This window comes from Vibrio sp. GJ43-1, from assembly GCF_055808835.1.
In genome coordinates, this window is the sequence record NZ_CM147884.1 from 2,883,574 (window position 1) to 3,114,259 (window position 230,686).

Sequence of the window (230,686 nt, forward strand, 5' to 3'; positions counted from 1 at the left end):
TCGCCGAGGGGCAAACCGCACCTAACTCACTACCGTTTCAGGCATAAAAAAAGCCCACATTTTCATGTGGGCTCTCAATCTACGAACAAGCGTATTATTTTTGCTTGCGATTCACAGGCTCTACATAAGATAGAACCATATCCCAAGGCTGTTCAATCCATGTATCTTGCGGAATATCAACAATGTACTCGTCAACCAGCTCGATGCCAGCAGGCTTAGCACAAACAGTGATCAACTTTGCTTTTGGATACATTTCACGAATTTTACGAGCAGTATCGCCACTGTCGACTAAATCATCGATGATCAAGAAGCCTTCGCCGTCATGCTCAGGTGCTTTTAGTACTGTCATATCACGTTGATGGTCGTGATCGTAGCTAGAAATACATACCGTATCAACAAAACGAATGCCCAATTCACGAGCTAGAATCGCAGCAGGAACCAAACCACCACGGCTTACACCGATGATGCCTTTCCACTGCTCTGCCAAGCATTTGTAGCTCAGCAAGTTGACGGCAATATGCGTGCATATTGTCCCATGTAATGACGAATTTGTTAGCCATAGTAAAAACCTAAATTATTTAAAATCGAATGAGCCAATTATGCAGCTTCAAGGACATACTTGATGATGAAAATCGCAGCCATCACCCAAACACTGACTGAAACATCGCGGCCTTTGCCACTAAACAGTTTGATTGCAGCGTAAGAAATAAAGCCCAGAGAAATACCTTCAGCAATAGAGAACGTAAAAGGCATCATCAAGCAAGTCACCACAACAGGTGCGGCTTCTGTAAGGTCACGCCAATCAATGCTCACTAACCCTGACATCATCAGAATTGCGACATATAACAGCGCGCCAGCCGTTGCGTAAGCAGGAATCATACCCGCTAAAGGCGAGAAGAATAATGCAAGTACAAACAAAATGCCAACAACTACGGCAGTTAATCCTGTTCGACCACCGACAGCAACACCTGCCGTACTTTCCACAAACGATGTGGTGTTTGATGTACCAAGCAGAGCACCAACCGATGTTGCCGTTGAGTCAGCAAGTAGCGCTTTATTTAAACGAGGGATTTTACCGTCTTTACCAATAAGGTCTGCTTTTTGAGCAACGCCTACTAGCGTGCCTGCCGTATCAAATAGATCAACAAACAAGAAAGCAAAGACAACTGAAATCATGCCAATTTCAAACATATGTGAGAAATCAAGCTGTAAAAACGTAGGTGCAATGCTTGGGGGCGCAGACATAATGCCGTGCCATTGAACATCACCAAAAATAATACCCAACGCTGTTACCGAAAGAATCGCGATCATCACTGCGCCTTTTAGGCCGCGATGTACAAGAGCAATCGTAAGGAAGAAACCAAAGGCTGCTAAAACAGCAGGCAGTGATGTGATCGCTCCCATTGAAACCAGTGTTGCCGGGTTATCAACGACAATGCCCGAATTTTTTAGGGCGATAAGTGCTAGGAATAAGCCAATACCCGCTGAAATACCGGTACGCAAAGACATTGGAATGGAGTTAATGATCCATTCACGAATCTTGAAGACACTCAATAGGATGAACAACACGCCCGAACAGAACACTGCTGCAAGCGCCACTTGCCATGTGTGGCCCATGCCAAGAACAACCGCATACGTAAAAAATGCATTCAAGCCCATACCCGGCGCTTGTGCAATAGGATAGTTTGCTACAAAACCCATAATGAAACAGCCAATTGCCGCTGCCAAACAGGTTGCTACAAAAACAGCATCACGATCCATTCCTGCATCCGCTAGGATAGCTGGGTTTACAAAAATAATGTAAGCCATTGTCAGGAAGGTAGTAAGTCCAGCAATGATCTCAGTGCGCACATTCGTGCCATTTTCACTGAGTTTAAATAGCCTTTCGAGCATATTCGAATCCCTAAAGAGTAAAAAGTAAACGGTTGCGTAAACGATTGGCGCGAATTATAAGGGGTTCAATTCGCAAATTCCACCTAGAATTTTCACTCTATTGCAGATAAATGTTCTTCGATATGAAATCAATTAACTATGCAATAGTAACAAATTGAGACAGTTAGCAATAAAACCAACGTGAACAAAAAGAATTATTCACACACCAATTGCATACTATTTATACAGCAATTGACATTATAGAAGACAAGAAAGAGAGAGGGGACGAGATCGCAGGCAAAAAAAACGCCACTCATTGAGTGGCGGTAGAAAAATTTTGGTCATCAATTGGGGTAACCAGCAATAATTTCTAAAATATAGGGGTATAAACTTTATTATCTACCGAAGTAGACGCTGTAGGCGAAGTCTTGTGTGTATACATTTTTACTTGTCCAAAACATCGCGCTTGCTAAACCTTTCATAAATATCACCTTAAACAATACAACTTAATTTAAATGTTGAATCTCGGTTCCTTGGAGGCGATAACTCGGGTTCAATCCTTGAACGGGTGTGTTGAACTTAATCAACTGACCAAAAGAATACCATACTGATGATTAATTACAATACATATCGTGATTTAAATCACATTTAATTGATAGATCTGTATACAAACGAACTATTCTGAAAGTTTATTACATAAATTAGATCGATAGATATCAAAAGGAAGCAAAATGGGTTGTTCGCCCTCGAGACTGCACACTTTCTTTACATCAACATCAAACTACTTATCTATGACTACTCCCTGTTTACAACTAATGGTATCCTTTGCCCATCTTTAATTCGCTAGAAAACCAGAGAATCACAATGACATTTGTGCTTTCTTAGGAATAACTATCTAGCAAAGTCGCTACAAAGGAGAGATCTGTGTCTGAATTCCACTCTGAGATCAGCAAGTTGTCACCAAGCCCGGTTTGGCAGTTTTTCGATAAAATTTGTTCGATTCCTCACCCATCAAAGCATGAAGAAGCGCTCGCGCAAACCATCATCCAGTGGGCTCAAGAGCAAAACCTTGACGTTAGGCGCGATAACACTCGGTAACGTATTCATTAAAAAGCCCGCGACAGTCGGTATGGAACACAAAAAAGGTGTCGTGCTTCAAGCGCACATCGATATGGTTCCTCAAAAAAATGAAGATACGGATCACGACTTTACTCAAGATCCAATTCAGCCATACATCGATGGCGAATGGGTGACAGCCAAAGGCACGACACTTGGTGCAGATAATGGTATGGGCATGGCGGCGTGCCTTGCAGTGCTGGCGTCAAACGACATTAAACACGGTCCACTCGAAGTATTACTAACTATCGATGAAGAAGCTGGTATGACCGTAGCGCATTTGGTCTTGAAGCCGGTTGGTTAGAAGGTGAGATCCTGCTCAATACCGACTCTGAGCAAGAAGGCGAAGTCTACATGGGCTGTGCGGGTGGTATCGACGGTTCAATCCAATTTGATATCGCGCGTGAAGCGGCGCCCACCGGTTATGTGGCTCGCCAGCTGATCTTAAAAGGTCTAAAAGGTGGTCACTCCGGTTGTGACATTCATACTGGACGTGGTAATGCCAATAAGCTGCTTGCGCGTTTTCTTGCTGGTCACGCCAAAGAGTTAGATGCTCGCTTGATCGAGTTCCGTGGTGGTAGCCTGCGCAATGCTATCCCACGTGAAGGTTTTGTCTCCCTTGCGGTACCAGAAGAAAAGGTTGCTAAGCTTGAATCGCTATTTGCTCAGTACACCACTCTACTACAGCAAGAGCTTGCGGCTATTGAAACGGGTTTAGTGACGTTTAATGAAGCGACTGAATTAACTGAAGTATTTGAAGTACAGTCACAAGCTCGCTTTATTGCTGCGCTTAATGCTTGCCCTAACGGTGTGATTCGCATGAGTGATGACATTGAAGGCGTGGTAGAAACATCACTAAATGTTGGTGTTATCACCACAGAACAAAACACTGTGACGGTATTATGCCTGATTCGTTCATTGATTGATTCTGGTCGCTCTCAAGTAGAAGGCATGTTGACGTCTGTTGCTGAACTGGCTAGTGCCAATATCGAATTCTCTGGCGCTTACCCTGGCTGGAAGCCAGATCCGGATTCAGCCATTATGGCGATATTCCGTGATATGTACGAAGGTATCTACGGGCATAAACCAAACATCATGGTCATTCATGCAGGGCTTGAGTGTGGTCTATTCAAAGAACCGTATCCGAATATGGACATGGTCTCGTTTGGTCCAACGATTAAATTCCCTCACTCTCCTGATGAGAAAGTGAAAATTGACACGGTTGCGCTATTCTGGGAACAGATGGTTGCACTGCTTGAAGCCATTCCGGCAAAGGCTTAATTCCCCAAACATATTGAATTAAGTGACTAGCTTTTAAGCCGACGTTTTCAAAACGTCGGCTTTTTTGTTTTAGGTCAATCCGGAATTTTGTTTTTTCCCAATAGCCTGTGTATATTGAGATGAATTATCATTTATAAGAGAATGAAACATGCAAGTATATGGTTGCTGTGAGAGAGTCAGAGAGCTTTACGCACAAATAGGCAGTGGCGATCAAGCCTATATCCCTAAGGCCATCTCGTGTGCAGTACGAGCGTTAAACGATATTGCCGCCGATGATTCGTTACCGCAAGACGTGAGAGAAAAAGCCGCCTTTGCTGCTGCTAACTTATTAATCTCTGACTTCGATGATTAGAAGGTAGCACATGAACCTAGCCAGCTTTGCTACCATGGATACTGTCATGTTGATGAGTATTATCAATATGACGCTGCGTGACGACTTTAACGGAAGTCTTGACGAGCTCTGCGCAACGCATGATTTAGATAAGCAAGCGTTAATAGATAAATTATCGCAAGCAGGTTTTGATTATCTCGCAGAGATCGGACAGTTTAGATAACCATTTTGACGGTTTAGATAACCATGCGGCTATCTTAGATTAAAACGTAAATAAGAATAATGCCGACGATAATCGTCGGCATTACTTAATCAATCCGCTTCGCGCACTAACATTTTTTTAGCCGAATGAGGCCCATATTACCGTCGCAACCAATACCGGACAGACAAACTTCACGTAAAGTGGCCATACTTTACCAAACCAGCCAAGCTGAAAATCAGGGCACCCTTGCTCTAGCTCTTTCACTTTACTCGCCCGGCTCCACACCCAGCCACCGAAAATACAGAACATTAGCGCGGCAATTGGCTGCAGGTACTGGGTAGCTATCATCGCCACCAATCCAAATAATTCGCCAAAATTGAACACGATAAAAATACTGAATGCGGCGATCAACGCTCCCAGCACCCAGCTGGTTTTCTTCCTACCCGTGTTTAATCGCTCATCTACCAAGGCAACCGGACATTCAAGCATAGAGATGGACGATGTTAACGCTGCGATAGTCAGCAGTAAAAAGAAAACGACAGAGAATACTAAGCCCAATAACCCTAAGGACTCAAACATTAACGGTAATACTGTAAACACCAAGGTATCTGAGCTGATAAGTGAGCCATCTTCCGCGTAGATTTGCACGCCTTTTTGCATCGCAACAAACATCGCAGGCATCACCACTAGTCCAGCAATAAAAGCCACTGATGTATCCACTAAGGTCACATTCATTGCCATTTTCGGCAGATCTTCTTTCTTAGAAAGGTAAGAGCCGTAAATCAGCATGGAACAACCACCAATAGTCAAAGAAAAGAAGCCCTGCCCCATTGCAGCCAAAATCAACTTTCTATCCCAAACTTTTTCAAAATTCGGAACTAAATAGTGTTTAAGCCCTTCCATCGCACCTTGTTGCATCATGATGTAGACAAACAATAGAGCAAATAAAATAAACAAGGATGGCATAAGTCGAGTTGACCACTTTTCAATGCCCTGTTTCACACCGCCTTGTACAATTAAGATAGTCAGCAGATAAAATGCAATCGTACCAAACACATTACGTCCGACACTGAACCCTTTAAACCAATCAGCAAGCGACGCGTAACCAACAATTTCTAAGACCGCGCCAATCAAAAAGCAGATTAACCAGCCGCCAACAATGGAGTAAAACGCCAATACAGCGCAAGGTACAGCAAGACCTATCCAACCGACACAAGCACCCAGCTTTTTGGCAATAGGGTTGGCAGAAAGCGAACGCATGCTATCGACTGGGTTCGCTTGTCCATGACGCCCTATCGCCATTTCCACGACGAGCATTGGAAACGCCACGACAAGAATCATCACAAGATAAACAAGAAGGAACGCACCTCCGCCATTACTGGCAACTTGCGTTGGAAAACCCCAAATGTTGCCTAGACCAACAGCAGCCCCTGCTGCCGCAAGAATGAAACCGAGTTTTGAACCAAAATGCTCACGGGGTGTTGCGGCAGTCGCCGACGAAGAAGTTGTATTATTCACTATTGATTAGTCATTGCGTACTAGTTGGCTGATACAGTAATTCAATTGCTCTAGTAAAGCAATATTAAGCAGTGTAATAAACTAATAGATTGGTAAACTAATTTGTACATCTTCTATTCTAGGTAAGTAAACCCAAATAACGTAGCTAACGCGATGTGAACGTAGTGGCGAGAACCTACCAATGAAAATGCCATCCAAGCCGAGCACTGCCAGCTTGGATGTCGAAAACGAATCCGCTTTATAGACCGTTAAATAGTGAAGACTTGATAGTCTTTCAACTGAGGAATTTTTTTCTGTAGCTCTTGCTCTTCCGTCGCCACATCGTTAAGAGAGTCGCAGTAATCTTCAGCTTGCTCCTTGATCACTTCGGATTGGTTGTTCATTGTCTCAGCAAGTCGTGTTTTAAGCTCATCCATTTGCTCTGAAAGTGCCGTCAGGTTTAACCCACCTTCTTGCTGCATTTTCTCTTGCAACGCGGTGAACGCGCTACTAAAAAACTCTTTGTTGAACACTTCTTTCGCTTTCTCATAATCCTGCTGCCAGTTGTTAGTAAACGAACTGAACGCCTCAGACTTCAAAACAAAGCTGCCGTCTTGGTGGTAGCGAGATTCGATATCTTTAAAAAACTCGGACAACGCGGTCTTGACGCTATCAAAAGCTGCCGAATTATCGAAGCTTGCAGAAACATCATCAATAAGGTCATTCGTTAGCGCTAAGCCGTTCTCAGCCAGTGCTTTAGCTTGAGGAACATACTTGTTCATATTTTCCCGATAGCTTGCTAGCGCTTCTTGTTGAAGCCTATCGAGCGCCACTTTCTCACCATTGATAAACAATTCATTATTGTCGTCAATTAGCACCTTCGAGCCTTCAGCCTTGACGATTTCGACTTGTTTGCCGTCAAGGTGCACTTCATTCTTGATATCAAGCTTACACTGCTCATAAGCCAAAGACGCTGTCGATAGTAACGACAACCCTACCCCAAACAACAAGTGCTTCAATTTACTCATCATGGCCAATTCCTTCACATTCCTAATGACTTTACACGCTCAAACAATATTCACAATAACATGATGGGTCACACGCTCTCCAACTTGTAAGGCTATCTCATCATCTAACAGTCTTCCAACTAACGCGCGTCCTAATGGCGACTCTGGAGTCACAACTCTTATCCCTTCGGCAACGATTGACACGCCACCACCGCAAGGTAACAGTAGATAACGACTTAGGACTTCTTGGTCGTCTTCCAACTCAACCATAGCGGATAAACCAACTGGAGTGTCGTGATCGAATGTACGAATAACCAAATGTCTTAGCGTTGCTATGTCTTTCTTTATTGCTTCTAATCGCATTGCCTGCCCATGAGCAAGATACGCTGCTTCGAGTGCAAGCGTGTCATATTTATTGTCTGGTATGGTTTCCTCATTGGTCGCAGCATCCACGGTCTGCTCCATTGCAGACAATAGCGTAGTGATTTTTTGTTCCAACTCAACAATGACCTGTTGGACAACGGCGGCTTTATTCATTTCATTCCTCAAACATGGACAATTGACGCGCGCTTTCTAGCGGCTCTAAGATAACGTTCAATCCCAATAATCTAATTTCTCGTCCTTGCTGTCGTTCCAAAATTTCCCGCAATAGCGCCTTGAAATAAGGTAAATCGAGCTGATTGTGGACATGTTCAATCGTTGTTTGCTTAAAGTCGGCAAACTTCACTTTAACACCTTGCTTAATCACATTTCTCGCGGGCTTTGCTCGATGCAACCTTGCCTCAAGTTCGGGGTAAAGCTTTTCTTCAATGACCTGCCAGCATTGCTCAAAACTCACGATATTTTGGCTGAAGGTGCGCTCTACTCCAATAGACTTGCGCTCCCTTTCTACCACGACTTCCCGCTCATCAATACCATGACTTTTCTTCCATAGCGATGCCCCCAAACGGCCAAAGCGCACGATCAGATCTCGGTAGTCACTGTTTCTCACATCTAAACAAGTATACAGGCCCGCCCGATTTAATTTATCTAGACTCACTTTTCCTACACCAGGAATTTTGCCTAAGTCTAAACCATCAATAATTCCCTGGACCTCGTCGGGTGATATGACAAATTGCCCATTAGGCTTATTGAGATCGGACGCAATTTTGGCTAAAAACTTAAGCGGTGCCACGCCAGCCGATGCGGTTAAATTCAGTTCTTGTTCAATATCATGTCGAATACTTTGTGCTATCAACGTGGCAGAGTTTTGGTGCAACTGACAATCCGTGACATCTAAGTATGCTTCATCCAGAGATAACGGCTCTATCAGAGAAGTGTAACGCGAAAAAATGGTACGAATATGCTGCGAAGCTTGCTTGTAGACCTCCATTCTCCCCGGAACAAGAAGTAAATGAGGACATAACTTAACGGCTTGCGCAGAGGGCATCGCTGAACGGATACCAAATTTTCTCGCCTCATAGTTACAGGTGCTGATCACCCCTCTTTGCCGCTCGTTCCCGCCGACAGCTAGTGGTTTACCTTGATAGTAAGGGTTGTCCCTCATCTCTACCGCGGCGAAAAAACAGTCCATATCAACATGAATAAACTTACGGATCGGATCAGACACAAACGCACCATACTGGTTATACATACAGCTTAAGTATACGCAATTTTTACACCGCTAACACGCAAAAAAGCCAGAGCGAGGCCCTGGCTTTTTAATGTGATTGAATTCATCTTTTTAGGCGATGCGATCTTTTTCCCAAGCGGCCAGCTTTTCAGCTCGAACTTTCGCTTTTGCTTCGCGTTTTTTACGTGCATCACAAGGCTCTGGGCAATTACAAACTTTATCAATGCCTACAGCACCTAAACCACCACAACTACCTTTCACGACTTTCTTTTGAAAAATGTAGCCAACAGACATTGCAGCAATAACCGCAAGAAACACACCAAATGTAACTAAAAACGTACTCATTTTGTCCACCTCTTACTGATTAAGGTAAGGCTTAAAGGCCTCTGATGCAATTTCTTTATATCCATCGTCGGTCTTCACCACAATGAAAGCAGGGATCTGGTTTTCGTCCGCAATTTTTAGTGCTTTGTCTTCACCTAGCACCATTAATCCTGTCGCAAGGCCATCCGCTGTCATTGATGACTTATCTAAAATAGTCACTGACACCACTTTATTATGAATAGGCTTACCCGTTGCAGGATCGATAATGTGAGAATAACGCACACCGTCTTTCTCAAAATAATTGCGATAATCACCAGACGTCGCAATAGCCATGTCACCTGGCTCAATGATTTCTTGGATATTACGTTCGTCAGTTGACGGCTTTTCAATCGCGATACGCCATTTCACGCTTTCACGATTCACGCCTTTCAAACGCATTTCACCACCAACTTCAACCATATAGTCATCAATGCCAACGCTCTCGAGGTACTCAGCGACCACATCAACACCCCAACCTTTGGCTATTGTTGAAAGATCAACATACAGACTTCTTAGGTCTTTGCGCAGCGTTTCATCCGTGGCCGATAGATGAGCGATACCCGTTTGTGCTTTACGCTGAGCAAGCTCTTCATCTGTCGGTACAATTTCCGGCCTTGCCTCTGGGCCAAAGCCCCATAAGTTCACTAACGGCCCTACCGTGACGTCTAAAGCACCTAATGTTAGCTCATTGAGTCGAATGGCTTCATTCACCACAATCGCTGTCTGCTTAGAGACGGGAAAAGGTTCTGTCCCGTAATAACGGTTAAACCAGCTCAGCTCTGAATCTTGTCGGTAAGTCGACATTTGATCGTTGACTTCCTCTAGCAGGTCATTGATCTCTGCCTGGATATTTTCCGGCTTCGGCGTGTTCTCTTTCACTATGTACTTCACATTATAGAGCGTTCCCATTGTAGGGCCACTCAAATGAATTTGTTCACGACTGCCGCCACAAGCGGACAAAACTATTAAAGCCATAAGGCTTACGATAATCATTCTCAAGCGTTTAGCTAGATGAAACATACTTTTACTCACCTACCGAATTTAAAAACATTCTGCTTATCAGTCTTTTATAAGAACAGATAACCACGAATATTCTTACATTCTAAAAATAAAATGGCTGACTCACATGAGCCAGCCATGATCATACATTACCTAAACTTAACCACCGAAGTCATCAAGTAGGATGTTTTCATCTTCAACACCAAGATCTTTCAGCATGCCGATAACAGCAGCGTTCATCATTGGTGGACCACACATATAGTACTCACAATCTTCAGGCGCTTCATGGTCCTTCAGGTAGTTTTCATACAATACGTTATGGATAAAGCCGGTGTAACCATCCCAGTTATCTTCTGGCATTGGATCAGACAGAGCACAATGCCATACGAAGTTTTCATTCTCTGCCGCTAGGCCGTCAAAATCATCTACGTAGAACATTTCACGCTTAGAACGTGCACCATACCAGTAAGACATCTTACGCTTCGACTGAAGACGTAACAGTTGGTCAAAGATATGTGAACGCATTGGCGCCATACCTGCACCACCACCGATGAAGACCATTTCATTGTCCGTTTCTTTAGCGAAGAACTCACCAAATGGACCTGAAATTGTACATTTATCACCGACTTTAAGTGACCAAATATAAGACGACATCACACCAGGTGCTACGTCTGGGTTATTTGGCGGTGGAGTCGCGATACGTACGTTAAGCTTGATGATGCCTTTCTCTTCTGGGTATGAAGCCATTGAGTAAGCACGAATCGAATGCTCTTTTACGATAGACTCGTAACGGAATAAGTTAAACTTGTCCCAATCTTCACGATATTCCTCAGGAATATCATAATCCGCATATTTAATGTGGTGAGGTTCAGCTTCAATCTGAATATAACCACCAGCACGGAATGGTACTTCTTCCCCTTCAGGGATTGCCAGCGCCAATTCTTTGATGAAGGTTGCTTCGTTATCGTTTGAGATAACGGTACATTCCCACTTTTTAACACCAAAGATTTCTTCTGGAAGCTCAATGTCCATATCCGTTTTCACGGCAACTTGACATGCTAAACGCTCACCTTCGCGGGCTTCGCCTTTAGAAATGTGGTCAAGCTCAGTTGGTAGAATATCGCCACCGCCTGATTTTACTTTTACGCGACACTGACCACATGAGCCACCGCCACCACAAGCAGAGGAAACAAAGATGCCTTTACCCGCCATCGCACCGAGTAATTTGTCACCTGGAGAAGTTGTGAAGCTCTTCTCTGGATCACCGTTAACGGAGATAGTTACGTCACCTGTTGGTACCAACTTTGATTTAGCAAATAAGATTACTAATACCAAAGCCAATACGATCAAGGTAAACATCACTACACCAAGGATAATAACTTGCATTGACTATTCCTTAAAATTTGTGTCGTTTACCCGACCTACAGTTGAACACCAGAGAACGACATGAAGCCAAGAGCCATCAGACCAACCGTGATAAACGTGATACCAAGACCACGCAAACCTGGAGGTACATCTGAATACTTCATTTTCTCACGAATACCCGCTAACGCTACGATAGCTAGCATCCAACCAATACCTGAACCAAAGCCATAAACCACAGACTCGGCAAAGTTATAATCACGTTGAACCATGAACGATACACCACCAAAAATCGCACAGTTAACTGTGATCAATGGTAGGAAAATACCCAGAGCGTTGTACAACGGTGGGAAGAATCGATCGAGGATCATTTCTAGGATTTGAACCAGCGCTGCGATTACACCGATAAACGTAATGAAGTTCAAAAAGCTAAGGTCAACACCTGCAACTAAAGCGTTCTCTTTCAACACGTAGGTATAAACAAGGTTGTTCACTGGCACAGCAATGGTCAATACCACGACAACCGCAACACCAAGACCAAACGACGTTTTCACTTTCTTAGACACGGCTAAGAAAGTACACATTCCCAAGAAGAATGATAACGCCATGTTTTCGATGAAGATCGATTTAACAAGTAGACTAATATAATGTTCCATTTCGACCTTACTCCTTCGCTTCTACTTGTTCTGGTTTAAGGATACGGATAGCCCAAATCATAAAACCAATTAAGAAGAATGCTGATGGTGCTAGAAGCATCAGACCATTTGGTTGATACCAGCCACCGTTAGATACCAGTGGAAGTACTTCAACACCAAACAGTTTGCCAGAACCTAATAGTTCACGGAAAAATGCAACTGTCATCAGTACAAAACCATAGCCAAGACCATTACCAATACCATCGATGAATGACGGCAGTGGCGCTGATTTCATTGCAAACGCTTCCGCACGACCCATTACGATACAGTTCGTAATGATCAAGCTTACAAATACTGAAAGCTGCTTAGAAATATCGTAAAGATACGCTTTCAAGATTTGGTCAACAACGATTACCAAAGAGGCGATGATCGCCATTTGTACGATGATACGCACACTGTTTGGCATATGGTTACGAATAAGCGAAACGAACAAGTTAGACAAGGCAGTAACGAAAATCACCGCCAATGTCATTACAAATGCTGTTTCTAATTTCGTCGTTACGGCGAGTGCAGAACACACACCTAGAACTTGAAGTGCAATCGGGTTGTTATCCAACATACGGTGCAAACAGGCTCTTTTTCATTTCTTTAGCATCAGACATTAGTTCAGACCTCCGTCACGAACCTTCGCTAGGAAAGGACCAAAGCCCATATCACCTAACCAAAAGTCAAATGTGTTTTGAACGCCGTTACTTGTCAACGTGGCACCAGATAGGCCATCTACGCCATGCTCTGAACCAGCAGGAGCACCACCTTTCACCACTTTGATAGCTGGCTTATGGTTTTCATCAAATAGCTTCTTACCAACAAACTGATCACGCCAAGTTGGGTTTTCAACTTCGCCACCCAGTCCTGGAGTTTCACCTTGCTCGTAGTAAGTAATACCGTTCACTGTGTTACCGTCAGTTTGTACCGCGACAAACGCGTACATCATTGACCATAGACCATTACCATGAATAGGTAGAATAAAGCTCGTTACCTTACCGTCTTGCTTAACAAGATAAATAGTACCCACGTTAGCACGACGAATGATCTTCGCTTTATCTTGTTCCGCCGTTAAACGGATAGATTCTGATGGTACTTTTGACGCTTTACGTTGGTCGTAAGTTGCCGCATCACCGTCAACAAACTCACCAGTATCAAAATCAACCAAGCGAGGTTCGATGTACTCAGCAAACAGCTCAGGGACCGTGCCCTCAGCTTGAATACCAGCAACGTCAACAATTTTACTTTGTTTATCTAGAACCGCATTAGCTTGCTGCTTATCACGTAGACCAACAGCCGCTGTTGATACAACGATTGAGCACACTAAGCTCAATGCGATAACAACAAACAGCGTTTTTTTAATGCTATCGTTATTACTTGCCATAGCGCGCTAGTCTCCGTTTGATGTTTTTCTCAATAACCACGTGGTCAAACAGAGGGGCAAACAAGTTGGCGAATAGGATCGCTAACATCATACCTTCTGGATACGCTGGGTTAACCACACGAATCATGACACACATCGCGCCAATCAAAATACCGTATCCCCACTTACCTTTGTCGGTAAATGATGCAGATACAGGATCCGTGGCCATGAAGAACATACCGAATGCGAAGCCACCCAAGACTAGGTGCCAGTGCCAAGGCATTGCAAACATAGCGTTAGTGTCAGAGCCGACAACATTGAACAAGGTTGCAACGGCAATCATACCGATCATCACACCAGCGATAATACGCCATGATGCAATGCCCATGTAAACAATCATTGCCGCACCGATCATCAGCGCAAGTGTCGACACTTCACCGATGGAACCTGGAATGTTACCGATGAACGCGTCCATCCAAGTGATCGTTTGACCAGTAATGTTGTTCAGTAGTGCGCCTTCGCCGCCTTGTGCCCATTGGCTCAGTGCCGTAGCACCAGAGAAACCATCAGCCGCTACCCAAACTACGTCACCCGAGATTTGCGCTGGGTAAGCAAAGAATAGGAATGCACGACCTGCCAAAGCTGGGTTTAGGAAGTTACGACCTGTACCACCAAAGATTTCTTTTGCAACCACAACACCAAAGGTAATACCTAATGCAGCTTGCCAAAGAGGAAGTGTTGGCGGAACAATCAAAGCAAACAAGATAGATGTTACGAAGAAGCCTTCGTTAACTTCATGTTTGCGCACCATACAGAACAACACTTCCCAGAAACCACCAACAATAAATACCGTTGCGTAGATTGGTAGGAAGTAGGTGGCGCCAAGTAGCATCTTGCTGCCCCAACCTGCGTCGGCCCCTAAGGTGCCGCCAATAGCTTGAGTTAGCCAGTAATGCCAGTTGCCATCAATCATTGCTGCAAGCTCTGCGCCAGCATACATATGATTTAGAGCCATGACCGCTTGGTTACCCGCGTTGTACATCCCCCAGAACACTGCAGGGAATACCGCAAACCAAACCATGATCATGATACGCTTCAAGTCGACGCTATCGCGAACGTGCGAGCTGCGCTGTGTCACCAAGCCTGGTGTGTAGAACAACGTCGCCGCTGCTTCATACAAAGCAAACCACTTCTCGTGTTTGCCACCTGGCTCAAAGTGATGCTCGATATCCTCAAGGAATTTCTTAAGCATGAATTACCCTTCCTTCTCAATTTTGTCTAGGCACTCACGTAGGAGTTGACCATATTCGTACTTACCTGGACAAACAAAGGTACATAGCGCCAAATCTTCTTCATCTAGCTCTAGAGCACCAAGGCGCTGTGCGCTGTCGATATCGCCAGCACATAAATCGCGAAGAAGTAACGTTGGTTCCATATCTAAAGGCAATACTTTTTCGTAGTTGCCGATAGGTACCATTGCACGGTCACTACCATTCGTTGTCGTTGTCATGTTGAACAACTGACCTTTAAACACATGGCTTAAGAATGAACGAGTAATAGAGAACTTGTTTTTACCCGGTACAGCCCAACCAAACAGTTCTTTTTCACGACCTTCGCGCAAAACAGACACTTGTTGGTGATAGCGACCTAGATAAGCATGAGCGCCTTTAGCATGTGTACCAGAGAGTACTGAACCAGAAATCACTCGAACTTCTCCTGGCATCAACTCGTTATCCGTGACGTCTTCTAGGCTAGCCCCTAGCTGTGTACGGATTAAACGAGGATTGTTCACCACAGGACCAGCAAGAGAGATAACACGATCAGTGAAAACTTCATAGAGTAGTAAAAAGCTTACCAAACGCGATGACGTCTTGATAATTAATGCTCCATGCTACCGTTTCCGCATTAACTGGGTAAAGGTGATGCATGTGAGTGCCCACGAGACCTGCAGGGTGCAGACCGTCGAAAACGTGCTCTTCTACATTAGACTGAGTTGAACGAGGAAGGCTCGTGCCTTTCTTGCACACATATACCTTGCCATCTGTCAATTTAGAGAGAAGGTCAAGGCCAGCAACGAATGCTTCTTTGTGTTCGTTGATGATCAATTCAGGTTCAGCCGCTAACGGATTGGTATCCATGGCGGTGACGAAAATCGCCTGAGTTGTTGAATCAATCGCGGGTACCTTGCTAAACGGTCGAGTACGTAAAGCTGTCCACATTCCAGAGGCAACAAGCTGGTTTGTGATCGTCGCGCGATCAAGCCCTGCTAGTTGGTCTGCTGTGTAACTGTCGAACGTCACTTGGTCGTTGCCACTTACTTCAATCACTACAGATTGAAGTACGCGCTTTTCACCACGGTTAACTTCGATAACTTTACCGCTTGCTGGTGAAGTAAACATAACGCCTGGGTTCTTTTTGTCTTCAAAAATAACCTGACCTTTCTTTACTTCATCGCCTACACGAGCATGCATTGTTGGACGCATACCCACGTACTCTTCGCCAAGCAAGGCGACTTTAGTGATGGACTTACCATCATTAATCACCTGGGATGGAGTTCCTGCGATAGGAAGGTCCAAACCCTTTTTTATTGTAATCATACGCACTTGCACTACTTTTATCGGGAAAAAGATTCTTTTTATTGCGTAACATTTAGACACGACATTGAGGTGTCTCGCCTCGGCGTTTCAAACACCAAGACAGCAACATCACATTAACAATCTCACTGTTAAATCACTGCGAGATTTGTCTGGTGCGATAGTTTAACATCTTTTGCAAAGTGGATGCCATGATGAATCCCTGCAATAGCCTTATTATTTCGAAAGTTTTGCTATTGCAGCGCTTATCAATATTGATAACTTTGACGCATCGCACAAAGCGCTATTAAGTCTATTAAAATTAAGCAGTTAATTTATTCACAAAATGAAACAATTGCACTTAAAACGTCTTTACTCAAAAACATGTTGACACACTGTTAAGAAAATACCCATTAAGGGCTAGATTCATGAGAGACGAGCTGGCTTTCATTAACAAAGCCAATACCAGCAGTAAAAAATGTTATTCATTGCAGAATCGACAGGTTTGGCTGTCAAAAAATGTCACTATTTGCCACTATTTGCCACCACCAGCGCAGTCTGGGCTATTTGGAGACTGCTGATTTTTGTCATTCCACTCTTGAGGGGTATAAGTGTGAATGGCAAGAGCATGAATCATGCTTAGGCTAACTCTTCTGCTAGAACTGTATTTATTTTACGATGGCGAGCGATCAATCGATCGCCTAAGAATGCATCACTAACGACAACAACCTTAAAGTGGCTCTCAGAACCCGGTGGGACGTTATGCATATAACTTTCATTGAGTACATCTAGAAAAGTGGGTTCAAACGCTAGATGAAGTTTCTGCTCGATGGTTTGTTGAATCATCTTACTTCCTTAAGCAGGGTTATTATTATGACATTGTCGGTAAAGTATATCCTTTACTTAATCAATAATCTTCCTTTAAACCGCATTCTCTTTGGCTATTGGCGCGAGTTTTTGTCAAAATACAGCGATAATCACTAAATATCATCATTATGAAAACTGAACTTTCCTTGCTCAACCGCACACTTGAACTGTATCGCTATCCAAAGCTTAGTCACGATAAGCTCCAAGCATGGGACGCAGGAGATGAATATTTAATCACTCATGTTGAAGAACAGAACTTCAACCGTGGCCAACATATTTTAGTGCTTAATGACAATTTCGGCGCATTGAGTTGTTGGTTATCATCTCAACATGTGGTGACGACCGTTAGTGACTCCTTTATTTCCCAGCAAGGTATACACGCCAACCTTGCTCACAATCATTGCGCCTCGGTGAATGTGATTTCCTCCGTTGAGAACTGGCCAAACCATGTCGATTTGGTCATTATGCAAATACCGCGCAATAACCGCTATCTTACTTGGCAACTCAGTCAAATTCGTGCTTTGTACGGTGATAGCTGTCAGGTGATTGCGGTGAATAAGGCCAAGGAAATTCATAGTTCAACACTGAAATTGTTTGAAAAGCACCTCGGCCACACAACCACCTCCCTAGCATGGAAGAAACATCGCTTAGTCTTTAGTCAGGGGGACCAGCCAAACCCACCTCATGTAGAGCCGTATACCACTTGGCGGGTTGAAGAAGAGGCGATGACACTGTCAAACTTGCCCAACGTGTATTCAGGGGAAAGTCTCGACCTTGGCGCTCGCTTTTTTTACCGCACCTACCAGGCCATGCAAAGTACCACGATATTATTGATTTAGGCTGTGGTAATGGCGTCTTGTCGGTCAAGCTCAGACAACTCAATCCAGATGCGACAATTACCTCGGTTGATGAGAGCTATATGGCGGTTGAATCAGCAAAAAATAATATTTTGTTGAATCATTTATCCAATGAGAAAGCACGATTCGTTGCCAACAATTGCCTCGACGGTTTCAGCGCACAAACGCAAGATCTTGTGGTCTGTAACCCTCCATTTCATCAACAGCAAGCCATCACGGATCATATCGCATGGCAAATGTTCTGTGACGCAAAGCATGTTCTTCGGACTGGTGGCGAGTTATTAGTTATCGGAAACCGCCACCTAGGCTACGATAAAAAACTAGAGAAATTGTTTGGTAAGCGGCAGGTCAAACTTGTCGCGACTAATGCTAAATTTGTTATTTTACAGGCGACTAAGTAAAGTTATCGTCATAGTTAGTGAATACGCTAACGACACTATATGTTATCAGATAGAATTACGTTATCAGATAGAGTTTCGTCAGTGCGCACAACCTTATATGGCGCTGACAAGTGCTGACTCATCGCATTGATGAGTGTGAAAAGGAATTAGGAATGAAAAAGCTCGTTTTAGCCGCAACCATCGTCTTACTCGCTGGTTGTGCAAGCCCAAAACAAGAACAAATCAATTTTGCCCCACAAGCCGCCACTAGCGCTGCAAAAATTGTTGAAGGCAAAACCATGTCACTTTCCAGCCAAGATGTGCGTACTGCGCAATATGTGGCGTTAATGGATAATGGCCGCGCCAATATCACGCCTATTCACACACGACAAAATGTTCGTATTGGCATTGAGAACGCATTGGTGCAGCAATTTTCATCTCAAGGCTATAAAGTCACTGTGAATAGCCCAAATACCGTAAAAGTAGAAATTCAAGAAGCCCTCGTCTCCGTCAAACACACTGTTATGGAAAATGACATGGCTGCCAACGTCGTTGTAGAGCTAACGGTTGAAAACAGCAAAGGTAAATTGGTCAAAACCTATACGGGTAAAGCGACACGTTCAGGGCTAATGAGCGCATCAAACGATGATATTGAAACCGTCCTCAACGATACTGTAAACCTGGTACTAAAAGAAATATCGAACGACGCTGAACTGGTTGATTACATGAAGGAACGTTTCTAATGATGAGAACTCTAATTTCAACACTGGCTTTAATGTCTGCCACGGTTTTTGCAGCACCAACCGTACAGGTTGACACCAATATCGGCTCTTTCACCGTTGAGCTAAATGAAGAAAAAGCGCCAGTGAGCGTCGCCAACTTCCTACGCTACGTTGACGATGGCAGTTACGTAAATAGTCAATTTCATCGCGTTATTCCTGGTTTTATGGCTCAAGGTGGCGGCTTTGATGAGAAATTTAATCGACTACCTGTCAATAAAGCGATTCAAAATGAAGCCGCAAATGGCCTTGATAATGACATAGCGACCATTGCCATGGCTCGTACCCAAGACCCAGATTCTGCAACGCGTCAGTTTTTTATCAACTATGCCGACAATGATTTTCTCAATTACAGCGTATCCAACCCCGGCTATGCCGTATTTGGCAAAGTAACCGAAGGGTTTGATGTGGTGAAAAAAATGTCTCAAAAACCAACCCGCACGGTGCGCGGCATGCGTGATGTACCAATGGATCCCATTATCATTACCAAGATTGAACGCCTTCCATAAACCAACCAACAGAGAGAGTTCGCTCTCTCTTTTCTTTTTAGGTGAGGAGCACCTCTGTGGAACAGAAAATGACATGGCAAGATACAATCAGAAGTTACTGGGATAAGCGCCTACTTTGGGTATTTATGCTTGGCTGTTCAAGTGGTTTCCCATGGGTACTCATTGGCTCTAACATGTCGGGGTGGCTAAAGGATGCAGGGCTGACTCGAACCGCAATTGGTTACTTTGGCTCGGTCTTTGCTGTGTACGCCATTAATTTTTTATGGGCGCCCCTTGTCGACCGTGTACGACTGCCTCTGCTATATCGTACTCTTGGACAACGACGCAGCTGGATCTTTTTATGCCAGTCTTTAATGCTAGTGTGTACATTACTGATTGCGGGTGTTAATCCCGCAGAAAACTTAATGCTCACCTCGCTATTGGCGTTAGGTATTGCGATAGCCTCTTCTACTCAAGACATTGCCGTCGACGCCTTTAGAATAGATACGTTCCCTAAATCTCAATCCAATAAGCTGCCTCAAGCCTCTGCGATGGCGGTCATTGGTTGGTGGACAGGATACTCTCTTCCTGGTTATCTGGCATTCGTCAATGCCGATAGTATGGGTTGGAATGGCGTGTATTATGGCATGGCTATTATTGTCGGTGTCCTCATGATGTTTACCTTGCTGGTCGGTGAACCCAAAACCGATCGAGACGCACTGCAAGCGCAAGCGGAGCAGCGCCATCAGAAGGTGGTCGACAATAAAGTCCTCGCTTGGCTCAGTGTGACCGTCATCGAGCCCTTTCTTGATTTCTTCCGCAGCAACGGCGTAAGAGTGGCGGCAACCCTGCTACTATTTGTCTTCCTATTCAAGATTGGTGAAGCCTTTTTGGGCAGAATGTCCATTCCGTTCTACAAGGAAATTGGCTTTAGTAACGAACAGATCGGCTATTACTCCAAGCTAATTGGTTGGGGAGCCACCATTGCCTTCACTCTGCTCGGCAGTATGTTCAATGTCCGATTTGGCATCGTCAAAGGCCTAATGATTGGCGGAATTGCCATGAGCGCCAGTAACCTTATGTTTGCTTGGATTGCTCAAGTAGGACCAAACGAGCATCTTTTCTTAGCGACGATCATCGTCGATAACTTTACGACCGCCTTCTCCACCGTCGCGTTTGTCTCGTTCTTGACTATTTTGACCGGGCAAGCTTTCTCTGCAACTCAATACGCCCTGTTAGCATCGCTAGGGAACTTTGGACGAACGACATTGGCGTCCTTTAGTGGTGAACTGGTCGATATGCTCAATGATTGGAGTCTATTCTTTATTATCACCTCACTGATGGTTATACCAAGTCTGATCATGCTCTACTCGCTAAGGCATTATTTTAATGACTTGCTGACCAAAGCTAAAGAAAGGGACCGCGCACCAAAGTAGTTTGCGAAAGAACGACTAACGGATATAAACAAAAATCCCCCTCTGCCTACCGCATAGGGGGATTTTTATTCATCACCTTTCAATGACTAGTGAGTGATTGGATACTTACCCGCACCAAGCTTCCCCCTTTAAGGGTACATTCCCTTGCCAAAGCGATTGAATATCCTTGCAACACCCTGAGTAAATACCAATGGTTGCGTCAGGATCGACAAACATAAACAATCTTGTCCTTGCATCGTTTTGGGCGCATGTTTCGTGTCTTCGTTTTCTTCAAGATAATCGCCCTGACTATAACAACCCGACTCGTCACTAAAAGCACCGTGGAGTACCAAAGTCGACTCCAGCCCTTTGTGAGTATGCTGAGGGACTTGAACACCTTCAGTGATGTACAGCAAACTCACTCTATAATCTTCACCTAAATCTATATTTGAAGTGAACACCTTACCGCCATAGCTACGCCACTCCCCCATTCTTTCAACGATAGGTTTTAGTGGTGCGGGCACTGAGAATTCTTTCCCGTTGACCGTGACTTTCGCTGCCTGTCTAGAACGAGGCATGGAAAAGTCCATATCCAACGACATAATATCTTCTAGCATATTATCAAATACACGCTGCATTTCTTGCTCGGAAGTATCGCCAGCCTCAATCTTGTCCACCTTCATCTGCTGCAACAAATTTGCTTCAAGTTGTTCAAGCTCATTTACTCTGTTGCTACAACGGCTGCAAGATTCTAGGTGAGACGCGATAGCAACGCCTCTGGCCGTATCGATTTCACCATTGGCATAGAGCGCAAGTAAAGTATCATCTGGATGGTAAGCCATATCAATGCTCCTCCATAGAGAGTCGTAATTTTTCCACGGCAAGTCGCAAACGAGACTTCACGGTGCCAAGAGGAATGTCGTACATGTCTGCCACTTCTTGATGAGGCAAATCTTGCAGATATACCGCCCTAACCACATCCCTTTGGGGTTTGGGCAAGTTATCAAGAAAATGAATAATCTGCTCTTTCAGCCTGTCTGTTTCTGGCGAATAATGGTCGACAAAATCGGGTGGACAATAATCCGTCGGCCAAATGTCATCAGCGCGCACGTGTAATTCTTTGCCTTTCTGCTTGCGCAACATATCAAAGCACAGATTTCGAGTAATCGTGTATATCCATGTTGATACTGCACTTTTGTGAGCGTCGAATAAGTGTGCCTTTTGCCAAACGGCAGCCATCGCTTCTTGCACAATTTCAATGGCGACCTGCTCGTTACTGATATAACGGAAAGCAAATTGCTTTAATCTTGGGGAGTAATAATGAAAAAGCATGGCGTAGGCGTGTTTGTCTCGCGACTTAATCTTAGCCATACACTCATTCCACTCTTGCTTACTAAGTGTTTCTGATTCGTCTGCAATCATACACAAAATCCTAGGTTAGCTTCATTACGTCACTAGTACAGTGTACGCACGGTTTAGAACATGGATCACAATAATATTAATTTATTACTTTCATCACTCAATCAGCATTTTGAGTTGTCACTTATTAGGTTTGGTCTAGTAAACCTTGCTTGATAATAGCGCGTTCTATGAAGCTCAGCATTGCGTCACAGTTGGGCTGCGCCACTAACTGCTCAAACTCTTGGCAAGACACAGGCAAGACTTCTAACCATCTTTGGCTAACCCACGTTGCATCGTCATAAAAGCAATGCAAATAGAGTGACTCCAGCATAGGGAAGGCTTTAAAAACTTCTTGTAATCGTTCACCAATAAACTCTTGTTCTCGACTTAACGTTTGAGGTTGCCATGATGGTAACCAATCTACGTTAGCCACGCGTAAACCATCGTACTCGCTCTCTACACTATCAACTAAGAAACGTTTAATGCCCGAGACAGTTATACCCAATATGTCGCCTTCCAATACCTCAAAGTCGACAATACTCACGAATGTCCCAATCTGCGTAATATTGCTGGGTGGGCGCCCTGAACCTTCGTCAATCAAACACATCCCAAAGCCAGAACTCTGTTTCAAACACTCCGCCACCATTCGCTTGTAGCGCGGTTCGAAGATTCGTAGTTTCATTTTCCCCTCGGGTAGCACAATGGAACCCAGTGGAAATAACATTATTTGAGACATTCAAGCTCCTTATCGATAAGCACAGCGTTTTTACGCTGCTATCAGGAGATTCGATCATTGCACAAAATATTGTTACCAACTTTAACAATATTGTTAACGGAAGGATGCCCAATATTGGTTGATTTGTATGCAATTCATAAAAGTTCCCTTAAACCTTCAATAAATGTGATAGCACTCTCAATATTTAGCAACCGTTTGCGACGTTGCACATTTACTTTGGGACACAAATCGCTATCATGCGTCCCCATCGGATGAGTTCGCACGGAAAGCGACCAATTTTCAGTTCAACTTTAAAAAGAGTAGATCTCATTATGCGTAAATCACTTTTAGCTCTTGGCGTTGTTGCAGCAGTGGCATCAGTTCCAGCTTCAGCAGAATATCTATACGGTTTTGGTGGTGTTTATCTTGACCACCAAAGCTGGGATCACGGTCCTAACTCAATTGAAGATGGCAACGATGGTCGTGGTCGTAACCAATTCGTTCTAGGTATCGAAGGTGGTGCAGGCTTCACTTGGGGTGAGCTATACGGTTTCTACGATCGTGAAAGTGTTGAAAAGAGCTCATCTGAGCAAAAGAACTCTATTAAAGGTTCTGCGCACGTTTACCTTGGTGACTCAGGTGTATCTCTTTACGGTCAGGTTTATCACCACGATAACCCTCATCAAAGCGAAACTAACCGCGTATTAGGTCTTGGTTATACAGCGCTACAAGGTGATAACTGGTTCTTCAAACCATGGGTTGGTGTTCATGACATCACATCTTGGGACAGCTTTTCACCTAACCAAAATGTTAACGGCAACAACGGCTACATGGCTGGTTGGACAGCACGCTACGGCTTTAACGCATTCGGTCAAAACTTCTCGTTTGTAAACTGGAACGAAATCGAGTTCGATCGCAACGATGAATACGCTCAAAACCAAGGCGGTAAAAACGGCTTGAACGGTGCACTACTATTCAACTGGCACGCGACTGAAAATATCACCGCTGCGATCCAGTACCGTTACTTCCGCAACAAACTAGGTGTTTACGGTTCTTCTGGTGCTAACCAACAGCATTACGGTGATGCAATTATCTACCGTATGCAATACAACTTCTAATGTCTATTCAGTAGAAGAAGTTAGAAAAAATGGCGCATTCGCGCCATTTTTTATGCCTGTTACTTTCGAGTATTAGTAATAATTTTGCTATTCTTCGCCTATTACTCGTAACTTATTACTTGCTGTGAACATAACTATTCTTGGCCCCGGTGCCATCGGCTCTTTGTATGCGTACAAATTAAAGCAAGCCGGACACGATGTCTCTGTTTGGGGTAGACGCTCAAATAACACCGTCGACATCCAATTAGATCACTTGCCAACGTTGCAGTTTGTGAATCAAAACCGCGATACGCTCAAACGCACCGACCTTTTAATCGTCACCCTAAAAGCCTGGCAGGTTGAGGCGGCGCTATCACCGTTACTCCCGCGGTTACACGCCGATACCATCATCTTGTTTTTACATAATGGTATGGGTTGCGTCGACAAGCTGGCCAAGCAACTCGCGAACTTCCCAGTACTCCTCGGTACCAGTACACACGGTGCACTTAGACGTACCGCTTTGCATGTTAGCCACACCTGGTCTTGGGGAAACCCACATTGGCGCTTGGAATGACAAAGGACAGCAATGCCAATTTTTATCTGACGTACTGAGTCATGCTCTCTCGCCAGTAAAATGGCACACTTCCATCCAGCATGCCCTTTGGACTAAATTAATCATAAACTGTGCCATAAACCCGCTAACCGCACTCGAGAATTGCAACAATGGGCAACTGGCCGAGCAGCGCTACCGCCATCAAATTGAACAAATTATTGATGAGGCGCACTTGTGTGCCGAGAAAGTGGACGTGACCTTAGATAACGCAGCTCTCAAAGAAACAGTATTCAACGTCATCACCAAGACCGCGGAGAATTACTCGTCCATGCAGCAAGACATCAGCCAGCAACGCGCCAGTGAAATCGCGTTCATCACTGGCTATGTGGTTAGCATTGCGGAAAAATATCAACTTAATATCCCGGTAAATAGTGCTCTTTTTAAACAAATAAAATCCATTGAAGCCAGTTGGAGCAAACATGACTAAACGAATACTAGTGCCTATTGCGCCTGGCACTGAAGAGATGGAAGCCATAACCATCATAGACACCATGATCAGAGCTGGCTTTCAAGTGACAACAGCAAGCGCCGCTTTTGATGGTAGTCTAACCATGAAAGGCTCACGAGGCATCACGTTAACCGCCGACTGTAAGTTAGTGGATGTGGCGGATGAGGAATTTGATGTCATTGCTCTACCGGGCGGTATTGGCGGTGCTGAGGTATTCAGGGACAGTGTGGTATTAGTTGAAATGGTGCGCCAGCATAAATACGAAGGCAAATTGCTCGGGGCGATCTGCGCCGCGCCTAGGCATTGGTGCTTATTCACCACGATCTATACCCGGATGCGCTCATGACATGCCACCCTAGCTTTCAATCACATATTGCAGATGCGTGCTGGCGACCTAAACGCGTCACGTTAGATGTCAATCACAACCTGATGACCAGTCAAGGACCCGGCACTGCACTTGAATTTTCTATCGAACTCATTATTGCGCTATGTGGCAAAGAAAAAGCCTGGCAAGTGGCAGAGCCTATGGTCACCAATCCAACCTTGCATTATCACGAAATGGGGAAAAGAACATGACCGTTCTCCAAACTGTCCGTGAGCAGTTCCCGGCATTAACGCAAGACATCGTCTACCTAGACAGTGCAGCGACTACTCAAAAACCACAAGTGGTCATCGATTGCTTAACAGACTACTACAAAAACCAGAATGCTAACGTGCATCGCGGCAGCCACTCACTCACCGCTCAAGCGACAAGCCGCTTTGAAAGCGCACGCGACACGGTCGCACGCTTTATCAATGCCTCTTCAAGCAAAGAAATCATATGGACGAGAGGCGCAACGGAAGCACTCAACCTCATCGCGCAGACCTATGCACGCAGCACTCTTCAACCTGGTGATGAGATCCTAATCTCTGAAATGGAACATCATGCCAACATCGTTCCTTGGCAAATTGTGGTTGAGCAAACGGGCGCATCGATCATTAAAATCCCGATGACACCGGACTGCCAAATTGATGCTAAGCAAGTCGCAGAGTTAATTAACGAACGCACTAAAATTGTTGCCATCGCTCAAGTCACTAACGTCACCGGCAGTCGCCTACCTATTGAAGCGATTATTGCCGCGACGCGTGAAAAAAGTCGTGCCATTGTTGTCGTGGATGGTGCGCAAGGCATTGTGCATGAACACACCGATGTCCAAGCACTTGATGCCGATTTCTACGTCTTTTCGGGTCATAAACTGTATGCGCCAGCTGGGATTGGCGTGCTGTATGGCAAACAAGCGCTACTTGAATCTATGCCCCCTTGGCATGGCGGCGGAAAGATGGTCGAGCACGTCAGTTTCACACAAACCACCTTCTCGGCGCTACCGGGAAAGTTTGAAGCAGGAACGCCGAATGTCGCAGGCGCATTAGCCCTTGCCTGCGCTATTCAATGGCGAGAGCAGTATGACTTATCTGTGCTAGAGCAACATGTTGCAACTCTTCAACAAAGAGCCTTCGATGCGCTTAATACTATGGATGATATTACGGTAATCGGTTATCAACCGGGTTCCAGCGTGATTACCTTCACCATGCAAGGCGTCCATCACCAAGACATTGCCACCTTGTTAGATCAGCAACACATTGCCGTACGCTCTGGGCACCATTGCGCGCATCCTCTCATGGATGCACTCGGTGTCAAAGGGACGGTTAGAGCCTCTTTTGCAATTTACAACACGCGACAAGAAGTCGATCGTTTCATCGAAGCACTGGAGAAAAGTGTCGATATCCTTTGATCGTATTGCCTATTTAAATACGCCAAACAAAAAACGCCATTCAACGGAAGTTGGAATGGCGTTTTTTAAATATGAGTTCTCATTTAAGCGAAACCAATATACCTCACTTGTACGGTTTACTGGTTTACTGGTTTACTGTCACTTTAATCGTCTCTACGATAGCTTTCAAACCATTACCTCGAGAAGGGCTGAGATGATTGACTAAATTCAACTGTTCGAAATACGCATCAATATCAAACGCCAAAATTTGCTGAGAGGTTTTATTGTGATAAGCCGCTAAGACTATTGCGATTAATCCACGAACAATTCGCGCGTCAGAATCAGCTTCAATATGCCAAATCCCCGCCTCTTCATTCATGAGTAACCAAACCGAGCTTTCACAGCCGGACACCAGCATCGGATCCTTCTTAGCTTCTGTATCCAGTGTAGGCAACAATTTGCCCCACTTTACTACCTGACGATAGCGCGCCTCCCACCCGTGAAGTTCAGTCATCGTAGTAGCAATATCGTGTGCGGTGATTTCAATACCAAAAGGTTGCTTGTCCGTCATGCTCTCTCTCCCTCTACGCTCGATACTTCTGAATTAATCGGTCAACAATTCTAGATACTGCGACAAAACCAAAGCTTGCAGTCACAACCGTTGCTGCGCCAAATCCACTTGCGCAATCCATTCGTTTTGGACCTTCCGCTGTTGATTTAACGCCACAAACCGAACCATCTGCTTGAGGGTATTTCAATTGTTCAGTAGAGAACACGCAATCAATACCAAACTTCCTAGCTGGGTTTTTAGGAAAATTATGATGACGACGTAGCGTGTCTTTTAACTTCTTCGCCAACGGATCTTGAATCGTTTTGGTTAAATCAGCGATCTGAATTTGGGTCGGATCGATCTGACCGCCCGCTCCACCCGTCGTAATGACCTTAATCTTATTACTTCGACAATACGCCAATAATGCCGCTTTAGGTTTCATGCTATCAATCGCATCGAGAACATAATCAAAATCTTTATTGATGTATTCCGCAACATTTTCCGGTTCGATGAAATCATCGATAAGGTTGATCTTACACTCAGGATTAATCAGCTTTACACGCTCAGCCATTACTTCAATTTTACTCTGACCCACTGTCCCCGTCATGGCATGAATTTGACGGTTGATGTTCGTCACACAGACGTCATCCATATCGATAAGCGTTAATTCACCCACACCTGTGCGCGCCAGCGCTTCTACTGCCCACGAGCCAACGCCACCAATACCCACCACGCACACATGTGCAGCGCGAAGTATTTCGACCTCACTTTGCCCATAAAGACGTCGTGTGCCACCAAATCGTTGATTATAATTGTCGGAGGCTGGTTGGTTTAGTTCTCGCATAACACTACCTAGCTAATGATGAGTAAAAAAGAAAGAGTGCGATTTATACGCACTCTTTCTATAAAGGTCAACTGCTGCCCTTTTTCAAACAATTATTTCTTTTTTTCGACTCTTTTTTCTGGGGAGAGCGCCCAAGGGTCTTGCGAAGGTGAGTTCTCTAACCCCAGCTTCCAAACTCGACCGAAGTGCTTATAGTGCCCCGCTTGAGTACCCGCGAAGTCCCCTAGCCCATGATACAAATCAAAGTGATTCCCTTTTACCGCGCCACCGAGTATCTAATACGATGAGCAGTCGCAGTTCATGTGCACCGCTCCACGTACCATCAGCGTTAAGCAGTGGCACTTCCGCTAGAATTGGTGTCCCCATAGGGAAGGTACTTCGATCACCAGCCACTGCAGCCATCGCCTGAAGTGGGATGCCGCACGGTACCCGTCACTGGCGCCGCCTTTTGTGGGGCAAAAAAGACATAAGAGGTATTTTCTTCTAGCAAGGCTTGAACGGTTTTTTCGTCCTGCTTCATTACCCAGTCTTTAATCGCTTTGAGTGACATTTTTTCTTTTGGCACTTCGTCACGCTCTATCAGAACGCGACCAATACTGACATAAGCACGGTTGTTTTTCCCAGCATAGGCGAAGTACTCTAAGGTGTCGTCATCACCAAAATGGACAAAGCCACTGCCTTGTACTTCCATAATAAAGGGGTCAATCAGATTATCCGCATAACCAAGCTCTAGACCCTGACCATTCAAAGCGCCCCCATAGATTTCCGCTCGCGTTGGACAATCTTGTTGGCAATCAGGAAGACCATAGACAGGATATTTAAACTTCTCATCCGGGCGATGGCGAAGCTCCATCACTGCACGAGAAATAACCTAGTAAATAAAACGTTGCCCTTTTTATCACCACCACCTAGTTGAGCAGCCTGAACGCCATATTCACTTAGCTGTTTAGGGTCACCGCTCTTGATCGCCCACTCTTGCAGCTGTTCATACAGCGGTTGATAGGTTTTCGCCATTGACGGCGAGTTTTTGGTGACCTCAGCCGCCTGCTTTTCAAAACTATTGAAATTTCTTGGTTGATTGGACTCAATCACTTCTGTCTTGTTTAAAAATGATGGGAACTCTTGGTCATGATACTGCTGTGCGCGATCCGTTTGTTGAGCACAACCAAAAACCAGTAAAACTGAAGCCAATGGTAAAATACGTTTTATCAAGATTGTTATCCCTTATTGATGTTGCATTCAGGATGGCAAACTCTTTAAAAAATCGCAATAAAACGTAGGGTCATCGAAGGCTTTTTTTGTGTTTTCCTGACAATTCAAACACGGGATGGTAATGCGCTGGTGATAATTGCTGCAACTGGGTTTTATTTTCATTGAGGACTTGGTACTGATAACGAACGTCACCTGAATAAAAGGTTATCAAATCCCCTTTTAAATCAAAACTTGTCGCCACGACTCTATGGTTGATCGTCACGCCATTTTGGCTAAGTTCAAACCAATCTTTCACGTAAGATGCCGCTTCTTTCTCTACCCACATCCCATAAACCGACGATTTAGGGTTACTATGGCTCTGATAGCGCTGCGCCAAATCCTGATAGAGACTCATCACCGCAACCGTGCCAATGATCGCTAAAAGAATCAGAACTCGTTCAAACCACTTACTGCTTTTTTTAGGTGACGCTGCGCTCACCGCTTGAGACGTTTTCATTGAAATAAATCTAAACCTCTATGATCAATCCAACTGCCTTGCATTATCTACCTCTGTTCCAATCACTGCTACGACAACTCAATACAAACGAGCATTTCACTTAACTGATTTCGCTACCGTTAAAATTCCCCTTGCACAACGATGAATAAAAAGTCATTATTTCCACATAAATAACAGTTAAGTTTAAACTGTCAGCAGAAGGTTATCATCGTGAAAATCCGTAGCACCGCCTTAGTAAAAGGATTTAGGCAGTCCACTCCATACGTTAACGCGCACCGCAATAAAACCATGGTGATTACGCTCGGTGGTGAGGCTTTTTCCGACAAAAACTTCAACAATATTATTAGTGACATCGCTTTGCTTCATAGCTTGGGCGTCAAACTCATCCTCGTGCACGGCGCTCGCCCACAAATCAATGAGCTACTTGAACGAAACGACTGTCATTCCCCCTATCACAAAGGTACACGCGTTACCGATGAACGCGGTTTGGGCTACGTCATGCAAGCAACAGGCCGCCTGCAGCTTGATATTACAGCACGCCTTTCCATGAGCCTAAACAATACGCCCATGGCTGGAACGCAGCTCAATGTTGTCAGTGGTAATTTTGTGATCGCTCAACCGCTAGGTGTCGATGACGGCATCGATTTTTGTCACAGTGGTAAAGTTCGCCGTATTGATGTCGATGGTATTAATCGCGTCCTCAATCAAGGTTCTATTGTGTTACTCGGCCCTGTCGCGGGTTCGGTAACTGGTGAAACATTCAACTTACTCTCAGAAGAAGTGGCGACCAAAGTCGCGATAAAATTAAATGCCGATAAATTAATCGGCTTTTGCTCTGAGCAAGGGGTGCTAGATAGTAATGGTAATGCATTGGCGGAATTATTCCCGTCTGAAGTTAACCGCATTATTACCGAACTCGAGGTAAACGAAGCTCGCAACCCGGAAAGTAGCAGTGGTACCCTACGCTTTTTACGCGCATCGAAAGCCGCATGTCACGCAGGCGTTCCGCGTTGCCACCTCATCAGTTATAAGATCGACGGCGCACTGATTCAGGAATTGTTTTCGCTCGATGGTATTGGTACCCAAATCGTTAAAGCCAGCGCAGAACAAGTTCGACAAGCAGAAATTGATGATATCGGCGGCATCTTTGACCTTATTCGACCGTTAGAAGAAGAAGGGGTGCTGGTTCGACGTTCGAGAGAGCAACTTGAGCAAGAAATCCATCAATTTACCATTATCGAAAAAGATGGCCTCATTATCGGCTGCGCCGCTCTCTACCCCTATAGTGAAGATAAAATGGCGGAAATGGCGTGCGTCGCCATTCACCCTGATTACCGTGACGGCAATCGTGGGTTGTTATTATTGAACCATATGCGGCAACAATCTAAGTCAAAAGGCATTGAGCAGATTTTTGTCCTCACCACACACAGTTTGCATTGGTTTCGTGAACAAGGTTTCCATGAAATTGGCGTGGAGTCACTGCCTATGTCCAAACAAGATTTTTATAATTTCCAACGTAAATCAAAGATTTTGTCTATGCCAATCTAAATAGTAGCGCTATTAAAACGCCAATAGCGATATGAGTAATATCTGATATAAAACAACAAATGATATATAAAATCGATTGCCATTAATTAATTGCATAAAATATTTTACATCGCTCTCGTTAGTGGCTAAAATTCGATCAAATTACAGGATTTATCGTGATGTAGATCCCATTTATTGGGAGTGCAGGGATAGCTACGTGTGCCACTACTGCCATTGAGAGCAATATCTATGCGTACTGTTATTTGTAATTCTATTCAAAGCTTCTGGGATATGGCTGAAAACCATTTACTTGAAGGTCTAAGCGTTCACTGTGTATTCCCAGCGACTGATAAGATTCAATCGCTTATCGGGCTTTATCAGGAGCAATATAAGATCAATAAAATTACCTTTTCGGAAGTGTTTAATTGACCTTAGTTGCTTTATTTAGAACGCACTACCATGGATGGTAGTTCAGCTTATTCATTATGACTCTTTCCCACTCATGATTACTGCTATCCACGATCACTTTGCTCGCGACTGATCTTTTACACGACCATTATTGGCCGTTCCGATTGTAATCGACTCGCCAGCCCGCTATGCCTGATTGTTTGGCAACGAATGGCTTTCAATATCACTTTCGGCTCCGCTATCAGAGTCAACGTTTTCTTTGCTCGCGTAATACCTGTGTAAATCAACTCTTTAGTTAGTAGAGGCGAAAAGTCGGCTGGCAGAATCATAAAGGTATGCGTAAACTCACTGCCTTGTGACTTATGAATCGTCATGGCATAAGCCGTCTCATGTTCGGGAACACGGCTCGGCAATACCGACTTGATCGAGCCATCAGGAAGCTCAAAAAACACCTTGAGTTTGGCAACCTCTCCGGTGTAATCCATCATACACAAACCAATGTCGCCATTATAAAGCCCTAGGTTATGGTCGTTTCTCGTCACCATAACAGGACGCCCCGCATACCATTGAGCTTCGCCATTGTTGATAATAGCGCGCTGCTTTAGTCGTTGCTCAATTCGCTGATTAAGCCCCACAACACCAAAGTCTCCTTCACGAACAGCACACAGCAATCTATGATTAGAAAAGCTCGCCAGTGCTGATTTTGCCGTCATTCGTTGCCAAATGGCTAACGTCTCTGCGCTCCGGCGCTCCTCTCCATCGGGTTGCGCGGTAATAACCTTTAAATAGGGCTGGTAAGCTTTCACCATACTTTGTAGCAGGTTCTGATAAGCATCGGCGGTTAAATGATGCCATTCGATATCAGCAAACCCTTTATCCCACACTTGCCCAAAGCCACGCGTGTCACTGGCATTGATCGTTTTAGCCAGTTGCCCTATTCCTGATCTCGCATCAAAACGATAGCTTTTTTGCAGCACGCACAAGCCATCCGCTACAATGCTTCTTTGTAGATTTTCTTTGCCTGGAGAATGGCGAATCGCACTACGATGACGGCAATCAAATTGCGTTAACTGCTTGATGGTGTCATTTTGCCCTTGGCTATAACCCTGACTGGCAAACTCACAAATATCCGACAACACTGCCCCCGCCTCAACCGATGCCAATTGATCTTTATCACCGAGTAGAATAAGCCGAGCGTGCGCAGGTAACGCATCAAGCAAACGGTGCATCATAGGCAAATCCACCATAGAAGCTTCATCCAGCACCAGTACGTCTAAGTGAAGTGGATTTTCACGATGGTGGCGGAACTCAACGCGATTAGGGATTGCCCCCAACAAACGGTGAATCGTACTCGACTCCGTTGGAATTTTAGCGAGTATTTCTGGCTCTATCGCCAAACTATCTAAGGCTTTACCTATCGATTCCGTTAACCTTGCCGCTGCTTTTCCTGTCGGCGCCACCAGCTTAATGATGGGGCTTTGTTGGGAGAGCCCAGCCTGATGAACAAGCGCCGCGAGTAATTTTGTTACCGTGGTCGTTTTACCAGTACCCGGACCACCTGAGATGACGGAAAATCGGCGAGTCAACGCGACTGCTGCGGCCACCTTTTGCCAATTAAGGCAATAAGATAACGGGATTAAGTTATCCAATGCATTAAGATCCGTCGATTGCTTTGCCTGCATTAATTGCTGGTCAACATCCCCCCAGTTGATAAGCTCAGGGGTCACGACATCTAGAAAGTCACACACCAACTGCTGCCGAAGCACTTGGGTATTTTTTTCACTCGGCAATTGCTGTAACGAAGAAAATAAGTAGTGATATTCACGAGCAAACAGCTGGTCAAGCAAATTGGCTAGGCGCGCTGGACTTTCGATAGTAATGGCACTTGCCATCGCATTCATCCGATCGGCGATGGTGTGTTCATATCGATAGTAGCGATGCAAATACAAGCGACCATGTTGCCAAACAAGAGGGGTGGGTGGCATGTCGCTTTGAAGCGTATCGAGCGACGTCGTAATACTCTTTGCATCCTCACGACTCGTCGCCAATCAACTTGATTTATTAAGCCATCAATTTGCTGTGCGACCTCGCCATAGATGCCAAGTAAACTGGCACTTGGCAATGACTCTGATACCAAAGAGAGCGTTGAACTTTCTGGTGGCATATTCATATCGGATGCGATAGGGGAAAAATTCACGCAAATATGCCCTTGCCCTAAGTTTGCACTTGTCAAAGCAGCAAGCCACATCACTTCTGCTCGATATTCTGATTCTAAAGACGAAACAAACTTAGCAAACTGCAAGTCCAGTGGTCGTAATACCTTTTTCTCTGCGAGAAATGCCACGACTTCAGGTAAGGATTGAAACAGCTGTGACATTATTGTGTCTTCCCTTGTTGCTCAATAAAACGATCGTGATGAATAGTCTCACCGGATATCAGCGCATCGAGTTCTTCTACCAAAGCCTGCGTCGGTTTGCTGTTAAAAATGCCCGACGTCGATCCAGGTTCAATACCACGTAGAAATAGATAGTAGACGCCACCGAAATGCGCCTCATAGTCGTAGTCTTTAATCCGAGTCTTGAGAAAGCGATGCAGCGCCAGCGTATACAGTTGGTATTGCAGATCATAACGGTGATCGATCATCGCATGTTTAAGCTGCGCCTGTTGGTAATGCTCGGGACTGTCACCAAGATAATTGGACTTCCAGTCAAGCACATAGTACTTGCCATCATGTTCAAACACGAGGTCAATGAAACCTTTTAGCATGCCTCTTGCGGTATAAAACCCAAGATCTTGTGCCTGTGCCGACAAATCATCATGACGCTGAATCACTCGGTTGAGTGACATGGCATCCAGCACTTCTATCGGCAATAAAAACTCCATTTCAACCAACTTCTGTGACGCCCCTTTTTCTCGCAATCGTAACGACGCTCCATCAAGCGGAGTGTCGAGCACACGATCGACAAGATCGTGAATAATAGGCAGCCACTGAGGATCGTATTGTTCCTTCTCCAATAACAGGGCAATAACATCACGATTCACTTCGGATCCCGCAGGCTCGGTAAACGTCACTTCTTCAAATACAGTATGAAGAAAAGTACCCGGGCGCGCCCCTTTCGGAAAGTGGTAAATACTTTTTTCTGGTTCTAACAGCGATAGTGTCTCCGCCTCTTGCGAGGAATCAATATCAATACCCGCGGCTTCGATAAATACTTCTCGGTCTGAATGTTGATGTCCTTGCTTAACCAAATTAGAGTAACTGGTCATTCGCCAATGACGGTCGATTTCTGTCTCTAAGGTTTTCACACTAAGATCCGGTAACCTCACTTCGCTTGGTCGATATAGCTCATCGTCAACATCCGGCGGAGACACGACTCTAATCGCTGTTTGTTGCGCGGATAACTGTGCCAATGCCGAACCGAGTTCATTCACTCCAAGCTCTTTGGCTTGCTGAACTAAGTAGCCAATGGCACTGTGATGCACGCCTGTCGGCTCTTTCGTTGAACGGCCATTTCGAAGTGGAGCAATACCGATAAAACAACCATAAACCGCGCGCGTCAATGCCACGTAGATAAGACGCAGATCCTCAGCTAGGCGCTCTTTATCCGCTTGCGCGAGTGCCGACTTTGACTGAGCAAGATCAATCACCTAGAGTGATTGCAAAGCTTCATCGTAATACTTTGCTTCTGACGCTTCTCTATAGCTGGTGACAAAAGGCAGATAGACTAAATCGTACTCCAAGCCTTTTGATTTATGGATGGTGATAATTTGCACCAAATTTCTTTCTGACTCTAAACGTTGAATATGCTCATCGCTACCACCTAACCCTTGCGCAGCGTCTTCAATAGACTGCCCTAACCAGCGCAGCAACGCACTGTCACTTTCTAAATCTTGCCTTTCATTTTGCAATAACTCGCCAAGGTGAAGATAGTCAGTCAATAAACGTTCGCCCCCCGCTTGGGTCAGCAGTCGGCTGGCAATCTCACGTTTAAATAGTACGGCCCGCAACATAGGGAGTACGCCACGGGTTTGCCACAAATGACGATACTCTTGAAACTCGGCCGTCACTTTTTCCCACACGGTTTCTTCGTTGTTCAAGTCATCTAAATAGGTCGCCGATAAAGCAAAAAGCTCACTGGCTAACGCCGCTTTTAGTGCTCGCTCCTCCCCTAAAGACCACACGGCTTGCAGCAATCGCAACATATCCAGGGCAACACCACTGGCAAACACACTGTCACGGTTAGACAGGTAAACACTGGCAATGCCACGCTCCGCTAACGCTTGCTTGATCAACTGACCTTCGCTACCCGTTCTGACTAACACGGCAATATTGCCTGCTTTTATCGGCGTCTGCTTGTCGCCGTTGATTAAAATGGACTCATGGCTTTGCGCCCCTGTGAGCACCGTTTTGATATGCTGCGCAGTCGACGCGGCCATCGCCGTAACATACTCACCTTTAGGTAACGGTTTTTCTGCTTCTTGTAACCAAAACTCGAGCGCGGTTTGTTTTTCACCATAAAGGCACCAGTGACGCAAATGCGCCTTCGGGTTAGCTTGGACAGCAAAGAACGGTATATCATCATCATAAACAAATGGAGAAACCGCCTGCTCAAATAGGCTATTCACACCCTGAACCATGCTTTCACTTGAACGCCAGTTGGTGCCTAACGTGTAATGATCGGTCACTTGGTTTCTTGCTTTGATATACGTAAAAATATCCGCGCCACGGAATCCGTAAATCGCCTGTTTGGGATCGCCAATCATGAACCAACCACATTGAGGATGCTGCAAATAGACCCGACTAAAAATATGATACTGAAGCGGATCGGTATCTTGGAATTCATCAATCATCGCCACAGGAAACTGCTGGCGTATTTTTTCCGCCAGTCCATCGCCGGACTCAAATTCCAATGCGGCGGACAAGTGCGTCAACAAATCATCAAATGATAACCATTGTTTACGCTCTTTCGCGTCAATGAGGCGCTGTCGGCAACTCTTGATAGCCAGAGCAAGCAAGGGGGTCTTTAACTCTGGTGGTGAGGTAAGGAGTGTTTCTATTGCTTGGAAAATCTCATGAACCGGAGGCTCGCCCTTTGGGGTTTTTTCATTCAACACCGTTTGCGAGAACTTCTCTAGAGAGTCAGGCAAGTAATAATCTTTGGTCTCTGATTTAGACCACTCTGTTATTGCCGCCACCCATGTTGGCAATGATTTTTTGGTATAACTACGCTTGTTGACATCCGATGCACTAATACACGGCACAATATCATCCGCGACGGCCAGCCATTGCGATTTAAGCGTTTGGATTGCGCCTAGGTTTTGTTGATGCAATGCATTGAGATCGGCGGCGCTCGCGTGGCGAGTAAATGACACATTCGGCCCAGTCATATAGCGTGAAATATCACTAAGCAGTGCGCTAGGTGTCGACCATAATTTACGAACTTCATTGGCTAGGTCTAATCCCAATGGATAAAACTGACTGCGCCAGAAATCCGCCACCACTTGTGCTTTGAGGCGACTCTCATCAGTAATGAATTCGTTATTAAAGCGCGAGCCCGACTCAAAGGCATTTTGCGTTAGCATTCGCTGACAAAAGCCATGGATGGTATACACCGCTGCTTCATCCATCTGCCTTTCGGCTTGCAGTAGGGTCGCGACCGCAAAACGATGATCGTCAATATCCGTCAATAACGGCGCAATCACAGGGTCATCACTACTGCCACGCGCAAAGGCGATTCTAGCTTGGTGAATTCTGGCGCGTATCCGGTCGCGTAATTCTGCTGTAGCGGCTTCAGTAAAGGTCACCACCAATATTTGATCAACCGTCAGCGGCTGCTGATGACGAGAGCTTTCATCCCCATGCCCAAGTAACAAGCGCAAATAAAGACCAGCAATAGTGAAGGTCTTTCCTGTACCCGCGGAGGCTTCGATAAGCCTTGCCCCGTGTAAGGGAAAGCTCATGGTATTGAGCGCAATTGGCGTCTGAATGTTCTTGTCTGACATGGCGTATAAACTCAACTTTGTGACCTAGTACTTAAATTTTAATAAAAACAACAAGCTATCGAATGTGACTATCAATACCTGAGACCCTATTCACGGAACCATTGCGAGATAATCATTACTATTTACTTAACGAATTACGGTCCCTCTGACCCTGTGGCCGACCAGCAACCCTACATATAATCTAATAATGCTGGCGGTCACCACTCCTTTCATTAACATCACTTCTTTCAGGAACTCTTAGGTTGAGCCTGTGAGTAATAATCTTCGACCGTTTGGCTTAAGGTTCTTGGTGCTTGTAGTACTTGCGCGGCAATCCGCTTACTCTCTTGCGCCATCGACTCTTCCCATTGCGGCCAAACCCGAGAAATATAGGCATTGCCCCCCTCTCCCGTGACCATGTAGCCGCCAACAAACTTAGCTTCCATTTTACTGAGCATTTTTTCATCATCTGGCTTCCAAGCACCACGACTATAATTGGCTTCAATGCCTACCATCGCCGTTTCAGGGAAATACGCCAATGGTTGGTCAAGACCTTGTACATAAAGCGACAGCAGCTCTTTTAGATAGCTCATCGCCGCATCAGAATCTAATGCTGGCAACACGCGATGCACGACCCCTTCTTTTTTGTCATAAGCGAGCATATGAGTCACCTTCCCTTTGCCAATAGCGGCTAGGAGTAGATGGTCAATCCAAGCACTCAAATAATCACTCGCGCGGAGCCTGCCGCTTCGGTAACGAACCAATCCCGCGGAAAACTGTCCGGTTATCCAGCCTTGCAAGCGGATTCGATGCTTATCAAGTTCAATCAGCTGATTGACTTCTGTGTCTTCTACCGCTGAACTCGTGAGTGCTACCACGGCTTGCGCCAGCTCTTGAGTTTGCCCCATGTTTCCGGCTAATTCCAAATCACCAAAATGACCAACTGGCAAGAAGCCTTGTGCTTTTTGCTGTTGCTGAAAAGCCTGTGTCTCCGCATCAGACAGCTGACCGCCATTTTTCACCAGCGCATGTAAGAGCTCATTACGCAGGCCAAAACTCTCGAGTCCGTTAAGTGAGAAAGGTTCATCTTCTTCCACCATAAAATGCTGCTGATCAAACGACACTTGTAAGCGACGATTGAAAAGATATTGCACAGGCAAACGCCAGAAACGATGGAACTCGGCAAGATCCAGTTCAATCACCTCATCGCTCGTTCGAAGTATCGGCGGTAAAACAAAATGACTCGCAACCGCCCCCACCGCTTGCTCTTGGGCGCTCTGTTGCGCCGTGGGTAACCATTCTGCGGCATAACTTTGTTTGGCACGACTAGCATCAAAATGTGAGGGACTAAATGGCACCATTGGGTATTCTTGAGTTAACTGCTCGATGAGGCGGAGACCTGAGTCATCAACACTCAAGGCTTCATCATCAGGCAGTCGATAGTTTTGCTGACAATACTCCATCAGTTCAGACACTAATACCGAAGGCACACGCTCGGTATTGTCTTGAATCGACCGTCCTACGTAACTGATGTACAGCGATTGCTGCGCAGACAGTAACGCTTCCAAAAAATAGATATCGGTCGTCATCTCTTCGCGATCGGTCACCAGCGCGCGTTCGTCCCGTCATTAAATCGAAGCTCTCTGGCGGGACACTTCGTGGATATACACCATCATTCATACCAAGCAAGCACACCACGTTAAACGGAATAGAACGCATAGGCATTAAGGTACAAAAATTGACTTGTCCGGCTAAAAAGCGCTGACTAACGCGTGAGCCAGATAATTTATTCGTAAAGTACTGACGCACAATCTTTGGTGAGAGTTTTTCGTCAAAACAGGCGTCTTGTAACTGCTCCTGAAGACCAGAAATTGTGTCTCGTATCGACTTTATGACCACTTCGCCTTCGAGTTCGACTTTAAAGAAGTCGTCAACCAGCTGATTAATAACACTGCGCCATTGCTCAATGCTCACCGCCGTGCTGAGGCGCTGACGGTAATTCGCAACAGTATCAATAAACAGTGCTAGCTTGCCTGCTGTTTCGGCGCGCATGCCTTGCGTTTGCTCATACGGGGCAATCACCGTATCATCAATGGTCAATAGCCCAGATTCTTCACCAACCGCGTAACCTACCAGCATTCTTGAAATGCCAAACATCCAAGAATTTTGTCTAAACTCAGGCAGTTCAAATTCCCTGGCAGTATGCTCGTCCACTCCCCAGCGCACTTGGGCTTCATCCACCCAGAGTTTGATCATCGCATACTCTTGCTCGTCCAAATCAAAGCGAGCCAATATGGCAGGGACATCAAGAAGCTCGAGTAACTCACTGGAGGTACAACGTAATTCGGGAAGGGCAAGCAGCTGATTAAAGGCATTCAGTAGCGGGCTTTCTTTATCCGCCGTGCGGTCAGATATGGAGAAAGGGATATAACGATCACCCGCAGCGTTACCAAACACGGCTTGAATCGCAGGGCTATAAGCATTGATGTCTGCCACCATGACAATAATGTCTCTTGGCTTTAATTGCGGATCGTTATCAAACATCGACAGAAGATTATCGTACAGCGCTTCGACCTCACGCATGGCGCTATGGCAGACGTGCAAGGTGAGTGAACGATCGTTGGCGCTCACTTCGGGCTTATGGTCTGAATGCAGAATAACCGCATCATCTTGGTGCTCTTCAAGACTCAAGATATCGGCTTGAATGTGATGCAGTAACGAGTTTCGGTCGACGTCGACAAACGCATCTATCTCATTAGATTCAAGTTGCGAGAGCAGATACAAATTATCTCGCCCCAGCTTTCCCATCGACGCTAATAAACTGTTGCCAATATCAGTGACGTGAAGCTCATCATCAAGATTGTCGTCAATACTCCCTTTCAACAGCAAGGTTTGCTCACAATCCGATACATCTGCGACGTCATCTACCGTTTGCAAATGTTTGCGCTTATTTGCAGCCAAACGTGCAAGATATTTACGGTCTCGCACATCGCCCCAGTAAAAACGACAAGGGTTGGTAAACATCATATGGACATCAATATGCTGCCCCAGCGCCTTAAGTGCGTCTAAGTAACGAGGGGGTAGCGATGAAATACCAAACACAAACAAACGCTTTGGTAAACCCGCTAACCGGGCATCTACTTTCGTATCACCATGACTCTGAGCGAGTGCATCAATAAAATGCTCATACAAATTCGCTCGATGATAAGGCGACTGACCTAGTGCGACCGTATGATCATATAAAGACTGCCAAAGCTTCGCCTGCCAAGGCTGCTCACCTTCCAACTCAGCGACGGTGAGCCCGGCTTCCCAAGCCGCTATCCACTCTGGTCGATACACTAAATAGCCATCATAAATATCGGCAATTTTCTCTGCTAACTGATAGCGCTTAGACGCGTCATCGTCACCTTCTAGATATTGTGCAAGAGGCGCAAAATCTTCATCGTGAAGATGGCTTGGCAACAGATGCATGATTTTCCACGTCATCGCCTCCTTGTTGAAGGCACTTCTTGACGGGACATCATCAAGCACTTGGGTAAAGCGCTCCCATATAAAGGTCGCTGGAAGAGGAAAATCGGTGTTCGCCGCTATGCCAAATTCTTGTGCCATGGCGATTTTCAGCCACTGCGACATGCCTGGACTCTGTACAAGAATTTGTTCTTTTTCAAAGGGGTTATCGAGTGGATCGATTTTAATGAGCTGTACTAATAGGGATTTAAGTACATCGATTTGATTTGAGTGATAAACGGTGAACACGTTACCGCGCCTTTAGCAAGTAATCCTCTCTCAAGATTATCACATTACCGCGCGATAACGCAGAATTACCCAGCGATAAGGCACGTAAGCTTATCGAGATACTGCATTATTTGATGACGTCAGCATTTTTACTGGGCGATAAGCAAACAGGTAGCGAATCGCCACATAGCTCACCACTGCTGTGGCAATAATTAACTCGATATTGGCAAGCATGATCACTTGATCCACCGCGTTTTGTGGCACATGAACATTCGTCATCCACGCCGCCAATTTAAACAACGCCGTTGCCCCAATCACCAACGGGAACGTAAACGCGGCATAACCAGGGCTAAATGGAAGACGAAGCAGTTTAATAAACGCTAAGTAAATCACCATTGTCATCAGTACCGCAATACCAAACAACATTGCCACCAATACTGGAGAAGGATCCGCGACCACGGTTAAATATCCTGCTAGAGAAAGACTTGCTGGCGCCGCCAATATCGCTAGGGTTGGTTTTGCCGCATCCGGCACTTCCGCTGCGAAAATTAAGCGGTACACCATGCAAGGTAACATCACCGCATAAACGGCAATCCCAAAGTACAGAGCGGCATTCGCGATGGGTGCTAGCGCTGCGGTACCAGAAAACGCGACATCCGCTACCACAATACCTATTGGTGGAACAAACCAACTTGGCACCATATGATGCAGCTCAAAATCGCGACAGCGATGATAAGTAAAGCTAGCTAGGAACACGACATGCAGTACCACCGCGGCTAACCAAATACTGTCACCGAGCACAGGAAAAAACTGCCCAATTGAGTTCGATACCACCATGGTTGCCATCGCAAATGTCGGCACAACACTTCCCACGACCGGGTGAGCAAGATCCTGCCCCAATAAGTGACTATGGAACAAGAACTTATAGGCCAATATCACTAACAGCACACTCGCCACCGCTGCGCTTGACCACTGCGCAACGTGATGAAACTCTCCTGCGTTTTCCCAACACCATCCAAGGCTCGCAATCCCTAACGCCAAACCAGCCATCGGGGTTGGTGCGCTTTTCATTTTATGATGAACTCGTTTTGCTGTCGCAATCATAACAATGCCTTGTCTGCTGTATTAAGTTGCGCTAATGATAATTCTAGTTTACGTTTAGGTACATCTAATTATTTTCAACCAGCGTTCAAAAAAACAGAACATGAATACTCATATTTCACTCAAGCAGCTCAAAGTCTTTGTTGCTGTGACGCAGCACCAAACGCTAACCTCAGCTTCCGATACGCTGTTTCTTTCCAAGGCTGCCGTGAGTATGTCATTGAGCGAGTTAGAAAAACAAATTGGTCACGCTCTTTTTGATCGCGTCAACAACCGTTTAGTAATCAACCAAGAAGGACAAAAACTTCTGCCACTTGCCGACGAATTACTAAGCCGAGCCAAAGACATTGAGTCCTTATTTTCAGATGAACAAAGTTTTCGAGGTCAGCTGCGTATCGGCGCAAGTGACACTATCGGTAATCAAGTCGCGCCGTATTTACTCAGCGAATACCGTCAAAGTCACCAGCACAAGGCGCAACAACTGTTTATCTCCAACAGTGCACTTATCTGTGAAAAACTGATTGATTATGAACTTGATATTGGCTTGATCGAAGGTAAAACGCTTCATCCTGAGTTAGAAAGTACCCCTTTTAGCGAAGATGAGATGTGCATTGTCGCCAGTGTTGACCACCCATTAGCGGGCGATGAGGTGATCGATCTTTCATTACTAGAAAATAGTGAATGGATCCTCAGAGAGCCAGGATCTGGCACCCGTGAGTTTTTCTTACGGGCCGTCGCCCCTCGTATTGAAGTATGGCACGAAGCATTTGAGCTCAACACAACGGAAGCCATTTTAAACTGTGTATCTTCTGGCTTAGGACTGGCGTGCATCTCTAGACTTGCCGCTCATACCGCTATCCGTGATGGTCGCATCCGTGAAATACCTGCTTTCACTCGATATGAAACGACGCTTTTGGCTACTCTTCCACAAAGAGAAATACCAAAGCCCGTTGTTGCGCTCTTTTATCTCTTTTTGCCAACAATGGCAGCGCAGCTAAATCTGCTGCCAAAACCGATAACGACATAGGATCAGTAAGTCGTGCCAATACCAGAGCGCAGCGAGTAGGAAATAGGCAATCAGCTCTCAGTTTTGCTGCGCTGACTGGACAAGCATTTTAAACCTATGTATAAATAGCCAGTATTGTCGATAAAAATTTAACTTGTTAGAGGATTAACCATGGCTGTAATCGTCAAGTACGTGGTGGAACGCAACGGAGAAGAAAAAGATGACTTTTACCTCTAAAGCTGAAGCTGACGCTTATGACAAAATGTTAGATACTGCTGATGAACTATTTACACTGCTTAGTGAAAGCAAGCTCATTGAAAACGAAGAGAAGCAGGAAGAACTTTCCTTATTCTTAGCGCAACATAAAGAAGAAGTCCTTTATGCACTGGGTGCTAAGCGTAAACCAACGCCAAAGAAACCAAAAGCGGTTGAGCCTGTCGAAGCTCAAGACGACGCGGCATAATAACGCCTACCAACCAGTTTAACGTATCGTACTTTAAGCTGGTTATTTTCCCCGCTACGTATATGCTTGTTCTATCAACTCTTAATCTTGAGAGCGAGCAGACGTGAAAGATCTCATCATTCATATCATTACAGTCTTTATGGGCTTTTTTGCCATAATGAACCCGATTGCTAATACACCGATTTTTCTAGGCTTAACTGGAGATGAAGATCGAGCAACCACCAAGCTGATTGCATTTCGAGCGGTCACTATCGCCTTTGTTCTTATTTCCATTTTTGCTATATCAGGCAAACTCATTTTTGAATTATTCGGTATTACGTTATATGCCTTAAGAATTACCGATGGCATACTTGTGTTCTTCATTGGCTTCAATATGCTTCAAGGTTCGAACACTCATAAATCAGAGAAATCAGTGCTTAATTCAGCAGCACAACAAAATGCTTCTCTCGGAATCGCCGTGTCCCCCCTTGCGATGCCGATCCTTGCGGGACCGGGAACTATCGCAACCGCTATGAACTTCGCTGCAGCCGGAGGGCTAATGCAAGTTATTGTGACTATTATTAGCTTTGCTATTTTATGTACTATCACCTATTTCTTGTTCATTTCTGGCGAACGCATGGTCAAAGCCCTAGGTCCTAGTATTCTTTCAGTGATTACCAAAATGATGGGATTGATTCTCGCTGTTATTGGGATGCAGATGCTAATCGAAGGAATTCATCAAGCAATAACGATTCTAAGCCATTAAACGTAGTACTATCGTCCCCTCAGGATCTATTGACAGCGGAAGCCTACTACTGTTTCTTTTTGGCGAAAAGTGTCTCCATAAAGACAACCAATATCTTTTTACAGACTTTAGCCCTATTTGCTCTTTCATCTACCGTTGCCACTCTTTAAGATAAAACCAACAACTTAAGATAAAACCATCAACAGAATCTAAACCTTTGCTGCACTAGCATCGGTTTATGGACAATTCAAAATGGAGAACGATAGTCATGGCAGCATTTTCACTCGCCTTCGGTACCGCCACTAAAAACCGCGATGGAAAAATCATCGAAGCCTTTTTTCCACATCCGCGACTCAATCCAAGTGATGCGACAATCGCCGCGATTGCAGAAGTGTCTGGTTACACTCAAGGCAACCAAGCTATCGAGATCAGCCCAGAGCAAAGCGCACAACTTGCGACGGCGTTTGCTAATAATGACGACGCTCAAAATGCCGCGTTCGCTGAAAAAGCATCACAGTCACAACAACCACTTGTACTTGTAGTGCTTGCAAGCGACGAAAAGCCGCAGTCTGTTGCAGAAGGCTTTTTGAAACTACAACTGATTTCAAACCGCCTAGTACAACCACACGGTACCGTACTTGATGGCATCTTTGGCCTACTGCATAACATAGCTTGGACAAACCAAGGTCCAGTCGATCTTCCAGAGCTAGCAGACCGTCAAATTGAAGCACGCCTTGCGGGACAAGCCCTGACCGTCGACTGCGTTGACAAATTCCCTAAAATGGTCGATTACGTGGTACCAACCGGTATTCGTATTGCTGATACTTCACGTGTTCGCTTGGGCGCACATGTGGGTGAAGGTACCACAGTTATGCATGAAGGCTTCATCAACTTCAATGCTTGCGATTGACCGCAGTGTGAGCATGGTTGAAGGCCGTATCTCTGCAGGCGTTGTGGTTGGAAACGGTTCTGATATTGGTGGTGGCGCTTCTATTATGGGCACACTATCTGGCGGCGGTACGGTGGTGGTCTCTATCGGCGAAAACTCACTGCTTGGCGCAAATGCTGGTCTTGGTTTCCCACTAGGCGATCGCTGTACGGTTGAGTCTGGTCTGTATGTCACAGCAGGTTCTAAGGTTCGTATGCTTGACTCTACAGGTCAAGAGGTTGAGATTGCCAAAGCTCGTGACCTAGCAGGTAAGTCTGACTTACTGTTCCGTCGCAACTCAGTGACTGGTCAAATTGAGTGCCTCACTAATAAAAGTGCAGTAGAGCTTAACAGTGAACTGCACAGCAATAACTAGCACTCTGAGTGGTACTCCCCAATTGCCTCCAACTCTGAACGAGTGAATACCTAGCACATTGCGGGATGCGCATAAAAAAACCGAGTGATTATTCACTCGGTTTTTTCTATCTAAAGCGGCTTAAAAGCATTCGTTTAGTTCATTCGCTTTTCTAAATGTCGACCTAACACGTCCATTCTCCACCCCTGCATCACGTCAGGCAGCTGCGCTGGATCGCGGTCTTTGTTCCAAATCCACGATAAGAACTGATTCAACTGCTTTTTCGATGCTAAAAACTCAGTTGCCAACCCAGTCTGCTGAGAGGCCACTTTTACTTCATCTTTTAACAGTTTAAAGATCTGCTTATAGCCAGGATAATCCATCAAACGCTCAATTTTATCAGGGTACTCGTCCGCAGATAACTGCTTGGCTGATTTCACGATAGAGGCAATTTTGTCGGCATGTCGACGGATAGAGCGAGGATCTAATCCTTCTTCTTCCATTGCTTTCGGTTGAGTCAATCCAAAGCGCGCGATGGTCCAAAGATCTTGCTCTTTGACCACAAAATTAAGTGCTAAGTCACGGCGAATCGCTTCTTTAAGTCGCCATGTTGCGAGTGGCTTAAGCGCGGCTAACTGCTTAGGGCTAAGCTGCCATGCGCCTTTAATATCCAAATAGGCTCGCTCAGCATTAGGGGTTTTACCACGCTTTTGTGTCATCAACTCAGACTCTTGCAGCGCGGCGTCCCACCAGCCTTTCTGTTCCACTTTTTCGCTTAGCTGTTGATACAAAGGCCATAAATAGAAAACATCAGCCGCAGCGTAATCAAGTTGCTTTTCAGTCAGTGGTCGAGCAACCCAATCGGCTCTAGATTCACTCTTATCCAGCTGGACATCAATATACTCATCCACTAACGCGGCAAAGCCTGTTGATAACCCATAGCCGAGGAAGGCCGCCATAATTTGCGTATCTACCATTGGAAATGGCATACAACCAAAGCTATTGGCAAATACTTCTAAATCTTCACCACACGCATGCAACACCTTAAGAACAGAGGCATCTTGCAATAAAGCAATAAAAGGGGAGAAGTCGCTTATCGTCAGAGGATCAATCAGGGAAAGCTGATGACCATCATAAAGCTGAATTAAACCCAGTTTTGGGTAGTAAGTTCGGATACGAACAAACTCCGTATCCAACATCACCACATCGGATTCACGAGCTTTTGTGCATACCGATTCTAACTCGGCAAATTCTGTAATTATCTGATATTCCACGACGACTCTCTTAAAAAAAACAATGCCAGCATTGAGAGCTGGCATTTTAACATCGATAGTAACAAAAGGTTAACGCTAAACCGTTTTTTCTGCTGTTTGTGTCAGTTTCGCGTCGTTCTCTTCGCGGAGTACTCGGCGTAAAATCTTACCGACATTGGTCTTGGGTAAGTCATCTCTAAATTCGACACGTTTTGGCACTTTATAGCCAGTTAAGTGGGTACGGCAGTGCGCAATGACGTCTTCTTTGGTTAAACTGTTATCGCTTTTCACAATATACACTTTCACCAGCTCACCCGAGGCTTCATTCGCCTCACCGATAGCCGCCACTTCGAGTACCTTATCGTGCAAAGCAATGACATCTTCAATTTCATTAGGATACACGTTGAAGCCCGATACCAAAATCATGTCTTTTTTACGATCGACAATATGCAAGAAGCCATCCTCGTCAAATTTGACGATATCACCCGTTGATAACCACCCTTCTTGATTGATCACCTCTTTAGTCGCTTCCACTCGCTGCCAATAGCCTTGCATTACTTGCGGACCACGAACTTGCAGTTCTCCCGTCGAGTCATCGGATACTGGTTGACCCTCTTCATCAACAATGCGCACTTCTGTGCCCGGAACGGGTAAGCCAATCGAGCCGTTATACTCTTCTAAATCGTAAGGGTAAGCGGCAACTAACGGCGAACACTCCGTCAGACCATACCCTTCGAGCAGCAAACAGCCTGTAGTCTTTTTCCATTGTTCGGCAACGGCGCGTTGCACCGCCATGCCGCCACCCACAGACAGACGTAGCCCTCTAAAGTCTAGCTCATGAAAGTCTTCATTATGAATAAGCGCGTTAAAGAGAGTATTGACGCCAGTGATCGCCGTAAATGGGTACTTTTGCAGCTCTTTGATGAACCCAGGAATATCACGAGGATTGGTAATGAGTAGGTTTTGTCCACCCATTTCAACAAACAGCAAGCAGTTTACCGTCAAAGCAAAAACGTGATACAGCGGCAGCGCTGTTACTACCAACTCACGCCCCTCTTGCAACACAGGGCCATACATGCCTTTCGCCTGCAGTACGTTTGCTATCATATTGCGATGCGTGAGAATTGCGCCTTTCGCCACACCCGTCGTACCCCCAGTGTATTGCAAAAATGCGATGTCATCACCCGACATAAACGGTTTCACGTATTGCTGGCGACGTCCTTTATGCAAGGCTTGTCGAAATGAAATCGCCCCCGGAAGATTGTATTTTGGCACCATGCCTTTTACGTACTTCACGACGAAATCAACCACTGTGCCTTTCGCTCGTGGCAGCATTTGTCCAAGGCTAGTTAAGACAACATGTTTGATTGGCGTTTTATCAACAACCTGCTCTAACGTATTGGCAAAGTTAGACACGATCACTATCGCTTTGGCGTTTGCATCGTTGAGCTGGTGTTCTAACTCTCGCGGCGTATAAAGTGGATTCACATTAACCGCGATGAGGCCAGCTCTCAAAATACCAAACAACGCTACAGGGTATTGCAGCAAGTTAGGCATCATAATGGCAACGCGGTCACCTTTTTTTAGCTTTAGCTCGTTTTGCAAATAGGCAGAAAACGCACGGCTGCGCTCTTCCAACTTACGAAATGTCATGACCGAACCCATATTGACAAAAGCGGGCTGATCGGCAAATTTATGCACCGACTGTTCGAACATCTCAACTAAAGAAGGATACTGATCCGGATTGATATTCTCTGGCACGTCATTTGGGTATCGAGAAAGCCAAGGTTTATCCACAATTACACTCCTAGCGTATTAAGTCTTGCGTTTAATCTTCAAAATGTGAGCCTTTAAAAAACTTAGCTATTTAACAACTTGTTAAATCCACTCACAACCTGAGAATCCGTTACTCATTGGTATTGCTTACTATTACAGCACAGGCAACCCTTTCACGCACGAAACACTCAAACACTTGTTTAATTTTTGTTAACTAGTTCAGAAATTAGTTCAAATACTCTATCTGGCGATTCTAAATGGCAATGATGATCACCGTCTACCCACGCCACTTGCGCGTTGTGAAGTTTCTCTAAGACGAGTTTGTCTTGAAGAAAGCCGTATCCAGAGCGACCTAATATAACCATATGAGGAATGGAAATAGCGGACATCACCACTTCAGCGTGAGGTCGCGACATACGATATACCGACTCACATTTTAGCTTGCTATCATGGCGCCAATACCACTGCCCATCAACGCTTTGAAGGTCTCTCTCCACAATAGGGCGAACCGACCTAGCATCTAATTTTGTGGCTCGCATGCGCATGGTGATTGCGTCATCAAAAGACGGCAATGCTCGCCGTTTTTTGTTTCTCCAACGCTCGCGACTTTCGATGCCTTTTCTCAACCGACTGACCGCTTGAATAGGGTCTTCTACCATTGGGAAATGCGCTTCAATTTGAACTAATCCTGCGACATTTTCAGGAAAGGCGGCACTATAGCAACTTGCAATCAATGCACCAAGCGAATGTCCAACCAAGAATGCATTGACCGCTTGAAGATTAACCAAAACCTGGTGTAAATCGTCAATATAGTCATGAAAGCTATAAAAATGGTCACTATTTTTATGAGTTGAATGCCCATGACCCGGTAGATCCAAAACCAAAACACGCCAACTCAATCGCTGCTGTTCAATGATAGTCAGCAATTTATGAAAGCTCGCGGCATTGTCCATCCAGCCATGAACAAAAACGACCGTCTTAACGGTCGTTTCCTCTGTTTGGAACCCAGCGCCTTGATACTCCAAGTAAGCGATGTTTCTATCGTTAACTTGCAGTAAACACTCTTTAAAAGCTCGCAAAATTACTTCACCTCTTTAATCACGCGACCTTGCGTTGGCCCGTAATAAAAGTCGTCGCAGTAATAGCCCCAGCAAGAATGAAAAGCGCTCGCCTGACGGTTGATAATTAGACGCTCTTCCACTCGCCATAAATACTGTCCGTATGCCTTTATCACTGGAAAGTCGGCTTCAAATTCGCCAACTTTTCCCCGTTCATCGCCCGCTTTACTTCCGCCGACAGTGATCAGTCGACCTCTTGTGTACGTCACCGGGTCAATAAACCCGTCCACGTACGCGATAAAGCGGCCATTAGGCTCTTGGTCGATATCCGGCTTACCATATTTATCGATAGGAAGGTTAACAATTTCAATTCGGGTCTGAGTCGCAAGGTTCGTAACGGTGTCTATGACCCCACCAAGACGAACTTCACTGCCATCTTGCGCATCTACAACAGGTTGATATTGCGCAATAACATTTTCGTTCGTTGTGGCCAGTGAGTCCGGTAAGCTACCACAAGCGGTGAGCATGAAAGACAGGCACAATGCCCCTAGCAATTTCAACAATTTATTCATTCTCGTTCCACACATTAATCATTCTCATTATCACACGTACATATCGACACCAAACAGCTGTTCAAGTTCCTCGCGTTTAGCACGGTTCATCACATTCATATACGCTTCCAGCGCTTGTTTAGACCGTCCTTCAGGCAAGTCATAGTGAACGTGAGTACGTTGCACGTCTGCATCAGAAATAGTGTTTACTGAATGAGCCACTGCCTGAGCAACTTTCGTGACTTGTGTAGACTGACCAATCTGAGGGGTGGGTTGAGACGTGGTGGTATTCGATACCGATTGCTTACGCTTTGCTTTATTCGTCCGCTGCTGAGAGTGGACGGTAGGTAAACCTTGAATCGAAACCATATGCCTCACCTAATGCGTGGTTGTATTAAATGCCTTACTGCAATGACCGCGACGTTAACGTGTACGTGGTGTTATACGATCTTATATAGACACAGCTTTGTGTTGATAAAGGGGCGATGATCCTACCCCTTCAACTTATCCTACGAGCTCAGCATCTTAAAATACCGAGCTAAAAGTAGCTGGGTAATTTATTCTCTTCCCGGCAACTTTTTCCAAGTCACATTATCTCGCAGATAAACAGGACTCGCCTCTTCCGCAGCAACGACATTGCCTTTTGCTAACTCATATTGCGCTAAGAAAGCAATATCTTCCGCTTCTGGATAGAGTACACCGGATGATTGAGTATCAATCGCAAGCGACGACAATGATTCAGCATACGCATCCCAACCTATTCCTGCCGTTGCCCATGTTATGTTATCTTGAGGTGTATTCGCCACTACCGTGTCCGGTGCAACTACTTGTTCTGGTTCAACTTCCGTCCAATCGCCGTTTTCAAGACGCTCGAAACGTCCCCAATAGACTTCGCTCATACGGGCATCAATCGCGGTCGCAACGTGGGTGGTTTCATTTTTACGGTAAGCGCCTTGCGCCATGGCTTTTAACGTCGAAATACCAATCATCGGTAAATCAGCACCGAAGCCAAGCCCCTGAGCCACACCAATACAGATGCGCACGCCAGTAAAGCTGCCTGGACCTCGTGCAAACGCTAATGCATCAAGATCTTGTAAAGTCAGTCCCGCTTCATTTAGCAGCTCATCGACCATAGGTAAAACTTTCTTAGTATGGTCACGCGGTGCAAGTTCACTGCGAACGTAAGTTTTATCTCCCACTAAAAGTGCGACAGAGCAGTTTTCAGTGGCAGTATCAATTGCTAGAATTTTGTTAGTCATCTATTTCTCAATGCGTTCTTTTTTTGGTGCACTTTGCTGGGATTGTAGCAAAAATGTCTCTATTTTTCCGAGGTCTCGAGTCCGCGGTATAGGCGGCAAGCTGGCGAGAAAAGTCGCGCCATAGTCACGCGTCACCAAACGGTTATCGCAAATGATCAAAGCACCACAGTCCTTTTGATCGCGAATCAATCGACCAACACCTTGCTTCAACGTAATAACCGCATCCGGTAATTGCACATGATTAAAAGGGTCACCCCCTTGCAACTTACAGTCTTCAATTCGCGCTTTAAGCAGCGGATCATCAGGTGCGGTAAACGGTAATTTATCGATAATAACACAGCTAAGCGCGTCACCTCTAACATCTATTCCTTCCCAAAACGCCCCTGTCGCCACAAGCAAAGCATTGCCTAGCTCCATAAACTCAGCCAAGGTTTTTTGCTTGCTGGTTTCGCCTTGCAGCAAGACTGGCAAGGTGAGCGTTTCGCGAAAGCGCTCACCTAACTCTCTCATCATGCTGTGCGAAGTGCATAGAAAAAAACAGCGACCTTGGTTTTTTTCGATAACGGGCGCCAGCATGGCGACCAACTTTTCAGCGAGCCCTTTACTGTTGGGTTCAGGCAAATAACGGGGCACACACAATCTTGCCTGCGTTGAATAATCAAAAGGACTAGGCAGTGAAAATTGCTGTGTCGGGGTCAGACCTAAGCGTGAAGTAAAGTGCTGAAAATCTTCAGAGACCGCAAGCGTTGCTGAAGTGAAAATCCACGCCCCGCCTTTTGCTTCAATCTGCTCATGGAATTTATCCGCGACACTAAGTGGGGTAATGTGCAAACTAAACTGCCTTGGCGTCGTGTCGTACCAATAGGAGTAACCCGTAATGGACACATCGCATACGCGTTCGATACGCCCTTTAATTAAATTGGCGCGCTCAAAAGCGGTATCCAACAACTGGCTGCGCCCTAATGCCAATTTCAGCACATCAATGCACAGCACGACAGAGTCACGCAGCCTTTCGACCTCTCGCAAAATAGACGGTGATTGAATCGCATCACGCCAGTTTCCTCGAAACCCCGTATCCCCAAGCACAATACGTAAATCCATCGCCGCTTGCGACAGTCTATCGCCCGCCTTTTGCAACTGTTTCATATCACGCGCTTCAGTGCGGTAACCAATCTCTATGTCTTTAGCAAGATCTTGAATTTGGCGGCTTGATAAAGACTGACCAAAATACTGGCTAGCAATGTCTGGAATTTGGTGCGCTTCATCAAAGACAAACACTTCGGCCTCTGGAATCAACTCCCCAAAGCCCGTTTCTTTAATGGCAAGATCAGCAAGGAAAAGGTGATGATTTACCACGACAACGTCGGAGTCTAAGGCGCGTTTTCTTGCTTTTAGAACAAAACAATCTTGATAGCTAGGGCAGTCCTTACCTAAACAATTATCATTGGTAGAAGTGATAGTGGGAATCACGAGACTGTCTTCGGCAATGGCATCGCATTCACCCAAGTCACCTGATTTGGTTTCTGATGCCCAACCACGCACTTTGACTAACTGCGATAGCAATTCGGTATGAGTTTCTGTGGTATGGCTCTCTACCATCTGACGACTCAAGCGATCTAAGCACAAATAGTTAGAGCGCCCTTTTAGCAGTGACACTTTGCCATGAAAGCCAAGTGCATCCACCATCAAGGGGAGATCGCGGTGAAACAATTGCTCTTGCAGGTTTTTAGACCCAGTACTGATAATGGTTTTTTTACCACTCAGTAATGCCGGAACAAGATAGGCGAAGGTTTTACCGGCACCCGTGCCCGCTTCTACAACCAACTGCGCTTCTTGCTGAATCGCGTTTTCTACCGCGTTAGCCATATCCAGTTGCGGCTGACGAGGTTGAAAACCGGGGATAACTTGTCCTAAAGCTCCGCCTGACGCGAAAGCCTTATTGATTGCTTTAGATACCATGACACCGAGTCAATTAGCTAAGAATGGCGTTAGTATACCTGAACAAGGTGTCATGCTTGTAGTACGTAAGGAGATGTGGAGCGTAAACTGCCTCCCCAAATGGCATAACCTCCCAATGTGTAACAGGGTTTGAAGCTAATGACGATTAAGGTAGCGAGACAACCACGTTGGGGGGCTGTGCTCTTCTTCCGATGATTTCAAGTGTTCTACGGCGTGCTGTGGGGAAACCTTTTCTTCCCATAATAAGTCCAGGCGCTGACTATCAACGTGTTTATCACCTATCAGTTTTGATACTCGTTGATCGTAAAGTTTTCGTGCTAATAGTTCTCTATCCATAGCATTTCCTTCTAAACAAAACAAAGGCCGTAATAAAATCGAAAAAGTTCACAGCCTTTCGACACGATTTGGAAGATACCTTTCGATTTTGTTGAAACCTTAGCCAGAATAGATTAAAACTGGTGGATAGATTGCGTGTTACGTCAATAAACGCACCAAACTAAAACCCTCTTGATCGTAAATTACGATTCACTTCAATAGATTGTATTTTCAACGTTATTGAGATCGATGCTACTTCAATTGGTACCAAATTTTTACTATTTCACGGAAGCCGTAAATCATGGAAAAGAAAACCCTGCTGACGCATTGTAATGATGCGCCGGGACTCATCTCAAAATCACCAATATCTGTTACAAACACCAACTGAACATCATTCATAACAATGAGTTTGTAGACAATACCAGTGGTCATTTTTTTATGCGTACCGAACTGGAAGGCTATTTTAATAATCAGACCTTACTGGCCGACTTAGACCAAGCACTGCCAGCGGGCACTAAGCGTTCATTGGTAGATTCATCTCGTAAGAAAGTGGTCATTTTGGTCACCAAAGAAGCGCACTGCCTTGGTGATATTTTGATGAAAAATTTTGATGGTAGCTTGAATGTTGATATCGCCGCTGTCGTGGGAAATTACGATACACTTCAAGGCCTCACTGAGAAATTTGATATCCCTTACCACTGCGTATCCCATGAAGGATTAAGCCGTGAAGATCACGAAGCCAAAATGTTAACTGTCATTGACCAATATGATGCTGACTACCTAGTACTCGCCAAATACATGCGCGTACTCACGCCTGCATTTGTGGAAAAATACCATCACAAAATCATCAATATTCACCACAGTTTCCTTCCCGCTTTCATTGGCGCAAAACCGTATCAGCAAGCCTATGACCGCGGTGTAAAGATCATCGGCGCGACCGCGCACTTTGTTACCAATGACCTGGATGAAGGTCCAATCATTAAGCAAGACGTCATCCCTGTGGATCACAATTTCAGCGCGGCCGACATGGCTCAGGCAGGTCGCGACGTTGAAAAAAACGTGCTATCCAAAGCACTCAATAAAGTCATCAATGACCATGTGTTTGTTTATGGCAATAAAACCGTGATTCTCTAACTCGCTAAGGAGCCTGACTGACCATTTAAGGCGAAGTCGGGCTCCTTTTCTCTATGACCTTGCTCGGTAAGCGTTACCTTGCCAAACTACGTATTGCCAAGTTTGAAACATCTATCCGCTTATTTAGAATAGCGATCACCTTGCTCGTAATTCACCTGATACCCTAAGTCATCCAACAGCCCCATCGTTACGGGCCCGATTTTATCGCCATTGGCCATAAGTTCTTGTGTCATCGCAGGTACTGGGCGACCATTCTTATCATAGCGCTTCTCATCATCCCCCCACTGCGGATCATACAAGTGTCCGCCATCGTCACTCATGGGCAATACTCGATAATCCACATCAAACGTTTGGTTGTACATCTTGACCGCTTGACTGTCCTTTACCTTAAAGACGTTCCCTAACTGACCGTCAGTTCGAGTGTAATCTTCGCTGTAAGCCCCGATCCCAAGTACATGCCCTATTTCATGCAGTAAGTTAGCGCGAAATTCAACGGCGTCAAATTGAGGGACGTAAGTATGACTGCCAATAAAAATGGACCCTTTCGTGGGGATAAGTCGCCAATTCACATCAATTTCTTCTTCTGGCCCAGCCATCCCATTGGCATCCTCTAGCGGTACCACATAGACATCAATATCGATTCGGTGCTGGTCAATCCCCTCCACCGCAGTCAGTACCTCTAACCAACGCAACCCTGCACGTTGATATGCCTCCATATAACGATCCGACCATTCTGCGCGGTTACGGTTTGGGAGTTCTATCTTGTTACAGAACTGAAAAGCAAGCGTGAGGTGGTCATTGGAGACCGTTTTCTGGGCGGTTGGATTACAGTTAGGGTTATCTATATCGAAGGGCGCTGCTAACGCAAGAAAAGCAACACAACCCAATACCATCGCAGTAATCAACTTCATCATGCACCTTTATTTTCTTTGATAAGTGGTGTTTTGATAAGTTTAGCTGCTTTCACCTCTGCGATGCGTATTGGTTTGTCTAATTGATGCGCCGTTTTGCCTGTGACTCTGAGGTATCACCTCGTTACGGCACGCTCACATTGGCATCCACCAAATTCATTTTCCTCCATGCGGCCACGCTACAAAACTTCAGCTGCAATGGAAATAACGCTAAACGTAAGTAGTTAGAGTGTATAAAATTAAAAGCACAACTTGTCACCGTTTCGCTAGCACTCCAAGCGACAAGAAAATGTAAGCTTAAGCTTAAAATACCTTACATTATCTTACGTTTCAAACAGACTGCTTAAATACTCACTGTTGATAAAAATAAACAATTCCAGCTACTTGCATAAATATCAATTAAGGCATTAATTAGTAAGTCACTCCTTCAGTTGATAAATTGTTCAACAAAAAAACAGCTATCAACAAACCCTTACACTCAATTACACATCGCCATACAAAACTAATATAATCTAGTCATACCAGTTAACTGACTATCGTTGTGTTTTATTATAAACGCCCATTAGCACCAAAAAACAAAAATATCAACTGGTCTACATAATTATTTTTCGCTCCGCTGAAAAGCAATAAAAACAAGTTATATTTCGTTAAACGAGACCATATAAAAACGAATGAAATAAAATGGACAATGAAACAGGACACTAGATGCATACAGAACACTTCGGTGCCTGATTTTCTATAACCAGGAGCAGCAATGAACACTATTCAGTCACTTGAACGGTTAAAAACATCCGCCGTAAACAGAACAGAAACACTTACACATTTAAAAGAGGAGTTTGCATACTTAGTCAATTCTGATATAAAACTCGCTGTATTAGAAGTTAATCATAACTGGTGCAAGATTATAGGAAACAGTGTTTTTATACTAAAAAATGCTTGTAGCTTTGAAATTTTCGTCTTACACATTAGCAAGATTATAGACATTTCAAAAATTAATGACGAGGCTAATTAATATACTCTATCAAGCTCATTGAACATAAAACTAAAAATAAATGGTTTTTTGAGTTTATCTTAATCTACTCATATTTTTAAATACACTACCTATACATTAAGTAAAGAGGCTCTATCACGAAGTGCTAAGGCCTCATATCTGAAATAGAGTAATAATGTGCTATTAGCTAATTTAGATAACCACTAATAGCCTGACATGCGACAGGTATAGATTGACTCGGTTCTAATATATCCAAATAGCAATTATCTACACTTTTCCTAAATACCATTGGGACTGAATAGTCATTCTTTTCCTGTAATTCTAAATCTGTGTCTATAGACCCCGCAACCCCTTCAACCGCTCTTTTTACTCGTCCGCCTGCATCTATATATTCGAAAGGAGAACGAAAACTATTACTTGTAATTTCCGCAGCGCCATCTAAAGGGATGCCTCTGATTATAATCGATGGGTAGTGCCCCCACTTAGTCCCACCAAATGCAAACCAGTTGTTTATAACCCTTATAGATTGCCCTCCAATACCTGGGCTGGAGCTAGATTCATGCATATCAAATGAATGACCATTACCTTCTTCTAAAATCACGTTATACGACGCGGTGTAAGACTCCCCTCCTGACCAGAACCTGCGATACTATGCTTGGCTTACTATCGAAGACATTACAGAATATTGAGGCTGAAGAGTTTCCATTTTGAACAACAACACCATAGCCACGGCTTTTCTTTCTATTATGATGTATATAATTGTTTCTTACTAATACATTTTGCCCTTTTTTGACAGAAACAGCACCTCCTCCCCACCCATATATCTCATTATTCTCTATCACTAACCCAACCGTACCTATCTTATTTTGAACCCCTATTGTCAGTACATTCGTATCGATATTTAACACTCGATCCTTGAATCCTCATACCTGTTAACTTTACGTTGTTACCCGTAGATATGATAGGAAAGTAATGCTGTTCCTCATCCATATAATCAACTTTCAGCAATGCTCCTTCGCTACCATTTACACCTCTATCGCTATAAATGACCACATCGTCAGGAATGTCTAGCCCATCTTTTACATAAGGCAGCTCAATTACTACATCACCTGGAATATAGATGTTTTTTTCCCCCAGTTCTAAAGCCTTCTGTAAAGCATTGATATTATGAACTGAGACCGAGTTTTGCGAGTTAGCATCATGAATAATAGGGTATTCAAATCCGCCAACCGTACCACACACATTTCGCACTTCTGCGTATAATGGATGAGCATTAATAATAAGTGACATGTAGAGTAAGATCGATTTCGATTTCATTCGTTATACCTTCTTGCTAACTTTTAAAATATTATATTTTCACTATGCGCACAAAATCTTCAATCTACAGATTTCTAATACTACGATTCACCGTCATAGCTATAAAATCACGATAGAATTAAATATTAAATTTCAAGCACAGATAAACCGCCCTATCAATTTAGAAATAAGATCATTAGCTACATTAGTTTTAATGTATTATGACTTGTACTCAATTTACTATTTATAAATTAGTATACCTGTCACATTGCGAACTTTTATTGATGAGTTTCACATTATTTCGATCTAGTAAAAATGAAAGGAATCAAAAGAAAAAAGGTAATGAGAGAGTAAAGTATAAGCTCCCCATTGCTGCAGGTTTACTTAGGGCCGACATTGCCTTCATATTTAAGGTTTAACATCGAATGGATGTCCCACTATTAGCGGAATGTTCATCAAGCGACCTGGTATTCACTTACCTATTGCGAATTGGTGTATGGCTTTACCACCGTTTGTTCAGTATCAATGCGTTATATCGTTTAATTTCACGATCTTTCACCATACACCAACTCCATCACCCTATATTGACTGCTCCGAGGCGACGATATTTTTCAAACTATGAGGATGCAACTTAATACACACGCCATTAAGCTTAAACGCCACTGTTGGGTTGGCGAGTCGCTCACCTTCTCCGTGGGGACTAGAGAGTTTCATATCAATACCACTCTCATCTAAGTAGGCTAACTTAGTCGATAAATCTGGGAATCGCGTACAAAGATCGGCAAGAAAGTCATCCGCCGTGATTGCTTGTGATGGCACGACAAATTCGATGTGCTCCCAGTGCTCAATAGGGTGAGACTTGTTCGGCGCAGGATATGGTAACTCTAAACACTCTATTTCACCGACTTTTGTCACGATTGGTTGCTTAAACTGCATGACAATGATCGGTCTACCATTAATGATTGCCTCTGAGATAACCTGACCGTATTCAAGCCATTCTTGATGGGCAGCTTTGGCCACATCAGCACTGTTAATTCTCAAGGCAATATGATCCGCTTGATAACGAGAAAGATCCAAAGATAATTGCTTGCATAAATTGAGGATTTTATCCATAAATCCATCGATTTCATTCAGCATCTGAGACGGCATTAAGCCTTTTTGCATCAGGGTTTGTCGCACTATATGATCACTCTTTTTGTACTTTCGAGGCTAAATACTACCAGTAATCCCGAAGATTAAGAAAAAATCCAATACTTGCCCCTAGGTGAAGGGCGCTAAAGTTGCTATTATGTGCGCCAAATTACTAGATGAAAACCAATTCCAAGAATTGAAGGAAATGCGTGTGAATATCCAAGCACTGATCAACGACAAAGTATCTCAGGCTCTTGAAGCCGCTGGCGCACCAGCAGGCAGCCCTGCAGCCGTTCGCCAATCTGCGAAAGCACAGTTTGGTGACTACCAAGCCAATGGTGTCATGGGCGTTGCTAAGAAGTTGGGCAGTAATCCACGAGAATTCGCTCAAAAAAGTCCTAGACGTTTTAGACCTAGAAGGTATTGCAAGCAAAACTGAAATTGCAGGCCCTGGTTTTATCAATATTTTCCTTAGCGAAGCGTTCTTAGCTAAACAAGCAGAAGCAGCACTTGCTGACGCACGATTGGGCGTAGCTTCTCAAGAACAGCAAACCATCGTTGCTGACTACTCTGCGCCAAACGTAGCAAAAGAAATGCACGTCGGCCACTTGCGCTCAACCATCATTGGTGACGCCGTTGTACGTACTCTTGAGTTCCTAGGTCACAAAGTAATCCGTGCAAACCACATTGGCGACTGGGGCACACAATTTGGCATGCTTATCGCTAACCTTGAACGTGTGCAAAAAGAATCAGGCGAAGTTTCTATGGAACTGTCTGATCTTGAAGCCTTCTATCGCGAATCTAAAAAACTCTACGATGAAGACGAAGCGTTTGCTGCTCGTGCTCGTGGCTACGTTGTTAAACTTCAAGGCGGCGATGAGTACTGCGCTCAAATGTGGAAAAAACTTGTCGATGTGACGATGGTTCAAAACCAGCACAACTACGATCGCCTTAACGTATCACTCACTCGTGATGATGTTATGGGTGAGAGTATGTACAACGACATGCTGCCTGCAATTGTAAAAGACCTGCAAGCTCAAGGCCTTGCCGTTGAAGATGATGGTGCTCAAGTTGTATTCCTAGATGAGTACAAAAACAAAGACGGTGAAGCGATGGGTGTCATCATCCAAAAACGTGATGGTGGCTTCCTATACACCACAACCGATATTGCTTGTGCCAAATACCGTTACGAGCAATTGAATGCCGATCGTGTACTTTATTTCATCGACTCTCGTCAGCATCAACATCTACAACAAGCATGGACTATCGTTCGTAAAGCGGGCTATGTTCCAGAAAGCACCACCCTTGAACACCATGCATTTGGCATGATGCTAGGTAAAGACGGTCGCCCTTTCAAAACTCGTGCTGGCGGTACGGTTCGTTTGGCTGACTTGCTTGATGAAGCCATTGAACGTGCTGGCGCATTGATTGAGTCTAAAAACCCAGATCTTGAATCAACTGAAAAAGCGAACATTGCGAATACAGTGGCAATGGCAGCCGTTAAGTACGCTGACCTTTCTAAGCACCGTACTACCGACTACGTATTTGATTGGGACAACATGTTGGCATTTGAAGGCAACACGGCTCCTTACATGCAGTACGCTTATACACGTGTAGCATCCGTATTTGCTAAAGCAGGTGTTTCAATGGATGACCTGCAAGGCCAAGTCATCATTACTGATGAGAAAGAGAAAGCGCTGGTTGCTAAACTTATGCAGTTTGAAGAAGCGGTTCAATTGGTCGCTAAAGAAGGTCAGCCTCACATCATGTGTAGCTACCTGTTTGAATTGGCTGGTCAATTCTCTAGCTTCTATGAAGCTTGCCCTATCTTAGGCGCATCTGATGAAGCGACTAAACAGAGTCGTTTGAAACTAGCAGCGCTAACAGCAAGAACTATCAAACAGGGCTTAGACCTGCTTGGTATTGAAACATTAGAAAGAATGTAATGTTCACGTCTAAGTGAAATGAGAAGGCGACTTGCGAAAGCAATTCGCCTTTTTTGAACTCAATTTTGGGAGACCTTCTATGTCGTTTTCACTGCACCCCCAATTAGCGCTCGACACCACTTACCTCGGCGACTTTCCTCTTTGTGTGGCATTACTTCACAAAGATGATTCAGTGCCATGGGTTATCCTTGTTCCCAAGCAAGCTAACCTTCGCGAGCTTCATCACTTACCCATGGAGCAGCAGCATCAATTTCTCGCTGAATCTCAATGCGTGAACCTCGCATTAGAGTCACTGTTTACACCTGATAAGCTCAACTTAGGTGCGCTCGGCAACATGGTGCCACAACTTCATATCCATCATATAGCGCGTTTTAGCAATGACATTGCCTGGCCAGGACCGCTGTGGGGGAACACCAAAGGCGAATACCGTAACGATACAAAACAAAGTGAACTTGCGAATACTCTACGTATGGAGCTGGCGAAGTCGGCTGAATTCCATTACTAATAGACCGTCGTTACTGGCAAGTCGGTCGCTCGACAAGTAAGTGGATCCTATAACCACAAAAAAAGGCCCCGCGGGGCCTTTTTTACATCGTCACTTGAATGGATAAACTATTCGGTTGATTCACGTGATACCTCACTCGAATCAACTGTCCTGCCTTATCACAATCTTCCGTCCTTGAAAGCTTTCCTTTGCGTATCCAAACTGCAAGCATGGCCTCAATACCATCTTCGCTTAGTGCAAACTCCGCGGCAAGCGCTTGACGAGTCACACCAGGATGACACTCTATATGCGCTTTCAAGTCAGCTAAAATCATGCCACTTGCACCTCTAATGCTTGGTGCTTTTTACCTTCAGACTTCAATAATTTGAAGACTAAAAGACCAAATAGCAATATACCCACTATCCATGCCGAACTTGTCGCTGGATGCGCGCTAAAGTGAGTCACTTGGTAATAAAGCGTTGCACCGCCGTAAGCAAGCCCCATCGTCCATACTGCAATGAATCGAGCATATTTCTGACCAAATTCACGAACATAAGCCCCCATCGCCGCGACACATGGCGTATAAAGTAAGATGAAGATAAGGTAAGCAAATGCTGCATTTGCGGTAACAAAGTACCCTTTCAAATTGCCAAAAATAGACGTGTCTACTTCCTGCTCTTCCGCTACGGCCGTCGCATCGGATAAATCACCAACATCAACACCCAATGGATCAGAGTAACTTAAGCCAGATAGGTTATCAGGAATAGACGCAACTGCCTCTTGCAAGCTCACCATCAAGTTGAACTCTTCACCCTCATCATCACCAGACGTATATAAGCTATTAAGCGTGCCTACTACGGCTTCTTTAGCAAAAATACTGGTAATAATACCGACCGTTGCAGGCCAGTTATCTTGCTGAACGCCCATCGGAGCAAAAACTGGAGTCACAACTTGTGCCGCTTTTGATAATACCGAGTTCTCACTGTCTTCGTTACCAAATGAGCCGTCCATACCAACCGAGTTAAAGAAGCTAAGAATCGTCACGACAACGACAATCGTCTTACCAGCACCCAACACAAAACGTTTCAGCTTCTGCCACGTTTTAATCATTACGTTTTGAATTGTAGGCAATTCATAGTCTGGCATTTCCATCACTAGACTATCACTAGAACCTGGATAGATAGTGTGCTTCAGTACCAACCCGGTAAAGACAGCGGCAACAATACCTAACAGGTAAAGGGCAAAAACAATATTTTGGCCACTTTCTGGGAAGAAAGCCGCGGCAAAAAGGGCATAAACGGGCAGTCTTGCACCACAAGACATGAAAGGTGCCATTGATGCGGCAAGCTTACGCTCTCTTTCTTGGTCCAACGTTCGCGTCGCCATGATAGAAGGTACGTTACAACCAAACCCAAGGACAAGAGGAACAAATGCCTTACCTGGAAGCCCTATTTTTTGCATAACTTTATCGAGTACAAACGCTGCGCGAGCCATGTAACCAGAACTTTCTAATACTGCAAGAAATAAATACAGCGCGGCAATAACGGGAACAAACGTTGCGACCGTTTGAATACCACCACCGACACCGTCAGCAATCAACGTGACTAACCAAACCGACAAATGATCATCAAGCAAGTAGTGACCACCATCAACAAGCAATGCGCCGACACTAATATCAAAGAAATCAATGAAAGCACTGCCAATATTAATTGAGAACATAAACATTAAGTACATCACAACAAAGAAGAAAGGAATGCCTACCCACTTGTTCAAAATGACTTCATCCACTTTTTCAGTAAAGCTACGACTCAATTTACCGTCGCTACGACGAAGTTTTTTACACTGATCATGCAAAAAGGTGTACTTCACATCCGCCACTTGTAAATCAATGTCGATACCGGTTTGGGCTCGAGCAAGCTCAACCGTCGACTTTTGCTCACTCGTTAGTGCATTCAGCACCATAACGTCATTTTCAAGCGAACGAATGGCCAGCGCCCTTGGATCTACGGATTCGTCTGCAAACATGGGCGTTAGCTTTGCAATGGCATGTTCCATTTCGTTGCCATAATTAAGCATTAACTTATCAAGCGTTAAACCTTGCACCACAATTTTGTGCAGTTGCTCTTTCAGGGTTCGTACTTGGTCTTTATCGGTCGCCGACAGGGTGACAACAGGACAACCGAGCGTTTTTTCTAAGGCTTTTATGTCTAATTTAACTCTTTCACGCTTCAATGCGTCCATTTTGTTAAGTACAACAATCATCGGACGTCCAAGTTCACGCAGTTGCAGCGTCATATACAAACTGCGCTCAAGACTGGTCGCATCAACTACGTTAATAATGAGATCCGCCGGGTGTGTTAAAACGGCGCGTGAAGCAATAGACTCATCAATACTGTTACCATCATTACCGCTATCTAGTGCGTAGATACCCGGAAGGTCCGTTAATTGAAAGTCGTCGCCAGCGTGACGATATTGACCTAGTTTTCTTTTCGACTGTGACACCAGCCCAGTTGCCAACTTGCTGCTTAGCTCCGGTTAACCCGTTAAATAGGGTTGTTTTCCCGCTGTTAGGGTTACCAACAGTTAAGATGGTGTAGTTCATTTCGCAGACTCCACTTCAATCGATTGCGCAATGGCATTGCGAATCGCAAGTGAGACGCCTCTAACTTCAACCTGAAGTGGATCGCCCATTGGCGCACGACGAATCACTTTAATCTCTGTATTAGGTAAAATTCCCATTACCATTAATTTTTTACGGACGTCAGTTGAGAGCCCAGATAAAGCAGTAATAACACCACTACTTCCTACTTGTAATTCAGCCAGCTTCATTTAATTCACCCAAATTATGATTGGTAATGAGAAATATTAACATTAGCACTAATTTTAATGGTGCAACCTTAGGTTTCGCTTTGCGTTAGATCAACTTTGCGCTATTTGTAAGCGAACGTAACGTCAAAAAAACACGTCAATTTCGTCAAATCACTTCAAAAAAAGCGACAGTGATCGAATATACAACAAGATGAAAACATCAAAATAAACAAAAAACACACTTAAAATCAATAGCATAACCAATCAAAAACAAAGATGTCGCTATAGTAATGGTAGGTTGCCGTTTTTTTTATAAGTAAATTAAGTAGGAATCGCTATAGTAATTTTCAACAGAGCAAAGCGCTCCTGTAAATTAAATTCCAGAGGTGATGTGGTAACCCACATCACTCCGGCAGCAAGCGAAGGTGTCATTGGCACCCGCGGTATGGTCCCCCGGCTATGCCGCGATTTTTTTTGCGCCGCGTTTAGCCTCTCGACCTTATTCTGATAGATACAAGCCAGCCCCCCTTCTCATTGACATACCGATAGCGTGACTCAGCCCTTACAATCTCAACCTCTCACTGTGTATATTTGTCAATCAAACTGAAATTAATCATAATGGAACGCAAGTATTTCAGGGAATTAGATACGATGATAGGACTAAATGGTGATGTAGGAGAAAGCTATGGTAGCTGGTCTTTAGGTAAAGATGAGCAGCTCATACCTCTATTAGATAAAGCAAATATCGCCTGCGGCTTCCACGCCTCCGATCCTGAAACCATGTCCCACACCGTACAATTATGTCAACACCATCATGTATCGATTGGTGCCCATCCTGGCTACGACGATAAAGTCGGCTTTGGGCGACGAAGCATCACCATGTCCAGCGATGCCATCACCACATCAATTTTATACCAAGTCGGGGCGTTAGAAGGGATTTGCCAACTTCATGGCGGCCGTGTTGACTATATCAAGCCTCATGGTGCAATGTACCACGACATGATGCACTCAGCGTCGACCATGCAGGCTATCTTTACCGCTGCCAAAGCGCTCAACCTGCCGGTCATGCTATTCGCCAACAGCCACGCAGAGAAAACCCGACAGCTTGCCAAGCACATAGGCGTCTCGGTACTATTTGAAGCCTTTGCTGACCGCTTATATTTAGATAATGGTGAATTAGCACCTCGAAGCCAAGCTAACGCGGTATTCCACTCTAGCGAACAAATTTTGCAACAAGCCAGCCATCTATTACAAACGCAAACACTCATTACGGCATCTGGAAATAAACGACGCGTAATCGCCGATACACTTTGCGTTCATGGTGACAATGAAGCCTCCATCGAAGTCGCGACCGCTATTCGAGCAATAATCCACCGTGCAGGGCAAAACAATGGAGAATAAGCTAGAGATCTATTCAGTATCGGAATCTAGTCTTATTGTGTATTTTGGCAAAGCCATCGACGTTAACCTCCCCCGCGATATCTCAAGTTATGCCCAGCAAGTCACCCATGCTTTTCCGACGGCAATACTCAACTGCACGCCATCTTATACTTCTTTACTCATTGAGTTTCATCCGCTAAAACTGGATTGGTTAACGTTACAACGCTTTATATCAACCATAAAGCCGAGCCTTCCCCGCAATGATATAGCAGGGAATACGATAACCTTGCCGATCTTCTACGATGTAAGTACTGGACCAGACTTGACCACTATGGCCGAGCAACTAAACCTACCCAAAGAACAAATTATTGAGTTTCACCACTCCACACTTTACACCGTGTGTGCTATTGGGTTCGCACCTGGCTTTGCTTTTCTGGCTGACGTGCCCGAAAACATACGCATGCCTAGATTAACGGAACCAAGAAAAAGAGTTCCGCAGGGCAGTGTCGGTATTGCCGACCGACAGACGGCAGTATATCCACAGACGACGCCTGGGGGTGGAACATTATTGGCAACTGTCCATTGCAACTTTATGATGCAACCTCTCCACAGACATCGCGATTAAAAGTGGGCGATAAAGTGCAGTTTACCCCAATCAGTCAGCGTGATTTTTTTGAATTGGGGGGAACGACATGTCTAGACTGGTGATCGTCAATCCTGGCCACTTGAGCTTAGTTCAAGATTTAGGTCGTTGGGGTGTTGCCCAATATGGACTTAGCCAAGGTGGTGTTGCTGATTTACAGGCACATTGTTGGGCACAAAAAATGCTACAAAACCCGGCTTCAAATGCAAGTATTGAGATTTTATTTGGTCATGCACAATTCCGAGCTCTTGAACCCATCACCATGATGCTCAGTGGTGCGGATTGCTATGCAACCATAACGTCATCATCGGCGTCCGTAACTCAATCAGAACAGGCGGTTTCAAATTGGCAGCCTTTTACGCTACAGCCTGGTGAAACCTTACAACTAAATACACCCAAAACCGGAGCTCGAAGCTACTTATCAGTCAAAGGGGAGTTCCGACTCGACCTTAGCTTTGGCAGTGTATCGACCGTCGTGAGAAACCGTATAGGTGGGATTAAAAACGGCGAGCCACTACGCCAAGGTGATATCCTCACGATTAATGAACCTAACTCTCAGCACTGCGCCGAACACGAGTTAGTCGCCTCGTTAGGTGCAGCACCAAGATTTCTCAGGTCATATTACCCTCAAAAGCAGCGTATTCGGCTCATTCCTAGCTATCAATTTGCTAGCTTTGATACCACATTTATTAATGAATTATTTAACCGCTGGTTTACGGTCTCTGCACAAAGTGATCGAATGGGTATTCGCCTGTCTTCTTCTGAAACACCAATAACCACACCAATCATTAAGCAAGCAACGCTTAATCAAACCGATATCATCTCAGAAGGTATCGCATGTGGTTCGGTTCAAATTACCCACGGCGGCTCGCCCATCATTTTACTCCAAGATCGACAAACCCTTGGCGGCTATAGAAAAGCTGGTGTGATAGCCTTTCGAGATTTAGCAAAACTAGGTCAACTACGCCCAGGCGCTCAAATCCAATTTGAATTGACAAACATAGAAGTGGAAAGAGTAAAACAACGCGCTTTCTATCACTATTTTTCGTTATAACTATTTTTCGTTATAGCTAAAAATAGTGATAACCACGACTCACTAAAGACCGTGCTTGCCAAAGAGTCCGTTTGTTTTTGTGCATGCTTACGCGTTTTCGCTCTCATCAATATCCAAAGAGGCGAATTTAGAAGGTGAGATGCCAAAGTAAAGTTTAAATCGTTGCGAGAAGTATGAAGGGTCATTAAATCCACAGGAGAAAGCAACATCTACCACCTTCTCTCCTTGTAATAACATTTCACACGCTTTTTCCATGCGAATTTCGCTTAAGTAGTCAGAAAAAGTAACGCCAAATAATGACTTAAAACGCCTCTGTAAGCTGCGCTCGGAGATAAACAAGACCTTTGCCGCACTTGAAGTACTAAATTCTGGGTTACTGAACTGCTCTGAAACCAGTTGGGTGACATTCGCCTTCCAGTCACCGTGCTTCGGTTTGTCTGGACCGTTGCCTACCTCTGATTTCAATGTCTGTGCTTCAAAAGTAGTCGGTTCCAATGGCTCTGAGCCATCTTTACTGGTATCAATTAAATTAGCACTATAGAGATTCCAGCGAATCACCATACGATTGACCGCTCCTCGCTCTATTGGTCGCAGTTCTCCCCTGAGTTATGAATATGCAACGGTAAGCTACTTGGGCTAAAATCGAGCACTTTCTCAGTTTCTACACTATCAAGATCTTGTGGTGAACAGTTCACACTAGGCAAAGGTAGACCCGAATCTTCAAATGTCACACTTAACTTCGTTCTATCGACATCCACAGTGATACTAAGAACTTGTCCTCTCACTAAACGCTTTAAGGCATTAGATAAGACAGAGTTAAAAATGATATCTAGATTACAATCATCCAAGAAAACATAGCTCGTCTCAGGAAGAACTACGAGATTGATACGAACACCATGATAATCAAACTCTTGCTGCCATGCTTTGACCGTAAAGTTAATAATATTACTGACGGAACACACCGCGGGACGCTGACCTTCTTCATCAAAAATGGCATCTAGGTTTCGTAATCGCTCATTGAGTCCCATATTTTGTTTCACGTTATCTAAATAGGTATGCTTTGATGCATCGACGGCACTTTGGACTAAGTCACGCATTACCTGCTGCCGAACATGGAACACTTTTCTAAGCTGTTGGTTATTCCTAACGAGTACACGACTTTGATGCTGTAATTGCTCTGTTTTGAGAGAAACTTGTGTCTTCAGCATTTTGTTAATCGCCCTCACACGTCGCGATCGCCATAGCACAACCCAAACAATCATGGACAGCACACCAAAGAACGTAAACGCGTAAAAGCTTGCCGACTTATACCATGGCGTTAAAACCACCAACCCAAATGACTTTTGACTAAAACCGCTCTCATCACCGACAATGCGAATATAGAGTTGATGTTGCCCCTCTGTAGGCTTATCAAAATTAAGCTCTAGCCCTTGAATTACCGACCAATGATCATCACCATCAAAGCGATATTCAATCGCTTTACCCGACGGAAATGGCCATACACCAAACCGCACACCGATCGACTGACCATAAGGAATACGAAGATTCTTCATTGGTTCAGAACCAATAGACACGGATTGATTACCGACAGTAAGCTCAGTAATGAGTACGGTTTGAGTGGGAAGGGCTGTTTGCAGTAGCTCGCCTGATGTAAACTCAACAATTCCGTAGCGAGAACCAACCGCAATAGCGCCAGCCTCCTGATTGTATGCGCAACTTCCATCGACAAATTCATTATTAATCAAGCCATAAGGCTCAGATAGATGCCGTTTAATCTCACCTATAGGTAAGTACGCACTCACTCCCATCGACGTAATGACCCATAATGCCTTGTTGCCCTGAGTTACGCAGAGTGGGCGAATGTTGGCACGCTGCAATTCGACTTGGTTTAAATGTCGTCTTTCTGCCTCATAAGTAAAAACACCATAACTGCTCACAACCCAAAGGGTATCTTGCGTTGCTGCCATCTCAATCACACGACCAAAAGCTTCACTCTCACTGACATAGTGACTTTTCCCACTATCAATGAGGTATAGGCCATGATCCGTGCCGACAGCTATACGTTGCTTGTCCAACGCTTTCAATGTCGTTATTTTAGCGGGCAAGTGCTTGTTTAGCACCCAGTCAGTACCGTAATCCTTCAATTCATTATTGGCAATATTAAGAGCAAATAGGCGTAAACCACTACTCATCCACAATGTGCCACTATCCCCACTTTCAACCTCAAACGCGAGATGCTCAATATCAATGGGTAACGACGGGTATTCTTCCCGTATAGGCGTGACGCGATAACGCCCTAAATCAAGTGATAGCAACCCTCGCTCTGTCGCCAACCAAAGTGTTTTGTCTCGCTGCGCTACGGAAGAAACTTGCCCCCAAAACACCAACGTTGAAACACCTTGATTATTAACGGAATACAAACCATTGTTTGTGACGACCCAGTATCCACCTAGCGGGTTACTAAACATATCGAGCTTAGTGTCAATGCGCCTGAGGTCATCTTGGTAATTAACGGAAGAACGCCGAAATAACCCACTGTACTCGGAAAAGTAGCGAACACCACCATTCGTCGCAATCCACATTCCACTCATTCCATCACTGACTAATGAGTATATTTTTTCACCAAGCAGGCCGTATTCATCATTTAGATTGACCTCGACCTTATCGGCTTCTCCCAGCGCTTTATCAATCAGGTATAACCCATGCTCCGTTCCCACCCAGTAGTACCCTTCGGATTCTTCCAAGGTTAAAACATGAGAGTGTGCCAACGGATAGTACTGTGAGGTGGAGGTGGATGTGGATGTGGATGTATCGACATTATAGATTTCGACGCCCGTCGTAAATCCAACAACAAGCTGTTTGTTTTCTAACGAGTAATGGAGCGTTGATGCAGGGAAATTTGTTGAAAGTTTAAGCCGAGTTAACGACGCGTTGTCCCAACGAAATACGCCAATCGAAGTTGCTAGATACCAACCATTATCGATGAAAATCGCATCAGAAACATCAATAGACAACCCACTATGATAGCTTTCAAATAACGAAAGAGGCAACGTTGTTACTTGCTGGCTAGTCATTGAATACATGTAAAAATGCGATTCATCAACAAACCATAGATTGCTGTTAGATTCTCCCAAGTGGCGAATGGTATTTGTCAATTGCACATCGTAAATCAACTTCTCCTCACCCTCTGGAACTTGAGTCAGTACTTGGTTATCCCGGTGATACCAAAACCTACCTTGAGCAAACACCGCATTTGAAGCGGTAAAGGGGGATTTTCAAGAGTGACAAAACGGCGACCATCAAAAAAGCGAACTTTATCATGGACATCGAAAGACCAAAGCCCGCCATCCACACCGATATATAGCTGTTTTGCTGGTAAGTACTGTCCTTGCGATTGCAATTGAAGTGGGTAAAAAATTGGAGGGAACTCAACCGCTAGCACCTTAGAGCACAGCATTAAAAGGAGCCAGCACACACTCCTCGCCCACCATCTCATTTTGGCCCTAGATAGCTGCATTTTCTTCGCATAGCCAAATTCAGCCTCACAACAACGGGAAGCTGAATTTGACCAAAACGGATAATGAGAGGTGTGGTTCACAATCGCCCGGTTAATTTGCATCGATAATTATCGCTAATTTAATCGATTTATGACATTTATTAAAGCGCTCTCCGTTGATTACCGCGCGAATTGCTTAGACGATCACATCCCCACTCATCAGTGATTCACATCATTTCCTTTACCCTACGATGCTTATTGGAGTCCATGATACTTACTGAGATAAACAATCGGTGAAGCTATCTGACAACGCATGTAAGAACGTAAAGTAGCTCCCATCCTCGACAACAATATCCGTCCCGAGTGGATCAAGTCGGCCGATGTTTGTACCCGTGCCACGAGTGACCGATTCAATGACAGCTGGGGTGTATTGTGGCTCCGCAAACACGCACTTTATCTGTTTTTCCTTTAGCGTTGTTTTGATGCTAATCAGTGTCTTCGCACCTGGCTTACGCTCAGGACTAACCGTAAAGTGACCTAAGTTGTTTAGAGAAAAGTACGATTCAAAATACCCATAAGCATCATGAAAAACATAGTAACCTTCCGTTTGAATTGGCGCGAGATCTTGCTTTATTTCGCTTTCAGTTTGGCTGAGATTAGCTTCAAACTTAGCCAATTTTTGCTGATATTCAGTTCTATTTTCTGGGTCCAACGTTATCAACTTGGCACTAATCGCTTGGGCAACTTTTAGTGCTTGTTTAGGCCCTAACCACACGTGAGGATCATAGCTTCCATGATGGTGCCCTTCATGACCATGATCGTCATCGCCAAACTCACGCAGTGACATCCCTTCGATATCCACGACTTTAACTACGTTTGATTTACCTTCGAGCGATTTATCTAAAAAGCTCTCCAAATCGGGACCAAACCAAACAACGACATCACTACTGTTCAATCGCTTAACGTCTGAAGGTCGCATCGCATAATCATGAGGAGAAGCATTGGCGTTTAATAACGAAGACGTAGTTTGCCCTTCTAAAATGAGCTCATGGGAGATCATTTCAAACGGCTTGATGCTATTGAGCACCTCAATCGCCTGGGACTTCATTGGAACAAGTATTGCTAAAGCAGCAAAGGAAAGATAACGCAACATAGTGGCCTCAAGTGGTAGACTGGCTTAAGAGAGTTTTAAATGTTACATTATAACACTTAGCATTTGCAAATGAGTTCTATTCATGTCCGAATTAATTCGACTCGATGGGGTATCTGTCGAGTTCGGTAAACGTCGCGTGCTCGATAACATCACGTTGACGATAAATAAAGGCCAAATCCTCACCCTAATTGGCCCTAATGGTGCTTAAGTAAGTCCACCTTAGTGAAGGTATTACTTGGACTACAGAAGCGCTACCTTGGCCGTATTGAACGCGCTAAGAAGCTAAGAATCGGCTATGTGCCTCAAAAATTAACACTGAATGAAACGTTGCCACTTGATGTCGGACGATTCTTAGCACTTGCAGGAAAATACAGCGCCCAAGAACGACTTGATGCGCTCAAATTAGTCGGCGCTGAGCACCTCATCAAAAATAATATGCATCAGTTATCGGGTGGCGAAAACCAACGAGTGCTATTGGCACGAGCACTACTTCAACGTCCTGATCTGTTAGTATTAGATGAGCCAGCGCAAGGCGTTGATGTGCAGGGACAAATCGATTTATATGATTTAATTGATAACATACGTCATCGATTTGGTTGTGCGGTTTTTATGGTCTCTCATGATCTCCACCTTGTAATGGCTAAAACCGATGATGTCATTTGTCTCCACCACCATATTTGCTGCCAAGGGAGCCCCCAAACCATCACCCAACACCCTTCTTATATCGCCCTATTTGGCACAGCGACGAAGGAAACACTGGCTTTTTATCAACACCAACATACCCACCACCATCACGATTTATCCGGTGAAGCGGTGACGGGCGACGCATCGCAATGCGGGCATCATACACATGGGCACACTCACCATGATTGAGTTTTTACTTCCTTCTATTCTTGCCGGGCTTGGTATCGCTTTAATCGCGGGTCCACTTGGGTCTTTTGTGGTTTGGCGAAAGATGGCCTACTTCGGCGATACACTCGCTCACGCTTCTCTAATGGGGCTAGCGCTTGGTTTCTTGTTTGATATTAACCTGTATTTAGCACTGATCATTTGTTGTATGGCGCTAGCCGTCATATTGGTTACGCTGCAAAAGCAGCAGCTTGTCGCTACCGATACTTTATTAGGTATTTTAGCGCACAGTGCGTTGTCTCTCGGGCTCGTTGCCGTGAGTTTTCTAGACAATATTCGCGTCGATCTTATGAGTTACCTGTTTGGTGATTTACTCGCCGTTTCTCCGACTGATCTTGCCTATATTTATGCAGGCGTATTGGTCATTGGCGCGTTGTTATTTATTTTCTGGCGCTCTTTGCTCTCGACAACAGTCAGTGAGGATCTTGCAGCAGTTGAAGGCATCAATGTGGATTTGATGCGTCTATTGATTATGATAATGGTTGGACTTGTTATTGCTATCGGTATGAAATTTGTTGGAGCACTGATTATGACGTCACTACTGATTATACCCGCTGCTACTGCTCGTAAATTCACTCGAACTCCCGAAACAATGGCGTTTACCGCGTCAGCCATCGGTATGGTCGCAGTACTTTGTGGCTTGAGCCTTTCTTGGTTCTACGACACACCAGCTGGCCCCTCCGTGGTGATCAGCGCCGCCGCTTTTTTCTTATTAGCTCAACTAATGCCTTCACGTGATTAATAACCATCTATCAACGCGATAACGCATCATGGTCACATGGCTAAACTAAACCAGCTGTAATAAAAAGGGCTCCTACCGGAGCCCTTTTTCAAACGTACATTTAAAGGCTTGTCGCCTTAAACCAACTTGATTATTACCAACCGATCACTTCGCGAAGTGCTGAGCCAATGTCAGCTAAGCTTTTCACGGTTTTTACGCCCGCTTCTTCAAGCGCTGCAAATTTATCTTCTGCTGTACCTTTACCACCAGAAATAATCGCACCAGCATGACCCATACGCTTACCTGGAGGCGCAGTCACACCTGCAATGTAAGAAACGACTGGTTTCGTCACATTTGCCTTGATAAAGGCTGCCGCTTCTTCTTCCGCTGTGCCACCGATTTCACCGATCATAACGATTGCTTCGGTTTCTGGATCTTCTTGGAACAACTTCAAGATATCGATGAAGTTTGAACCAGGAATAGGGTCACCACCGATACCAACACACGTAGACTGACCAAAGCCTTCATCCGTTGTTTGCTTAACCGCTTCATAAGTTAGCGTTCCCGAGCGAGATACGATGCCCACTTTGCCTTTCTTATGAATATGGCCAGGCATGATACCAATCTTACACTCATCCGGCGTAATCACACCTGGACAGTTAGGACCAATCATTACCACACCCGCTTCATCTAGACGGACTTTAACGTCTAAAAGATCAAGCGTTGGAATACCTTCAGTGATAGTTACGATAAGCTTGATGCCCGCATCAATCGCTTCTAGAATTGCGTCTTTACAAAATGGTGCTGGTACATAGATAACTGATGCTGTTGCACCTGTCGTTTCTACTGCTTCACGAACCGTGTTAAATACCGGTAGACCAAGGTGAGTTTGACCTCCTTTACCTGGCGATACACCGCCAACCATTTTTGTTCCGTAATCAATCGCTTGCTCTGAGTGGAACGTACCTTGACCACCAGTAAAGCCCTGACAAATAACTTTAGTATCTTTATTAATTAGTACAGACATTATTTGCCCTCCGCTGCAGCAACAACTTTTTCCGCAGCTTCAGTTAGAGAAGTCGCAGCTATGATATTTAGACCACTTTCCGCTAATTTTTGCGAACCTAGAGGTGCATTGTTACCTTCAAGACGAACGACAACAGGGACTTTAACGCCCACTTCTTCCACTGCGCCAATGATGCCGTCAGCAATCAGGTCACAGCGAACAATACCACCGAAGATATTAACAAGAACCGCTTTTACATTCGTGTCTGACAGGATGATCTTGAACGCTTCTGTTACACGCTCTTTTGTCGCACCGCCCCCTACATCGAGGAAGTTTGCAGGTTGACCGCCGTGTAGGTTTACGATATCCATCGTACCCATTGCTAGACCTAACACCGTTTACCATGCAACCAATGCTACCATCAAGCGCGACATAGTTCAGTTCCCACTGAGCTGCATGTGCTTCACGCTCATCTTCTTGAGATGGATCGTGCATCTCGCGAAGCTTAGGCTGACGGTACATCGCGTTTGAATCAATGTTGATCTTGCCATCAAGACAAAGAAGGTTACCTTCCGCCGTGACCACAAGTGGGTTGATTTCAAGTAGAGCTAAGTCGTACTGAGCAAACATGTTGCCAAGACCTAAGAAAATCTTAACGAACTGTTTAATTTGGTCGCCAACAAGACCCAGTTTAAATGCAAGCTCACGGCCTTGGTAGGCTTGAGGACCGACAAGCGGATCAATCGCGGCTTGGTGGATTAATTCTGGCGTTTCTTCAGCAATCTTTTCAATGTCCACACCACCTTCTGTTGATGCCATGAACACGATACGACGCGTTGCACGGTCAACCACTGCACCTAAATACAATTCATTGGCGATGTTTGATGCTTCTTCAACCAAAATCTTAGTGACAGGCTGACCATTTGCATCAGTTTGGAAAGTCACCAGGTTTTTTCCTAGCCATTTCTGCGCAAACTCTTTAACGCCTTCTTTCGTATCATGAAGTTCAACGCCACCCGCTTTACCGCGGCCACCTGCGTGAACCTGACATTTAACGACTTTTTTCTCTGTGCTAATGCGGCCAGCCGCTTCGAACGCTTCTTGGGCTGTATCACATGCAAAGCCTTCTGGTACAGGCAAACCGAATTCTGCAAACAGCTGTTTGGCTTGGTATTCATGCAAATTCATTTCGTTATTCCATTTGTTTATCCCTAAAGGGATTTATTATTTCCATAAAGCCGATAAGTGGGCCATACGTCTGTAGGAGGTACTTCTACGAATCACCCAGTAAAGGGCTAAATAAGAGCTAGACGCTGAGCCTGCCTAGCTCCTGTTACTTGGGATGACTACACACCCCAATAAACAAACAACACGTTGTTATATATTGTTCAACACATTACCTATCGAGCAATTTCCACATTGACCAATACGTTATACATCGAGCAATAAACGTGCTGGATCTTCTAATAGTTCTTTAATTGTCACCAAGAAACCCACCGACTCACGACCATCGATTAGACGGTGATCATAAGATAGCGCTAGGTACATCATTGGTAGAATTTCGACTTTGCCATCAACCGCCATTGGTCGGTCTTGGATTTTATGCATCCCCAAGATAGCCGCTTGCGGTGGGTTGATGATTGGCGTTGACATCAATGAACCGAAAACGCCGCCGTTCGTGATAGTAAAATTACCACCCGTCAGCTCTTCGACCGTTAACTTACCGTCGCGGCCTTTGATTGCGAGCTCTTTGATGCCTTTTTCAATATCAGCAAAACCCAAGGTGTCGCAATCTTTAAGGACTGGTGTCACCAAACCACGTGGCGTCGATACCGCCATGCTAATGTCGAAGTAATTGTGATAAACAATTTCTTCACCATCAATGGATGCATTCACTTCAGGGAAACGCTTCAACGCTTCGGTCACGGCTTTCACATAAAAAGACATAAAGCCGAGGCGCGTGCCATGACGCTCCTCAAACTGGTCTTTATATTGCTTACGCAAGTCCATAATTGGCTTCATGTTAACTTCATTGAATGTTGTTAACATTGCCGTGCTATTTTTCGCTTCAAGCAGACGCTCGGCAACACGCTTACGAAGACGAGTCATTGGAACTCGTTTTTGGCTGCGCGCCGAAATAGGAGCAACGGCTGCCGTCTCTTCCGCTTTTGGTGCGTTCTTCGCAGCAGCTAGGTGTGCTTCAATGTCTTCGCGAGTGATTCTGCCGCCAACGCCAGAACCCTTCACATCTTCTGCTTTTAAGCTGTGTTCACCCAGTAAACGGCGAACGGCTGGGCTTAACGCGTCGTTTGACTCTTCTGTCAGTGCCGCTTTGTGGCGCTTGTCAGGAGAAGCTTGGGTTGAATCCGTCGTATCTGTTGTCGGCTCGCCCGCCACCGCACCCGGCTTCAGACGTGCAATCAGCTCTTTAGATAGAACCGTCGCCCCTTCTTCTTGAATAATTTCTTCCAGTACACCTGCTTCTGGCGCAGGGACTTCAAGGACTACTTTATCCGTTTCAATGTCTACAATGACTTCATCTCGAGCCACTGCTTCACCTGGTTTCTTATGCCAAGTCGCGACGGTTGCGTCAGCGACAGATTCAGGTAAGTCTGGAACCAGAATTTCAATTGTCATATCTGTTTCTTCCTTTTACTTCTAGTTCTTAATCAAGGTCAACGCGTCTTCGATCAACGCTTTCTGTTGTTTCAAGTGTACTGACATATAACCAACGGCAGGTGAAGCAGAGGCTGGACGCCCTGCATATTTCAAATCAACACCTACAGGAATCGCTGCACGGAAATTGTGTTGGCTTGAATACCAAGCGCCTTGGTTTTGTGGCTCTTCTTGACACCACACCACGTCTTGTACATTGGTATACTTCGAAATTTTCGCTCTAACATCATCCAGTGGGAATGGGTAAAGCTGTTCAATACGTACTATCGCAACATCTTCTTGCTCATTGTTACGACGCTGCTCTAGAAGATCAAAGTACACTTTGCCAGAACAGAAAATGACACGTTTTACGTTCTCTGGATTAAGGTCATCCACTTCACCAATCGCAGGTTCAAATGTCCCCGATGCCAAGTCATCAAGACTTGATGTACATAAAGGATGGCGAAGTAGCGATTTTGGTGACATCACAATCAACGGTCGACGCATTGGTCGTACGACCTGACGACGTATCATGTGATAAACCTGGAGCTTGGTGTTGACGGGATAATGACTTGCATGTTTTGCTCAGCACAAAGCTGCAAGTAACGCTCTAGTCTTGCCGATGAATGTTCAGGTCCTTGGCCTTCATAGCCATGCGGAAGCAACATGGTCAAGCCACATAAACGTCCCCACTTTTGCTCTCCAGACGAGATGAATTGGTCAATAACCACTTGAGCACCATTAGCAAAATCGCCAAACTGGGCTTCCCAAATGGTTAAACCACTCGGCTCTGCGGTTGCGTAACCGTACTCAAACGCCAGTACCGCTTCTTCTGATAACACGGAGTCAAATACTTGGAATGGCCCCTGTTTATCATGAATATTTGCTAACGGAATGTAAGTGCTCGCGTCATCTTGGTTATGAAGAACAGAGTGTCTGTGGAAGAAAGTACCTCGTCCTGCATCCTGGCCTGAGATACGAATGCGCTTACCATCATCAAGAATCGTCGCGTAAGCCAGTGTTTCAGCCATACCCCAATCAACCATCTTTTCGCCACTCATCATGGCGGCGCGATCGTTGTAGAGTTTATTAACTCGACTTTGTAATTTATGACTTTCTGGGAACTGTCCTAGGCGCTCGCCTAGTTCAATAACGCGTTCTTTTCCAACGGCGCTGTCCCATTCCATATCCCACTCATGCCCGAGGTAAGGAGACCAGTCAACAGAGTGAAGTGCCATTGGGCGCCACTCTTTTACCACCACTTCACCGCGATCTAATGCATCACGGTATTCGTTCACCATTTGAGTTGCGGTTTCGATATCGCTCTCATTACGCTCGATCAATACATCTGCGTACAGCTTACGTGGTGTTGGGTGTTTTTTGATCTTCTGATACATCAACGGTTGAGTTGCATTCGGCTCGTCGGCTTCGTTGTGACCATGGCGACGGTAACAAACGAGGTCAATAATCACGTCTTTGTGGAACGTGTTTCTAAAATCAAGTGCAATTCGAGTGACGAAAGCGACCGCTTCTGGATCATCGGAGTTAACATGGAAGATTGGAGCCTGAACCATCTTGGCGATGTCAGTACAGTACATGGTAGAACGCATGTCATGTGGGTTTGATGTAGTGAAGCCCACTTGGTTGTTCACCACGATTCGAACCGTGCCACCAACTCGGAATCCACGAGCTTGCGACATATTGAACGTTTCTGCCACCACACCTTGCCCTGCAATCGCAGAATCACCGTGAATGGTAATAGGAAGTACCATGCTACCGTCTTTATCACCAAGGCGATCTTGACGCGCTCGTACAGAGCCAATAACCACTGGATTAACGATCTCTAGGTGAGAAGGGTTGAATGCTAATGCTAAATGCACATCCCCACCTGGTGTCGCAAAATCGGCTGAGAAACCTTGGTGATATTTAACATCACCAGTACCCCAAGTATCGTCGTGCTTCTTACCCGCAAATTCATCAAACAAGTCTTGTGGTTTTTTACCTAAGACGTTGACCAGCATATTGAGTCGACCACGGTGAGCCATCCCAATAACCACTTCGCGTAAACCAGATGCACCCGCATGACGAATGAGCTCTTTCGTCATTGGCACTAGCGCATCACCACCTTCTAAAGAAAAACGTTTTGCACCTGGGAATTTAGCACCTAAATAGCGCTCAAGACCTTCCGCTGCAGTCAGTTCTTCTAAAAAGGTATTTTTTTGGTCTTCGTCAAAGGAAGGTTGACCAACTACAGACTCAAGTCGTTGCTGAATCCAACGCTTTTGTTCGGTGTTCGTCATGTGCATGTATTCAGCGCCAACAGAACCACAATAGGTTTTTTGTAGGGCTTTATGCAGGTCTCTCAACGTCATGCTCTCTTGGCCAATGGCAAAAGAACCCACGTTAAAGGTTTCGTCTAAATCATCATCCGTTAAAGAGTGGAATGCAGGTTCAAGTTCTGCAACGGGGGACGCTTCCACAACCCTAATGGGTCAAGATCTGCTGCTTGATGACCGCGAAAGCGGTATGCGTTGATAAGCTGTAGTACTTTTACTTGCTTAGCATCGACTTCTGGATCACTTACTTGGGCACTTGAATGCTTTGTTTCTTTCGCGAGTCGTCGGAAGTAATCACGGACACGTGAATGCGGTTGTTCAACCACATCGTCAGGCTGCATAGGCAACCCATCAAAAACACGTCTCCACTCCTCACTTACCTGTTCGGGATCACTTAGATACAGTTCGTAGAGGTCCTCTACGTAGGTTGCATTGGCGCCAGCCAAGTGTGAAGACTCGAGCCATGCCTTCATCACGCCGTTGTGCATATTTTCCCTTACCAGTAGTTTTCATAGTTGCTGCGGTCTAAGCCGAGCTATCGAAAGTCGATTCTCATAGAGAGAGCCCTCTACTCGAATCGACAATATTTATAGACTAAAACAACGCCGGATTTGTTTAAATCGAACGGTTCACTAACATCGATTTAATGTGTCCAATCGCTTTTGTTGGATTTAATCCCTTAGGGCATACACTGACACAGTTCATGATACCGTGACAACGAAATACGCTAAATGCGTCATCCAATTCAGATAATCGTTCCTCTGTCGCCGTATCACGGCTATCAATTAGCCAACGATAAGCCGCCAATAGACCCGCAGGTCCAATAAACTTGTCTGGGTTCCACCAGAAAGAAGGACACGACGTTGTACAACATGCACACATGATACACTCATAAAGCCCATCAAGATGTGCTCGTTCTTCAGGAGATTGTAAGTTCTCTCTTGAAGGAGGCAAATTGCCATCAGAAACAAGAAACGGCTTAACTTTCGAGTAGTTATCATAAAACTGAGTCATGTCGACAATCAAGTCTCGTACCACAGGTAACCCTGGCAAAGGACGAATAACTATCTTGTCACCCTGCAAAGCAGACAACGGTGTGATACACGCGAGACCATTTTTGCCGTTCATGTTTAAACCATCAGAGCCACACACACCCTCACGGCAAGAACGTCGAAACGAAATGCTAGGATCTTGTTCTTTTAATAGAATTAAAGCATCGAGTAACATCATATCGGAGCCTTCATCCACCTCAAGGGTGTAATCTTTCATGTAAGGCTTCTGATCGACATCAGGGTTGTAACGATACAAAGAGAAATTCAGTTGCATAATTTTGTCCTCCTCTTAGTACGTACGTGCTTTTGGTGGAAAAGCTTCACGATGTACTGGTTCCATGTTTACGCCACGCTTCGACATCGCTTCTGTCTCAGGATTGTAGATGGAGTGGCATAGCCATTGCTCATCATCACGATCTGGGAAGTCGAATCGAGCATGAGCACCACGGCTTTCTGTACGGTAGTTCGCCGCCACAGCCGTTGCAAATGCCGTTTCCATTAGGTTTTCAAGCTCTAAACATTCAATACGCTGCGTGTTGAATTCTGTCGATTTATCAGACAGGTAGGCATTATTCAAACGTTCACGAATGACTTTTAGTTCTTCAAGTCCTTTTGCCATCGCATCACCTTCACGGAACACCGAGAAGTTGTTTTGCATACATTGCTGCAAATCCTTACGAATTTGAGCTGGGTCTTCACCGCCAGTGCTATTTTCCCATCGGTTGTAACGTTCTAGCGAGCGCTCAATATCAGCGTCAGTCGCTCGGTTTTGCGTCCGCTTGTTTATTCAGTGTTTCGCCAAGGTGTAGACCTGTAGCACGACCAAATACCACCAAATCAAGTAGCGAGTTGCCACCTAAGCGGTTCGCACCATGCACGGATACCGAGGCAATTTCACCACAAGCAAATAAACCTTGAATCTCTACATCCGATCCATTGGCATCTTGCTTAATAGCTTGACCCGAAACTTGAGTCGGCACGCCACCCATCATGTAGTGACAAGTTGGTATAACTGGGATTGGCTCTTTGACTGGATCAACGTGAGCAAACGTACGAGACAACTCACAAACACCAGGAAGACGCGACTCAAGTGTATCTTTACCCAAATGATCAAGTTTCAGCTTGATGTGCGGTCCCCAAGGGCCATCACAACCACGGCCTTCACGAATCTCAATCATCATCGAACGCGCAACCACATCACGACCAGCCAAGTCCTTCGCATTTGGTGCATAGCGCTCCATGAAACGTTCGCCATCTTTATTTAGAAGGTAACCACCTTCACCACGACACCCTTCCGTCACAAGTACCCCTGCGCCCGCAATACCCGTTGGGTGGAATTGCCACATTTCGATATCTTGCATTGGAACACCAGCGCGAATTGCCATACCCACACCATCACCGAGCATTGATATGCGCATTCGTTGTCGAGGCATAAATACGACCAGCGCCACTCGGTTGCTAAAATCGTCGCCTTGGATTTGAAATAACACACTTCACCCGTTTCCATGCAAAGTGCCGTACAACCCATAATGGCGCCGTCTTCATTCTTCACAAGATCAAGCGCATACCATTCTGAGAAAATCGTGGTCTTGTGCTTGATATTTTGCTGGTAAAGCGTGTGAAGCAATGCGTGACCAGTACGGTCAGCGGCAGCGGCGGTACGCGCAGCTTGCTCACCACCAAAGTTTTTAGATTGGCCACCAAATGGACGTTGGTAGATAGAGCCATTATCAAAACGAGAAAATGGCAATCCCATTTTTTCAAGTTCAATAACAGATTCAGGTCCGTTCTTACACATATACTCAATGGCATCTTGGTCGCCGATATAATCGGAACCTTTTACCGTGTCGTACATATGCTGTTCCCAGTGATCCTCATGCGCATTACCTAGCGCAACGGTAATACCACCTTGAGCGGATACCGTATGTGAACGAGTTGGGAAAACTTTTGATAAAAGAGCACAGCTTAAGCCTTGCTCTGAAATTTGTAGAGCAGCACGCATACCCGCACCACCAGCGCCGATTACAACAGCGTCAAACTCTCTAACTGGAATAGTCACTTACGCACCCCACAGAATAAAGAAACCAGAGAAGAAATAACCAAGAAGCACTGCAATAATGGCCAACTGCAGTCCACCACGTAACTTGGTGCATTTGATATAGTCTGTAAGAACTTGCCATAAACCGATCCAGGCATGAATCAGTACTGATGTCAGGGCGAGCATCGTGAAGACTTTAGTAAAGGTCCCACCAAAAAATTGCGTCCATGACACATAAGAGATATCGCCAGAAAAGGCACAAAAGCTTACGATATAAATCGTATAAAGCGTCATAATGATCGCCGTTGCACGAATCAATAAGAAATCGTGAACGCCATTACGACCAACTGAAGAAACACTACCTACCATACTAATACTCCCGCCAATAGAGACAGAATACCTGTCAAGATGAAGGAAACCTTGGCACTTTTTGCGCCCGTATCGAGCTCTTCAAAATGACCAAGATCCATAAGCAAATGACGAATACCACCAACAATGTGGTAAGCCAATGCCGTCAATATTCCCCAAAGAATAAACGTCACGAAGAAACCGTCGACGATGTCTGCCGCTTCAGCGAATCCAATAGGGGAGGAAAGTGACTTGGATAGTAACCATAGGAGGATTCCAATCGACACAAAAGTAATCACACCCGACACTCGGTGCAGGATGGACGCAATTGCCGTGATTGGCATTTTTATTGTTTGTAAATCTAAATTAACAGGTCTGGGCTTTCTTTCTTTCATGGGCTTGCTCACTCAGCTCCATTGAGCATTTATTGTTATAGATAAATTTTGGCTTGGAAGCCTCAAAAATTAACACAAACTTAACAATTATTCCGTGTTACAACCGAGATAATTGTAATGAAAATGTTAAACACCTAGGGTTAGCACCGACCTCACTTCGGTTTGTACCCTCGATTTTATAAGGACTCAGCCAAAATTTTCACCGCAACTATACGGCTGGCAACATTCTAATACAATTGCTGTAACAAAATATGCTACACAGCACAGATTTTTAACCATTTTTCCTTAAAAAATCATAACAAGTGCACACAAAACCGTATATAAATTGACTTTGAAGTCGAAGCAAAGTAAAAAATTGGCACATAAACATCCTGGACGGATTAAATAATAAACAAAGGAGATTGTTATGGCGGATAAGAAAGCGACCCTTCACATTGAAGGTACAGCGCCGATCGAGCTGCCGATTATGGATGGTTCTATAGGACCACAAGTAGTCGATGTTCGTAAGCTTGGAGCAAATGGTTATTTTACTTTTGACCCAGGTTTTCTTGCCACTGCATCCTGTGAATCTCAAATCACTTATATCGATGGTGACAAAGGTGTGCTTTTGCACCGTGGATTCCCAATCGATCAATTGGCTAACAATGCAGATTACCTAGAAGTATGTTATATCCTTCTCATGGGCGAAGCCCCTACCCGAGAAGCGTATGAGAGCTTCAAACAGACGGTTACCCGTCACACTATGGTTCACGAACAAATCGCGAGCTTCTTCCACGGTTTCCGTCGTGACGCTCACCCGATGGCCGTAATGTGTGGTGTAGTTGGTGCACTTGCTGCCTTCTATCATGACTCGTTAGATGTCAATAATGACAACCACCGTGAAATTGCGGCATACCGACTCATTTCGAAGATGCCGACACTGGCGGCGATGTGTTACAAATACTCAATCGGTCAGCCATTCATCTATCCACGTAACGACCTAACATACGCGGAAAACTTCCTACATATGATGTTTGCTAACCCATGTGAAGAGTATGAAGTCAACCCTATCGTTGCTCGTGCCATGGATAAGATTTTCACTTTACACGCAGACCACGAACAAAACGCATCAACATCAACAGTACGTCTTGCAGGTTCATCTGGCGCTAACCCGTTCGCTTGTATTGCAGCAGGTATTGCGTCACTTTGGGGCCCAGCTCACGGTGGTGCTAACGAAGCATGTTTACGTATGTTGGAAGAGATCGGCTCCGTCGACAACATTCCAGAGTATGTTGATAGAGCAAAAGATAAAGACGACCCATTCCGCCTCATGGGCTTTGGTCACCGTGTTTATAAGAATTACGACCCACGTGCAACAGTTATGCGTGAAGCCTGTCATGAAGTGCTTAAAGAGCTCAACATTCAAGATCCACTGCTTGACGTGGCGATGGAACTAGAGCGTATTGCACTGTCTGATGAATACTTCGTCTCGAAGAAACTTTACCCGAACGTAGACTTCTATTCAGGTATCATTCTTAAAGCAATCGGTATTCCTGTTTCTATGTTTACCGTTATCTTTGCGATGTCTCGTACTGTTGGTTGGATTGCGCACTGGAACGAAATGCACAGTGATCCTGCAAACCGAATTGGTCGTCCACGTCAACTTTACACGGGTGAAGAAATGCGTGATTTCCGACCTCTACATGAACGTGAGTAACTGAGTACACATAGCGCTTAATTAGGCACTATCTGTGAAAATGTAAACAAAAAAGAGCAGCGCCAGGGCTGCTCTTTTTTATACCTAACCAATTTATGCTCATCCATTTCTTAGGTGTGAGCACGCAAAGTGCTAATGCTTTAGGGAGAACACTTATACTGGATTATCGATATCGACAAATTCAACATCCAAACTATGTTCAGCCGCTAACCACTCCCCTAACGCTTTAACCCCGTATCTTTCAGTGGCATGATGCCCTGCTGCAAAGTAGTGTATGCCCATCTCACGTGCCGTATACGTGGTCCGCTCTGATACTTCACCCGAAATAAACGCATCCAGCCCCTGCGCGGCGGCCATTTCAATATAATCTTGCCCACCGCCCGTGCACCAACCTACCGTTGTTATGAGCTTATCTTCATTTTCCGGTGCAATATGAAGGGGTTCTCGATTCAACACCGAGTGGAGACGCTGCGCCAATTCCTTCCCAGACATCGGTCGCTTAAAACGACCACACATGGCAACTGACTGCGCATGCCCTTCCAACCCTGCCTCAACCTCAATATCAAGCAATTGAGCCAACTGGGCGTTGTTACCGAGCTCTGGATGGATATCTAACGGTAGATGATAACCAAAAAGGTTAATATCGTGTTTAATCAAGCTACGAATTCGCTTACCCTTCATGCCACGAATCGCTTCTGGCTCACCTTTCCAAAAGTAACCATGATGAACAAGAATGGCATCCGCATTCACCAAAATAGCATGATCGATTAACGCTTGAGAGGCCGTCACACCAGTGACTATTTTTTTTATCTCTACCGCGCCTTCAACCTGCAACCCGTTAGGGCAGTAGTCTTTAATGAGTTGCGGTGATAGCTTGTCATTCAATATTGCTTCAAGTTGTAGATGGTTCATGCAAATTCCTGCTTTGTGGCTTGATCCAGATGGTTATAGCAATTTAATCTAATGCTGTCGAAAGGAAAGTATAAAACTCATGATGAAAGACTATTTAGCCGAATTTGCAACATGGATAAGCCAAGCATCGAGCTTAACTAATGGTGATCCTCGCTTGGAAACACAGTTGCCTCCAAAGGCAGACCTCACCCCCATGGACACCGCCCCCTATCATGGTAATCCACGTTTGGGCTTTCTTTATCAAGAGCTCTGTCGTCGTCACTTTGAACAGCACCCAGATTACGACGTCATTGCAGAAGAGATACAATTACAGCAGGATAAAAAGACATTAGGCGCTATCGACTTCTTAATTGGCAATAAACGACAGTCTACTTTGGAACACTGGGAAGTCGCCATCAAGTTCTATCTGCTAAAAGACAACCGTTGGTATGGCCCCAATGCAAAAGATCGCTTAGATATGAAGTTATCTAGAATGTTAGAGCATCAATTGATGATGAGTGATACCGATGCCTTTAAAGATCAATTCCCTGATTTAGCCCCCAATAGCAAACATCTACTGATGCAAGGAAGGCTCTACGTCAACCCATTCCATTTCGAGCCAGTACCTAAGCAATGCCTTGGATTTGATCTGGACGAAAATAATATTGCTGGTTTCTGGTGCTACCAAAAGGACATCACTAAATTAACTGAGCCGATGTATGCCCTTCCGAAGCATTTATGGGCAACTGGATTTTCGGGTACTAGGCCGAAAGCCTTAACATCTTGGCCGGAACATTTTGTTCATTGCCAATCTGAATCTGGCCAGTTTTGGTTTATCGTGCCCAATGACTGGCCGGAGAGCTCGATGTAACAGATCGAATCGAACCATTAAACGCACGATCAAAAAAAGGCGCATTATGCGCCTTTTTATTTCTATTTTGTGCAAGCCAATTTGTCTGCAGTCAATCGAGCTATCGCCGACTTCTATGGACGATAAACCTTAACATTAGCAAAGCCTTGCTCTTGCAAGTACAACGCTTGTAGGCGGCTCATCACACCACGGTCACAGTACAGTAAGTAGGTTTTCGTTTGATCAAGATCGCCGAACTGAGTCCCTAGCTTAAAGAATGGCAAGTGCTTCACTTCTACACCAGTAATCTCAAGTGGGCTCTCTTCCTCTTCTTCTGCGCTACGAATATCTAACACTATCGCGTGTTCTTCTACCGCTTGAACCTGTTCAACTTCTGGTGCTTGCTGTTGGCTTTCTTTCTCTATATCGCGGATATCCATCACTCTCGCATCAGACACCACTTGATCAAGAATTGAAAAATCGAATTTTTCTTCTTCAATTTCTAGCTTTGCCTTTACGGCTTTAACCGTTGGCTTCTTAGAGATCACGCCACAGTATTCAGGCATCGTTTTAGCGAAGTCTTCCGTACCAATTTCACGAGCAACGTCAATAATATCTTCTTTATCCCAGTTGATAAGAGGACGAAGAATTAACGTATCCGTCACATTATCGATGTGACGTAAGTTGGTCAGAGTTTGGCTTGATACTTGACCTAATGCCTCACCAGTAACCAGAGCTTGGATACCAAATTTCTCGGCGACCATACCACCAGCACGCATAAACATACGCTTAAGTACGACACCCATTTGGCCATCATCGACTTTCTCTAGAATTTCAGCCACAACAGGCTCAAAATCCACAGAAATGAATTTTACTTTTGCTGAAGAACCATACTTATTCCACAAAAAGTGCGCCACTTGCTTCACGCCAATCTCGTGAGCTGGCCCACCAAGATTAAAGAAACAGTAATGTGTTTTAGAACCGCGCTTAATATGCAAGTAACTCGACACACCGGAGTCAAAACCACCAGAGATCAAGCTCAATAAATCTTCTTGAGTACCTAACGGGAAACCGCCAAGCCCCTTATGACGAGCAATAACTTGGTTGAGTTTATCATTAGCAACCTCAACATTAACCGTCACATCTGGCTTGCTCAGTTTAACTCGTGCACTTTCTACCGCTTGGTTTAGGCCACCACCAACATAACGCTCAAGTTCAATTGAGGTAAACTCATGCTTACCACGTCGCTTGGCGCGTACGCAGAATGTTTTATCAGCAATAAGTCCGCCATTGAGCTCAAGCACTTGCTCGTAGATGTCGTGCAAGTCAGTGAATTCTGATTGCTGTACTTCCAATACATGATGAATACCCGAGGTATGCGTCAATATCTCTAACACTTCATTGTAGTATTGCGCCGAGTTTGCACTCACTTCAATGTGATCGCGACGGTTCATCACCGCTACAGATTCAGTACGACGTTGAATAATAATACGCAAATTGGACTCAAGGATTTTGGTAAAGCGCTTACGCACTGAGTCACTTTTAACAAAAATCTCTGGATGGGGCTTTACGATAAATCTCATAGTCTAATCACATCTCGTTGGAATGCTGTCTAATCCGACAGTAAGGGCAATATAACAACTGTAGTATAAGTCTGAGGGACATTTCCACGCTAAATCGTCATCGTTTTCACGTCAGAATTTCTCAGGGGCGCAAGTATATACCTAACTGACTCTTGGATTCCAGTTTCTGTCTATGCTTCAGGCAATATCGGAATAAAAAACGCCAGCGCGTAAGCACTGGCGTCATGATGACTCAACAGGTGGTGTCCATCAGCAATGCTACTCGCCGTCCGCTGATACTTCTTCGGTAAAGAGCGGTTCACCTTGCATAATACTGATTTCGACACGACGATTTCGCGCGCGCTGCCTTTCTGTATCGTTAGGCTCTCTTGGTTCCGTATCCGCCACACCTATCACTCTAAGCCTCTGATGAGAAAACCCTTTAACTTTCTCCATTTCTTGCGCAACGGAGACGGCTCTTTGAGAAGATAAATCCCAGTTTGAACGATACAGTTCAGAATCTAGCGGTGTGTTATCAGTGTGACCAGAAACCCGTATTAAACCGGGAATGTCTTTCGCTAAATCCGCAACCTGACGCACCAACGGCCTAAACTTAGGCTGTAAAAAAGCCGAGCCTTCAGGAAAGGCGCCTTTTTCTTCAATTCTGATAACCAGTTGCTGACCAAGGTTTTCTACTTCAACCGCACCTTGTTTAATTTCTTGTTGAAGCGCCATTTTTATCGCTTCTTCCAGTTTTTCTAACTCTTTCGACGCATCTTCACTTTCGGATGATGCGGTACCAATTTGATTTTTTTGGGTACGATCGGCGGTTTGACCACCAGTGATTTTTCCATCATCACGTTGGTTGCCACCTGCGCGATCAGAGTCGCCTTCTTGAAATTCCAATGTCTGTTGAGTAATGTCTATCGTCTGCTGCATAATGACGTCGATGGGCGTAGGCTCCGGTCGACCCGGTCGGAACTCTTGAGCAATAATGCTGGTTCCTTTAGGGATATCCTTCACTTCCAATCTATTTTGCACACCAAACGCAAACTTCATCGAACCCGCAATTTGCTTAAACTTCAACACATCCATTTCTGAGAATGAAAGTAATAAAACAAAAAAGCACATTAACAGCGACATCAAGTCAGCAAAGGTACCCATCCACTGAGGAAGGCCAGGTGGCGGACAGTCGCACTTTTTATCGTCTTCCATTAGAATGCCTCCCCACCTTGCTCAATGACTAGGACTGGCATACTACTCACCATCCAAATCAAAAGCGCGTTTACTTTCATTAAGATAGTTTTTCAAGTAACCATCGATGACTCGTGGGTTCTGTCCATCTTGAATGGCCAACACGCCGTCCATAATGAGACGACGGTTGAGTTTTTCTTGCTCTCTACGCAGCGTCAATTTATCGGCAATCGGGAAAAACAGCATATTGGACAATATGGCACCATAAAGCGTCGTCAACAACGCCACCGCCATCGCCGGGCCAATAGATTTAGGATCATCCATGTTAGAAAGCATCGCCACCAAGCCAATTAAGGTACCAATCATACCCATCGCTAGGCCGCAACATCACCAAATGCTTTGAACACACTGGCCCCCTTAACATGTCGCTCATCGGTAAGCGCAATATCTTTTTGCATGGCATTTCTTACCACTTCTGCGTCATGACCATCCACTAATAAGTCGATACCCTTTTGCATAAAGCTATTTTGAATGTCCATCTCTTCTAATGCTAGGAAACCACCTTTACGCGCGGCATCCGCCATTTCAACGATTTTAGCGATAAGGTCTTCAGGTTCATCCGTCTTGAACATGAACGCTTTGCCAGCAATTTTGGCCGCACTAAAAAACTGACTTAATGTGAACTTCATCAACACAACAAACGTTGAGCCACCAATCACAATAAATACAGACGTTGTGTCGTAATAAATCATGATGCTTCCGCCAAGCACCATGGCTACAATAATGGATGCCACCCCACCGATGAGGCCAACAAGCGTCGCTAAATCCACTCAATACTCCGTTTTCTTTTGACGTCGCACATGATTTTAATTGAATCAATAATGCGCTTGAGTCTATCGCTTTATAATGAGGTTATCGACCACGCCTCGATATCTTTAAGTTATTTATGACCATAAAATCACAGTTTTGAACATAAGTACTGTAAAACAACCAAGGCAAAGGGATTCTAGAGACCTTTAGTTCGCGATAAATCGAGTATTTTTTTGCCGTAAGCCCCGCCAGTACCCTACCTTGCCTACATTTTTCGCACCATTAATTTGACCATCTGACGAGGCTCATGTAACGTTCGATCATTTCGGATAAAACAAGTACGTTATGGCTACGAAAAAACCAGAAAATATGTCATTTGAAGCGACAGTCGACGAACTCGATCAGCTTGTCGAGCAACTTGAAAATGGTGACCTTGCATTAGACGATGCCCTCAAGAAATTTGAGCGTGGTATTGCCCTCGCACGAGCAGGTCAACATAAGCTTACCGATGCAGAACAAAAAGTCAGTATTCTTCTTAGCAAAGACGATAACGCTGAGCTGCAAGATTTCTCCCAACAGCCAGAGTAATGTCAAAAGTGAGTACCGACATGATCGAGACTTTGCAGTCTTATCAGACAAGAAACAACCAGCAATTGAATGCTTGGTTGGACACCAATCCGTTTCAAAAACAACGTTTAACCGAAGCAATGCGCTACGCGCTGCTACTCGGCGGTAAGCGTGCCAGACCCTTTTTAGTTTATGCCACTGGGCAAATGCTCGACTGCACGCTCGAAGAGCTCGATACACCAGCGGCAGCGATTGAGTGCGTTCATGCCTATTCGCTCATCCATGATGACTTACCCGCTATGGACGACGACGAATTACGCCGTGGGCAAGCAACTTGCCATATTGAGTTTGATGAAGCCACGGCGATTTTGGCTTAGGTGATGCACTGCAAACGCTATCATTTACGATCCTATCAGAAGGTCCGATTGCCCCTACCGCTGAAACACAACGTATAGAGATGATAAAGCTATTGGCATTTGCATCAGGTGCGGCGGGAATGTGCGTTGGTCAATCATTGGATTTAGAGGCCGAGAACCGCTTCGTTGATATCAATGAACTCGAACAAATTCATCGCCATAAAACTGGAGCACTAATAAAATGTGCGGTTCAGTTAGGCGCGCTGGCCGCGGGTGATAAGGGCGTCGCCGTCCTCCCTCAGCTTGAGAAATATGCCGAATCTATTGGTCTCGCGTTCCAAGTACATGACGATATTCTTGATGTTATTGGTGATACTGAAACGCTAGGTAAACCGCAAGGTTCCGATCAAGAGTTAAACAAAAGCACCTACCCTGCACTACTTGGGTTAGAAGGTGCACAGCAAAAAGCCAAGGCTCTTTTCGAAGAAGCGCTTTGTGCTTTAGATGCAATCCCCTACAATACGCAATTACTAGAAGATTTCGCCCGATATGTCATCGAGCGCAACAATTAACAATACTAAGCGCTGAATTACTATGACACTTGATATTTCCAAATATCCGACACTGACATTAGCAAATACGCCAGAAGATCTGCGTTTGATGCCAAAGGAATCGCTGCCTAAGCTGTGCGAAGAGCTGCGGACGTATTTGTTAAATTCAGTTAGCCAGTCCAGCGGGCACCTTGCCTCCGGCCTGGGAACGGTTGAGCTTACTGTCGCCCTACATTACGTCTACAACACACCATTTGATCAACTCATTTGGGATGTAGGCCATCAGGCTTACCCACACAAAATATTAACGGGTCGTCGCGAAAAAATGTCGACGATTCGTCAAAAAGATGGACTGCACCCATTCCCATGGCGTGAAGAAAGTGAATACGACGTCCTGTCTGTCGGTCACTCATCTACATCAATCAGTGCCGCGCTTGGTATTGCGATTAGTGCGCAAAAAGAGCAGCAAAACCGTAAAGTCGTCAGTGTCATTGGCGATGGCGCGATCACGGCTGGTATGGCTTTCGAAGCGCTCAACCATGCTTGGTGATGTCCACCCAGATATGTTGGTTATCCTTAACGATAACGAAATGTCGATCTCAGAGAACGTCGGGGCACTTAACAACCATTTAGCACAAGTGTTATCAGGGAGTCTTTATACTTCAATTCGCGAAGGTGGCAAGAAGGCACTTTCTGGCTTGCCTCCAATTAAGGAGTTGGTTCGTCGTACTGAAGAACACTTGAAAGGCATGATTGTTCCGGGCACTTTGTTTGAGGAGTTCGGTTTCAATTACATCGGTCCTGTTGATGGTCACGATGTCAATGAGTTGATTAAAACGCTCAAAAATATGCGTGAGCTTAAAGGCCCTCAATTTCTGCATATCATGACCAAGAAAGGCAAAGGTTATGAACCTGCCGAGAAAGATCCGATTGGTTATCACGGTGTGCCTAAATTCGATCCATCTCATTCAAGCCTGCCAAAAAGTAGCTCTAGCAAGCCCACTTATTCTAAAATATTTGGTGACTTCCTTTGTGATATGGCCGCGCAAGATCCTAAGCTCATGGCAATTACACCCGCGATGAGAGAAGGTTCTGGTATGGTACGCTTTTCTAAAGAATATCCAGAGCAGTATTTCGATGTTGCCATTGCTGAACAGCATGCCGTGACACTGGCTACAGGGATGGCTATCGCCGGAAACCACCCTATTGTAGCGATCTACTCTACGTTCTTACAGCGTGGCTATGATCAGCTTATCCATGATGTGGCGATTATGAATCTCCCCGTGATGTTTGCCATTGACCGAGCTGGGTTAGTGGGGGCTGATGGTCAAACACACCAAGGGGCATTTGATCTTAGCTTCATGCGATGCATTCCTAACATGGTTATTATGGCACCAAGCGATGAAAATGAATGTCGTCAAATGCTCTACACAGGTCATACTCATAACGGTCCAAGTGCTGTTCGCTACCCTCGTGGCAGCGGTAATGGTACTACGCCAGAACAAGCGTTTACTGCGCTAGAGATCGGTAAAGGGCGTATCGTGCGAGAAGGGAAGAATGTAGCGATTCTTTCTTTTGGTACCTTCCTAGAAGACGCGCTACAAGCCGCTGAAGCGCTTGATGCTACCGTTGCCGACATGCGTTTTGTCAAACCTCTTGATGAAGCGCTGATCAAAGAGCTTTGTGCATCGCACGATGTCATCGTGACGCTTGAAGAAAACGCGATTGCTGGCGGCGCAGGTGCGGGCGTTATCGAGTTTATGATGAGTGAAAAAATACTTAAACCAGTACTAAACTTAGGTCTGCCAGATCAGTTCATCGCGCAAGGTTCGCAAGAAGAACTGCACGCGGAACTTGGCTTGGATGCAACGGGAATAGAGCAATCTATTCGTGATTATCTCGCCAAATAGTAGATAGGCTTAAACCGTTATAAATTAGATAAACAAAAGGCGACCAATGGTCGCCTTTTTCATTTTTTACATCATGTAACGTACAAAAAAACCGCCGTTCTAACAGCGGTTTTTAACATTCATCATGCCTTATGCGTTTGCTTCACGCTCTGCAATGAAAGCGAGCGCCATGGTAATACGCGCAATAACACGCTCTTTACCCACGAGTTCCATTACCGCATCAACCGATGGCGATTGACCGCCACCTGTTACTGCAACACGAAGTGGCATACCGATTTTACCCATACCAATTTCAAGCTCTTCACACACTGCTGCAATCACTTGGTCTTTGATATTTTCTGTTGTCCACTCTTGCAACGCTTCCACTTTCGCAAGCGCCGCTTCTAGAGGGCCTTTTGCTACGCCGCGTAGATGTTTCTTCGCCGCACCAGCTTCAAATTCAGAGAAATCTTCGTAGAAGTAGCGAACTTGCTGCGCAAGCTCAACTAGCGTGTTACAACGCTCACCTACAAGGGTAATCACATCGGTAATCGCCGGGCCATTTTCGATGTTTAGCTTTTGCTCATCTAGATGCCATTGTAGGTACTTTGCCACGTACTCAGGAGCTGAAGTCTTGATGTAGTGGTTGTTCAGCCACAACAATTTATCAGTGTTGAACGCTGAAGCAGACTTTGAAATCGCATCTAACGAGAACAAGTTAATCATTTCTTCTGTCGAGAAAATTTCTTGGTCACCATGAGACCAACCTAAACGAACAAGGTAGTTGTTTAGTGCATTTGGCAAGTAACCTTCATCACGGTATTGCATTACCGAAACTGCACCATGACGCTTAGATAACTTCGCGCCATCATCACCAAGAATCATTGCACAGTGAGCAAAAGTCGGTACTGGTGCACCAAGTGCTTCATAGATATTAATTTGACGTGGTGTGTTATTGATATGATCTTCACCACGTACCACGTGTGTGATCCCCATATCCCAGTCATCAACAACCACAACAAAGTTGTACGTTGGCGCACCGTCAGTACGACGAATGATCAAGTCATCCATTTGGCTGTTCGAGATTTCGATACGACCACGGATTTGATCATCAAATACCACGCTACCTTCTTTCGGGTTGCGGAAGCGAATCACGCACGCATCACCTTCTGCTGCCGCAGCATTTGCTGCAACAATTTTTGGGTGGTTAGCATCATAACGAGGCATTTCTTTGTTTGCTTCTTGCTCTGCACGAATCTCTTCTAAGAGCTCTTTTGGTGCGTAGCACTTGTAAGCTTTGTCTTCAGCAAGTAAACGATCAACCATCTCGTTGTAACGATCAAAACGCTTAGATTGGAAGTAAGGACCCTCATCCCACTCCAGACCCATCCATGTCATGCCTTCAAGAATCGCATCAACGGCTTCCTGAGAGTTACGCTCTAAATCCGTATCTTCAATACGTAAAACGAACTCACCGCCTTGGCTTTTCGCAAATAACCAAGAATACAGTGCAGTACGTGCACCACCGACGTGAAGATAGCCTGTTGGGCTTGGAGCAAAACGTGTTTTAACCGTCATTGAAAGTACCTTGTTGTCAACTGCGCACGATGCTCGTCATCGTACGTTGCAAATTTTGGACGCCATTTTATCACCTTGTGCTAAATCTACAATGAATAGCTTGACCTTACCCTAACGTCAAGGTTTATGTTGTAACCTCACACTACGGTTTTTGAGGTTTATGATGAATGACTATGAGTTAAATTTATCCGGTCTGTCTTGTTCACGCTGTGTGAATAAACTCAAAACCGCGCTAGAGCACACCTTTAGCGATCTTAACATTCACGCTATTAGTACGACACACATAACGTTTTCTTGCTCCGCATCGCTAGACACTATCTACCCTGTCATCACTAGTCTCGGCTATGACGCTGGGGCTGAGTATCAATTCGTACTTCAAGGGTTAAACTGCCAAAAATGTGTGAATAAGCTGCAGCAGCATCTAAGCACTTATATCGGTGTTTCTATCCTACACCTTGATAAACATAACCTAACCGTTCGCTCTATATACAGCCAAGAGACACTACAACGTGGGATAGCTGAGCTTGGCTATCAAGCCAACGTGGTAAGCCCTGACAATGGTCACCGCGCATCAGCGGTTATTGAGCCTGAACACCTAGCCCCTATCAGTACACCTTCTGCTACTACTAAAAAAGTAGATAGCAACATTCAATTACTCATTCAAGGAATGACCTGTGCAAGTTGCGTCGCATCCGTTGAGCAATCTATTTTACAAGTTAGCGCGGTGACGCAGGCTCGAGTCAATCTTGCAGAACAAAGTGCCATCGTTTCACTCAGCACGAGTACGGACAATGTAGAAGCGCAACTGATCACGGCCGTGACCAATGCAGGTTACCAAGCAGAGATCGTTCACGATCTCTCAGCCAGTCAAGCGCTACAGCAACAGCGCCTACTTGATCATCAACACCAGCAAAAGAAAAACACTATTGTCGCCCTATCACTTGGTGCGCCATTAATGCTTTGGGGTGTTCTCGGTGGCAATATGATGATCAGAAACCCTCTCGACCAAGCAGTTTGGGGAGCCATCGGGTTAGTGTGCTTATGGTTACTTGCCAGTGCTGGGCGTGACTTTTTTGCAAACGCCTTGGGTGCGCTAAAGCACAAACGCGCGACAATGGACACTTTGGTTGCACTTGGTACTCGGTTCTGCGTGGTTATATTCGATGTTAGTGGTGATTAAACCCGACTGGTTTCCACTGCAATCACGCCATGTCTATTTTGAAGCCAGTGCAATGATCATTGGTTTGATTTCACTTGGTCATTTCATTGAGGCCAAAGCAAAGTCCAGAACCAATCAATCACTACAAGCCCTTATGACACTACAACCAAAGTTCGCCACAGTGCTAATGGATGGTAAAGAAACCTCGCTGCCTATTTCAGACATACAGCTTGGCATGACATTACGCATCAAGCCCGGTGAAAAAATTCCGGTCGACGCACACGTCACTCAAGGGCACAGTTATGTCGATGAATCCATGCTCACGGGAGAACCCGTCGCCATATCAAAACAGCAAGGGGATATGGTTGCAGCGGGAACCCTTAACCGAGACGGCAGTTTGCTTGTTACCGCCTCCGGTGTAGGAAAGGACACAAAACTGTCTAGAATCATCACCATGGTGCGAGAGGCACAAAGCAGTAAACCAGCCATCGCAAAACTCGCAGACTCCATTTCTGCCGTATTTGTGCCAATTGTTGTCGCGATCGCGATCGCCTCTGCCTTCATATGGTTCATGGTAGGCCCTGAACCTAAAATCAGTTATATGCTTGTTGTCACGACAACCGTGCTAATTATAGCCTGTCCATGTGCTCTTGGACTTGCCACTCCCCTGTCAATAACGGTTGGCATTGGTAAAGCCGCGCAAGCTGGCATTCTCATTAAAGACGCCGACGCCTTACAAAAACTAAGCCATGTTAACGCGGTAGTATTTGATAAAACAGGCACACTCACCGTTGGCCAGCCTACCGTACAAGAGGTGTTTTTATTCGATATTTCTGAACCAGAACTCGCGCAACTGGTGTTGCCACTAGAACAACGTTCTGAGCACCCATTAGCGAAGTCCGTCGTGCAATACTGGGAGAATGACCACAGTGCTCACGCTGATCTTGATGTCGAACAATTTGAAAACCTACAGGGAAAAGGCGTTTCTGGTGTAATTCAAGGGCGCTCTGTATTGATCGCATCACTCAATCACATCCAAAGTGTTGGCTTAGAGACGGAGATGATTCAACAGGCATTACAACAAAGCCAGCACCTTGCCTCAACCCCCGTGATTGTTGTTATCGATGGTCATATTCAAGCTGTGATCGCCATTGCTGATGAGGTCAAAGCCGAAGCGAAGTTCGCGATTGCAGCGTTACAAGCCAATGGTATTCATACGGTCATGCTAACAGGCGACAACCACCACGTTGCCAATACGGTCGCAAAACATATTGGGGTTGATCAGACCATTTCTGAAGTATTGCCTGAACAAAAGGCAGAGCACATAAAAACACTTCAACGCCAATATGGCAAGGTAGCAATGGTGGGAGATGGCATTAACGATGCGCCAGCCTTAGCACTGGCTGATGTCGGCATTGCGATGGGATCTGGCAGTGATGTAGCCATTGAAAGTGCCGCAATGACACTGCTGAATAGCAACCCCAATTCAATTAACTACGCCATTGAGCTATCACGCGCGACAGTTAAGAATATCAAGCAAAATTTATTTGGCGCCTTCATTTATAACACACTGGGTATTCCTATTGCGGCAGGTGTGCTCTACCCACTATTTGGCTTTTTACTCAGCCCAATTTTTGCGGGGGCAGCAATGGCGCTGTCTTCCATCACTGTCGTGACTAACGCTAACAGACTGAGAAACTTTACCAGTAAACACTAATCGTCTTATGCAAGTTGCAAATAACATAAAAACACCAACCCTCATGATAATAAATAAGGAATTAGCGATGTCGAACTCATCACGCGTAATAAAAACACTGACACTTTCCATGGCGTTGGTGACAGGTTCTGCGTTGGCAACCAACGTCCTCACCTATAAATCCCCATACTGTGGGTGCTGCACAGAATGGGTCACTCATATGGAAGAGGCAGGGTTTGACGTCGCCGTTGAAAACCATAAAGACATGAACCCTATTAAACAGAAGCTTGGTATAACACCAGAGCTTGCCTCTTGTCATACCGCTGTTATTGGCGAGTACGTTTTCGAAGGTCATATTCCAGCGGAAGATATTCGCTCATTCTTAGAAAATCCACCAAAAAATGCTAAAGGGCTTGCCGTTCCAGGCATGCCTTTAGGCTCTCCAGGTATGGAATATGGTGATAAAAAAGATGCGTATCAAGTGCTAGCGTACAATGAAAAGGGCCAAGTGTTTAGCTACCGTTCGTATGAATAAGTAGTAAAGACGAAATGCCACTGAGCAGTGGCATTTCTCAATCTCATTAAAAGTTATACTTCCCACCAATCAAGAAAGCGCTGTTCGCGACACCAGAGCGGTAATAAGGGTGACGAAAGCTGCCTTGGCTTTTGTATTCAAAATAGGGCTGAAAGGCATATTTTGTTAACGTTAAGCGAAATTCATGATCCATGGTGTTATCGGTGTAAGGATACCAAGGATGATAAGCCCCTCCCATATGATACACATTGTTGTAATGAACTTTGACAGGATGCGTTTTGAATTGATAAGCAATTTTATTATCAAAGCGATAATCCATATCAGGCTTATGACCCCACTTGTCATGCTTTGCGTAGACTTCCACTCGGGTTCGGTGACTCAGTGATACCCCCTCATCAAAATCATAGCCAATCTTAAACAAAGGTCGAAACTGCATGGTCTCACCAAGTTGCATTAGGTGTTCATAACCCGCACCGAGCCAAAACTGACGTGACAACGCAAACTTCTGTTCTATTCCAAGTGTTGTCAACGGTGCTCTCGCAGAATGCCCATAATACACATCATGATGATTATGATGATGGTCGCTATGTGGGGTCGCCCCTAGTGGGATGTCTTCAACCTTAAAACGCAAGGTTGTATCACTATCAAACGTATGACCCGCCTCCATTTTGGCCGTCACTTTTGAATCGTACAAATAGGTGCTATTAAATTGGACATTTCCCTCAATGTAAGAGGAAGAAGCCAGAGTAGAAAAAGAGAGAATGAGCGTTAGATAGATAATTAAGGTGCGCACAACATTAATCCTTAGGTGCTGAAATTTGGCTAGGATAATGCGCGGTTGATGATGAATGGGCAAATGGGAACACTGTCAAAATAATGACAAATGCCAAGCAATATAAAAAATCATTATGTTCATAAAATCATAGTGTTGTAACAGTTTGCTAATCGGCAAGTCAGAAGAAGTTTAGCCCTACGCTGAGAATCTACCTACCTCTCACATTAATGCCTACTATTTCCCCCAAATCTCTTTAGGTAAAGTTCCAATAAAATGTTCCAAAACCTTCACAACAAAGATAATCCTCCATGATAATAAAGCACCAGGCACAAAAAAAGGTCCCCGCCGGGACCTTTATATTATGGAAATATGAACAATATTTTACGCTGGCTTAGAAGCCGTAAGAAGCACCAAGTACGAACGCGTTGTTCACTCGGCTGCTGCCGTTTGCATCTTCAAGACCGTGTGCTTGGCTACGGAATTCTACGTAAGGTTGAACGCCTGTACGTGTCCATGTTGCACGAAGCTCGTGGTCCATAGTGTTAACTTTGTCAGCTCCATTCGCATCTTTGTCACCAGCAATCACGTATACGTTGTTGTATGAAAGCGCTACTGGAGTATCTGCAAACTGGTATGCAATTTTGTTGTCTAAACGAACGTCTGTATCTGAGTTACGTGTTTGACCGTCTTGTTGGTTGTTGATGTGAGCACGAGTACGGTTACTTAGAGAAAGACCGTTGTCGAAGTTGTAACCAATTTTAACCAATGGACGATATTGAATAGTCTCGCCGCCTTGAATTAGGTGGTGGTAACCAGCCGCTAACCATAGGTTATCTGTCACACTGAACATCTGCTCGACACCTAATGTTGTCGCAGGTAGTGGGCTAGCGCCATCTTCAACTTTACCTAGTGGAATCGCATCAAACTCAACCAAAAGCGTAGTGTTTGAATCAAACGTGTGGCCCGCTTCTAGCGTAGAGGTTGTTTTAGAGCCTTGTAGGTACGTATCATGAAACTGAACGTTACCAGTTACATAAGAAGAACCTGCGAATGCGCTTGTAGAAGCTACTGCTAGTGCGGTTAGAGCGAGAACTTTTTTCATTATCAATACCTATTTAGTTGTTTGGGTGACCACTTATGTTGCGGTCTTGATTCATTGCCTGTTTGGCTTGGCAACGATTTAACGACATTTAATTCGCGCAAACAAATAAATAGCTTATTTTAGTGATCACACGCACATCATAGAGTGGTAAAAAAACATAAATACAAATAAAACAAAGCCTTACATCGTAAATATAAATTATCATATAACAGCAAAAACAGTAGCGGCATGACTATTCTCACAAAAAACTCATAGCAATACCGCCAGATTTACCTAAACGCACGCCCATACGCCGCTTTACTCGTAGTAACCATGCTAATAAATGTGATAAAGATCGATGATTTTAGATTTATCACATAAAAAAATGAACGCTTAATAATCGCCGTTAATCAAGTATTCGTCTTCTTTTTAACGACATTGATGGTCAGCCTTTAAGGAAAATAAGGCGGTTGGGTGGTCAAGTGCTTGCCGTCATGCGTGGTATCAAAGACAATATAACCATCATTGACGAGCCGTCGATCATAACCAAAGGAAATTATGATGCTGAATCTTGGTGTGAATACATGGTGGTTGCTTCTTTTACTAAGTGCAGTCACGCCTCTTAAAGCAGAGCCATTGGTATGGAAAGCCTCATATGATACGCAAACCCTCTACTTAGTGGGTACCGTGCACTTGGGGGATTCATCAATGTACCCTTTGCCTGATGTTCTCACCCAAAATTTGCGGCACAGTAATGGTCTTATCATAGAGGCTGATTTGTCCGAATCGGTGACCATGCCAACTCAGGCTAAGCGCAACAACGTAGAATTCTTACTCAATGCGAAAGAGAACCTCCAACTTAAGCGTATCGTCGATACGACAACATTAGACTGGGCGACAATAAAAACGCTCGCTCCATGGCAAGTCGCCCTAACTTTGCAAAACTATCAATTTCAATCCCTTGGTTTTCATTCTCAATTTGGTGTCGATAACGCCTTAATCCATCAGGCAAACAGCCATGACATTCCTGTTATTGGCTTGGAGACGCTGCAATTTCAAATTGATCTACTCGCTAAGCAAGACGACGATGGTGTGGCGATGTTAAAACAAACGTTATCCGAATGGGATGACGGGGCGAATAATGTGCGCTGTTTAATCGAATCATGGAAGATGGGAGATAGTGGCAACCTAAACATATTGCTTGATTCAGCCGCGACCGATCAGACCTTCGAACAAAATTTTATTATTCATCGTAACCAAAACTGGGCTAAGACATTAACAAGCGACCCAGATCTTGCAAAAGGCACTTTTACTGTGGCAGTTGGCGCTTTGCACCTTGTCGGCAAACAGAGTCTTATCCAACTATTGTCGCAATCTGGCTATGTCGTCGAACAATTATCTCAACCTAAGAAAGCCCATTGCCACATAAAAACACAATAATCAGTCTCAATTATGAGACAGCCTTACTGCAAATAACTGAGTCCTCTATCAATTAACGACCTATTCTGATGAAAAGGTGCTTATATCCGTCTAGTTGGGGATATGGGCTTGCTTATGTAGCTGTAATCATTAGATTTTGATGGGGTTAAGATAAGATTGTGTTAGAAACAAAGTAAGTGGTAATGTTCTATTTTCTTAATTAACATTAACGTAATCACCTGTTTTCCAATTCGTAAATATTATAAGTTTCATATCGTTATAAGGATGAAAAATGAGTTACGTTCAACTTGTTTAGAATCAAAAAATTTTTAAACTTGCCTGTTTTTTTTGATCTTTATAAGACAGCACTCATACTATTAATCTCAACTCACGAGATTCACGGGAAATAAAATGAAATACACTGTAGCTATATTTGCAAGCTTACTTTTACTAGTATCAGTGCCTAGTTCAGCGAACAACGGTAATGGTGGAGGGAAAGCATTCGGAAACGCGATGAAGTGCCAAATGAAAAGTGGTGATATACAACAACTACCCAGAGAGCTTTGTGTCGCCTATGGCGGAAAAGTATTAAACATGTAACGTTCTATCTTCCTCTAGAAAGATCTAACCCTTCTCCTCTAGAGGAGATTTCAGATTATCTAATATTGGACACTCCTTCGATTCATTACCCGGACATTGTGATACCCATGAGATCAGTGTGTCGCGCATACTCGTTAAGTCTTGGATTTTAGCTTCAATATCCTTTACCTTCTCCTGAGCTTTTGCTTTGACTTCGGAGCTTTTTAGATCACTACGTTGAGAAAATAATATCAGCTCCTGACACTCTTCCAACGTAAACCCTAAACGCCTAGCCCTAGCGATCATGATTAACATCGCTACTTGCCTCTGGTCATAAGTTCTATATCCATTCGCTGACCGAGATGCAGAAATAAGCCCCTTTTGCTCATAAAATCGAATAGATTTTGCTGTTAAACCTGTTTTATTAACTACCTCTCCAATATTCATTCTCCACCTCCATTAACGCATACTATTTCCTCTACCAATGAAGATCTGCCAGCCGCGCTGCCATTCTGCTCGAATCAATATTTCATTGCGTATTCCTTCGCATTGATTCTCATATCTTCGCCCACTCAGGCCTTTATCAAAAGCTTGGAAAGGATTACAAAACTGTTTCTTGCCAATAGAATACCCTTTATTGAACGCTGATTCATCAAAATCGACCTCACCCTTAAAGTGATCAACTGAAGATTGGTAGTCTTGAATGCCAACCTCACCTATTCTCTGACCTTTTTTAGACCAGTACTGTTCTATGGTAAGGGGCTCGACAGTACAACCGGGTAAAAATAAGCAAAATATCAATCCAATACAAATTCTACAACACATAGGTCCCCCCCTTTGATCAAAAAAGGCCGAGTTCTCACTCGGCCCTACACACTTTATAAAGACTATTTAACACCAAACGGAATAGTTAACATCAGTTTGAAATCTTTTTCATCTTGGAAAAGGTTGCTATACGCTTCCCAGTTTCCAGCATTTGTGTCGTTAAAGTACTGAGTCCAATAGAACGAGACGTTAGCGTCAGCTAATGCACCTTTTTGAATCGCATAATTCGCAAATAAGCTATAAGCGTATTCTGTCAAATCATCAATTTCTGCACCTGATTTTTTCTTAGCGTCGGTTGAAGAGCCAACACCACCAGCTGCACTGATACCCGCACTAAAGCCGTTGCCACCGATATCAGAGAAGTCACGAGACATAGATAAGAAACCAGCCAGCTCACCATCATGGTTAAAGTCAGAGCGGTTGTTCCACCACACATCATAAGCGCCGTTGGAGCCACCATAGCTCTTCGTTAAACGGTAGGCCATATTACCAACTGTTCCATCATCACCTTTGGCATCCGCTTTGGTATAGGTTGCTTCTGCTCGGAAAGAGTATTGACCAAATGATTTAGCCGACAAAAACGCGGCTTGGAATGCGGTGCTATCATATTGCTCACTATCATCAACAACATACAGTTGTGGTGACCAGTAGAACCCGCCGTCTGTCGTGCCTTTAACTTTAAAGTGTGCGTTCTTACGATCACCTTTCGTTAAGCCACTGAATGCACCATCAAGTAAAATGCCATTTGATAGAGTATAGCGTGCACCTACAGAATATGCTTCACCTGCTTCTTCACCATCGGTAGTTTGGAATCCATAAGTTTTCTTAAACCATGGTGCTTTATATTCATCAGCATACGTGACACCAAGAGCAAGATCACCGAACGTACCACCAATCTGAGCGCCTCGGTAAGTACCTGGAGCAAACGACCAGTTAACCCCTAAAGCACCTGGAACGTATGGTTGAATATAACCCGCATTCGCGGTGACATTATCACCGAACTTAAACTTTAAGTTTGCGGTCGCAAAAGAAACACCATTATCATTACAGCTTGAATTCCACTTATTTGGGTCACCAGATGGATCATCTTCTGGTGCACATGAGTCTGGAACGGTACTATTAGCATATGGGCTCGTCGTATTCCAAAAGTTAAACTCATGGTCAGGTGAAGCATTCTGCCACATGTCAAATGTGCTGTAGATTACAATATCTGTACCCACCACATCTCCGATATAGCCTGAATTGAAACCTAAGTTAGCAAAAATTGAACCGTGATCTAAGTTCGCTTTATATTCACCGTCCTCACCGTTATCACCGACATCACCCACACGATCACGCTTACGCATGAAAAAGTTCAAGTTGCCGCTGATTGTCGACTCTTCAAAAAATTGCGAAACAGGTTCACTGTACTCTGTGCCTATTGGATCTGCTGCCATTGCTCCACCAGCAAAAATTGCGGCAGTTAACGCTGTTGCCACTGCTGATACTTTAAACATTTTTTCCATGGAATAAACTCCTAAAAATGGATATAGCTGTTGTTAATATTTCGCCTTAAGTTGGCCGCCGAAGGGAAATATTTCCTTTTATTTTAATAACCAGAAACACTGATTAATTTCCTGTCTACACCGTGTGTATCCATATCCACAAGACTAACTTCGCGACAAAAAATATCAATTAACCTTTTTGTTTCCATAAAAAAAATATGAGCCACCGCAAACTTTACCCCGAGTTATTGATGAAGGTCTTATTTTTCAACCATAAAAAAACACACCACATCAAACCCAATAAAAAACAACAACTTAAAATAATTTTCATTTATTAATTAGTGATATAACTCGCAACATTTTTTTATTTTTTTGTTTGAATAAATAAACATCGTAATGATCACACTTTTATTTCAATGGACCACCTCCTAAATTCAATGTGAAGTTACTCGCAAAAAAAAGGAGCCTCACTAGAGGCTCCTTTTATAAAGCTAAAAATTATTATGGAATTAAATCTACTAAATCTTGTTCAGTTTTTATTTCCACACCCAGTTCTTGAGCTTTCGCTAATTTAGAGCCTGCATTATCACCAGCAAATAATATATCGGTTTTCTTAGACACACTGCCTAGGTCACTTTTGCCCCTAATGCTTGCAGCGCTGCTTTTGCATCACCGCGATTAAGTTGTGACAGTGACCCTGTTAACACCACCACCTTGCCCGCTAATGGTTGTGGGACATCATCACTAAGCTGTTCAATAGCAGGCCAATGAACGCCCACATCAATCAATGAATCAATGACCTGACGATTTAATTCTGCGGCAAAGAAGTACCTAATATGCTTAGCCACAATTTCGCCAACATCCTGCACTTCTAGTAACGCCTCATGAGATGCCCCCATGATGGCCTCAAGTGTTTCAAAATGCGCAGCTAGATTGGCTGCGGTCGCCTCACCAACTTCACGAATACCGAGAGAATAAAGAAAGCGCGCTAGCGTTGTCTCTTTTGATACCTTAAGCGCATTAACGACATTCTGCGCCGATTTAGGCCCCATGCGCTCAAGAACCGTTAATACACCAGCGGACAATTTAAAGAGATCAGCAGGCGTTTCAACCATCTCTTTGTCAACTAGTTGCTCTATCACCTTGTCTCCAAGCCCATCAACATCAAGTGCTTTCCTTGAGACAAAGTGCTTGAGCGCCTCTTTACGCTGCGCTTGGCAAACTAATCCACCAGTACAACGAGCCACCGCTTCGCCCTCTATTCGCTCGATACCCGATGCACATACCGGACAGGCTTGCGGAAAACAAATATCCTGCGCATCTTCTGGTCTTCGCTCTGGCACAAAGGCAACGATCTGCGGAATAACGTCCCCCGCTCTTCTGACAATCACGCTGTCGCCTATTTTGACGCCAAGACGAGCAATTTCATCGGCATTATGTAGCGTGGCATTGCTCACTGTGACGCCGCCAACAAATATAGGCTCTAGTTTTGCCACTCAAGCGTGATCGCTCCGGTTCGCCCAACTTGGAACTCAACGCTGTTTAATATAGTAATTTCTTCTTGCGCTGGAAATTTATAAGCAATCGCCCAACGTGGTGCACGAGCGACGAACCCGAGTTGCTCTTGCAAAGCGATATCATCCACTTTAATCACTACCCCATCAATTTCATACGCTAATGCATCGCGCTTATCTGAAATCGATTTATGATATTCCTTCACTGCTTCAATACTACTGACTCGCATGGTTTCCGGGCCCATAGGAAAACCCCAAGCCTTAAGCTTCGTGAGCCGATCGTAGTGACTCGGTGGCAGTTCAACGCCTTCTACCACACCTAGGCTATAAGCATAAAAACTCAATGGTCTTGTCGCCGTCACTCTAGAATCTAGCTGGCGTAAGCTCCCCGCCGCTGCATTACGTGGATTAACAAATACCTTGTCACCTTTTTTGGCGGCAAGCTCATTCATTTTGTTAAAGCCCGCTTTAGGCATAAATACTTCGCCACGAACTTCAAGACGCGCGGGAATATCACTGCCTTGCAGCTTCAATGGGATCGCACTAATAGTGCGGACATTTTCCGTAATGTTTTCACCTGTTGCGCCGTCACCACGTGTCGCTGCCTGAGTGAGGACGCCATTTTCGTACATCAAGCTCACCGCTAAGCCATCTAATTTAACTTCGCAACAGTAACTTCCCACAGTGGTGCGGTTAACACGTTCGCCTAGCCTCTTATTGAATGCATCTAAGTCTTCATCCGAAAAAGCATTGTCGAGCGATAGCATGGCGATTTCATGTTTGACTTGAGTAAAACCATCCAATGGTGCCCCGCCCACACGTTGGCTTGGTGAGTCCACCGATACCCATTCAGGGTTGTCCGCTTCAATCGCCAGTAACTCTTGCATTAAACGATCATACTCGGCATCGGGGACGACTGGTGTATCCTCCACGTAGTACTTCACGGCGTAATGGTGAAGTTGATCTTTAAGTTCATTTAATCGTTGCTGAGACATGCTTTTATCCTGATCGTAATGATAAAAAAGGCTCCTATTAGTAGGAGCCCTTTTTACTAATAAATGGTTATGTTACGCACCCGCTTTTAAGCGGTTAAAATCCTGAATCTGTTTTTTATAGGCATCAATGCGAGTTGGGGTGAGTAAGTTACGCTGGTCATCCAACACATTGCCACTGACATCGTCCGCGATCTGTTGTGCGGTTCTAAGCATGAGCTTAAAGTTTTGCTCAGCTTCGCCAAAACATGGCAACGTCATAAAGAATGAAATCCCCTTGGTGGTAAAGGTCTCTGGATCATCATGCTGAAGTGTACCTGGCTGCATCATATTCGCGACACTGAAGAGGACTTTCCCCGTTCCAGATAGATCGGCATGACGGTGGAATATATCCATATCACCGTAAATCAGGCCGTTTTGACGCATGCTATCGAATAGCTTACTGCCGATAAACGGTTCATTACCAGAGCAGTGTACATTCATCACCAACACTTGCATTTCCGGTTCTTCGGGCTCACTAATCTCTGACTCTTTGGGTGTGCTTGGCGCCACGACCTTATCCTGAGCATTCGAGACTGGTTGATTCTCATCAACATCAGAAAATGCTTGTGATGACACGACCTCATCGAAACGCTCTACCTGTGGCGTAACCACATCGATAGCATCAAGGTCGATCTTAGGCTCTTTTAGATCCAGTGGCTCTAAATCATCTGCCGTTTCTTTCGCACTAAATGATGGCATATCGTCAGTTTCATAGGAGGCCGTCAACGAATTCGTCCTATCCCGACGGTTCTCATAGTGAGTCGGTCCGTCCGACACAACGACATCATCGAGAGCATCATCAAGAGGATCAAACGCGGGTGCTTGTTGGTTCAAACCAAAATCAGGTTCGCTTTTAACCTTACGCACGATCTCAAAATCATCTTCTGGTGCCACATAATGATCATCATCTGATGTCTCATCGATATTTCCCAAAGGTCGATCAGCAAATTTTTTCTGGCCTTCTTTCTTGCTTGACCATAAGCCATGAAACAACAGCGCCGCTATGGCTAAGGCACCGACAATAATGAGTACGAATCGCAATTCCTGCATTGTTTGCTCTCAATGTTATAAAAATAGTCCTTATTGAAGTGCTTAAACACTTCCAACTGACCTACTTTACCAAAACTCTACCTATTAATAGAACACCTTAGTATAAGAAGTTTGTGATTTCCTCTGACCTTTTTTGTTATAGTCACCCTAAAGCCCTGCTAAATCACTATAAAGGAGCTCAACTTTGAACAAAGCCAATACCGGATTTGGTTACTTCCACCAAGGTTTTCAGCTTGCTTTCACGCCTGGCATTCGTCGTTACGTGATTATGCCTTTGCTCGCTAATATTTTATTGGTTGGCTCCGCTATGTATTACCTCTTTTCTAACTTAAATATTTGGATAGAGAGTTGGATGGGCGCTTTACCAGAATTTTTATCATGGCTGAGTTATGTCTTGTGGCCGCTGCTGACATTAACCATCTTGGCCACCTTTTCGTATTTTTTTAGTACGCTTGCTAACTTTATTGCTGCGCCATTTAATGGCCTACTTGCCGAAAAAGTTGAAGAATCCCTCACTCAACAAAAAGTGTCTGATGATGGCATACTCAGTGTCGTCAAGGATGTGCCACGAATTATGGCAAGAGAGTGGCGAAAATTGCTTTACGTACTACCAAAAGCGATCGGGCTTTTCCTGCTGTTATTAATCCCCGCTCTTGGGCAAACTATCGCGCCATTTCTTTGGTTTATTTTTACCGCTTGGATGTTAGCGATCCAATATTGTGATTACCCATTTGATAATCATAAGGTCCCATTTAACGATATGCGTTTATCTTTAAAAAGAAAACAAGGCAAAAGTTACAGCTTTGGGGCAATCGTTGCGTTATTCACGTCGATCCCAATTTTAAACTTGTTTGTGATGCCTATTGCGGTTTGCGGCGCAACTGCAATGTGGGTACAAGAGTTTAAAGAACAGCACAAATAACCCTGCAAACTCCAACAATTCACGAATCAGTCCCCCTCTTAGTAAGAAGGGACTGATGAATTGATGGGATTAAGGCTTAAGAGGCTGCCTATTAAAGGTTTTGTGACCGCACTTGCCGCAATTTGAAATGGTTGTCGGGTGATTGTATTCCGCTTTATGGCCGCACTCTTCACATACCAGCACCCCAAAACCGATCATCTCTCCGGCGCTATATACACCTTGGTGCTCGAGATCCTGAAATAGCTCTAACCACTCAACTTTCGTTTTGTCCGTGATATCTAACAGTCCTTGCCAAATCGAGTTAGCCACCATCAAATAAAATGGCCCACTTTTACTTTCTTCATAGTTGTCAGCAAATTCTTTTAAATCCGAATGGATATAAGCAGAGATCAACGCCATTTCATCTTTTGTCATGTCGTTCGCGGCTTCAATCACAGAGCCTGACTTTTCGAGCACATGCTGCACTTCTTCAGGGCTGTGCTTGAGGTTATCCACCACATCTTCAAACATCTCTTCATAGCTGGCTTTACGTTTAGGCATAGATCCCCCTTTTTCGCCACAATCATCACAGCTTACGCTAGACAACAAATGGAATAATCTTATAAGTATAGCGTGCTACGTCATAACACCTAACTGACTACCCCATCAGTCTGCACTCTGCCTAACATTGCCATTCAATATGGCAACTTCAACGACTCTGGGTACATTGACTATTGTTGACCGCGCCTGCTTTAGGTATTCTATGATGATCTAGTAGTCTCTGTTTTAACAGAACTCACAAATTCCAAGATAACCGGAAATCATCGATGCAAGAACAATACAACCCGCAAGAGATTGAGCGTAACGTTCAAGAACACTGGGACAACAATAAAACCTTTGTTGTAAGTGAAGACGCAAATAAAGAAAAATTCTACTGCCTATCTATGTTCCCATACCCAAGTGGTCGACTGCACATGGGTCATGTTCGTAACTATACCATCGGTGATGTGGTTTCACGCTTCCAACGCCTGCAAGGTAAAAATGTCATGCAACCAATCGGTTGGGATGCATTTGGTCTACAGGCAGAAAACGCAGCAGTAAAAAACAATACTGCCCCAGCACCGTGGACATACGAAAACATTGAGTACATGAAAAACCAGCTTAAATTATTGGGTTTTGGTTACGATTGGAGCCGTGAATTCGCAACCTGTACGCCTGAGTACTACCGTTGGGAACAAGAGTTTTTCACTAAACTTTACGAAAAAGGCTTGGTCTACAAAAAAACCTCTTCTGTTAACTGGTGTCCAAACGACCAAACTGTACTGGCTAACGAGCAAGTAGAAGACGGTTGCTGCTGGCGTTGTGATACGCCTGTAGAACAAAAGAAAATTCCACAATGGTTCATTAAGATCACTGAGTACGCGCAAGAGCTACTGGACGATCTAGACAACCTTGAAGGTTGGCCTGAAATGGTTAAGACCATGCAGCGCAACTGGATCGGTCGCTCTGAAGGTGTTGAGCTATCTTTCGCTGTTAACGGTGAAGAAGCGCCACTAGAAGTGTACACAACACGCCCAGACACACTAATGGGTGTGTCTTATGTAGGTATCGCAGCAGGTCATCCGCTGGCAGAGAAAGCCGCGAAGAACAACGCTGAACTTGCCGCATTCGTTGAAGAGTGTCGTAACACTAAAGTTGCAGAAGCTGAACTTGCAACAATGGAAAAGAAAGGCATGGATACTGGCCTAACGGCTATCCACCCTCTTAACGGTCGTGTTGTTCCTGTATATGTAGCAAACTTCGTTCTTATGGATTACGGCACAGGCGCGGTAATGGCGGTTCCTGCTCACGATCAACGTGACTACGAGTTCGCCACTAAGTACGGCATCGATATCATTCCAGTGATCAAGCCAGAAGACGGTTCTGATCTAGACGTGTCTGAAGCGGCTTACACGGAGAAAGGCGTACTGTTCGATTCTGGTGAATTCGATGGTCTTGCTTTCCAAGCAGCATTCGATGCCATTGCTACGAAGCTAGAAACTGAAGGCAAAGGTAAGAAGACTGTTAACTTCCGTCTACGTGACTGGGGTGTATCTCGTCAACGTTACTGGGGCGCGCCAATCCCAATGGTCACAACTGAAGACGGTGAAGTTCATCCAGTACCAGCAGACCAACTGCCCGTCATTCTTCCAGAAGACGTAGTCATGGATGGCGTCACTAGCCCTATTAAAGCTGACAAGTCTTGGGCTGAAACCACATTCAACGGCGAACCAGCTCTACGTGAGACTGACACCTTCGATACCTTCATGGAATCGTCTTGGTACTACGCGCGTTACTGCTCACCACAAGCCGATGACATTCTCGACCCTGAGAAAGCCAACTACTGGTTGCTAGGTTGACCAATACATTGGTGGCATTGAACACGCGTGTATGCACTTACTTTACTCTCGTTTCTTCCACAAATTGCTACGCGATGCGGGTTACGTAACCTCTGATGAACCGTTCAAGCAACTTTTATGTCAAGGCATGGTACTTGCGGACGCGTTCTTCCACACGAACGAGAAAGGTACGAAAGAGTGGATCGCTCCAACTGACGTAACTATCGAACGTGATGGCAAAGGTCGTATCGAAAAAGCTGTCGATAACCAAGGTCGCGAAGTTGAACACTCAGGCATGATCAAAATGTCTAAGTCGAAGAATAACGGTATCGACCCACAAGAAATGGTTGATAAGTACGGCGCTGACACGGTGCGTCTATTCATGATGTTTGCATCGCCTGCAGACATGACGCTTGAATGGCAAGAGTCTGGTGTTGAAGGAGCAAACCGCTTCCTGAAGCGCGTTTGGAAATTGGTTCACGCGCACTCTTCAAAAGGGGCAGCAGAGACTGTTGATGCGTCTGCGTTATCCGGTGACCAGAAAGCACTTCGTCGTGATGTCCACAAGACCATTGCAAAAGTAACCGACGATATCGCCCGTCGCCAAACGTTCAATACGGCAATCGCGGCCATCATGGAGCTGATGAATAAGCTCGCAAAAGCACCTCAAGAGTCAGCGCAAGACCGTGCCATCCTTGATGAAGCACTAAAAGCCGTGGTTTGCATGCTTTATCCAATGACGCCGCACATCTCTTACGAAATGTGGATTGCTCTTGGTGAATCAAACGTAGACTCGGCAACATGGCCAACGTTTGACGAGAAAGCTTTGGTTGAAGACGAGAAAACGATCGTTGTTATGATAAACGGTAAGCTACGTGCGAAGCTAACGGTTGCCGCTGACGCGACAGAAGAACAAGTTCGTGAGCTAGGACTCAACGATGAGAATGCGAAAAAGTTCTTAGATGGACTAACGATTCGCAAGGTTATCTTTGTTCCTGGTAAGCTATTGAACATCGTAGCAAACTAAACAGCGTCCTGGATATAAAGTCGCAGGTGTTATACCTGCGACTTTAATCGCTCACGATTATTCAACACCATTAACCCATCATCGTTTTATTTAAGCCTCCTATTTAGGGCGCTTACATAAACCATTGTCTAACGAGTAAGCGGTATTATGCGCCTGTTAAAACACAATCTACTAAAATTCTTGTCCGTGTTCCTGCTCACCTCGCTCCTTAGCGCTTGTGGATTCCACCTTCGTGGTGAGTACACGGTACCGGATGATATCAAAGAAATTTCTGTCACCAGCTTTGATCAATACAGCATGATCACTCGCCAAATTAAAGAACAGCTTCGTCTTAGTAATATTGAACTGGTGACGCCTCGCATGGACGTCACTAATCTACACATTATCCGAGAAAAAACCGAAGACCGTACCCTTTCTCTCTATCAAAACACCCGCGCAGCTGAGAAAGAAATCACTTACGAAGTGGAATATCGTGTCACGATACCCAGCCTAGGTTCAAAAAATTTCACGGCTACTATGACGCGCAGCTACCTTGATAACCCTTTGTCAGCACTGGCAAAATCTGCAGAGCGTAAATTATTAGAAAACGAAATGCGTGAGCTTGCTGCGCAACAAATGATGCGTCAGATGGCCCGTTTGAAAACAGAAATTGAAGAATTTGAACACAAGCAAAAAGAAGCAGAAACGACACCAGAGCCAGTAGCAACGCCTAACTCCTAGTTTGTCTTACAGAGTTGACGTTTTACTGTGCCAATTTACGTTGTACCGCGAGAGACTTATGTTTCTCACGCCAAAGTTAAGCCTTAGTATAAGGAATTAATGTGAAAGTTTTTGCCGATCGTCTTACTGAGTCGCTTACTCAGCGCTGGTTTGCTTGCTACCTGTTATTTGGTAATGAACCGCTATTTATTCAAGAAAGTCGTGCCCACATCATCACGCGAGCCAAAGCATTAGGCTTCGAAGAACACCACAGATTTGTCGTCGATGCTTCTATTGATTGGAATGACGTTTTTGATTGCACGCAATCTATGAGCCTATTCTCATCAAAGCAAATTATTGAGTTAGAGCTTCCGGAAGCGGGGGTTAACGCCGCTATTGCGAAACAACTAACAGAAATAGCGAGCCAACTTCATGAAGATATTGTCTTGCTAATATCCGGCAGTAAATTAACCCGCGCTCAAGAGTCTGCCGCATGGTTTAAGGCGCTAAATGGCTGCCATGTAAGCTGTACGACTCCCGATATCAAACGGTTGCCACAATGGGTTACACAGCGATGCCGAGCGATCAATCTCACTCCCGATCATGAAGCGGTCCAGCTACTATGCCAATGGCATGAAGGCAACCTATTTGCGCTATCTCAAAGTCTCGAAAAGCTGACACTTTTATACCCAGATGGTCAGTTAACGCTCCTTCGAGTACAAGAGGCGCTGAGCCGCCACAATCACTTTACCGTCTTTCATTGGGTTGATGCCATGCTGGAAGGAAAAGCGAAACGGGCCCAAAGGATCTTAACCCAGCTTGAGTCTGAAGGCATTGAAGCCATTATTTTGCTAAGAACCGTTCAAAAAGAGTTGTTTCAACTAGTAAAAATGCAACAAGCCCTAACGCAACTTTCCATGGCGCAAGTGTTTGATAAGTTTCGCGTATGGCAAAATAAGAAACCCCTTTATAACGCAGCGCTGACCCGCTTATCTCCAGCTAGGCTCAAACAATCTATTCAGTTACTAGCACAGATAGAAGTCCAAGCGAAAACACAGTATGACATCAGCCCTTGGCCATTAATCCATCAGTTATCCATGAACTTAAGCGTTACTGACACACCGATGTCTTTACCTCACTAAAACCTGTTATAATCCGAAGATCAATAACCGCGTTAGTGTTATTGCCTTGTTCTATTCCACCAAAAGAGGAAAACCCCTTGCAACACGAAGAATTGAAACTATTTCTAGCTGATAAAGCGGATGACATGAAAGCCGTCGATATCGTTACCATTGATGTAATCGGTAAATCAAATGTCACTGACTTCATGATCGTGTGCACCGAGTACATCGAAAAGACACGTTGTTTCTATTGCAGACCACGTCGCAACTGAAGTGAAAAAAATGGGCCTAGAGCCACTTGGTGTCGACGGTGAGCAAGAAGGCGAATGGGTCGTTCTGGATATGGGCTCCACCATGCTACATGTCATGCAAGAACAACACCGAGAGCTTTACCAACTAGAAAAACTCTGGGGCTAATCGCTTGAAACTACAACTCATCGCTGTTGGGACTAAAATGCCTAAATGGGTAGAAGAAGGCTTTCAAGAGTATCGCCGACGCTTCCCTCATGATATGCCTTTAGAGCTCATTGAAATTCCTGCTGGAAAACGCGGGAAAAATGCTGACATTGCACGTATCTTGCAAAAAGAAGGCGAAGCCATGTTAGCGGCTGTCCCTAAAGGCAATAGAGTCGTAACCTTGGATATTCCGGGTAAGAAATGGGATACCCCTCAGCTTGCCGAGCAACTTGAGAGTTGGAAACTCGATGCCCGTGATGTTTCTATTTTGATCGGTGGCCCTGAGGGCTTAGCGCCAGCATGTAAAGCGGCGGCCGACCAAAGTTGGTCATTATCGGCATTAACACTGCCGCACCCATTGGTACGAATAGTGATGGCTGAAAGCTTATATAGAGCTTGGTCAATTACCACTAATCACCCTTACCATCGAGAGTAGTTTCACCCCCTATGAGACTTAAACGTAGCCAGATAAGAGACCATCAGGCAGAAGCGCGACTGTTTAAAAGTCGCGCTTTAGTATCTTTCATCTTCATTATTGTGATGATGATGCTTTTGGTCGCCAATCTATACAACATCCAAATCAATCAATATCAAGATTACAAAACCCGCTCAAACGACAACCGTATCAAAGTCGTTCCGATTGCACCCAATCGTGGGCTAGTTTACGACCGAAATGGCGTACTACTGGCGGAAAACCGCCCGGTATTCAACTTAGAAATCATCCCTGAGAAAGTCAAAGATATGGATCAAACCATCTTAGACTTACGCGAATATCTCGACATATCCGATGACAGAATCGAAGCCTTTCAACGTGAGCGTAAGCGCACACGACGCTTCAAGTCTATCCCACTGTTGACCCAACTCAATGAACAACAAGTGGCCACTTTTTCTGTCCATCAGCACAAATTCCCTGGCGTTGAAATTGCGGCAACCCTGAAGCGCTACTACCCATATGGTGACGTGCTGACTCATGTGATTGGCTACGTATCTCGCATCAATGACCGTGATATTCAACGTCTAGCTCGCGAAGAAAAAGTAGCAAACTATCAAGCAACTCGTGACATTGGTAAGCTTGGTATTGAACGCTATTATGAAGATTTATTACACGGTACTGCTGGCTACCAAGAGGTGGAAGTCAACAGCCGTGGACGAGTGCTACGTACCCTGAAGTTCGTTCCGCCCACGCCGGGCAAAGATATCGTTTTAAACCTAGATATCAATTTACAACTGAAAGTCCATAAACTACTTGATGGACGCAGGGGGTCCGCCATCGTGCTCGACCCTACCGACAACGGCGTATTAGCGATGGTTTCCAGTCCGAGCTATGATCCGAATGCGTTTGTGAATGGGATATCAAGTAAAGCCTACCGAGCATTACTTAACGACAAAAATCGACCGCTGGTAAACCGAGCAACGCTGGGTATCTACCCTCCAGCCTCCACGATTAAGCCATTTATCGCGGTAGCCGCTCTGCAAGAAGGGGTGATAACCCCGACGACAACCCGAAACGATCCGGGTTACTGGCGCATACCGAACTCCAAAACCCGTCCTTATCGTGACTGGCTGCGTTGGGGGCACGGTAAAGTCACCATTGTCAAAGCTATTGAAGAGTCGGTGGATACCTTCTTCTATCAAATCGCTTATGACATGGGCATTAACCGCCTCTCATCTTGGATGATGATGTTCGGCTTTGGCGACTATACCGGTATTGATATTCATGAGGAAAGTAAGGCAAACATGCCAACTCGTGAATGGAAAATGGCAAGGCACCGCACCCCTTGGTATCAAGGTGACACGATCCCTGTCGGGATCGGACAAGGCTATTGGACTGCCACACCAATGCAAATTGCAAAAGCAACATCCGTTCTTGTGAACCGTGGCGAGGTACTCTCTCCTCACCTACTGCGTGCCACAATAGACAATGGTGACAACTTCGACCAACAAGTCTTAGCTGAAGTCGATAGCCGACAACCAATTACAGGTGTACAACAACGTTATTGGGATCTCGCCTTGGAAGGGATGCGCCGAGTTAACCACGGCGTCAAAGGTACTGCTCGTCGTTCCTTTACCAACATGCCCTATCAATCTGGAGGCAAGTCAGGTACAGCTCAAGTATTTAGCTTGGGTGAAGATGAAAAGTACAACGCGGATGAAATCGCAGAGCATTTGAAAGATCATGCTTTATTTACCGGCTTTGCTCCATTCAAAAATCCAGAGGTTGTGGTCACCATAGTGCTCGAAAACGCCGGAGGAGGGTCTACAAATGGTGCTCCAGTAGTAAGGCAAGTGTTTGATCTCGCACTCACTGAAAATGAAGAAGGTGAAGAAGAATAATGAAATTCGATCCATCAACAGGACGAAACCGCTTCCTACTTGAACGCTTTCACATCGACCTACCCTTATTGCTCGGTATCCTTGCTCTCATGGGCTTTGGGTTGGTCGTGATGTACAGTGCTAGCGGGCAAAGCCTCGCGATGATGGATAGGCAAGCCATGCGGATGGTATTGTCATTGGTTGTTATGATTGGCTTAGCCCAGTTATCACCTCGCACGTACGAAACCCTTGCGCCACTCATGTTCTTCACAGGCGTCATTCTGTTGTTGGGCGTGTTGTTTTTCGGCGAGTCTTCTAAAGGAGCACAGCGATGGCTAAACCTCGGTTTTGTCCGTTTTCAGCCCTCTGAGCTGCTTAAACTCGCCGTTCCCCTTATGGTGGCAAGATATATTGGTAAACGCACGCTCCCCATCAGCTTTCAAACGCTCATCATTTCCCTCGTTATGGTAATGGTACCTACCATTCTTATTGCAAAACAGCCGGATCTTGGTACTTCCATCCTTATCGCGGCGTCGGGTATTTTTGTCATTTTCTTAGCCGGAATCAGCTGGAAAATCATTACCGGAGCGGCTATTGCCGTGGGGGCATTTATCCCCGTGCTATGGTTCTTCCTGATGCGGGAATACCAAAAAGTAAGGGTTCGAACACTATTTGACCCTGAATCTGACCCCCTTGGCGCTGGTTACCACATCATACAGAGCAAAATCGCGATTGGCTCTGGTGGTTTAGGCGGCAAAGGTTGGTTGCACGGCACACAATCGCAGCTAGAATTCTTACCAGAACGTCATACTGACTTTATCTTTGCAGTCATTGCCGAAGAATGGGGTATGATTGGGATATTGCTTCTTCTGTCATTGTACTTATTCATCATTGGTCGCGGGCTCTATCTAGCAAGCTCTGCACAAACTGCGTTTGGCCGAATGATGGCAGGCAGTATTGTTCTCAGCTTTTTTGTTTACGTTTTCGTAAATATTGGTATGGTAAGCGGTATATTACCTGTTGTTGGTGTCCCTCTGCCGCTTATTAGCTATGGAGGCACTTCCATGGTGACCTTGATGGCTGGCTTTGGCATATTGATGTCCATCCATACTCACCGAAAAGCGTTTTCAAAGGCGACATAAATGACTCTGTTTTTTTCCTCATTACAATCTCGCTGGTTGCTTACTGGCTTGAGTATCATCGTCATCGCGGGCTGCTCTTCGTCAGACAGCCGCTACGATATTGATAATGATGTGGCTCCTACCACCCCCATTTCTGTTGATCATATTGAAGGGGCTCAGCCAAAATATGAACCTTATAGCATGGGCGGTAACAAAGACTATAAATTGCGCGGTCAGCAATATACCATTGTAAAAGATGCTCAAGGCTTTACTGAAAAAGGTCAAGCATCATGGTATGGAAAAAAATTCCATGGACATTTGACGTCAAATGGTGAAGTGTATGACATGTATTCTATGTCAGCCGCGCACAAAACGCTGCCAATACCTAGTTATGTAAAAGTCACAAACACCGATAATGGCAAAGAAACTATCGTACGCGTTAATGACCGAGGTCCATTTCATGAGGGTCGAATCATCGACCTCAGCTATGCGGCGGCCAAAAAACTCGATGTGATAAAAACGGGGACAGCCAATGTTAAAATTGAAGTCATTACCGTTGAGAAACCAACGGGAAAGCATCAACTAGATAAGCACCCGAAATATGGCATACAAGTGGTGGCGTCACCACATAAAGACAGAATCACCAAACTGTCTAACGAATTAAGTAATACCCTATCGGTTGAGACGTTCCTATCACCGATAAAGAATAATTATCGCTTAATGCTTGGTCCTTTTAGCGACTATAAAGATACTCATGATGCGTTAGAGCAAGTACAAAAGCTCGGTTATACCTCAGCTTTCGTCAAAAAACTTTAAACATCATTGACATAAATCACCGTTGTTACTTAGTGTGTAAGCTCTTTAGTGCGCAGCGACCAATCTGTTACTATACGGATAACTCACAAATACTGTGTTCAACATGAATAAAAACAAGTCTTCTATGAAATTCATTACATCTATTGCTCTTGCAGCAACATTAACGGCTAGTTATGCCGTAGCTACGCCTGTCGTGATGCCTAACGCGCCGCAAATTGCCGCGAAAGGCTTCGTACTTATGGACTATAACTCAGGTAAAGTCCTCGCTGAAAAAGAGATGAATACCCAACTTCATCCTGCCAGCTTAACCAAAATGATGACAAGCTACGTTATCGGCCAAGAGCTAAAAAGCGGCAAAATTGCACCAACAGATGAAGTCACCATCAGTAAAAACGCTTGGGCAAAAAATTTCCCTGACTCTTCTAAGATGTTCATCGAAGTAGGCACTAAAGTCACAGTTGAAGAGCTAAACAAAGGCATCATTATTCAATCTGGTAACGATGCTTGTGTCGCTATGGCAGAGCACATTGCAGGTTCAGAAGATGCGTTCGTTGATTTAATGAATGCTTGGGCGAGCTCAATTGGCATGAACGATACGCATTTTGCGAACGTTCATGGTCTCGATAATCCAAACCTATATTCAACGCCATACGACATGGCACTGCTAGGGCGTGCACTTATCAAAGACGTTCCAGATGAATATCGTGTTTACTCCGAGAAGAAGTTTACCTACAACGGCATCACACAATACAACCGTAATGGTCTATTGTGGGATAAAAGCATGAATGTTGATGGTATTAAAACCGGTACTATACAAGCAAAGCTGGTTACAGCCTAGTCAGTTCAGCAACCGAAGGTAAAATGCGCCTTGTTGCCGTAGTGATGGGCACAAAAAATGCCAATGCTCGTAAATCGGAAAGCAAAAAGCTACTCAGCTATGGCTTCCGTTTCTTCGAAACCGTCAACCCTCATACCGCGAATGAGACCTTCGTTGAAGAAAAAGTATGGATGGGTGACAAAGATACCGTTGCTCTTGGTGTGGCAGAAGACACCTTCGTTACCCTCCCTCGTGGACAAGCGAAAAATTTAAAAGCGAGCTTCGTGCTTGAAAAACAACTTGAAGCACCCATATCTAAGGGCGATGTTGTGGGTAAGCTATACTATCAACTAGATGGTGAAGATGTTGCCGAGTACCCATTACTTGCACTTGAAAACGTACAAGAAGGCAGCTTGTTTAGCCGCTTATGGGACTATATCGTTTTACTGGTTAAGAGCTTCTTCTAACCACAACGTAAAATGACGATAGCAAACAAAGCCGCATAATGCGGCTTTGTTGCTTTTTACTTCAAGTATCATCGACTAACTTATATGCAGCGAACTCGTCTTGAGTTTCGTCGCCTTTGACATTACTATTCGCACCGTTACAACAAATTTGATTTTTTTGGAGTCGCCATTATGTTAACCATCAATTCAGATGCAAAACTCAAAGACCTACTAGAGTTCCCTTGCTCGTTTACATATAAAGTGATGGGTTATGCTAAGCCTGAACTTCCTGAAAAAGTGTTGGAAGTGATCCAGCGTCACGCACCTGGAGACTACAGCCCAACGATTAAGCCTAGCGCTAAGGGCAACTACCATGCTGTTTCAATTAACATTACTGCGACGTCTATTGAACAGGTAGAAACGCTCTACAAAGAACTTGGCGAAATTGACATCGTTCGCATGGTTCTGTAAAAATTTGAATCATTCAATTTTTTTTGAAAGCAGCCTCGGCTGCTTTCTTTTTATTTTTCAAAAAGTTAACTAGAGAACATAACAAACTGGTTAAATTTTCACTATTTAGCTGTAGTTCAAGTCAATGAACAGGTTTATAATGCAAACACTTTATTAAGTGACGACGAGGGTACGAGTGAAGAATCAGCTAATAGTAAGAAAGCTTGGGCGCAAAGACTACGAACCAGTCTGGAAAGCCATGCATGCTTTCACCGACAATCGAAACGACGACACTCGTGACGAAGTCTGGTTAGTAGAGCACAACCCAGTCTTCACTCAAGGGCAAGCAGGTAAAGAAGAACACTTACTCAACACTTGGTGACATCCCTGTCGTCAAAAGTGACCGCGGTGGACAAGTGACCTATCATGGTCCTGGTCAACTGGTCGCTTACTTTCTAATTAACCTTCGTCGTAAAAAATTAGGTGTCAGAGATCTCGTCACTCATATAGAGAATCTCGTCATCAACACGCTAAACACCTATAATATTGCGGCGGCGGCAAGGCCGGATGCTCCTGGTGTTTACGTCAATGGAAAGAAGATCTGCTCTTTAGGGCTTCGTATCCGTAAAGGCTGTTCGTTTCACGGATTAGCCTTAAACGTCGATATGGATCTCTCTCCTTTCTTAAGAATTAATCCTTGCGGCTATGCCAGTATGGAAATGGTCCAAATTAGCCAACTTGGTGGGCCTGATAGCGTTGCCAGCGTCGAAGAACAGCTGGTCAACGAATTAATACAATTACTTGATTACGAGCAAGTAGAATTCAGCGAAGAAGCATAAGACGATGAGCAAACCTATACAAATGGAAAAAGGCGTCAAATATCGCGACGCAGATAAAATGGCACTGATTCCGGTAAAAAACATGCCGGAGGAACAAAGAGAAGTCCTACGTAAGCCAGAATGGATGAAGATAAAGCTGCCTTCTGACAGCCAAAGAATTCAAGACATCAAAAAGGCGATGCGTAAAAACAATCTTCACTCAGTCTGTGAAGAGGCGTCTTGTCCAAACCTCGCCGAGTGTTTCAACCATGGTACTGCGACGTTTATGATCCTTGGTGCTATTTGTACTCGCCGCTGCCCATTTTGTGATGTTGCCCATGGTCGTCCAAATGCACCTGAATCTAATGAGCCGCAAAAACTGGCTCAGACCATTAAAGACATGAAACTCAAATATGTGGTCGTGACTTCCGTTGACCGCGATGATTTACGTGATGGCGGCGCTGAACACTTTGCTAACTGTACTAGTGAAATACGAACGCTGAATCCTGAAATTCGTATTGAAACCTTAGTACCGGATTTCCGTGGCCGTATGGATGTTGCCTTAGAAGCATTAAAAGACAACCCACCCGATGTCTTCAACCACAACTTAGAAACCGCCCCTCGCCTTTACCGTAAAGCGCGACCTGGTGCGAACTATAAATGGTCGCTACAGCTGCTAGAAAAATTTAAAGCTATGCACCCAGATATTCCAACAAAGTCTGGGGTAATGATGGGGCTCGGTGAAACAAAAGAAGAGATTGTTCAAGTACTTAAAGACTTGCGAGCTCATGGCGTCACCATGCTGACGCTCGGTCAATATCTCGCACCAAGCCGCCACCACTTACCGGTTGAGCGTTATGTACCACCATCAGAATTTGATGAGCTTAAAGAAATTGCACTAGAGCTTGGCTTTACCCATGCCGCCTGTGGACCTTTTGTGCGTTCTTCTTACCACGCGGATCTACAAGCGAAAGGCGTAGAAATTAAATAACCGCCGTAAAAAGTCCCCCACATAAAAAACACGGATGTGCGTTGCACTATCCGTGTTTTTTTTAAGAAAAATGACCATCATGACAATCTCGTACTCGCATTTTCGTCATTTTTAGGTAGGCTTATAGAAAAACATCAGCCATTCAAGGATGTACGCATGAAATTGCTTAAAATAGGTTTACCCATCATAGCCGCCACACTCATTGCGGGTTGTGCTCAAAACTCGCAACAAGACAATTACTTAGAAGCTTCATTCGAGTTATGTAATACCGAAGTGAACCTTTACTCAGTCAGCGATGATGGCCGTGTTCGAGTAGTATGTAAAGATGGCGCGAAGTTCTCAATGAACAGTGAGAAAACGCTGGAAATTATGCGAGATATCAACATTGATTACTGTAACGGTGAAGGCTTAGGGCAATTTAACGAAAGCCGTAAGTACTACTCCTTCAAGTGTAAGTCTGGCACGTTACTTAATATAAATAAGTAATTTCACGTTAATTGCTAAGCGTCACGCACAAAAAAACGAGCTAATACGCTCGTTTTTTTAATGCCTGTTATAGCAGAGTTCTTTTAGCTCACTTACGCGTAAACTGGCAGACGCTTACAAATGTCCAGAACCTTCGCTTTTGTAGCAGCAATTACCGCTTCGTCGCCAAGATTGTCAAGAACATCTGACATCCAATTCGCTAACTCTTTCGCATCAGCTTCAGAGAAACCACGACGTGTGATCGCTGGCGTACCAATACGAATACCAGAGGTTACAAATGGGCTGCGTGGATCGTTCGGTACTGAGTTTTTATTAACGGTAATGTTAGCAGAGCCCAAAGCCGCATCCGCTTCTTTACCTGTGATGTCTTTATCAATCAGGTCAACAAGGAATAAATGGTTCTCTGTTGAGTTAGATACGATCTTGTAACCACGCTCTTGGAATTGTGCAACCATCGCTTTAGCATTATCAACTACACGTTGTTGATAAGCTTTAAATTCAGGCTCCATCGCTTCTTTAAACGCTACCGCTTTACCCGCGATCACATGCATCAGAGGACCACCCTGACCACCAGGGAAAACCGCTGAGTTCAGTTTCTTGTACATGTCTTCGCCAGCGTTTGAAAGAATCAAACCACCACGTGGGCCAGCAAGTGTTTTATGCGTTGTTGTTGTAACAACATGAGCATGTGGTACCGATGTTGGGTAAACACCAGCGGCGATAAAGTCGGCAACGTGTGCCATATCAACAAAGAAGTACGCGCCAACTTTGTCTGCGATTTCACGCATACGTGCCCAATCAACGATTTGAGAATAAGCAGAGAAGCCACCGATGATCATTTTTGGTTTGTGCTCAACAGCCAACTGTTCCATTTCGTCGTAGTTGATTTGACCCGCTTCATCAATACCGTAAGGAATGACATTGTAGTGCTTACCAGAAAAGTTTACTGGAGAACCGTGAGTCAAGTGACCACCGTGCGCTAGGCTCATGCCTAAAACCGTATCTCCTGGGTTCAAAAGCGCCATATAAACCGCACTGTTCGCTTGAGAGCCAGAGTGTGGCTGAACGTTTGCATACTCACAGCCGAAAAGCTCACATGCACGATTGATTGCCAATGTTTCCGCTTTATCGACATACTCACAACCACCGTAGTAACGCTTGCCTGGGTAGCCTTCAGCGTACTTATTGGTTAATTGCGTGCCTTGCGCTTCCATCACGCGAGGGCTGGTGTAGTTTTCCGAAGCAATAAGCTCAATGTGCTCTTCTTGGCGAAGAGTTTCTTCTTGAATGGCTGCAAATAGTTCCGCATCGTAATCAGCGATGTTCATATCACGCTTTAGCATCTGTATCTCCTGACTCAGATTGTACTGAAAGTTTCAAAAAAACCACACAATGACCAAAAGCAAACGTTTTCGTCACCACGTTTGATGAATCGCATAATACATAATTTGATCTAGGTCATAAAGGAAAAAATGGATCTTTTTCATGCAGTTTCTTCATAGTGAACGTTAGGTTGCATCATGTACGGCAAGAAAATAACCCCATTAGCAACCTAAAGTGTCAATAATTCCTTTTACAGTGTGTAAAAATTGAATTACATAGGTTTACCGTAATTTTCCCCTCCTAGCTATCGAAACGATCATCTTTTTAATACTATTGCCGCCAATTACTATCGGAAGATTTTTAACTTGATGGAAAAACACTCACGTAAAGAAGACTGGATAGCCATTTTGATCTAAGCACTTTCATAGTGGCCCAAGGCATATTCTTCTTGCAATCGGCTCAATTACTGACTGGCGGGACCACAGGTCTTGCGTTATTACTTAGCCAGTTTCTACCGATTTCATTCGGTATGCTCTATTTTGCCGCCAATACGCCATTCTACTTATTAGCCTGGCGACGCTTTGGTAAACGCTTTGCGATGAGCAGTGCCATTTCCGGTGCGCTCGTGTCCATTTTTGCCGATAACATGCATCATGTCGTGTCTGTCGACCATGTGAATACCGTTTACTGCGCAATCGCAGGGGGATTACTCATGGGGTTAGGCATGTTGATCTTATTCCGTCATCGCTCCAGTCTTGGTGGCTTTAATGTTCTATGCCTATTTATCCAAGAACGTTTTGGCATCTCTGTTGGTAAAACTCAACTTGCCATCGACTGTACTATTTTGCTGGCCTCTTGCTTCTTCGTTGCGCCACCAATTATTTTGGTTTCTATTATCGGCGCCGTGGTACTCAACATTGTCTTAGCGATGAATCACAAACCGACTCGGTATGTGGTCACCTACGGATAAAAATGAAAACGCCCCTCAATTTGAAGGGCGTTTTTACCTAATGACACCTCGCTAGTTTACCAAAATGGCTTATGGCTTATGGCTTATGGCTTATGGCATAATAGCTTAATGGCTACTTTTTCAATAAGATCGCCATTGTCTGATACGGCTTTAAGGTTATCTCCGCTTCGAGCTCAATACGCGCCTCTGAGTGCGAATAATTCCCCACGACCACCTTGCCGCTTTGAGAAACATAGTGTTCCGGCAGCGTGACGGTTGTCTCTTGGCCATAATAATTGTTCAAGCAAAGTAAGCGACTGTCTTGGTTCTCTCTCATGTAACCATGAACTTGTGCATGCATTGGATACAGATCGACATAACGACCATCAGTGATGACTTTGAGCTGTTTACGCAGCGCAATCAAATCCTTATAAAAATAAAAAATTGACTGTTCATCTGCTATAGCGGCTGCCGCGTTAATCTCTGCGTAGTTGTCTGATACACCAATCCAAGACTCACTCGGTGGTAAAACCAGCTTGAGCACTCTCATCCCACTGCATCGGCGTACGAGAGTTGTCTCGTGATTTTTGCTGTAAGATGGACATGATTTCATCGTGACTGTACTGTCCCGCTTGTTGCATCACACGATACATCGTCAGGGTTTCCACATCTCTATACTGCGATAGCTCACTAAAACCTGGGTTGGTCATACCGATTTCTTCACCTTGATAAATATAAGGTGTTCCCTGCATCAGATGAATCGAAGCTGCGAGCATTTTTGCCGACTCATTCCGGTAGAGCGTGTCGTCACCAAGGCGGCTTACCACCCGAGGTTGGTCATGGTTACACCAAAATAACGCCCCCCAACCACAACCATTGAGTCCTGTTTGCCAATGATTGAAGATTCGCTTTAATTCGATGAAATCAAATGGAGCAAGACGCCACTTTTCTCCATTCGGATAATCGACTTTAAGGTGGTGAAAGTTAAACACCATTGACAGCTCTTTGCCATCTTGCGCGCTGTATTGCTGGCAATGCTCTAGGGTTGTCGAAGACATTTCACCCACCGTCACAGAGCCATATTTTTGGAATACCGCTTCACTAATTTCTTGCAGATACTCGTGTACTCGTGGGCCATCGGTATAAAAGCGTCGCCCATCACCCTCATCATCGTCCAAAAAGGTTTGTTGCTTAGAAATAAGATTAATGACATCGAGGCGAAAACCATCCACGCCTTTTTTCGCCCAGAACTCAATAACTTGTTTGACTTCTTCCCGTACTGCCGGGTTCTCCCAGTTTAAATCCGCTTGTTCTTGTGCAAACAAATGAAGAAAGTACTCATCGGTTTTCTCATCCAGCTTCCAAGCCGAGCCACCAAACTTGGACTGCCAGTTATTCGGTAGCGAACCATCTTGGTTTGGTTTCCAAATATAGTAGTCTCGATACGGGCTATCTTTGTCTCCAAGGGCGGATTGAAACCATTGATGCTCGGTAGAGGTATGATTAACCACAATATCCATTACTAAACGGATACCGCGTTGATGCGCTTGTGCCAACAGTTCATCAAAGTCTGCCATGCTACCGAAGTCAGGATTGATCGCGTAATAATCAGAAATATCATAACCGTTATCTATCATTGGTGACGCATAAATCGGTGTAAGCCAAATGGCGTCGACCCCCAAGTTCTGCAAATAATCGAGTTTAGAGGTGATCCCCTTAATATCCCCGATCCCTTTACTACCGCTATCACAAAAGCTTTTCGGATAAATTTGATAGATTGTGGCGGTTTTCCACCATTGTTGCTGAGCCTGTAAACCCATCACCGTCTCACTTACACTTTAAAAAGGAAAAATAGGCTCGCAGATACGAGCCTTGAAATGTTATGCATTGGCGAGTTCAAGCTCACCTTTAGACTGAGCTCTCTTGTACATAAATAACGTAAGCATGATAGGAATCACGATAGCCACCAGCATAGCCACGAGATAAACGGTCCAATACTGAGGCTGAATAGATAAGATGCCTGGCAAACCACCCACACCGATCCCATTTGCCATCACACCAGCGCTCCCACAAATCGCCGCGGCTGCCGCACTGCCAATCATGGCGCTAAGCATTGGGAACTTGTACTTCAAGTTGATGCCATACATAGCAGGCTCGGTGACCCCTAAATAAGCCGAGATAGCAGCGGGAACTGAGATATCTCGCTCACCTTCTCGCTTACTAATAATGATGATGCCAACGACAGCCGATGCTTGTGCGATATTTGACAACGCAATCAATGGCCAGATTGGTGTGCCACCCAACTCTTGCATCAACTGAAGATCAACAGCATTGGTGGTGTGGTGAATCCCTGTAATGACCAAAGGAGCGTAGAAAAAACCAAAAACAATGGCACCAAGTACCGCAAAATCCCCAGTCATCGCCGCTTGAGCTGCGAAGGCTACGCCATCACCAAGCACTCGACCAAAAGGGCCAATCAGAGCGTGAGCGAGCACAACGGATAAGATAATGGATACAAAAGGTACGACGACCAAGTAGAGGTAACTCGGTACGATACGCTTTAAATGCGTCTCAATGAACGCTAACGCCACGCCCGCTAACATTGCTGGGATCACTTGCGCTTGATACCCAACTTTCTCGATAACAAATAGTCCAAAGTCCCAGACTTCAGGTACTTGTTTACCAATAAGGTAAGCATTCATCAATTGTGGTGACACCAAGGTGACCCCTAAGGTAATCCCCAAAATCGGCGTACCACCTAATTTTTTAACGGTAGACCAACAAACACCAACGGGTAAGAAGAAGAATATGGCTTCACCAATTAACCATAAGAAAGAGTGTACCGTGGCCCAAAACTGGCTAATTTCTGTTAACGTTTGACCATCAAACATTCGAATGTCGCCAATAACATTACGAAAGCCCAGAATTAAACCATAGGTAATAATCGCAGGTAACAGCGGAACAAAAATCTCAGCAAGGTGAGAGATACCGCGCTCTATAATGTTCATGTTGCTTCGTGCGGCAACTTTAGCTTCATCTTTTGAAGACTCACTTTTACCCGTCATGGCAATCAGGAGTTTATAAACCTCATCGACTTCAGTACCTATCACGACCTGAAATTGACCAGCATTAGTAAAGCACCCTTTTACTAATTTAAGCGCTTCTAAGGCACGCTTATCGGCTTTGTCGGTATCGTTTAATACAAAACGAAGACGAGTAAGACAGTGACTGACACTGGCAATATTCTCTTGCCCCCCGACACCGTCAATGATGGCAGCAACATCTTGTTTGGCTATATGGCTCATCGTATACAGACCTTTTCTGATAATTGAGATGAATCTCCGCTCACCTCTAATGAATTATAGTATCTTCACCTCAATAATGGGAACATTCCCAAAAGAGAGTAAGCACAGTGTGCCACCAGAACGCACCTTACAAAATGGGAACATTCCCATTAATTGAGCATGATCACACTCTTTGGTCAAATTTACAGCGTTTGTTGTTAATAATGAGAAAGATCAACGAAAGGAAGTCGCTGACGTCAAACGGCTTCTTGAGTGAGGTGCTGAATAGATTCTCCCTGTTCTAGCTGACTGATCAACAAGTGAGCGGCTTTACTGCCAGCTTGTTGGTAACCTGGGTCAATGCTATACACTTTGGGGAAAAGAAATGAGAGAAGCTCATTGCCACCAATACTAGGTTACCACAACATCTTCGCGACCCAATTCCTGCAAGCGTTTCACCGCGCCAAGTGCTAACGTGTCACTGGCACAAACCAGTGCTTGCAACTGAGTACTAATCACTTTATCCACTAAATGGTAAGCACTGTCATGGTGAAGCGCTCCGGTCTGGTAGCAAAGCGCAACTCCCTGCTCTTCACACCACTCCTGATAAGCCGTTAAACGTGCTAACCCTGTAGTTTTATCTGTAGGATCGACGCCAATAAAGGCCAAATTCGTTAAACCATCTGTCGCCAACTTACTGAGTACAGACCGAATGAGCCCTTGGTTGTCATAATTAATCGACGATACTTTATCAGTGTCCATCGCAATCACCACCGCTTTCGATTGCCAACGGCTCACCTCGTCCACATCAAGAGAAGTGAAACCAAAAACAATGACACCATCCACATTACGCTTGCGTAACACCGTCAGGTGCTCATTGGTTTTTTCTGGATCGAACTGACTTTCCATGATCACAACGTCATAACCAGCTGCGTACAATACGCTGAGCATGCCGCTCACCGCTTTGTTTTCTGAAGGGGAATCCAAACGAGAAATAATGACGCCAATAACCTTGGGGTTGCCACCACTGCGCATTGACTGGGCGGATTTAGACGGCACATAACCATGCTCGGCAATAATCGCCTCAACTTTCTGCCTCGTATCGGGCTTCACTTTAGGATCCTTAGTGAGCACCCTAGAAACCGTCGATTTCCCAACACCAGAGAGTTTAGCAATGTCCAAAATAGTGAGTTTCTTGCTCATATTACCTTCAATCTTTGACGTTATTTCGTCATACAGCCATTATACGTTTGACCTGATATCGTCAGTATTGCCTGCTTACCTTTGGTAAACAGTGCCACTTCCGCATCATTTTCTAGCTGGCCATCTAGTGTATATTTCACTCCAGATGCAGAAGGCACACGATGTAAGTGATTTTCTGTGCCATCAATAAGCACTAGCACTTGCTCATCATCTAAAGCCGTAACCACAAATTCAGCCGATTCACATTGATACAAAGTCGAAGAAAGCTCACGGCTTGCATCGTTCTGATACAGTGAGTTTGCACTTTGCTCGGTCTCGGCAGCATGTTGACTACAACCAGCAGCAACACTAAGTACGCTGCCTACCAGCAAGTACTGCCATTTATTGACGTTCATATTTATCTGCACTCCTTTGCTTTATCGCCATCATAGCTTTATCGCCATCATAACCTTAGTCAGTCATTCAGTTCCGTAGCCCGTTTTCCTTTCTTGTCGCATTCACGTAAAGGCTATGATTCAAGTAGCCTAGTCATACGGGCAGTTTATTTGGCAAGATAAGCTAAGCACGTCACGAATACTATCTAACACCACTGAAGCAATACTTTCACCACGCTCAGTTACCAACTTGCAGGTTCTGACCAAAATTTTGGTTGTCACCCCAGCCGCTTCGGCTGCCATCAAATCTTCAGCTTTATCGCCCACCATGACAGAGTTCGCCATATCAATATCAAGAAAATCGCGTGCTGAAATAAACATACCCGGTTTTGGCTTACGACATTCACAGTCTTGCTTATATTCGCCAATACCATGCTCGGGATGATGAGGACAGTAATAAATCCCATCTAACTCCACACCATTGTCGCTAAAATTCCAATCCATCCATTGTGTCAATGACATGAAGCGGTCTTCAGAAAACATACCACGAGCGACGCCGGACTGGTTGGTCACCACCACCAGCATATAGCCAAGCTGTTTTAATTTTTTGGCCGCTTCAAATACACCATCGATGTACTCAAAATCATGCTCATCACTGACATAACCATGATCAACGTTTATCACGCCATCACGATCCAAAAATACGGCGGGTTTGGCCACAGGTCACTCTCTTCTTATATATAGGTGTTAATAGACTGAATTATTACATGCTTTGATCGCTTCATCACTATGAAAATGACGTTTAGACGTCTAGACGTAAAAATATCCATTGACACAAATAAGCAAAACCCATAGCATCTTCTAGTAATTGGGATGTAGTTCAAACTTTTATGCTACTCATAGAGTTCAGGTTGATTAGATGATCGAAATTAATCAGGTAAACAAAGTGTTTTATCAAGGCACTAAAGCCATCAATGCGCTTGCTGATATAGACCTTCATATTCCAGAAGGCACAATTTTTGGCGTGATCGGCGCATCTGGCGCAGGGAAAAGCACCCTTATTCGCTGCGTCAATATGCTTGAAGCACCGACGTCTGGCGCAGTGATTGTTGATGGCGTTGATCTTACTCTGCTCTCTAAATCAGAGCTCAGCCAAGCTCGCCGTAATATTGGCATGATCTTCCAGCATTTCAACTTGCTCTCATCTCGCACTGTTTTTGGAAATGTTGCTCTTCCTCTTGAATTGGCAGGCAAAAGCCAAGCGGCAATCGAAGCGAAAGTATCTGAATTATTGGTACTGGTTGGCCTTGGCGATAAACGTGATACGTACCCAGCCAATTTAAGTGGTGGACAAAAGCAACGTGTTGCTATCGCTCGCGCACTTGCCTCCGACCCTAAAGTATTATTGTGTGACGAAGCGACCAGCGCATTAGATCCTGCCACCACCCAATCTATTTTAGAGCTGCTTAAAACCATTAATCGTAAACTTAACATCACCATTTTATTGATCACTCATGAAATGGACGTGGTAAAAAGTATTTGTCATCAAGTGGCGATTATCGGTGACGGTCGATTGGTAGAGAAAGGGTCAGTTGGTGACATTTTTGCTCACCCAAAAACTGAACTTGCGCACCAGTTCATTCGCTCGACATTGGACTTATCCATTCCTGAAGATTACCAACGTCGATTGCAAACCAGCCGAGTCGAAGGCAGCTATCCATTGGTTCGCCTTGAATTCACGGGTGCAACGGTTGATGCTCCACTTATTTCGCAAATCGCTCGCAAATACAATATCGATATCAGCATTCTTAGCTCTGATCTCGATTACGCTGACGGTGGCGTAAAATTCGGCATGATGGTTGCTGAGCTCTTTGGCACCGAACTTGATGACAATGCGGCAATAGAATACTTGCGCAACCACAACGTAAAAGTAGAGGTACTCGGTTATGTCCTTTAATTCTGTTTCAGATTGGCTGTCCCTTAATGGTGAACTGCTACTAGGCGCAACATGGGAAACCCTCTACATGGTGGCGGTTGCTGGTGTCGTTGGTTTTGCTGTAGGTATTCCTCTTGGTGTTATTTTACACACCACTAAAAAAGGTGGATTACTTGAAAATACTCGCCTCAATAATATCCTTGGTGCGATTGTTAACATGGGTCGCTCTGTGCCTTTCCTCGTCCTTATGGTCGCGATTATCCCGCTCACCAAGCTGCTAATCGGCACATTCATTGGTACTACCGCAGCGATCGTACCACTAACGATTGGTGCCATTCCATTTGTGGCTCGCCTTATTGAGGGCGCGTTACTAGAAGTCCCAAGCGGCTTGGTTGAAGCCGCCCAGTCGATGGGCGCGACGCCATATCAAATTATTTCCAAAGTGTTGCTTCCAGAAGCATTACCAACCATTGTGAATTCAGTCACGATCACGCTAGTCACGTTAGTCAGCTACTCTGCTATGGCAGGAACCGTGGGCGGTGGTGGCTTAGGTGATGTTGCGATTCGATATGGATTCCATCGATACGATGTCGTGATTATGGCCGTTACTGTGGTCATGCTTATTGTATTAGTTCAAATTATTCAATCGATTGGCGATCACATTGTTCGTCGCGTCGATCACAGATAAAGCAGTTAAAAAGTTTATAACAAGGAGAAAGTCATGAAATTCAATGTTAAAGGTTTGCTTGCTATCGCAGCGGCAGCATCAGCACTTGTGCTATCAGGTTGTGGTGAAAAAGAAGCGGACACTAACAGCATCAAAGTTGGCGTAATGGCTGGCGCAGAAGCTCAAGTTGCAGAAGTCGCAGCGAAAGTCGCGAAAGAAAAATACAACTTAGATGTTGAGCTTGTTACGTTCACTGATTATGTAACGCCAAATGCTGCACTGGATGATGGCTCAATTGATCTTAACGCATTTCAACATAAGCCATATCTTGATCAACAAGTGACTGACCGTGGCTACAAACTGACTATTGCAGGCAACTCGTTTGTTTACCCTATCGCAGGCTACTCTAAGCAGGTCACTTCTGTTGACGAGATAGCGGAAGGCGCACGTATTGCCGTACCAAACGATCCAACTAACCTTGGTCGTTCGCTACTGCTGCTTGAGCAGCAAGGTCTTATTACATTACGTGAAGGGGCTGATCTTGCAGCCACTGTGCGTGACATTGTAGAAAACCCAAAAAACATTACGATTGTTGAACTGGACGCGGCGCAACTACCACGCTCTCTTGACGATGTAGCGCTATCAATCATTAACACCACTTACGCAAGCTCTATCAACTTAACGCCAGAAAAAGACGGTGTGTTTGTTGAAAACAGTGAGTCACCTTATGTGAACCTGATTGTGGCTCGTGAAGACAATGTAAACGCTGAAAATGTGCAAAACTTTGTTAAAGCTTACCAAACAGAAGAGGTTTACAACGCAGCGTCTGACATCTTCCAAGGTGGCGTCGTTAAAGGCTGGGAATAAATACGGTACGGATTTTTAATTATTTGAAAATCCAATAGGTTACCATGATGCAACTCTCGGTTCGCATTAAAAAAGGTTGAAGCTAAACGCTTCAACCTTTTTTATTATCAGTCGAAAATACTGGCTAGTCTGCGCCCTACTTTAGGTGATCCCAAGAAATATTAGAAACGAGTCGGCAATCCTCACACTTAAAATGGAAAATGTCGTGCAGTGGCTCATCAAGTAACCATTCACCCTCACACTTAGGACACTTACGCGCCTTCTCTTCCGCGAGACTCTTACCGCCCACTTTATAAAGGTAATAGTAAGTCGGGATATGAGTCATGAACTCAATACGGCCACGAAGATCCCAACCACGTCTAAACAGATCACTGCTAACATCGCTCAACTCTCTAAGTGTGGCATGCTCAGCTCTGCAGCCTCCGCCCATCTGCACTTCATCACACGCTTGCCACTCCGTCTGCCATTTAATCACAGACTTATGGTCACCATTTAGCGTCGGTGGATTACGATACAGAGGAATCGGCAATAAGGTGTCGCCGCTTCTCAATGGCGAACACGTATGAACATAAGTCGTGTACAGCACCTGCCAACTTGGCGGCGTGATCTCCGCTGACTCTTCTGAGTTTAAATCTTGTCCCAGTAAACGCATTTTGGGTGCCAGCAAAAACGCATCCGACAATCGCTTAAAGCAAACTTTAACAAAATCTGAATGGTTTTTAGGATGTAAGCTGTCTTGTTCAGGGCAGACAACCCGAACATAAAACTCGCCATCCCCCATAACGATAGGAAACTCTCGTCCAAGTACTTGGCCATTAAAGCGAAGCGCGTCCATTAAGCCATTAATGCCTTTTTCTACCGCGGTGATCGTAGTGTTGTCAAAACACTCAAATTGAAGCTCTACAACGTACATATTAAGCGCTAAGCTCCTTTGAATATGGGTTTTTATTAAACATTAGGCTCCAACCCATTAAGAAATGAAGCTAAGTCGTCAGCAATAATATCACGGCGATCAGTGCCCAAGCGCTCTAATATGACTTGTCCGCTAATGTTACATATCGAGATCACATCCATATCTGCATCGGTAGCGGCAATAAAAATCGTCGGTTTTAGTTTCAAGCGTTTTTGAGTGACTAAGTGCCCCAATATATTTTCTTGCAAGCGAACATAATCTTCATCACTCCACACTTGCAACAGCGTTAAAGTATTGCCTTGCCATGTGGCGTCCATGTCCGCGCTGTACTGATGACCGTAGAACGCTTTGACATCATCATGAATCAATAGCTCTATACCACGCTCAATACTCTCTAACTGCTCTGGTGTTTCACGTAAGCTCGCACGCCAGAATACCTGTTGGTCATCTTTGCTTTCAATACATGGAGAAACTAGATCATATAACGCTTCATTCGCTGGGAGCGTTTGGTGCTTTTTCTGCCATGACTCTTCATAACGCTTAGCAAAAGCTTCTAACGCCTGTTGTACACTTTGATTCATATTATCTCCACTTATCATCGTACTGAACACGGATTTCCGCTCACAAAAGATGACAGCTATTCCGGGATCTCGTAAAATTCGCATTATTCTAATCGAAATATCACACAATTATGAGCAAATATTCCAACGCCAAAGAGCTTTCTGGTCTCACTCTCGGCCAAAAAACCGATTACACCAATCAATACGATCCATCTTTATTGCAGCTGCGGTGCCAAGAAGTCTTAATCGTGATGATCTCGAGCTAGGCGATGAATTACCATTTAAAGGTTGTGATGTTTGGACGCTTTACGAAATCTCATGGCTAAATAGCAAAGGGTTACCACAAGTTGCCATTGGTGAGGCCTACATCCCTGCCACCAGCGCGAACCTCATTGAGTCCAAATCTTTTAAACTCTATCTCAATAGTTATAACCAAACTCGCTTTGCTAGCTGGGACGAGGTTCAGCGTTCAATTCAAAGCGATCTGTCGAACTGTGCAGGGGAAGAGGTCACCCTCAAACTGATTCCAGTAAAAGACTATGAACACTCTGCAATTGTCGGCATGGCGGGCGAGTGCATCGATGATCAAGATATTGAAATTAATAGCTATGAGTTCGATGCTAATTTACTGCAACACGCAACCAGTGACGTGATAGTAGAAGAGGCACTTCACAGCCACTTACTAAAATCAAACTGCCTCATCACCAATCAACCAGACTGGGGGAGTGTTGAGATTCAATATCGTGGTCCCAAAATTGATCGTGAATCGTTGCTACGTTACTTAGTCTCGTTTCGTGAGCACAATGAATTTCATGAGCAATGTGTAGAACGCATTTATACCGATATAATGTCCTACTGTCGCCCAAGCTCGCTGACCGTTTACGCGCGCTATACACGACGTGGTGGCTTAGATATAAACCCTTATCGATCTAGCCTCCAATCTGCACCTGAGCATAATGCTCGTATGGCTCGACAATAAATCATCATTAGGAATGGATGCACTCATGAATTCTAAATTCTGGCCTGTATTAGGGTTATTCGCTTCGCTTCTTGCGGGGGTGTACTCCATGCCTCTTCACGCCGTTAATTTTACGTCGCCATTACTTGTTGAAGCCGATAAACTGGTCAATATTGAACCACAAAAAGCCAGCGACATTGCCAGTGATTACTTGGATAGCCGCAAATTCATAGAACAAACTGACGACCGCCCATCGAATTTGTCTAGAGACGACACAGACCAACGGGTCCGTACGCCTCTAAGTTCGGTCAATGCCCTCACAATTTTGGCTCAAGCTCAGTTCAATCTGGGACATGTGAAAGATGCGCTTGAGCGTTTAGATGAAGCAGAAGCAATGACGAAGCAGTACCGTTTACTGTTTCTAGAGCTTGATATTCGAATTTTGAAAACACGATTAACCTGGCTAAAGGATGGCGCGGGAGCCACCGCATTAGACGCCTTAAAAAGTATAGAAAGTGAGTTGGAAGGCATACGCAAAGGGCAAAGCATCGCTAATCGCACCAGCTATCGAATCAAAAAACTTCAAGGTGAAATTGCCTCCGCGGAAAACGAATTCGAGCTCGCTAATCACATGTACCAAAAGGCGGGGGTTTACATTCCTAGTGACTCCATATCGAAGCTGTCTATTGATTATCACACGGCTTATGGCACACACTTTTTACGCTATCGTCGCTATAACGAAGCATTATCTGAACTATTACTCGCATACTGGGCAGCCATTGAGCTTAATTCAGGTGATCAACTGGCAAACATCAACCAGTTACTCGCACAGCTATTTATGCAAAGGCAAGTGCTCGACAAAGCTCTAGAACACCTTTCTCAGGCTGCCGACTTTTACGATAGCTACCCCGACTCTCCAGTGCTCGTTGACGTATTAAAACTCATGGGCGACATCTACTTCTTACAAGGCAAATACAACCTTGCATTGGTACACTACTTTAATGTCGTCGATCATCGGAGTTTCGACCGGAATATAGAGAAAGTTATCGACATTCGCATTAGCCTCGCATCGACCTATTTGCAGCTCTATAACTATCCATTAGCGGAACAGTATTTAACTCGAGCACAAAGCTTATTGTCCTTGTCTGACTACCCTGCGCTTAAAGCGCGTGCAGCACTGCTCTACGCTGGGTTGGCCTATCACCAAAAGGACAGTGACAAAGTCTTACTGCACGCCAACGAAGCGTTAGCGCTTAGTCAATCACTTAAGCAGACCTCAATTGAGCAACAATCGTATCAACTGCTGGCTCTTGGACATGAGCAAAAAGGTAATTACAAACTCGCACTCGAAAACATTAAGCATGCCAACTCACTACGTACGTATCAGCAAGAGCAATTAAACCAAATTAGTGAAGATGCGTTTCGTCAACAAAAACAATTTGTAGAGCAAGGACTTCACTATGAAACCCAAAAGCTTGAGTTAAAAGATTCCCTGATCGCGCAACAGAAGTTTCAAAAAGTCGCATTTGGGCTTTTTTGTACCGTTGCCATCGTATTTCTCTTCGGCTTGCGAATGTTTATTGTCAATCGACGAATCAAACACGAACTCTTAGAGCTCAACGAGACCCTATTTACTCATGCTCGCTCCGGCCTCCCCAACCTTCGGTTGCTGAATGCGAACTTACCCAGCTCATTACAACGTACCCAGCGTAATTTTGAACAATGGCAAGTCGGTGAGCTGATCAATGAGCCACTAAGTGACCGCCTACGGTTTGTCATGATTGATGTTCCGTTCCTGCGCAACATGTATCTACAAAATGGTTATAAAGCGGGATTAGAGCTAGAGCGTGCTTTTGGTGAATTTGTTCGAAATAAAATTGACCATCCAGCTCGCATTTATCATTTCTCCGATGCGAACTTGCTCTATATCGAACCGAGTATCAAACCGCGCACTGCTGAGAGCCTATTTGAGGAAATACAAAGCTGGGTTAGCGAGTTTGAACCCGATCGAAAAATCAACCGCATTGTCCGCGTTGGTATGGCGAACTACCCGTTCCTACCGCGAGCTTACACCGCTATCAATGATAAAGAACTCTTGGATATTTTACTGGTTTCAACGCATATGGCTCGAGACATAAGTATGCAAGAAAATAAGAGTCATTGGGTATACCTCAAAGCCATTGATAACGCACCGAAGCGGCGAGTCTTGCAACTGATGACATACGAAAAGCGTGTAAGACAGCGATTAAACAAGGGTTAATAAAAGTACATTCATCTTCTCAGAATGAGGACGGCTTCAAAAAAACGCTTACTGAAGGGTAAAAAAACAGCACTTAAACCGAAGACTAGGTGACGTTGTGATGTTTTTTGTTATTATCATTCAATGCATCAATAACATTACAACTGATTAGTTTTTATAGAATTTATGGGCCCATCTGAAAGTGATACATTAGAGCAACTCCATCTGTTAAAAGTACAGCTGGAACAATTACGTCTTGCTCAAAGGGATGCATCGCTAAAAAGTCGACGAGAGCAGACTGTACTTAAGCGCTTTATTGCCACTCTCAGCCGCGCCCATATTGGCTCTCATCCTCGTATCGATGAGAAACTGATCGAACTTCGTCACGAACTTGAACACAACGCTGACATCAGTAGTTTAATTCCTCGTTTTGCGATTTTGGAGCGACTCATCGCTCAAAAATCAGCGGCCGTCGATAAACAGAATACTTCACTAGATGAACAACTTCGTCGCAGTGGTGAAACCCTTCAGCGTATTTCTGGCTTGCCTGCACAAATTAAACGTGATTTACGCGTGGTTCTGACCTACAGCGACAAACACAGCTTCAAAAAAACCGATAACGCCATTAAGCTACTCGCGATTTACGAGAAGGCCGTGAAGATCATCACGTCAAATAGTGCTCTCACCCCTAAAGAACCCGATACTAAGCCCAATAACCATCACCTTCTTTTAGGTTTAAATGAAGAGCTGCAAAATCTCATTACAGAGCTTGATTTTGAAGGCGAGTCTGGGGAGCAACTACTCGAAATTCGCGCTAAACTACTCATGGAGATCTCTGGGGACGCGCTTCTAGAGTTGACACTAAACGTGCTACGTCTGGTGATTGATGCCACAAATTACGAAAGAAAGACCTCTGAGCAATTTTTAGAACAAGTTAACGTATCCCTGTCTAACTCGCTAAAAAATAGCACTCAAAATTTAGACCAAAACCAAGTTTACTTTGAGCAAAGACAACAAATTCATCAAGAACTTGGCTCACTGATCACGACCAGCCAAACAAATATTAACCAAAGCCAGGATCTAGAAACGGTAAAACGTACCATGGACCCGGTACTTGCCCAATTGGCCTCCCTTGCTGAACGTCTGCAACATGCCGAAATGAGAGAGCAAGCTCTGCTCGACCGGATGCAGTACAATAATAATCAGCTAGAAAACCTATTTGACGTAACGCAAGACTACCGCCGTCGGTTAGAAGACCAATCGAAGCGATTGCTTACCGATCCGTTAACCAAGGTTTACAACCGAACAGCCTTGCTAGACAAGTTAGAATTAGAGTACCGCCGATGGCTAAAAAATCAGCATTCACTGCGATTAGTCATTCTTGATATTGATAAATTTAAGAGTATTAACCATAACTTTGGCTACAGCGCTGGTGATAAAGCGCTAAAGATCATTGCTCGCACTATCGCTAATACGGTCGCTGATACTGATACCGTCGCTCGCTTTTCAGGCGAAGAGTTCATTCTTATTATGCCGGAACAAAACGACGCTCACTGCCAGAAGATAGTTCAAGAAATTCAATATAAAATCAGCAACTTACCATTTAAGTTTCGCGACCAACTCATCACTATCACCTTGTCGGCTGCCAGTACTGAGTTCAATCAAAACGACACCCCAGACGAAGCGTTGGAGCGTCTCAACCAGATCTTAATACAAACCAAAAAGCTGGGCCCAAACCAGTTTGCATGGAAAGCGTAATCCACTGTTATTAATAAATAGTGATAGAAAGTTGCCTTATATTTGCTAGTCTAATAACTAACCTATGTCGTTAAGTATTAACGAGTTGTGGTTTATAACAATACTAATTATGGCTAATGCATTGCCCTCCCCTACGTTCAGTACCGCACATTTTCATGTACTGTCTCTTCGCCTCGGTTGGCAATCGCTTTTGGTTCTAGACAAAGGAAATGCCTATGATCACGCATATCAGTCCTGCTGGCAGCATGGACCTTCTTTCTCAACTTGAAGTTGAGCGCCTTAAAAAAACCGCCGCTAGTGACCTCTATCAGCTCTATCGAAACTGTACGCTTGCGGTACTAAATTCAGGCAGCCACACTGACAACTCAAAAGAGCTACTAGACAAACACCTTTCCTTTGATGTCAATGTCATGCGACGTGAGCGAGGCATCAAACTTGAACTGTCTAACCCTCCTGAGCACGCGTTTGTTGATGGACAGATTATTAAAGGGATTCAAGAACACCTATTTGCGGTGTTACGTGACATCGTCTATGTCAATATGCACCTTGCCGATAGCCAGCGCCTTAATCTCACTAACTCGGCGCATATTACTAACCTGGTCTTTGGTATTTTACGCAACGCCCGAGCACTCACTCCGGGAATTGAACCTAACCTCATTGTTTGTTGGGGTGGGCACTCAATCAATCCAACCGAATATCAATATACTCGAGAAGTCGGTAATGAATTAGGGCTACGAGAACTCAATATTTGTACTGGTTGTGGACCCGGTGCAATGGAAGGCCCTATGAAAGGCGCAGCCATTGGCCACGCCAAGCAGCGCTATACCGAAAAGCGCTACCTAGGGCTCACCGAACCTTCTATCATCGCCGCTGAGCCACCGAACCCTATCGTTAACGAACTGGTGATCATGCCAGATATAGAAAAACGTTTGGAAGCCTTCGTGCGCATGGCACACGGCATCATCATTTTCCCAGGAGGCCCAGGAACAGCAGAAGAGCTGCTCTATATTCTGGGCATTATGATGCACCCTGATAATGCAGAACAGCCTCTACCTATTGTGCTGACTGGACCAAAAGAAAGTGAAGCCTATTTCCGCTCTATTGATGAGTTTGTGCGAGACACGCTGGGTGAAGAAGCGCAAAAGCACTACCAGATTATTATTGACGATCCTGCTAAAGCGGCCAGAGTCATGAAAAATGCCATGCCTGATGTCCGTGAGCACCGGAAGAAAAATGGCGATGCGTACAGTTACAATTGGTCGTTACATATTGAGCCTGAATTCCAACTCCCGTTTGACCCAACACATGAGAATATGGCGGGATTAGACTTACACCTTAACCAACGTCCAGAAAACCTCGCAGCGGCGCTTGGGCAGGCATTCTCTGGGATTGTTGCTGGTAATGTTAAGGCGGAAGGTATTCTAGAAATAGAAAAACACGGTCCATTCTTGATTGATGGCGATAAAGCACTCATGACAAAAATGGACAAATTACTTGGCGATTTTGTTCAGCAGCAACGTATGAAACTACCCGGCTCAGAATATATCCCATGTTATAAGATAGCCAACCGCGAATAAAAGCCTGAAACTGCTCGTGAGATTCATTACAATAAGACCACGTTATTCTGTGGTCTTTTTTTATGTCTATTCATCTTGTTATTATTGATGCACTTAATCTTCTCCGACGGGTGCATGCCGTACAACCTGACCCAGAAGATATTGATCGTACCATCCTCACGACGACCCGCACTCTAAAGCGAATCATTAAAGAGTCCGAGCCGACTCATATTATTGCGGTTTTTGACCATCACGACCAAGATCGCGGTTGGCGAGCAGAGATCCTTCCTGAATATAAACAAAACCGCAAACCCATGCCTGAGCCGCTCTATTTAGGGCTAGAAAAGGTTCAAGACGCGTGGTGGCAGCTGGGGATTGATTCGCTACTCTCCGAGGGAGATGAAGCAGACGATTTAGTAGCAACACTAGCCGTTAAGGTTGCGAGTCGCGGCGAGAAGGCCACTATCATCTCAACAGACAAAGGATATTGCCAGCTACTATCACCAACCCTACAGATCCGCGACTATTTCCAACACCGTTGGCTTGACGCTCCTTTCATCGAAGCTGAATTTGGTGTCAAATAAGCACAACTTGCCGACTATTGGGGATTAACAGGCGTGAGTTCTTCTCAAGTGTCCGGTATTCCTGGCGTGGGACCTAAAGCGGCCAAAGAGATCCTAACGCAATATGACAGCATTGAAGCCGCGTTTGCAGGTGAAGAGTTGCCAAAGAAATATCGTAAAAAACTGGATGAGCACATCGACATAGCACGCAAGTGCAAACAGATCTCGTCGTTAAAAACCGATATAGAGCTAGGCTTTAATTTACAAGATATTCGCTTTGAAGAGGAATAGAGATTTTGAAGAAGAATAGAGATAGAGCTCTTGGTTTCTAGGAGCGTATCGTCCAGAAACCAAGAGTCTTAAAAACATTAATGTGGCGAGATATTAGATAGCACTTGAATATGTACCGTAATTTCTTCGCGGTCATGGTACAAATGCTTCGCTTGAAGCGTAAACTTCACCTTATTTTCTATTAGAAATATTTTCAGGTTCTCAATGTCCTGAAGCACTTCATCATAGCGGCCTTTCATCGGCAGCTTGAGGTTAAAGATGGTTTCTTTCGCCCAGCCTTTAATTAACCACTCACCCATCAGTTGTGCAACACGTGAAGGCTTTTCAATCATATCGCACACCAACCACGTCACATTCTTACGGGGTGGCTCAAACTTAAAACCATCCGCTTGGTGGTGCTTCACTTGCCCTGTGTCCATTAGGCTATCCGCCATCATGCCATTATCAATCGCATGCACAAACATAGAACGACGCACAAGCTGATACGTCCAACCACCCGGGCACGCACCTAAATCTACGCCCCACATACCAGAAGCAAGGCGTGTATCCCACTCTTCTCGTGGGATAAACACATGGAAAGCTTCTTCCAATTTCAACGTTGAACGGCTTGGTGCATCGGCTGGGAACTTGAGTCTAGGTATCCCCATAAAGAACGCAGAGTTGTTCACAGGTAAAGAATAACCAATATAGCAGTGACCCGGCTCCGTAAAGCAAATATGCAAGACTGGCTTTTTCGCATTGTCTTTGTTGTAGAGCAAACCTTTACCACGCATCGCTTGACGCACTGGAACCGTGAATTTACGGCAGAATTTTAGCAGCTCTTTGGCTTCATTCGTGTCTGGCGTTTCGATACGAAGGTCGCCACACATCGGCAAGCCATCTACCTGACTTAACGACTCGAGGATTGGCGAGATACGGTCGTCTGATGGAAGTGACTCTAGCTCACTCGCAATGGCAAAGATCTGACGAGCAAAGATCAGCGATTTAAAGTCAAGGTCGCGGACTAGTTTTGCTGCATCACCTTCTTGGTAGCATTCAAATAACACATATCCTGAGTTATTTTTTACTCTTGGAAAACCAAAGACCTCAAGCTGTGTTGCTTTGTCTTGAATTTCACCAGCACACTCTTTTTCGAATCCAGAGCGGCAATATAGCATTAACTGTTTCACTGATTGACTCCATCGTTGGTCGTATCGTCAGTCATCCGATATCCACCTAGCGCGAGAAAGCCCCACCCCAACATGAACATCACACCACCTAAAGGGGTAATTGGTCCAAACCACTTCACCCCTGTCAGCGCTAGTGCATAAAGACTACCGCTGAAGAAAAGGATGCCGATGATAAAGCAAATCGCGGCACGATGAAACGCCTTTTGTGAATTAGCGTGTCGGGTAGTAATCATGAACAAGGCACAAAATAGTAATGCCAGCGTATGAAGAAACTGATACGTCACACCCGTTTGAAAAACACCCAATAAATACGGAGACAGTAACGCCTTTAACCCATGCGCAGCAAAGGCACCTAAAGCGACGCTAATTAAGCCGGATAACGCCGCTGTCACAATAAATAACTAAGCTAGATTGACGGTAGTATTGTGTCATCAGGTTAGCAGACATCCGTGATTCCTTTAACAAATAGTGCTAATCGATCAACCGCCATTTGGCGGTTTTGAGTTTCAGTAAAGCCAGAAGACTTTCTTGGTTTTAAGCTATGATCACCGTCGGGGATAAAGGTTACTGCGACTTCGTTCGAAAACTCAAAGGCATCAAACTCTTCACGTTTACCAAACGTATCTCGCTCACCTTGCAAAATTAGACAAGGTTTAGCGATGCTCGCCAGCTGCTCGCCTTTATATTTTTCCGGTTTGCCAGGGGGGTGAAATGGGAACCCCAAACAAGCCACCGCTTTTACGTTGTCATGTTCAGAAAGCAGCGATGCCATACGCCCACCCATGGATTTACCACCGATCACAATCTGATTATCATCAAGCAATATGTTCAATCACTTCGGTCATCGCTGCTAATAACTTAGGCGCACGATCCGGTGGGCGCTTCTTACCATCTTCGGCTCGCTTAACCATATACGGGAAATTAAAACGTACCACTCTGATCTCTTTGGCCGCTAATCGGCTGGCAACATCTTGCATGAACTCATGGTCCATTCCCGCCCCCGCCCCATGAGCAAACAAAAATATCGGCGCGCCTTCTGGGCCATCAAAAATAAGATTATCCATCAAATAATACTTCCTGTTCTTTTTGCGCCTTAACTAACATCCAGTCTCTAAAAGTCGCGATACGCCCCATGTCCGCTTGTTTTTCATGACAAACAACATAGAAGGCATTTTTGCTAACAAGGACTTCATCAAACGGCGCAATCAAACGCCCGGCATCTAACTCTGGTTGCGCTAATACGTTATTACCTAACGCAATGCCTTGCCCATGAGCCGCGGCTTGCAGCACCATTGTCGAATGACTAAAAATTGGACCATGGTTCACATTGACACCATCTAATTCATTTTGCTTAGTAAATTGTTTCCAATCTTTACGCGATGTGTCATGCAACAAGGTATGTTTCGATAGATCAGCTAAGGTATCCAGTGGTTTTGTCCCCAGCAGTAATGCAGGAGAGCACAGCGGAACCAAAAACTCTTGATATAATTTATCTGCACGTAGACCCGACCAATTGCCTCTACCATAGTAAATCGCCACATCCACATCATCGGTTAGTGAGCCCTCATCCATATCAACCGCCTTAATACGCACGTCAATATCCGGCTCTTGCTCATTAAAATCCGCGAGGCGTGGTACCAACCACTGAATGGCAAAACTAGGCGGCAAACTAATGGTTAGTGCGCCTTTCTCACTACGCTCAAGCACTTTGTCAGTCGCTTCCGACAAGGCGGTAAATATATCTTTGATATCAAGAAAGTAGCTTTGTCCCTCTTCCGTTAGAAGTAGCGAACGATTCCGGCGTCGAAATAACTTTAACCCTAGGAATTCTTCAAGCGCTTTTATTTGATGACTCACTGCGGCTTGAGTAACAAAAGCTCTTCAGCTGCGCGAGTAAAGCTTAAATGACGCGCGGCAGCTTCAAAAACTTTCAGTGAGTTTAGTGGCGGTAAACGTCTAGACATAGAGCACTCTCAAATGCATTAGTTTTTTTTATCTGAAACATTATAATTTGTCCATTGCCGAACAGCCAGAGAAATTCTATATTTCATCCCGCAAACGCGAGTCTGAACGGCTTGGTTCTCTCTAGAATCAATTGACTCGCGATTGCGATGTTGTGTTTGCAATCTCGATTTTCGAGTTCGGTAGATTCTACCACCATGCTTTGATTAGTTATCCCCTATTCGAAGTGTGTACTTCCTGTATTTTGACCTGTCTGTCAAATTTTCATACACCGCCTTTATGGCGGTGTTTTTTTTTGCCTAAAATTGGCCAGTTCAAAATCTGCATAAAAAAACGGTCACAATATGTGACCGTTTTTTGCAAATCTATAAATAGCTGAGCTAATCGTTAATTACAGTCCTGCGTTAGCAAAAACTTGGTTAACAATCTCTTGAGCTTCTGCTTCAATAAGCTTGAGGTGCGCTTCGCCCTTAAAGCTTTCACAGTAGATTTTGTAGATGTCTTCTGTTCCAGATGGACGAGCCGCAAACCAACCATTTTCGGTGGTTACTTTAAGGCCGCCAATTGCCGCACCATTACCCGGAGCGTGCGTTAGACGTGCAGTTATTGCATCACCCGCTAACGTCTCAGCCGAAACCATATCCGGAGACAGTTTCTTCAAGATATTTTTCTGCTCAGTATTAGCAACGGCTTGAATACGGTTGTATTGTGACTCACCATGCTTAGCAGCAAGCGCTTCATAATACTCTTGTGGGTTTTTACCCGTCACGGCCGTAATTTCAGCCGCAAGAAGACATAAAATAATGCCGTCTTTATCCGTTGACCAAGGTGTACCATCTTTACGCAAGAATGAAGCACCAGCGCTCTCTTCACCACCAAAGCCAAACTCACCGTTATACAGCCCATCAACGAACCATTTGAAGCCAACAGGCACTTCACATAGCGTACGACCAAGATCGGCAACAACACGATCAATTAGAGCGCTTGAAACTAAGGTCTTGCCCACAGCAACATCTGCGCGCCATTGCGTACGATGGCGGTATAGGTAGTCAATACAAACCGCAAGATAATGGTTAGGATTCATTAAGCCTTTTGGTGTTACGATACCATGGCGGTCGTAATCGGGATCATTACCAAACGCAAGGTCATAGTCATCCTTAAGCGCCAATAAACCCGCCATCGCATACGGCGATGAACAATCCATACGAACGACACCATCTTTATCGAGTGACATAAATTGGAAAGATGGGTCAATGGCTTCGCTCACTAAGGTCAAATCAAGATTGAACGTCTTGGCAATTTGACGCCAATACTCAATGCCTGAGCCGCCCAATGGATCGACACCAATTTTTAGATTCGCTTTTTGAATCGCTTCAATATCAATAACGTTAACAAGATCATCGATATACGGTTTAACCAAATCACGCGACTCAACAAGTTCAGATTTCAATGCTGTTGCAATAGGAAGACGTTTTACGTCTTTTAGCTCTGCAGCAATGATCTCATTGGCACGATCTTCAATCGCCTGAGTCAATTCAGCCTCAGCAGGACCACCATGCGTCGGGTTATACTTAATACCACCGTCTTGAGGCGGATTGTGCGATGGCGTAATAACAATACCATCAGCCTTAGCGTCATTGACAAGGTTATGAGTCAAAATGGCGTGAGAAACGCCTGGAGTTGGGGTGTAACCGCCTTCTTCTTGAATGACGACATGCACTCCATTAGCAACTAACACCTCTACCACATTGGCAAAAGCTAGCTCAGATAATGCGTGCGTGTCTTTACCAATAAACAACGGGCCTGTGGTCCCGTGTTGCGCACGTACTTCAGCAACCGCTTGAGATATAGCGAGGATATGATTTTCGTTAAACGTGGCTTTATCGGCACTGCCACGGTGACCAGAGGTACCAAATTGAACTCGATGTGCGGAGTTTTGTGGTTCTGGTTGAATGAGAAAATAGTTCGAAACTAGTGCGGGAATGTTGTACAAATCTTCTTGCTGAGCCTTCTGGCCCGCTCGAGGATGGATAGCCATAACAGACGTCCTTATAATATTAAGCCTAAAATAAAAAAAACCTCATAATGTCCGCCAGTTGTCAGGTCGCTATGAGGTTTGAATCGAAACTCTAAATCGAAGTCGTCACTTTCTCGACGATATCTACAGGCAATCCCATCACGGTCATCACCTGCTCGACCATTTGCCGCTTGCGGCTAGTATTGGTATTGGTAATGACCCACAGCGGTGTATTTGGAATGGCTTTAGGTTTTGTTGTCGTGCCACTTTCTAATAACGTATTTTCATTATCGGCGAAATACACTCGCTTACGACCTTTAACCTGCGTCGCTTCAGAAAAGCCTTCTGGATTCAAGCGATGAAGGGTTGATAGCACCAACATAAATCTATCGATCGCTTTCTTTAACCCTGCAAATTCGTCAGAGATAAGCAAAGTGCGCATTTCTTTAACAAAATCAACCTGTTCTACTTTTGGCGCTTCTTTGCTGACTACGATAGTTTTAGCGGCGGTCAGGTTTCTGTTCCGTTTTAGACGCATCAACATTGAGCAGTCGCCTCAAAATATCAGAAGCACTCTCACCGATATGGTGGGTTTGACTGGCAATGTAACGGTATAGATCCTCATCAACCTCAATTGTTTTCATTCGCTTTTCACAATCTCTATGTTTAAACTCTGGATGATTATAACGAGTTCCGCCGTGAACCTCTACGATAAACGCATCACGAATAACAGAAAAATGTCATCACTATTAAACTATAAAAGAGAAGGGAGTGGCCAGCCCGTCGTATTGATTCATGGCCTGTTTGGCGACCTCAACAACTTAGGGGTACTTGCTCGCGACTTAAAACAAGACTTTGACGTCATCAGCATAGACTTGAGAAATCATGGTAAGTCCTTTCATAGCAGCCATCACAGCTATCCTATGATGGCAAAAGATGTCAGTATTCTCCTTGATTCTCTCAACATCACATCACCCATTATTATTGGTCACTCTATGGGTGGAAAAGTCGCCATGGCGCTTTGTGAGCAATATCCACTAGCCAAACTGATTGTGCTCGACATGTCACCAGTAAAATATCACACCCGACGCCATGATAATGTGCTAGCGGGACTGGATACGGTACTATCAACGAAACCGACCACTCGTAGCGAGGCGATGGAACAGTTAGCACAACATGTTGAAATAGAGGGTGTACGCCAATTTTTGGGTAAATCGCTCTACAAAGTTGATGATTATTTAACGTGGCGATTTAATGTCCAATCCCTTAAAGCAAACTACTTAAACATCCTAGACTGGCAGCCCATTACGAAAACCGATGTCCCTGTGCTGTTTATTAAAGGCGGTGACTCCGATTATCTAACCGTGGAGCATCAACCTTTCATTCAACAACAGTTTTCTCATCCAAAAGCACATGTGATCGCGAATACAGGACATTGGTTACATGCAGAAAAACCCACAGAAGTACTCAGAGCAATCCGTAAATTTATCTAATTTAGACATCAAACCAAGGCTTGTTGACCAGCGTGGATTAACTTTAGCTTTTAACAGTGGTATAGTTTCGCGCAAGCATATTGGCATAAAGGAATAGCATGCTCTACGACTACATAGACAAGTTGGAATCTATCGGATTAGATCTATTGTTTGCGTCGATTTTCTTTTTAATCGGCATGGCAATAAAAGACGTTCTCAAGCAAGGCAACGTCCCAACGTTTGGTCGTCGTATCGTATGGCTGGTGCTCTTTCTAGGTTGTGCTGGATTCATTGCCAAAGGCATAATCCAACTAAGCTGGGAAGGCTCAGGGATTAGTTAACTATCCCCACTTCTTTAGTCAAAAATAGACAATGAAAAGGTACTGAATCTATGGCAAGTGTAGGTCTATTCTTTGGTAGTGATACTGGTAATACAGAAGCTATTGCAAAGATGATCCAAAAACAATTGGGTAAACAGCTCATTCACGTTCAAGATATCGCGAAGAGCAGCAAAGAGGATATCGACAACTTCGACTTACTTCTTCTTGGTATCCCAACTTGGTATTACGGCGAAGCTCAAGCAGATTGGGATGACTTTTTCCCTGAGCTTGAAGGCATCGATTTCTCAACCAAGCTTGTGGCTATTTTTGGCTGTGGTGACCAAGAGGATTACGCTGAGTATTTCTGCGATGCTATGGGTACGGTACGTGACATCGTTGAAGCCAAAGGCGGCACTGTTATTGGTCACACTTCAACAGATGGCTATGAGTTTGAAGCGTCGAAAGCCCTTGTTGAAGGCGACGACTCCCAGTTCGTAGGCCTTTGCATTGATGAAGATCGTCAACCTGAACTGACTGACGAACGTGTATCTACGTGGACGAAACAACTCTATGAAGAGATGTGTCTTGCCGAGCTAGAAGACTAATAATAAACAGCCTCCTTCGCGGAGGCTTTTTATTGACTTACCTATCGCCAATCTCTTCATTTCCCTTCACGACGTTATCACCTCTTCCTCACTGTTCTCCGATGCGCGATATTTTGGTTTTTTCCGGATATAGAGTTTTCGTTGAATCGTCGCCACCACATCACCACTGTCATCTTTAATGTGTGTGACAAACTCCGGGAAGCATTTTTCACCGCTCGCGGTTTTTTCCGCTATCTCATCGAGCATGTTTTGTGTAACAACAAATTCCGCCTCAAGGCATGAAAAGCCTGGTTTAACAAAGTTAATGCTCGCCTCTTTGTCCCATACATAATACTGCTCACGTAAAATACCCATTAACATCAGTGAGTAAATTGGGTCCGTCATGGAAAAAATACTTCCCCCAAATTGAGATCGATTCGCGTTTTTGTTCCACCACCGCAATTTCAAGCGCACCTTTACCGTTCGAAAGTCTTCACTGATGTCTAAAATTCTAATTCCTGCGCCCCAAAAAGGCGGCCATATATTTAAAGCAAACTTAACGTTGTTAGGCTTGTATATTTTGGCCAATCGTTTATCCATACTCAGTAACCACATCCATCTGCAATTTAGTTTCACATGTAAACAAATTGTAACTGGTCAGACGTGTATGTAAAGTGACCGAGTTCGAGTTCTATGTTAATAGTTAGTAACCCCTTGAACTTCGTGGTTTATTGTTAAGCCTTAGTACCCTATAATGAACACAGATTATTGACATCTGTTTATTGCTGCAGATCATCACAGGAAAGTATATGTCAGACAATAACAAAGCACTTAAAGATGCTTAAGCCTTAAAGTCACACTGCCTAGACTAAAGATTCTAGAAGTATTACAAAAGCCTGAATATCAGCATATTAGTGCTGAGGATTTGTACAAAAAACTCATTGATTTGGGTGAAGAAATTGGATTAGCCACGGTTTATCGTGTCCTTAACCAATTCGACGATGCAGGTATCGTGACTCGTCACCACTTTGAAGGTGGTAAATCGGTTTTTGAATTATCAACTCAACATCACCATGACCACCTAGTTTGTCTTGATTGTGGCGAAGTTATTGAGTTTTCTGATGAAATGATTGAAACTCGCCAAAAGGAAATTGCGGCAAGATACAATATTGAATTGACCAATCATAGCCTATATTTGTACGGGAAATGTGTTGGTGGCGCTTGCAAAGAGAACCCTAAAGCTCACAAACCAAGCTAGTACTAATTCAAGAACGTGATTCAAAAAAACCAGCTCATGAGCTGGTTTTTTTATTCGTAGAGAACTTTAATTAAGCTCTCTACGATCGGTTTGAACAGTGGCGTTAATTGGTCTCGATTTTCGCCCAAGTATCACGCAGCCCCACCGTGCGGTTAAACACAAGAGCGTCTGGCTGTGAGTCCTTGCTATCAATACAGAAGTATCCTGTACGCTCAAACTGGTAACCTTGGTCAGCCGTCGCCAATGCTAAACTCGGCTCTACGAAACCATTTAGCTCAACCAATGACTCTGGGTTAATTGTCGCAGCAAAGTTGTCTTCCGCCGCAGGGTTCGCAACAGTAAACAAACGATCGTAAAGACGGATCTGAGCGGGTAGACCTTTATCAGCAGAAACCCAGTGAATCACACCTTTCACTTTACGGCCATCTGCCGGGTTTTTACCCAAAGTCTCGTCATCGTAACTACAGAAAATAGTCGTAATGTTACCTTCGGCATCTTTCTCGATACGTTCCGCTTTAATCACATAAGCGCCGCGTAAACGAACTTCTTTGCCAAGCACTAAACGCTTGTACTTCTTGTTCGCTTCTTCACGGAAGTCATCACGCTCAATCCATAGTTCACGAGTAAATGGAACTTCTCGACTACCCATCTCTGGTTTATTGGGATGATTCGCAATATTCAGAGTTTCCACTGCATCAGCCGTAAAGTTATCAATCACCACCTTTACTGGCTCTAACACAGACATAGCACGAGGCGCGTTTTCATTTAGATCATCACGGATACAAGATTCCAATGAACCAAATTCAATCATGTTCTCTTGCTTAGTGACACCTATGCGCTTACAAAACTCACGAATAGATGCAGGCGTAAAGCCACGACGACGAAGACCTGAAATCGTCGGCATACGCGGGTCATCCCATCCATTTACTAAGTTTTCAGACACAAGCTGGCTAAGTTTACGCTTAGACATCACCGTATACTCAAGATTCAAACGGCTAAACTCGTATTGGTGAGGCTGGCAGTCAATCGTAATATTCTCGAGAACCCAGTCGTACAAACGACGGTTGTCTTGGAATTCAAGTGTACACAATGAGTGAGTGATACCCTCAAGCGCATCAGAAATACAGTGTGTAAAGTCGTACATCGGATAGATGCACCACTTATTACCTGTTTGGTGATGTTCAGCAAAACGTACACGGTACAAAACCGGGTCACGCATCACCATAAATGATGAACCCATGTCAATTTTGGCACGCAAACACGCTTTACCTTCAGCAAAGTCTCCGGCGCGCATCTTTTCAAATAGCGCAAGGTTATCTTCAGCGCTGCGATCGCGATATGGGCTTGCTTTACCTGGCGCCGTTAATGAACCACGGTATTCACGGATTTGCTCTGGACTTAACTCATCAACATAAGCTAAGCCTTTGTTAATTAGTTCAACGGCATAGTCATACAACTTATCGAAGTAGTTCGATGAATAGCAAATGTCACCAGACCAATCAAAGCCCAACCAGCTCACATCATTCTTGATCGATTCAACGTATTCAACGTCTTCTTTTTCAGGGTTCGTATCATCAAAACGTAAGTTACATTGGCCTTGATAGTCCTGAGCAATACCGAAGTTCAAACAAATAGATTTCGCGTGACCGATGTGCAGGTAACCATTCGGTTCCGGCGGAAAACGAGTATGCACGCTAGTATGTTTGCCATCGGCTAAATCTTTATCAATGATTTGGCGGATAAAGTTCGATGGACGAGCCTCAGCTTCACTCATCTATAACACCTCTATGGTTTAGTATTGTCAGATTGTATAAGCTCCAATGATCCACAATTCTTCGGAAAACCACAACAATAACTCGCACTTTATAAGGATTATTTTCACTTATCCCTTTGCTCAATACTAATCTTACGGTACCAAACAAAAAAAAACCTCTCCGAAGAGAGGTTTATTAACTTATTTTTTTAAGACCGATGTTCTTAAAACTTAAGCTTTTTAAGGCCTAAACAACTTAGTTAGGTTTTAGCCTAAGGAAGTTTAACATCAGATAGGTCTTCACCAGCACCGATTGCTTTCATTTCACCAGCAACGATTTCCGCTAGAGGACCAAGGATAACTTGTAGGTTATTTTCACCTAGTTTAACAACACCTTTCGCGCCAAGCTTCTTAAGTACAACTTCGTCAGCGACTGAGCGGTCTTTTAGAGTAAGACGTAGACGAGTGATACATGCATCGATAGACGTTAGGTTATCGTGACCACCAAGCGCTTTTAGGTATTGACGAGCTAGGTCGCCTTTAGGTGCATCACCAGCTGCTGCAGGTGTTGCTTCATCGTCATCTTCACGACCTGGCGACTTCAAGTTGAATGCGCGGATAGCGAAGCTGAAAGTGAAGAAGTATAGAGCACCAAAACCTAGACCGATTAGTAGTAGTACGAATGGTTTAGTCGCTAGACCCCAGTTCAATACGAAGTCAATAAGACCTGCAGAGAAACCAAAGCCGTGTAGTGTACCAAACATGTTAGCAACCACTAGAGACAGACCAGTGAACACGGCGTGCATTGCGTATAGAGCAGGAGCAAGGAACACGAACATGAACTCTAGAGGCTCTGTGATACCAGTTAGGAATGAACAGAATGCTACTGAGAATAGTGCGCCACCAACTTGGCTGCGTTTTTCAGCAGGTGCCGCTAGGTACATGGCAAGTGCAGCACCAGGCAGACCAAACATCATGACAGGGAAGAAGCCGTTCATGAATACGCCAGCGCCTTTATCGCCGCCGAAGAAACGGTGAAGGTCACCAGATTTAACGGTTTCAGTCACTTCTTTCACAGTTGCTGTGATTTCAGGTGTTACTGAGTTAGCAAATTCAAATGTGTGAGTTTGACCAGCAACTAGAGTCTTAGCAAGAGCAGGGTCAACACAAAGTTGTTGGATAGCAGGAAGAGCTTGACCAGCAGCTTGTGCGCCAGCAACTAGAACTTCTTGACATGTACCCATACCGAACCAGAAGTACGAGTTAAGAACATGGTGAAGACCAACAGGGATAAGTGCACGGTTAAGTGTACCGTAAACGAATTGGCCAACAGCGCCAGACGTTGATACCGCGTGTGCTAGTGCATCTAGACCAGATTGGATACCAGGCCAAATAACACCAGAAAGCGCACCAGCAACTAGAGCGAAAAGACCCGCCATAATTGGTACAAGACGCTTACCAGAGAAGAATGCTAACCATTCAGGCAAACGCGTTGTGCTAAATGCGTTGTAAGAGTGACCTGCGATGATACCTGCAAAGATACCGCCGAAGAAAGACATGTTAACGTCTGCGTTAATTGTCGTTGCTGTCGCAGTCAATACAAAGTAAGCCACGGCACCAGCAAGACCTGCTGCACCGTTACCGTCTTTAGAAAGACCGATCGCAATACCCAAACCGAATAGTAAAGGTAGCTCACCAAAAATTGCGCCACCCGCCTGTGCCATAAACGGAATGTCTAAAAGGTCTGGCTGACCCAAACGAAGTAGAAGTGCTGCGATTGGAAGCGTCGCAATCGGAAGCATTAACGCCTTCCCGAGCTTCTGTGCATATCCTAGTATATTCACCGTGTGTTCCCCCTATAGGAATTTAGAATTTTGGACGACTTATTTTAGCCGTTCAATTTAGTCCTACTCAGTTTATGAAATTAATTTTGCTCCGCAAATTAAAACGTCCCCATTTGTGATCATAATCACCAGTTTTCACCAAAATGGAGGCTTTTTGCTAGCGAGATCATAAAACTTATTTTATCATACGAAAAAATGACGAGATCTCGTTAGGATTTCGCTGAAGAGAGTTGGCTCATACCTGGAAAATTTGCGACAAACATCAAAGTCGCCCGGTAGATTCGCACAGAAAAATAACAATAACTCTCATGTAATCATTTAGTTAAAATTAGTTATTTATTAATTTGCAGCTTGCTAAGTATTAAATATGACTCTTTGCTAAGTGACACAAACTAAGTGACTCTAACCGCAAGGTGGCGTCTTTGTTTGGCACTCGCAAAGAGGTAAACCGAATTAAAAACACAAGGATTCGCTAACGATGTATGCATTAACCAATTGTAAGGTCTTCACAGGTAGTGATGTTCTCAATAATCATGCTGTTGTTATCAACGGTGAACAAATTGAAGCAGTCTTACCCATTTCAGAACTGTCTGCGTCTATGGAGCGTATCGACCTTAATGGCGCAAATATCAGCCCAGGGTTTATCGACTTACAACTGAACGGTTGTGGCGGTGTTATGCTCAATGATGAAATTACCGCTGAAACAATCCATACGATGCATCGCGCTAACCTTAAATCCGGCTGTACCAGTTTCTTACCAACGCTTATCACTTCTTCTGATGAAGATATGCGTCAAGCATTGGAAGCGGCGCGTACTTACCAAGACCAGTACCAAAACCATTCCTTAGGACTTCATTTAGAAGGTCCATACCTAAACGTTGAGAAGAACGGCATTCACAGCGTTGACTTTATTCGTCAATCCGATGACTCAATGATCGACTTAATTTGTGAAAATAACGACCTCGTCGCAAAAGTCACGCTTGCTCCGGAACAAAATGCACCAGAGCATATCGAAAAACTACGTAAGGCTGGCATTGTTGTTTCTATTGGCCATACCAATGCCACTTATGCAGAAGCGCGTAAAGGATTTGAGTCGGGCATTACCTTTGCGACTCATTTGTTCAACGCTATGACGCCGATGACCGGTCGTGAGCCCGGCGTTGTGGGTGCTATCTACGACACACCTGAAGTCTACGCTGGAATCATTGCAGATGGTTTCCACGTAGACTACGCAAACATTCGTATTGCGCATAAAGTAAAGGGTGAAAAGCTCGTATTAGTGACCGATGCCACAGCTCCAGCTGGTGCTGAGATGGATTACTTTATTTTTGTCGGTAAGAAAGTATATTACAAGGATGGTAAGTGCGTAGACGAAAATGGCACACTAGGTGGCAGCGCACTCACCATGATTGAAGCGGTTCAAAATACAGTTGAACACGCCGGTATTGCTTTGGATGAGACGCTACGAATGGCAACGCTCTACCCTGCTAAAGCGATGGGACTAGATAACAAACTTGGTCGCATCAAAAAAGGCATGGTCGCAAACTTAGCCATCTTCGATAGAGATTTCAACGTCCAAGGCACAGTTGTTAACGGACAATACGAGCACAATTAAGCATGAATGGCGGACAGATAGGTAACGTAGATTTAGTAAAACAACTTAATAGCGCAGCGGTTTACCGCTTAATAGACCGTCAAGGGCCTATCTCGCGCATTCAAGTTGCCGATGTGAGCCAACTGGCTCCAGCCAGCGTTACCAAAATTACCCGCCAGCTTTTAGAGCGCGGCCTCATTAAAGAGGTCGCCCAGCAAGCTTCAACTGGTGGACGACGAGCAATTTCACTGACCACCGAAGTGGCGCCCTTTCACTCTATCGCCGTTCGTCTTGGCCGTGATTACGTCCAACTTTCCCTGTATAACCTTGGTGGTAATGAACTCGCTTTTGTCCAAAAAGAATTACATTACGCCGATCAAACTGAACTGGCTAACGGCTTACTAACTAACCTGCACGCCTTTCTCAGTGACCATGAACATCGTATCGACCAATTAATAGCAATTGGTATTACTCTGCCGGGACTTGTTAACCCAACGACTGGTGTTGTTGAATACATGCCCAACACCGACATCGATAAACTCGAACTGGCTGATCTCATTCGTTCACAGTTTAATGTCGAATGCTTCGTCGGTAATGATGTGAGAGGCATGGCGTTAGCCGAGCATTATTTTGGCTCTAGCCGAGACTGTCAGGACTCGATTCTAGTCAGCGTACATAGAGGTACAGGTGCCGGGATCATCGTTAATGGACAAGTTTTCTTAGGGTTCAATCGAAATGTCGGTGAAATTGGTCATATCCAAATCGATCCACTTGGCGAACAGTGTCAATGTGGCAACTTTGGTTGCTTAGAAACTGTGGCTGCTAACCCTGCAATCGTTCAACGCGTCAAAAAACTCATCGACCAAGGGTATGAGTCAACGTTAGCGCAAAAAGAAGACATCACCATAGAAGATGTGTGTACGCACGCGCTTAATGGTGACGAACTATCCAAGCAAAGCTTAGTGCGCGTGGGCAACCAATTAGGTAAAGCCATCGCCATGACTGTGAATTTGTTCAATCCACAAAAAATCATTATTGCTTGAGCGATATTACTATGGCGAAAGACATTGTCTTCCCTGCGATCCAGCGTAATGTTGAGAATCAATCGCTCACCACTTTCCACACAGGCCTCCCTATCGTCGCGTCAGAAATAGACAAACAACCAACCATGGGCGCATTTGCCATGATCAAGCGTGCGATGCTTAATGGTGTTCTGTTACAAAAATTGTTAGAAGATTGAGACCTTGTATCGAACCTATCAAATAATAGTTTGATATACTTTGATAAAATGGATGACCACACTTCGGTGTGGTCTTTTTTATAGGCAGAAATTCGTCGTACTTATGGAACTAATACTTGTTACCGTCGCCTTCTTAGCAGGCTTTCTTGCATTAAAGTGTCAACTGCCGCCTATGGTAGGCTTTTTGCTCGCTGGATTTGCACTCCATAGCTTTGGCTTTCAAACTTCTGATACCATCATCACGTTGGCTGATCTTGGCGTCACGTTATTGCTCTTTACCATCGGTTTAAAGCTCGATGTAAAAACCCTACTCTCTAAAGAAATATGGGCCGGAGCCACCATACATAACCTTCTGTCGACCTTCTTATTTGCATTGTTGCTAGTCGGATTAAAAGTACTCGGCGTTTCAAGCTTGGCGACGCTTGAAATCGAGCAGTTGATACTTCTCGGCTTTGCTCTCTCTTTTCAAGTACTGTTTTTGCTGTCAAAACTCTACAAGAAAAAGGAGAACTCAACGCCACCTATGGTACGCTCGCGATCGGTATTCTTGTCATGCAAGACGTGTTTGCCGTCATATTCTTGACCGCATCGACTGGAAAAATACCAGAATGGTACGCTCTCGCTTTGTTTGCGCTGCCACTGGCAAGACCTATCATGTTCAAACTGCTCAATAAAGCAGGCCATGGCGAAATGCTCGTATTGAGTGGTATCTTTTTTGCGTTAGTGATGGGAGCAGGACTGTTCGAAATTGTTGGTATGAAACCGGATCTAGGCGCGCTGATTCTGGGTATGCTACTCGCAGCACACCCTAAAGCATCCGAGCTTTCAAAATCGTTATTTAACCTTAAAGAATTGTTCCTAGTCTGCTTCTTCCTCAATATTGGTCTCTCCGATCAACCCACTATTGAAGGCTTTATACTCGGCGTCCTGCTCTTGTTTTTACTGCCACTCAAAGGTGTACTGTATTTTGTCGTTATCAACGCATTCAAATTCCGCGTCCGTACCAGCTTATTAACCACACTCACACTCTTTAACTTTAGTGAGTTCGGTCTTATTGTTGGAGGACTCGCGTTCAAATTGGGCTGGATTTCTGGTGACATACTGGTCGCATTGGCCATTGCAGTCTCTTTGTCCTTCGTAATTTCAGCGCCACTCAATCGTATGGGGCACCTGCTCTATTTGCGTTCTGCGAAGTGGTTAAAAGAACAAGCGGCCGAAAAAATAAATCTACGTGACCAATTTATTAACCCAGGAGAAGCGCAGGTGTTGATCCTAGGAATGGGAAGAATTGGTACCGGAGCTTATGACGAACTGTATGATCGCTACGGCAAAGTAAGTTTAGGCGTTGAAGTCCGTGAAGACGCTGCACTACAACACCAAAAACAGGGACGTAATGTCATTGCTGGTGATGCTACCGACCCGGACTTTTGGGAACGAATTCTCGATACCGCGCAGGTTAAGCTAGTCTTATTGGCCATGCCTCACCATTTGGGTAACCAAACTGCGCTATCACTTTTACAGCAAACAAACTTTAATGGTCAGGTCGCTGCGATCGCCGCCTATCCTGATCAACTAGAAGAATTAAAAGCGAAGGGAGTTAACGCTGCGTTTAACATTTACAGCGAAGCGGGCAGCGGTTTTGCTCGTCACGTCTGTGAACAACTCAACCCTTCATTGAAATAACCGATAGCATTCTCTTAAACAGACCTTTCTGTTTAAGAGAATGCCCAAAAACGGTCACACCTCACACGCTACATAGATAATATTCACCTAATTACAATAATTATTAAATTTCATTCAACAATGGGTGCTGTTTATTATCTTTTTCGTTCGCTGCGGTTGCTTTTTTTGAGCAGATGGCAAATTGGATTCAAGAGATTTAGATTTAATTAAAAAGGAATTGCTATGTGCTCAATATTTGGCATTTTAGACATCAAGACTGATGCAGCCGCCCTACGCCCAGTGGCGTTAGAAATGTCTAAAAAGCTTCGCCACCGAGGCCCTGATTGGTCCGGCATTTATTCATCGGATAAAGCCATCCTTGCCCATGAGCGTCTAGCGATTGTTGGTCTAAATAGTGGTGCTCAACCACTTTACAGCCAAGATAAAAAACACATCCTTGCCGTTAACGGTGAAATCTATAACCACAAAGAAATTCGTGCACGTTATGAAGACAAGTACGATTTTCAAACGGATTCTGATTGCGAAGTTATTCTCGCTCTTTATCAAGAATTCGGCGCCGATCTACTTGAAGAACTCAACGGTATTTTCGCATTTGTTCTTTATGATGAAGAAAAAGACCAGTACCTCGTGGGACGTGACCACATCGGTATTATCCCTCTGTATCAAGGGTATGATGAACATGGTAACTACTATGTGGCATCGGAAATGAAAGCCCTGGTTCCAGTTTGTAAAACCATCAGTGAGTTCCCTCCTGGTAGCTTTTATCGCTCAGAGGATGCTGAGCCTCAGCGTTATTACTTGCGAGACTGGAATGAGTACGCTGCCGTACAAGGCAACTCCACCAGCAAAGCTGACCTAACCGAAGCATTAGAAGCGGCGGTTAAGCGCCAACTGATGACCGATGTCCCATACGGTGTACTACTCTCTGGTGGCCTTGATTCATCGATCACTTCAGCGGTTGCTAAACGTTTTGCTGCTATGCGAATTGAAGATGATGGCCAATCAGAAGCATGGTGGCCACAATTGCACTCGTTTGCAGTAGGCTTAGAAGGCGCTCCTGACCTTATCGCGGCTCGTGAAGTGGCAGACCAAATTGGTACCGTTCACCACGAGATGACTTACACGATCCAAGAAGGCTTAGACGCGATTCGTGACGTTATTTATCACATTGAAACCTATGACGTGACGACAATTCGCGCCTCTACACCAATGTACCTACTGGCTCGTAAGATCAAAGCAATGGGCATAAAAATGGTGCTTTCTGGCGAAGGGGCTGACGAAATTTTCGGAGGTTACCTTTACTTCCACAAAGCGCCTAACGCTAAAGAGTTCCACGAAGAGACAGTACGTAAGTTGCTGGCACTCAATATGTTTGACTGTGCTCGTGCAAATAAATCTCTTGCCGCATGGGGCGTGGAAGGCCGCGTACCTTTCTTAGACAAAGAGTTTATTGATGTCGCGATGCGCTTAAACCCTGAAGATAAGATGTGTGGCAACGGTAAAATGGAGAAGCACATTCTACGTGAATGTTTCGAGCATTATCTGCCGGAATCCATTGCATGGCGTCAAAAAGAACAATTCTCTGACGGCGTGGGTTACGACTGGATTGATACTCTGAAAGCCGTAGCGGAAGAAAAAGTCACCGATACACAAATGGAAACGGCAGCCTTTAGATTCCCATATAACACGCCAACGACTAAAGAAGGTTACGCGTACCGTGAAATCTTTGAAGAGCTATTCCCTCTAGAATCTGCGGCACACTGTGTTCCTGGTGGTCCATCGGTCGCGTGCTCTTCAGCGAAAGCGATTGAATGGGATGAGTCATTCCAAAACTGTGTCGACCCATCAGGCCGTGCAGTTCAAGCCGTCCACAATGATGCTTACTAAGCGTTAAACGAACCGCTTCGCGATTCTCATAATAAAAAACCAGCCTTTAGGCTGGTTTTTTATTGCGCCGTAGCACATCGCATTAGCCGGGGTGACCATCCACACGCGGTGTCACGAGCATCTTGCCAAAATGGTAGACATACATTGAAAACGCATACGCCCACAACCCGGCACTAACGTCAATCATGGTAAACATATGCTGTGGCCATAACGCCACACCAACACTGCGCAACAACGCCGCCACGGTGATGGCGAGAAAAGGAAGCGTCATATTAGGCCCTTGATAAATCGCCCGTCCTGTATGGCCCATCGTCACTCGGCTGATCATAGCCAGAATTAAACCACCAAGCGCACCCACAGCAAACAAATGTAACATCGCATGCGCCGCAAAGGCATCGGTCAGAAGGCCGCGATAAAGTAAACTTAATGGAATACACAGATACGCTAGCATTAGCGACCACACTAACGGCTCAGATAGCGTTAGCCAAGGCTTCCAACGTAACCACTTCACCAATTGAAAAACGCCTGCAATCAGCATCAACGGCTGACTTAAAGCAGCGAAAGACAACGGGAAAAAGCTTAAGATAAACAATCCCATTAATGGCAATGTCGCTCCCCACTCAATCCAAACTTTGGGTTGTGGTTTGTCGTATTGAAAACGCTTCGCGGCAAAAAATGGAATCACGCGTCCACCCATAATGGAGAGTAGAATCGTAAACCACCACAACATGGCTTGCCACACGGCGCTGCTACTAAAAGGAGGCATCCCTTTAATCGTGGCGTAACTGGCAAAATTGGCGAAAATCGCAAGCAAAAATAGCGGGACAAAAAACAAGTTTTTCCAACCTTTGGATGCATAAACCCGCGTGCCAATTTCATAAGCGGCCAACAAAATAAACCCTGATTCAATCACAGATATTAGCCAAAGTGGGGCCGGAGTCCAAAACAGTACTCGCGGAGCAAGCCACAACACCACCAGCATAAGCAAGCGATGATGTTTCGTCCCATTTACCCCCGTCCAAGTTTGAACAGCCGTCAAAACAAAACCCACGACAATCGCCATTGAAAAACCAAAAATCATTTCATGAGCATGCCACCAGAGCGCAGGGACATGCAGCGCATCAGGTTGACCCTTTTGGAACATGATAACCCAAGCCACCACGGCGAAGATGGCGTATACGCTGCCCATCAGAAAAAACGGCCGAAACCCAAGACGCAACCATGCTGGGATCTTTTCTTCCACTTTTTTGTCTGTAATATTTATCATCGTACTTCACTTAATCATCAATCTAATGACTATAATGCACATTTCATTCCAACATTATTACTTCTTATATAACAGTGCATTAAAAAAAATTAGCCACAAAAGGTGTCATTTAGACACCACAGAAAAGAAGTCAAATAGACCTATACAAATCCATTGGACACGAAACAATGGATAATAAGAAGTATCCGACATTTGTAAAACGTTTACACCTCCGCCTAATTCCCGCTGCTGTTAGTGTCGTGCATCACAAACCCTTTATTTTTGTGAAACATTGTTTGCGATATTTACACAACAAGCGTCTAATTAGTTTATAGATTATAAGAGGTTTCAGATGGCAACGATAAAAGATGTCGCAAAAGAAGCAGGTGTCTCCGTAGCAACCGTTTCTCGTGTGATCAACAAATCACCCAAAGCAAGCGCCGCTTCCATCGCATCTGTGACAACAGCGATGAAAAAACTCGGTTATCGACCGAATGCCAATGCACGAGCATTGGTCAGTCAAAGCACGAATACTGTCGGTGTCCTCGTGAGTGATGTATCCGATCCTTTTTTCGGTACCTTAGTGAAAGCTGTCGATAAAGTCGCGCATCAACACGGTAAGCATATTCTGGTTGGCAATGGTTATCACGATGCTGAAGAAGAGCGAAAAGCCATTGAATTATTAATTAATAGCCGTTGCGATGCACTCGTTATTCACTCTAAATCCCTCTCTGATGAAGAATTAATCCAATACGCTGAAGAAGTCAAAGGGCTCGTTTATATCAATCGTGATATCCCACAACTACCGGGACGCTGTATCTCTTTGGATAACTATAAAGGGGCTTACATCGCCACGGAGCACCTGATTCGTAATGGACACACCAATATCGCCTGTGTCGCATCATCACATAACATTGAAGATGTTGACCAACGCCTTGAAGGCTACCGTGACGCACTTAAAGCGAATAACATTACCTTGTCGGCAAGCTATATCGAATATGGTTCGCCAGACAGCGATGGCGGCGAGAAAGCCATGACCAACTTGCTGACCAAGTCATTACCGATCACGGCTGTCGTTGCCTACAATGATAATATGGCTGCAGGCTCTCTTTCTGTACTCGAAGAGAATCAATACGCCTTGCCAAATCAAATGTCCATCATAGGCTTCGATGATGGACTCATTGCTAGGTACCTGCATCCAAAGCTAACCACTATTCGTTACCCAATACAAATGATGGCAGAAAAAGCGGCGCAAATTGCGTTAGCCCTATCCAAAAGTGAACCTGTAGAAACGGAACCTATGGTCTACTCTCCAACCTTGGTTCAACGCTCTTCTGTCGCTCGAAAAGCTTAATACTGTTGCTCATTACACAGACAATAAAAAACCACGATAAATCGTGGTTTTTTATTGTCACGCCAGCGATGAAAAGTTAAACCGATAAACCGTATGATGCTGATACACCTCATCAAGCTCAAGCATGCCATTACGGCCTTGCCATTCTGGATGGTTTGGCCCGTCGGGGAAATATTGTGTCTCCAATGCAATGCCATGAAGATTCGCATAAGCTTGGCTCACTCCAGGCGCATCATTGAGAAAATTACCTGAGTACACCTGCATCGTTGGTTTAGTCGTTAGCACTTCCATCGTCACATCTCGCTCTGGCGACACTAACGTAGCCACTACCGCTTGCCCATTGATTAACTCAGTGTCGAACACAAAAGAGTGATCGTATCCACCAGCAATCTGTTGATCTGTATCCGTTAGGAAATCACGACCGACTTGTTTTTGTTCTCTAAAGTCAAAACTTGTCGCATCCACTGGTTTGACTTCACCCAGTGGGATCAGATCGTTTCTGGTCGGCAAATATGAATCAGCATAGATTTGCAAGTGATGACCGGTGCTCTTCGCAGAACTCGACTCACCCGCTAAATTAAAATAAGCATGGTTAGTCAAGTTCATCGGCGATGTTTGATCGCAAGACGCTTGGTAGCGAATGGTTAACGCATTATCATCACTAAGATGGTACTCAACTTGAATCCGTGCATTACCCGGAAAACCTTGATCACCGTCTTCTGATAACAAAGAAAAAACAAGAGTTGATTCAGTGTGTGAGTCAATACACCAACGACGTTTATCAAAACCCTCTGCACCCCCATGCAAAGCGTTTTCGCCATTATTACAAGTGACTTGATACCACTTGCCACCTATCTCGAATTGCCCTTTATCAATTCGATTGGCGTATCTCCCCACCACTGAACCAAAATAAGCCCCTTGCTTCACATGTTCCGCCATATTGGGTGAACGCAACAACACTTCTCGTTGTTCTGTCGGCAAAGGGAGTGAGCAACTTAGCCATGTTGCTCCAATATCCATAAAAGATGCCGTCATACCAGATGCATTTTTAAGATGCAGTACCTTCGCTTAAGCAATCCGTCAAACGACGCAGTTTGGATCATAGCGTTTTCAATAGAGCGACAATACTCACTTTCGGTGCTCATTATGAGACTACTCCTGCGCCATCTTTAGCTTGGCAAACGTAAATAGACTCTTTCAGACCAGTTACGGCTTCATACTGCTCTGCTATCGCTGTCGTTACCGTATCAACTAGTGTTGGCGGGATTAACGAAACAATACAGCCGCCAAAGCCACCGCCAGTCATACGCACACCACCTTGGTCACCAATCGCGCCTTTCACAATATCAACAATTATGTCGATTTCTTTCACGGTGATTTCAAAATCATCACGCATCGAAATGTGTGATTCTGCCATTAACTCACCCATACGCTTCATATCACCAGCACTCAACGCTTTTGCCGCTTCAACAGTACGGTCATTTTCAGTGATGACGTGACGCGCACGTTTAGCGACCATTTCATCCAACTCAGCAGCACGCTCATTGAACTGCCCTATCGAGACATCACGCAACGCTTTCACACCAAAAATGCGTGCCGCTTCTTCACATTGCTCGCGACGAGTGTTGTACTCACTGTCTACTAAGCCACGTTTTTTGTTGGAGTTAATGATCACAACTGCCATGTCTCTTGGCATCGATACCGCTTGAGTTTCAAGGCTGCGGCAGTCAATCAACAGAGCGTGATTCTCTTTGCCTTCAGCAGAAATGAGCTGGTCCATAATGCCGCAGTTACAGCCCACAAACTCATTCTCAGCTTGTTGACCATTAAGCGCGACTTCAGCTTGCGTGATTTCTAGGTTATAAAGCGTTTTAAATGTCTGACCGATCACCACTTCTAGTGCAGCAGAAGAGCTCAGTCCCGCACCTTGCGGTACATTGCCAGACACCGATATATCCGCGCCACCAAGTTGATAGCCACGAGCCATCAAGCACTTCACCACACCGCGAATGTAGTTCGCCCACATTTTATCTTGTTGAAAAGTGATCTCTTGGGTGATATCAAACTCATCGGTCGCGTCTTGGTAATCAACAGAGACAACGCGAATGAGATTATCGTCACGCTTTGCCGCAGCAACCACGGTTTGATAGTTAATGGCACACGGTAAGACAAAACCATCGTTGTAGTCAGTATGCTCACCAATTAGATTTACACGTCCAGGGGCTTGAATGAAGTGAGTAGGCTTGTAGCCCAGTATATTCTCAAAAGAGTTTGCTACGCTTTGAATTAGATCTTTCATTTTAGATTCTCTCAATACCTGATGCCTCAGTGCTGGCGGCGTTTTGCCCACTTCATAACATCAAATTTTTAAATTATTGTTGTTTGTAATGAACATCACTCAATGCTCTTAGACGTTCTGCTGCTTGCTCGGCGGTTAAATCACGTTGTGATTCGGCCAACATTTCATAACCCACCATAAACTTGCGGATCGTCGCTGAGCGCAATAAGGGGGTAGAAAAGCGCATGCAACTGCCAATGTTCGGTGCTTTCACCTTCATTAAAAAATGGGGCGTAGTGCCACCCCATTGAATAGGGGAAAGAGCACTCAAATAAGTTGTCGTAGCGTGACGTCAGCGATTTAATGGCAACCGCTAAATCGTCTTTTTGCGCTTCACTGAGTTCGCTCATGCGGCGAATATGCGTCTTAGGAAGCAGCATGGTTTCGAATGGCCACGCCGCCCAGTAAGGGACAATCGCGAGCCAATGTTCCGTTTCTACGACCGTGCGCGCGCCATCTTTCATTTCTGCGGTGACATAGTCCACCAGCAAGTTTGAACCTTGCTGTTGATAATATTCACGCATTAAGCGATCTTTTCGCTCGATTTCATTAGGCAAAAAACTGTTTGCCCAAATTTGGCCATGAGGGTGCGGCTGTGAGCAGCCCATTGCTTCACCTTTGTTTTCAAAAGCTTGAACCCAAAGATACTCTTTACCCAATTCTTCAATTTGCCCATTCCATGTATCAACAACGCAGCGCAGTTCTTGGGGGGTGAGCTCCGGCAATGTTATACTGTGGTCTGGCGAGAAGCAGATGACACGGCTAAGGCCACGTACACCTTGAGTTTTAAACAATGGATTCTCTGATTCAGGAGCATCAGGGGAATCTGGCATCAAAGCCGCGAAGTCGTTACCAAATACATAAGTACCTTGGTAGTCTGGGTTCACATCTCCAGAGATGCGATCATTGGTCGGACACAGAAAACACTTCTCGTCGTAAGTTGGCAGTTGTACATGAGAGACCTCCTCACTTTGGCCGCTCCAAGGACGCTTTGCGCGATGTGGTGACACAAGGATCCACTGTCCTGTTAACGGGTTATAACGGCGATGAGGATGATCGACTGGATTAAATTCAATACTCGACATATTACTTACTCAATGGTTAAATTCTAAAAGTCTCTTGAGATAACGAGGCAGCCTTATTCGCTGTCGTAACCGTTGGGGTTACTGGACTGCCAATGCCACGAGTCCGTGGTCATATCTTGTAATGTACGCGTCGCTTTCCAGTTTAAATCCGCCTCTGCTTTAGCAGTGCTTGCCCAGCACTCTGCAATATCACCTGGACGACGAGGGTGCAGATCGTAAGGAATTGGCTTACCGCTAGCGGTTGCAAATGCATCCACCATTTCTAGAACACTGCTGCCTTCTCATGGTACCTAAATTGTAAATATGTAAGCCAGCCTTCAGGCCAACCGCTTTAAGCGCTGCAATATGGCCATCTGCCAAGTCCATCACATGAATATAATCGCGAACGCCTGTGCCATCTGGTGTTGGGTAGTCATTACCAAAAACGGACAGTTTCTCACGACGCCCAACTGCAACTTGAGCAATAAAAGGCATTAGATTATTAGGGATACCCTTTGGGTCTTCACCCATCGTGCCCGACGGATGCGCACCAACAGGATTGAAATAACGTAGTAAGGTGATGCTCCATTCGTCGTCAGAGGTGAACACATCACTCAGGCAGCGCTCCACCATAAACTTACTGGTACCGTATGGGTTGGTAGTATTTCCAACAGGAGAAGTTTCAGTGATGGGCACCACGTCAGGGTCACCATACACCGTGGCAGAAGAACTGAAGATAATGCTCTTAACGCCTGCTTTTCTCATTGCACGAGCAAGAACCAATGTGCCGTTCACATTGTTATCGTAGTACTCAATAGGTTTAGCAACAGATTCACCTACCGCTTTTAACCCAGCAAAGTGAATCACCGACTGAATCTCATGTGCTTCAAAAATGCGATCGAGCAACGCTTCATCGCGAATATCACCTTGATAAAACGTTGGTGCTTGACCAGTAAGCGCTTCAATACGTGCTAACACGGCTTGATTGGCATTGCACAAGTTATCGATGATGATAGGTTCAATACCACTTTCCAACATCTGAACGCAGGTATGGCTGCCGATGTAGCCCATTCCACCCGTCACTAGTACTTTCACATTACACTCCTACGTTTCACTCTAATTACGAGCGAATTATTCCGCGAATACGCGCTCATTCTTCAAACTAAGGAAATTGTAGCAACAGTCAGCAAGATCATACTGTGATCGAACGCAAAAAGTGTAAACGTTTACACAAATAACAATAAAAAAGTCCGGAAAGATCATTTGATCGTAAATAAAGTGATTTAAAAACAGTATTATAATAATTACACATAATGTTAAACGATTACATAATCCTGTATCCTTCATCATGATAATGATGAAGGGGGCATAAAGAAGGGCACTCAATGGAGTGCCCTTGCGACTATTTTTTATTGGCGTATTTCATTGAATCGAGCGCGACAGCAAAGATAATGATCGACCCCTTGATAATGTACTGCCAGTACGGGCTGACGCCGATGTAGGTCATACCATAGTTGATCACAGTAAAGATCAACACGCTTAAGTAACCACACCCGCAATACTACCGACACCACCAGCAAATGACACACCACCTACCACACAAGCAGCAATGGCATCGAGTTCATATAGGAAACCTAGGTTGTTGGTCGCACTACCAATTCGTCCAGCCTCAAGCATACTAGCAAAGCCATAAAACACCCCTGATAATGCATAGACTTTCAACAAGGTTACGGGAACATTTACACCAGAAACTTTTGCCGCTTCTGGGTTACCACCAACCGCGAAGATATTTTTGCCAAACACCGTTTTATTCCAAAGTACCCACATGAATACAATAGCTATAATGGCATAGAAGGTAATATAGGAGAGCCTAAAGTCTCCCATGCGAATAAACCCTTGCGTAAACTCAGAAAAGCGCTCATCAAAACCCGCGATTGGCGAAGCCCCAACGGAGTCATAGTACAAAGAGTTCACACCATATACGATGATCATCGTGCCTAATGTGGCGATAAATGGCGTCACTTTTAAGTAAGCGACAATAATACCGTTCACAAGACCAATGATGGCACCAAGCGCACAAACGACGATAATAACGGCGAAAATCGGTATATCACCTAAATCCGGGAATACTTTATTCACATTGTCTACCGACTGTAGCAATGTTGCAGAAACAACCGCAGCCAAACCAACCTGACGACCTGCAGACAAGTCGGTACCTTGGGTAACAATTAAACCAGCCACACCCAAAGCAATAATGACACGTACAGAAGATTGAGTCAGGATGTTACTAAAGTTTCTTAAGCTTAAAAAAGACGGTTCTTGAATAACAATAATTGCCAATAATATAAAGAGAACCGCATAGATAGCACCTTCTTTTAAGTGCTTCATTGCAAATGATTTAACAGCGTCCATAATAATTTCCCTAGAGGTAACGAGAGGCCAGCTCTAATATTTCACTTTGTGTGGTTTCCTTGGTATCAACGACACCAGCCGCTCGACCATTACTCATGACAAGAATGCGGTCAGTAATACCTAACAACTCTGGCATTTCCGAAGAAATGATAATAATGCCTTTGTTTTTCTTAGCGAGTTCAAGTATCAATTGATAGATTTCAAACTTCGCACCAACATCAATACCTCGTGTTGGCTCATCTAGCATTAATATTTCTGGTTGAGTTAACAGCCAACGTCCAATGATCACTTTCTGTTGATTACCGCCAGACAAAGAACCAATCGAGGTTTCATGAGACGGTGTTTTCACACTCATCGAGTCAATTACCCACTGAGTATCACTTTTCATTTTCTTGTTACTTAACAAGCCCGACTTGGTTTTATAACTGTCGACATTGGCAACCAATGAGTTGAACGTGATATCCAAATTGCCATATATCCCGGTAGAACGACGCTCTTCCGTGACTAATGCAAAACCATTACTGATGGCTTCGTGTGCATCACGGTTCGTCATCTCTTTGCCATGAAGCAAGATCTGCCCTTCGCTTCGCTCGCGAACGCCAAATATGGTTTCAACTATATCGGTTCGACGTGACCCTACTAGACCTGCAACACCGAGGATCTCACCAGCTTTTAAATCAAATGAAATATCTTGAATCGAAGGTTGATTAAGTGCTGTCAGCCCCTTCACTTCTAAAACCGTTTCTTTGGGGACATTACTTTTTTCTGGGAAACGCTGCGTCAATTCTCGCCCTACCATCATTGCGATGATAGCGTCCATATCCAACCCCTCCAGTGGTCGAGTGGTTACCCACTGACCGTCGCGAAGAATGGTTATTTCATCACAAATCGCAAAAATTTCTTCCATTTTATGCGAGATATACACCACACCACAGCCCTTGGCTTTGAGCTTTTTGATAATGGTAAATAGATGATTGACTTCTTTTTCTGTCAGTGACGACGTCGGCTCATCCATGATGACGATTTTTGCATCATAGGAAAATGCCTTAGCTATTTCTAGCATTTGCATTTGAGAAACTGAGAGTGTTTTCACTTTGACTTTAGGATCAATATTAATATCGAGTTCTTCAAAAATTTCTTTGGTATCTCGATACATTTTATCGTGGTCAACAAATAACCCTTTTTTAGGGTATCTCCTAACCATATATTATCCATTACGGTACATTGAAGTACCTGATTCAGCTCTTGGTGAACCATTGAAACACCGGATTCCAATGCTTCTTTAGAGGATTGAAAGTTAATATTATTCCCAAGAAAGACTATATTACCTTCATTTTTTTCATAAATTCCGAATAGGCATTTTAATAATGTCGACTTACCCGCTCCATTCTCTCCCATGAGTGCATGAATGGAATTTGGTCGCACTTTTAAATTAACTTTATCTAATGCCTTAACCCCTGGAAACTCTTTACTAATTCCTGTCATTTCTAACAAAAATTCATGTTCTTGATTAACCATGGCATCACTTTCTTATTATTACAATTAACCACAAGGCGTAACGTACCCTGAACGAGTAATATATACTCGTTCATACTACCTAATATATTCAATATTAATAATTAGGGAGAACACCGTTCTCCCTAATTTGGTCATTACTACTCTAACGTTGACTTATCAACACCAACGTAAGGAACGCGTACTACTTTGTTCGTCATTTCCCACTGAGTACCTTCTGTCGCTGCTTTTCCGTTTGCAAGGTTACGAGCAAGTTCAAACGTCGCCTTTGCTTGCGAGTCAGCATCGTTAAGTACTGTTCCTGCCATTGCTCCTGATTTTACTAGTGCAAGTGCTTCACTCAAGGCATCAACACCGAAGACAGGAACCGCAACACCAGCACCTTTCAGAGCTTCAACTGCGCCCATTGCCATGCCGTCATTGTTAGCAATGACCACTTCGATTTTGCTGCCATTAGGACCAGATAACCATGCATCCATCTTATCTTTTGCCATCGCGGTATCCCACATGCCAGTATCCATGTGCAGTTCATCGGTTTTGATGCCGTTATCGTTGATGGTTTTCACTGAGTAAGACGTACGAGCTTCTGCATCTGGGTGACCAGGTTCACCTTTTAGCATCACGTATTGGATGACACCGTCGCCATTCTTATCCCAAGCAGAGTTTGCTTTCCATTGCTGAGCAATCAAGTCGCCTTGGATAATACCAGACTCTTTAGAGTCTGTGCCTACGTAATACGCTTTGTCATAGCTATCAAGTGCTTTACGGCTTGGTTCTTTGTTATAGAAAACAATTGGCACATCATCCATTTTTGCTTTCTTAATAATGCTTGGTGCAGCGGCAGGGTCCACAAGGTTAATTGCTAACGCTTTTACACCACGAGCAAGCATGACATCTACTTGGTCATTCTGCATTGATTGACTGTTTTGAGAGTCATTCATCAATACGCGAGTATCGCTGTCTTTGTCTGCTTCTTTTACGATCGCTTGACGAACAACCGACATAAAGTTGTCGTCATATTTATAGATCGTAAAACCAACCGTGGTGCTTGCAACCGCTTGAGTTCCAAAGCCCATACCAGCACAAAGTGCAGCCAAGAGTGTTAACTTTCTCATTGAACAAGTCCTATTTGTAAATATTATAATTGAGTTTTGTAGGGGGTAAAACGTTCGGGTTCAGCTTACAACCTGCTCAACATGAAAACGTTTAACCTGAAGTATAGTGACAAAATGAACAATTAATGTGAGGAAGTTAAAAAAAATCACAACCGTAACAAAAGTTGTCAAAACCAAGCCAAATTGTTTGAATTAGTTAACAAACAAAGGAAAAACAACGTCTCTCAATGTTTCACAGTGTAACATCGAGACAAAGATCTCCTTTTTTGACGATTTTATATGATTTTATTTACCTCGTTTTTAGGCCTCAAAGTGGTAACGATTACATTTTAGCGTATTCACTTACGATCATTCGTCGGTAAAGTATTGCGTTTGGTTAATTAGCGAGTACACTTGCGTCCCCCCACTCTGGGTCACTCTGATTAGGCCTTAATCTCATGCCAAAAAACGCTTCAACGCTCAGCAAAAGAATGAATATTGTTGCCCTCACTTGGCCTATTTTCATAGAGGTTCTTTTACGCACCGCGCTCAATACCACCGACGTATTCATGCTCAGTGGTTACTCAGACGCAGCGGTATCCGCTGTCGGGGTTATCACACAAATCACCTTTTTCCTGATTGTTATTTCTATGATGGTGAGCAGCGGCACTGGCATACTCATCGCACAATACAATGGTGCTTCACGATTTTCAGATTCCGCGCAAGTGGCAGTAGCAAGCATTATTCTTGCCTGTGGTGTGGGTACTTTTTTAAGTCTTGCGTTGTTTTTCGGGGCAGAGCAGTTCATCACATTATTTGGCTTAGCCGATGATGTGGCGGCTTTTGGCTATGACTACCTTATTATTAGTGGCTCCATGACGTTTAACGTCACTATTGGTATTGTGCTCACCACCATACTTCGTAGTCACGGCTATTCTCGCTCACCGATGGTGATCAATCTCATTGCTGGTGTTATCAATATCGCTTCGGTAACTATTTGGCGCTATACCAACCCTTTGGGCTCCCCGTCTACGGTGTCAGTGGTGTTGCAACCGCGACGGTTGTCAGTCAAGTGATTGGTACGCTGTTGATGTGCCAAGTCGTACGTTCAAAAAATATCGACCTCCCTTTTACCCAATGGCGCACAATCCCTAGCGCCTTATTCAAAAAAATCATCAAAATCGGTGCCATGAATGCTGGTGAGATTTTATCCTACAACCTCGCCCAAATGACGATTGTCTATTTTGTTGTGCAAATGGGGACGTCTTCATTGGCGGCTTACACGTATGCTCAAAACATCACACGGGTCTCGTTTGCGTTTGCGCTAGCTTTGGGTCAAGCTGGACAGATACAAACCAGTTACTTTATTGGCAAGGGATGGGCCGATGATATTCTCACGCGAATCCAAAAATACTATCTCGTTGGACTGGCGGTTTCGACCAGTATCATTTTGGTGTTGTTTGTATTCCGCTACCCGTTGATTGATCTCTTTACCCAAGAAAGCGAGATCGTCGCCCTCGTCGCACTATTAATTGCTTAGCTCAATTTTTGTCGAATCTGGTCGTGTCTCTAACCTCATTTTTATAGCTGCGTTAAAAGGTTCTGGCGACATTAAATTCCCCGTTCAAATGGGCATTTTAAGCATGTGGGGCGTTGCTGTGGTTTTTAGTTACCTGTTGGGCATCCACTGGGGATATGGCGTGATCGGTGCGTGGATCGCAATGGGGATGGATGAATGGGTAAGAGGCATTGTCATGATTCGTCGCTGGCGTTCCAAAGTCTGGGTTCGTTTTCAACTGTCCTAGTTACCTTTTCTCCTAGTTACCTTTTCTTCTAGTTACCAAGTTAACCGTTACGTGCCTCCGCTTATTGTGGGGGCACGTAAACCAGCACGCTGACTTCTTCAGAGCGTTCTAAACCTATCTTATTTGAATTAACCTTGCATACTCAGCCGCAACTGATATTGATACTGACGTTGCAATAGCTTAAATTCCTCATGGACACTTGGTGTCCATGAATCATCACCGCCCACTCCCATATGAAAGCCATCCAAACGGACAAAAACAACGCCACTGTCACGCAGCTCGTGGGTGTGTTTGGCAGCGCTTAACGCAGAGGTACTGTATCGGCTTACCGACAAGTGATGCTCACCCGTAATCTGGAGTGCACCTATCTGACTATGTTTAACATCTGTTCTTAGCCCGCAATCCGTAGGAAATATATAAGGAGTATGCATGTCGTCAATGGAAGCGTGGTATCGGCCCATGTGCGCCGCGAGCTTCCTGTCTGGATAGTTTTCAAAAGGCCCCCGTCCATACCAAGACACGCTCTCAAAAGATGGATGTAACGCCAACTCCATACCCACCCTAGGTAACGATGGAAGCCCCGGTGCGGCTTCAACCTGAACATCAATATGAACCTCACCATTTTGATAGATTTTGTAGCACCAAAGCGTCTCAAAAACACAATGATGGTTAAACCGATAGGCTCGACGAGATTCAACTTGATAATAATGCGGACGAGCAAAATGCTCAAAGTCGATACATTCGACCTCTAGTGAAGGTAACCCAGCCGCATCCCAACGAGCGACCCATGAGTTAGGATCAACATGATTGGCTTCACTGGTACCAATATCATTATCCAATGGTGCGCGATAAAAGTTATCTTTTAATGGCTGGGCCAACTGTTCCACATCATCTACGCTCCAAGAGACTAGCTCTCCGGATGTAGAATCAAACACCATGACTTGTTCACTCGCATGTAACGTCACCTTATCGCCACTTATTGTTGTCGTCGCTACTCCGGAGCCATTAGCAGGCTTGTGCTTCAGGCCAAGCGCACTCGGTAATTCAATTTGTTGTGACGATAGAACGTGATTCGCTTCCGACCATGGCGTCGCACACGTTTTAACGATATCGATGTTCAAGTGATAATCACACCCGATTTTCGCTGTAGGTAATACGTCCATCAACGACAACAGCACCTCACCTTGTGGCGACACCTGTAACGCTTGCGAACCTTGAGCGATCACATGGCCATCTTCGGTCATATTCCAATGCAGCGCTTCATCTTCCGTCGCCGTAAATAAGTACTCACTTTTTACTTTGACGCGAACAGGAGCCGTTGAAATTAGCGTTATACAATGAAATTGTTGCGCTTTTTTTGCCTCATAAAGCGCTGGATGCGCACTCCTGTCGGGGAACACTAAACCATTAATACAGAACTGACGATCATTGATATGATCGCCAAAATCCCCGCCATAAGCCCAATAATGGACCCCGTTTTGATTCACTTTGCTCAGCCCTTGGTCAACCCAATCCCAAATAAAACCACCTTGCAGTCGCGGGTACTCTCGAAACGCATCCCAATACTTATCAAAACTGCCTAGGCTATTTCCCATCGCATGTGCATACTCACACAATATCAATGGGCGATCTTCACCTGGCATCGTTAGCCACTTTTTAATGCCAATTTTAGGCGTGACATTAGGATCGGCCGCAAGGCGTTGGTCACGGTCAACTCGTGCATACATCGGAGCAATGATATCCGTTGCCGCCGTATCCGAACCCCCGCCTTCATACTGCACTGGACGAGAAGGATCGCGCTGCTTAGTCCATTGATACATCGCGTGGTGGTTATTGCCAATACCCGATTCATTTCCTAACGACCATATGATGACAGAGGGGTGGTTCTTATCACGCTCAACAAGGCGAGTCATACGGCGCAAGTAGGCATTCACCCAAGTCACATCGTCTGACAAACGGCACATGGGGAATTGACCGTGGGTTTCGATATTCGCTTCGTCCACTAAATACAGGCCAAATTCATCGCAGAGCTCATACCAAAGAGGATCATTTGGGTAGTGAGCAGTACGCACCGCGTTAAAATTATTCTGTTTGAGCAGTTTAATGTCTTCAATCATCGCATCTCGAGTCATGGTATGACCTAATTCTGGATGATGCTCATGGCGGTTCACTCCGCGTATAAGTAGCGCTTGACCATTCACTTTAAGCTGACCTGAAGTGATCTCCACACAACGAAAACCCACATTGTAAGCTTCGCAGTCGACAAACTTCCCTTCTTCGTCTTTTAGAACCACGACTAAACGATACAAATTCGGCGCTTCAGCACTCCACTTTAGAGGGCTGTCAATGTTGATACTATGCTCTGCTAACTCTTGCCACGCCCCTTTTTCATCAATAAGGCGTTGTGCAAATTTAGACACCTTTTTGCCAAAAACGCTCACACCCTGCCTATCGAACAATTCAGCCTCTACTGAATAAGAACTGCACATTGCTCGCTCTTCTGGCGTGACACTGATGTGAGTTGATACCGTTAACAACGCGTCTCGATAGCACGCGTCCAACTCGGTATTAATCGCCACATCTGCAATAGCGATACGTGGCTTAGTCCGTAGTGTCACATTCCGAAAGATGCCACTCAACCACCACATATCTTGATCTTCGAGATAAGACCCATCAGACCAGCGCAACACCATCACCACAAGCTGATTATTACCCACCACTAACGCATCGGTAATATCAAATTCAGCGGCGAGACGGCTGTCTTGTGAATACCCAATCCAACGACCGTTTAGCCATAAGTGAAACGCCGAATTCACGCCATCAAATGTGAGTGTATGCCGCTGCTCCGTATCCAGACTCGTCATATCAAATGCCACGCGATACACCCCTGTTGGATTGTCACTTGGCACTTTAGGGGGCGTGTCTGCAAACGGGTATTTCACATTGGTATAAATAGGTTTATCGAAGCCTTGAAGTTGCCAATTACTAGGAACGGAAATTCTTGCCCATGAGGCATCATCAAACGTAGTGCTAATCACCTCTTCCTCTACCAACTCTGGCTTTGCGAAGCACTTAAATTGCCATTCACCATTTAGGCTTCTTTCATTGGTGGATGAACGGTTTTGCAACGCGGCAGGCTCACTATGAAAAGCATGCAAAGGCGCGTGAGCATTAAGTACATTGTGGTGGGTAACGTGCTGGTTTTCCCACTCACGAGCAAACAAAATTTCAGAAAAAGATCTCATGGTACATTCTCGCCATACGGTAATTGGTAACGTTTACACTTGGACGTTACCACCGTTTGCTGACAAAAAAAGCACTAGAGGTTGGATTTAAGACAAGGTTAGCGACAAATTCATAACCTTGTGGAAGTGATCACTTTATTGCTTAACCTTATTAGGACGACGAGTGTTAGCCAACCCGTCATTACAGCGCAGTAATAATCGCGTCGTACAATGAATCCTTAAGCCACGACACTTTGTGATTCATATGTGAGTGGGTTTTCCATATTAACGAGATATCAAAGTCTGCCACAGGCACCGGAGGTGCGACGGCGGTTAACGCGCTTTGCATCAGGCTTATCTCCGCCATTTTCTTTGGCACGATGGCAAACATTTCTCTTCCATGAACCAATCGGCCTATCGTCAAAAAGTTTCGTGATACGGCGTTGACGGTGCGAGATTCACCGACCGCATCGAGATGTTTATCTACTGGGGAGTGAAAGTCGCCAGTAGGACTTACAAGGCAATGAGGTTTGGAAACAAATGTGGCGATATCTAATGTCTTCACCTGACAGACCGAAGCATCATAAATACAAACATGCTTTTCGGTATACAATTTTTGCGAGGAAAATGAGTCTTCGAGATCGGGAATACTGCCAATCATAATATCGAGACGTTGTTGCTCGCAGACCTTGGTGTAGTTATCTCGATTCACATTAATAAAGCGAAGTTTCGCTTTCGGGGCTTGAGACATGACGGCATCATAAATAATCGGAGCAAAAATAAATTCAGCGTAATCGGTGAGTCCTATTTTACACACCCCATCGTACTCGGACGGTTGAAAATCACGCTTAGGCATCACTTTAAATTCAAACAAATTCAATATCTGCTCGACAACCGGAAACAGTTCATAAGCGCGCTCAGTTGGAAGCATTTGATGCCCTTTCCTCTCAAATAACGGGTCATCACATAACACCCGTAATTTCGCTAAACTATGACTCATCGCAGACTGGCTGACATAACTTTGCGCTGCCGCTTCAGACACGCTCTGTGTTTGATAAAGGTGATAAAACACGACCAACAAATTGAGATCAATGCGTCTCCAGTCCACCTCCCCCAATCCTATTTCACTCATAGTACAAACCAAATTTATTAATTTGAGTCATTATAATGCTGACAGTACTATTTGTGCCAATGAAACTCCCATCTAAAGGTTCCGAAGTGACAGCACTATCAAAAGACTCTGCGCCGAATGAGTCATTATTTTCCATTTTCAAACTCTTTTTTGCGCTAGGTTGGGTCAGCTTTGGCGGACCAGCGGCTCATATTGGGTACTTCAGACAAACTTTTGTTGAAAAAATGCAATGGTTGTCCGATGAAGAATACGCGCAAATGGTGGCGCTCAGTCAATTTCTTCCCGGTCCTGGTTCAAGCCAAGTTGGCTTTGCCGTGGGTTACCAACGGGCAGGGTTAGGTGGCGGAATCATGGCATTTCTCGGCTTCACCCTTCCTTCGATTATTTTAATGATCGCGCTGGCTTTACTGAGCAGTCAGTTAACCGAGTCGAGTTACTTTCAAAGCCTGGTACACGGTCTAAAACTGCTCGCAGTCGTTGTGGTCGCCGATGCGGCTTGGGGAATGTATAAAAACTTCTGCCAACAAAAGCTCACGGTCGCACTCTGTATTTCAACAGCCGTTGCACTGTTGCTGTTCCAGAGTGTTATAACGCAAATTGTAATTTTGCTGGCTGCAGCGTTAATTGGGGTGCGCTACTTAGCAAATCCGGACTTACGCCCAACGCAATCATCGATAAAACTGTCTTACTTCCCAATAGGCCTCTTCTTCGCCTTATTGTTTGGTCTACCTCTGATAACTTGGTTGTCGCCGTCATTGCAGTTATTTTCAGATTTCTTCCAAGCAGGCAGTTTAGTGTTTGGTGGGGGGCATGTCGTCTTACCGTTGCTACAAAATATTGTCGGCGACCAAATTACTCAAGATGTGTTTCTTACTGGTTATGCGGCAGCGCAAGCCGTTCCAGGTCCTATGTTTACCTTTGCTACTTACATCGGCTATGCCTTATTGCCAAATGCACCTATATGGGGCGCGATTATCGCGACTCTAGGCGTATTTATACCGGGTTTCTTACTATTAGTTGGCGTATTAAAGCACTGGCAGCAATTAGCAAAAGTCCCTGCCATTTCAGGTGCGCTCAACGGTGTCAATGCCGCGGTTGTCGGCTTACTGATTGCCGCCCTGTATCAACCGGTATTTATCAGTGCTGTCATCGAACCTATTGATTTTGCTTGGGTGTTGGCGGGAGGCTTACTTCTAAAGCAGTTCAAACTGCCTATCGTATGGATGGTGGCTTTTTTCGCTATTGCTGGGCTTATTACCCCTTTTGTCCAAAACTTAATATAAATCAATAATTGATGCAGTTTTAATCAATTTTACTCGTCACACTTATCGGCAAGCCTTACACTCTTTTAAGGGGTTAGGTTTGCCGAATGCTCATGCCTTTCCACACTCTCTTCAAATCTATCCCTTCAACTTAACTGGTTCACTTTACTTCGCTCACTTAAATACAATAGCGTTGATTTGACAACTGTCCATTCCAGACACCGACGCTAGCGAAACAGCCATTAACGTTGCTCACGCATAGGAGGCTAGTATGAGAAAGGAATATTTGGACAATGATAGGCGCTCCCATTCGCGTAGCTACTCTATCGGTCAAGAGCTAAAAACCACCCATCACGCGTTGCGTCAAGAGATACCAGAGCTCGCTAGAGTATCCATCGCGCTCTTTGACCCTGCTTATTCGGAGTTGAGAACGTTCGTGCATAGCACAATAGAAGGCTCACCATTAGTGCGTTATCGCGCTCCTATTTCACCATCAACTTCATTGGGTAGATTAGTTTGTCAGCAAAAGAGTCGGGTGGTGAATGACATTGCTTCTAACATTACCGCGAACTCCCCCATTCCACATGGCTACTTGAACAAGGCTATGCCGCATCACTCACACTGCCCATCTTGGACCAAAATCAATTTACTGGTTTACTGTTCTTCGACGTCAACAAACCGCAATTTTTTGACGCTTTAACCGTCGATGAACTCACCCTACGAACGCAAGAAATCACGGCTTTAGTCAATGAGCAAAGTACCTTAATACAAGCAGCTGAAGAAATGGCGCACTCGGTTCGCACTACATCGCTCGTTGGAGAGCGTGACAATATTGAGCATGCCTATCGCGTTGGGCAATATGCCCACATCATCGCGGATCATATCGCGCCTCTCTACCAACTTGACGATGAAACCATCGATCATATTGTCCGATTTGCCTGCCTACACGATATTGGCAAGTATTCAACGTTAAGCTCCAAACAGTGCTCACTTTGGTTACAGGATTGGGATAACGCCACCTTAATCGCAGGTAGAGTGCAGCAAGGCGTCAACTTGATCAATCAACTCGCGCGTCAAGTGAGTGAACGACAATATGCTTGCACCCACTTACTCAGCGATATCATTCGTTACCACCATGAATACTTAAATGGGACCGGTTATCCATTTGGTCTTAAACACGCACAGATTCCGATTGCGGCGCGCATTGTGACCGTCGCCAATATTTTCGATGCGTTAACGAGCCACCGCCATTACAGTGAATCGTGGTCATTGACTCACGCACTGCTAGAGCTCGAAAAAATGGTGGCACAAGGGCAGCTCGATGGTAATTGTGTTCACCCATTGCGCTGTCATCAGAACAAAGTTAAAAACATTATGCTGACCAATGGTCACTTTGCTAGCTAAGACATAAACCGCTCACTCTTTATCGGGTGAGCTCACACAAAAGCTGAGTATTTACTCCAATTCTGTGCTCAGGGACACGAATTATCACAACTCGACACTTGCAGTAGTCGCACCATGAGGCTAATATTGTATTTGTTAACATTAACTTAACAATAAAATAACTATAAATTATCGTTCTACACGAAAACGGAGTTCAAGAATGATACTGCCTAACGAAAGCGCACACTCCAGCTGTACACTACCACCGCCCAATGAAATGATCCTAAAATGGGCACAAGAACGACCTAATGAGGTCTACCTTAAGCAAATCATTAATCGTGAATTTGTTGAATTTACCTACGCAGAAGTGGCGGATAAAGCACTACGACTTGTCTCGTCGCTTCGTGCACTCGGCATTCAGCCGGGCGACAAAGTGGCACTCATCTCTAAGAACTGTGCAGAGTGGTTTATCTGCGATCTTGCACTCATGCTTGGAGACTATGTCAGCGTCCCTGTTTTTCCGACTGCCGGGGCAGATACGATTGAATACTGTATCACGCACAGTGAAAGTAAAGCGTTGATCGCCGGTAAACTAGACGACGACGCCGCTACTGCTCAGGTTATCGCTCAATTACCTGATGTTGTCAGTATCGCTCTACCTTACGACAGTGCGCCTGCGTGCCAGTACACGTTTACCGACCTTATCGCTAAGCACGAGCCAAGTACTGAGCGCCCCGTCCATCATGACGATAAGCTCATGTCTCTCGTCTATACCTCGGGGACTTCAGGATTACCAAAAGGCGCCATGCTCACTTTTGGTGCTTTTAGTTGGTCGGTGCAAATGCTCATTGACCATATTGGCATAGAGGCGAATGACCGCTTGTTTTCTTACCTGCCGTTGGCACACATCACTGAGCGTGTGTATATTTTTGGATCATCTATCCAAGGCGGCGTAATGACAGCATTCCCAGAATCGCTCGATACCTTCATTGAAGACGTCAAAATGCAGCGGCCTACGTTGTTTATTTCTGTTCCTCGTTTATGGACCCTATTCCAACAGCGTATCCAAGATAAACTGCCGCAGAAGAAGTTAAATTTCTTACTGAAAATACCGTTTGTAAACTCGCTAATTAAGAAAAAATTAATCGACGGACTAGGACTGGATCAAGCCAGAGTTCTAGGCTGTGGTTCTGCACCGATTTCTCCTGCGCTATTGGAGTGGTATCACAAAGTCGGACTTAATATTACCGAAGCATGGGGCATGACTGAAACCTTTGCCTACAGTACGATCAACCACCCGTTTAAAGCGGATAAGATCGGAACCGTTGGCAATGCAGGTCCGGGAATAGAGCTAAAAATCGCGGCCGATGATGAAATTATGGTTCGAAGTAAGGGCTTATTCTCTGGGTACTACAAAAATGACATTGCAACACAAGAGTGTTTTGATAGCGAAGGATGGCTACATACTGGCGACGTAGGAGCCATTGATACCGAAGGCTACCTCAGCATCCAAGGACGTAAAAAGGATAACTTCAAAACAGCCAAAGGCAAGTTTGTTGCTCCTGTCCCCATAGAGAAAAAGCTTTTCGAATATAGCCGCGTAGAAATGATGTGCTTGATTGGCTTAGGGCTACCCGGTCCCATTTTATTAGTGGTGCCACATGATTTCCCTAACTTCGACAAAAAACGCTATGCACGTACTGCTGAGCGCGTTGTTAAGCGAATGAACAAAGAACTCGAGTCACACGAACAGATAAAAGGCGTGTTGATGATCAAAGACCCGTGGAGTATCGAAAACGGTATTTTGACGCCAACCTTAAAGATTAAGCGCCACCTACTTGAGCAGAAGTACCACGAGACGGGTCATAACTGGCCGAAAGACCAATTGGTCGTCTGGGAAGAGTAAAGGTTTACTCTTCACATCTTCCCCTTGAAAAGAGGCGCTCACCGCGCCTCTTTTTCGCCATCCAGCTTATCATTGCCAAAATAATCTTCGAGATTCTACTTCAGCCTCATTCTGAGTTAGGCCAATATCCCTTAACATATGATCCGACATTCCGTGAAGAGAACGTCTTGTGACGTAGTTTCGATGCCACACTGTCAGTATGAGTAAGAATTTCTTACTCAACATCGCCAGTTGACTGTGCATACCATCATCAATTTGTATACCTTCTAGTGCATTTAGGTTTTTCATCGCATATTCCCTCTCGCTTTTGGTTAATATTCGTGCAAATATTAACCAGTGACAAACGATGATAACTTCCATTGAGTTAAGGAAAACTTAAGTGAAAGAGCGACTTCCTCCCTTACAAGGGCTGTACTACTTTTATATGGCAGTAGAGAAAGGCAGCTTTAAAGATGCGGCTAAAGCGCTATTCGTTTCAGCGGCCGCAGTCAGTCAACAAATCCGTCTACTGGAACAAATCCTAGGGACACCGTTGTTTCATCGCGAACATAGGAAGGTCCGATTAACACTGGAAGGCGAGTTGTTATTTAGCCATACGCAGAAAGGGATGATGCATCTTCAGCAAGGTGTTCGACTGATTAATCAAGATCCCAATCCTAATCGGTTATCCATCTCAACACTGCCCTCTTTCGCCCAGCATTGGCTCGTACCTAGGTTACAAGGCTTTCGGGAAGTGCATCCCAACATGGCGATCTTGTTAGAGCCTACTAATCAACTGGTTAAATTTGAAGATTCATCCGTTGATATCAGTATTCGCTATGGAGAAGGGAGCTACCCCAACATTCGCAGTGAGCATTTAATGGACGATATTATTTATCCGGTTTGTCACCCTATCTACCAAGAAAAGCACGGTATCTACACCGTCGATGACTTATCTCACGCAAACCTCATCGAGGATACATGGCCGGATATGGATTGGAATCTGTGGTTAAATCGGATTGGCGGAAAGTTAGGAAAACCAACGTTACAATATAACGGCTCTCATTTTGTCTTAGAAGGGGCATTAGCGGTACAAGGTGTCGCGCTAATTAAACACAGCTTAGCGTATCGATATATTCAGGAAGGCACCTTAGTTCGCATAGGTGATCGAGCGCTCAGACCGAAATTCTCTTATTACTTATGTGCACCAGACAGTTACTTTAACCGTAAAAAAATCGCCCTGTTTAGTGACTGGATTCGCGAACAAGTGCGTGAGTTTCAATCTCACTCTAATGACGATCTAGAGATAATAGAAACCGACTATACCCTTATATGGAACCAAATAAAGTGAAGGGAAGTTTCTTGTGAATCAATAACAAAAAACCCGCCATAAGGCGGGTTTTTTAAAGATTAATCAAACAATTACTTGTTTGCTTTCTCTTCTTTAACTTTAGCAATAACTTCTTCTGCAACGTTCATTGGACACGGTGCATAGTGAGCGAATTCCATAGAGAATTGGCCACGACCAGAAGTGATTGTACGTAGGTGACCGATGTAGCCGAACATCTCAGAAAGAGGTACGTCAGCTTTAATACGAACACCAGTAGCGCCAGCTTGTTGGTCTTTGATCATACCACGACGACGGTTAAGGTCACCGATAACGTCACCTACGTGATCGTCTGGAGTGAACACGTCAACGTTCATGATAGGCTCAAGAAGTTGTGCGCCTGCTTTAGGCATAGACTGACGGAATGCGCCTTTCGCTGCGATTTCAAATGCGATTGCAGATGAGTCAACTGCGTGGAAGCCACCGTCGAATAGCTCAACTTCAACGTCTAGCGTTGGGAAGCCAGCAAGAACACCGTTGTCCATCATTCCAGCAAAGCCTTTTTCAACTGCAGGCCAGAATTCTTTAGGAACGTTACCACCAACAACTGTTGATTTGAACGTGAAACCAGAACCAGCTTCGCCAGGCTTGATACGGTAATCGATCTTACCGAATTGACCAGAACCACCAGACTGTTTCTTGTGCGTGTAGCTATCTTCAATTGCTTGAGTGATAGTTTCACGGTAAGCAACTTGAGGAGCACCAACAGTTAGGTCAACACCGTAAGTACGCTTAAGGATGTCAACTTTAATGTCTAGGTGAAGCTCACCCATACCTTTAAGGATGGTTTCGCCAGTTTCTTCGTCAGTTTCAACTTGGAAAGATGGATCTTCTGCAACCATTTTACCGATCGCGATACCCATTTTCTCAGAACCGCCTTTATCTTTTGGAGATACAGCGATTGAGATTACTGGTGTTGGGAAGATCATTGGCTCAAGCGTACACTCGTGCTTAGGATCACATAGAGTGTGACCAGTTTGAACGTTCTTCATACCAACTACAGCGATAATGTCACCCGCTTGAGCTGAAGTAAGTTCGTTACGCTCATCTGCTTGCATCTCAACCATACGGCCGATACGCTCTGTTTTACCAGTTGCAGCGTTAAGGATAGTGTCACCCTTGTTCAGTTTACCTGAGTAAATACGGATAAACGTTAGAGCACCGAAACGGTCGTCCATGATTTTGAACGCTAGCGCACGTAGTGGCTCATCAGCAGATACTGTCGCAACTTCACCAGTTGGTTCGCCAGTTTCTTTGTCTGTTAGTGGTTGAGGATCTACTTCTGTTGGAGCAGGTAGGTAATCAACTACAGCATCAAGAACGATCTGAACACCCTTGTTCTTAAATGCAGAACCACAGAATGTTGGGAAGAACGCTAGGTCACGAGTACCTTTACGGATACAACGCTTGATGTCTTCGATTGAAGGCTCTTCACCTTCCATGTACGCTTCCATTAGGTCGTCGTCTTGCTCTACAGCAGTCTCGATCAACTCTTCACGGTACGCTTCAACGTCATCAACCATGTCCGCAGGAACATCTAGGATTTCGTAGTTTTCTGGAAGACCTGTGTCATCCCAAACGTATGCTTTACGGCTTAGAAGGTCTACAACACCAACGAAGTCATCTTCGCGGCCGATAGGTAGAACCATAACTAGTGGGTTAGCACCTAGAACGTTTTTAACTTGGTCAACAACGTTAAAGAAGTCAGCACCCATACGGTCTAGTTTGTTAACGAAGATCAGACGAGATACTTCTGATTCGTTCGCGTAACGCCAGTTAGTTTCTGATTGAGGCTCAACACCACCAGAACCACAGAATACACCGATACCGCCATCAAGTACTTTAAGTGAACGATATACTTCAACTGTAAAGTCAACGTGTCCAGGAGTATCGATAACGTTCAAACGGTGATCGTTCCAAAAACAGCTAACTGCCGCTGACTGGATAGTAATTCCGCGCTCAGCTTCCTGTTCCATGAAGTCGGTAGTTGATTCACCATCATGAACTTCACCAGTCTTATGGATTTGGCCAGTCAGTTTAAGAATACGCTCAGTTGTAGTGGTTTTACCCGCATCAACGTGCGCGAAAATACCAATATTTCTGTATTTTGATAAATCAGTCATCGTTTTACTCTGTTAATAGGATATAAAATGCGCGCAGAGTATATCACAATCTGTCAAGACGGATACCATTGCGTGCACTTGCATTAAAAAAAGTTATACCCTTAAGCATCGACTATGACGCAACTCCATCTAAATTAAGATGAAAGCCTGCCCCAGTAAGCCTATTACTACAGAGTACCTTACGTAAGTTCGCAGTTAATTTTAGCTGCTCTTTGTGATTTTTCGATGTCGTTTCTAAAAATCACAGACTTTGTGGGCGCTATTCTACCTAAAATTTCAGAAAAGCCACTATTAAAAGTGCATTTAACGCACCACTCGTCGTTTATTTCATACGAAGCTAAAGTTCATCAAAGGCCGATAGAGCTTCTGACAACTTTTTAACGCCATGAATTTGCATCCCTTCTATGCCACCTTTTGGCATATTGGCTGCTGGAACAATCGCGCGTTTAAAGCCGTGTTTAAACGCCTCCATTAAACGTTCTTGCCCACTTGGAACCGGGCGAATTTCTCCCGCGAGCCCTACCTCACCAAACACCACCACGTCTTTTGGCAGCGGTCTGTCTTTAAAGCTGGACAACAGCGCCATGACTAGAGCTAAATCGGCGCTGGTTTCTGTGACCTTAACGCCACCCACAACATTAACAAAGACATCTTGGTCTGCCATTTGTAAACCGCCGTGTTTATGTAGTACCGCCAACAATAACGAGAGTCTATTTTGATCCAAACCAACGGAAACTCGTCTTGGGTTAGCAAGCTGGCTGTAATCCACCAAGGCTTGAATTTCAACCAGTAACGGGCGCGTACCTTCCCATACCACCATGACTGAACTGCCAGACGTTTCTTCTTCCCCACGTGATAAGAAAATCGCCGATGGATTACTGACTTCTTTTAGCCCTTGCTCTGTCATGGCAAACACACCCAGCTCATTTACTGCGCCAAAACGGTTTTTATGACTACGTAAGGTCCTAAAGCGACTATCCGTTCCGCCATCCAGTAAAACCGAGCAATCGATAATATGTTCAAGAACCTTAGGACCTGACTAAAATACCGTCTTTAGTAACGTGACCCACCATAAAGATCGCGACATTATTTTGCTTGGCATAACGCGTTAACGCGGTGGCTGATTCACGAACCTGCGCCACACTACCCGGTGAAGACTGAACATCTGATACGTGCATGACTTGAATCGAGTCAATCACCATCAACTTCGGCTGTTCTTTTTCTGCGACTTGGCAAATACGGTCAACATTGGTTTCAGAAAGCATCTTTAGATGATCTTTTGGCAAGCCAAGTCTGGAGGCACGCATGGCCACTTGTTGTAACGATTCTTCGCTTGTAACGTACAGCGTTGGCATTTGCGATGATAGGCGACACATTGCTTGTAATAGCAACGTCGACTTACCCGCCCCAGGGTTACCACCAATAAGAATGGCCGCACCTGGCACAATACCGCCACCAAGCACGCGGTCGAGCTCTTTAAAACTACTCGAAAATCGTGGTACTTCTTGCAGGTCAATTTCAGATAAGGTCTGAACACTGGCTTCCGCCGTTCCACCTGCGTAACCTGCTAGGCGCTCGTTACGTGCCACTTGAGGCGATGCAGCTAGGCGAACTTCAGAAATGGTATTCCACGCTCCACATGCATTACATTGCCCTTGCCAACGAGGAAAGTCTGCGCCGCAATCATTACACACGTAAGCTCTTTTCGCTTTTGCCATACTTATTCACTACCTCATTGACAGAAAAAAACAATAATAATGCAATCGCTTGCACTTACCGCCCCGTAAGGGCGTTGTTTTTTTGTTCTTTCCGTTATTATTTTCGTTCCGACAAGCAATAATTATTGCCAAGACGAGAGAATCCACGAAAAATATTCAATTAAAATGCTGTAAAATCATCAGCAGATATCGCTAAGGATTGCGGTACACTAGCCGATAAAATTTATTGCGCTGTTATATCGATGATGGCATCGCCATCAAACAGGGACACTTTAACAAAACTCATGCAGCAATCAGAAATACTTTCTCTCGCAGAACGCCTAATACCTATTTATCACGCCGAAGATTTTGACTTTGTTCTCAAACAAATCACTGAAGGCGAGACGCCATCAGCGAAACTGCTCGTTAAAATGGAGCTCAATAGACTCATGGCGCCTTGCCATAAGCGTATTGACCTTCGTGGGCGCGTCTCTTCACATTGCCATGAATATCAATTTGATGGGCTCACTCACTGGCTCGATGACAGAGCGTTTAATCTGTACCATAAACTGACTCGTAAGTTTGGTGGTTACACTGAAGGTGTATGGGAAGCCCTCGTTAACAAGCAAACCATTAGTACTATTGGCAGCGAACAAAAATTAAAGCACGAAGGTGAGCTGACCGATCCAGACAGCCCTTACGCGGCCGAAGCGATTAATTTAGGGTACGATCTGAAACGCAAAGAGAACCGCCTTAGACTTGAGTCTCAAGTCTCTATTGAGCTCGAAAATGGTGAACAGGTACATGGCCTAAGCGTTGATCTATCAAACTCGGGCGCCAAATTTAAAGTACCGGGTACTTTTGATTATGATCTTGGGCAAATAATAAAGGTCCGCTTTGAGGAGCTAGCCAAAGGAAGCAATGTCAAAGACATCGACTTACCAATTGAATACCGTGTTCTTGGTGTTGATGGCATTCACGGCGTCTCTCCAGTGAAGTACCTGCGCACTTTAAGGCTAACACGTACCAATGCCGTTGAGCAGGTCGTGGAAAAAACGTTAAATACCGAATCCAAAAAAATTCGTCATGATAATCAAGACCGAATTACTCGTGCCCGCACGCGAGGCTACGAGCACACTTACCTAAAACATGCTTGTAATCTGCCGCTATTTTTCAGCGGTAATGAGCTAAAAGTCTCTCTGCTTACCGAGAATAACAAGGATATATGGAATTATTGGCACGATGAGCGCCACCAGCAAGCTCTAGGCTCGTTGTTCTCACCTGAGCGAATGGAGCTTCTGATCAAAACAGGGATCAAAGGCTGTAGCAACGTTCTCTATACCTTTACCCATGATCACAATGGTATGACGTTGTTTTATTCCATGATGATGCCTGAAGCAAATCGAGAAGAACGGCAACTTTTCTGGCATGTCGGTGCCAAGCGAGCGAGCTGGAAAGCATTCCGTCTCTCTGTTTTTGAGTTATCAGAAACCGATGTCACGTCCATATCTAAACACTACAGTGCTTTGGTTGCTAAACCAGAGAAACTCACCCATTTCGGCATTTTGCAGGAAATCAGCGACCAAACGTCGGCAAGTGATTATTTATTTACTGAAAAGCCGCGCATTGCGGCGAGCGGTTTGAACCGCTTCAGACACCCACGAAAAATCATCGGTCAACCGCGTGGTCTTTATTTTGATGCTGAGTCGAGACGAAAAGAACCACGATACGAGTTTCGTACGCCCGTCGCTATTGTTAACGAAAATAACGAAAGCGTTGAAGGCGTCACTCTCGACATTTCAAAACGTGGCGCCAGTATTCAGCTTCGCAGTGCTGCTGCACTTAGCTCAGGAATGAGGGTTTCCGTCGCATTTAAAGAATTACAGCTGTACAACAAAAACCTCCCTCTTAATCATGTTCCCTACCATGTTGTACGCATGTCTGAGGATAAAAAAACGGCATTTCTTGCCATTGCTGAGTCTGGTAAAACCATCAAGATCATCGCATTTTTCAATGGTATGATTGAAAATAATCGCGACAAGCTTCTTATCAAAACTGAAATTCTACCAAGCCCGGACCTGCTTGAGTCGTTACATAATGTACTACTTGGAAAAATGGTCAGTACGCCAATCTACATCGACAAACGAGGCACCTCGGTTAAGAGTCGAGTTGTCGGTGTCAATTTCCCACTACCTGGTTACCTGCAATTTTTCGAGCGCATTGGTCATCAGCAAAAATTAGCACTAGAGCCAATTTTTAAAGGACGCAGCAATAGTATGATTGCCGAGCCAATGAAACGCAGACCGGGTTCTAAAATCGTTTACCATGAATTGTATATTGGTGTGCTGAAACTCGGTGACCGAATTCAATCGATACACACACGACTTCGTGAAGACTTTGACTCAACACAAAAGCGGATAAGGTTCATTAAAGACGCCTTAACAATGGGTGAACTGTACATACTGAGAGTATCTTCAGGCCCTGTATTCGATGCACTGACTACCCTGATGAAAAAAGACATCAACGAACTATTAACCCTTAGCCTGAGTCATGCGAGAAATTTGGAAAATGAAATGACAGCAATCTGTGGCTACTGTGAGGTTATTGACATTACTGAAGAAGTGCTCATTCGCTTGGAGCTCAATAGCTGATCAAGCCACCTTGCCTCCAATCTTGCTCGACACAAAAAAAGGGGGATTGCAAACTAGCAATCCCCCTTTTTTCAAAGGTATTAACACCTTATACGTCACACCTGCAAGCTCTATTAATAAATCAAATTACCTAATGAGTATTACCAATTCACTCTTTTTTGCTTAGCAAGTAGCCCTGATAATATACATACCACGCCACCGAGTCCGGCAAACTTAATTGCCACCTGCGCTTTTTCTTCGACTTTTGGTTTTGCATGATAGGCAATGCCCAAACCAGCCGCGTGCATCATCACTAAATCATTAGCACCATCACCCACAGCAATCGTGTTGTGCGGTTCAATATCATACTCTTCGGCCAGAGATTGCAATATATCCGCTTTCTTTTCTGCATCAACTACTTCACCAATTACGGCGCCAGTCAGTTTACCATCAACAATTTCTAGGGTATTAGATTGAGCATAATCGAGAGACAATTCTTGTTTTAAGTAGTCCGAGAAGTAGGTAAAACCACCGGATGCAATCGCTGTTTTCCAGCCACGAGATTGCAGTGTTTTAATCATCTCTCTTAGCTCTGGCATCATGGGTAACTCGGCACGAACGGCGCTGAGTATTGACTCATCGGCACCTTTCAGCGTCCCTACTCGTTGACGTAAACTTTGTTCAAAATCCAGCTCGCCTTGCATCGCACGTTCTGTCACTTCCGCCACTTGCTTGCCAACACCGTAGCTAACTTAGCGATCTCATCAATGCATTCAATCTGAATCGCGGTTGAGTCCATATCAAGGACGATTACGCCCGGTTTATTGAGGTCTGGCACGTCACACAAGGCCGAACAATCGACCTGCAATTCTGCCAATATTTTCTGATGCTCAGACGTTAACGTTCCGGCCATTAACGCCACTTCATACGGACCTACTTGCCAAGCCTCAAGAATACGACTCGATTGCCCGACATAAAAATCCATGTCATTAAACATACTGACAGAAAGGTAAGGAGCATACACTATCCAAGAGGCTTTGCTCTTTTCTAGCTGATGTGAAAGTAGGGTTTCCGGAAAGCGCTCCTTTAAGGGAATACGCTTTGAAATCACTAAAGGCTTTACCGCGTCCATGTCTTGTCCTTCATAAGAAAATTACTACGACGGTAACCTATTGCAATTTACTTGTGCAAGTCTCAATATAAACCAATCAGTAATTTCTTAGACCTTTTGTAAGATTATGGACGGTTCACTGTTTTCATTTCGCAACTTTTTACGCATTGTCGCTCTAGGACTCATTGGTGCGATGGTATTTTTTATCGCTACGAATAGCTTTGTTATCAGTAAAGGTAACGAAAGAATTCAAAGTAATCAGCTAGAAGTGCTAAGTAAAATATTAATCTCCCAAGCCTCCCTATCTGCTCGACAGATGCTGATCGATCAAGACCAAGAGCGCCTAGGGGCGTTGACCAACCAGTTAGCAACTGAAAGACTGGTGCTGGACGCAACAGTGTACAACGCTGAAGGGGTGAAAGTAGCCGCCAGTACCGATGCCAAATCAGCCAGAGAGGTGCTTGGACTCGATACACCACTCGCGACGGCCAGTATAGGGCGTCAGCAACTGATAGAGCCGATCATAAATGACAATAGCATTATCGGATTTGTACGTATTACGTTTGAGACCGGAAAAGTCACCGCGATCTCGGATCACCACTACCGAAAAAGTGATCGTTACATGTACATGATGATACTGATGAGCTTTATTTCCGGTGTGCTACTCCTTGTCATTCTGCGTCGCCCAGGAAAGAATAAGGGTGAGAACTTGCTGTTAAAACAGCCTTAAATAAACGCCATAAAAAAACCTCGCCAAAGCGAGGTTTTTTTATAACAAGTACCGATTACTCTTCGTCGCCCAGTAGCACTGAGTCCAACGCAATCTCCATCATTTCATTGAACGTTGTCGCGCGTTCATCTGATGTGGTTTGTTCACCGGCTTTGATATGATCCGAAACCGTACAGATCGCTAATGCTTTAGCGCCATACTCTGCCGCAACGCCGTAAATACCTGCTGCTTCCATTTCAACACCAACAATACCGTACTTATCCATTACATCAAACATGTCTGGATCGGGGGTATAAAACAGTTCAGCAGAAAATAAGTTGCCTACTTTCACGTTGATGCCACGTGCTTTGGCCGCTTCTTCTGCATTTCTCACCATTTTGTAGTCCGCAATCGCCGCAAAATCATGGTTTTTAAAACGAATGCGGTTCACTTTCGAATCCGTACATGCGCCCATGCCAATCACGACATCACGAACTTTAATGTCTTCGTTTACAGCACCACAACTGCCTACACGAATAATCTTCTTAACACCGAAGTCTTTAATCAGTTCCGTTACATAAATAGAGCATGATGGGATACCCATACCATGTCCCATTACAGAGATGCGGCGACCTTTGTAAGTCCCTGTGTAACCGTACATACTGCGTACGTCACACACCTGTACCGCGTCATCCAAAAACGTGTCTGCGATGTACTTTGCGCGGAGAGGGTCACCCGGCATTAATACAACATCAGCAAAATCACCCATTTCCGCATTAATGTGAGGAGTGGCCATTATGTTTTCCTTTTCGGTAAAGAACGGTTCTAACCCCCAAGGGTTTTGAGGAACCTCGGTTAATTTACAACCTAAAACCGTTAAATTTATTAAATAATTAAAACGCTTCGACGTTTATATTCTAGGAACTAGGAACTAGGAACTAGGAACTAGGAACTAGGAACTAGGAACTAGGAACTAAATCCTAGCCCCTAAAAGCTGTTCTACAAAAAGCTCTTTCCGTAATCCATTGGAGACGTACCAAAGTAGCTAGCAAGACTCTGACCAATATCAGCAAAGCTGTCACGAAGCCCTAAAGAGCCGACTGGTATATTGTGTCCATAAACAATGACAGGGATGTGCTCACGCGTGTGATCAGTGCCTGGCCATGTAGGATCACAACCGTGGTCCGCAGTTAGAATCAATACATCGTCTTCTTCCATTAACTCAATCACTTCATGGATACGAGAATCAAAATACTCTAACGCCGCCGCATAACCTACTACGTCACGACGGTGACCATACGCCGAGTCAAAATCGACAAAGTTCGTGAAAACAATCGTGTTATCGCCAGCTTCTTTAATTTGCTCTTTAGTGGCCTCAAACAACGCTGGGATGCCCGTCGCTTTCACTTTTTTGGTGATGCCACAGTTGGCGTAAATATCGGCAATCTTACCAATAGACACGACCTGACCCTGTTTCTCTTCCACTAACTTAGTCAGTACCGTTGGCGCTGGTGGTTCGACCGATAGATCTCGGCGGTTACCTGTACGCTCAAACTGACCTTTACCAGGACCAATAAATGGACGAGCGATAACACGGCCAATGTTGTAATCTTCTAGTTCTTCACGAGCGATCTGGCAAAGCTCTAGCAAGCGATCTAGTCCAAATGTTTCTTCATGACAAGCGATCTGGAATACCGAGTCAGCCGATGTGTAAAAGATAGGCTGTCCCGTTTTCATGTGCTCTTCACCAAGATCATCAAGAACTTGAGTCCCTGATGCGTGGCAGTTACCTAAGAAACTATCCAGACCTGCACGCTTAAGAATGCGATCGGTCAGCGCTTTCGGGAAGGCGTTCTCTTTATCAGTGAAATAGCCCCACTCAAACAATACAGGCACACCTACAATTTCCCAGTGACCCGACGGCGTGTCTTTACCTGATGAAAGCTCTGCAGCGTGCCCATAAGCACCAATGATTTCTACGTCATCATGCATACCCTGAGCGAGTGCACCTGTTGACTCTTTATGCGCCATGGCTAAGCCTAGCTTGGAAAGGTTTGGTAGTGTTAATTCACCGCTACGCTGGTCATTATCAGCAAGACCTTTCGCACAATGTTCAGCGATATGCCCCATCGTATCAGAGCCAACGTCACCAAACTTTTCAGCGTCGCCCGCAGCACCAATACCAAATGAATCTAATACTAAAATAAATGCTCGTTTCATAATTTCTCTCCCACCCTATGCCAAGTCTTCCGCACGAATATGACGGTACACACATGGGGTTTCTGTATAGGGTTGTTCACCGACCGTTACCGCCGCTTTTAGCGCGCTTGCCGCCTCATGCCATTGCGCTTCATTACGCGCATGGATAACTGCTAGCGGCTTTTCTAGGCTCGCCGTCTCACCAAGTCTAATAAATTGGTCAAAACCGACCGCGTAATCAATCTTGTCAGTCGCAACACGACGACCACCGCCCATTCCAACAACTGCCATACCAATAGCTCGAGTATCCATCGCCGATACTGTGCCTTCAATATCGGCATAAACTGGCTTAATAATGTCGGCCTTATCTAGGTACTTATCGTAGTTTTCCACGAAATCTACTGGGCCACCTAAACCTGACACCATTGTGCCAAAACACTGGGCCGCTTTTCCGTTGTTCAATACTTCATTTAGCATCGTGTCTGCTTGCTCTGTATCGCCTGCAAGTTTCGCCAACACGAGCATTTCACTACAAAGCGCCATCGTCACTTCGTACAGTCGTGGATTACGGTATTCGCCCGTTAAGAACTGTACCGCTTCACGTACTTCTACGGCATTACCAGCAGATGATGCCAGTACTTGGTTCATATCAGTAAGAATAGCAGTTGTCTTTGTACCTGCGCCGTTTGCAACCGCAACGATTGAATTCGCTAACTCTTCAGACGCCTCATAAGTGGGCATAAACGCCCCAGAACCTACTTTGACATCCATAACCAGCGACTCAAGACCAGCCGCCAATTTCTTAGATAGAATAGACGCGGTAATCAAAGAAATATTGTCAACGGTTGCGGTGATATCACGCGTGGCATAGACACGCTTATCAGCAGGTGCTAAATCACCCGTTTGCCCGATAATCGCAACGCCCGCGTCCTTAGTCACTTGACCAAAGACGTCGTTTGTCGGTGTAATATCATAGCCAGGAATAGACTCAAGTTTATCAAGTGTCCCCCCTGTATGACCTAAACCACGTCCAGAGATCATCGGAACGAAGCCACCGCAAGCCGCAATCATAGGGCCAAGCATTAAAGAGGTGACATCGCCGACACCGCTTGTCGAGTGTTTATCAACAATTGGGCCACCAAAGTTCATATGGCCCCAATCTATAACCATGCCAGAGTCACGCATTGCACACGTCAGCGCAATACGTTCTGGCATAGTCATTTCATTAAAAAAGATCGTCATGGCGAAAGCTGCAATTTGGCCTTCTGATACAGTGTCATTCGCAACACCTTGAATGAAGAAGTTAATTTCTTCCGCGCTCAGTACTTGGCCATCGCGTTTTTTACGAATAATTTCTTGTGGTAAATACATTAGTGCCTCCCCAGTCTAAGCTTGGGTTATAGGGTATAGAGGAAATGGTGGTGACAAGGGTTCGTCACCACCTAAAAGCGTTAGATTAGTATGCAGATGGATCTGCAGTTTCGTCTGTTACTTCTAATGTATTAAGGAGGTTGGTTAGCAGGCTTGATGCACCAAAACGGTAGTGCATGTTATCTGCCCAATCCGCGCCTAGGATATCGTCGGCCATTGCAAGGTATGCTGCTGCATCTTCTGCTGTGCGAACACCACCAGCAGGCTTAAAGCCAACCGTTTTTGCTACGCCCATATCACGAATCACTTCTAGCATCATGCGCGCATATTCTGGCGTTGCGTTAACCGATACTTTACCCGTTGAGGTTTTGATGAAGTCAGCACCTGCCTTGATACAGATTTCTGACGCTTTCTTGATGAGTGCTTCTTCTTTCAGCTCACCTAGTTTCGATGATCACTTTAAGAAGGATGTCACCACACGCTTCCTTACATTGCTTAACCAACTCGAAGCCTACTTCTTCGTTGCCAGTCATCAGTGCTCGGTAAGGGAAAACGACGTCCACTTCGTCTGCACCGTAAGCAACCGCCGCTTTTGTTTCAGCAACAGCGATAGCAATATCATCATTACCGTGTGGGAAGTTAGTCACAGTAGCAATACGAACATCCGGCGTACCTTGTTCACGAAGCGTTTTCTTCGCAATTGGTACAAAACGTGGATAAATACAAACTGCTGCTGTATTCCCCACTGACGTTTTCGCGTCATGACACAACGCGATCACTTTTGCATCCGTGTCATCTTCGTTAAGTGTGGTTAGATCCATCAGTTTAAGTGCACGTAAAGCTGCTGCTTTTAAATCGCTCATTTCTATCTCCGGTCAATATATTCAATTAATTATCTGACACGCGGTCAGCAATAAATGAACGGACTTGGTTCCTTGAAGACTCGGCGCTTCGCGCCAATCGCTTTCCTTGTCGCCGCACAGTACCAGTTCGTATTAGTCCAACCGATTGATTTAAGGTGGAGAACCAGTTCTGGGCTAAGTAGATAACCATCAAACATGGTTATCTACTGAGTAGCCTATACAGTATAGAACTCTTCCTCAAAACGGTAGTCACGAATAATACGCAAACGGTTTGTATCTCAAAAAAATCCGTCTCTTTTCCCTTCATGCCTTACATGGTAGGGATTTGGGGGTTTCTTGCCCCCCAAAAAACAAAAAAGCCCCGCAGCAATCTCTTGCTACGGGGCGATTTATTGTGGCGTCTATATACTAAATAACCTTCGGCTAACAGTTACATTGCCGCAAGGCTAAGACAGAAGCCAGCAATCGTTGCTGCCATCAAGTTAGATAGCGTACCAGCGATAACCGCTTTCACACCCATGCGAGCGATATCACCGCGACGCTTAGGCGCCAAGCTGCCTAGACCACCTAGTAGAATCGCGATAGAAGAAAGGTTCGCGAAACCACAAAGTGCAAATGAGATGATTGCTTTGGTCTTGTCAGAAAGAACGACAGGCGCAGCTTCAGTTAGGTAAGGTGCAAAGTTTGCAAACGCTACAAATTCGTTAGCAACGGTTTTCATACCGATGAACTCACCAGCAACAACCGCTTCTTCCCATGGCACACCAATAAGGAATGCAAGAGGAGCAAATACCCAACCAAGTAGCAATTCAAGGCGCAGTTCAGGCATACCGAACCAACCACCAACGCCACCAAGCATACCGTTCACAAGTGCGATAAGGCCGATGAATGCGATTAGCATTGCACCAACGTTAAGTGCTAGCTGAAGACCCGCTGACGCGCCGCCTGCTGCTGCATCGATAACGTTAGCTGGTTTGTCATCGCCTTCTGCTTCCATGTCATGAAGCTGATCGATTGGCTCGTCAGTTTCAGGTTTCATGATTTTAGCAAACAATAGACCACCAGGTGCTGCCATGAATGACGCTGCTACCAAGTACTCAATTGGCACGCCCATAGAAGCGTAACCCGCAAGAACACCACCAGCGATAGACGCTAGACCACCACACATTACTGCGAATAGTTCTGATTGAGTCATCTTTGGTACAAAAGGACGAACAACAAGAGGGGCTTCAGTTTGACCAACGAAAATGTTTGCTGCTGCAGACATCGATTCCGCACGAGATGTGCCTAGTGCTTTTTGTAAGCCACCACCAAGAATCTTGATTACCCATTGCATAATACCTAGGTAATACAATACAGAAACTAACGCAGAGAAGAAGATAAGTGTTGGTAATACACGGAATGCGAAGATGAAGCCACCGCCACCGAAGACCTCAAACATCTTGCCTGACACAAGACCACCGAATAGGAATGAAGAACCATCATTACCGTAATTGATGACGTTAGAGATAGCGTCTGATACACCGCGAAGTACTTCTTGTCCCCATGGAACGTAAAGAACGAATGCACCGAGTAAAAATTGGATAGCAAAAGCGCCACCCACCGTTCTGATATTAATAGCTTTGCGGTTATCTGATAATAATACTGCGATACCGATCAGTACTACCATTCCAACCAGGCTCATAAACAGGCTCATGGTTTATGACTTCCTTATATTTAATTATTTGGCGTGTAATAAAAATTGAAGCTCAAAAGCGGGGGCGATTATACAAACCCTCAGAAAAGAAAGTAGTACCCCCTTCACACTTTCGTCCTCAACACATAAGACGTACATGTCATTTTGCGACATAGATCACAAGTCAACTCTGTAACAAAACTTAATTTAACAATTACAGGTAACTTTAGTCACAAATAAAAAACAGCGATTTGCTATTATTTTGGAGTTGTGACGTAACCGTTTGCGCACTTTCACTTCGCAGCATGATAAGAGTTGATAGGGTCAACTTCAGCATTTCCGGCTTATTGATAGCGCCCTGATAACCACTTAATGGCATATCAGGTGCGTCAGTTTCGATTAATAAGTATTCAAGTGGAAGCTTCGAGATGGTGTCACGAGTCTTCTTAGCGCGTTCATAAGAAATGACGCCACCAACCCCTATATAGATGCCTAATTTTATATATTCCATCGCTTGCTGGTAGCTGCCACTAAAACCATGGATCACTCCACCATATATGGGTGCCGTTTTTCTTAGTAACGCCATCATGTCTTGGTGCGCTTTTCGACAATGCAAAATAACTGGGAGCTTGGCTTTATTCGCCAGTAATATATGCTCACGTAAGATCTGCTTTTGCTGCTGTTTCACGAGTTCAACATCACAGTCTTGACCTAAATGATAAAAATCTAATCCGCACTCGCCGATTGCAACACATTTATTAGGCAAGCCTCGCGCCTGGACGAACACCTGTTTTAATCGTTCAATACTGGCAGAAGACACGCCTGATAAAAATAAAGGATGGAAGCCAAGGGCATAGTAAATATCGGAATGTTGCTGTGCTAGCTGCGCGATGTCAGTCCAGTTTTCTTCATTGATTCCTGGGACGATTATGCCCTCTACCCCTGCGGCTCTCGCACCCTCTAGTACATCAGCAAGATCGGTTTTCGCCGCGATGAGGTCTAAGTGACAGTGAGTATCAATCATCGTTCGCGGGATCTTTTCTATACGGTGTGCAGCAACGTTTGTTTTCCGGTATAAGCCCCATAGACTGGCACCAGTCATCGTATTTTTTTAACCAAACACGCAGCCATTTACACATAAATAAAACTCTCTCTATAACGGAATAAACACACAGCAAAAAAGCGATAAACATACCAACGAGTAAATGTAATCGATTGCAAGTTAATCTACCAGACCCCTTGTTACGCAAAGGATAGCCAATAGTTAGAGTTTTATCACTAAGTTGTGATTCAACACTCATTGCTGTGATAGAAGCGGTTTTTTTTCAATCAAGCAAACGATAAAATGTTTCGTACTGTTTGTAAATTAAACAAAGCATGAGGCTGCGTTATTTACAAACGTTTAATTTCCAGCCTCTAACCACAGCGTTAGCCGGGTCTATTGATTCATCAATGGTACCCCCATTATCTGACACCACAAGGGAACTGAACGTGAAAAAAACTATTCTAAAACTCTCCGCACTTGCAGTGGCGGTCTCGTCTTTCAGCGTATTCGCAGCAAAACCAGCCGTTGTTTATGATACAGCAGGTAAATTCGACAAATCGTTTAATGAAGCCGTTTTTCAAAATGGTGTTAAACCTTTCAATGCCGACAAGGGCATTAAAGTACGTGAATTCGAACCTCAAAATGAAGCACAACGCGAACAAGGTCTACGCCGTCTTGCCAGCCGCGGGTTCACTCCCATCGTTGCGGTAGGTTTTAATATGGCTTCTGCTGTAGAGAAAGTCGCAACAGAGTTTCCTGACATTCAGTTTACTATCATCGATATGGTCGTCGACAAGCCAAACGTTCAATCTATCGTGTTCAAAGAGCATGAGGGTTCTTTCCTCGTGGGTGCACTGGCTGCTAAGGCCTCTAAAACGGCCAAAGTTGGTTTTGTAGGCGGAATGGACATTCCACTGATTCGTAAGTTTGAATGTGGTTATCGCCAAGGCGCACAATACGCTAACCCTAAAATCGAAACTTTCCAGAATATGACAGGTTCAACACTGCAGCTGCGTTTGCTGATCCAGCTAAAGGCTCCGAGCTTGCTAAATCTCAGTTCTCTAAAGGGGTTGATGTTATCTACGCCGCTGCAGGCGGAACTGGGATGGGGGTGTATCAGGCGGCAAAAGATGGCGGTAAATTTGCTATCGGTGTGGACTCAAACCAAAACCACTTACAACCTGGCACCATGTTAACGTCGATGGTGAAAAAGGTGGGCGTTGCCGCCTATAACTCATGGGATGAAGCTGAGAAAGGATCATGGGAAGCGGGCATCAAGGTACTCGGTCTTAAAGACGGGGCGGTTGAATGGGCATACGATGATAACAACAAAGATCTCATTACTGCGGAAATGAAAGCGTATCTCGATGAGCTACAAGCGCAAATTATTGCCGAGTGATATCAAAGTCCACGACTACATGTCAGACAATACCTGTAATTACTAAGTACCGCCAACAAGCTGCATTTACGGCTAGGCTTTCAGCCTAGCTCAAGCTCTACGCCACTGCCTAAAACACAGTGGCGTATCGCACACCCTACACCCCATGATCATCTTCAATAACGACAACCCATAAACTTAGAAGCAATCTATAAACTTAGAAGCAACCAATAAAATAAAAACGACATTTAAGTAATTAGCAGGGAATCATTAGCGAGCAATTCACATCGCTAATTCAATATAAGGCAGTATCTCGTGACACAAGGACAACCTATTGCCATAGAACTCAAAGACATCAATAAACGTTTTGGCGCCGTTCATGCCAATCGTGACATTGATCTTCGAGTTCCCAAGGGCACTATTCACGGTATTATCGGTGAAAACGGCGCTAAGCAAATCGACGTTAATGAGCATTATTTACGGCTTTTATCATGCCGATGAAGGTGCGATGTGGGTTAATGGCCAGCCATATAAGCCCGCCAATTCACAAGAAGCGATCCAATCAGGGATTGGTATGGTGCATCAACACTTTATGTTGGTCGAGACCTTCTCTGTTCTCGAGAATATTGTGCTCGGCGCTGAAGATGGTTGGAAGCTAGAAGAAAGCCTAGGAAAGGCCCGTAAAAAACTCAAAGCACTGGCGAAAGACTACGGTCTTGATGTCCCAATTGATGCTATCGTTGGCGAATTGCCTGTCGGTCTTCAGCAACGAGTCGAAATTCTCAAAGCCCTATATCGTGGCGCTAAAATACTCATCCTTGATGAACCCACTGGGGTATTAACGCCGCAAGAAGCGGATCATCTATTTCGCATTCTAGACAAACTGAGAGCACAAGGTACAACCATCATGATCATCACGCATAAACTGCGTGAAGTGCTCGCAATTACCGATAACATCTCAGTGATGCGACAAGGTACGATGGTGGAGCACGTCACCACGGCAAATACCAATAAAGAACAATTAGCCGAATTTATGGTCGGTCGTAAAGTTCGCCTCAAAGTCGACAAACACTCCTCAAAGCCGAAAAAACAGCTGATTACTGTCGATAACCTGCAATATTTTGATGACGCCAATGTAGAGCGGGTGAAACGCGTCAGCTTTGGCGTTAGGCAAGGTGAAGTAGTCGGTATTGCTGGGGTGTCTGGAAATGGTCAGTCTGAAATTCTTGCTCTCTTATCTGGTATTTTGCAACCTCATTCGGGGTCCATACACATTAACAACAGCACCATTGATAAGCTGAACCCACTCAACCCTCAGGAAGTACGGGCGATTGGCGTCGGGCATATTCCTGAAGATCGTCACAAGCAAGGGCTCATCAACAAATTTGAAGCCCAAGAGGCTTATATCCTCGGCTATCACCACCTTCCCCAATACAACAAAGGATTGCTGCAGGATAAGCAAGCGATTAAAGCACACTGTCAAACCAGTATGGACAAATGGGACGTTCGCCCAAACGACACGACACTGAAAACCGCCAACTTCTCTGGTGGTAACCAACAAAAACTCGTGATTGCTCGTGAGATGGAACAAAATCCAGATGTTCTGCTCGTTGGGCAGCCTACACGTGGGGTCGATATTGGCGCAATCGAATACATCCACCAGCAAATTATCGCGGCTCGAGATGAAGATAAAGCCGTACTTTTAGTCTCGGTTGAACTGGATGAAATCCTTAGCCTCGCCGATCGAATTTTGGTGGTCTTTGATGGCGCGATTGTCGGCGAAGTCTCCATTGATGATGCCGATGAACAAACACTAGGGTTAATGATGGCCAATATTATGCCGGAACACTTACAGCAAAAAGCAGTGGCTTCCGGCCAAGGACAACAAGGAGAGACGTCATGAGCCAAGCCAAAGTACCCGCTTGGGTAACCATGGCACTATTGCCCGCCATCAATGTCATGGTCGCGTTTCTCGTGTCTGCGCTGTTATTTATCTATATCGACATCAGCCCAATTGATGCGGCAAAAGTCATGTGGACTGGCGCATTTGGTTATGCCGAAGGGTTTGGCTACACCATGTACTACGCGACGGGCTTTATTTTCACAGGGCTTGCGGTCGCCGTTGCCTTCCACGCCGGGCTTTTTAATATTGGGGGTGAAGGACAAGCCTATATTGGCGGGCTCGGTGTGGGGCTGGTGTGCTTAACGTTGGGTGAATACGCGCCTTGGTATATTACCTTCCCTGTGGCCATTTTAGCGGGCGGGCTGTTTGGTGCAGCTTGGGCGTTTATTCCTGCCTATTTACAAGCGAAACGCGGCTCACACATTGTTATCACAACTATCATGTTTAACTTTATCGCGGCCTCATTCATGGCGTATTTATTGGTAGAGGTGCTCAAGCCAGACAATACCATGGCAACAGAGAGCCGGGTATTTGCGGTGAGCAGCTGGCTTCCCAAAATGCATGAGATATTGGCGGTGTTCGGAATCGAAATGGCACCGAGCCCAATGAATTTGAGCTTTATTTTTGCCCTACTTTGTTGTGTCTTTGTGTGGCTATTTATGTGGCACTCTCGCTGGGGCTATGAAGTTCGCTCAGTCGGCGCTAACCCTTCAGCAGCAGGCTATGCTGGCATTAAGTACAGCAAGACTATCATTATTACCATGCTGATCTCTGGTATGCTTGCCGGATTTTTTGGCCTTAACGTACTACAAGGCGAACTGCACCAAATAAAACTTAACTTTGTCGAAGGCTTTGGCTTTACTGGCATTGCCGTTGCGCTTATGGGAAGAAATCATCCTATTGGTGTTTTACTGGCCAGCTTGCTCTTTGGCTTTCTCTATCAAGGTGGTGCTGAGCTGAGTTTTGAATATGGCGTGGACCGTAACATCGTCGTGGTGCTGCAAGGCTTAGTGATTTTATTCTCTGGTGCGCTCGAGCACATGTTTAGACCCTCACTGGAAAGGACCTACCTCAAACTCTTTTCTAAACCCAATATTGACGCTGAGAAGGGAGTCGCTTAATTATGTTTGAAACGATTATTCTCATGCTAGACGCCACATTACGCGTGGCAACACCGCTGATCCTTGCATCACTGGCCGGAATGTTCTGTGAACGTTCAGGGATCGTCAACATTGCTTTAGAAGGTAAACTACTGGCAGCTGCGTTCGCGGGAGCGGCCACCGCTCATGTCACAGGTTCTGCTTGGCTTGGGTTATTCGCTGGGATCGGCGTATCGGTTTTGTTAGCCCTTCTTCACGGCTTTGCGTGTATTACCCATCGCGGCGATCAAGTAGTCAGTGGCATGGCGATCAACATTCTCGCTGCAGGGTTAACCATTACTTTGGGGCGTCACTGGTTCCAGCAAGGCGGTCAAACACCAGCACTATCTGGTGATGCTCGTTTTGCCCCCATTACCTTTCCAGGTGCTGATGCCGTCGCGGATATTCCTGTATTGGGTCACCTTTATTCGGAATTGATTAGTGGCCATTCGATCTTAGTCTACATGGTGGTCTTTATCGTTCCTGCTTGTTGGTACCTTCTGTTTAGGACGCGCTTTGGGCTTCGTCTACGCGCGGTCGGTGAATCCCCCTCAGCTGTCGATACTGCAGGTATTTCCGTGGTGCGTACACGCTATGCCGCCGTCGCAATTTGTGGCGTTCTGGTGGGTATTGGGGGAGTGTATCTCTCAGTTGCTCAAACAGCTCAGTTCATTCCAAACATGAGTGCCGGAAAAGGCTACATGGCATTGGCAGCACTCATTTTTGGTAAATGGCGTCCGTTTACAGCAATGGGGGCTTGTTTGTTATTTGGTTTCTTAGACGCATTAGCTATTCGCATGCAGGGCGTCAAAATCGGTGACTTCCCTATTCCGGTTCAAGCCATCGAAGCAATACCTTACATACTCACCGTGTTCCTGTTAGCAGGGTTCATTGGCAAGGCCGTCGCACCAAAAGCAATTGGCGTGCCTTATACCAAAGAACGCGAATAAGATGACAAAAGCGCGCGAGTAAGATCGCGCTAGCTTATAAGCATAAAAAAACCGCTCAATGAGCGGTTTTTTTTAACTAGATGTTTAGTGTTCGCGTGTCGCGCGGAACGTCACATCAGGGAAGCGCTCTTGCGCTAAGTTTAGATTGACCATCGTTGGGGCGACATAACTGAGGTTATCACCGCCATCCAATGCCAAGTTTTGCTGACTCTTACGCTTAAACTCTTCCAGTTTCTTCGCATCATCACACTCAACCCAACGTGCCGTTGCCACGTTGACACTCTCATAGATGGCTTCTACGTTGTACTCAGCCTTCAAGCGTGCAACAACAACATCAAACTGGAGCACACCTACCGCACCAACGATCAAATCGTTGTTTTGCAGTGGACGGAAAACTTGTACCGCGCCTTCTTCAGAAAGCTGAACTAAACCTTTCAGCAACTGTTTTTGCTTTAGAGGATCGCGTAGACGAATACGACGGAATAATTCTGGTGCAAAGTTTGGAATACCAGAGAACTTCAAATTCTCACCTTGTGTAAAGGTATCACCAATTTGAATCGTACCGTGGTTATGCAGGCCAATAATATCGCCAGCGTACGCTTTCTCTGCGCGAGAACGATCACCCGCCATAAAGGTTACCGCATCCGAAATACTCACATTTTTGCCAGTACGAACATGGTTCATCTTCATACCTTGATTGTAAGTACCAGACACAATACGCATGAAGGCGATACGGTCGCGGTGTTTCGGATCCATGTTGGCTTGGATCTTAAAGACGAAGCCAGAAAACTTCTCTTCCGTTGCTTCCACATCACGCTCATTAGCTTGACGAGTTTGCGGCCCTGGAGCCCATTCAGTTAGGCCATCTAGCATATGGTCAACACCAAAGTTACCCAGTGCTGTACCAAAGTAAACTGGCGTTAATTCACTAGCAAGGAATAGGTCTAAATCAAACTCAGGACACGCACCAATAACAAGCTCTAGTTCTTCACGCACGCTTTCCGCTAGATCTTCACCAACTGCAACGTCAAGTTCAGGGTTATCAAGCCCCTTAATGATACGAACTTCTTGAATCTCATGACCATGGCCAGATTCGTATAAGATGGTTTCGTCACGGTGAATGTGATACACGCCTTTAAATTCTTTACCACAACCAATTGGCCATGAGATTGGCGCACAAGCCATACCAAGCTCGCTTTCCACTTCATCTAACACTTCCATTGGATCACGAACATCACGGTCAAGTTTGTTCATAAAGGTCACGATAGGAGTGTCACGTAGACGCGTCACTTCCATCAATTTACGCGTACGGTCTTCGACACCCTTAGCGGCATCAATCACCATCAAGCAAGAATCGACAGCGGTTAATGTACGGTAGGTATCTTCCGAGAAATCTTCGTGTCCAGGGGTATCTAGAAGGTTAACCAGGCAGTCGTTATATGGAAACTGCATCACCGATGTCGTGACCGAGATGCCACGTTCTTTTTCCATTTCCATCCAGTCAGACTTAGCGTGCTGGTTAGAGCCGCGACCTTTTACAGTACCCGCTTTTTGAATTGCGTTTCCGAACAAAAGTACTTTTTCGGTAATCGTGGTTTTACCCGCATCCGGGTGAGAAATGATTGCAAACGTTCTACGTTTAGACACTTCTTGCTGAAATTGATTTGACATGTATCTCGATCTTCTTGATTTGTAGAACAGCTAATTGCAGGCACGGTAAACCGTGCGAGGCTATTCGAAGGCGTCGATAAAATAATGGGCGCTATTTTCACCGATCTGGCAGGGTTTCTCAATGAATACTTTCTCAAAGCCTCTATTTGTAAATAAATCTCACTGAAAAATACGCTGTAACATACCCAACAAAGTAAAGTAACAGCCAGTTATACACTTCACTCAATATTAATTTCCTCACTAATATTGACGATTAAGCGCCAATTGCAGTCGTGATAATCAAGCCACTTTTGTTCAAGTGGTTTTGCTATCACTACTTTATCATTTGAGGAAATGACTTATGAAAACCTTTAAACCTTGGTACATCGCTCAGATGTCTAACGGGGTCGTTCAGTGGGTCGGCATTGCACTACTTTTAACACCACTCATTATTGAACGCACAGGCAGTGGCGCCTTAATGGGCAGCGTCATGTCACTGCTCGGCCTCTTTGGGATCTCAGCTCCACTTATTGGCTGGATTGCGGATAAATATAATATCCACCGCCAGATGCAAAAAGCGGCGCTATTTTCGCACCTACTATCGTTAATTTTGCTCTACTATGCACAAGATAATGCTGTCATTTATTTGCTTGTAGGACTGACTATTGGTATCGGTACTGTGTCCCAACTCGTGCTCAATCCAACGTTTGTGCTGAACTCTCTACCAGTAGAACTGCAAACTCGTGGGTTAAGTCGCCTGTACCAATTTCAATTTTTGGGTGTCGTCATTGCGGGTGCGCTGCTCGGTAGCGTAAGTTTATTTGGGTGGACAAGTGAGCAACAATTACTATTAATGATGGCCTTGGTCTGTGTGTCGATTGTTTCCGTGTTTATTGCACCACCACCAAAGATTACGGTCGATACAGAAACACAAAGTGAACAAACCTCCAAAGATAGCAGTACTAAGAATAAAAGCAGCCGAACCGCTATTGCCTTTATTTTCTTTCTCGCTACCGTTTTTGTGTCAATGTTCACCGCCAGCAACCTTATGGAATCTGGCCCTATCATAATTAAAGAGGTATTCAATGTTGATCTTGGGCATTCTGCCTTCGGATTAGCAGGCTCTGCTGTAGTCACTATTTTGTTGCTGGAACCTGCGGGTAGATTGGCTGAAAAAAGCAGTCCTTATCTTATCTGGATGATTTCACTCGGCTGCTATGCTGTGACCTCTATCGGTTTGTGGCTTGCGGTTGGTAGCGATGTTTCCAGCCTGATACCGATTCTGCTAATAGTGCTATTGATGCAAGCCATATCTTGGTTTGATATGGTGATACCAGCAATTGCCGACGAGCTAAGTCCAAGTACCCCAGCACTAACACAAGGCATACTCATGTTCGCTATGGCACTAGGATTTGGTGTGGGTACGTATATCGCTGGTCAGTTGATTGATTCTAATGGTTTTGTTGCGGTGGTGGATTATTGCGCCGCAAGTATTATCGCTACGCTTGTGTTGGCTTTTGGCACGCTGATATTTAAACGTAAGTGACACTAGAATGGGTTGGACTCAGTCCAACCCATTAACTCGATAGCTACAACTGCCAAGCATGGCCAACGGTAATATAATAAGCCCACTCTTCTGGCCCTTTTGCCACATCCACACCAGCACGCATATTGAGCTGTCGAGCGACTAAGTAACGAAAGCCACCGCCCACAACAGATTGATAATCAGCGTCTGAAAAGTCTTGCCCATCATCGATGGCTTTTCCTGTCCCTGTAAAGCCAATTAACGACCATCTTGGTGTAATGTCATAACGTGCCTCGAGTTCCATTAACGCCATATCATCACCTTGATAGCGCATCGCTGGGATACCTCGCATATTAATAAACGGTCTTGCGTAATAAGGGGCGTCATCAGTGACCGTTTGATAATCACCACGCAAGCCAATCACGACATCATTTAGGATCGGCGCAAAATAGTTGGCCTGCAGTCTGGATTTACGATACGACACATCGCCACCAAATGCTTGATCGTGAAAGTCAGTACTGAGTTTCGCTTTGAGGCCATCATTAGGAGTAAAGATAGAATCTCGACTATCGTAGGTCACCTTAAGTTCAACCGCAGCATCTTTGAGGTCAAAATTTATCGGCGGCAGTTGAATCAGATCATTGCCTAAATCGAACGTACTCTTGGAAGAAAGGAGGGAATATTTTGCACCAATAAACCAATCACTCCCGGCAAGGCGATAGTCGATATCTTGCATAAAGTACAAGCCATCAATATTGAAATCCAAGGGAGCATCTAGTACATAGTATTTTAAGTTAAAAGAACCATAAAATAATCCGCCTTGATATCGCCAAGTATCTTCTTGCCAAGACCCAAAGTGAAATGCCCCAGTTAACCATGAGCCATTCGAGGTACCAGCCGCAGCGACCGCCGTCACACTCGGTGGCAAACCTACGACTTCATCTGGGTTTTCTTTTCTTTGTCGTTCACGCTCTTCTGATTCATGGAAGAACATTAATGCAGCCCCTCCCCCAGTTCCAACTGCAGGGTCGGTAATGATAATTGGGACAGGCATAAACCCCACCGCGTTATCTAGTACCCAAGCACTGGCGTCAAACATGCCATCCTTAGGATCAATAAACTGATCAAAAGCCAATAATGAAGAACTCATGAAAGCATAGCTGATCGCCGTTAATGCTCGTATTTTCACAGACACCTCCGTGTGAATGCCGATATGAACTCATAATAATAGTAAGGCGTATAAGCTGCGCGTAAATAACTCACTAACATCCAGTAAAGTCTGTTGATTACCTAACTATAGCCAAATGTCACGCCCCCCGACAGCCGCACATTGTTTGCTAATTGTTACTTAAAAATGTCAATATTGACAATGAATTACTCGTCATCTCTCTCTTTTTATTAACGAAAAAATCAAGACAAAACACCAAACCATTCGATTTTTACATATAAATATCGTTTCTTTTTACCAAGTATCGACCAGAGTCAGGCTTAAGCTCATTAAGGAAGTTTTCTCGATAACTGCTAACATTAGAAATAGATTCATTTGAGTTCAGTCTTACTCCATCCATTAGGATTTCAGTTACATTAAAGAGTGCTTTACCTAGCAAAACAGTGAACTCATTACTATTTTTAGCGGTCTTATAGTGGCAAAATAGGCAACTCATAAAAGAAGAGAGTCGATACTGTGTCAGAACAAGCTCCACTAGATATTCGCATTGAAGAAAATCAAACCCGAGTGAAAGATCAGCTTAATCGAATTCTTTCAAGTAAGGCGTTTGATCAAAGCCCAAAAATGAAAGAACTGCTGACTTTTGTCGTGGAGCAGACTTTAGCGGGCAATGGCGATCGCTTAAAACAATTTACTATTGCGACTGAAGTGTTCGATCGTGATGCGGAGTTTGATCATCAGGCCGACCCTATTGTGCGTATACAAGCTGGTCGTGTAAGACGCACACTAGAAACCTATTACCTCACAGAAGGGGTGAATGACCCTCTGTTTCTAGCGATCCCTAAAGGTCGCTACAGCCCAGTATTTACACCACAAACACCCCAAGCAGTGAGACAAACGGCAACGTTGGCCCAAATGGCGCGAGACAACCAGCGAGCACTAAGCCCAACCATTACAGTACTGCCGTTTTTATCCCTGTCTGATGACGCTGAAAAACGTTTTTTTGCTGAAGGCTTTGGGGAAGAACTCGCCACCGAACTGGCACGTTTTGACATGCTTAAGGTCGTCTCAATGCACGCACTTGGCGATACCAGTATCGATCCAAGGACTTCTGCCGATGTAAAAGGTTTAGGCGAAGAGCTGGGCGTATCTTTCATTACTTCAGGGACAATGCAGGCGCTAGGTAACAAAATTCGCATCTACGCCAAGCTCTACCGCACCGATAGCGGTGAGCAAGTGTGGGCAGAAAAGTACACTTGCGATCTCAACACTGACGACTTGTTTGCTGTCCAAGATGAAATTATCGCCGAGGTTGTTGCCGAGCTCGCATCCAGTTTCGGGATCATCCACCGCGAGATTTATCAAAGCTGCAACCAAAAAAAGATCGAGCACCTATCAACCTACGAAGCAACGCTTCGCTACCGTCACTACTTAATGACGCTGTCTGAAGATACTCACCAACTGGCAACACAGGCCTTACTAAGCGCCGTTGAGCGCGAGCCCTATATTGCCTTGTTACATGCCATGCTCGCCGTACTCTATTTTGATGCGGATATGCTAGGAATGGGCAATGCTGACAATGCCGAGGAAACCGGACTTAGCTACGCCAAACGTGCAGTAGAACTCGAGCCTACCAATCAAGAGTCACAGATTGCTATGCTGATGGCTCATCAGGTTAGAGAAGATATTAACGGCATCATTGATACTGTTGACAAAGTCTTAGCCATTAACCCTAACGCCGCTTATCAAATTGGTTTGTGTGGCTGGGCATTATGTATGGCTGGCGAGTTTGAGCGCGGGCTTAAGCTCATTGACGATTCAAAGGCACTCAACCCGTTTAGACCACCGTGGTTTTCCATCGCGACCGTGGTTCATCAAATCATGCAAGATAATTATGATGATGCAGAAAAGTCAGTGAGCAATCTTTCGCTTAGACGTTTATTTTGGGTGCCAATGCTTAAAGCGATTATTCAAGTTCAAAAAGGCGAGTTCAAACAGGCTCAAGCTAGCTATAAAGAAATGTTGCAACTTCGACCTGACTTTGAAGGAAACGAGGCTCGTTACTTAGGTGCCTTTATTGCTAGTCCAGAGATCAAGCATAAGCTATTAACGTCGCTAGCTCGACTGTAGCGCCATCAAATAACACGGTGTACTGACTGTGAATTAAATAAAAAAAGAGAGCATTCGCTCTCTTTTTTATTCTTTTATCCAACTCACCTATCACTCACGTTTGCCCTTAACGCAGTCACCGCAAGAATAGTCATTATTTAATCGTAGAGTGCATCATCATAGTCATCGTACTCGTCATCCAAATACTCTTCTTCGAGATATTCTTCCTCAATGATCTCTTCTTCGATAATCTCTTCTTCTAGGTACGCTTCTTCAACATACTCTTCAGCAATATATTCTTCCGCTATAATCTCATCTTCAACAATAACATCAGTCGCCACTTCGCAAGCACCCTCATAGTAAGCGCCATCAACCGCGCCACCTACCGCTCCTGCTCCACCACCTATGATAGCACCAGCTTTCGCCCCTTGAGAACCGTCAACAATACCGCCAACCACTGCGCCAGTTATCGCACCATCAACGGCACCCACTATCGCCCCCTCAGCGGTTTGATCGCAGTAATACGCAAAACTTGGTGCGCTGAGCAGCGAGACCAATAATGCACACAGCAAAGTAACATTCATTTTTTCTTTCATTACATCTTATTCCTATTATTGGGCGAGCTGGTTATAGGCTTCAATACTCATTCCAGCACTAAAGCCACCATCTACGCCGACAGCTTGACCATTTACAAAGCTACTATCTTGTGACGCAAGAAAGTGAATAACGGCAGCCACCTCTTCTGGCTGACCGATACGACCAAGCGGCACGGCTCGTTGCTCCATTCGCAACTGGGGCTCGCCGCCTGCGGCGTGCGCTCTTGGCGTATCAACCGAGGTCGGACAGACCGCATTGACACGTATTTGTTTACTGCCTAGTTCCAGCGCCGCCGTTTTGGTAATTCCCAATACCGCCCACTTAGAACTAGCCAGCGCACCTAAATAAGGAACTCCGGATGTCCCTGCGACCGAAGCAACATTAATGATGCTTGAATTTAATGGCATGTAAGGTACCGCATGTTTAATAGCAAGTGCTGTACCTAGGGCATTCACTGAATAGTTCGCATCATACTCAGCTTTTTTTGACTCCATGATCGTGCTATAGCCATTAGTAGAACCCGCGCAGTTCACCAAGACATCGATGCGCCCAAAGTGCTCAAAGGTAATCGCCATTAATTCACTTAGCGAAATCTCATCAGTGACATCAACATCGATATATAACGCCTCCAGAGAATCCACGTTAGAGGCTACCGCATCCAGCCCTGCGATAACTAAACGTCCTCCCGCGGCGTGTAGTCGCTTAGCTGTTGCCTCGCCAATGCCAGACGTACCACCAATGATGACAATTATTTTATCTTCTAAGTGAAATGGCATTGCCATAAGTGCTTCCTCTCGTTAACGCATAATCGTTCATGCTAGATACTACCTAACTGAGTCAATCAATCGCAGTTACAAACTTGGATCGATCCAGTAACAAGGGAGAAAAAAAGAAGGGAATCAAAGAGGAGAGAAACAAAACATAAGGCTTCCATGCCTTATTGGAACGGTTAACGGTCCAGTAACGTACTTATTGAAAAGTACTCATCGTTACATCGTCATAGGCGAGTAGCCGTTAGAAGAACCACGTAGCACCGATGCGAACTTCGCGGTTACCATCAAGATGCTTCATACGAGATTCACCACTAGGCTTTAAAGAAATGCTCTGAATACGTTACGTTACCCCAAACACTGCCATCTGATGAAAGTGGTACGCCACCTTCCATCATCATTTCCAATGATTGTTCATTTTGACCAAATGCGTTTTCATAATTAGCGTACTGAGGGTTAACCGTAATGTATGACCCTTTCTCTGTTAGGTAGAAAGAGTTAAACCAGTTAGCTTGCCAACCATTGCCTGACTTACCATTATCGTATGAGTTACGCATAACCGCTACGTTAGGGTAAGAAACCCAAGATTCGAACGGAGTAATAACCTTAGCAACGGCACCGACAGCAACCGTATTGTTCGCGCCTGCATCTTTCGCTACCCAGTTGTTAGCGTAATCAATGTAGTCTAATGAAAAACCAACCTCTGGTAATAACTCAAAACCTGTTGCATGAACTTGGAAGTAACGAGCACGAACACGAGACATACCGAAGTCTGACGATTTACCGTTCTTTTTATCAGCATCAACGTTGGTTTGAAAATCACCTTCTAATTGAGCAAGGTAGCCGATCTCTTCAGTGTACGATCCCGCCATGTTAAGTTGTAGACGGGTTAACCCATCTTTACCTTTTGCGCCAGAGTCGACTTTTAGATAAGTTTGTGGACGAGTCACGTCAGCAGGATCATTCGTTTGCTCTTCTGCCGCTTGAGCAGTAAAAGTTAAGGCGCTAAGCACGCTAAGTGTTAGAACGGAACATCGCTTCATCATTTATTCCCATGATTATCAATAATTAATGGGGAGTATGAAGACTAAGTAAAAAAATCGAAGTAACTCAGGGTAATGTAACCTATTAGAATTGCAGGTGAGACGAGGTTTCATCAATACGAAATGAAAATGGTTCCTGAGATTTTAATAAGGGAGAAGTTAATAAAAAAGACGGCCCAGCGAGGCGAGAAACCTCGCAGGGCAGATAAACCGCTACATACCAAACATGAAGTAATAGCTCATAATAATGCCATCTTCGCGACCGCCATCTGTTGGATAGTAATCTTTTCGACGATCGACTTCATTAAAGCCTTCATCTAAATACAGCTTCATCGCCGACTGATTGCTTTCTCGAACTTCAAGCCATGCACTTTCCGCTTCGCAGCTCTGGCACTGTTCAAGAAAATGCCCTAAGAGTGCACGACCAAAACCTTTACGTTGCTGATTTGGCGCGATCGCGATATTCAGTAACGATACTTCGCCGACTATGTTTTGGGCATAAAAATAGCCGACCACTTCCCCATCAACCAACATGACGCTATTTTGCGCGCCTCGCCCATTGATTTCTTCAATCATGGATGCCTTCCATGGATGAGAGTGCGCTTGTAACTCGATAGCGAGTACCGCCGCTACATGCTCTTTAGCAAGCGGGGCAAATTCAAAATTACGCATAAGAACGGATCTGATTCCAAAGGGCTCGTCTCTCTGCATCATTACCATCAATACTCGATAGTAAAGGAGAGACCAATTGATTACATTGAATTGAACGTTGCGCTAATAATTGCTGATAACGCTCATTTTCATATTCTGCACCGGAAAACCACAACCATTTAGGCAACGATGACGTGTCTAAATGGATAAGTTGCTCAGGATATATATGCTGCGTGTTCCCCACCTCAAGCTTCATCGCTTTAAGGATTTTCTGGTAGAACAGCGCCGTTTCATTTTCAGGCTGAATGGGAGAAATAAACAGCAACTCACACCTGTCTGGCAAACTCAGTGTTTGCTCGGGTAAAATCGCAAGTCTTTCCGGGTGAGCAAGTGCCCAAGTTTGAATCCCCATCAACTGCAGCTTTACGCTATCTCTTACCATGATGTAATACCATTATCTGAGCTACCGTATAGAGACGTTCGTCCGTCATCGGCGCTGAAAAAGAAGAGACGGAGTTTAACAAAGCTACCCGCGATCACCAAACGTAAATACGCGAGTCACCTAACTGGGTGACTCGCGTATTTTATTCAACAGCATCACTCGTCACAACTAGTCTAGATTAACTAAAGCCCACATAACGATAGTAGCCTTAACCAAAGACGAATTATAACTCGTTAAACTCTGAGCAGTATTCCACCTGACCTTTACCTGCGCGATAAAGCGCCTTAAGCGGCTCTTCCGTCAATGAACGGGCTTGAAAGGCGCCTTCAGGAACTTCCCACTGACACTCTAAACCGTGCATAGCCGCAGATTGAAAACCAAACTTCCCATAGAAATTTGGATCGCCGAGTACCACACAAGCGGGGTAGCCTAGTTCAGGCAACGTTTCAAAAGCTTCACTTAGCAGTGCACTTGCAATTCCTTGACCTTGATAGCCCTTGCTCACGGCTAATGGTGCTAATCCTTGCCAAGCATAGTCTTCACCGTCAACCGTGACAGGCGTAAACAAGACATGACCGACGACTTCGCCGTCATCGGTACACGCCACTAATGAAAGCGTTAACTTACTGTTCTCTCTTAGAGACATCACTAAATTCGCTTCCGCTTCGCTTTCAAAGACAGATTTTAATAATCGATCAATCGTCAAAATATCAGATGGTGCTTCAGTTCGAATAAGCATGGGACGCCTCACTACGATTGGCGGGTGATTGTGTGCCTTTATAAACAAAATCGGCCAGATGGTTCAATGCGCTTAACATTGCTTTAGGCAATGCATCAAGATCGACGCTATCCATCAAATTTTTCACTTCAAGCCCTAACTCCGTATCCCCTTCGATACTGAGTCGACGTTGGAAAAATAACGTGTCTGGGTCTTCTTTTCTGCCAGCAATCAAAACCAAGTCGTTTAAATTACCACTAAAACTCACATCCTCTGTTTGAGGTTGTTCGGCAACCAGTAACTTTTCGTCCTCGTAGGAAATATACCAACTGAGGTTTAGATCACGAATATGAACTTTTAACCACTTCCCTTCAAGAAATTCAAAGTCACCATCTTCAAGTGATTCTTTAAAAACGGTTTTTAGTGCTTCAGACAATGCCATATTTTGAAATTTAGTTGGCAAAAAATGGACTGGAGATCGCAAAATTTGTGCTGCGTTTTTAACTAGTTGACTTCGAATCTTGTCTAACACGCGGTTTTTCCGTTAATTTATGCTTCAATTGCCTCATAATACGATATTCGCGCAAAAAAATCCTGTTATGTGTCAAATATTTCTAGCTTTGGACTCTCCCCTTTTCTAACTGATTAATCACGGTTATAGTGTGGGGGTTACTGATATATAAGCTCTTCGGAGAACTGGTAGTACATTGATGTCATCCAAATCGTTAAAGGAATACTTCGCCAAGCTCACGTCCAATAGCCCGTTCTTTTTTGCTATTTTGGATGACGAACACCAATACTGTATGGTCAATGATCGGTATTGTGATGTTGCAGGACTGACCCATAGTGATCTGGTCGGCATGAACGATCAACAAATTCTAGGGGAACGGTTTTATTGCCAACTTAAGCCTTATTATGATCGCGCTCTATCTGGCGAGTCCATCGAAGCCGAGGTTACCCTCGATGAATCTGATGTAGAGTCGAGTCTACATTTTAGCGTTTCACCTATTTCTGTCGATGGTGTCATCGAAAATATCGTCTTCCACGCCATTGATACCTCAGAAAAACAAATACTCACACGCTCACTAGAAGAATCCGAAAGCAAATTTCTCAAACTATCACGACTGATCCCCGATGGGCTGTTGCTGGTTGAAGATGATTGCATCCTATCCGCAAACCCTGCGGCGGCGCGCTTATTTGGCTATTCTTCCCCAACCGATTTATTAAGCGAGCCGCTGAGTCGACTGCTGATCGATGAGAAAAGCAAAGCGCCCGTGAGTTTAAACCTGAGCTCGACCATTGATAGCAAACCCCTTCATTTCAGAACGAGCGATTACTGTGGTACGCAACGCCGTTTGGTCTTGCATGTGGATGACGCGAATCTCTTTGGTAACTGTGCGCATCTGATCCTCATCCAAGACATGGATGAAAAACCAAAACCGTATTTCGAAAGATAGCCATGAAGATGTCAATATCGATACGCTTACCAAGCTCTACAACCGGCTTGGTTTCACTCGTTGCCTTGACCACTTTATCGAGAAAAAAACGCCATTGATCATGCTCTACCTTGATCTAGACAACTTTAAGAATATTAACGACTCATTAGGACATCACATCGGTGACCGAGTGATTCAAGAAGTCTCGACAAGGCTAAAACGCCACCTACCGCAGCAAACCGTTCTAGCGCACCTCGGCGGCGATGAATTTGGGATAATTTTACCGGAACCCGAGGGCAGCAGCGCGGCGGATATGCTCGCAGAAAAAATCATTGAGCTGATCAACCAACCTTTTGACTTACACCACTTTAGTAAACGACTAGCCTGCTCCATTGGCAGCGTCACATACCCTAATGATGGGCATGACCCACGCATCTTGCTACAGAACGCCGACACGGCGATGTATGAAGCGAAAGCCCGTGGACGCAATAGGCTGATCAAGTTCAATGACCAAATGAACAAAGAAGCACGTATGCGACTTTGGTTAGAGATAGAATTGCAAAAAGCCCTAGCGCAAAATGGACTAGAAGTCTGGTATCAACCAAAAGTGAATGCCCGTGATTTCAGTATCAATGGTGCCGAGGCGCTGGTTCGCTGGAAGCACCCTGTCGAAGGTTATATTAGCCCCGCCTCTTTTATCCCCGTTGCCGAACAAGCCGGTCTCATTGAGCACCTTGGTAGAGTGGTCATGCGCGATGTTTTCAATACGGTAAAACGCTGGAAACTACAGGGGATCTTACCGGGTCGGGTGGCGATTAACTTATCGCCAGAGCAATTTGGTAACCCTAAGCTTATTGACTACATGGAAAGACTGCTGCATACCACTGGACTTGACCCAAGCTGCATTACGTTTGAGCTGACAGAAAGTGCCGTAATGAGTAACAGTGAACATACCTTGCAAATGCTTGATGCGATAAAACGTTTGGGCTTTGCCTTGTCTATCGATGACTTTGGTACTGGGTACTCTTCGCTTTCTTATCTTGCCCACTTCCCTATTGATGAGCTTAAAATAGACCGAGCGTTCATTATGGATATTGATACGCTGCCCAAACAGCTTACCGTGATTGAGAACATTATTAACCTAGGTAAGTCACTAAACCTATCGGTTGTGGCCGAAGGGGTGGAAACTCGCCATCAAGCAACATTGCTTTCCAACCTCAACTGTCATTCGATTCAAGGATTTCACTTTCATCGCCCGCAACCTAAACATGAAGTCGAAGCCCTGTTTGCTCAGAATCGACGTCATCGCAATTAAACCATCAATAGTACTAGTGCAAACCCAGTAAGCACTAGTACTGTCAAACCCAAGTGCAATGGCGAGCACGTTGCTTACCTTACTTAACGACTTTTATTCACCCACGATACCCCGCTGTACTCTATCTATTGTTATTTGCCCTGTAAGTTTACCTCTTTGGTGTTAATTGCATGTTTATTAATGTAAACCTGCCTCACATCAAATTGGCCATTCATCTTTCTTCATAAAATGCCCGCCTATATAGGATAAACTGGTATTGAGCTTATGGAACTCTTATGCCCAGCAGGTAACTTACCTGCGCTTAAGACGGCAATAGATTGCGGCGCAGACGCTGTGTACATTGGATTTAAAGATGACACGAACGCTCGCCACTTTGCTGGATTGAACTTCACCGGAAAAAAACTCGAGCGCGCGGTGCAATATGTTCATGATCGCAATAAAAAAATCCACATCGCATTAAACACGTTTGCCCACCCAGATGGGTTTGAGCGTTGGACTAATGCCGTCGATCAAGCGGCTGAACTTGGCGTCGATGCCCTGATCGTTGCGGATATTGCGGTGCTCGATTACGCCGCTACCAAGTACCCTGATTTAGAGCTTCACTTGTCGGTTCAAGCGTCTGCAACCAATACGGCTGCAGTCGACTTTTATCATCAAAATTTCAATGTTAAGCGTGTGGTATTGCCGCGCGTCCTATCTATCCACCAAGTGAAACAGCTATCGCGAAACATTACTTCAGAGGTCGAACTTGAAGTATTTGCATTTGGCAGCTTATGTATCATGGCGGAAGGTCGCTGCTATTTGTCGTCTTACTTAACAGGTGAGTCACCAAACACCGTAGGCGCATGTTCTCCAGCCAAATATGTACGCTGGCAAGAAACAGATACTGGGCTAGAGTCTCGTTTAAACGATATTCTCATTGATCGCTATGCCGCAGGTGAAAACGCTGGCTACCCAACCTTGTGTAAGGGACGATTTGAAGCCAATATCGATGGTGAGAGAAAGCGTTATCACGCCCTTGAAGAACCAACCAGTTTAAACACGCTCTCTATGCTTCCTGAGCTCTTTGCCGCTAACGTGTCATCGGTAAAAATTGAAGGGCGCCAACGCAGCCCTGCCTATGTAGAGCAAGTGACGCGCACATGGCGCGAAGCGATCGATCTTTATCAACGCGACCCACAGCATTACCAAGTAAAGCAAGCTTGGGATCAAGCGCTAGCCAATGTCTCAGAAGGGACGCAAACCACACTCGGCGCGTACCACCGCAAGTGGCAATAATCAGAGGTTAATTGATGAAATATGCACTCGGGCCACTCCTCTATTTCTGGCCAAAACAAGATGTAGAAAGCTTTTATGAGCAAGCAAAATCCAGTTCCGCAGATATCATTTACCTTGGGGAAACGGTTTGTTCAAAACGCAGAGAAATGAAAGCCACGCACTGGCTGGATGTGGCTAAATCGCTGTCTCAATCTGGTAAACAAGTCGTTATCTCCACCATGGCACTGTTAGAAGCGCCTAGTGAAGTGAGCATCATGAAGAGATACATCGACAATGGTGACTTTGCAATTGAGGCTAATGACGTATCCGCCATTCAACTTGCCAGTGAAAGTAACGTGCCGTTTGTCGTCGGTCCTGCGGTGAATACGTATAACGCTCGTACCCTTAAGCTATTTGCTAAACAAGGGATGACACGCTGGTGCATGCCAGTTGAGCTGTCTCGTGAATGGTTAGTGAATACCTTAAATCAGGCCGATGAAATGGGTATTCGTAATCAATTTGAAGTCGAAGTATTTAGCCATGGTTATATTCCCTTGGCTTATTCTGCTCGCTGTTTTACGGCGAGAGCTGAAAATCGCGCCAAAGATGACTGCGAAACCTGCTGCATTAAGTACCCAACAGGGCTACAAGTCGAAAGCCAAGAAGGTCAATCGGTCTTTAACCTGAATGGTATTCAAACCCAATCCGGTTACGAGTACAACCTTATCAACGACCTTCAGTCGATGCAGGGGTTAGTCGATGTGGTTCGTTTGAGTCCTATTGGGGTGGATACGTTTTCTGAAGTTGAGCGCTTCCGCGCAAATGAAAATGGCAACAATCCTGCGCCCCGCTTAGATCGTCAATGTAATGGCTACTGGCACCACATTGCCGGACTTAACGTCCAATAAGCTATCTGATGCGCTTGTACTCAATCACAAGCGCATCATATTACCTTTCATTGATCTCTACTCACTTAACGCGCCATGAATACCTACGCCATCACTGGAGCCGCATGCTCTTCACGTAGTAACCTGACATCCTTCCACATCATGTATACCACGACGATAGCGAGCGCCACATTCGAAATTGGATAAGCGATCCATATGCCCGTCACACCCCAAATCTTAGGCAGTACGTAAAGAAACGGCAGTTGCACTAACATGTTACCTAACGTCACAAACAGCGCTTTTTTACTCTTATTGATGGCTTGGCAATACGCGGCAGCGACCACTAAAAACCCATCTAAAAACATAGAGAACAAATGCAATCGAATGCCGAGAACCGTATTGTCTACTAACTCTGCGTCCCCTGAGTTAAAAATAGAGACCACTTCCAAAGGATACAGGTTAAGCAGCGTAACAAACGCCACACCACCAGCGACAGCGCTCAGCATCGCCACTTTAAAGAGTTTGCGCATATTGTCTTTACGACCTACGCCAAAGTTATAGCTCAGCAATGGTTGCATTGCATTGGCGATTCCTTCCACAATTAAATAGTAGAAAGTAATGATGTAACCAAGAATCGCATACGCGCCAATCAAGACGACCGAACCATAGTCAGCAAATAATTTATTATGTATCGCTATCATAAATGAGCTATATGCGAACATAAAAAAGCTGGCGAGACCAATTGAGAGCATTGGCGGCACCACATTATATTGAAATTTAAAATCTTTCAGCGTTAGACGCATATTAGCGCGACTAGAGAAAAAGTAAGCCACACCAAGAATGGTCACTACAGCCTGAGCAATCGCGGTGGCTAATGCCGCACCAGTCAGTTCCCATGCTAGAACCGCAATAAACAAATAGTCTAGGGCAATATTAATCACGGCACCAAGAATCATGAGCAACGTGGCAATGTTGGGGCTGTCATCATTACGTAGTAAGAAAGGAACCGCAATCGATCCCAACGAAAAGACACTACCAATGATCAGTACATCCAAATACTGGATGCCAAGCTCCAGCATACGTCCCTGCGCACCTTGAATTTGCAACGCATAATCAGAGAAATTCCAAAGTACCACCGCAACCACAGGTCCTAAGCCCAACAATAACATCAAGCCCGTCGCCAATGTTTTCTTAGCCGACGCAATATTCCCTTCACCTTGTTTTATTGATGACAGCGCCCCCGCACCGACACCAATCATCATGCCAATACCTAAGATCACACTGATCACTGGCCATACAACATTAATTCCGGCTAATCCCTCACTCCCCATGTACTGCCCGATAAAGATACCATCGACCACCTGATAAAGGCCATTGACCAGCATGGCAGCAATAGTTGGGATAGCATAACGCCAAAACTGGCGATAAATTGATTGTTGCATTTTTTTACTCTCACTTTAGTTATTCAAGCTAACTAAATAGACAAATTTTAGGATAGCGCTTTGCGTAATAGTTGATTGAGTTGATCCGACTCTGATTCATCTAACTTTGCCCTTAGCTTCGTCGCGACAATGGCATAAATATGAGCTTCACTACTTAGTGGCACTCTTGATTTCTCCGTCAATCGTACTCGCTTCGAACGAGCATCTTCCAAACACGCAATCCGTTCGACTAAGCCCTTTCGCTCTAATCGTTTTACCATATTCGTCGCGGAAGGCTTAGACACCTCAAGTTCAGTAGCTAAATCAGTTAAGCGAATAGGCTCAGCCGAGCTCTGGATCGCTTTAAGGTAGTCATATTCATTGAAACTTAGATGACCTAATGGATCTTCTTTACTATTGGTTCGCCATACTCGTGATGTTAACCGCTCTAGTTTCTCTATACTTGCTTCAATAGACATTCATACAATCCATTAATTAGCCAGGCTAACTAGTTTAAATGAATTGAAATCAGATCTCAAGAGACAAAAAAACCAGCCATATAGGCTGGTTTTTAGTATAGAAAGAAAACTACTCGGCGCTGTCAGACTGAAGCTTTGCCTCTTCAGCTAACTTTTGTTTTTCTTTTTCAACCTGTTGCGCTCTCGCAATCTCAAATATTTTCGTTAACTCCAAAAACGCATATTTGTGCTCGGCGTAATCGTAAACATTTTGAGCAATCGCCAATTTATACAAGGATACCGCCGCAGGGTAATCTCCATCGATTTGATGACGCTTCGCCAAATAGAAATACACTTCCGTTAACCGCTCCGCGAGCACATTGTTATCTCTGCTGCTTGCTAATACGGCTTTAAAGGCTTGCTCTTCCGTCACTTTATCTAACATCAATGCGACAAGGATCCAGCCCCACTCGTTATTGGCACTCTGATAACGCTTTTCTAAGGCAATGCCCGCATCCATCGGTCCCACTTCACGGGAAATGATATACAGCCAAAGCGCACGATAAGGATCAGATGGCGCTTCATTATAATAGGACGTCATTCCTTCAATCGCCAAAGGAAAACGGTCGCCATAATACAGTGCGATAGAACGGTTACGTAATGCGTAAGAGTTTGCCGCATCTAACTCTAAGCTTGAATCAAATGCCTCATAGGCGGAGTCGAAATCACCAATTTGAGTAAAGTACTGACCGACTTGGTTAAACACCACTGACTGTGCTGGGTTTAACTGCAGGGATTGATTAAAATCGAGCTGAGCGAGATCGCGTAAACCCAAGCTATTGTAGTATGAGCCTCGCTCAAAGTGCATTTTTGCACGTACATCATTCTCGAGATCACTGCGTTGTAGGAGCTGAGTTAATCGGGCCACTTGCACTTCATACTGAACATTGGCTTGTAAAGGAACGGCCATTGGCGGGTTTAACCACTGTAAGTCATCTTTCGATGAATTAGAGGCACAGCCCGTCACGGCAACAACTAAACCTAATCCTAAAATTCGAAACCACTTCACTATAAATATCTCCTTGAACCTGATGCAGTAAGACGACCAATTTAAATTATTGATCATTAAGTCTTAGCAGGTATTTTCCTTCACGCATAAAAAAGAGGGGTCACTGACCCCTCTTTATAACACGCTTTCTCACATAATGTGCGAATTACGCAAATTATTCTGCGCTTGGCGCCGCATTGCCAGCTTCAGGAGCTGCTGGTGTTTCTAGCGCTTCTTTCATGCTTAGACGTACACGGCCTTGGCGGTCAATTTCAAGTACTTTAACTTGAACTTCTTGACCTTCTTTTAGGTAGTCAGTCACTTTCTCTACACGCTCGTTAGCGATTTGAGAGATGTGTACTAGACCATCTTTACCAGGAAGGATTGTCACGAATGCACCGAAATCAGCAAGACGTGCAACTTTACCAGCGTAGATACGACCCACTTCTACTTCAGCAGTAATTTCTTCGATACGACGAATCGCTTCTTTCGCTGCCGCACCTTCAGTTGCAGCAATCTTGATAGTACCGTCGTCTTCGATTTCGATTGTAGTGCCAGTTTCTTCCGTAAGAGCACGGATAACAGCGCCACCTTTACCGATAACGTCTTTGATCTTCTCAGAGCTGATTTTCATCGTGTGAATACGAGGAGCAAACTCAGAGATATCTTCACGAGCACCAGAAATCGCTTCATCCATAACGGTTAGGATGTGCTTACGTGCACCTTGCGCTTGGTTAAGTGCAATTTGCATGATTTCTTGAGTGATACCTTCGATCTTGATGTCCATTTGAAGTGCAGTGATACCGTCGTTAGTACCTGCTACTTTAAAGTCCATGTCGCCTAGGTGATCTTCGTCGCCAAGAATGTCAGAAAGAACAACAAAGTCGTCGCCTTCTTTCACTAGACCCATTGCGATACCCGCAACAGAAGCTTTAATTGGTACACCAGCGTCCATAAGCGCTAGAGAAGTACCACATACAGAAGCCATTGAAGAAGAACCGTTAGATTCTGTGATTTCCGATACAACACGTACTGTGTATGGGAATTCTTCTACTGAAGGCATGACTGCAGCAATACCGCGCTTCGCCAATTTACCGTGACCAATTTCACGACGCTTAGGAGAACCAACAAAGCCAGTCTCACCTACACAGTATGGAGGGAAGTTGTAGTGTAGAAGGAAGTTGTCTTTCTTCTCACCCATTAGGCTATCAATGATTTGTGCATCACGTTGTGTACCAAGCGTTGCCGTAACAAGTGCTTGAGTCTCACCACGAGTGAATAGAGAAGAACCGTGAGTACGTGGAAGAACACCAGTACGTACATCAAGTGCACGAACCATGTCTTTTTCACGACCATCAATACGTGGGTTACCTGCAATGATGCGGCTACGTACAACGTTTTTCTCTAGAGAACCTAGCATGCCGCGAATTTCGCGCTCATCAAGTTCTTCGTTTTCAGCAAGAAGCGCTGCAACAACGTCATTCTTAATCGCGCCTACTTGCTCGTAACGCGCCATTTTTTCTGTGATTTGGTAAGCATCTGAAAGACGAGTTTCAGCAAGCTCTGCCACTTTCGCTTTTAGCTCAGTGTTAACTTCTGGTGCAGTCCAGTCCCAAGAAGGCGTCGCAACTTCAGCAGCAAATTCGTTGATCGCTTTGATAACAACTTGTTGTTGATCGTGACCGTAAACTACAGCAGAAAGCATTTCTTCTTCAGATAGGTTATCTGCTTCAGATTCAACCATTAATACTGCGCCTTCTGTACCAGACACAACGAGGTCCAGTTTAGAGTTTTCAAGCTCAGCATTTGAAGGGTTAAGTACCAGTTCACCATCAATGTGGCCAACACGTGCCGCACCGATAGGACCATTGAAAGGAACGCCAGCAATAGCAAGTGCTGCTGAAGTACCAATCATAGTGATCATGTCTGGGTTTACGTCTGGGTTGATAGAAACAACCGTTGCGATAACCTGGACTTCGTTTTTAAACGCACTTGGGAATAGTGGACGGATTGGACGGTCGATAAGACGAGCCGTTAGCGTTTCCGCTTCAGAAGGACGACCTTCACGCTTAAAGAAACCACCTGGGATTTTACCTGCAGCGTACGTACGCTCTTGGTAGTTAACTGTCAGTGGGAAGAAGTCTTGACCTGCTACCGCTTCTTTTTTAGCGACAACTGATACGAATACTGATGTGTCATCCATTGTTGCCATTACAGCAGCAGTTGCTTGACGAGCGATAACGCCTGTTTCTAGCGTTACAGTGTGGTTGCCGTATTGAAACGACTTAACAACTGGTTTTTCGAACATTGTATTTCCTTTTATCTAGAACCAACTAGATTGAGTGTTTATTGGCTCAAGGCATCACATATCGCGACTAGTACAAATCGCCTAAGATTAACCATATCTAGCATTTTTCATCTAGCGGTAGCACTTAAGCTAACTTGGAATAGTCGCGACCTAATGGTCGACTAATTGGACTGCAATGCAATGAGTGGAGCATTAGAACCTGTCAGTCGGCTTCTAACGGGACGTAGTATAAACTACTTAATGCGGATTGTGCTAATAACAGCGAAATTTAGGCATCAAAAAAGGGGCATATAGCCCCTTTTATACAAACTGTTCTATGCAGACGCTTATTAGCGACGTAGACCTAGACGTTTGATTAGATCTTGGTAGCGAGCTAGATTTTTACCTTTAAGGTAGTCTAGAAGCTTACGACGGCTAGAAACCATACGTAGTAGACCACGACGGCTATGGTGATCGCCTTTGTGAGCTTTAAAGTGACCTTGAAGGTGGTTGATAGAAGCAGTAAGTAGTGCTACTTGTACTTCTGGTGAACCAGTGTCGCCTTCAGATTGTGCGTATTCTGCAACGATTGCTGCTTTAGTTTCTGCATTCAGAGACATAATGCTCTCCTAATAAGAGTAGGTTTATAGTTGTAGCAGCCAATCTCTGATTCAGCCGCTACGCGAAGCGCGAATTATAGGGAAGTTTATCGAAGGGTGCAATAGCTAACGTCAGTTAAAATACTCTCGCTAACGTAGAGTAAAATAATAAAGGCGAGTAGGTTCAATCCCACTCACCCTTTAATTTTACGTCTGCATAATCTAGCCAAATCTTACTTAACGTTTACAGTAAGTTAGATCAAATAGACTATCTAGCGCTTATAGCAAGCCGTTATTCTGTTTCTTCAGAAAACACGACCAAACGCTTTGGTGCAACTTTGCCATTACTGTCAATGGTTGCGACACCAATGAACAACTTCTCGTCACCACTCGTCATACGCACTGTGCCTTCAGATGGTGCTCCAGAGACTTGCACTGGCATACCGTGCTGAACAAGATCGGTCAGTTCCGCATTCATGTTCACTTCCGGTAAGTCTTCAACCGCCGTATCCATTGGCATAAGCAGTGGATCAAGAAGTTCTCTAGGAGCAATCTCTTCGCGCTCAGCTTGTACTAATAGCTCGTTGAGCTGCTCCAGCGTCACCATCTTCTCGTAGGGGTACTTTGCAACCCCTGTGCGACGCAAGTAAGTCACGTGCGCACCACAATCTAGCATTTCGCCAAGATCATCGGTAATGGTTCGAATGTAAGTCCCTTTTGAACAATGGACTTCCATTTCAATCTCATCGCCTTCAAAACGCAATAGTTCGATGGAATACACCGTGATTTTGCGAGACTCACGCGGAACCTCAACACCTTCACGGGCATACTCATAGAGCGGGCGACCTTGATACTTCAATGCTGAGAACATAGAAGGAACCTGATCGGTTTCGCCTTTAAAGCTAGCGACACATCGTTCAAGCTGCTCTTGCGTTACGTTCACTTCACGAGTTTCAACGACTTCACCGTCAGAATCAGACGTATTAGTACGCTCACCCAGCTTGGCTTTCACAACATAACGTTTGTCTGAATCCAATAAGAACTGAGAAAACTTCGTGGCTTCACCTAAGCAAATTGGCAGCATGCCTGTCGCTAAAGGATCAAGCGCACCAGTATGACCAGCTTTTTGAGCAAAGTAGAGTCGCTTAACTTTTTGCAACGCATCGTTTGACGAAATCCCGGTTGGCTTATCTAGCAAGATAACCCCATGAACAGGACGACCTTTACGACGACGAGCCATTACTCTTCGTCCTCGCGACCTGCTTCTTTTTGTTTACGCTTGTCATCACTCAACACTTCGCTCACGAGGTTAGACATACGCATACCCTCAACCAATGTGTTGTCGTATGTAAAGCGAACTTCAGGCGTTAGACGGTGACGAATACGCTTACCAAGCGCCATACGAACTGGCACTTCATGCTCTTTAAGAGCCGCCAAGCATGATTCTGGTGTTTGCTCACCGACACAAAGGAAAGTGACAAATACTTTGGCATAAGCAAGGTCACGTGACACTTCTACATCAGAAATTGTCACCATGCCAATGCGAGAGTCACGAACTTCACGCTGTAAGATCAGCGCCAATTCTTTTTGCAATTGCTGCGACACGCGTTGCGTGCGGCTAAATTCTTTTGACATTTCTTTTCTCACTATAGGAAAAATGGGGGGCTTGCGCCCCCCATGGTGTATTTAACAACCATTACTACTAATTTAAAAAGTCAGCAGCGATTTTGTCAATTAATCTAGAGTACGTTTAATCTCAACGATTTCGAATACTTCGATTTGGTCGCCTACGCGAACATCGTTGTAGTTCTTAACGCCGATACCACACTCGTAGCCGTTCTTAACTTCTTGAACGTCGTCTTTGAAGCGGCGTAGAGATTCTAGCTCACCTTCGTAGATTACAACGTTATCGCGAAGAACGCGGATTGGGTTGTTACGCTTAATCGTACCTTCAGTCACCATACAACCAGCAATCGCGCCAAGTTTAGGAGACTTAAATACGTCACGTACTTCTGCAAGACCAATGATTTCTTGCTTGAATTCAGGAGCAAGCATACCGCCCATTGCCTGTTTCACTTCGTCAATCAATTGGTAAATGATTGAGTAGTAGCGAAGATCTAGGTTTTCATTCTCAATCGCACGGCGAGCAGAAGCATCAGCACGTACGTTAAAGCCTAGGATAATCGCGTTTGAAGCAGCAGCAAGTGATGCGTCAGTTTCCGTGATACCACCAACACCAGAACCTACGATGTTCACTTTTACTTCTTCAGTAGAAAGCTTCAATAGTGAGTCTGCGATAGCTTCAACAGAACCTTGAACGTCTGCTTTAAGTACTACGTTTAGCTCAGCAACGTCACCAGCAGTCATGTTAGAGAACATGTTTTCTAGTTTCGCTTTCTGTTGACGAGCAAGTTTCACGTCACGGAATTTACCTTGACGATAGTTCGCTACTTCACGAGCTTTACGCTCATCACGAACAACCGTTGCTTCATCACCAGATGACGGCACGCCAGAAAGACCTAAGATCTCAACTGGGATAGACGGACCCGCTTCAAAGACTTCTTTACCAATCTCATCACGCATCGCACGTACACGGCCGTATTCTTGACCACAAAGAACGATATCGCCTTTGCGAAGTGTACCTGACTGAACTAGTACCGTTGCAACTGGACCACGACCTTTATCAAGGAAGGATTCAACAACAACACCAGAAGCCATGCCATCAGCAACCGCTGTTAGCTCTAGAACTTCAGATTGAAGTAGAATGGCTTCTAGAAGACCGTCGATGTTTGTA

Annotated in this window: 152 protein-coding genes and 54 pseudogenes (1 of these 206 cut by a window edge); 84 read left to right on the plus strand and 122 right to left on the minus strand. The window is 44.8% G+C overall.

Annotation, left to right across the window (positions count from 1 at the left end; all coding sequences use genetic code 11):
* Window positions 1-94: 94 nt before the first annotated feature.
* Both gpt and AC0L66_RS13795 read right to left on the minus strand, forming a co-directional pair.
* Window positions 95-560, minus strand: a pseudogene (gene gpt, locus AC0L66_RS13790) (xanthine phosphoribosyltransferase).
* 37 nt (window positions 561-597) lie between these two features.
* The gene (locus tag AC0L66_RS13795) at window positions 598-1,893 is read right to left on the minus strand and encodes an NCS2 family permease (RefSeq protein WP_265675800.1); all 1,296 of its coding nucleotides are present in this window, start codon (window positions 1,891-1,893) and stop codon (window positions 598-600) included.
* A 903-nt stretch (window positions 1,894-2,796) separates the two neighbouring features.
* Between AC0L66_RS13795 and AC0L66_RS13800 the strand changes: the two are divergent.
* From AC0L66_RS13800 to AC0L66_RS13810, 3 genes and pseudogenes are all read left to right on the plus strand, one after another.
* Window positions 2,797-4,269 (plus strand): annotated as a pseudogene (locus AC0L66_RS13800) (aminoacyl-histidine dipeptidase).
* Window positions 4,270-4,417: 148 nt separating this feature from the next.
* Window positions 4,418-4,621, plus strand: a complete 204-nt coding sequence (locus AC0L66_RS13805; RefSeq protein WP_265675802.1) for a YaeP family protein — start codon at window positions 4,418-4,420, stop codon at window positions 4,619-4,621.
* Between the two features lie 10 nt (window positions 4,622-4,631).
* Window positions 4,632-4,823: a DUF4250 domain-containing protein gene (locus AC0L66_RS13810; protein ID WP_473567702.1), complete on the plus strand. Its 192-nt coding sequence runs from the start codon at window positions 4,632-4,634 to the stop codon at window positions 4,821-4,823.
* A 117-nt stretch (window positions 4,824-4,940) separates the two neighbouring features.
* Here the strand turns inward: AC0L66_RS13810 and AC0L66_RS13815 are convergent, their stop codons facing one another.
* From AC0L66_RS13815 to bolA, 13 genes and pseudogenes are all read right to left on the minus strand, one after another.
* Window positions 4,941-6,320, minus strand: a complete 1,380-nt coding sequence (locus AC0L66_RS13815) for a sodium-dependent transporter (protein WP_265675804.1) — start codon at window positions 6,318-6,320, stop codon at window positions 4,941-4,943.
* A gap of 248 nt (window positions 6,321-6,568) precedes the next feature.
* On the minus strand, window positions 6,569-7,318 hold the full coding sequence (locus AC0L66_RS13820) for a YggN family protein (protein ID WP_390902939.1): 750 nt from the start codon (window positions 7,316-7,318) through the stop codon (window positions 6,569-6,571).
* A 48-nt stretch (window positions 7,319-7,366) separates the two neighbouring features.
* Complete coding sequence (locus tag AC0L66_RS13825) at window positions 7,367-7,843, minus strand: transcription elongation factor (RefSeq protein ID WP_265675805.1); 477 nt, start codon at window positions 7,841-7,843, stop codon at window positions 7,367-7,369.
* 1 nt (window position 7,844) lies between these two features.
* Window positions 7,845-8,915 (minus strand): DNA polymerase IV, encoded by a 1,071-nt coding sequence (gene dinB, locus AC0L66_RS13830; RefSeq protein WP_265675806.1) that lies wholly within the window; start codon window positions 8,913-8,915, stop codon window positions 7,845-7,847.
* Window positions 8,916-9,029: 114 nt separating this feature from the next.
* Entirely contained in the window at window positions 9,030-9,263 is a 234-nt protein-coding gene (gene nqrM, locus AC0L66_RS13835; protein WP_265675807.1) for a (Na+)-NQR maturation NqrM, read from the minus strand.
* Between the two features lie 12 nt (window positions 9,264-9,275).
* The gene (locus AC0L66_RS13840) at window positions 9,276-10,274 is read right to left on the minus strand and encodes an FAD:protein FMN transferase (protein WP_473569269.1); all 999 of its coding nucleotides are present in this window, start codon (window positions 10,272-10,274) and stop codon (window positions 9,276-9,278) included.
* A gap of 165 nt (window positions 10,275-10,439) precedes the next feature.
* A complete protein-coding gene (gene nqrF, locus AC0L66_RS13845) occupies window positions 10,440-11,666 on the minus strand; it encodes an NADH:ubiquinone reductase (Na(+)-transporting) subunit F (protein WP_473567705.1) in 1,227 nt (408 codons plus the stop codon).
* A 35-nt stretch (window positions 11,667-11,701) separates the two neighbouring features.
* Window positions 11,702-12,298 (minus strand): NADH:ubiquinone reductase (Na(+)-transporting) subunit E, encoded by a 597-nt coding sequence (gene nqrE / locus AC0L66_RS13850; protein ID WP_265675809.1) that lies wholly within the window; start codon window positions 12,296-12,298, stop codon window positions 11,702-11,704.
* A 7-nt stretch (window positions 12,299-12,305) separates the two neighbouring features.
* Window positions 12,306-12,939: pseudogene (locus AC0L66_RS13855) on the minus strand (NADH:ubiquinone reductase (Na(+)-transporting) subunit D).
* Window positions 12,939-13,706, minus strand: a complete 768-nt coding sequence (locus AC0L66_RS13860) for a Na(+)-translocating NADH-quinone reductase subunit C (protein ID WP_473567706.1) — start codon at window positions 13,704-13,706, stop codon at window positions 12,939-12,941. Before AC0L66_RS13860 ends, AC0L66_RS13855 begins: the two are co-directional and overlap by 1 nt.
* Window positions 13,696-14,937 carry an NADH:ubiquinone reductase (Na(+)-transporting) subunit B gene (locus AC0L66_RS13865; protein WP_265675811.1) on the minus strand — a complete coding sequence of 414 codons (1,242 nt, stop codon included), beginning with the start codon at window positions 14,935-14,937 and terminating at the stop codon, window positions 13,696-13,698. The genes AC0L66_RS13860 and AC0L66_RS13865 overlap by 11 nt, the downstream gene beginning before the upstream one ends.
* A 3-nt stretch (window positions 14,938-14,940) precedes the next feature.
* Window positions 14,941-16,282, minus strand: a pseudogene (locus AC0L66_RS13870) (Na(+)-translocating NADH-quinone reductase subunit A).
* 511 nt (window positions 16,283-16,793) lie between these two features.
* Window positions 16,794-17,104, minus strand: a pseudogene (gene bolA / locus AC0L66_RS13875) (transcriptional regulator BolA).
* A gap of 149 nt (window positions 17,105-17,253) precedes the next feature.
* On the opposite strand from bolA, the pseudogene AC0L66_RS13880 reads away from it, so the two are divergent.
* From AC0L66_RS13880 to AC0L66_RS13895, 4 genes and pseudogenes are all read left to right on the plus strand, one after another.
* A pseudogene (locus tag AC0L66_RS13880) lies at window positions 17,254-18,383 on the plus strand (methyltransferase).
* Between the two features lie 152 nt (window positions 18,384-18,535).
* Window positions 18,536-19,105, plus strand: a complete 570-nt coding sequence (locus AC0L66_RS13885; RefSeq protein WP_265675815.1) for a YajG family lipoprotein — start codon at window positions 18,536-18,538, stop codon at window positions 19,103-19,105.
* Window positions 19,105-19,650 (plus strand): peptidylprolyl isomerase, encoded by a 546-nt coding sequence (locus tag AC0L66_RS13890; RefSeq protein ID WP_265675816.1) that lies wholly within the window; start codon window positions 19,105-19,107, stop codon window positions 19,648-19,650. The genes AC0L66_RS13885 and AC0L66_RS13890 overlap by 1 nt, the downstream gene beginning before the upstream one ends.
* 68 nt (window positions 19,651-19,718) lie before the next feature.
* Entirely contained in the window at window positions 19,719-21,065 is a 1,347-nt protein-coding gene (locus AC0L66_RS13895; RefSeq protein WP_265675868.1) for an AmpG family muropeptide MFS transporter, read from the plus strand.
* Between the two features lie 128 nt (window positions 21,066-21,193).
* On the opposite strand, the gene AC0L66_RS13900 is transcribed toward AC0L66_RS13895, so the two are convergent.
* The 3 genes from AC0L66_RS13900 to AC0L66_RS13910 all read right to left on the minus strand — a co-directional run bounded on the left by AC0L66_RS13900 (window position 21,194) and on the right by AC0L66_RS13910 (window position 23,181).
* On the minus strand, window positions 21,194-21,886 hold the full coding sequence (locus AC0L66_RS13900; protein ID WP_265675817.1) for a ChrR family anti-sigma-E factor: 693 nt from the start codon (window positions 21,884-21,886) through the stop codon (window positions 21,194-21,196).
* Window position 21,887: 1 nt separating this feature from the next.
* The gene (locus tag AC0L66_RS13905) at window positions 21,888-22,466 is read right to left on the minus strand and encodes a sigma-70 family RNA polymerase sigma factor (protein WP_265675818.1); all 579 of its coding nucleotides are present in this window, start codon (window positions 22,464-22,466) and stop codon (window positions 21,888-21,890) included.
* A 124-nt stretch (window positions 22,467-22,590) separates the two neighbouring features.
* Window positions 22,591-23,181, minus strand: coding sequence for an LON peptidase substrate-binding domain-containing protein (locus AC0L66_RS13910; RefSeq protein WP_473567709.1), 591 nt, complete (start codon window positions 23,179-23,181; stop codon window positions 22,591-22,593).
* A 311-nt stretch (window positions 23,182-23,492) separates the two neighbouring features.
* On the opposite strand from AC0L66_RS13910, the gene AC0L66_RS13915 reads away from it, so the two are divergent.
* The 4 genes and pseudogenes from AC0L66_RS13915 to csdA all read left to right on the plus strand — a co-directional run bounded on the left by AC0L66_RS13915 (window position 23,493) and on the right by csdA (window position 27,090).
* On the plus strand, window positions 23,493-24,278 hold the full coding sequence (locus tag AC0L66_RS13915; protein WP_265675820.1) for an outer membrane protein OmpK: 786 nt from the start codon (window positions 23,493-23,495) through the stop codon (window positions 24,276-24,278).
* Between the two features lie 124 nt (window positions 24,279-24,402).
* A pseudogene (gene panE, locus AC0L66_RS13920) lies at window positions 24,403-25,297 on the plus strand (2-dehydropantoate 2-reductase).
* Window positions 25,290-25,894 (plus strand): annotated as a pseudogene (locus AC0L66_RS13925) (DJ-1 family glyoxalase III). The pseudogenes panE and AC0L66_RS13925 overlap by 8 nt, the downstream one beginning before the upstream one ends.
* Window positions 25,891-27,090 carry a cysteine desulfurase CsdA gene (csdA, locus tag AC0L66_RS13930; RefSeq protein ID WP_473567711.1) on the plus strand — a complete coding sequence of 400 codons (1,200 nt, stop codon included), beginning with the start codon at window positions 25,891-25,893 and terminating at the stop codon, window positions 27,088-27,090. Before AC0L66_RS13925 ends, csdA begins: the two are co-directional and overlap by 4 nt.
* A 124-nt stretch (window positions 27,091-27,214) precedes the next feature.
* On the opposite strand, the gene AC0L66_RS13935 is transcribed toward csdA, so the two are convergent.
* The 4 genes and pseudogenes from AC0L66_RS13935 to AC0L66_RS13950 all read right to left on the minus strand — a co-directional run bounded on the left by AC0L66_RS13935 (window position 27,215) and on the right by AC0L66_RS13950 (window position 30,171).
* Window positions 27,215-27,640: a SufE family protein gene (locus tag AC0L66_RS13935; protein WP_473567712.1), complete on the minus strand. Its 426-nt coding sequence runs from the start codon at window positions 27,638-27,640 to the stop codon at window positions 27,215-27,217.
* Window positions 27,641-27,653: 13 nt separating this feature from the next.
* Window positions 27,654-28,463 (minus strand): tRNA cyclic N6-threonylcarbamoyladenosine(37) synthase TcdA, encoded by an 810-nt coding sequence (gene tcdA, locus AC0L66_RS13940; RefSeq protein ID WP_265675825.1) that lies wholly within the window; start codon window positions 28,461-28,463, stop codon window positions 27,654-27,656.
* A gap of 92 nt (window positions 28,464-28,555) precedes the next feature.
* A pseudogene (gene mltA / locus AC0L66_RS13945) lies at window positions 28,556-29,675 on the minus strand (murein transglycosylase A).
* Window positions 29,676-29,745: 70 nt separating this feature from the next.
* Window positions 29,746-30,171: a DUF2850 domain-containing protein gene (locus tag AC0L66_RS13950; protein WP_265675827.1), complete on the minus strand. Its 426-nt coding sequence runs from the start codon at window positions 30,169-30,171 to the stop codon at window positions 29,746-29,748.
* Between the two features lie 210 nt (window positions 30,172-30,381).
* On the opposite strand from AC0L66_RS13950, the gene argA reads away from it, so the two are divergent.
* Both argA and AC0L66_RS13960 read left to right on the plus strand, forming a co-directional pair.
* The gene (argA, locus tag AC0L66_RS13955) at window positions 30,382-31,719 is read left to right on the plus strand and encodes an amino-acid N-acetyltransferase (protein ID WP_265675828.1); all 1,338 of its coding nucleotides are present in this window, start codon (window positions 30,382-30,384) and stop codon (window positions 31,717-31,719) included.
* 228 nt (window positions 31,720-31,947) lie between these two features.
* Window positions 31,948-32,127 (plus strand): hypothetical protein, encoded by a 180-nt coding sequence (locus tag AC0L66_RS13960; protein ID WP_265675829.1) that lies wholly within the window; start codon window positions 31,948-31,950, stop codon window positions 32,125-32,127.
* 116 nt (window positions 32,128-32,243) lie between these two features.
* On the opposite strand, the gene recD is transcribed toward AC0L66_RS13960, so the two are convergent.
* The 5 genes and pseudogenes from recD to AC0L66_RS13985 form a co-directional block, all read right to left on the minus strand.
* Entirely contained in the window at window positions 32,244-34,091 is a 1,848-nt protein-coding gene (gene recD / locus AC0L66_RS13965) for an exodeoxyribonuclease V subunit alpha (protein WP_473567714.1), read from the minus strand.
* Window positions 34,004-34,483: a hypothetical protein gene (locus tag AC0L66_RS13970; protein WP_473567716.1), complete on the minus strand. Its 480-nt coding sequence runs from the start codon at window positions 34,481-34,483 to the stop codon at window positions 34,004-34,006. The genes recD and AC0L66_RS13970 overlap by 88 nt, the downstream gene beginning before the upstream one ends.
* Window positions 34,483-38,109 (minus strand): annotated as a pseudogene (recB, locus tag AC0L66_RS13975) (exodeoxyribonuclease V subunit beta). Before recB ends, AC0L66_RS13970 begins: the two are co-directional and overlap by 1 nt.
* A 227-nt stretch (window positions 38,110-38,336) precedes the next feature.
* A pseudogene (recC, locus tag AC0L66_RS13980) lies at window positions 38,337-41,844 on the minus strand (exodeoxyribonuclease V subunit gamma).
* A gap of 90 nt (window positions 41,845-41,934) precedes the next feature.
* A complete protein-coding gene (locus AC0L66_RS13985; RefSeq protein ID WP_265675833.1) occupies window positions 41,935-42,927 on the minus strand; it encodes a TDT family transporter in 993 nt (330 codons plus the stop codon).
* 100 nt (window positions 42,928-43,027) lie between these two features.
* Between AC0L66_RS13985 and AC0L66_RS13990 the strand changes: the two genes are divergently transcribed.
* The 4 genes and pseudogenes from AC0L66_RS13990 to dapD all read left to right on the plus strand — a co-directional run bounded on the left by AC0L66_RS13990 (window position 43,028) and on the right by dapD (window position 46,421).
* Window positions 43,028-43,951, plus strand: a complete 924-nt coding sequence (locus AC0L66_RS13990) for a LysR substrate-binding domain-containing protein (RefSeq protein WP_473567717.1) — start codon at window positions 43,028-43,030, stop codon at window positions 43,949-43,951.
* Window positions 43,952-44,101: 150 nt separating this feature from the next.
* A pseudogene (locus tag AC0L66_RS13995) lies at window positions 44,102-44,393 on the plus strand (YebG family protein).
* Window positions 44,394-44,496: 103 nt separating this feature from the next.
* A complete protein-coding gene (locus tag AC0L66_RS14000; protein ID WP_473567718.1) occupies window positions 44,497-45,138 on the plus strand; it encodes a MarC family protein in 642 nt (213 codons plus the stop codon).
* A gap of 247 nt (window positions 45,139-45,385) precedes the next feature.
* Window positions 45,386-46,421 (plus strand): annotated as a pseudogene (dapD, locus tag AC0L66_RS14005) (2,3,4,5-tetrahydropyridine-2,6-dicarboxylate N-succinyltransferase).
* Window positions 46,422-46,555: 134 nt separating this feature from the next.
* Here dapD and rnd read toward each other — a convergent pair.
* The 8 genes from rnd to AC0L66_RS14045 form a co-directional block, all read right to left on the minus strand.
* A complete protein-coding gene (gene rnd, locus AC0L66_RS14010; protein ID WP_473567720.1) occupies window positions 46,556-47,674 on the minus strand; it encodes a ribonuclease D in 1,119 nt (372 codons plus the stop codon).
* Window positions 47,675-47,749: 75 nt separating this feature from the next.
* Window positions 47,750-49,450, minus strand: coding sequence for a long-chain-fatty-acid--CoA ligase FadD (fadD, locus tag AC0L66_RS14015; RefSeq protein WP_265675839.1), 1,701 nt, complete (start codon window positions 49,448-49,450; stop codon window positions 47,750-47,752).
* Window positions 49,451-49,629: 179 nt separating this feature from the next.
* On the minus strand, window positions 49,630-50,508 hold the full coding sequence (locus AC0L66_RS14020; protein WP_473567722.1) for an alpha/beta fold hydrolase: 879 nt from the start codon (window positions 50,506-50,508) through the stop codon (window positions 49,630-49,632).
* Window positions 50,509-50,510: 2 nt separating this feature from the next.
* Complete coding sequence (locus AC0L66_RS14025; RefSeq protein ID WP_473567723.1) at window positions 50,511-51,059, minus strand: Slp family lipoprotein; 549 nt, start codon at window positions 51,057-51,059, stop codon at window positions 50,511-50,513.
* 30 nt (window positions 51,060-51,089) lie between these two features.
* A complete protein-coding gene (locus AC0L66_RS14030; RefSeq protein WP_473567725.1) occupies window positions 51,090-51,407 on the minus strand; it encodes a chromosome partitioning protein ParA in 318 nt (105 codons plus the stop codon).
* A 188-nt stretch (window positions 51,408-51,595) separates the two neighbouring features.
* Window positions 51,596-52,297 carry a tRNA (adenosine(37)-N6)-threonylcarbamoyltransferase complex dimerization subunit type 1 TsaB gene (tsaB, locus tag AC0L66_RS14035; protein WP_473567727.1) on the minus strand — a complete coding sequence of 234 codons (702 nt, stop codon included), beginning with the start codon at window positions 52,295-52,297 and terminating at the stop codon, window positions 51,596-51,598.
* The gene (locus AC0L66_RS14040; protein WP_473567728.1) at window positions 52,298-54,256 is read right to left on the minus strand and encodes an ATP-dependent DNA helicase; all 1,959 of its coding nucleotides are present in this window, start codon (window positions 54,254-54,256) and stop codon (window positions 52,298-52,300) included.
* Window positions 54,257-54,391: 135 nt separating this feature from the next.
* Entirely contained in the window at window positions 54,392-54,592 is a 201-nt protein-coding gene (locus tag AC0L66_RS14045; protein WP_265675847.1) for a hypothetical protein, read from the minus strand.
* A 280-nt stretch (window positions 54,593-54,872) separates the two neighbouring features.
* Here AC0L66_RS14045 and purU point away from each other — a divergent pair.
* Window positions 54,873-55,705: pseudogene (gene purU, locus AC0L66_RS14050) on the plus strand (formyltetrahydrofolate deformylase).
* Between the two features lie 119 nt (window positions 55,706-55,824).
* On the opposite strand, the gene AC0L66_RS14055 reads toward purU, so the two are convergent.
* The 5 genes from AC0L66_RS14055 to AC0L66_RS14075 form a co-directional block, all read right to left on the minus strand.
* A complete protein-coding gene (locus AC0L66_RS14055) occupies window positions 55,825-56,619 on the minus strand; it encodes a hypothetical protein (RefSeq protein ID WP_473567729.1) in 795 nt (264 codons plus the stop codon).
* A gap of 1,175 nt (window positions 56,620-57,794) precedes the next feature.
* On the minus strand, window positions 57,795-58,208 hold the full coding sequence (locus AC0L66_RS14060; RefSeq protein ID WP_473567730.1) for a hypothetical protein: 414 nt from the start codon (window positions 58,206-58,208) through the stop codon (window positions 57,795-57,797).
* A gap of 1 nt (window position 58,209) precedes the next feature.
* On the minus strand, window positions 58,210-58,515 hold the full coding sequence (locus AC0L66_RS14065; protein ID WP_473567731.1) for a right-handed parallel beta-helix repeat-containing protein: 306 nt from the start codon (window positions 58,513-58,515) through the stop codon (window positions 58,210-58,212).
* Window positions 58,469-58,924, minus strand: a complete 456-nt coding sequence (locus tag AC0L66_RS14070) for a hypothetical protein (protein ID WP_473567732.1) — start codon at window positions 58,922-58,924, stop codon at window positions 58,469-58,471. Before AC0L66_RS14070 ends, AC0L66_RS14065 begins: the two co-directional genes overlap by 47 nt.
* A 558-nt stretch (window positions 58,925-59,482) precedes the next feature.
* Window positions 59,483-60,082, minus strand: coding sequence for a VOC family protein (locus AC0L66_RS14075; RefSeq protein ID WP_473567733.1), 600 nt, complete (start codon window positions 60,080-60,082; stop codon window positions 59,483-59,485).
* A 163-nt stretch (window positions 60,083-60,245) separates the two neighbouring features.
* On the opposite strand from AC0L66_RS14075, the pseudogene argS reads away from it, so the two are divergent.
* Together argS and AC0L66_RS14085 are read left to right on the plus strand one after the other, a co-directional pair.
* A pseudogene (gene argS, locus AC0L66_RS14080) lies at window positions 60,246-61,980 on the plus strand (arginine--tRNA ligase).
* Window positions 61,981-62,059: 79 nt separating this feature from the next.
* A complete protein-coding gene (locus AC0L66_RS14085) occupies window positions 62,060-62,485 on the plus strand; it encodes an HIT domain-containing protein (protein ID WP_473567735.1) in 426 nt (141 codons plus the stop codon).
* Between the two features lie 82 nt (window positions 62,486-62,567).
* Here the strand turns inward: AC0L66_RS14085 and AC0L66_RS14090 are convergent, their stop codons facing one another.
* From AC0L66_RS14090 to AC0L66_RS14100, 3 genes and pseudogenes are all read right to left on the minus strand, one after another.
* The gene (locus AC0L66_RS14090; RefSeq protein ID WP_265675853.1) at window positions 62,568-62,798 is read right to left on the minus strand and encodes a FeoC-like transcriptional regulator; all 231 of its coding nucleotides are present in this window, start codon (window positions 62,796-62,798) and stop codon (window positions 62,568-62,570) included.
* Window positions 62,795-65,066, minus strand: a pseudogene (feoB, locus tag AC0L66_RS14095) (Fe(2+) transporter permease subunit FeoB). The gene AC0L66_RS14090 and the pseudogene feoB overlap by 4 nt, the downstream one beginning before the upstream one ends.
* Window positions 65,063-65,293 (minus strand): FeoA family protein, encoded by a 231-nt coding sequence (locus tag AC0L66_RS14100; protein ID WP_250615574.1) that lies wholly within the window; start codon window positions 65,291-65,293, stop codon window positions 65,063-65,065. The pseudogene feoB and the gene AC0L66_RS14100 overlap by 4 nt, the downstream one beginning before the upstream one ends.
* A 630-nt stretch (window positions 65,294-65,923) precedes the next feature.
* Here AC0L66_RS14100 and AC0L66_RS14105 point away from each other — a divergent pair.
* The 3 genes from AC0L66_RS14105 to AC0L66_RS14115 all read left to right on the plus strand — a co-directional run bounded on the left by AC0L66_RS14105 (window position 65,924) and on the right by AC0L66_RS14115 (window position 68,349).
* Entirely contained in the window at window positions 65,924-66,673 is a 750-nt protein-coding gene (locus tag AC0L66_RS14105; protein WP_473567737.1) for a 5-oxoprolinase subunit PxpA, read from the plus strand.
* Entirely contained in the window at window positions 66,663-67,277 is a 615-nt protein-coding gene (locus AC0L66_RS14110; protein ID WP_473567738.1) for a 5-oxoprolinase subunit B family protein, read from the plus strand. The genes AC0L66_RS14105 and AC0L66_RS14110 overlap by 11 nt, the downstream gene beginning before the upstream one ends.
* 67 nt (window positions 67,278-67,344) lie before the next feature.
* The gene (locus tag AC0L66_RS14115) at window positions 67,345-68,349 is read left to right on the plus strand and encodes a 5-oxoprolinase subunit C family protein (protein ID WP_265675857.1); all 1,005 of its coding nucleotides are present in this window, start codon (window positions 67,345-67,347) and stop codon (window positions 68,347-68,349) included.
* Window positions 68,350-68,436: 87 nt separating this feature from the next.
* Here AC0L66_RS14115 and AC0L66_RS14120 read toward each other — a convergent pair.
* The 4 genes and pseudogenes from AC0L66_RS14120 to znuA all read right to left on the minus strand — a co-directional run.
* Window positions 68,437-68,736, minus strand: a pseudogene (locus AC0L66_RS14120) (helix-turn-helix transcriptional regulator); the annotation flags it as partial.
* Window positions 68,737-68,930: 194 nt separating this feature from the next.
* Window positions 68,931-71,504, minus strand: a complete 2,574-nt coding sequence (locus AC0L66_RS14125; protein ID WP_473567740.1) for a hypothetical protein — start codon at window positions 71,502-71,504, stop codon at window positions 68,931-68,933.
* A gap of 44 nt (window positions 71,505-71,548) precedes the next feature.
* The gene (locus AC0L66_RS14130) at window positions 71,549-71,806 is read right to left on the minus strand and encodes a hypothetical protein (RefSeq protein ID WP_473567742.1); all 258 of its coding nucleotides are present in this window, start codon (window positions 71,804-71,806) and stop codon (window positions 71,549-71,551) included.
* Window positions 71,807-72,119: 313 nt separating this feature from the next.
* Entirely contained in the window at window positions 72,120-72,998 is an 879-nt protein-coding gene (gene znuA, locus AC0L66_RS14135) for a zinc ABC transporter substrate-binding protein ZnuA (protein ID WP_265675859.1), read from the minus strand.
* 82 nt (window positions 72,999-73,080) lie between these two features.
* Between znuA and znuC the strand changes: the two are divergent.
* Window positions 73,081-73,871: pseudogene (gene znuC, locus AC0L66_RS14140) on the plus strand (zinc ABC transporter ATP-binding protein ZnuC).
* The gene (gene znuB, locus AC0L66_RS14145; protein WP_265675869.1) at window positions 73,864-74,649 is read left to right on the plus strand and encodes a zinc ABC transporter permease subunit ZnuB; all 786 of its coding nucleotides are present in this window, start codon (window positions 73,864-73,866) and stop codon (window positions 74,647-74,649) included. The pseudogene znuC and the gene znuB overlap by 8 nt, the downstream one beginning before the upstream one ends.
* 133 nt (window positions 74,650-74,782) lie before the next feature.
* Here the strand turns inward: znuB and sucD are convergent, their stop codons facing one another.
* The 8 genes and pseudogenes from sucD to sdhC all read right to left on the minus strand — a co-directional run bounded on the left by sucD (window position 74,783) and on the right by sdhC (window position 84,470).
* A complete protein-coding gene (gene sucD / locus AC0L66_RS14150) occupies window positions 74,783-75,655 on the minus strand; it encodes a succinate--CoA ligase subunit alpha (protein ID WP_473567743.1) in 873 nt (290 codons plus the stop codon).
* Window positions 75,655-76,822, minus strand: a pseudogene (gene sucC / locus AC0L66_RS14155) (ADP-forming succinate--CoA ligase subunit beta). The gene sucD and the pseudogene sucC overlap by 1 nt, the downstream one beginning before the upstream one ends.
* Before the next feature lie 243 nt (window positions 76,823-77,065).
* On the minus strand, window positions 77,066-78,271 hold the full coding sequence (gene odhB, locus AC0L66_RS14160) for a 2-oxoglutarate dehydrogenase complex dihydrolipoyllysine-residue succinyltransferase (RefSeq protein WP_265677401.1): 1,206 nt from the start codon (window positions 78,269-78,271) through the stop codon (window positions 77,066-77,068).
* Between the two features lie 21 nt (window positions 78,272-78,292).
* A pseudogene (gene sucA, locus AC0L66_RS14165) lies at window positions 78,293-81,113 on the minus strand (2-oxoglutarate dehydrogenase E1 component).
* 127 nt (window positions 81,114-81,240) lie between these two features.
* Window positions 81,241-81,951, minus strand: a complete 711-nt coding sequence (locus AC0L66_RS14170; protein WP_265677403.1) for a succinate dehydrogenase iron-sulfur subunit — start codon at window positions 81,949-81,951, stop codon at window positions 81,241-81,243.
* A gap of 15 nt (window positions 81,952-81,966) precedes the next feature.
* Window positions 81,967-83,736 (minus strand): annotated as a pseudogene (sdhA, locus tag AC0L66_RS14175) (succinate dehydrogenase flavoprotein subunit).
* Entirely contained in the window at window positions 83,737-84,084 is a 348-nt protein-coding gene (gene sdhD, locus AC0L66_RS14180) for a succinate dehydrogenase, hydrophobic membrane anchor protein (RefSeq protein WP_250615587.1), read from the minus strand. It lies immediately after the preceding pseudogene.
* Complete coding sequence (gene sdhC, locus AC0L66_RS14185; protein ID WP_250615588.1) at window positions 84,078-84,470, minus strand: succinate dehydrogenase cytochrome b556 subunit; 393 nt, start codon at window positions 84,468-84,470, stop codon at window positions 84,078-84,080. Before sdhC ends, sdhD begins: the two co-directional genes overlap by 7 nt.
* A gap of 394 nt (window positions 84,471-84,864) precedes the next feature.
* Here sdhC and AC0L66_RS14190 point away from each other — a divergent pair, with 394 nt between their 5' ends.
* Complete coding sequence (locus AC0L66_RS14190) at window positions 84,865-86,154, plus strand: citrate synthase (protein ID WP_265677406.1); 1,290 nt, start codon at window positions 84,865-84,867, stop codon at window positions 86,152-86,154.
* A 153-nt stretch (window positions 86,155-86,307) separates the two neighbouring features.
* On the opposite strand, the gene AC0L66_RS14195 is transcribed toward AC0L66_RS14190, so the two are convergent.
* Window positions 86,308-87,066, minus strand: a complete 759-nt coding sequence (locus AC0L66_RS14195; RefSeq protein WP_473567744.1) for a Nif3-like dinuclear metal center hexameric protein — start codon at window positions 87,064-87,066, stop codon at window positions 86,308-86,310.
* Window positions 87,067-87,145: 79 nt separating this feature from the next.
* On the opposite strand from AC0L66_RS14195, the gene AC0L66_RS14200 reads away from it, so the two are divergent.
* On the plus strand, window positions 87,146-87,916 hold the full coding sequence (locus AC0L66_RS14200) for a DUF1853 family protein (RefSeq protein ID WP_473567746.1): 771 nt from the start codon (window positions 87,146-87,148) through the stop codon (window positions 87,914-87,916).
* Between the two features lie 113 nt (window positions 87,917-88,029).
* Here the strand turns inward: AC0L66_RS14200 and thiI are convergent, their stop codons facing one another.
* The 3 genes and pseudogenes from thiI to pomA all read right to left on the minus strand — a co-directional run bounded on the left by thiI (window position 88,030) and on the right by pomA (window position 91,481).
* A complete protein-coding gene (gene thiI, locus AC0L66_RS14205; protein WP_265677409.1) occupies window positions 88,030-89,478 on the minus strand; it encodes a tRNA uracil 4-sulfurtransferase ThiI in 1,449 nt (482 codons plus the stop codon).
* Between the two features lie 258 nt (window positions 89,479-89,736).
* On the minus strand, window positions 89,737-90,672 hold the full coding sequence (locus tag AC0L66_RS14210; protein WP_265677410.1) for a flagellar motor protein MotB: 936 nt from the start codon (window positions 90,670-90,672) through the stop codon (window positions 89,737-89,739).
* 42 nt (window positions 90,673-90,714) lie between these two features.
* Window positions 90,715-91,481, minus strand: a pseudogene (gene pomA / locus AC0L66_RS14215) (flagellar motor protein PomA).
* Window positions 91,482-91,806: 325 nt separating this feature from the next.
* On the opposite strand from pomA, the gene xseB reads away from it, so the two are divergent.
* From xseB to dxs, 3 genes and pseudogenes are all read left to right on the plus strand, one after another.
* Complete coding sequence (xseB, locus tag AC0L66_RS14220) at window positions 91,807-92,049, plus strand: exodeoxyribonuclease VII small subunit (protein WP_250615595.1); 243 nt, start codon at window positions 91,807-91,809, stop codon at window positions 92,047-92,049.
* 20 nt (window positions 92,050-92,069) lie between these two features.
* Window positions 92,070-92,956: pseudogene (gene ispA, locus AC0L66_RS14225) on the plus strand ((2E,6E)-farnesyl diphosphate synthase).
* A 22-nt stretch (window positions 92,957-92,978) separates the two neighbouring features.
* Window positions 92,979-94,845, plus strand: a pseudogene (dxs, locus tag AC0L66_RS14230) (1-deoxy-D-xylulose-5-phosphate synthase).
* Between the two features lie 129 nt (window positions 94,846-94,974).
* Here the strand turns inward: dxs and gltX are convergent.
* Window positions 94,975-96,402 (minus strand): glutamate--tRNA ligase, encoded by a 1,428-nt coding sequence (gene gltX / locus AC0L66_RS14235; protein WP_265677414.1) that lies wholly within the window; start codon window positions 96,400-96,402, stop codon window positions 94,975-94,977.
* Window positions 96,403-96,565: 163 nt separating this feature from the next.
* Here gltX and AC0L66_RS14240 point away from each other — a divergent pair.
* A pseudogene (locus AC0L66_RS14240) lies at window positions 96,566-99,278 on the plus strand (heavy metal translocating P-type ATPase).
* A gap of 67 nt (window positions 99,279-99,345) precedes the next feature.
* On the plus strand, window positions 99,346-99,792 hold the full coding sequence (locus AC0L66_RS14245; RefSeq protein ID WP_265677415.1) for a DUF411 domain-containing protein: 447 nt from the start codon (window positions 99,346-99,348) through the stop codon (window positions 99,790-99,792).
* 46 nt (window positions 99,793-99,838) lie between these two features.
* Here AC0L66_RS14245 and AC0L66_RS14250 read toward each other — a convergent pair whose 3' ends face one another.
* Both AC0L66_RS14250 and AC0L66_RS14255 read right to left on the minus strand, forming a co-directional pair.
* On the minus strand, window positions 99,839-100,585 hold the full coding sequence (locus tag AC0L66_RS14250) for an oligogalacturonate-specific porin KdgM family protein (RefSeq protein ID WP_473567748.1): 747 nt from the start codon (window positions 100,583-100,585) through the stop codon (window positions 99,839-99,841).
* A 373-nt stretch (window positions 100,586-100,958) separates the two neighbouring features.
* Entirely contained in the window at window positions 100,959-101,669 is a 711-nt protein-coding gene (locus AC0L66_RS14255) for an oligogalacturonate-specific porin KdgM family protein (protein WP_473567750.1), read from the minus strand.
* A gap of 537 nt (window positions 101,670-102,206) precedes the next feature.
* On the opposite strand from AC0L66_RS14255, the gene AC0L66_RS14260 reads away from it, so the two are divergent.
* Together AC0L66_RS14260 and AC0L66_RS14265 are read left to right on the plus strand one after the other, a co-directional pair.
* A complete protein-coding gene (locus AC0L66_RS14260; protein ID WP_473567752.1) occupies window positions 102,207-103,088 on the plus strand; it encodes a TraB/GumN family protein in 882 nt (293 codons plus the stop codon).
* A 390-nt stretch (window positions 103,089-103,478) separates the two neighbouring features.
* Window positions 103,479-103,667 (plus strand): hypothetical protein, encoded by a 189-nt coding sequence (locus AC0L66_RS14265; protein WP_473567753.1) that lies wholly within the window; start codon window positions 103,479-103,481, stop codon window positions 103,665-103,667.
* Window positions 103,668-103,691: 24 nt separating this feature from the next.
* Here the strand turns inward: AC0L66_RS14265 and cueR are convergent, their stop codons facing one another.
* The 5 genes and pseudogenes from cueR to zipA all read right to left on the minus strand — a co-directional run bounded on the left by cueR (window position 103,692) and on the right by zipA (window position 109,553).
* Window positions 103,692-104,093 (minus strand): Cu(I)-responsive transcriptional regulator, encoded by a 402-nt coding sequence (gene cueR / locus AC0L66_RS14270; RefSeq protein ID WP_473567755.1) that lies wholly within the window; start codon window positions 104,091-104,093, stop codon window positions 103,692-103,694.
* 12 nt (window positions 104,094-104,105) lie between these two features.
* The gene (locus AC0L66_RS14275; protein WP_473567756.1) at window positions 104,106-104,471 is read right to left on the minus strand and encodes a DUF2799 domain-containing protein; all 366 of its coding nucleotides are present in this window, start codon (window positions 104,469-104,471) and stop codon (window positions 104,106-104,108) included.
* A 62-nt stretch (window positions 104,472-104,533) separates the two neighbouring features.
* The gene (locus AC0L66_RS14280) at window positions 104,534-105,976 is read right to left on the minus strand and encodes a multidrug transporter (RefSeq protein ID WP_473567758.1); all 1,443 of its coding nucleotides are present in this window, start codon (window positions 105,974-105,976) and stop codon (window positions 104,534-104,536) included.
* Window positions 105,977-106,456: 480 nt separating this feature from the next.
* Window positions 106,457-108,464, minus strand: a pseudogene (ligA, locus tag AC0L66_RS14285) (NAD-dependent DNA ligase LigA).
* 72 nt (window positions 108,465-108,536) lie between these two features.
* A complete protein-coding gene (gene zipA / locus AC0L66_RS14290) occupies window positions 108,537-109,553 on the minus strand; it encodes a cell division protein ZipA (protein WP_473567760.1) in 1,017 nt (338 codons plus the stop codon).
* Between the two features lie 184 nt (window positions 109,554-109,737).
* Here zipA and cysZ point away from each other — a divergent pair, with 184 nt between their 5' ends.
* Window positions 109,738-110,475 (plus strand): sulfate transporter CysZ, encoded by a 738-nt coding sequence (cysZ, locus tag AC0L66_RS14295; RefSeq protein ID WP_265673806.1) that lies wholly within the window; start codon window positions 109,738-109,740, stop codon window positions 110,473-110,475.
* A gap of 69 nt (window positions 110,476-110,544) precedes the next feature.
* Here the strand turns inward: cysZ and AC0L66_RS14300 are convergent, their stop codons facing one another.
* The gene (locus AC0L66_RS14300) at window positions 110,545-111,015 is read right to left on the minus strand and encodes a zinc ribbon-containing protein (protein WP_428750513.1); all 471 of its coding nucleotides are present in this window, start codon (window positions 111,013-111,015) and stop codon (window positions 110,545-110,547) included.
* A 266-nt stretch (window positions 111,016-111,281) separates the two neighbouring features.
* Here AC0L66_RS14300 and leuS point away from each other — a divergent pair.
* The 13 genes and pseudogenes from leuS to AC0L66_RS14365 all read left to right on the plus strand — a co-directional run bounded on the left by leuS (window position 111,282) and on the right by AC0L66_RS14365 (window position 124,393).
* Window positions 111,282-113,859, plus strand: a pseudogene (gene leuS / locus AC0L66_RS14305) (leucine--tRNA ligase).
* Between the two features lie 147 nt (window positions 113,860-114,006).
* Complete coding sequence (locus tag AC0L66_RS14310) at window positions 114,007-114,579, plus strand: LPS-assembly lipoprotein LptE (protein ID WP_473567761.1); 573 nt, start codon at window positions 114,007-114,009, stop codon at window positions 114,577-114,579.
* A 101-nt stretch (window positions 114,580-114,680) separates the two neighbouring features.
* Window positions 114,681-115,700, plus strand: coding sequence for a DNA polymerase III subunit delta (gene holA, locus AC0L66_RS14315; protein ID WP_473567762.1), 1,020 nt, complete (start codon window positions 114,681-114,683; stop codon window positions 115,698-115,700).
* Between the two features lie 77 nt (window positions 115,701-115,777).
* Window positions 115,778-116,096 (plus strand): annotated as a pseudogene (gene rsfS / locus AC0L66_RS14320) (ribosome silencing factor).
* Between the two features lie 4 nt (window positions 116,097-116,100).
* Window positions 116,101-116,571 carry a 23S rRNA (pseudouridine(1915)-N(3))-methyltransferase RlmH gene (gene rlmH / locus AC0L66_RS14325; protein WP_102468828.1) on the plus strand — a complete coding sequence of 157 codons (471 nt, stop codon included), beginning with the start codon at window positions 116,101-116,103 and terminating at the stop codon, window positions 116,569-116,571.
* 11 nt (window positions 116,572-116,582) lie between these two features.
* Window positions 116,583-118,469 (plus strand): penicillin-binding protein 2, encoded by a 1,887-nt coding sequence (mrdA, locus tag AC0L66_RS14330; protein WP_265673800.1) that lies wholly within the window; start codon window positions 116,583-116,585, stop codon window positions 118,467-118,469.
* The gene (gene rodA, locus AC0L66_RS14335) at window positions 118,469-119,590 is read left to right on the plus strand and encodes a rod shape-determining protein RodA (protein ID WP_265673799.1); all 1,122 of its coding nucleotides are present in this window, start codon (window positions 118,469-118,471) and stop codon (window positions 119,588-119,590) included. The genes mrdA and rodA overlap by 1 nt, the downstream gene beginning before the upstream one ends.
* A complete protein-coding gene (locus AC0L66_RS14340) occupies window positions 119,591-120,385 on the plus strand; it encodes a septal ring lytic transglycosylase RlpA family protein (protein WP_265673798.1) in 795 nt (264 codons plus the stop codon).
* A 103-nt stretch (window positions 120,386-120,488) separates the two neighbouring features.
* Window positions 120,489-121,669: pseudogene (locus AC0L66_RS14345) on the plus strand (serine hydrolase).
* Window positions 121,670-121,840: 171 nt separating this feature from the next.
* A complete protein-coding gene (gene ybeD, locus AC0L66_RS14350) occupies window positions 121,841-122,119 on the plus strand; it encodes a DUF493 family protein YbeD (RefSeq protein ID WP_237483776.1) in 279 nt (92 codons plus the stop codon).
* A 175-nt stretch (window positions 122,120-122,294) separates the two neighbouring features.
* Window positions 122,295-122,937: pseudogene (gene lipB, locus AC0L66_RS14355) on the plus strand (lipoyl(octanoyl) transferase LipB).
* A 4-nt stretch (window positions 122,938-122,941) separates the two neighbouring features.
* On the plus strand, window positions 122,942-123,907 hold the full coding sequence (lipA, locus tag AC0L66_RS14360; protein WP_473567764.1) for a lipoyl synthase: 966 nt from the start codon (window positions 122,942-122,944) through the stop codon (window positions 123,905-123,907).
* Window positions 123,908-124,063: 156 nt separating this feature from the next.
* A complete protein-coding gene (locus AC0L66_RS14365) occupies window positions 124,064-124,393 on the plus strand; it encodes a hypothetical protein (protein ID WP_102468849.1) in 330 nt (109 codons plus the stop codon).
* A 92-nt stretch (window positions 124,394-124,485) separates the two neighbouring features.
* On the opposite strand, the gene glyA is transcribed toward AC0L66_RS14365, so the two are convergent.
* On the minus strand, window positions 124,486-125,736 hold the full coding sequence (gene glyA, locus AC0L66_RS14370; RefSeq protein WP_473567765.1) for a serine hydroxymethyltransferase: 1,251 nt from the start codon (window positions 125,734-125,736) through the stop codon (window positions 124,486-124,488).
* Between the two features lie 348 nt (window positions 125,737-126,084).
* On the opposite strand from glyA, the pseudogene AC0L66_RS14375 reads away from it, so the two are divergent.
* Window positions 126,085-126,686 (plus strand): annotated as a pseudogene (locus AC0L66_RS14375) (YitT family protein).
* A gap of 112 nt (window positions 126,687-126,798) precedes the next feature.
* On the opposite strand, the pseudogene treC reads toward AC0L66_RS14375, so the two are convergent.
* The 5 genes and pseudogenes from treC to gmhB form a co-directional block, all read right to left on the minus strand.
* A pseudogene (gene treC, locus AC0L66_RS14380) lies at window positions 126,799-128,485 on the minus strand (alpha,alpha-phosphotrehalase).
* A gap of 60 nt (window positions 128,486-128,545) precedes the next feature.
* Window positions 128,546-129,970: a PTS trehalose transporter subunit IIBC gene (treB, locus tag AC0L66_RS14385; protein ID WP_473567766.1), complete on the minus strand. Its 1,425-nt coding sequence runs from the start codon at window positions 129,968-129,970 to the stop codon at window positions 128,546-128,548.
* A gap of 236 nt (window positions 129,971-130,206) precedes the next feature.
* Window positions 130,207-131,152 (minus strand): annotated as a pseudogene (treR, locus tag AC0L66_RS14390) (trehalose operon repressor TreR).
* 20 nt (window positions 131,153-131,172) lie between these two features.
* Complete coding sequence (locus tag AC0L66_RS14395; protein ID WP_473567768.1) at window positions 131,173-131,547, minus strand: MliC family protein; 375 nt, start codon at window positions 131,545-131,547, stop codon at window positions 131,173-131,175.
* 129 nt (window positions 131,548-131,676) lie between these two features.
* Window positions 131,677-132,246 carry a D-glycero-beta-D-manno-heptose 1,7-bisphosphate 7-phosphatase gene (gmhB, locus tag AC0L66_RS14400; RefSeq protein WP_473567770.1) on the minus strand — a complete coding sequence of 190 codons (570 nt, stop codon included), beginning with the start codon at window positions 132,244-132,246 and terminating at the stop codon, window positions 131,677-131,679.
* Window positions 132,247-132,445: 199 nt separating this feature from the next.
* On the opposite strand from gmhB, the gene metN reads away from it, so the two are divergent.
* Genes metN through AC0L66_RS14415 form a run of 3 tightly spaced genes read left to right on the plus strand, consistent with a single transcriptional unit; the run spans window position 132,446 to window position 134,996 of the window.
* A complete protein-coding gene (gene metN / locus AC0L66_RS14405; RefSeq protein ID WP_473567771.1) occupies window positions 132,446-133,483 on the plus strand; it encodes a methionine ABC transporter ATP-binding protein MetN in 1,038 nt (345 codons plus the stop codon).
* Window positions 133,473-134,150 carry a methionine ABC transporter permease gene (locus AC0L66_RS14410; RefSeq protein ID WP_265673786.1) on the plus strand — a complete coding sequence of 226 codons (678 nt, stop codon included), beginning with the start codon at window positions 133,473-133,475 and terminating at the stop codon, window positions 134,148-134,150. The genes metN and AC0L66_RS14410 overlap by 11 nt, the downstream gene beginning before the upstream one ends.
* Before the next feature lie 33 nt (window positions 134,151-134,183).
* A complete protein-coding gene (locus AC0L66_RS14415; protein ID WP_265673785.1) occupies window positions 134,184-134,996 on the plus strand; it encodes a MetQ/NlpA family lipoprotein in 813 nt (270 codons plus the stop codon).
* 136 nt (window positions 134,997-135,132) lie between these two features.
* Here the strand turns inward: AC0L66_RS14415 and AC0L66_RS14420 are convergent, their stop codons facing one another.
* Together AC0L66_RS14420 and syd are read right to left on the minus strand one after the other, a co-directional pair.
* Window positions 135,133-135,909 (minus strand): Zn-ribbon-containing protein, encoded by a 777-nt coding sequence (locus tag AC0L66_RS14420; protein WP_265673784.1) that lies wholly within the window; start codon window positions 135,907-135,909, stop codon window positions 135,133-135,135.
* Window positions 135,910-135,944: 35 nt separating this feature from the next.
* Window positions 135,945-136,490, minus strand: coding sequence for a SecY-interacting protein (syd, locus tag AC0L66_RS14425; protein ID WP_265673783.1), 546 nt, complete (start codon window positions 136,488-136,490; stop codon window positions 135,945-135,947).
* A 110-nt stretch (window positions 136,491-136,600) separates the two neighbouring features.
* Between syd and queF the strand changes: the two are divergent.
* The 5 genes and pseudogenes from queF to xni all read left to right on the plus strand — a co-directional run bounded on the left by queF (window position 136,601) and on the right by xni (window position 143,834).
* A pseudogene (gene queF / locus AC0L66_RS14430) lies at window positions 136,601-137,448 on the plus strand (NADPH-dependent 7-cyano-7-deazaguanine reductase QueF).
* Window positions 137,449-137,473: 25 nt separating this feature from the next.
* Window positions 137,474-139,749 (plus strand): annotated as a pseudogene (locus tag AC0L66_RS14435) (tetratricopeptide repeat protein).
* 103 nt (window positions 139,750-139,852) lie between these two features.
* Window positions 139,853-141,424 (plus strand): GGDEF domain-containing protein, encoded by a 1,572-nt coding sequence (locus tag AC0L66_RS14440; protein WP_265673781.1) that lies wholly within the window; start codon window positions 139,853-139,855, stop codon window positions 141,422-141,424.
* A 215-nt stretch (window positions 141,425-141,639) separates the two neighbouring features.
* Window positions 141,640-143,001 (plus strand): nucleotide 5'-monophosphate nucleosidase PpnN, encoded by a 1,362-nt coding sequence (gene ppnN / locus AC0L66_RS14445; protein WP_473567772.1) that lies wholly within the window; start codon window positions 141,640-141,642, stop codon window positions 142,999-143,001.
* Between the two features lie 62 nt (window positions 143,002-143,063).
* Window positions 143,064-143,834: pseudogene (gene xni / locus AC0L66_RS14450) on the plus strand (flap endonuclease Xni).
* Between the two features lie 77 nt (window positions 143,835-143,911).
* On the opposite strand, the gene rlmM reads toward xni, so the two are convergent.
* From rlmM to seqA, 6 genes and pseudogenes are all read right to left on the minus strand, one after another.
* Window positions 143,912-145,003 carry a 23S rRNA (cytidine(2498)-2'-O)-methyltransferase RlmM gene (gene rlmM / locus AC0L66_RS14455; RefSeq protein WP_265673778.1) on the minus strand — a complete coding sequence of 364 codons (1,092 nt, stop codon included), beginning with the start codon at window positions 145,001-145,003 and terminating at the stop codon, window positions 143,912-143,914.
* A complete protein-coding gene (locus AC0L66_RS14460) occupies window positions 145,000-145,398 on the minus strand; it encodes a DUF423 domain-containing protein (RefSeq protein ID WP_473569270.1) in 399 nt (132 codons plus the stop codon). Before AC0L66_RS14460 ends, rlmM begins: the two co-directional genes overlap by 4 nt.
* 41 nt (window positions 145,399-145,439) lie before the next feature.
* Window positions 145,440-146,067 (minus strand): annotated as a pseudogene (locus AC0L66_RS14465) (alpha/beta family hydrolase).
* Window positions 146,060-146,967: pseudogene (locus AC0L66_RS14470) on the minus strand (transcriptional regulator GcvA). Before AC0L66_RS14470 ends, AC0L66_RS14465 begins: the two co-directional pseudogenes overlap by 8 nt.
* 389 nt (window positions 146,968-147,356) lie before the next feature.
* Window positions 147,357-149,003, minus strand: coding sequence for a phosphoglucomutase (alpha-D-glucose-1,6-bisphosphate-dependent) (pgm, locus tag AC0L66_RS14475; RefSeq protein WP_473567773.1), 1,647 nt, complete (start codon window positions 149,001-149,003; stop codon window positions 147,357-147,359).
* A 91-nt stretch (window positions 149,004-149,094) separates the two neighbouring features.
* Window positions 149,095-149,626 (minus strand): annotated as a pseudogene (seqA, locus tag AC0L66_RS14480) (replication initiation negative regulator SeqA).
* 93 nt (window positions 149,627-149,719) lie between these two features.
* On the opposite strand from seqA, the gene AC0L66_RS14485 reads away from it, so the two are divergent.
* The 3 genes from AC0L66_RS14485 (at window position 149,720) to fldA (ending at window position 151,379) form a co-directional block, all read left to right on the plus strand.
* On the plus strand, window positions 149,720-150,475 hold the full coding sequence (locus AC0L66_RS14485) for an alpha/beta fold hydrolase (protein ID WP_473567775.1): 756 nt from the start codon (window positions 149,720-149,722) through the stop codon (window positions 150,473-150,475).
* 98 nt (window positions 150,476-150,573) lie between these two features.
* A complete protein-coding gene (locus AC0L66_RS14490) occupies window positions 150,574-150,795 on the plus strand; it encodes a DUF2788 domain-containing protein (protein WP_250615644.1) in 222 nt (73 codons plus the stop codon).
* 50 nt (window positions 150,796-150,845) lie between these two features.
* Window positions 150,846-151,379, plus strand: coding sequence for a flavodoxin FldA (fldA, locus tag AC0L66_RS14495; protein ID WP_250615645.1), 534 nt, complete (start codon window positions 150,846-150,848; stop codon window positions 151,377-151,379).
* A 66-nt stretch (window positions 151,380-151,445) separates the two neighbouring features.
* On the opposite strand, the gene AC0L66_RS14500 is transcribed toward fldA, so the two are convergent.
* Window positions 151,446-151,958, minus strand: a complete 513-nt coding sequence (locus AC0L66_RS14500; protein ID WP_265673772.1) for a DUF4442 domain-containing protein — start codon at window positions 151,956-151,958, stop codon at window positions 151,446-151,448.
* 209 nt (window positions 151,959-152,167) lie between these two features.
* Between AC0L66_RS14500 and fcrX the strand changes: the two are divergent.
* A pseudogene (fcrX, locus tag AC0L66_RS14505) lies at window positions 152,168-152,616 on the plus strand (ferric iron uptake transcriptional regulator FcrX).
* A gap of 103 nt (window positions 152,617-152,719) precedes the next feature.
* Here the strand turns inward: fcrX and glnS are convergent.
* Entirely contained in the window at window positions 152,720-154,390 is a 1,671-nt protein-coding gene (gene glnS, locus AC0L66_RS14510) for a glutamine--tRNA ligase (RefSeq protein WP_265673771.1), read from the minus strand.
* A gap of 251 nt (window positions 154,391-154,641) precedes the next feature.
* Window positions 154,642-156,213, minus strand: coding sequence for an N-acetylglucosamine-specific PTS transporter subunit IIBC (nagE, locus tag AC0L66_RS14515; RefSeq protein ID WP_265673770.1), 1,572 nt, complete (start codon window positions 156,211-156,213; stop codon window positions 154,642-154,644).
* 478 nt (window positions 156,214-156,691) lie between these two features.
* Here nagE and nagA point away from each other — a divergent pair, with 478 nt between their 5' ends.
* From nagA to asnB, 4 genes and pseudogenes are all read left to right on the plus strand, one after another.
* Window positions 156,692-157,828 (plus strand): N-acetylglucosamine-6-phosphate deacetylase, encoded by a 1,137-nt coding sequence (nagA, locus tag AC0L66_RS14520; protein WP_473567777.1) that lies wholly within the window; start codon window positions 156,692-156,694, stop codon window positions 157,826-157,828.
* Between the two features lie 2 nt (window positions 157,829-157,830).
* A pseudogene (gene nagC, locus AC0L66_RS14525) lies at window positions 157,831-159,047 on the plus strand (DNA-binding transcriptional regulator NagC).
* 103 nt (window positions 159,048-159,150) lie between these two features.
* Window positions 159,151-160,730 (plus strand): annotated as a pseudogene (locus tag AC0L66_RS14530) (cation:proton antiporter domain-containing protein).
* 222 nt (window positions 160,731-160,952) lie between these two features.
* A complete protein-coding gene (asnB, locus tag AC0L66_RS14535) occupies window positions 160,953-162,617 on the plus strand; it encodes an asparagine synthase B (RefSeq protein WP_265673766.1) in 1,665 nt (554 codons plus the stop codon).
* An 82-nt stretch (window positions 162,618-162,699) separates the two neighbouring features.
* Here the strand turns inward: asnB and AC0L66_RS14540 are convergent, their stop codons facing one another.
* Window positions 162,700-163,884: an NnrS family protein gene (locus tag AC0L66_RS14540; protein ID WP_473567778.1), complete on the minus strand. Its 1,185-nt coding sequence runs from the start codon at window positions 163,882-163,884 to the stop codon at window positions 162,700-162,702.
* Between the two features lie 331 nt (window positions 163,885-164,215).
* On the opposite strand from AC0L66_RS14540, the gene AC0L66_RS14545 reads away from it, so the two are divergent.
* Window positions 164,216-165,217 carry a substrate-binding domain-containing protein gene (locus AC0L66_RS14545; protein ID WP_473567780.1) on the plus strand — a complete coding sequence of 334 codons (1,002 nt, stop codon included), beginning with the start codon at window positions 164,216-164,218 and terminating at the stop codon, window positions 165,215-165,217.
* A 57-nt stretch (window positions 165,218-165,274) separates the two neighbouring features.
* Here AC0L66_RS14545 and galM read toward each other — a convergent pair.
* The 7 genes and pseudogenes from galM to mglB all read right to left on the minus strand — a co-directional run bounded on the left by galM (window position 165,275) and on the right by mglB (window position 173,661).
* Window positions 165,275-166,362 (minus strand): annotated as a pseudogene (galM, locus tag AC0L66_RS14550) (galactose-1-epimerase).
* Window positions 166,362-167,516, minus strand: a complete 1,155-nt coding sequence (galK, locus tag AC0L66_RS14555; protein WP_473567782.1) for a galactokinase — start codon at window positions 167,514-167,516, stop codon at window positions 166,362-166,364. The pseudogene galM and the gene galK overlap by 1 nt, the downstream one beginning before the upstream one ends.
* Before the next feature lie 73 nt (window positions 167,517-167,589).
* Window positions 167,590-168,640 (minus strand): annotated as a pseudogene (gene galT, locus AC0L66_RS14560) (galactose-1-phosphate uridylyltransferase).
* A 53-nt stretch (window positions 168,641-168,693) separates the two neighbouring features.
* A pseudogene (gene galE / locus AC0L66_RS14565) lies at window positions 168,694-169,714 on the minus strand (UDP-glucose 4-epimerase GalE).
* Window positions 169,715-170,021: 307 nt separating this feature from the next.
* A pseudogene (mglC, locus tag AC0L66_RS14570) lies at window positions 170,022-171,031 on the minus strand (galactose/methyl galactoside ABC transporter permease MglC).
* Window positions 171,032-171,041: 10 nt separating this feature from the next.
* A pseudogene (mglA, locus tag AC0L66_RS14575) lies at window positions 171,042-172,549 on the minus strand (galactose/methyl galactoside ABC transporter ATP-binding protein MglA).
* 137 nt (window positions 172,550-172,686) lie between these two features.
* Window positions 172,687-173,661 carry a galactose/glucose ABC transporter substrate-binding protein MglB gene (gene mglB / locus AC0L66_RS14580; RefSeq protein ID WP_265673757.1) on the minus strand — a complete coding sequence of 325 codons (975 nt, stop codon included), beginning with the start codon at window positions 173,659-173,661 and terminating at the stop codon, window positions 172,687-172,689.
* A gap of 437 nt (window positions 173,662-174,098) precedes the next feature.
* On the opposite strand from mglB, the pseudogene AC0L66_RS14585 reads away from it, so the two are divergent.
* Window positions 174,099-175,445: pseudogene (locus tag AC0L66_RS14585) on the plus strand (MATE family efflux transporter).
* Window positions 175,446-175,573: 128 nt separating this feature from the next.
* Here AC0L66_RS14585 and AC0L66_RS14590 read toward each other — a convergent pair.
* Both AC0L66_RS14590 and AC0L66_RS14595 read right to left on the minus strand, forming a co-directional pair.
* Window positions 175,574-178,690 carry a beta-galactosidase gene (locus AC0L66_RS14590; RefSeq protein ID WP_473567784.1) on the minus strand — a complete coding sequence of 1,039 codons (3,117 nt, stop codon included), beginning with the start codon at window positions 178,688-178,690 and terminating at the stop codon, window positions 175,574-175,576.
* Between the two features lie 181 nt (window positions 178,691-178,871).
* A complete protein-coding gene (locus AC0L66_RS14595; protein WP_265673754.1) occupies window positions 178,872-179,801 on the minus strand; it encodes a LysR family transcriptional regulator in 930 nt (309 codons plus the stop codon).
* A 35-nt stretch (window positions 179,802-179,836) separates the two neighbouring features.
* On the opposite strand from AC0L66_RS14595, the gene chrA reads away from it, so the two are divergent.
* The 4 genes from chrA (at window position 179,837) to AC0L66_RS14615 (ending at window position 184,352) form a co-directional block, all read left to right on the plus strand.
* Window positions 179,837-181,084, plus strand: a complete 1,248-nt coding sequence (gene chrA / locus AC0L66_RS14600; protein WP_473567785.1) for a chromate efflux transporter — start codon at window positions 179,837-179,839, stop codon at window positions 181,082-181,084.
* A gap of 250 nt (window positions 181,085-181,334) precedes the next feature.
* The gene (locus AC0L66_RS14605; RefSeq protein WP_473567786.1) at window positions 181,335-181,763 is read left to right on the plus strand and encodes a hypothetical protein; all 429 of its coding nucleotides are present in this window, start codon (window positions 181,335-181,337) and stop codon (window positions 181,761-181,763) included.
* A complete protein-coding gene (locus AC0L66_RS14610) occupies window positions 181,694-182,467 on the plus strand; it encodes an HD-GYP domain-containing protein (RefSeq protein ID WP_473567787.1) in 774 nt (257 codons plus the stop codon). Before AC0L66_RS14605 ends, AC0L66_RS14610 begins: the two co-directional genes overlap by 70 nt.
* 199 nt (window positions 182,468-182,666) lie before the next feature.
* Complete coding sequence (locus AC0L66_RS14615; protein WP_473567789.1) at window positions 182,667-184,352, plus strand: AMP-binding protein; 1,686 nt, start codon at window positions 182,667-182,669, stop codon at window positions 184,350-184,352.
* A 69-nt stretch (window positions 184,353-184,421) separates the two neighbouring features.
* Here the strand turns inward: AC0L66_RS14615 and AC0L66_RS14620 are convergent, their stop codons facing one another.
* Entirely contained in the window at window positions 184,422-184,640 is a 219-nt protein-coding gene (locus AC0L66_RS14620) for a DUF1127 domain-containing protein (protein WP_265673750.1), read from the minus strand.
* A 91-nt stretch (window positions 184,641-184,731) separates the two neighbouring features.
* Here AC0L66_RS14620 and AC0L66_RS14625 point away from each other — a divergent pair, with 91 nt between their 5' ends.
* On the plus strand, window positions 184,732-185,682 hold the full coding sequence (locus AC0L66_RS14625; protein ID WP_265673749.1) for a LysR substrate-binding domain-containing protein: 951 nt from the start codon (window positions 184,732-184,734) through the stop codon (window positions 185,680-185,682).
* Window positions 185,683-185,753: 71 nt separating this feature from the next.
* On the opposite strand, the gene fusA is transcribed toward AC0L66_RS14625, so the two are convergent.
* A complete protein-coding gene (fusA, locus tag AC0L66_RS14630; protein ID WP_265673748.1) occupies window positions 185,754-187,841 on the minus strand; it encodes an elongation factor G in 2,088 nt (695 codons plus the stop codon).
* 337 nt (window positions 187,842-188,178) lie between these two features.
* Window positions 188,179-189,559: pseudogene (radA, locus tag AC0L66_RS14635) on the minus strand (DNA repair protein RadA).
* Between the two features lie 284 nt (window positions 189,560-189,843).
* On the opposite strand from radA, the gene AC0L66_RS14640 reads away from it, so the two are divergent.
* Window positions 189,844-192,189: a PilZ domain-containing protein gene (locus AC0L66_RS14640; RefSeq protein ID WP_473567791.1), complete on the plus strand. Its 2,346-nt coding sequence runs from the start codon at window positions 189,844-189,846 to the stop codon at window positions 192,187-192,189.
* Between the two features lie 140 nt (window positions 192,190-192,329).
* Here the strand turns inward: AC0L66_RS14640 and serB are convergent.
* Window positions 192,330-193,300: pseudogene (gene serB, locus AC0L66_RS14645) on the minus strand (phosphoserine phosphatase).
* 106 nt (window positions 193,301-193,406) lie between these two features.
* On the opposite strand from serB, the gene AC0L66_RS14650 reads away from it, so the two are divergent.
* Window positions 193,407-194,009: a YtjB family periplasmic protein gene (locus tag AC0L66_RS14650; protein WP_265673744.1), complete on the plus strand. Its 603-nt coding sequence runs from the start codon at window positions 193,407-193,409 to the stop codon at window positions 194,007-194,009.
* A gap of 55 nt (window positions 194,010-194,064) precedes the next feature.
* Here AC0L66_RS14650 and deoD read toward each other — a convergent pair whose 3' ends face one another.
* From deoD to AC0L66_RS14680, 6 genes and pseudogenes are all read right to left on the minus strand, one after another.
* Window positions 194,065-194,784, minus strand: a complete 720-nt coding sequence (deoD, locus tag AC0L66_RS14655) for a purine-nucleoside phosphorylase (RefSeq protein ID WP_473567793.1) — start codon at window positions 194,782-194,784, stop codon at window positions 194,065-194,067.
* Between the two features lie 203 nt (window positions 194,785-194,987).
* Entirely contained in the window at window positions 194,988-196,208 is a 1,221-nt protein-coding gene (locus AC0L66_RS14660; RefSeq protein WP_473567795.1) for a phosphopentomutase, read from the minus strand.
* Window positions 196,209-196,223: 15 nt separating this feature from the next.
* Complete coding sequence (gene deoA / locus AC0L66_RS14665) at window positions 196,224-197,558, minus strand: thymidine phosphorylase (RefSeq protein ID WP_473567796.1); 1,335 nt, start codon at window positions 197,556-197,558, stop codon at window positions 196,224-196,226.
* Window positions 197,559-197,643: 85 nt separating this feature from the next.
* Window positions 197,644-198,421 (minus strand): annotated as a pseudogene (gene deoC, locus AC0L66_RS14670) (deoxyribose-phosphate aldolase).
* Window positions 198,422-198,851: 430 nt separating this feature from the next.
* Entirely contained in the window at window positions 198,852-200,117 is a 1,266-nt protein-coding gene (locus tag AC0L66_RS14675) for a NupC/NupG family nucleoside CNT transporter (RefSeq protein WP_265673739.1), read from the minus strand.
* Between the two features lie 205 nt (window positions 200,118-200,322).
* A complete protein-coding gene (locus tag AC0L66_RS14680; RefSeq protein WP_390902885.1) occupies window positions 200,323-201,198 on the minus strand; it encodes a TatD family hydrolase in 876 nt (291 codons plus the stop codon).
* Window positions 201,199-201,548: 350 nt separating this feature from the next.
* On the opposite strand from AC0L66_RS14680, the pseudogene AC0L66_RS14685 reads away from it, so the two are divergent.
* The 5 genes and pseudogenes from AC0L66_RS14685 to AC0L66_RS14705 all read left to right on the plus strand — a co-directional run.
* Window positions 201,549-202,121: pseudogene (locus tag AC0L66_RS14685) on the plus strand (BMP family ABC transporter substrate-binding protein); the annotation flags it as partial.
* A gap of 86 nt (window positions 202,122-202,207) precedes the next feature.
* Window positions 202,208-202,540, plus strand: a pseudogene (locus AC0L66_RS14690) (BMP family lipoprotein); the annotation flags it as partial.
* A gap of 358 nt (window positions 202,541-202,898) precedes the next feature.
* Window positions 202,899-204,422, plus strand: a complete 1,524-nt coding sequence (locus AC0L66_RS14695; protein ID WP_473567799.1) for an ABC transporter ATP-binding protein — start codon at window positions 202,899-202,901, stop codon at window positions 204,420-204,422.
* Entirely contained in the window at window positions 204,419-205,543 is a 1,125-nt protein-coding gene (locus AC0L66_RS14700; RefSeq protein WP_250615683.1) for an ABC transporter permease, read from the plus strand. The genes AC0L66_RS14695 and AC0L66_RS14700 overlap by 4 nt, the downstream gene beginning before the upstream one ends.
* Window positions 205,544-205,545: 2 nt before the next feature.
* Window positions 205,546-206,511: an ABC transporter permease gene (locus AC0L66_RS14705; RefSeq protein ID WP_265673735.1), complete on the plus strand. Its 966-nt coding sequence runs from the start codon at window positions 205,546-205,548 to the stop codon at window positions 206,509-206,511.
* 84 nt (window positions 206,512-206,595) lie between these two features.
* On the opposite strand, the gene prfC is transcribed toward AC0L66_RS14705, so the two are convergent.
* The gene (gene prfC, locus AC0L66_RS14710; protein ID WP_473567801.1) at window positions 206,596-208,182 is read right to left on the minus strand and encodes a peptide chain release factor 3; all 1,587 of its coding nucleotides are present in this window, start codon (window positions 208,180-208,182) and stop codon (window positions 206,596-206,598) included.
* A 340-nt stretch (window positions 208,183-208,522) separates the two neighbouring features.
* Here prfC and AC0L66_RS14715 point away from each other — a divergent pair, with 340 nt between their 5' ends.
* Window positions 208,523-209,707, plus strand: a complete 1,185-nt coding sequence (locus AC0L66_RS14715; protein WP_473567803.1) for an MFS transporter — start codon at window positions 208,523-208,525, stop codon at window positions 209,705-209,707.
* 43 nt (window positions 209,708-209,750) lie between these two features.
* Here AC0L66_RS14715 and AC0L66_RS14720 read toward each other — a convergent pair whose 3' ends face one another.
* The gene (locus AC0L66_RS14720) at window positions 209,751-210,875 is read right to left on the minus strand and encodes a BamA/TamA family outer membrane protein (RefSeq protein WP_473567804.1); all 1,125 of its coding nucleotides are present in this window, start codon (window positions 210,873-210,875) and stop codon (window positions 209,751-209,753) included.
* Window positions 210,876-211,370: 495 nt separating this feature from the next.
* On the opposite strand from AC0L66_RS14720, the gene AC0L66_RS14725 reads away from it, so the two are divergent.
* Complete coding sequence (locus tag AC0L66_RS14725; RefSeq protein WP_265673732.1) at window positions 211,371-212,984, plus strand: transmembrane adenylate cyclase; 1,614 nt, start codon at window positions 211,371-211,373, stop codon at window positions 212,982-212,984.
* A gap of 137 nt (window positions 212,985-213,121) precedes the next feature.
* Here AC0L66_RS14725 and AC0L66_RS14730 read toward each other — a convergent pair whose 3' ends face one another.
* The 7 genes from AC0L66_RS14730 to ubiT all read right to left on the minus strand — a co-directional run bounded on the left by AC0L66_RS14730 (window position 213,122) and on the right by ubiT (window position 217,716).
* Window positions 213,122-213,559 (minus strand): hypothetical protein, encoded by a 438-nt coding sequence (locus AC0L66_RS14730; RefSeq protein WP_265673731.1) that lies wholly within the window; start codon window positions 213,557-213,559, stop codon window positions 213,122-213,124.
* Window positions 213,560-213,574: 15 nt separating this feature from the next.
* Window positions 213,575-214,342, minus strand: coding sequence for an SDR family NAD(P)-dependent oxidoreductase (locus AC0L66_RS14735; protein WP_265673730.1), 768 nt, complete (start codon window positions 214,340-214,342; stop codon window positions 213,575-213,577).
* A gap of 302 nt (window positions 214,343-214,644) precedes the next feature.
* Window positions 214,645-215,376: a hypothetical protein gene (locus AC0L66_RS14740; protein WP_473567807.1), complete on the minus strand. Its 732-nt coding sequence runs from the start codon at window positions 215,374-215,376 to the stop codon at window positions 214,645-214,647.
* A gap of 210 nt (window positions 215,377-215,586) precedes the next feature.
* Window positions 215,587-216,045: a ribosomal protein S18-alanine N-acetyltransferase gene (rimI, locus tag AC0L66_RS14745; protein WP_265673728.1), complete on the minus strand. Its 459-nt coding sequence runs from the start codon at window positions 216,043-216,045 to the stop codon at window positions 215,587-215,589.
* Window positions 216,038-216,466, minus strand: coding sequence for a DNA polymerase III subunit psi (locus AC0L66_RS14750; protein ID WP_473567809.1), 429 nt, complete (start codon window positions 216,464-216,466; stop codon window positions 216,038-216,040). The genes rimI and AC0L66_RS14750 overlap by 8 nt, the downstream gene beginning before the upstream one ends.
* 223 nt (window positions 216,467-216,689) lie before the next feature.
* On the minus strand, window positions 216,690-217,205 hold the full coding sequence (locus AC0L66_RS14755; RefSeq protein WP_265673726.1) for a GNAT family N-acetyltransferase: 516 nt from the start codon (window positions 217,203-217,205) through the stop codon (window positions 216,690-216,692).
* Window positions 217,189-217,716, minus strand: coding sequence for a ubiquinone anaerobic biosynthesis accessory factor UbiT (gene ubiT, locus AC0L66_RS14760; protein WP_265673725.1), 528 nt, complete (start codon window positions 217,714-217,716; stop codon window positions 217,189-217,191). The genes AC0L66_RS14755 and ubiT overlap by 17 nt, the downstream gene beginning before the upstream one ends.
* Before the next feature lie 178 nt (window positions 217,717-217,894).
* Here ubiT and AC0L66_RS14765 point away from each other — a divergent pair.
* From AC0L66_RS14765 to AC0L66_RS14775, 3 genes and pseudogenes are all read left to right on the plus strand, one after another.
* Window positions 217,895-219,935, plus strand: a pseudogene (locus AC0L66_RS14765) (sensor domain-containing protein).
* 264 nt (window positions 219,936-220,199) lie between these two features.
* Complete coding sequence (ubiU, locus tag AC0L66_RS14770) at window positions 220,200-221,213, plus strand: ubiquinone anaerobic biosynthesis protein UbiU (protein WP_473567812.1); 1,014 nt, start codon at window positions 220,200-220,202, stop codon at window positions 221,211-221,213.
* A 14-nt stretch (window positions 221,214-221,227) separates the two neighbouring features.
* A complete protein-coding gene (locus AC0L66_RS14775; RefSeq protein ID WP_265673722.1) occupies window positions 221,228-222,100 on the plus strand; it encodes a U32 family peptidase in 873 nt (290 codons plus the stop codon).
* Window positions 222,101-222,183: 83 nt separating this feature from the next.
* Here the strand turns inward: AC0L66_RS14775 and AC0L66_RS14780 are convergent, their stop codons facing one another.
* From AC0L66_RS14780 to infB, 8 genes are all read right to left on the minus strand, one after another.
* Window positions 222,184-223,521, minus strand: coding sequence for an MATE family efflux transporter (locus AC0L66_RS14780; protein WP_473567814.1), 1,338 nt, complete (start codon window positions 223,519-223,521; stop codon window positions 222,184-222,186).
* A gap of 47 nt (window positions 223,522-223,568) precedes the next feature.
* On the minus strand, window positions 223,569-223,979 hold the full coding sequence (locus AC0L66_RS14785; protein ID WP_265673720.1) for a MarR family winged helix-turn-helix transcriptional regulator: 411 nt from the start codon (window positions 223,977-223,979) through the stop codon (window positions 223,569-223,571).
* A gap of 109 nt (window positions 223,980-224,088) precedes the next feature.
* Window positions 224,089-225,027: a lipoprotein NlpI gene (gene nlpI, locus AC0L66_RS14790; RefSeq protein ID WP_265673719.1), complete on the minus strand. Its 939-nt coding sequence runs from the start codon at window positions 225,025-225,027 to the stop codon at window positions 224,089-224,091.
* 154 nt (window positions 225,028-225,181) lie between these two features.
* Complete coding sequence (pnp, locus tag AC0L66_RS14795; RefSeq protein ID WP_265673718.1) at window positions 225,182-227,314, minus strand: polyribonucleotide nucleotidyltransferase; 2,133 nt, start codon at window positions 227,312-227,314, stop codon at window positions 225,182-225,184.
* 329 nt (window positions 227,315-227,643) lie between these two features.
* Window positions 227,644-227,913 (minus strand): 30S ribosomal protein S15, encoded by a 270-nt coding sequence (gene rpsO / locus AC0L66_RS14800; RefSeq protein WP_005598021.1) that lies wholly within the window; start codon window positions 227,911-227,913, stop codon window positions 227,644-227,646.
* A gap of 271 nt (window positions 227,914-228,184) precedes the next feature.
* Window positions 228,185-229,132, minus strand: a complete 948-nt coding sequence (gene truB / locus AC0L66_RS14805; protein WP_473567817.1) for a tRNA pseudouridine(55) synthase TruB — start codon at window positions 229,130-229,132, stop codon at window positions 228,185-228,187.
* Window positions 229,132-229,527 carry a 30S ribosome-binding factor RbfA gene (rbfA, locus tag AC0L66_RS14810; protein WP_265673716.1) on the minus strand — a complete coding sequence of 132 codons (396 nt, stop codon included), beginning with the start codon at window positions 229,525-229,527 and terminating at the stop codon, window positions 229,132-229,134. Before rbfA ends, truB begins: the two co-directional genes overlap by 1 nt.
* 99 nt (window positions 229,528-229,626) lie before the next feature.
* Window positions 229,627-230,686 carry the 3' end of a translation initiation factor IF-2 gene (infB, locus tag AC0L66_RS14815; protein ID WP_265673715.1) on the minus strand. 1,658 nt of this gene lie beyond the right edge of the window, so only the last 1,060 of its 2,718 coding nucleotides appear in the window; its start codon lies off the right edge, out of view; the stop codon is at window positions 229,627-229,629.

Excerpts from the sequence above, each read along its gene's own strand:
- AC0L66_RS13795 (WP_265675800.1), bottom strand. The coding sequence starts at position 1,893 with ATGCTCGAAAGGCTATTTAAACTCAGTGAAAATGGCACGAATGTGCGC.
- AC0L66_RS13805 (WP_265675802.1), top strand. The coding sequence starts at position 4,418 with ATGCAAGTATATGGTTGCTGTGAGAGAGTCAGAGAGCTTTACGCACAA.
- AC0L66_RS13810 (WP_473567702.1), top strand. The coding sequence starts at position 4,632 with ATGAACCTAGCCAGCTTTGCTACCATGGATACTGTCATGTTGATGAGT.
- AC0L66_RS13825 (WP_265675805.1), bottom strand. The coding sequence starts at position 7,843 with ATGAATAAAGCCGCCGTTGTCCAACAGGTCATTGTTGAGTTGGAACAA.
- nqrM (WP_265675807.1), bottom strand. The coding sequence starts at position 9,263 with ATGAGTACGTTTTTAGTTACATTTGGTGTGTTTCTTGCGGTTATTGCT.
- AC0L66_RS13840 (WP_473569269.1), bottom strand. The coding sequence starts at position 10,274 with ATGATTATCGTAAGCCTTATGGCTTTAATAGTTTTGTCCGCTTGTGGC.
- nqrF (WP_473567705.1), bottom strand. The coding sequence starts at position 11,666 with ATGCAAGTTATTATCCTTGGTGTAGTGATGTTTACCTTGATCGTATTG.
- nqrE (WP_265675809.1), bottom strand. The coding sequence starts at position 12,298 with ATGGAACATTATATTAGTCTACTTGTTAAATCGATCTTCATCGAAAAC.
- AC0L66_RS13860 (WP_473567706.1), bottom strand. The coding sequence starts at position 13,706 with ATGGCAAGTAATAACGATAGCATTAAAAAAACGCTGTTTGTTGTTATC.
- AC0L66_RS13865 (WP_265675811.1), bottom strand. The coding sequence starts at position 14,937 with ATGCTTAAGAAATTCCTTGAGGATATCGAGCATCACTTTGAGCCAGGT.
- AC0L66_RS13885 (WP_265675815.1), top strand. The coding sequence starts at position 18,536 with ATGAAAAAGCTCGTTTTAGCCGCAACCATCGTCTTACTCGCTGGTTGT.
- AC0L66_RS13890 (WP_265675816.1), top strand. The coding sequence starts at position 19,105 with ATGATGAGAACTCTAATTTCAACACTGGCTTTAATGTCTGCCACGGTT.
- AC0L66_RS13895 (WP_265675868.1), top strand. The coding sequence starts at position 19,719 with ATGACATGGCAAGATACAATCAGAAGTTACTGGGATAAGCGCCTACTT.
- AC0L66_RS13900 (WP_265675817.1), bottom strand. The coding sequence starts at position 21,886 with ATGGCTTACCATCCAGATGATACTTTACTTGCGCTCTATGCCAATGGT.
- AC0L66_RS13905 (WP_265675818.1), bottom strand. The coding sequence starts at position 22,466 with ATGATTGCAGACGAATCAGAAACACTTAGTAAGCAAGAGTGGAATGAG.
- AC0L66_RS13910 (WP_473567709.1), bottom strand. The coding sequence starts at position 23,181 with ATGTCTCAAATAATGTTATTTCCACTGGGTTCCATTGTGCTACCCGAG.
- AC0L66_RS13915 (WP_265675820.1), top strand. The coding sequence starts at position 23,493 with ATGCGTAAATCACTTTTAGCTCTTGGCGTTGTTGCAGCAGTGGCATCA.
- csdA (WP_473567711.1), top strand. The coding sequence starts at position 25,891 with ATGACCGTTCTCCAAACTGTCCGTGAGCAGTTCCCGGCATTAACGCAA.
- AC0L66_RS13935 (WP_473567712.1), bottom strand. The coding sequence starts at position 27,640 with ATGACGGACAAGCAACCTTTTGGTATTGAAATCACCGCACACGATATT.
- tcdA (WP_265675825.1), bottom strand. The coding sequence starts at position 28,463 with ATGCGAGAACTAAACCAACCAGCCTCCGACAATTATAATCAACGATTT.
- AC0L66_RS13950 (WP_265675827.1), bottom strand. The coding sequence starts at position 30,171 with ATGAAAACGTCTCAAGCGGTGAGCGCAGCGTCACCTAAAAAAAGCAGT.
- AC0L66_RS13960 (WP_265675829.1), top strand. The coding sequence starts at position 31,948 with ATGCGTACTGTTATTTGTAATTCTATTCAAAGCTTCTGGGATATGGCT.
- recD (WP_473567714.1), bottom strand. The coding sequence starts at position 34,091 with ATGCCACCCACCCCTCTTGTTTGGCAACATGGTCGCTTGTATTTGCAT.
- AC0L66_RS13970 (WP_473567716.1), bottom strand. The coding sequence starts at position 34,483 with ATGTCACAGCTGTTTCAATCCTTACCTGAAGTCGTGGCATTTCTCGCA.
- AC0L66_RS13985 (WP_265675833.1), bottom strand. The coding sequence starts at position 42,927 with ATGATTGCGACAGCAAAACGAGTTCATCATAAAATGAAAAGCGCACCA.
- AC0L66_RS13990 (WP_473567717.1), top strand. The coding sequence starts at position 43,028 with ATGAATACTCATATTTCACTCAAGCAGCTCAAAGTCTTTGTTGCTGTG.
- AC0L66_RS14025 (WP_473567723.1), bottom strand. The coding sequence starts at position 51,059 with ATGAATAAATTGTTGAAATTGCTAGGGGCATTGTGCCTGTCTTTCATG.
- AC0L66_RS14030 (WP_473567725.1), bottom strand. The coding sequence starts at position 51,407 with ATGGTTTCGATTCAAGGTTTACCTACCGTCCACTCTCAGCAGCGGACG.
- tsaB (WP_473567727.1), bottom strand. The coding sequence starts at position 52,297 with ATGACTAACAAAATTCTAGCAATTGATACTGCCACTGAAAACTGCTCT.
- AC0L66_RS14040 (WP_473567728.1), bottom strand. The coding sequence starts at position 54,256 with ATGGTATCTAAAGCAATCAATAAGGCTTTCGCGTCAGGCGGAGCTTTA.
- AC0L66_RS14045 (WP_265675847.1), bottom strand. The coding sequence starts at position 54,592 with ATGGATAGAGAACTATTAGCACGAAAACTTTACGATCAACGAGTATCA.
- AC0L66_RS14055 (WP_473567729.1), bottom strand. The coding sequence starts at position 56,619 with ATGATGAAGTTGATTACTGCGATGGTATTGGGTTGTGTTGCTTTTCTT.
- AC0L66_RS14070 (WP_473567732.1), bottom strand. The coding sequence starts at position 58,924 with ATGAAATCGAAATCGATCTTACTCTACATGTCACTTATTATTAATGCT.
- AC0L66_RS14085 (WP_473567735.1), top strand. The coding sequence starts at position 62,060 with ATGTCGTTTTCACTGCACCCCCAATTAGCGCTCGACACCACTTACCTC.
- AC0L66_RS14090 (WP_265675853.1), bottom strand. The coding sequence starts at position 62,798 with ATGATTTTAGCTGACTTGAAAGCGCATATAGAGTGTCATCCTGGTGTG.
- AC0L66_RS14100 (WP_250615574.1), bottom strand. The coding sequence starts at position 65,293 with ATGAAGCTGGCTGAATTACAAGTAGGAAGTAGTGGTGTTATTACTGCT.
- AC0L66_RS14105 (WP_473567737.1), top strand. The coding sequence starts at position 65,924 with ATGATAGGACTAAATGGTGATGTAGGAGAAAGCTATGGTAGCTGGTCT.
- AC0L66_RS14110 (WP_473567738.1), top strand. The coding sequence starts at position 66,663 with ATGGAGAATAAGCTAGAGATCTATTCAGTATCGGAATCTAGTCTTATT.
- AC0L66_RS14115 (WP_265675857.1), top strand. The coding sequence starts at position 67,345 with ATGTCTAGACTGGTGATCGTCAATCCTGGCCACTTGAGCTTAGTTCAA.
- AC0L66_RS14130 (WP_473567742.1), bottom strand. The coding sequence starts at position 71,806 with ATGCTGTGCTCTAAGGTGCTAGCGGTTGAGTTCCCTCCAATTTTTTAC.
- znuA (WP_265675859.1), bottom strand. The coding sequence starts at position 72,998 with ATGTTGCGTTATCTTTCCTTTGCTGCTTTAGCAATACTTGTTCCAATG.
- znuB (WP_265675869.1), top strand. The coding sequence starts at position 73,864 with ATGATTGAGTTTTTACTTCCTTCTATTCTTGCCGGGCTTGGTATCGCT.
- sucD (WP_473567743.1), bottom strand. The coding sequence starts at position 75,655 with ATGTCTGTACTAATTAATAAAGATACTAAAGTTATTTGTCAGGGCTTT.
- odhB (WP_265677401.1), bottom strand. The coding sequence starts at position 78,271 with ATGACAATTGAAATTCTGGTTCCAGACTTACCTGAATCTGTCGCTGAC.
- AC0L66_RS14170 (WP_265677403.1), bottom strand. The coding sequence starts at position 81,951 with ATGCAACTGAATTTCTCTTTGTATCGTTACAACCCTGATGTCGATCAG.
- sdhD (WP_250615587.1), bottom strand. The coding sequence starts at position 84,084 with ATGGTAGGTAGTGTTTCTTCAGTTGGTCGTAATGGCGTTCACGATTTC.
- AC0L66_RS14190 (WP_265677406.1), top strand. The coding sequence starts at position 84,865 with ATGGCGGATAAGAAAGCGACCCTTCACATTGAAGGTACAGCGCCGATC.
- AC0L66_RS14195 (WP_473567744.1), bottom strand. The coding sequence starts at position 87,066 with ATGAACCATCTACAACTTGAAGCAATATTGAATGACAAGCTATCACCG.
- AC0L66_RS14200 (WP_473567746.1), top strand. The coding sequence starts at position 87,146 with ATGATGAAAGACTATTTAGCCGAATTTGCAACATGGATAAGCCAAGCA.
- thiI (WP_265677409.1), bottom strand. The coding sequence starts at position 89,478 with ATGAGATTTATCGTAAAGCCCCATCCAGAGATTTTTGTTAAAAGTGAC.
- AC0L66_RS14210 (WP_265677410.1), bottom strand. The coding sequence starts at position 90,672 with ATGGAAGACGATAAAAAGTGCGACTGTCCGCCACCTGGCCTTCCTCAG.
- xseB (WP_250615595.1), top strand. The coding sequence starts at position 91,807 with ATGGCTACGAAAAAACCAGAAAATATGTCATTTGAAGCGACAGTCGAC.
- gltX (WP_265677414.1), bottom strand. The coding sequence starts at position 96,402 with ATGACGGTTAAAACACGTTTTGCTCCAAGCCCAACAGGCTATCTTCAC.
- AC0L66_RS14245 (WP_265677415.1), top strand. The coding sequence starts at position 99,346 with ATGTCGAACTCATCACGCGTAATAAAAACACTGACACTTTCCATGGCG.
- AC0L66_RS14255 (WP_473567750.1), bottom strand. The coding sequence starts at position 101,669 with ATGAAAAAAGTTCTCGCTCTAACCGCACTAGCAGTAGCTTCTACAAGC.
- AC0L66_RS14260 (WP_473567752.1), top strand. The coding sequence starts at position 102,207 with ATGATGCTGAATCTTGGTGTGAATACATGGTGGTTGCTTCTTTTACTA.
- AC0L66_RS14265 (WP_473567753.1), top strand. The coding sequence starts at position 103,479 with ATGAAATACACTGTAGCTATATTTGCAAGCTTACTTTTACTAGTATCA.
- cueR (WP_473567755.1), bottom strand. The coding sequence starts at position 104,093 with ATGAATATTGGAGAGGTAGTTAATAAAACAGGTTTAACAGCAAAATCT.
- AC0L66_RS14275 (WP_473567756.1), bottom strand. The coding sequence starts at position 104,471 with ATGTGTTGTAGAATTTGTATTGGATTGATATTTTGCTTATTTTTACCC.
- AC0L66_RS14280 (WP_473567758.1), bottom strand. The coding sequence starts at position 105,976 with ATGGAAAAAATGTTTAAAGTATCAGCAGTGGCAACAGCGTTAACTGCC.
- zipA (WP_473567760.1), bottom strand. The coding sequence starts at position 109,553 with ATGCAGGAATTGCGATTCGTACTCATTATTGTCGGTGCCTTAGCCATA.
- AC0L66_RS14300 (WP_428750513.1), bottom strand. The coding sequence starts at position 111,015 with ATGCCTAAACGTAAAGCCAGCTATGAAGAGATGTTTGAAGATGTGGTG.
- AC0L66_RS14310 (WP_473567761.1), top strand. The coding sequence starts at position 114,007 with ATGCGCCTGTTAAAACACAATCTACTAAAATTCTTGTCCGTGTTCCTG.
- mrdA (WP_265673800.1), top strand. The coding sequence starts at position 116,583 with ATGAGACTTAAACGTAGCCAGATAAGAGACCATCAGGCAGAAGCGCGA.
- rodA (WP_265673799.1), top strand. The coding sequence starts at position 118,469 with ATGAAATTCGATCCATCAACAGGACGAAACCGCTTCCTACTTGAACGC.
- AC0L66_RS14340 (WP_265673798.1), top strand. The coding sequence starts at position 119,591 with ATGACTCTGTTTTTTTCCTCATTACAATCTCGCTGGTTGCTTACTGGC.
- ybeD (WP_237483776.1), top strand. The coding sequence starts at position 121,841 with ATGTTAACCATCAATTCAGATGCAAAACTCAAAGACCTACTAGAGTTC.
- lipA (WP_473567764.1), top strand. The coding sequence starts at position 122,942 with ATGAGCAAACCTATACAAATGGAAAAAGGCGTCAAATATCGCGACGCA.
- AC0L66_RS14365 (WP_102468849.1), top strand. The coding sequence starts at position 124,064 with ATGAAATTGCTTAAAATAGGTTTACCCATCATAGCCGCCACACTCATT.
- glyA (WP_473567765.1), bottom strand. The coding sequence starts at position 125,736 with ATGCTAAAGCGTGATATGAACATCGCTGATTACGATGCGGAACTATTT.
- treB (WP_473567766.1), bottom strand. The coding sequence starts at position 129,970 with ATGAGCCATATAGCCAAACAAGATGTTGCTGCCATCATTGACGGTGTC.
- AC0L66_RS14395 (WP_473567768.1), bottom strand. The coding sequence starts at position 131,547 with ATGAACGTCAATAAATGGCAGTACTTGCTGGTAGGCAGCGTACTTAGT.
- metN (WP_473567771.1), top strand. The coding sequence starts at position 132,446 with ATGATCGAAATTAATCAGGTAAACAAAGTGTTTTATCAAGGCACTAAA.
- AC0L66_RS14410 (WP_265673786.1), top strand. The coding sequence starts at position 133,473 with ATGTCCTTTAATTCTGTTTCAGATTGGCTGTCCCTTAATGGTGAACTG.
- AC0L66_RS14415 (WP_265673785.1), top strand. The coding sequence starts at position 134,184 with ATGAAATTCAATGTTAAAGGTTTGCTTGCTATCGCAGCGGCAGCATCA.
- AC0L66_RS14420 (WP_265673784.1), bottom strand. The coding sequence starts at position 135,909 with ATGTACGTTGTAGAGCTTCAATTTGAGTGTTTTGACAACACTACGATC.
- syd (WP_265673783.1), bottom strand. The coding sequence starts at position 136,490 with ATGAATCAAAGTGTACAACAGGCGTTAGAAGCTTTTGCTAAGCGTTAT.
- AC0L66_RS14440 (WP_265673781.1), top strand. The coding sequence starts at position 139,853 with ATGGGCCCATCTGAAAGTGATACATTAGAGCAACTCCATCTGTTAAAA.
- ppnN (WP_473567772.1), top strand. The coding sequence starts at position 141,640 with ATGATCACGCATATCAGTCCTGCTGGCAGCATGGACCTTCTTTCTCAA.
- pgm (WP_473567773.1), bottom strand. The coding sequence starts at position 149,003 with ATGGCTATCCATCCTCGAGCGGGCCAGAAGGCTCAGCAAGAAGATTTG.
- AC0L66_RS14485 (WP_473567775.1), top strand. The coding sequence starts at position 149,720 with ATGTCATCACTATTAAACTATAAAAGAGAAGGGAGTGGCCAGCCCGTC.
- AC0L66_RS14490 (WP_250615644.1), top strand. The coding sequence starts at position 150,574 with ATGCTCTACGACTACATAGACAAGTTGGAATCTATCGGATTAGATCTA.
- fldA (WP_250615645.1), top strand. The coding sequence starts at position 150,846 with ATGGCAAGTGTAGGTCTATTCTTTGGTAGTGATACTGGTAATACAGAA.
- AC0L66_RS14500 (WP_265673772.1), bottom strand. The coding sequence starts at position 151,958 with ATGGATAAACGATTGGCCAAAATATACAAGCCTAACAACGTTAAGTTT.
- glnS (WP_265673771.1), bottom strand. The coding sequence starts at position 154,390 with ATGAGTGAAGCTGAGGCTCGTCCATCGAACTTTATCCGCCAAATCATT.
- nagA (WP_473567777.1), top strand. The coding sequence starts at position 156,692 with ATGTATGCATTAACCAATTGTAAGGTCTTCACAGGTAGTGATGTTCTC.
- asnB (WP_265673766.1), top strand. The coding sequence starts at position 160,953 with ATGTGCTCAATATTTGGCATTTTAGACATCAAGACTGATGCAGCCGCC.
- AC0L66_RS14540 (WP_473567778.1), bottom strand. The coding sequence starts at position 163,884 with ATGATAAATATTACAGACAAAAAAGTGGAAGAAAAGATCCCAGCATGG.
- AC0L66_RS14545 (WP_473567780.1), top strand. The coding sequence starts at position 164,216 with ATGGCAACGATAAAAGATGTCGCAAAAGAAGCAGGTGTCTCCGTAGCA.
- galK (WP_473567782.1), bottom strand. The coding sequence starts at position 167,516 with ATGAAAGATCTAATTCAAAGCGTAGCAAACTCTTTTGAGAATATACTG.
- mglB (WP_265673757.1), bottom strand. The coding sequence starts at position 173,661 with ATGAGAAAGTTAACACTCTTGGCTGCACTTTGTGCTGGTATGGGCTTT.
- AC0L66_RS14590 (WP_473567784.1), bottom strand. The coding sequence starts at position 178,690 with ATGAGATCTTTTTCTGAAATTTTGTTTGCTCGTGAGTGGGAAAACCAG.
- AC0L66_RS14595 (WP_265673754.1), bottom strand. The coding sequence starts at position 179,801 with ATGAGTGAAATAGGATTGGGGGAGGTGGACTGGAGACGCATTGATCTC.
- chrA (WP_473567785.1), top strand. The coding sequence starts at position 179,837 with ATGCTGACAGTACTATTTGTGCCAATGAAACTCCCATCTAAAGGTTCC.
- AC0L66_RS14605 (WP_473567786.1), top strand. The coding sequence starts at position 181,335 with ATGAGAAAGGAATATTTGGACAATGATAGGCGCTCCCATTCGCGTAGC.
- AC0L66_RS14615 (WP_473567789.1), top strand. The coding sequence starts at position 182,667 with ATGATACTGCCTAACGAAAGCGCACACTCCAGCTGTACACTACCACCG.
- AC0L66_RS14620 (WP_265673750.1), bottom strand. The coding sequence starts at position 184,640 with ATGAAAAACCTAAATGCACTAGAAGGTATACAAATTGATGATGGTATG.
- fusA (WP_265673748.1), bottom strand. The coding sequence starts at position 187,841 with ATGACTGATTTATCAAAATACAGAAATATTGGTATTTTCGCGCACGTT.
- AC0L66_RS14640 (WP_473567791.1), top strand. The coding sequence starts at position 189,844 with ATGCAGCAATCAGAAATACTTTCTCTCGCAGAACGCCTAATACCTATT.
- AC0L66_RS14650 (WP_265673744.1), top strand. The coding sequence starts at position 193,407 with ATGGACGGTTCACTGTTTTCATTTCGCAACTTTTTACGCATTGTCGCT.
- deoD (WP_473567793.1), bottom strand. The coding sequence starts at position 194,784 with ATGGCCACTCCTCACATTAATGCGGAAATGGGTGATTTTGCTGATGTT.
- AC0L66_RS14660 (WP_473567795.1), bottom strand. The coding sequence starts at position 196,208 with ATGAAACGAGCATTTATTTTAGTATTAGATTCATTTGGTATTGGTGCT.
- deoA (WP_473567796.1), bottom strand. The coding sequence starts at position 197,558 with ATGTATTTACCACAAGAAATTATTCGTAAAAAACGCGATGGCCAAGTA.
- AC0L66_RS14675 (WP_265673739.1), bottom strand. The coding sequence starts at position 200,117 with ATGAGCCTGTTTATGAGCCTGGTTGGAATGGTAGTACTGATCGGTATC.
- AC0L66_RS14680 (WP_390902885.1), bottom strand. The coding sequence starts at position 201,198 with ATGACTGGTGCCAGTCTATGGGGCTTATACCGGAAAACAAACGTTGCT.
- AC0L66_RS14695 (WP_473567799.1), top strand. The coding sequence starts at position 202,899 with ATGCCAATCGTGACATTGATCTTCGAGTTCCCAAGGGCACTATTCACG.
- AC0L66_RS14700 (WP_250615683.1), top strand. The coding sequence starts at position 204,419 with ATGAGCCAAGCCAAAGTACCCGCTTGGGTAACCATGGCACTATTGCCC.
- AC0L66_RS14705 (WP_265673735.1), top strand. The coding sequence starts at position 205,546 with ATGTTTGAAACGATTATTCTCATGCTAGACGCCACATTACGCGTGGCA.
- prfC (WP_473567801.1), bottom strand. The coding sequence starts at position 208,182 with ATGTCAAATCAATTTCAGCAAGAAGTGTCTAAACGTAGAACGTTTGCA.
- AC0L66_RS14715 (WP_473567803.1), top strand. The coding sequence starts at position 208,523 with ATGAAAACCTTTAAACCTTGGTACATCGCTCAGATGTCTAACGGGGTC.
- AC0L66_RS14730 (WP_265673731.1), bottom strand. The coding sequence starts at position 213,559 with ATGAAAGAAAAAATGAATGTTACTTTGCTGTGTGCATTATTGGTCTCG.
- AC0L66_RS14735 (WP_265673730.1), bottom strand. The coding sequence starts at position 214,342 with ATGGCAATGCCATTTCACTTAGAAGATAAAATAATTGTCATCATTGGT.
- AC0L66_RS14740 (WP_473567807.1), bottom strand. The coding sequence starts at position 215,376 with ATGATGAAGCGATGTTCCGTTCTAACACTTAGCGTGCTTAGCGCCTTA.
- rimI (WP_265673728.1), bottom strand. The coding sequence starts at position 216,045 with ATGCGTAATTTTGAATTTGCCCCGCTTGCTAAAGAGCATGTAGCGGCG.
- AC0L66_RS14750 (WP_473567809.1), bottom strand. The coding sequence starts at position 216,466 with ATGGTAAGAGATAGCGTAAAGCTGCAGTTGATGGGGATTCAAACTTGG.
- AC0L66_RS14755 (WP_265673726.1), bottom strand. The coding sequence starts at position 217,205 with ATGCTTATTCGAACTGAAGCACCATCTGATATTTTGACGATTGATCGA.
- ubiU (WP_473567812.1), top strand. The coding sequence starts at position 220,200 with ATGGAACTCTTATGCCCAGCAGGTAACTTACCTGCGCTTAAGACGGCA.
- AC0L66_RS14775 (WP_265673722.1), top strand. The coding sequence starts at position 221,228 with ATGAAATATGCACTCGGGCCACTCCTCTATTTCTGGCCAAAACAAGAT.
- AC0L66_RS14780 (WP_473567814.1), bottom strand. The coding sequence starts at position 223,521 with ATGCAACAATCAATTTATCGCCAGTTTTGGCGTTATGCTATCCCAACT.
- AC0L66_RS14785 (WP_265673720.1), bottom strand. The coding sequence starts at position 223,979 with ATGTCTATTGAAGCAAGTATAGAGAAACTAGAGCGGTTAACATCACGA.
- pnp (WP_265673718.1), bottom strand. The coding sequence starts at position 227,314 with ATGTTCGAAAAACCAGTTGTTAAGTCGTTTCAATACGGCAACCACACT.
- rpsO (WP_005598021.1), bottom strand. The coding sequence starts at position 227,913 with ATGTCTCTGAATGCAGAAACTAAAGCAGCAATCGTTGCAGAATACGCA.
- truB (WP_473567817.1), bottom strand. The coding sequence starts at position 229,132 with ATGGCTCGTCGTCGTAAAGGTCGTCCTGTTCATGGGGTTATCTTGCTA.
- rbfA (WP_265673716.1), bottom strand. The coding sequence starts at position 229,527 with ATGTCAAAAGAATTTAGCCGCACGCAACGCGTGTCGCAGCAATTGCAA.